Raw genomic sequence first — 230,686 nt, 5'->3', positions numbered from 1 at the left:
GCCGTCATTTTTTGCAGTTGCGTCAGAATAGCCAAACTCTTTTTGAACAGAAATAAATGGGTGGATAAAATAAACGCGATCGGAACAATCTGTTATTTTGGTGTCGGCAGTATCTGCCGGTGTAAACTTAGTGTCGAGAATGGTTTGGAAAAAATGTTTGAATACGATGATAAACTGCGTGCCTGAAAATTTTTTTACCCAGAATAATGTGTCAGATATGGCCACTGCATCTCCGTGCCAGCTCACACCACCAGAGAGTACGTCCGCATTTAGGGATAGTGCTTCCGTGATAGCCCGTTGCAATATTTCCTTTGAATAGGCAGCCGTGAATAAATGATCGTCTTCACAAATGAGGATATATTCCTGATCTTGTTCCAACGCCTGCGTCACAATATCCGTAATCGTATTCCACAAGCCAATGGACCCCACTTCATGCCTGTGGGCGTCAATAATGATGGTGTTGAATTCGTTACGTTCTTCAAACTGTTGCAGGATATGTGCTCTCCGGTCTGACCGGTTTTTGAGATTAATGATATAAGTGGGAATGCTATTTGATTTCATAGTTTGATGATATTTAAAATACAGGTTTGTATGGCGTGAGGGTTGATAGATACGGGTCTATGGCTATTTAGCTATCTACTTAACCCAGTCTCCGATGTCAATAATTCTTTTCAGAAAAGTAGCAGGGGTCAGGGATTTGATAATAAATAATGCATTAGTGGCAGGGATATTTTTATCTGATGAAATTTCCCTGTCAATACCGAGTATAGGGAAAATTGTTCTCGGTAGGTAGTGTTTAAGGGCATCGCTATCTTCTGGTATAAATAAAGTAATTTTTTTTCCGAACCATTCCCGGCATTGCATCGATCCCGGTATCATTGTCTTTGCCAATTGACCTGTTTGAGGGTCAATTTGAGTCAAGTTGGAGGTGTCTGCAAAATCCGTCAGGCAGGTATAGTATTTATCTTTTAATTGCTCCTGTAAAACCTTGCCAAGAGATACTAACGTATCACCTTGAGACAAAAAATATGCTGTTGCTATGTCCTCGTTATTTCCATAAACAATCGTTCGTTTATCTGTTTCTTTTAGAATGAAACGGGCCATTGCATGTATTTTTAAATCCACTATCATTCGAGACGGCATCTTTGCGGAGCTCCCCTCCCGGATAATATCATTATGAGCAATATCTTCCGCGCAACGAAGGAGTAGTGCTTTATGCTTATTGAAAAGCGTTGTGTTTTTGCTTATTTTTTGATACCAGGCTGCAATGTCTTTGGCTGCAGATTCATCTTCTGGAACATCCACCCTCCATTTTTTTGAAAAGATCAATCCACTTGCTTTGTCTACCGGGAAAATATAAGTGGCTAAAAAGTAGGCGGGCGAAATCAGTTCATCCGGCACCATGCCTGAGAGCTCAACTGGTGCTTCAGGATGAGCCACGTTATATTTTTTTAGCCAAATGATAAATGAGCCGAATGCTGCTGTGCGGGAGGTACTATTAGCCATTGAAATTCTTACAAGAGAATCAACAGTAGTAGAGTCAAAGGCTCGCTTGTCGGTTATATATTCGCTGATTGGGCGCAGCATCCAGTCGTCACAGAATAGAATAACATGCCTGAATTTTTGTTGACATATGAGTGCTTGGGCTATTGTCATACTTAAATCGGTGGACTCTTTTGCTAAAGGGTATATATTGCCGATGCCTACCACCTTTACCTGCTCCGGGATTTTATTATCCAGGACGCTGGCCATATCCCTGATAGCCATAGTCAGCGGCAGGTCATTGGCTTTTACTCCGTTCTGCGAACTGGCGTTCAAAAACGGAATAAGTAACAGGATTGTTATTAAGGACTGTTTCATGCTTATTTGTTGTTTGCCGCTTTAGAATGTGAAGTAATGTTATTGAATATCACCAGGACATCAAAAGCTTTGTCTGAAAGCATTCGGAATTGTTTGCCATATATATCAATTAAATTCAACGTATTGTATAAATTGTTGACAGGAAGATCCCGGTTAAGGAAAATGCCGCTGGGTATGCCATAATTCTTTAGCAGGTGGTAGGCAATAGTTGTGTTTTCAGCAGCAAAGCGTTGCTCGTGAATGATCCTGCTTCCGGGTGCTGCTTTCTCCTCCGATACTACGTTAACATTGGCTTCATTTGAAAAATCCGTCAGCAAAATGAAATAACGGGATTTATACAACTCTTTCAAATACTTCCCCATATACCCATCAGTTGTGGAAATATGCCCGTTATGCGCCCATATGATGGTTTTTTGAGAGCCAGCGAGACGGGTTACATTGCCCGCCATGAGACTGTCGCGGTATTTGCCAGCTCCTGAAGAATTCTCCTCAGACGTGTCAGCCTTTAATGCCTCATAGAGGATAGAATGTGTTTCATTCTGCAGATGATATACCAGTTCATCAAATTCATCTTTCCTCATCTCTTTCGCGAGTCTGCTTTTATTGACATTGAACCATGTTTTTATTGTGGCTATTCGGGAGGTATCCAGCACCTGGATGTTTTCCCAGTGATACAGCAATCTTTGTGCATTGATGTAATCAAATGGAATGATGTAGTTATAAAGAAAAAAGTTTCGGAATCCTGCATCCAGGCTGAAGTCGAATCCTGCTATCCGCACCATCTCCCCGGGATGGGACAGATTATATTGTTTAAGCCAACGAAATAACTGGCTGAGTATTTCCTGTGTATTCAGCATGCCCACTGCTGTTTCCTTTGCTAAAGAATCTGCTACAGAAAGGTCTTTAATATTGTTATTAAGCAGGTATTGGCGAACTGGCCTGATATTCTGTATATCAGCGAACTCCAGTAATATGTTCTTATATCCTCTTTTTTCAACAAGATATTGAGTCATTTTAGCTTCAAGTGCTAATGGCTCATAGCCACCATGGCTTACTTCTCCAAGCCCTACGATCTGTACGTCATTGCTGATGGCGTTGTTAAAAATACGTTGAACCCAGTTGCTGCCGGAGTCCAGAGAAAGGGCGCCAATTTCTGCATAATGAATTTTACCATTATCCTGAGCAAAAGATAAGGACCAGATGAGGGAATTAGCCACAGCAGCTATTAATACTTTCCAAATCCAGTTTAAGCCGATATGACTCATAAAAATTTTTTTGATAAAGAAAAAGCACTCCCCACCTGTATCAGGGAGGGAGTGTTAGCACTGTTTGCTATAGTCCTACTTTTAGTGTGAGCTTGAATTGCCCATTCTTGTATTCACCTATAAGTGTTTTCCCGTTTACACCAATTGTTATTTTAGGATTGGTCCCACCCTGGTCGGTAAAGGAGGTGGTTACCCCCGAGCCAAAATTTCCGACTAAAGGAATAGGACCACTGCCACTTGCAGACCCAAAACTAAACATCAACTTGGAGCTACCTGTGCCGCTATAGAAGTTGAAGAATGTTGGTCCAGGTCCATTATTCGAACCAAAATTGAAGCCTGTGAACCCTCCGGAACCACCACTTCCGCTAACATCAACAAATCCAGAATCATAACCCGCGCTACCAGTGTAGTTAAACATTCCGGATGAAATCATTTCATTGATATTGTTAAGGAAGCCCTGATTGGTATCCCAGGCACCCAGTCCGCCAATAATACCTTTTAATTCTTCTGGTGATAAAATTTCATAAAGCTCTTTATGCAATTCCATAAAGGGCAACTTTAATTTTTTGCTCATATTAATGGTTTTAAAATTGAAAAAAAAATGTAAAAAAATATAGGTTTCGAAAACTATAAACTACTTTTTCAGTGTGTACCGCAGGTTATCGAAAAGTCTTTCAATCAGCACACGATCTTTTGTAATAATCTCTGCACTACCTGCTGCTTCATATTTAAAACTCAATGGTTCTCCATAGTTAGTAGTGAGCCCATTGTCGAACTTTATGGTAACGAGGTAGGTTTCAACGGTTGCATCTTTTGTTCGTTCTGTATTGGTGGTCAGAGAAATGGAGGCTACTTTTCCCGTTACAGCACCATACTCCATATAGGGATAGTCATTCAGTTTTACGATGACTTCCTGGCCAACTTTTACTTTGCCCGCGCCAAAGCTGGGAAGTACCACCTGTCCATAAGGCTCCGATGCGCTTGGAACAATGGTAAACACAGGGTCTCCTGCCTGCACAAACTGCTTATTTGTCCAGAACTTAAGGAACTGAATCTTTCCATCAAAAGGAGCTTTCAGCACATACTTCTGTTCCCATAACGTTATATTGTCCATCAGATCATTATAGGCTGCCAGGATCCCCAGTTTTAGCTCTCTTAGCTTTTCCAGTTTATGTACATTCAGCTCTATTATTTTTCCTTGTGTTTGTTGGAGTTCCTTTCTTGAGGAAATGTAGCTGCCTTTTGCATTGTTAATGCCTGTTTTACTACTCAGTAAAACTTGTTTGGATCTTTCAAATTCCGCTTCAGCACTTACTTTATTAATAAAAAGAAATGAATCCCGGAGGTATGCTTTATTTACAAAGTGGTCGTTCTCCTCTGCAAGAGAAACTCCTTTTTCACCTATGTCAACCTCTTTTTTCTGTTCTTCACTCAGTTGTTTAAACCCATCCAACTGTTTATCATAAATGCAATCCGTATTGAAATTATAAAGCAGTTGCAAGCTTGTCAGGAATGCGTAATACTTGTTGGTAACCTCTCCCAGAGATATTTTGGCCGGTAGTACATCTAACAGATTCGTGGTGGTGTCACCGTCCGGGGTGTAAGACAAGAGTATTTGCTTTACCATGCGCATGGTGTCATAAGACACGCCATTCTCAATTACGGCAATAGCCTCCTCTTTTTTAACGGCAGACTGGCTTTTGATACCATTTAAATTTAACTGCCCGGAATGTAATGCCACCAGCTTGATCGGTGAAACAGGCGTATTGATAACAATAGAGCCGCTTATAATGTCGGGATATCGGATACACCATCCGAATACCATTAGCAATATCAACACACCTAGTACGATGAGCGCTATTATCCCGCCGAATTTGGTGGGCATGCGATCAATAATGTCCTGTACTTCTTCTGATCTCGGTGAATTATGATAATTCGATATATTGTTGTCCGGTTTCATCTGCTGTTGATTGACTGATTCTTTCTACCAAGGCCTCTACTGTTGTGGTTAAATCTAGTTGCGACTGGATAAGTTGATAGTATCTTCCTTTCTTTTGCATTAGTCCATTATGATCGCCTATTTCTACAATGGTGCCGTCCTGCATTACAATAATCTGATCTGCTTTCCTGATAGTACTTAACCGATGGGCAATGACCACTACCGTTTTGTCCTGGAATACATTATCCAGGGCTTCTACAATCTTTTGTTCATTGAGGCTATCCAATGAGTTGGTAGCTTCATCAAAAAAGAGAAAATCCGGATTCTTGTATAAGGCGCGGGCAATCAATACCCGTTGTTTTTGCCCCCCACTTAATCCACGTCCCTGTTCTCCCATTTTTGTCTGGTATCCCAATGGCAGGCGTTCGATTTCCTGCGCAATATTGGCGGTATCCAGTGCTGTTTTTAGACGGCAATAGTCAATTTTTTCATCATCCAGTACAATATTATTCAGGATAGTGTCATTGAATATTTTACCATCCTGCATCACCGCCCCACATCGGTCTCTCCATTGCTTCAAACTGATATTATTAATATTCATGCTTCCCAGCAATATTTCTCCATGTGACGGTTTGTATAATCGTAGAATTAATTTCAACAAAGTCGTTTTACCACTACCACTATCGCCTACGATGGCAGTAACTTTTTTCTCCGGAATGGTCAGGTTAATGGATTTCAAAACTGCGTCCCCATGAGCGGTATATTGAAAATAGACATTTTGAAGTGTGATGTCTTTTTTGTCAGGTAGGTCAATCGGATTTTCACCTACGTGCATATGTTCGTCTTCCAACTCTTGTATTTCGTTCAGCCGCAAGAAGCTGATCTTCGCTAATTGGTAATTCATCATAAACCCGATAAACTGTGCTACCGGCGCGTTTAACATACCAATGATAAACTGTGTCGAAATCATGACACCAAAGGTGATCTGACCATCAATAACTGCCTTCGCGCAATAAAATACGATAACGAGATTTTTCACGCTGTCAATGAATTGCGCACCACTATTCTGCAGATTGTTTACATTTAAAGACCTCGTATTTATCTTATACAATTTTGCCTGGATAGCTTCCCATTTCCAGCGTTTGGGTTGCTCATAGTTGTTTATTTTAATATCCTGCATGGCTTCTATTGTCTCCACCCAATAACTTTGGTTTTTAGAAGAGAGCTCAAAGTACTGCCAATCCAGTTTCTTTCTTAGTTTCAGGAAGCCCATTACCCAAATCACGTACAAGACACTACCGGCCGCGAAAATTACAAATACGGTTTTACTGTATATTAAAAGAACGACCGAGAATATTACAAATGTGATAGTAGAGAAAAGCATGCTTAGCGAGTTGTTCATCACAAAATTCCGGATACGTTCATGATCATTCGCCCGTTGCAGAATATCTCCTGTTAATTTGTTTTCGAAAAAACTAATAGGTAAACGCATCAGCTTATTCAGATAATCTGAAATTAAGGCCACATTTACGCGGGAAGTGACATGCAGTAATATCCAGTCCCTCGCCACGTTCGATAGTAGGATGCTGATATATATGACGACATTAGCAATTAACACGATATTCAGAAAGTTAATATCATGCGTTTGAATGCCAACATCAATCATCGCTTTGGAGATAAATGGGAGCAATGACTGTAACAGCGTTACGACTATCATTACAACGCATAGGTGCACAAAGCTTTTCTTGTAAGGGCGGAAATAGTTCAGGAAGTTGCCAAGCGTTCTCCGCTGGGTTCTTCTTTCTTCTTCCTGACTTTCGTAAAAGTCGGCCTGTGGCTCCATTGCCATCAGTACGCCCACATTACCTTTGCCTTGTTTAACCCATCTTTCTGAAAATTCAGTCGCCGAATATTTTACATAACCGTTAGCAGGATCTGAGGTATATATAGCACCGGTCCTGGGATTTGTTTTGTAAACAACAAGGAAATGGCTGTTGTCCCAATGAACAATTACGGGTAAAGGAATCCGTTCTACCAGGTCTTTTACTGTGCACTTCAACGACAGCGTTCTTAACCCAATTTGTTCTCCGGCATAACTGATATCATGGAATGAAACTCCTTCTTTACTGATGCCACACTTGTCTCGTAAAAACTGTAGTGAATAATACTTTCCATAATGTTTAGCTATCATCTTCAGACAGGCCGGGCCGCAGTCCATTAAGTCGAGTTGTCTGTCACACGGGAATTTATTTAATGCCATTGGCAAATAGAATTGATGGTTGAATCAGGATTCGCATTTCCGTCGATTCCATAGGTTATAAGATAATAGCTGGAAATAATAGCGCCAACATGCTGCTACAGCCATTTTGGTATCTTTGGAGTCAATTTTATAACCAATTGATCCAGGATTTAAAAAATAACTCTAATGTTTCGAAAAAAGTAACGGGAGTACTTACTTTTCTCATTACCACCTGGTAGTTTGGCGTGCTTTTATTTCATATAAAAAATCAGATAAGCGTAAACTAAAAATTAAGGTTAACCATTTCGTAGTAAGTGTGATTGGATATGTAGCATTGCCAGGAAACACGGCAACATGGGTCTTGGCAAAAAAAATGTAACAATGAAAAGGAAGTCCTTAGCTACTAAAGGGTTACAGTATTTTTCAAAACGGGATTTAAACGTGAATTAATGATGTTCACCAGGCTTCACCAGATTATAGGTACCTATATCTTACTTGTTATTGCCAATATATGAATTTTCTACAGTTTCAAATAGAATTTGGAATTTTTTTTACGCCCGATGAATGCATATCCCGATTTTTGTGCCTTTCAAGGCACGCGGAATCCAATAACAACGTGGCTGTGGGAATAGATGTTACCCAACTTGTTATGCCGGGTGTCAAATATGGTTAATAAATGTAGATAGTTATCTAGTTGTTTTCTACAGCCAAAATTTGAATTTGGCAACTTGTCACAGAATGCAAGTAGCATGTTTTTTAACTTTTTTTGAGGATAGAATACTGATTTTATCTATCTTCCCCGAATACAGTTTATTTTTTTTGTACCAACTTTAATGTATGTCCTGATGAAATTCGAGTATCCTGCCGAGCATTATAATACTGATGCTGCTGAAGAAATAGTTCCTTATGTTATTAACCTGTTGTCTCCTGAAAGTTTGATAGATGTGGGGTGTGGACTCGGAACTTTTGCGAGTGTGTTTAAAAAATATGGTGTTTCCACCGTGAAAGGATTAGACGGAAAATGGGTGGACAAACAACAACTGTTACTGGACGAAGATGAGTTTGAAGAAGTGGACCTGGAAAAACCGATCATAGTTACCAGGAAATATGACCTGGTAGTAAGCCTCGAAGTAGCGGAACATCTTGCTGATAGCGCAGCAGAGACATTTGTAGCTTCCCTGACATCCCTGGGTGATATCATACTATTTTCTGCGGCCATCCCTTCCCAGGGAGGACAGGATCACATTAATGAACAATGGACGGATTACTGGATACAGCGATTCGATAAGCAAGGTTATCGTACCTGTGATGTTTTGAGACCGGTTTTTTGGGATAATGAAAAAATAAACTGGTGGTATAAGCAGAATATGTTGCTGGTAATAAAAAATGGAATAAGACCAGATATCGTTTCTGCACCGGTGAAAAGCATCGTGCATCCGGAATTGTTTACGCAGGTTATCGGGCAACGGAATTACTTCCGGGAATCTGCCGGGACATTAGACGCTTTGAAAAATGGCGAATTACCTTTGAAAACATATTTTAAATTACTGAAACGGGCCTTTAAGCATCGCATACGAAGAAGCGTTTCGTCAAAAAGGAACTAGAGAAATTGCCACCGGCAATTTTCCCTTTAACCAGGGCAAAAAACATTACAGCCGTTTACATCATCAGATGTGAGCGGCTGTAGTGTTTTACCATAAAAGTCCGGCCATTCAAAACAGCGTTAGCGTCATGGCTGTTTTTGCATAATGGATCATGTTACTCAGTAAGAAATTCTTCGAGCACCTCTGCCAGGTCACTGGCCACTCTATTTGTATCCCGGCTTTCAATACGGTATTTGGGCATAAAATAAACCAGTTCCTTGTCTTTGAAAAAAGCAATACAGGGAGAAGAAGGGGGAATATCCGGAATATAATTCCGGAAGCGTGCAGTAGCTTCCAGGTCCTGTCCTGCAAATACACTCACTATCCTGTCGGGCTTTTTGATGGATTCATCGTCCATTATTTTTCGAATGGCAGGACGCGCAGTGCCAGCAGCACAACCGCATACGCTGTTGATGAAAACCATGGTGGTGCCGTCCAGGTTCATGATTTTGTCTACGTCTTCAGGAGTCAGGAGCTCCTTCACACCAACTTCAGTCACTTCTTCTCTGAATGGTTTAATCAATAATGGAGAGTAAGGCATAACATACGTTTTGAGGTGAAAAGATGACGGATAAACCGTTGTCGGAAATATAACAGTAGCAGTCCGTAAAATGTTTGGCGGCAGATAGTTAATTATAGGAGATAGAATATATCGCGATAAAGTATATTTGTTGGGATTTTATTAATCTTCACGTAATTATGCCATACTTATTTGTATTCCTGTTTATACTGGTCGGAGTGGTGTTACTGTTTAGTAATCAATACCGGCGAAGGAGAAGCAAACAACTGCACAGGATACGGCAGCAATGGGGAGCTGTAAAAACCGAGTACTTCAACTTCGACAGCATTGGCAGTTACCTGGCAGTGAATACCGATAACCATTTTCATTTGCTATCAGATCAGACGAAAGCAGATATTGATTTTGACGAGGTGTTTTGTTTTGTAGATCGCACCAGTACGCCAGTAGGACAGCAGTTCCTATATGATTTAATGAGCAAGCCCGGCAATGATATCGCCAGGCTGAAGCGGTTGGAGCAACAGGTAGCTTTCTTCGCAGATAATACGTCCGAAAGAGAAGAAGTACAGCTACTGCTGGCAGCGTTACAAAATAATGATGCTGCCTATATTCCGAGCCTGCTGGAAGATAACTTCCCCTCCCGGCCAGCATGGTATCATTGGGTGGTTGTTTCCCTGGCTAGTGTGGTACTATTGCTGGTGTTATCTCCACTATATCCTTTTTTACTGATCTGGTTGTTATTGCCGTTGTCTTTTAATGTCTTCCTGCATTACTGGAATAAGAATAATACCGCGCGTTTTATCCGGTCGGTCCCGCAATTTCATCTTTTAATGGAAATTACCCGCAAATTGTGTGTGAGGGAAATGCCATTTAATAAAGATGCATCATTGCAGGGGTTACGCCAGATGAAAACCTTCAGGCGTAAAAGTCTTTTCATCAATTTCGGACATGGTAATGGACAGGACGATATTAGCAAGCTCTTTGCCTATTTGTTTGAATACCTGAAAGCCTTTCTGCTCGTAGAGTTTTTTGCCTTTTATGCCCTGGCAGATGAACTCCGGAAAAGAAAGCAGGATATATTGGAAATATTCCGTTTTACAGGGAATATAGATGCCTGTATTTCTATTGCTTCGCTGCGTGCCGGCAGTACCAACACCTGTGTGCCCGTTTTTTCGCCTGCATCGAGGGTATTGGAGGCTGCGGGCATTTGTCACCTGCTGATACCAGGTTGTGTGCCTAATGATATCTGTGTGAATGGCAAAAGTGTTTTAATTACAGGATCAAATATGTCGGGTAAAACTACCTTTCTGCGCACAGTTGCACTCAATATCGTATTGGCGCAAACAATCCATACGTGTTTTGCCACCTCTTTCCGGGCGCCCTTCTTCCGGCTATTTTCTTCTATCCGGATCAACGACAGCCTGCAGGATGGCCGGAGCTATTATTTCCAGGAAGTTGAAGTCATGCATACCCTGATCCGGGAAGTAGTACCTGCACCACAAAGCTTCTTTATACTGGACGAGGTTTTTAAAGGCACCAATACTGTAGAGCGTATTGCTGCGGCTAAAGCCATTCTTTCTTACCTGAATAAGTATAATAACCTCGTATTTGTATCCACACACGACATCGAGTTATCTGCGATGCTGTCTGATGAGTATGAATTGTATCATTTTTCTGAAACGGTAATAGAAGGTCAACTCAATTTTGATCATAAGTTGAAACATGGTCCCCTTACCACCAGGAATGCTATTAAGCTGCTGGAGATAGCTGGGTATCCACAGAAAATCATCGATGAAGCTACAGGCATCAGTACTAAACTCCGCATACAATTATAAGTGCTCACTTCAGCTGATCTAACTTATCAAAAACTCATTTTGTAATTCAATCTACTTCCACAGCTGAATTTACCAGCCGAGGAAAACCATTCCTACGCCGCAAAGCGTCACCACGGCTCCTCCTATGGCATGAACATAACGTTCCAATTTATCTGTTTTTATGATGGAGTAGCCATAACAGCCTACCAGTACCATAGTTAGCATGGTTAATACCGTGGTAATGGAGAATACTGCTATCAATACTATCACTTCCAGCCCGGAGCGATGAGAACCGGAATAAAAAAGCAAGGGTACCAGCGGTTCGCTGGGGCCCATCACGAAGATGGCAAACAGTATCCACGGGGTCACCTTCACCCGGTTTTGCGGATATACGATTTCGCCGTGTTTATGTTCGTATACATAAATATCTCCGTCGCCATACACATCAAAGTGTTTATGCGGTTTATTCAGCCAGGCCTGACGTAGTCCCCAGAGTAAATAGAGTGTTCCAAATCCCAGCAGGCACCATCCGGAGAGGTTGCCTCTTACATCCTGGAACCAGGTGAGCTTCGACAACTGCCAGCCCAGTAATACCCCCAGCAGCCCGATTAATACGGAACTGAAAATATGTCCGAGGCCACAGAGTATCGTCCACAATATCGTTTTAGACAACTTCCATTTACGGGAGCGCGATAAAACGATGAACGGCAGATAATGATCCGGGCCGGTAGCCGTATGCAAACAGCTGATGGTAACTGCTGATACTACAAGTGTGGTTAATCCTGCATTCATGACGCTGTTACCTTTTTTTCAATGGTCCAGAAATAAGCGGCGATACGTTGCAGGCAGGAGAACAGCTGTTCCCCGCCATTGCCAAGGATACGCACTGCCAGCACAGACGGGCAGGGACTGCTGATACCAATGGATACTGCTTTCGCATCTGCCAATAACTCATACAAACTATTCACATGGTCTTCGGTGACCCCCGAGCAGGTATTTACATGCAGTAAAGTGGCCTGATGGGTATATCCTTCCATTTGTCCGATGGCGGCCATATCCACCAGCGCAGGTTGCAGCAGCAGGTTATCCTTTACCAGGAGACGACCGTTATGAAAGATTTCCGTGATGTTATGGAAAGACCGGTACTGGAAGACTTCTCCGGAATGCTTCCGGCCACAGGTAAGAATTTCCCCGAATGTCAGCAGGCAGTTATCTGCCACATCAATACGGTTCCGCCCTTTAAAAATGGCATTTTCATGCGGCACCACCGGGTGTTGCACATAATTGAAAGCCGAACCCGGATGTAGTTGTATCCGTTGCTGCTGTGTAGCGCCATGCCGCATATTGAACAATCGCTGGTACGACTGGGACTGGAGTTGGAGGCGACTGCCTTCCTCTACCACAATATCAATATCGTATTTGTCTCCGTCCAGCATCCCCGGTGATGAGCTCATCACCATCAGGTACAACGCAGGATCGCTGCGATGCTCGCTGATGTCCGCCACCCGGAAAGGAGGCGTGAAGAACGTATCTTTCAGGTACGATCGCTGGTTTTTAAATCCGCTTGTTATAGTTAGCCTGTTCTTCATGCTTGTTTATCTCACCAAAGCTGGTTCTGCGCTGTCTTCCAGCAATGCATATTTCTGAATCCAGCCAATCACTGCATCGAGCCCTTGTAACGACATCAGGTTAGTGAATACAAATGGTTTACCGTTGCGCATTTTGCGGGCATCTCTTTCCATCACGCCCAGGTCGGCATGTACGTAAGGAGCCAGATCTATTTTATTGATCACCAGCAGATCTGAGCGGGTAATGCCAGGGCCGCCTTTACGCGGGATTTTATCGCCCTCTGCTACATCAATGACAAAGATGGTGACATCGGCCAGATCGGGACTAAATGTAGCGCTCAGGTTGTCGCCGCCGCTTTCAATCAGGATGAGTTCCACATCGGGGAAGCGGGCCGCCATTTCATCTACTGCTTCCAGGTTCATGCTGGCATCCTCGCGGATGGCGGTATGCGGGCATCCACCGGTTTCTACACCTATGATGCGCTCTTTGGGCAGCAGGCTGTTTTTAGTCAGGTATTCCGCATCTTCTTTGGTATAAATATCGTTGGTGATCACACCCATGCTATATTGATTCATCAGGTGGCGGGACAGCCTTTCAATCAGGGCTGTTTTACCGGAACCTACGGGTCCGGCCACGCCAATTTTTACATATTTCCTATCACTCATGACCGGTAATTTTTAAAATAATTTAAGACATATACAACCTGGAGTACAGGCGTTCATGCTGCATACAACGGATATCAAAGCCGGTGTTACATACGCCCACCAGGTCCCTGTCCAGGTGAATAGTTTTTTCTACCAGAGAGGCAATGACGGTTTGCATACGAAACAGGATATCTTGCCCGTCCAGCTGACCGAGTGGCACCAGCTTCACTGCGTTGGTAACCATCCCCGCGGCGGCGTTGTAATAAAATGCATACAATGCTTCCGGCAAAGGAATGCCTAACAGGGACGCATATACGCCAAAAGCAATGGCATAGTGTCCGTCTGTTTGTTTCGTAGTGATGGCATTTTCATAGGCAGATGCAAACGCAAATACCTGCTGCCTGCGGAAAATTTTGATCAGTCGCAGCCCCAACTTCTGGCTGGCGTTGCGTATTTCTGCGGGCAGTTTCAACGCACTCAGTTCTGCATCCAGTAGCAGGAGGGCAGGGAGATTATTCTCCGCAGCGGCCTGGTAAGCCAGGCATGCAAAGGCCGCATCGTTGAAGTGCAGGTTGGCCGTCAGCATTTGTTGTACAAATTGTTCTGCCGTGGCGGAGTTGTGAACAATTCCCTGTTGCACATATGTTTCCAGTCCGTTGGAGTGCGTATAGCCACCAATGGGGAGTGTAGGATCACTTAAATGCAGCAGGCTGCCAAGGAAGAATTGGTTCGTCATCATTTATTTCGATGTTAGGCCCATAATTTTGGAGAACAGTGAACTGCCACCACTACCGTGACTATGCGGCTGTACATTCGCATTCAGCAGGTTGGTCAAACGGGTATGCTGCTTTTCGGTGGCATATCCACTGGCCTGGAGCCAGCGGAATATGGGTGCTTCGAAAGGCAGTAATACCTGCTCGTTTTGTATGAATACGGGGAGATGTTTGTTCCCGATTTCGTAGCATACACTTCCCATCTCCAGCAGGTTACGGGGCGTTACCACGATGGCATCACTTGGAATAATATCCACTACAATTGCATGCTGTTCATCCATCACGAGGATATCACCCTGGCGCAGGCGCTGACCTTCCCGGAGAAAGCGAATAGCGATCTCGCGGCCTGCCGCCGTTTTCTTACGCTGGATACGCTTGGTGGTTTCAAACCATTCCAGGTGGAGCACATCTGCTTCCAGGTGAGCGATGGATATATCGGCCGTATTGCCCAGCACTGATTCTATAATCATATCAACTCTTTTTTCTCAAAACAGGAAATAACGTTGCGCCAAAGGCACTACATCAACAGGTTCGCAAGTAATCACCTGACCATCTACGCGTACTTCGTAGGTTTCAGGGTTTACGGTGATGTCCGGTGTTTTGTCGTTGTGGATCAGGTCTTTCTTGCCAATATTCCGACAGCCCTTCACCGGCAGCACTACTTTTTCCAGGCCATACTCCTGCACAATACCATTATCCAGGGAAGCCTGGGAAACGAACGTAATGCAGGAGCGTAACAATGCTTTCCCGTAGGCGCCAAACATTTTACGCAGAATCACGGGCTGCGGTGTTGGAATGCTCGCATTGGGATCACCCATTTTGCTGGCGATGATCATACCGCCTTTAATAATCATTTCTGGTTTAGCACCAAACAGGGCAGGTTTCCAGAGTACCACATCTGCAAACTTGCCAGGTTCAACAGAGCCCACATGTTCAGCGATACCATGTGCAATGGCCGGGTTGATGGTATATTTAGCGACGTAGCGTTTTGCGCGGAAGTTGTCATTGTTATGGGATGCATCTTCCGGCAGGAAGCCGCGTTGTACTTTCATTTTGTCGGCCGTTTGCCAGGTGCGGGTAACTACCTCGCCTACACGCCCCATGGCCTGGGAATCGGAGCTCATAATGCTGAATACGCCCAGGTCGTGCAGGATATCTTCTGCGGCAATGGTTTCCGGGCGGATACGGGAGTCGGCAAAGGCCACGTCTTCCGGAATGCTTTTGCTCAGGTGATGACAAACCATCAGCATGTCCAGGTGTTCATCGATGGTGTTTTTGGTAAACGGACGGGTAGGATTGGTAGATGCCGGCAATACATTTGGATACATCGCTGCTTTGATGATATCCGGCGCATGACCGCCGCCGGCGCCTTCCGTGTGGAAGGTATGGATAACGCGGCCGTTGATGGCATTCATCGTATCTTCCAGGAAGCCTGCTTCATTGAGCGTATCCGTGTGGATAGCTACCTGTACATCGTATTTATCTGCTACTTTCAGCGAAGCATCGATGACAGCCGGCGTAGAGCCCCAGTCTTCGTGGATTTTCAGCCCTAATGCGCCTGCTTCTACCTGTTCTGCAATCGGTCCCTCTGTAGCACAGTTACCTTTGCCAAAGAAGCCCAGGTTCATCGGAAATGCTTCCGCTGATTGCAGCATACGGGCAATAAACCATTTACCAGGTGTAACAGTAGTGGCGTTGGTCCCATCTGCCGGGCCGGTACCGCCACCAATCATGGTAGTAATCCCACTGAAGAGGGCTGTTTCTATTTGTTGCGGAGAAATAAAGTGAATATGTGTATCAATACCGCCTGCGGTGGCAATGAGGCCTTCCCCGCCGTGTACCTCTGTAGACGCGCCGATGATCATATTGGGAGAGATGCCGTCCATGGTATCGGGATTGCCCGCTTTGCCAAAGCCAACAATGCGGCCGTCTTTGATGCCGAGGTCGCCTTTCAGGATGCCCCAGTGATCCAGTAATACTACGTTGGTAATCACAAAATCAAGTACGCCTTCGTGACGCAGTGCCGTACCGGATTGCGACATTCCATCACGCACGGTTTTGCCGCCACCGAATTTATTTTCTTCCCCATAGGTATTAAAATCTTTTTCGATTTCGATGACCAGGTTGGTATCACCCAGGCGCACCTTATCGCCTACGGTAGGACCATACAGGTTGGCGTATTTGGTTTTATTTATTTTCAGGCTCATGAGGTTGGTTTTTAAAGTGCATGGGTTCGAGTTTCGCCATGGATACCGCTTTGGCGGCGTTGGTGGTGGTGTCGCCATTCACCAGGTTGTTATGACCAAAAGCTTTCCTGTTACCACCGATGGTCACCAGTTCTACTTCTTTTTCTTCACCAGGTTCAAAGCGAACAGCGGTACCTGCCGCAATGTTGAGGCGCATACCAAATGCTTTTTCGCGGTCAAAGTCCATTTTGCGGTTCACTTCAAAGAAGTGGAAATGCGAGCCAACCTGCACCGGGCGATCCGCAGTATTGACCACTTTTATGGTAACGGTGGCGCGACCTTCATTACAGGTGATCTCTCCTGCCGGGATAAAGTATTCTCCAGGAATCATATGAGCGATGTTTAGCGGTTATCTGATGGGATGATGAACAGTGACCAGTTTAGTGCCGTCGGGAAAGGTGGCTTCGATTTGTACGTCATGAATCATTTCGGGAATACCTTCCATGACATCCTCACGTGTCAGCAGGGTAGCGCCATACTGCATGAGCTCTGCCACAGAGCGCCCGTCGCGGGCCGCTTCCATCAGTATACTGCTGATGTAGGCGATAGATTCAGGATAATTGAGTTTCAGGCCCCTTGCTTTGCGCTTGGCAGCCAGTTCTCCGGCCAAATGGAGCAACAGTTTTTCTGTTTCTCTGGGAGTCAGGTGCATATGAGTAAAATTTTAAAAGACAGCAATGAAGTGCCGGCCGGAAGAGTTGGGCTTACGACTTTACAATATACAGAAAGTTCGGGCTGATGGTAGGTGTATCACGGAAAATTATCTCAATAAAGTCGTTAAACAGGCTACAGGTAAGCCTCCCAGGCAATGGATCCATGTAGTGAATATCCTGCATAGCCAGATCCTACTCCGGGACGGCAGCAGGGATATTGCCAGTGCTGCGGTTGAATTAAATTTTCAGTCACCTAATTATTTTGCAAGGCTGTTCCCGCAGGTGACAGGGGAGACTCCCCTGAACTATAAAAGGAGGGCGGCGATTAAACCCGGGAAATAGCTTTTTCCCGTCTGCGTCTGCGGATGCCTGCTATCACGTACCGGATGATTAAAAAGGCGTTAGCCAGTACTAACAATAGCCCCAAGAGCATAATGACGAATACCATTCTCATAAAATTGGGATCACTGTATCCACAATGTACTTCCATAGATATCATTTCATTTTATAGGTATGTTCCGAAGATAATAATAAAATAGTAAATAATTGGCCTTGTTATCCCTATTTTTACCCCTATAACACAGCATATGTCCAAAACCGTCCTGGTACTCGGCGCCAATTCCGATGTAGCAAAAGAAGCGATCTTACTGTATCTCGAAAAAGGCTATCATGTGATTGCTGCCTCCCGCAGTACCGCGGAAATAAAGGCGTTTATGGAAGCGCGGAAAGCCCCCGTGGACCGGTTAACGATCTGCTACTTTGACGCCACCGCTTTTGAATCGCATCCGCAATTCTACGCCGGTTTGCCTGCCAAGCCACATATCGTTGTATACGCCGCCGGCTTCCAGGTAACAAATGACCAGGCACTGGTAAACTGGGAAGGCAGTTACCGCATGATGCAGGTACATTATGCCGGGGCGGTGTCCATCATCAATATCATGATAAAAGATGGTGATAATGATCACCTGGAACGCATCATTGGATTATCCTCTCTTTCTGGTGTGCGGGGCCGCAAAAGTAACTTTGTTTACGGCAGTACAAAAGCCGCCTTTACACAGTACCTGGCGGGATTAAGACAATACCTGTTTGCGCGGAAAGTAATCGTGAATGTGATTGTAGCGGGGTATATCCGTAGTAAGATGACGGCCGGACTGGATCTCCCGGAATCTTTGCTCATGGAACCTGCTTTTATTGCCCATAAAATTGTAAACGCCGGCAACCGGTTTACGATTGTGCCGGGTATTAAATGGAAATTGATTCACCAGGTATTAAAGTATATGCCCGAAAAACTGGCAGCGCGCTTACCATGATGGCGGCATAGATTAACAAATCATTATGCCGGGCAATGGCTATTGCACCCCCGTAAGTTTAGTAGTATATTTACCCTTGTCAGAACGTATCAATGCCGTGTATGGTTACCCGTTAGTTATATCCCCGGAGGCATGGATACCCGGATTGTTTTAGAGAGATGACCATTGCTATCTTATTACCCGTAAATAAAACCCGAACAACATGAAAAAAATCGTAACACATCTCTCCCTGTGCCTGGCTTTATTCGCCTCTGTAGCAGTAAAAGCACAATCAAATGCAGGAACATTGGAAACGTACCGTCCAGCTGTAGCAGAAAAAAATCAGGTAGTAAGCGGGTATTATTTTGTGGCCGCTAAAAAAGATGATCAGCCGAATGATCCTTACCGCAGCGTTACATTTGTATCTAACACCTATGGATCCGTTACATTGAGATTGAACATTCCACTCTGGCACAGTGTGAAACAGCCTTATGTAACCCTGGAGAACCTGACAAGAGGCGGCTACCAGCGCTTTACCACCTGGCCTGGTGAAGCTACTTACAGAACAGAAACGGTAACGTTACAACTGGGTGATCAATACCGGTTAACCGCCAACATTCAGCCGAACCCCAGCGATCCTAATGACGACACCGACGAAGATGTACTGGCAACATTAAGCTGGTAAGCAGTCATAAGAAAATTATGCGAGGGCAACGTTTTTACAAAAAACGTTGCCCTTTTATTAAAGTGCAATGATAAATTCAGGCAAATCTCCCGATCGTTACCCCCAGCGATGCCACCAGCAGTAGCAGGTTAAACGCCACGCTGGCATATTCGTGCCGTTTGTAGTGTATAGGTGCCGCCATCACCATAATCACGGCAAAGCCCAGCGCCGATACTGCTGTTAATTGCGGCATGATACCCGTCGCCATAGGCGCCACGATACCAATGGCACCTAAAATTTCTATGATACCAATGAAACGGATCACCGGATAAGATAAATTAGCCACCCCTGTTTGACCCACCTGTACCAGTTTGTCTCTTTTTTGGGTAGATTTCATGAGACCGGAATAGCCAAAAACGCCGGCCAGTAAGCCTTGGATAATCCATAAAAGCGTATTCATAACCTTGTAATTTTGTATTACAAAGGTGAATACAAGCCTCTTTTTTTCCTTTGACATTTATCAAATAGTAAAATCGGCGCGGATGCGACTCAGGGTTTCCTGCGTAATACCGAGGTAAGAAGCTACCATGCCCAATGGCACCCGCTGCACAATGCCGGGATGCTGTGTAATCAGCTTCCGGTAACGCTCACGCGCAGTAGCAAAGTGGAGATCGTCAAAGCGTTGCTGCATTTGTACCAGGCCATAGCTGACCAGCAACCTTCCGAAACGTTCTATTTCATGGCTTTCATTGTAAAGCCGCTGCAGGTCGTCATGGCCAATAGCCCATAGTACGGAGGGCTCCAGTAGTTCAATGCTGCGTATATCCGGCATGCCGGTGATAAAACTCACAATGGAAGTAGCCATCGTTTTTTCTACACTGATCCAGTCCGTTACATCTTTGCCATCTTTGACATAGTAGGTGCGGGTAAGCCCTTTTGCTATAAAATACACATGCCTGCACACCGCTCCGGCACTCACCAGTTGATGTCCCCTGGGGAGTTCTTTTTTTTCAAGCATGCCAGCCATCGCCGCTTTGCTTTCAGGCGAAAGGGTGATGAATGGTTTGATGATATCAAAAAAATCATCCAGCGATGGATCGTATAAAGGAGCCTGCATGGCCGTGAAATTAAACAAAGTAAACGTATGTTGGTAGTGGGGTGGGTTTTCGGGAGATGATGACCGCCGGCAGATATTCATAATTATACGATCTTAGTACCATGCTTAGAGAATTTGAGATTGTTTTTGGAGAACAGGTGTTGAACCAGCACCAGGTACAGATTAAAATTCATGAAAGTGAAGAGGCGTTCATGGACATCATCGGAGCAGACGGCTATTTTTACGTGCATAAAGGCGACCTGCACCTGGAAGGTGACCTCATCCTCGACTCCGACAAAATGGACAAAATGCCCGATGGCCGCTCGCCGTTAGGCGTGGTGGTGCTCGGCCACCTCACAGTGGATGGCGGTATACTCAACGAAACGGGCGACTATGGCCCTGCACTCTATGTGGCTGGCAATATTAGCTGCCGTAATTTCCTGGTAGGCGGATCACCCGTGCGGGTGGAAGGTGATATCCGCGTGGAAGAGGTGATCCTGCTACACTACAATCATGGCTGGATGCAATGCGATGGTACTTTTACTGCACCCGTTATGATAGTAGATGACTACCACCTGATGCCGTTCCGGAAAAACATCAGCCAGTTTTATTACAATGATAACGACCCGGAAAGCCCGGCTGCCAACGAATGCGGAGAATCTGAAGACGGGGATCCGGTGATTTCGGAAAATTTGCAACTGCTACTCAACAATCCACTGACTACCGATTTTGAGGAAATCATCCGGGACCTGGCTGCCGGGGAAAGCGTACTCGAACCGGCGGAACGAACATTGGAATACTGGCGTAACAAAGTACGCCGGAATTGGCGCGACCTGAAACGTGTACCCATGGAAATGCGTACCAATAATCTCTGCCAGGAAGCAATGGCCTATTACATCGGCGCATTGCAGTATTTTCCACCAGGTGCCATCACCATGGAGTTGGCAACAACCGCCGCCCAAAGAGATGGTAAAGCACTGCGCTATCTGCCTGCTGAACTGATTACACGCGACCTGTGTTATATCGCCGCCGCTCATGGCGCTATTCTGCAGGTGGATATACCGGAACAATTTTATGAACACGCCCTGTTATGCATCGTTATAGATACGAACGACTGGCAGATGGAACGTGTACCCGTTGCGTTTATAACGGAAGACATACTGGTGCTGTATGTGAAAAAGGGCCGGGGGGCGTGGTTGGACAGATACTGTGAGCAGGCCGGCGTCTCTAAACAAAAAGTACTGGAACGTGTAATGACAGACGATATCAAATACCTCGAAAATGTGTTTAACTGGCATTTGTCGGCTACCACCTACGCCTTTGCGGAGCAACGCTATAACAAGCCCGAATATGCAGCAGCCTGGCAGGCACTTAGTGAACGGTTTGCCCGGAAAATAAGCCGGTTGGCATAGCTATGGCGAAACCTGATTAGGAATACCCCGCCGAATGGCGTAAATTTAGTGGGCTTACTATTTATATGGAACAATACGAGCGCATCTATTTATATCAGCGGATCGTGAAGGCAAAGCTGTTTATTGACAATCACTTTGCCCAGCATATCGATTTGTGTAATATCTCCGGTCAGGCACACTTTTCTAAATTCCATTTTATCCGCTTGTTCAAAACAATCTATGGCTATACCCCTAAAAACTATTTGATAAAAGTCAGGCTGGAGAATGCCAAAATCCTGCTGGCTAAAGGAGAATCCGTGCTGGCAACTACTATACTGGTGGGGTTCGACAGCCCTACTACGTTTGCAGGCATGTTTAAAAGGATGACGGGAAAAACACCTTCCTTATTCCAAAAAGAACAGGAAATGAAGCGCATCGCTATCCAGGACAATCCATTGTGCTTCGTCCCCAATTGTTTCGCAGAAACACTGGGTTGGACAAAATAGCAATTTTTAAGAGGTCATAAAACAGCAAAATACCCACCTTCGTAAAAAGTAAATCATGATCACGAAACTTACGCATACCAGCATTTATGTGCTCAACCAGGACAGCGCCTACGATTTCTATGTGAATAAGCTGGGCTTTAAAGTCCATACGGATGCCCCCATGGGTGACGGAGCACGCTGGCTTACGGTGACCCCTCCGGAACAGCCGGAGCTGGAAATAACCCTTTTCCTGCTCACTGAAGGCCCTATGTTCGACAAGGAAACGGTAGCATCTATGACCGCTTTAATCAGGAAAGGTGCATTCGGATGTGCCGTATTTACCTGTAATGATATTATGGCTACCTATGAAGAGTTGAAGTCTAAAGGCGTTGTGTTTAAAAAAGCACCCACCAAAGAATTCTATGGCTTCGAGGCCTTATTCCTCGACGACTCCGGCAATTGGTTTTCATTGGCACAATTAGCATCCTAAAAGATGAAGTCTATATTTAACGAAGAAATACGAACGGAAGTAGTGAATAGAATTGATTCACTGCAGGAAGAAAACAAAGCCCAATGGGGCAAAATGACCGTAGCGCAAATGGCAAAGCATTGCAGGCTTTGTGATGAATATTACTTTGGCAACGTAGCCGTACCACGTTCTTTTTTGGGACGGATATTAGGGAAGCATGCCATTGCTGCTATATTGAGAAATGAAGCATCAGTAATGGGTAAAAACGCCCCAACAGGGCAGCAGTTTAAAGTAACAGATACGCATTTAGACCTCGCAACAGAGAAGAACAACTGGAAGCAGGTCATTACCAGGTACAGCACTTTTTCCCGGGAATATTTTACGCATTGGTTTTTCGGAAAATTGACCAAAAAACAATTGGGAGAATTAGTATATAAACATTGTGATCACCATCTGAGGCAATTTGGCGTATAAAAGCCCTGGTAAAAATATATTTTCGGCACTAATCTAAAAAGGTGCAAACGTATCGTCAGCACAGACTTTACGTTTGCACCTTTTTAGATTAGTGCCGAAAGTTGGAATGTTTTGTAACACCTGCTTATTGTGTACTGATCATGGAATCAGGACTTGTCAGCATCTCCTTTATTTCTTTTACCTCCTTTCTCAGGATGCTGATTTCATGATGTAAGAGACGGTGGTCGCCGCAGGTATTGGACGTTTTATTGTCTTCCAGAATCAGGGTAATGAAATCTGGCATACTCAGTTGGTAAAAATCTGCCAGCAGCAGTAATTTGGATAACGGCAAATCTCCCACATTGCGCTCCCAGCCGATGTAAGTGGGGCGGCTCACTAATACGTAAGAGGCAACGTGTTGTTGGGTACAGCCTTTCGACTTTCGTAATTGTACGAGGACATTTTTGAAAATAATGCTCATGGGTTTTTGTCAGGATTTTTGATGGTGGGTTTTTGTAATGGTTGATTGACAAGAAAGAATATTACCTGAATGTAAAAAAAATAGTACATAAAGTAAAAAAAATCGGATAGTGTGTGAATGCCGGTATGATTAGTTTTGTAGGGTGCCGGCACCATTAAAAAACCTAGTTATAAAAACCTTTCAGTACTATGAAAAAAATCACCCTCGCCTGCCTGCTTATGCTGGCTATTTTTAGTTGTACCAAACAAGATAAGCCAACAACCAGCCAACAACCTGATAAAACCAATGGGGCTGCCATCCAGTTGACAATGGACAAAGCGGAGAATATTCGTCGTGCTACCGCATTATTGGAAGCCTCCGAACTGCCTGCGGATAAAAAGCGGGAGATGATAGAAGATATTGTAACGATGGTGAATTATGATGCCAAGCCACCTGCTAATGCGAAGCTCGCTACTGCGGACGATGACCCTCCGGTATCCTGTATCCCGCCTAAGTACGCTAATGGTTATACCTTTAACAATTTAAGTGCGCCTCCAGGTTTGCTTTTTAATGTAAATGCCTGCATGTTTGATTACCCGGCTAACTGCCCTCCGGACGCTACGCCTTGTGCGGCGAGGGTATTTAATAAGCCCATGGGTACCTGGCAATCTACTATTGTGGCTTACCACCTTACGGTGAGCTATACATCAGGACAGAGTGTTTATACCGGTGCAGGAGGTTGTGGTACAAACTAATAGCGGCAGAAATTTTATTTGTTTTAAGAGCGACCATCTCCATTGACAGGGGACGGTCGCCTTTTTATCAGTTACTGGTAACCCCAACTTGGCCTTGTTTATATGATTTACCCTTCTCAATGAGTGATTTCATTTTTTATCATTTACCCATTGCAACCCCTTAATAAAAGTCGGCAGCTGTGTATCCATATGATCCAGGTTACTGTAAATATTTCCCTTAACATTCACCCCATTCCTGGTAAGGATTTGCGATAATTGTGTAATCAGTTCAGATAGTTTAATCGCATTACTATCTGTGTTTTCAACATCTTCGAGTCCTCCGAATGTGAAATAGGAATTGATTTTCATTGGTGTTCCCTGTTGCACGTTTGCTTTCTGGAACTGCTCCGGCAAATAGTGGTGATTGTAATGCAACGAAGGACTTGCAGCAATATAACTGGTGAATCCATTATCATGGCCGGAGAGTTTCTGCAGCAATGCATATAGCGTAAAGTACCCTCCCAAAGAATGACCCATTAATATGCGTTGGGTAGTATCTCCGTGATAAGCCTTATCTATGAAAGGTATCAGCGTGGTATCGATAAAGGAGAGGAACTTATCTGCACCGCCACTGGTACTCATTTCGTATTCCGGAATCGCCAGGGGATACGTGTAATCCCGGTTGCGAAGGGAATCCATGGTGGAAAAATCTTTATAACCAATACCTACCAGGATGGCATTAGGTGATAGTCCAACTTCTGTATAACTATGAAGCGTGGTGGCCATGATATCAAAATAGAGGTTGGCATCCAGCAGGTATACTACCGGGTATCGCTGTTGAGGCACCTGATAGTAGTCAGCGGGCAGGCTCACAGAAATATAAAAACTATCTCCCACTGAAGCGGCGTATAAGACTGTTTTCACCAGCTGCGGTTGACTGGTATTGACTGTTATTGGATGCTTTGCATTGTTGCAGCTAGTCTGCATAAAACCTAGAGCAATAACAACGGATAAATACCTGATCATGGGAGAAGATTTTTATAACAGTTAATGTTAACGAACAGAAGGATTCATTAATCCTGGAAGTACGGAGAAGATAGGCTTTATAAGGAGGTATTTTCAGGTGTGTGTTATTATGTTCAATATGGACTCCTGAAAGAACAGACTACTGCTATATTTAAGTATATGTTAAAGCTGGAGCATAACGGCACTGAAGTTTTCATGTTTAAAAGGCTGACCCAAAATTAAACGGCCAGCCTTTTTTTGTCGTGAAATGATCAGTACTTGTTGTGAAATGGTAAGTAGACCATGTACTTTTCAGCATACCTTTGATACCAGGAGCGGTCTCAAAATTACTTTTGAAACACTTTCTTTGGCTTTTATCTTTTCCTTATCTTCAATAAATCGGAAACATCAAAAACTGTAGCACCATTCCTGACTAAAACGGCTTTCAATAATGGGTAATTCCAAAGCGGTCATTCCTTTCTACGATGATATCAATGAATTCTTTGCCAGTACGCCATTTCCCGACAGAACGACTAACCCGGATCTCTTCTGTTTCAGGGTAAGCAAAGGAGAAGACGTAAAAAAATTCTACAAGCCTCCTTTCAGAAGGTCATTTTATTTTATGGCACTCCTCAGCGGCGTAGGACAATCCCGCATCGTGTATGATAACATGAAGGAAATGCGTATGAATAGTTCGCTCGTTTTTCAGGCGCCGGGTCTGCTTTCCAGCTTCTATCGCACGGAATACGCTTACGGATACCTTATTTATTTTAAGTTGCCTTGCTTCTCCTTTTTCAGACCTGATTTTGAAAAACAGTTCCCATTTTTCGATGTGCAGCAAACCCATTTTTTTGAATTATCCGACGAACAGTTTGAGACGTTTTCAAAATCGTTTGAAGATTTTTACGAAGCCTATGAAAAGTCGGATGATAAACAACATACGGTAGCCAGCTTGAAAATATTGGCTACCTTATATCAATTAAAAGGATTTGTACAGCTTAGTCAGCAACAGGATAGGATTGTCCGGCCGGAGTCTGTTTTGTTCAAACAATATATGCAGCTGGTGAACGACAATTACATAGACAAAAGAACGGTGAATGAGTATGCCGCCATGCTCTCTATTACGCCCAAATATCTCTCTGAGTATATCAAAAATGCAACAGGACAAAATGCCCTGTTCTTCATCCACCAAAGAATTGTAACAGAAGCGAAATCCTTAATCCTTTATACCAACCTCGATATTACCGAAATCTGTTACCAGTTGAATTTTTCTGATCCCGCAAATTTTAATAAGTTCTTTAAGAAAAATACCGGCGCTACCCCCCTCGAATTCAGAAATCAGTCCAACAGGTAAATTGACCATTCAAAGCGGATTATGAACCAAGTGGCTCCCTATGGACCATCTACCTTTGTGTTGTATCTACATCGAAAACATTAAAAACAGATCATGATGAAAACAACGCGCTCTAAAGATGGAACTGTACTGGCCTATAATGTAACTGGCAAAGGCCCTGCCTTAATTCTTATTACCGGCGCTACCTGCTACCGGGAGTTCAGGCCGGTCCTGTATGATGTGTCCGTTTTTTCAACGGAATTTACGGTATACAACTATGATCGCCGTGGCCGGGGAGATAGTGGCGATACACAGCCTTATGCCGTAGAACGGGAGGTAGAAGATATTGAAGCAATGATTGATGCGGAAGGAGGACAAGCATACCTCTATGGTCATTCTTCCGGCGCGATACTGACCCTGAAAGCCGCCATGGCCCTCGGTAACAAAGTAACCAAACTGGCCATGTACGATGCCGCCTATTGCAGTAATGCCGCCGGTCTGGATGAATTCAAAGCACTTAGCAGTGGACTGTACCAGTTGTTGAAAGAAGGAAAGAACCAGGAAGCGATCACCGGGTTCCTGGAAGGGATCGGTATTCCACAGGAGGCTTTCGACAGCTTCTACCCCGACTGGCAGATCATGGTTGACCTGGCGCCCACATTGGCTTATGATACCACGCTGGCAGGTACTTTAGCACCGGTAAAAGAAGCCGCCACCCTCACTACACCTACCCAGGTTATTGTGGGAGAAAAAAGCCCTGAATCTATACAGGAAGTGGCCAAACAGCTACAGGAGGCTATTCCGGGCGCTGCTTATACCGTGGCAAAAGGACAAGATCATTTGCCTGCGGCAGAAGTTGTACTGTCGGTGCTAACCCCTTTCTTCAAATCTTAACCAGTATACCATGGCACAAAAAACAAACATCAAGCTGCATACAACCCTGCAAACTGAACCGGGTAAAGGATCATGGACTTATGTTGTCTGGGATGGTGTATCGGATACCTTTGGTACCAGGCGCCCTGTAAAGGTGCGCGGTAATATAGATGGGTATGAATTCGAAAATTCATTCTTACCCCTTAAAAATGGTACGCACCTGATGGGGGTTAACCAGAAAACCCGCAAAGCCATTGGTAAGGAAGCCGGAGATAAAGTAAGTGTGGAAATTTATGGAAGAGTATGACAGGAGCAAATAAAAAAAAGCCCACGCATAACGTAGCGTGGGCCTTTTTTTTTATTTACTCCCCGGATCATCCGTTGGCGGATTCAACGGCGAAATATGTATATCCTGTTGTGGGAAAGGAATACTGATACCATGTTCCCGGAAGGCATTGGTAATAGCCGCAATCAGGTCACTTTTAATATCCACTGCTTCGACCAGGTGCCTTACCCAGAAGAATAACTGTATATCGATGGAACTCTGGTTAAATTCTTTAAAGAGCACCTTCGGCGCCGGGTTGCTGAGGATACGTTTATCCCCGGCAAAGAGTGGGAGCAGTATCTCTTTGGCTTTGTCAAGATCCGTATCGTAAGATACTCCTACGATAATCGTCATCCTGCGTTTATGGCCATTGGAGGTCCAGTTAAGGAGATGGGCGGTTAGCAGGTCGCCATTGGGCATAATCAAATCGGCGCCGTCTGTGGTAGCAATAGTACTGCTGCGGAAACCGATGGATTTTACCTTTCCTGACTGGTCTTTGATGTCAATCACATCGCCGACATTGATAGGCTTTTCAAATGCAATGATGAGCCCACTCACCAGGTTGTTGACCAGGGATTGCAGCCCAAAGCCGATACCAACGCCAATGGCGCCCATAAACAATGCCACCCTGCTCATAGGTATGCCTGCCGCTGCAAAAGCCAGTAATACACCAATGGTGATGATCGCAATGCGTACCAGCAATATCCAACTACCCAGGCCTGTGCGCCTCCTTCCCGGAGTGTTGGTGGTATACCTGTTGTTGTCACCGGCGAAGAAAGACACAATCCTGGATATAACGACCGATAACATTACAATGGCTATAAACAGCGTGATGTTATCAATGCTAAATGTAAAGTCCCCAATCTGCCGCTCCGCGGAGAGGAAGGCCCTGAATGGATCTGTCATTAATTTGAAAGCGTAAAAATTGCGGCCAAACAACACAAACCAACCTATTATCAGCAGTAGATAAAACAAGGGATGGGAGCGGTTACCTATTTTCTGGAAGTTGATGTTTAAAGGCCCGGGATCAGCACTGGTATACACAATAGTACCCACCTCCATGGCTTCATTAATAATCCGGACAGTCCATAGAAAGAGGATCGCAATCACCGCATTAAAGTATCCACTTGTCAGCAGCGTTTTGGAGAGATTGTAACAGCCCACCAGGTTAGTCACGATGGATGCCAGTTCCAATATCACCATTAAGCCGATGGCATAAACAATCCACTGTTCTTTCAGCTGCGCCCTGTTGGAGGGACACAGGGCCGAAATACCCAGTACAACCCCACACAGCGCTAACACTAACATTGCCCAACGCTCCGGCCGGGAAGCCTGTAAAACCAGATTATCCAGGCAGGCCAGGAAAAATAATACCAGCAACATCACCCAGAAACGCATCCAATACCGGCTGATAAAACCCCGGAAAACAAATGTCAGGGATATGGCCGGAAATGTCCAGCACAGGCAGGTAAACAGAAAAGGTTGCGCTAAAAACAGGAACTGGAACAAGCTGAATACCACGATGATGGCAGATAATACGGTCGACTTAAACAATAATCGTTTATCCGTTTGCGTGTATTCAGATTGACTACTTACTTTTTTCAGCGACCGGATATAAAAGATAGCGCCTAACAATACCAGCAGGGTCATGAACACCTTTCCTTTGTTATTGGCTAAATAAAACCGGAGGGTGAGTAATGATTTCTGCCAGGAATAATAAAGAATGGTTTTTAGTGGCCTTGCCTTTTGGAAAGGTTGCCATAACGCCGGGAATTCGCTGTCGAACGTCCGCGCATAAATGGTTAGCTGGTATTGCTCTATTTCTTCCATCTGGGAAGTGAGGTCAAATAACAATGCATTGGTGGGGGCCAACAACTCTTCCACATTGGCAATAGCCCGCTTCAGTTGCGAGTTCATGGGAGTGAGTCCATGCGCAATATTTTTCATCTTTTGAAGGTACCTGACCAATTGGAGGGAGTCATCCGGAAAGGTAAAGAGGGCAGGATCAGTAGACAGAGAGTCCAGTTCGTAGGTGAAAGTAGTCAGAACTGTATGATATTTATCAAGGCTGGTTTTTATGTCTGCCAGTTGTTTCTGTAGCACCAGCAACAGGTTGTACGTGTTGGTGAGATTCCGGTAAGACTGGGCACTGCCTTTATTAACAAATATACCATCGCCCGCAAGTGCCGACCAGGTTTTTATTTTATCCAGGGAATTTTTGATGTGGTTGGTATCAATACCCGTACGCAGGTAGTTTTTGGCGCGTTGCAGGATGATGTTGGTTTGTTCAAAGAGCAGGTCCTGGTGCAGGGCTACTTTCCTGGCGGCAAACTCGTTGATATATTTTTGGGACGCCGATTTCCCATATTGCTGCATATTAGTGACGAAGCTGTTGCTATCGGTCTTTGGGAGGGAGCGACTGGTATCCCTTTGTTGCGCCTGGCCGGGTATCACTGCCAACAAAAAATAGAGCAGGAAGCAGGGAAACCGCCTGTCAGTGAACAGATGTAAAAGTTTGCGCATATGGAATCTCATAGGCATTGTTCGTTTATTCAGACAATACATTAAGATAATAAAAAATAGTAAGATGCCCGTGCCTGGTAAATGAGATGATTCCTGAAATGCAAATGCACCTGGAACATATACTTCCAGGTGCATTACTGTTGATGCGTTTTGATATTATATACTATCAGAAGCCATCCGGGATTTCTGGTTCTACCAGCTTTGCCAGCTTCTCCAATGATTCCTGCCAGCCCAGGTAACACATTTCTGCCGGTATCATTGCCGGAATATTTTCCTGCGTAATTTTTATTTCTGTACCCGCCATATTTTTCCGGAGAACAACTGTAGTAATCATTTCTCCCGGCAAATTAGGATCATCAAATTTATCAGAATATTTTAATCCCTCACCAGGCTTGAGTTCCAGGTAACTGCCACCAAACGAGTGACTGTGGCCGGTACCGAAATTCTGGAATGACATCTTAAAGGTTCCACCAACTTTTACGTTCATTTCGTGAACGGTGCAAAGAAAACCGTAAGGAGGTAACCAGGAAGCAATAGCAGTAGCTTCTGTAAACGCGCGGTATAATTTTTCCGGAGTGGTTTTAAGAACCCTGTGCAATGAAACATTATTGTTTGACATAAGATACTTTTTTGTTCCTACTCTTCTGGCTTTTCGGTTCCGCCCGTTTTTTAAATGGTTGCTGCTCCATTGCCATTCATTGACACAACAAAGATGTCCCGAAAATTTGGTTGGGAGGGTGGGGAGATACGACAATTTAAAGGGTTAATTGCGACGCTGATGATAACCCTGTTTTTGGAAGAAGAAAATCATTTGTCATCAATACCACCTACCTGGAAACAGGTATATTTGCCTACTTGTTTCCAAGTATATGCCACATATTTGGAATCATCTATTTTTGTGTTGTCAGAAAAACCATCAAAACTATGCTTTCTTATTTCCGCCAATCGGGCCTCATAGTGGCCGCTGTAGCATTCTTTACTGCCAATAGCCAGGCACAGGGGCCGTTCGACAGTAAATTACTGAAGAATGGTAAATATACCCTTGCCTGTTATATGGTAGATGGTAGTAGCGAATCGCCTATCGGAACCTTTACTATTGGTATCAATACCACCGGCGATAAACTGGCGCTCACCACCAACATGGCCCTGATCGGCCTGGAAGAGTGGAAAGATACCGCTGTATCTAACCTGGCCAATTTTAAACCTGTTTACAGGGCTTCTCATAGTACGCTTAAAGACATGGTACTGCACTTCGACAAGGACGTTACCGGTTATTATGTGGACAAGAAAACCAGTAAAAGAACCCAGATCAAAGAAGCGGGCAACCAATATTTCATCGACAGCTATACATACCCGTTCCTATTATCCCTGTTGCCGCTGACTTCCGGCTATAGCACCGATTTACCGGTATACGAATACAAACCGGAGAATACGGAAAACGTGAAGAAGGCGGTGGTGGAAGAGGTGACCAACAGCACCTGGGTCAGCAAATACACCGGTAAGCACGATGTATGGGCGGTAACCGTGGTAGAGCCTTCCACCGGTGAAAAATCCATATCCTATATCGATAAGAAAACACGGCGCCTCTGGCAAATCGATAGCTGGGCCAATGGCACCCAGATCAGGATGGTGGATGCAGAAACAGATTTCAATTCTATCAAAGCACCCTTTGATAAAGACCAGACCATGAAAATGGTAAAAGGAGGCAACTCCATCATTTACGGGCAAGTGTTTGCCCGCGATTTTGATGATAATGGTACTGTCTTCTCCAAAATGCAGGTGATGAATATCAAAGCCAAACAAGTGGCCCCCAGGGGTACCCAGGTGATCCTCATCCCTTACAATGATTATTTTAAAGAGTGGGTGAAAGTAAACGATGCCCAACGTAAAAAAGGGAGGGAAGGGATCGCCTTACTGGACGAAGCCGCCGCATGTATTAAAAGCACCCGCGTATATGATGATCAGGGACATTACGAATTCGTGAACCTCATGCCAGGTGAGTACCTGTTATATACTGAATTTGGCTATGATCACGCCTATACCCAAACAGAAGTAACCGGCTACACTGATCACTATATTAATGGAATGTTCCAGGGTTCCACCACCAATACGGTTGACCGAAATTACAGCACCGGTACCAGCGCAGTCGTGAAAAAAGTGGTGACCATCAGCAAGCCTGGTGAAAAAGTGGAAGCGAAACTAAAGAAAACACGTGCCTGATATAAACGGAGTTAAACGGAGCCGCCTACTTTTCATGTAGGCGGCTTTTTTGTGTAATGACGGGTTGTAGACTACCCCCCAAGAAACCCCTGTAAATGCAACCGGAAAACCGGGACAGGAGGTTCGGTTGCTGCTGCCCCCGGCGATCGAAAGCCCCGTTCTCCCCGGATACCACCCGCAGTTGTGGCATTACAACTGCAAGTAGCGCAATTACAACTAACAGTTGCGGCATCTTTGATCGTTATGGAAATGAACCCCATTACCTTTGAGCTATCGAAAAAAAACAAAAGATAGCAGTTATGGAACCAGGTATGATTGGTGGCAAAATTGCCAAAGCGCGAAAAGAGATCAATATGTCTCAGGCACAACTCGCCCAACGTTTATTTATTAGCCCGCAGGCTGTTGGAAAGTGGGAACGAGGAGAATCCATTCCGGACATTATTACTTTTAACCGGCTGGCGGAAATCCTGGGAGTGGACCTCAACTATTTTTCAGACAGCTTCCCTTCTGTTGTCACTGAAACCTCCTCCGTTATTCCTTCGGTGGACTTGCCTGCGGAAAAAGGACCGGACAAACCCGCCTGGGATATGTCACGTGGCAACTGGGTACGGGCCGACTTTTCCGGGTTGAAGCACCTACATGAGAAGTTCAGCGGCTCCAATTTGCAGACCTGCAAGTTTGTGGGATCGGATCTATCAGGCTTGCTGATGAAAGGCAATAGCATCGATAGCTGTGACTTTACGGGTTCAGACTTGAGCCGTAGCGTCCTGCAGAGCTGTAGCCTGCAAACAAATGTTTTCAGGGACGGCCAGCTGAACGAAGCGGAATTCACCCGTTGCCATATCAGGAACTGTAATTTCACAGGGGCCGATTTCAGTGGGGCGGTGTTTAAGTCCTGCTCCCTGGAAAAAAATACCCTCACCAATGCCATCCTGCATCGCACTGCTTTTAATGCCACGCATATTGCTGATGTGGTGATTGACGGCGTGGTGGAAGATTGCTATTTTGAAGACGCTACCTTCTCCAACGTCACCTTCCGGAATACAACACTCACCAATACTTTCTTTAAAGGCAGGAATCTGAAAAAAATCCGGTTTGTGGACTGTGAAGCGGACCGGCTCACTTACGAATTCCTGAAAAATGGGAAAGCAGATTTGACAGGTATCATATTGTTAACAGCATAAGGAAATAAGACATGTCGCAACATGAAATCGCTATTTCAGTACAAGGATTGAAAAAGTCCTACAAAGATCTGCCTGTATTAGCAGGCGTAGATTTCCAGGTAGAGAAGGGCAGTATTTTCGCCCTGCTCGGCCCCAACGGTGCCGGTAAAACCACCATCGTTAAAATCCTCACTACGTTGTTGAAACCAGACAGCGGGCAGGTAAGGGTAAATGGATTTGATGTGGTGACATCACCCGACCACGTGCGGCAGTCTATCAGCCTCACCGGGCAGTTTGCCGCTGTAGATGAAATTCTCACCGGGAGGGAAAACCTGGTCCTGATTGCCCGGCTGCGCCACCTGGCTGGTCCGCAGCAGATAGCAGCGGATTTGCTGCTCCGCTTTGGTTTAACAGAGGCGGCAGACCGTAAAGTGTCTACTTATTCGGGCGGTATGCGCCGTCGCCTCGATATTGCCATGAGCCTGGTGGGAGATTCGCAGCTGATTTTCCTCGACGAACCCACTACAGGGCTGGATCCGGAAGCCCGCATTGAAGTCTGGAAGATTGTTAAAGAGCTGTCCAGCAGCGGCAAAACGGTATTACTGACTACCCAGTATTTGGAAGAAGCTGAACAACTGGCCGATAGAATGGCCATTCTTCACGAAGGTAAAATTATGGTAAGCGGTACGCTGGAAGAGCTGAAAAAGCTGTTCCCACCTGCTAAAGTAGAATACATTGAAAAACAGCTGACATTGGAAGAGATATTTCTGTCCATCGTTGGTAAAAAAAACGGAAAATAAAATGAATACGATACCCTCTTACTTTTTTACAGACATGCGGGTGATGTTAGGTCGTTCTATGCGTCATGTTTTTCGCAGCATGGACACCATTATCACCGTCACTATTATGCCCATCGCCCTGATGCTACTGTTTGTGTATGTACTGGGCGGAGCCATCCAGAGCGGGGCCGACAACTACGTCAATTACCTGTTGCCCGGTATTATGCTGATGGCGATTGCTAACAGTATGGGATATACGTCGTACCGGCTGTTCCTGGATATGCAGCGGGGCATTTTTGAACGGTTTCATTCTATGCCAATTGCGCGTTCTGCCGCGCTATGGGGACATGTACTCACGTCACTGGCATCCAATTTTCTTTCCCTGGTAGTGATTGTACTTGTTGCGTTATTAATGGGCTTTCGTTCTTCCGCAGGTATTTTTTCCTGGTTAGCCGTGGCTGGCATATTGGCCCTGTTTACACTGATGCTGACCTGGATCTCGGCGATCGCCGGATTGACCGCGAAAACCGTGGATGGCGCTGCGGCTATTGCTTATCCTATCCACTTCCTGCCATTGATCAGCTCCGCATTTGTGCCCACTAAAACAATGCCGCGGGGCGTGCGGATATTTGCAGAGAATCAACCCGTGACTTCTATTGTAAACACGATCCGCTCATTATTATCGAATAAACCGGTAGGTAATGATATCTGGATTGCGCTGGCCTGGTGTATTGGTATTATGATCGTAGGCTATTTCTTCGCTATGCGGGCGTATAAGAAGCGGGCGTAAAAAGTATTGTTTTGTGTACCTGACCTTGTAGACCTAGTGCTACAAGGTTTTTGCGTGAGGGGATATTAATGAATGGTGTCGTCATCACGACTTCTTTTAAGTTGCCATTTTTCCGTTAATGCCTGCGGCATGTCTTTATAGTCAAACACGTAAATTTTCCCTGAGGGGATATCTATAATTTTAAGGCTATCCCGGAAGGCACTTTTCTGCAGCCTTAAGTGATCATATTGCTGTTTATCTACGTATAGATAGACCCTGAAATCCTTCGCAGGAGCTGTTTGTATGAATCTTTCTGTAATGACGGGATCTATATAGCTTACCGGGTTGGCATAAATGCTCAGTCGATCTATGCTTGCTGGTATATTTTCGACCCGGCGGATATGATTATCACCAATGTTGAGATTTTCTAACTGCGTGATATTTTTCAGTTGTGTAGGTATATATTCCAGCTCGTTTGAAAAAACTTCGAGGGAGTAGATATTACGGCAAAGGCCAATGCTTTCCGGTAAATATTTAATCTTGTTCATGCCAAGCTGCAGATAATTCAACGCCGATAACTGACCAATGGAGGTTGGAATATGTGTTAACTCGTTGTGAAACAGATTGAGCGTATCCAGTTGCTGTAATTTTCCTAACTGATCAGAGAGCGAGGTTAATTTATTATGAGCCAGTAGTAAGGTATTTAGTGCCGGTAGTTCACACAGTGCCGCCGGTAAAGCGCTGATAAGATTCCCATTGGCATAAAAGCGTCTTAGACGTTTAAGATGAACAATTCCGTCTGGTATAGCCGTAATCCGGTTATTATCGATATGTAATACTTCCAGTGACGGCATGGCCGTTAGTACCTCCATATTTGTCAACTGGTTATTGGAGAGATATAATACCTTGAGGTGTCGCATTTCTGCAAACCACTCCGGGATTTCCGTCAACAGGTTATTCGCCAGGTTTAGGTTGGTAATATCTCTGTTTTCCAGCAGGCTTGCCGGAAATGTAGTTAATTGCTGACCTTTATAATTGAGTAAGGATGATTGCATAGGGATTCAAATGTAGTAAAATACCGGTGGTAGGTCTCCCTAAATCTTTGGTAGTTTAATACTATATTCGGCTGTTATAATACCTTCCCAGAGGTCAATATTACTTTCCTGCCGTTGTGCTGGCCTGGTATTTCTGCTGAAAGTATTCGCTGGCTGCTTTTAGATCTGCGAATAATAAATCGTGGTTTTTCCAATACTTTACACTCATTTCATCACGGATTTTTCTGACTTCAGCAACCGCATCATATGGTTTCTTCTTTTTCATATTTGTTGGGTATTAAAATTTCCCGGGGTGTTCGTATTTCAATAATAGGATAGCCCAACTGTAAGTTAATGGAATTATATAACTTAATTCGATTAAGATTGACAATATGTTTAAAATTCCAACTTGCCAGCACTTCGGCTTTACTAAGCGTAGCTATAGCAATATGCAGGGCATCATTAAAACTTTTATTACTTAATGCTCCGCCACTAATATAGGCTTCGGCCAGTGCTACTGCTTCAGGCGTATTCTTATGTTCAATCTTATGTTTGTCAGGTATATCAGTAAGTTTTAGATTAATTTCCTCCCTGGCATTCCTTAGTTCCAGTTCAACAAGATCAGAAATAACAAGATATTTGACTCCTCGTTTAAACTCTTCAAATAGGGCATTACTGAATTCTTTAAATTCAATATCGAAACATCCTCCAATTACGGAGGTATCAGCATAAATAATCATAACGGAATAATAGTGGGTTAACAATCAAACACTATTATTATTCGCAGAAGTGTCTAAATAATCACACGTGTCGTTATTATTTTTACGAGAATATTAGAATGTGGTGTGGGGTATCAGTTTGATTGTAATTTTTTATGATGAATGCTTCTCCAGATATTGTCGCCTCATTGCTGCCAACATTCCGTTTCCAGGATATCAAAACCGCCACTGGGCGCAAAAAAGCCACGCTACTGCGTGGCGCTAATAATCAAGTAAATTATTCTTTAGCTAACGGTAACTATCTTATCAAAATATTTCTTTCTGAACCAGAACGCGAGGTTTACCAGGGCAATGAGCGCGGGTACTTCTACCAATGGCCCAATTACACCAACAAAGGCCTGTCCGCTGTTGATACCAAACACGCCGATGGCCACTGCTATGGCCAGTTCAAAGTTATTGCCGGCGGCTGTGAATGCAATGGAAGCACTTTGGGAATAGTCAGCCCCCGCTTTTTTTCCTGCCAGGAAGCTGATGACAAACATCAGTACAAAGTAGATCACCAGTGGAATGGCAATGCGTAACACATCCATTGGCAATTGTACGATCAGTTCTCCTTTGAGGCTGAACATGATAACGATAGTGAACAGCAGCGCAATAAGTGTGAGCGGAGATATAAAAGGAATAAATTTTTGCTGGTACCAGCTTTCTCCTTTCATAGCAATCAAACCATACCTGCTGATGACACCGGCAGCAAAAGGAACACCCAGGTAAAGCCCCACACTTTTGGCGATGGCGCCAATAGAAATGTTCACGCCGATGCCGTGGATTCCAAACAGGGGAGGCAGTATCGTAATAAACAGGTACGCATATACGCTGTATAGTAATACCTGGAAGATACTGTTCAGGGCTACCAGTCCGGCTGCATATTCCCTGTTGCCATCCGCCAGCTCATTCCATACAATCACCATGGCAATACATCGGGCAAGTCCGATAAGTATTAAGCCGGTCATATATGCCGGGTAGTTATGCAGAAACAACAGTGCCAATGCAAACATCAATACCGGTCCAATCACCCAGTTCAGGAGGAGGGAAGTGCCGAGCACTTTTATATTACGGAATACTTTACCAATATGTTCATACCGGACCTTTGCCAGTGGCGGATACATCATCAGTATCAGGCCCACTGCCAGCGGGATATTGGTGGCGCCATTGCTGTAACTGTTGATCCGGTTGGCTGTAGCCGGTATAAAATATCCGATGGCTACACCGGCCGCCATTGCCCCGAAAATCCATCCCGTTAAATAGCGATCCAAAAAACTCAGTTGCTTTCTGCCAGCGGCAGGAGCGCAATTCGGTAAGCTCATACTATCCTATGTTTTGCTGAATAAAATCGCGGCTATAAGCTTTAATCTGTTCACGTACCGCTCTGAACTGTGCCATGATCTCCGCTTCACTGCCGGTAGCTTTGGCCGGATCCGGGAAGTTGTAATGAAAGGCCTGCGCCTTCGACGGGAAATAAGGACACCGCTCTTTCGCATTGTCGCATACCGTGATCACAAAGTCGAAGTCGATATGAGTATATTCGTTCACGTTATTAGAAGTATGACCGGATATATCAATGCCGTCTTCCTGCATGGTAGCAACAGCACGGGGATTTACGCCGTGGGTTTCCACGCCTGCACTATACACTTCCGCCTTATTGCTGGCATAATAACGCAGGTAACCCTCTGCAATCTGGCTACGGCAACTGTTGCCGGTACACAGGACTAAAATTTTTTTCATATGATTCGGGAGGTTTTAAAAATTAACTGCAACAACCCGGCGCGCAGCAAGCGGCGATTGGTTTTTCGGCATATACGGTAATACTGTAGATACCTGTTTGGGAGATGCGGAACGCAGCAAGTGCCGACGCGGACAAATACTTATTTAAGATATCATCCGGAATGACAATCGCCTTCTCCTTTTGAATGGTGATGTTCGTAAAGCCGGTCGTTTGAATCAGGCCGAGATATTCATTTTTCTGGATGGCACCGGATACACAGCCGGCATACATTTCAGCGGCCTGTTGAATGTCACCTGGCAGTTCACCTTCCAGCACAATATCAGAAATGCTGAAGTGTCCACCCGGTTTCAATACCCGGAATATTTCTTTGAAAACACCTGCTTTATTAGGTACAAGGTTAAGTACACAGTTGCTGACAATCACGTCCGCTACCTCTGCGGTAACCGGCATTTGCTCAATATCACCCTGGCGGAATTCTACATTGTTAAAACCCAGCTTCTCTGCATTTTGCCGGGCCTTATCGATCATCGCAGGCGTGAAGTCGATGCCAATTACTTTGCCGGTTTCACCTGTTTCAGTCCGGGCTACAAATGCATCATTGCCCGCACCACTACCCAGGTCAATCACCACATCACCTTTTTTGATAGCAGCAAATTGTGTGGGTAGTCCGCAACCCAGGCCCAGGTCTGCCTCCGCATGGTATCCCGGTAATTGCGTATAGTCGTCACTCATGATATTATATACTTCTGTTGAACAACAGGAGGCGCCGCAACAGGAAGCCTGGTTGTCTTCCTTCGACTGTAGCGCGATTTCACTATACTTCTGTTGCACCAGTGCTTTCAGTTCTTTATCAGTACTCATCTCTTTTGGTTTATTGTATTATTGCAATATTGCGATGATTGGCTGCAAAAAAAATCAACAGCAATCTTCCGCTGTTGGGTGTACATCTTTAAAAAAACTATTAAAAAGCGTTTTATACTGCTTCCATATTTTAGGATTGATACAATAACATACGCTGGCTCCTTCAATACTGCCCTGGATAATACCCGCCAGCTTCAATTCCTTCAGGTGTTGTGATACGGTAGCCTGCGCCAATCCCAATTCTTCCACAAAGGTACTGGTGATGCAAACATTCTTCTTTACCAGGTACTGCAAAATAGCAATGCGGGCAGGATGCGCCAGCGCCTTGGCCATAGTCGCAATATCATTTTGCTCTTTGGTAAATAAATCTGTTTTCGTTGCACCCATGTAATTCGTTATATCGCAATATTACGATGATCAGTTGAGAGCACCAAAATAATTTTTCTCCCAAAGCGGAAATCCAATACCAATGGTAATTCCCCCTTTTTATGTTAAATTCGGTGAACTGGTATTGTATGAACTGTGCTGATAGCACACTGGTGTTTACTGAATAATCGCTGTTCAGTCCTTCCTTTATTTTCATCGACATTAAACATATAGTAAAATCGATTGTCTAAAGTCCAGCCAGGATGATAAACACTATGATTCATTTAATGAAGGCCAAAAGAAAGGAAGTAGTTGGTAAAAGCCACCGCTGTAAGGCTTCTTTGCTTATACTCTGCATCACTGTTGCGGGCACCGCACAGGCACAGCAGGTAAACGACAGCCTGGCCGTGTTATCTCTTAAACAGTGCGTGGATTATGCGTTACAGCATCAGCCGGCCGTACAACAGGCACTGATTAAAACTAACATCACCCGCGCCTCCAACGCCATCAGTCAATCTGCCTGGTATCCACAGGTCGGCGTTACCGCCAACCTCAACCACTACCTTCAACGGCCCACCACGCTTTCCAATGTAAACGGCGTGGAAACCCCTATTAAAACGAGTGTGGTTAATACCTCCACACCCGGTGTAGGCGTTACACAGAACATTTTTAATCCCAGCCTGATCTACGCAAGCCGCATCGCACCGCTCAACCTGAAAGTGGCAGAGCAGGGAGTAGACAGCAACAAAATAGAACTAGTGGTGAATGTCAGCAAATCGTTTTATAGCCTGTTGCTTACCCTGCAACAGATTGATGTGCTGAAAGAAGATACCGCCCGCCTCGGAGAAAGCATGCGCACCGCCTATCATCAATATGTAGGCGGCATAGTAGATGAAACAGATTATGAGCAGGCGCAAATTACGCTGAATAACTCTTTGGGACAATTGACCCAGGCCACCCAAAGCGTATGGCCACAATATGCTGCCCTCAAACAGCTGATGGGATACCCGCAGCAACAACAGTTCAACGTTACCTACGACAGCACCGCCATGCAGAATGATATCGGGATCGACGAATCGGAACAACTGCAATACGATAAACGTGTCGAATTAAAACAACTCAACGTACAAAAAGATATACAACATCATCTTACGCAATACTACCAGAAAACAGCGATCTTCCCTTCGCTGTCGGCCTTTTTTAACTACAACGCCGCTTTCCAGAATAACGAATTCTCCCAGTTGTATAATGTGGCGTATCCTAACTCTATGATAGGACTATCGCTGAGCTTACCCCTGTTCACGGGTTTTAACAGAACCCAGAATGTCAGGCGCTCTAAATTACAGGAACAAGTATTGGATTGGAGTGAAACGAGCCTGAAGTCCGCCATTTACACAGAATATGCCACGGCATTATCCAACTATAAGAGCAACATCTATAATATGCGCCAGATGAAGGAAAATGTAGCCCTGGCAAAGCGCGTATATTTTGTAGTGGACCTGCAATACAAACAGGGATTGATTCCTTACCTGAATGTGATCACCGCAGAATCAAATTTAAGAACATCCGAATTAACATACCTGAATGCACTGTTCCAGACCCTCTCCAGCAAAATCGACTGGCAAAAGGCGATGGGAGACATTGCATATTAGGATCTTTTCTGCCTAAAGTAAAATCGGCTCTATGAACAGCGTAGTACGATACACGATCCTGCTATCAGGAACTACCGTTTTCTTTTCCTGCGGGCAAAAGCCGCCCGTAGCTAATCCGCCGGCTGCTGTGAACCTGTTCACCGTAACAAGCGAAACGGTAAGGTATTACGACCAGTACCCCTCCACCGTACAGGCCATGAGCCAGGTGAATATCATACCAACCGTAGTACAGGGCTATGTAACCAATATCCTGGCCGCCGATGGCGCTACCGTTCGAAAAGGACAACTGCTGTATGAAATAGATACCCGCATTTACCAGGCCGCCCTCGACCAGGCGGCCGCTAATGTGAAAGTAGCAGAAGCCAATCAGCTCCAACAACAACAGGATGCCGACAGATACGTGTACCTGAACAAATACAACGCAGTGGCGAAACAAGCATACGATCACGCCATGATTGCCCTGGAAACAGCCAAGAGCCAGACAAAAGCCGCCCAGGAAGCACTGAAAACCGCTAAAACAAATCTCAACTTCGCCAGCATCTACGCCCCCTTCGATGGCACCATCGGCATCAGCCAGGTGAGGGTAGGGAACGTAGTGGTAGGCGGACAAACCATATTGAATACCATCTCCACCAACAACCCCATGGCCGTGGACTTCCTGGTGAACGAAAAGCAGGTGCTGGCCTTCGAACGTTTTAAAAACGATCGCAACACCATGCCCGACTCCCTGTTTACCCTGCAATTACCCGATAATTCATTGTACCCATTCCCCGGAAAAATTGCCGTGATTGACAGGGCCGTAGACCCGCAAACCGGTACCATCCGGGTGCGACTGGTATTTCCTAATGCACAGCAATTGCTGAAAGTTGGGATGAGCTGCGTGGTACGCGTGCAAAACCAGGAATCTACTCCGCAAATGGTGGTACCCGGTAAAGCTGTACTGGAACAAATGGGTGAATACTTTGTATACGTAGCGAAGGATACGGTAATCGCAGATAAGAGCGGTGGTAAAGCTTCCGAAACACAACACAGCGACGCACCCTCGCTACACGCAGTACAGAAAAAAATAAAACCAGGTCAGACAATAGGCGCCAATGTAATTGTACTATCCGGTATCAGTGATGGCGAACGCATTGTAGTAGATGGCATACAATCTATTCACGATGGTTCTCCCATTTCTGTGGGCGCTAAAAAGTCTAAAGCAACAGCAGATTCCAGTAATACAAAATAAATCCCGGCATAAAGACTCCCGCAGCGCATGATTGCAAATACATTCATCAAACGACCCGTAACGGCCATTGTCGTATCCATACTTCTGGTACTGACAGGAAGTGTCTGTATCCTGAATCTGCCCGTGGACCAATACCCGGATATCACCCCACCGGTGGTACAAATCAACGGACAATATATTGGCGCCGATGCACAAACGGTGGAGCAAACCGTGGCCACACCCATAGAACAACAGGTGAATGGTACGCCCGGCATGGAATACATGCAGAGCAACAGCTCCAACAATGGCAGCATGCAAGCCAACGTGACTTATAATATCGGAACAGACATCGATATAGCCACCCTGGATGTACAAAACCGGGTAAGCATTGCCACCCCACTGGTACCCAGTGCCGCCACCCGCCTGGGACTCACCGTACGTGCAGTAAACCCCAGTATGCTGATGATGGTGGCGATCTACTCACCCAAAGGCACACACGATATTACGTTCCTCGATAACTACACCAATATCTTTATCCAGGATGCACTGTTGCGTGTACCCGGCGTAGGAACCATCAATAGCTTCGCGGATAACTTCAGTATGCGCGTTTGGATGAACCCGGAAAAAATGGCTTCTTATAGTCTCACCCCGCAGGATATCATCAACGCCCTGAATGCCCAGAACGTGCAGGTAGCAGCCGGTTCCGCGGGGGTGCCACCACAATCCAAATTGCAAACCTTCGAATTGGGCATCCTGGTAAACGGTCGACTCAGCAAAGTATCGGAGTTTGAAAATATCATCGTCAAAACAATTCCCGCCACAGGCGCCCTGGTATACCTGAAAGATGTAGCCCGCGTGGAATTGGGTAAATTCAGTTTCTCCAGTAACTCCTTTGTAGACGGACATCGTGCTTCTTATTTGCGTATATACCAGGCCCCTGGCAGCAACGCCCTGAAAACAGCGGAAGGTATTTACAAAGAACTGGCACAGCTGAAACAGTTTTTCCCTGCCGACGTGGAATATAAAGTACCTTTTGAATCGGTGACGGTGGTGAAGGTGTCTATGAGCGATGTGGTGGTTACGCTGTTGATGACGCTCGCACTGGTAGCGGTAGTGGTGTTCGTTTTCCTCCAGAACTTCCGTTCTACCCTGATTCCAGTACTCGCTATACCTGTATCCATTTTTGGGACCTTCTGCTTTTTTATTCCACTGGGTTTTACTATCAATACCCTCACCATGTTTGGCTTTGTGCTGGCCATTGGTATTGTGGTAGATGATGCCATCATTGTGGTAGAAGCGGTGCAACATTATATGGATGAAAAGGGCATGTCGCCCAAAGAGGCTACCTATTATGCCATGAAAGATATTTCGGCGCCGGTAATTGCTATTGCGCTGATATTGGCGGCGGTATTTGTGCCGGTAGGATTTATACCCGGCATTGTAGGTCGTTTGTACCAGCAGTTTGCGATTACTATCGCCATTTCCGTGATCATTTCCGCCTTTGTGGCGTTATCACTTACACCTGCACTCTGTACACTGTTATTGAAACCTACACCTCCCGGCGGTAAGGAAACAGGCGTTGCGAAGTTCTTCGGCGGATTTAACCGCTGGTTTGACCGCATCACCAAAGATTATGTAAAAGGCGTAGACAAGAGTATAAAACGTGCAGCCGTGATCGTTGTATTGTTGCTGGTAATCTGTGCGGCAGCATTTTTCCTGTTTAAGCAGAAATCCTCCGGCTTCATTCCATCAGAAGATGATGGCAACCTGTACGTTACCTTCCAGTTGCCGCCTGCGTCTTCCACGGTTCGTTCCGTACAGGTGATGAACAAGCTGATGAAGGTAGTGCAGGAAACACCGGGCGTAGGCCACTATGCGGCATTGTCGGGCCTGAACGTTATCAACAACGCTTCCAACTCCAATGCCGGTACTATCTATTTACAACTCAACCCCTGGGATGAGCGTACCCGCAACAGCGAAAAAGTGCCCGGTATCATCACGGAGTTACGCAAAAGAATTGCAGATGCCGGTATCAATGATGCTAACGTGGAAGTAGTGCAGCCTTCTCCATTACCCGGTGTAGGCGCTACCGTTGGGTTTAGTATGCAGATAGAACAACGCAGCACCAACGATGACCTGCATGCTTTTGAAAATGTAGTGAACCGCTTTGTGGCGGAAGCCAATAAAACCCCGGCCATTTCCGGTGCCTATAGCTTTTACAACGCACATACTCCCGGATTCAGCGTAAATGTGGACCGGGAAAAATGCGAGAAACTGGGCGCGGATGTAGGCGATGTATTTACCACCATACAGGCATTCATGGGGAGTATGTATGTCAATGACTTCACTACCTACAACCGTACCTTCCACGTGGTGGTACAGGCAGATACCGCCTACCGCAACGTGATATCCGACCTGAACAAATATTATGTCCGGAACCAGGCAGGGCAAATGTTGCCACTGGGTACGCTGGTGAGCTATAAGCCTATTGAAACCTCTCCGTTAATTTCGCATTTCAATATCTTCCGTTCAGCGGAAATAGATGGGGTGTCGGGCAACGGGTATAGCACCACAGAAACCATTGCTGCACTGCAAGATGTAGCGAAGAAAGTACTGCCGGCCGGCTATGCATATGAGTTTTCAGGATTAAGCTACGAAGAAATCAAAGCCGGGTCTACCACTATTTATATTTTTATTTTCTCCATCACCTTTGTATTCCTTTTCCTGTCTGCATTATATGAAAGCTGGTCGGTGCCCTTCTCTGTTTTGCTGGCAGTGCCGATAGGTGTGTTCGGCGCCATCTTTACTTTATACCTGGTGCCGGGCCTTACCAACAACGTATATGCGCAGATCGGTATGATCACCCTGATAGGGCTGGCCGCCAAGAACGCCATCCTGATTGTTGAATTTGCCAAGGTGCGGGTCGACAGGGGCGAAGACCTGGTTCAATCTACACTGGAAGCAGTAGGACTGCGTTTAAGACCCATTGTAATGACCTCCATGGCATTCATATTGGGTGTATTACCATTGGTGCTGGCTACCGGCGCTGGTGCGGTATCCCGCAGAACCATTGGTTATACGGTGTTGGGGGGTATGATTGCCGCTTCTACTATCGCCATTTTTGTGGTGCCGGTATTGTTTGTGGTGATTACCCGTTTATCTTATGGCAAGAAGAAACTGGCCTGGTTAAAAGAACACCACGAAAGCCTGATGGAGAAGTCCAGGAAACTGGAAGAACTGGACATTGATCCGGAACTGGAATTTGAAATAAAACGATCCCGCGATTTTAATAACCCCGACAGCGAATGATAGCAAGTACATTCATAAAAAGACCCGTAACGGCTATCGTGATCTCTGTTGTGCTCACGATATCCGGTCTTATTTGCATGTACAATCTTCCGTTGGATCAGTTCCCGAAGATTACACCACCAGGTGTCAGCATTTCCGCTAACTACACCGGTGCGGATGCGCAAACCGTGGAGCAAACGGTAACCATTCCCATAGAAGAGCAGGTGAATGGAGTGCCCGGTATGATGTATATGCAGAGTACCAACACCCAAACCGGATCCGCCAATATCAGCGTTACGTTTAATGTAGGTACCAACGTGAACATTGCTACGTTAAATGTACAGAATCGCGTAGGACTGGCATCACCTATATTACCTTCCGTTGTAGGGCAGCTGGGGGTAACTGTGAGGGCCCGCAATCCGGACCAGTTAATGAACCTGGCGATCTATTCTCCCAAGGGTACTCACAATATTACCTTCCTCGATAACTACACCAGTACTTTCATCGTAGATGCCTTGTTGCGTGTACCCGGCGTAGGCGACGTGCAATCCCGTGGTAATCCATTCAGCATGCGTATCTGGATGGATCCACGGAAAATGGCCTCCTATGGACTGATGCCGGCAGATGTTATCACGGCGTTGCAGCGACAAAATGTATATATCGCTGCCGGCGCTGTGGGAGCGCCTCCGCAGCCAGTAGATCAAACCCACGAGTATACAATTGTCGTCAATAGTATGCTGAGTAAGCCGGAAGAATACGAGCAAGTAATCGTGAAAAAAATTCCGGCCACCGGTGAGTTGGTATACCTGAAAGATATTGCCAGGGTAGAACTGGGGAAATTTAATTATGGCAACCAGGGCTTCGCCGATGGTAAGCCTGCCACTACGGTGATGGTGTATCAGTCGCCCACCAGCAATGCGCTCCAAACAGCCGAGAATGTATACGCGGCGCTGGCGGAGTTAAAGAAATCGTTTCCACCCGATGTAGATTTTGCGGTACCATTTGAAAATGTGACCATCATCAAAGTATCTATCGGCGAGGTAGTAAAAACGTTGTTTGAAGCGTTGGGACTGGTGGTGATCGTGGTGTTCCTGTTTTTGCAAAACTGGCGTTCTGCGATCATTCCAATCATTGCTATTCCCGTATCTATTATCAGCACCTTTATATTATTTATTCCATTAGGCTTTACGATCAACACCCTTACGCTGTTTGGTTTTGTATTAGCTATTGGTATTGTGGTGGATGATGCGATTATTGTGGTGGAAGCAGTGCAGCATTTTATTGACCGTGAGGGCCTGTCGCCCAAAGAAGCAACCTACCGGGCTATGAAAGAAATCTCCGCACCGGTAATAGCGATTGCGTTAATTCTGGCGGCCGTTTTTGTGCCGGTAGGTTTTATCCCTGGTATTACCGGCAAATTATACCAGCAGTTTGCCATCACCATTGCTATATCGGTGGTATTATCTGCCTTTATTGCCTTGTCGCTCACACCGGCCCTGTGTACGTTGTTATTACGGCCGTCAAGGGTAAGTAAAGACTCCAAAAGCATCAACAAATTATTTTATCGCTTCAATACCTGGTTCGACCGGATTACCTTCCGGTACTCCACCGGCGTGAAATATTGTATCAAATATGCAGGGTTGGTAGTACTTACGTTGACCATCATTTGTGTGGCGGCTATCTATCTTTTTAAAACCAAACCCTCCGGCTTTATTCCTTCAGAAGATGGCGGACGCGTGCTGATTGGCATCCAATTGCCGGAAGGTACGGCTACCACGCAAACAGAAGCATTGCTGAAGAAGATCATGAAGATTGTAGATGAAACACCAGGTGTTTTACACTATAATGCGATCTCGGGGATGAATGTATTGAGTGGTGGTGCTACGTCCAATGGGGCCAGTATTTTTTGTATGCTGCAACCCTGGGATGAACGCACTACGCCGGAAACACAGATACCGGGCATCATGGCGGTGATTAAGAAAAGAATTGCGGCGGCAGGCATCAAAAATGCCGGTATAACAGTAAATGCATCACCAGCCATCAGGGGATTGGGTACGGCTGCTGGCTTTAGCATGCAGGTAGAGCAGGGTAGTACCAACGATGATATCCATGCATTTGAAGCGGTGATGAATAAGTTTGTGGCCGCATTAAAGAAGGAGCCGGCTACGGCTACTGCTTATTGTAACTATGCCGCACATACACCGGCATTTGAATTGTCGCTGGACCGGGAAAAATGTCAGAAGCTGGGAGTTAGTGTAGCAGACGTATTCAGTACCATACAGGGATACATGGGCAGCCGGCTGGTAGGGAACTTTACATTGTATAACCGTACCTATCGGGCTATTGTGCAGTCGGATACTGCTACCCGCGCGCTCATCAGTGACCTGGAAAGATATTATGTAAGAAATGCAGCCGGGGAGATGTTGCCACTCAGTACCCTCGTTAATTACAAACCAATTTCCACTGCACCATTAATTACGCACTTCAATATTTTCCGTTCGGCAGAAGTGGATGGCTCTACACCTGCAGGCTATAGCACCGGTCAAAGTATAGAAACATTGAAAAGAGTGGCTGCCAGGGTATTGCCCAGGGGCTATACATATGAGTTTTCCGGGCTGAGTTACCAGGAAATTCAGGCTGGCTCTATGACGGTGTATATCTTCCTGTTCTCCATCATCTTTGTATTCCTTTTCCTCGCTGCCTTATACGAAAGTTGGTCGGTACCTTTTTCTGTGATGCTGGCGGTGCCTATCAGTGCTTTCGGGGCTATTTTTGCGTTAACAACCATGCCGGATTTATCCAATAACGTATACGCGCAGATTGGATTGATTACGTTGATTGGTCTTTCTGCAAAAAATGCCATCCTCATCGTGGAGTTTGCCAAAGTAAGGGTAGATCGTGGGGAAGACCTGGTTAAGTCTGCCATTGAGGCGGTAAAGCTGCGTTTGCGTCCTATTATCATGACTTCCCTGGCATTTATACTGGGCGTGATGCCGATGGTGTTGGCTTCCGGTGCGGGTGCACAGTCGCGCAAAACGATTGGTGTAACCGTACAAGGTGGTATGGTGGCTTCTTCCTGTATAGCTATTTTTATTGTGCCGGTGTTGTTTGTGTTGTTTACCCGGTTAAGTTATGGTAAGAAGAAGTTAGCCTGGTTGAAAGCGCACCACGAACTACTCATGGAGAAAGAGCGGAAAGTGGAGGCGCAGGTCATTGATCCGGAGCTGGAGTATGATATTGCACAGGCACAGGCGGAGCATAAAAAAGATGCCTAACGGCAATGACTGTATGAAGTGCTGTACTTTGAGGTTATTATTTCTCCGGTGTTGTATTAATTGATTTCCGTCAGTATCATATCTGTAAGGTCAAAGCGGGGGAAATCGCCGGTGTTATTGAGCATAATAATAACATTCCCGTTATCTTCCTGTCTTACAAACATCGTATAAAATCCAAGGTCTGTTCCGGGGTGATAGGTAATCATGTGTGAGGTTGCGGATACAGCAAAAAGTTTACGGTCTATCATCCAGCCATAACCATAATAGGCGTCCCAGTCGATATACGCCGCACGGGGTTGAAAGAGTGCCGCCGTTTTATTTGCCGGCAATAAGGTATGCCTGGACAGTGCTTCCTCCCATTTGAGCAAATCTGCCGCGGTGGCGGTAATGCCGGCTGCACCCAGCGTGTTGGTAGTGTTGTACAATGGCTCGGGTTTTCCAAACAAGATACCCGTGGCTTTAGTGTTGATGGTGGTAGTATCGTTGCCGGCATAGGTGTGATGCATCCCGGCAGGTGTGAAAATGCGTTCTTTTAACACTTCGGCAAAAGGCTTTTTACAGATTTTTTCAATGAGATCCGCCAGTAATACATAACCACTGTTACTATATTGAAACTGGCTACCAGGTGTAAATTCCAGGGAGTCGCTACAGAATTTATCCACCAGTTCCGGTAAAGAAAAGGAATGATGTAATATTTGAGAAAGATAAGTGGCGTTGCTGGTAAAATTGGGAATCCCTGATTGATGAGTCAGCAACTGTTCAATGGTGATGTCGCCGTGTACATAGTCCGGGAGGTATTTGCGTATGGCATCGGTAAGTTGTAGTTTACCTTCATTGGCCAGTTGTAATATGACCATCGAGGTAAAAGATTTCGACAAAGAACCGATCCGGTATTGGGTGTTACTGTCTGCCGGTATTTGCCTGGCGGGATCTGCATAGCCGTAGCTTTTATTTAACAGGATACCGTTTTTCGTTTTTACCAACACGGTACCGTTAAACTGTTTTTGCTGATAGTAGAAGCTGAGCAGGGAGTCTATCCGTAACGCAGGGTTTTTAGGTAGTTGTTGTAGCTGCGCCTGTGCCTTTTTTTTGAAGCTATGGCTTTCATTTTTTGCCTTCAGTTGTGCAGCTACAGCTTCCGCATCAAAGTCAGGTGAGATGATGGTGTGTTTTCGCCAGAAATTGGCATCCAATGGTGTCGTCTGGAATTCAATCAGTTTATTATCACCTGTTTTTTTACCTTCAGATAAAGCGATAGATCGTGTTGTATCAACAGTCGTTACAACGTAATCCACTTTCGTGTTGGCAGTGTAGTTATACTTTCTTTTTTTACTACTGAAATGCAGCGCAGTGTTACTGGTTACATTTGCCAATGCCCAATGGTCACCCACTTTTTCATAGGTGATGCTGGCGCCATCGCTGACCGGTGAGATATGTACATCCATCATATTCATCAGTGCCCGGGTGGCAAGGTCGCCATAACTGTTATAGCGTTGCCCTTTAGGACTAGTTTTGTAATCGATGCGAAGAAAGGCGAGGCTTTGCTGGTCGATATACAGCTTGCCCCGGAACAACGGTTTTTTGATATCTTCCCGCTGATCAAAAGTGATTTCATAGGCCGGGGAGCCTTTATAATCAACAATACCCTGTACTGCAAAGCGATGTGCTTTTAATCCTCCGGCGTTTAATATCTTATTATCGGATATCGTTTTCACGATATCGTAATCAAATAAATTACGGGGTTTCTCTCCAAGTTCAAAACCATCGGTGGCGGCTTCATCGCGGATGTAGCGCACGCGTAGGAGGTATAAGTCGTTGCCTGTTTTACTGGCATATCCGGGATTGAAAATGTCAAAAACAGCTTCTGATAATTGAATGTACTCCTGGTCCCGTGTGGTGGTGGCTCTGAAAAAACCGCCCGTTTGATGCGGGGTAGTAATATAGTTGTCGGGAATCTTTTTAATAGCGGCTTGTATTAACCTGACAGGATCTTTCGCTTCAATCACTACTTCCTTCAGGGAAAGACTGACTGGCGCTAACGCAATTCTCAGGAGATGCTGCTGTTCCGTGGCTGCAATGGGCAGGTATTGCACCTGGTATCCAATGCAGGAAATGCGCAGCGAGTCTTGCTGCCTGGTAGCCGCCGTTAATAGCTGGAAATAGCCGTTGCTATTGCTGACGGTAGCAGTACCGTTATTATTGATGGCGATGTTAACAGAGGGGAGGGGCTGGCCAGTGCTGGCATCTGTTACCTGACCGGTAATGGCTATACGCAATTCCTGGGCAAAGCTGCAATATGTCGGCATACAGGAAAACAACAACAGGGGAACAAATAATTTTATAGGCATGATAAATATATACAGATAGGTGATCCAGGCACTATGCATACTTCTCCATGCTCAAATTATTTATTAATGGGGGATAAAAACGAAACGTGGCTGTTAAAAAAGATATAAAGCTATTGACGTGGAGGATAAGCGCAGGTCACTAATGTGGCTATCCGCTTTTATCATCCACGCCAATAGTTGTTGCTTCTACTTTATCCCTGTTAGCCTGTAAGGATCCATTTTGCTATTGGCATTGCTGTAACACAAAGTTCTTTACTGCTGCTCCAATAGCGGCAGGAGAATCTTCCTGTATATAGTGAATGCCTGCTACTGTTACTTCCTGCTGATTGTGCCAGGTGCGGCAAAATTCCAACGCCCTGCCTACCAGCAACGCACCCGGTTCTGCGGAGATCAACAGTTTCGGCAAGTTGTTTTTCGCCATCCATTGTCCATATGCTTCTACGATGGCCGCGATATCTGCCGGCTTACCATCAATAGGGAGAGATCTGGGGAAGATGAGGGTAGGCAGGCGGTCGGCTTCATGGCGGAAGGGAGCGCGATAAGCATCCATTTCTGTATCATCCAGTTTCCGGATGATACTTTTCGGTAATACGGTTTCTATGAAGAAATTATCTTTCATAATCATATCCTCTCCTTTCTCCGACAACAATGCGCGGAAGATAGCATCTCTGCCGGGAGGGAAATCTTCCCATCGCCTGGGTTGTACAATAGCTTCCATGTAAGCAATGCCCTGTATTTGCTCTGGGTACCGAAAGGCGCGGTGGAAGCCTAATGCAGAGCCCCAGTCGTGCAGTACCAGGACGATGTTTTTTTCGAGCCCCACGGCATCGAACCAGGCATCCAGGTAAGCAACGTGGTCGGTAAACTGGTAACGCTTATCAGGCGACTTTCCTGATTGCCCCATGCCGGCCAGATCAGGAGCCAAACAACGGCGGTGTTTACTCAGCCAGGGAATAATATTGCGCCATAAAAAAGAAGAGGTAGGATTGCCATGTAAAAAAACTACCGGATCTCCGGCGCCGGTATCAATGTAACTGATCTCTGTGTCCAGCGCCCTCACGCGCTTACGTGGTAATGTATCGGTATTGCTGATGGTTGGTTCAGTGGTCATGTCAGGAGTAGTTGTTTTCATCTTTGCTTGATTTGTAAAACAAAACTACAGTCCGCAGCCATAAGCAGTTAAGTCCATTTTCGCTATTACGATAAGACCACTTTTAGATTACTACGCAGACTGCTGAAAACAACTCCATAATTTTTCAATACCCGTTTTTAGCTTATAGTGGGAGTAGGCCGTGAAGCCCAGTAAAATAGCTGGTGGCAGCTGATGGGTAGTGGTGAACCAATCCAAAAAAACGGCAGATAACTGCGCTGTTTGGATCGCCTGCTTTAAGGCGTTTATATCAACGCCTGGTTTTATCCAGCATACCAGGTGCATGCCTGCGGGTACTTCATGCACCGCCAGGTACTCATTTAACCGGCTTTTGATGAGCGTAATCAGCATTTGCTGACGTTCGGCATATAACAGTCTCATTTTGCGTATGTGACGCAGGAAATGGCCACCTTCAATAAATTGGTACAACAGGTATTGCTCCATGGCCGGTGATTGCCGGTCCATGTTATCCTTTATGATTTTAAACCTGTTTACTAATGCAGGGGTTGGAAGCACCAGGTAAGCTAATCGCAGCCCGGGGAAAAGTACTTTACTAAATGTACCGGCATAAATAACGCGGCCATTCGTATCCTCACTTTGCAAACAGGGCAATGGCGTACCTTCATAACGGTATTCACTATCATAATCATCCTCCAGTATCCAGCTGTTATTGGCGGCTGCCCAGTCTAGCAATTGTTTTCTTTTGGCAGCCGAAAGTGTGTAGCCGGTTGGAAATTGATGAGAAGGAGTAACATAAGCCAGTTTTGCATCGGGATGATGTGTCAGCGCGTAATCTACATCCAGACCATCCGGCTGTACAGGAATGGGGTATTCTTTTATCCCCGCGTGCTTGAAGGCCCGGCGTGCACCATGGTAGCCCGGATCTTCCATCCAAATGGGATCGCCGGGTTGTAACAGGCCCTGTGCTACCAGGTTGAGGCTTTGCTGTGAACCGGTTACCACCATCACCTGGCTGGCATCGCAGGTGACACCCCGGGCCAGTCGCAGGTAAGCAGCGATGGCGGTACGAAGTTCCCATAAACCGAGCGTGTCTTCATAACCCAGGTGATATTGCTTCAAATCACGCAATACATTATTTCCAATCTTCTGCCAGGTATGATAAGGGAAGCGGTCAAATGCGGGCATACCCATTTGAAAAGGCTGCGCCGTAATACGATCGCCCGGTTTCTTTTCTGCAGTAGGCGGTACTACTTTCTTTGTGGCAGCCTGTTTTTTTTCGGCCGACGGGTGTACCTGTAGCAGTTGCTCTGGTTGTACGGTAGCCACGAAAGTACCGGCGCCCGTTTTGCCTTCCAGGTATCCTTCCAGGATGAGGTATTCGAAACACTGGCTCACAATCACCCTGGATACTCCAAGTTCTGCAGCAAGTTCCCTGCTGGAAGGAATGCGGTTCCCCGGCTGGAGTTGTCCGGCAGTAATTAATGCTTTGATCTGTTCATATAGCTGCATGTACAGCGGGACATTGGAATCCCTCGAAAGCCTTATGCCTGCTGGCATAATCACAGACGATGCTTTGGCCATGGTTGCCTTTATTTCCTCACAAGATACCCCGATTTTTTGCTTTACCGTTATGTTGTACATTCACCTTTAAATACCTGCTGATGGGAACACTTAAGCAACCCGTGATAACATTGGGTGCAGCCGACGGACAGACACTTTCTGTTGCCGGCGGCAATTACCGCATACTGATATCAGGCAAACAAACCCAGGGAGAATTTGCCACCATCGAAATGACGGTGCCCCCCGGTGGTGGTCCCGGCCCACATGCACACCCGGATTTCCAGGAATCCTTTTACGTAATAGAAGGCGAAGTAGAAGTGCACTCAGAAGAAGGTACTTATCATGCTACGAAAGGGGCTTACATCGTGATTCCCAAAGGAGGCATGGTGCATGGCTTCAAAAATAAATCCGGTCAACTGGCCAAATTACTTTGTGTGGTAGTGCCTTCCGGCCTGGAAGAAATGTTCCTCGAATTAGGAGTACCTGTGGAAGCAGGTACGTTTTTACCACCACCTGTGATGGATGAGGCGGCGAAGCAAAAACTACAGGCGCTGTTGGAGAAATACGGACAAAAATTATATCCACCCAATTACTTTGAAACGCTGGGGATTTAACGATCCCATTGTTCCTGTACTCCCTGTCGCAATATCCGGATGCTGTTTTCTGCCTCAGGCAGGGTGAAGTGCCCGAAACCCAGTCGCATAGCGGTAAGCGATTTATGTTGGTATAACAATGTTTTAGGAATAAACAGGTTGTTTTTAGCGCAGGCTTTACTCAGTTGCATCAGGTTAATGGGTTGCTTCCAGCGGGTCCATACGGCGAGGCCGCCGGCGGGTTTTTTGAAGTCGATGAATTCACTTAATTGTTCTTCCAGTACGGTCACTATATGATCGCGCCGCTCCTGGTATATTTTCAGCGATTTTTTCAGGTAGCGGTGTATTTCTCCCGCTTCAATCATCTCTCCCAACACCTGCTCCATTAGTACATCTCCCTGCCTGTCAATGATGCCCAAATGTTTCCGCATTTCGGTCATAAGGTTTTCCGGCGCAACAATGAATCCTGTTCTAAAGCCCGGTGCGAGCGACTTTCCAAAGGCGCCAATATATACCACCATACCATGACTATCTGCGCTGGCTAATGGAAGCACCGGACTGTTGTCGTAGTGAAAGTCATAATCGTAATCATCTTCCAAAATAATAAAACCAAATTCACTGGCTAAATGCAGCAGCTCAATCCGCCGGGAAGCGCTCAGGGTAACGGTTGTAGGGTAGTGGTGATGTGGGGTAATGTACAGCATTCTGATCTTATGCCGTTGGCAGATATCACGTACCGCCGCCACATCAATGCCTTCGTCATCAATTGGAACCGGCATAATGCTGGCGCCGGATTTCTGAAAAATCATGTTCACGGAAAAGTAGCTGAGAGAGCCTACCAGTACAATATCTCCGGGAGATAGCAGTATTTCAGAGGTGATGAACACACTCATTTCCGTGCTGCGGGTAATGAGGATATTGTCTTTGGAGATATGCAGTCCGCGTGATTGATTCAGGTAGTTCGATAAATGCTGTTTAAAAAATTCGCTGCCATCGTGATTGTAGTAGCCTAGTTTTTTATGGTTACTTTTTCTTTTCAAATTAGCACTGTACAGGCTGGACAAATGACTGATCTGCGTGAGCCGGATATCCGGTGTACCGTCGTTGAATACATACTCGCAGGACGAGTGTTCGAACGGGTTGTCGAGCAGGTTGGATTTTGAAAAAGAGAAGCCGGTTGTTTTGGGATAATGGGCCAGTTGGTTTTCGGTGGCGTTCCGGATTTTTTGTGGCCGGGGATCTATTTTACCGATGATGAAGGTGCCTTTATTGGGGCGTGTTTCCACCCAGCCCTGGGCATCCAGTTCTTCATATACGGCCACCATGGTATTCCTGTTTACATCCAGCAGTTCGCAGAAGTAGCGGGTACCGGGCAGCCGGGTGCCGGTAACGAGGAAGCCGCGCTGGATGGCATTGATCAGTTGATGGGCAATCTGTAAATAAATGGCCGTACCCGATTGGCGGTCTATCTGCACAAAACTTTTATATGGAACTTGTACCGGACTACTCATGTGGCTATTTGTAAGATGGTAAAATAGTCCGGAAAGGTATTTTATTTACGGCATAATTCATCTGCATAAATTATTTTATAATATATAAAGCTGGTAGTTTTTATGATATCGGGAGATGTGAACCGCTGTCAAAGCCCTTGTTGGGCAATTGTTGGCAGGAGGAAAATTAGCCGGACCAGCTGGAATGTGAAAACTGGCCTAGGTGGATCGTCCGGTAAGTGGCTACTTTTGGCCGGAAATAGTTGAATATGCAAGACTTACTGCAACAGATTGTTGGTCGCGATACACTACATGCGCGCTGGCTCAATACGCTTTCCTTTATGGAAAATGCCGGCGCCCGGAAAATATCTGCCTGCGAAGATCCGGTGCGGGTAGATTTTATTCAGCTCAAACATGCAGCAGAAGAGCATCGCCACGCTTACTACCTGAAAAAACAGATCGCTAAAATAGATACGGAAAACTGTAAAACGTATCAGCTCCATGAGTTGCTGGCGCCGCATCAAACCCGGCAATACCTGCATCAGCTGGATGTACAGGCCTGCCGCTACCTGAAAAATGCGTTTGGTTTGTCAGGACAAGCCTTGAAATATGCGGCTTACCTGTTTGTAACCTATGCCATAGAAGTACGTGCCGACCTGCTGTATCCCGTATACCAGGCTGCGCTGGACCAGGCGCAAAGCAAAGTGATGGTACGCTCTATCATCCTGGAAGAAGAAGGCCACCTGGAAGAAATGATCAACCAGCTGAATCAGTTTGACGCCAACTGGGAAGTACATGCCCGGCAGGTACAGGCGCTGGAAGAACAACTCTTCAACGAATGGCTCGCCGCCATTGGTCAGGACATGCACCAATACGCCTGATAACATCATCCACCATATTATCATCGACTCAATTACACATCATGACATCTGCAATCAGAAATAACTGGACCCTGGAAGAAATCCAGGCCATTTACGACCAGCCTTTGATGGAACTGGTTTACCAGGCAGCTACCGTTCACCGGCAATGGCATTCCGCCAAAGAAATACAGGTATGCACGTTGTTATCTATTAAAACCGGCGGATGCCCGGAAGATTGCTCCTACTGCGGACAAGCAGCCAGGTATCATACCGATATTAAAGTACAGGCCTTACTGCCCACAGAAACTGTACTCGCGCACGCACAAAAAGCTAAAGAAACCGGGTCTACCCGTTTCTGCATGGCTGCCGCCTGGCGCGAAGTAAGGGATAACAAAGACTTCGACCGCGTTATCGACATGGTAAAAGGCGTGAATGACCTCGGCCTGGAAGTATGCTGTACACTGGGTATGCTTACAGAAGAACAAGCCGTACGTTTGCAGGAAGCAGGCCTGTATGCTTACAATCACAACCTCGATACGTCAGAAGACTATTACAAAGAAATTATATCCACCCGGAAATTTGATAACCGTATCAATACCATCAACAACGTGCGTAAAGCAGGTATCACGGTATGTTCAGGAGGTATCATCGGATTAGGGGAAACACACCGCGACCGGATGTCGATGTTGCTTACCCTGGCTACCATGCCCAAGCACCCCGAATCTGTGCCTATCAACGCACTGGCGAGAGTAAAAGGTACGCCGCTGGAAGATAATCCTAAAGTTGATGCCTGGGATATGGTACGTATGATCGCTACTGCGAGAATCGTAATGCCTGCGTCTACCGTACGCCTCACAGCCGGCCGCATTGAAATGACAGAATCAGAGCAAGCCTGGTGCTTTATGGCCGGCGCTAATTCCATCTTCACCGGTGAGCGCCAAACGCTGCTGGTAACGCCTAATCCGGGAGTAACAGAAGATATGAAGATGCTGCAGAACCTTGGACTGGAACCGAAGCTGAATAAGAAAGAAGTAGCTGCATGTTAATTAAATAGCTTTTAGCAGTTAGCTTTTAGCTTTTAGTAAATGCAGCGAAGATTAACATAACATGTTCTTCGCTGCATTTACTAAAAGCTAAAAGCTAACTGCTAAAAGCTGCTTCGCCATCCTGCCCAGTTGTTTTAATTTTGATTTCACCTCTTCTGACCAGGGCATCCCAAAATTAAGCCGCATACAATTTTTATATTGATCCTGTAAAGTAAACATCCGCCCGGGTGCAATGCTGATGCGGTGCTTAATGGCGAGGTCGTATAACGCCGTTGTATGAATGCGTTTATCAAATTCCACCCAGATGGCCAGTCCGCCCTGCGGCCTGCTGGTTTTGGTTCCTTCCGGAAAATGCTCCGCAATTGTTTGTACGTAATGGTGATAGTTATCCTGCAAAGTGCGGCGCAGTCGCCGTAAGTGCTGTTCATACCTGCCGGTTTTGAGAAAATTACCTACTGCTTCCTGCATCAGTGTAGTAGCGGTGATAGTATGTACCAGTTTTAACTGCAACAATTTTTCTTTGTATTTGCCCGGTGCTACCCAGCCTACCCGGTAGCCCGGTGCCAGGGTTTTGGATACAGAACTGCACCATAGCACATTCCCTGTTTTATCATACGCTTTACAACAGGTGGGGCGTTGCGTATCAAAATACAAATCTCCGTAGATATCGTCTTCAATGAGCGGAATACCATGTTGTTCCAGTAGCGCCACCACTGCCTGTTTCTGTTCATCGGGCATGCAGCTGCCCAATGGCGTGTTGAAGTTGGGTACCAGCATGCAAATATCCATACTGGGAATAGCCGCTTTTAACGCAGATAATTGAACGCCGGTGGTGGGATGCGTGGGTAGTTCCAGTACTTTGAGTCCCAGGCTCCGGATCAGTTGTAAGGTGCCGGGAAATCCGGGGCTTTCCACTGCCACGGTATCGCCGGGCTTACCTAATGCCATCAAACAAAAAGACAACGCACTCATGCCACCGGCAGTGGTGATCAGGTCGTCTTCGTGCAGGCGCCCTCCCCAGGCCAGTGCACGGGTAGCAATGGCGCTGCGTAATTTGGGATTGCCCTGTAGCGGTTCATACACGGTTCCTCCATCGAGGGCCAGTGTGGCCTGCATGATTTCCTTTTTCAGCCGGGCCAGTGGTAGCAGTGCGGCCGCTGGTGCTCCCTGGGAAAAAAGGGTTAGCTGATCGTTACCCATATTCGCGTAAATGGTGCTCACCAGTTCATCCGGTTCATTGGCGCTGGCTAATGCCGATGGGCGGCTCATTGCGGGCAGTGGCAATTTTAAATAGGGTAGCTGGCTCACAAAATAGCCCGACTGTGGCTTCGCGTAAATGAGCGACTGTGCCTCCAGTTCCAGGAATACACGCTTCGCGGTGTTCATACTGATGCGATGTTTTTCACACAGTTCCCTCACCGATGCCAGGCGGTCGCCGGGCTTCAATACGCCTCTTTTGATCTGGCCGGCAATGCCGTTGGCAATTTCATTGTAGATAAAATCCCTGCTCATATCACAAATATAACTGTGTCCATTGTAATTACTAAAACTGGGACTGTGTTTATTGCCGTTTTTTCTGTCATTTTGTATAAATTAAAGCAAGCGCAATATTATGGAGCATAGTCAGCTATTGGTTAAAAAGCCAGCTATTACCAGCAACAGCGGATGGATAAACGGGTTTATCGGCGTAGTGATATTCAGTGGCTCGTTACCTGCTACCAGGGCGGCAGTACAGGATTTTGATCCCGTGTTTGTAACCGTTACACGGGCTACTATAGCCGGGTTAATTGCAATGGTGATGTTGTGGATGGGGAAAGAGAAGCGTCCCGCAAAATCGCAGTTATTTCCTTTGGCCATTGTGGCATTTGGTGTGGTGGTGGGTTTTCCACTGTTAACTGCGTTGGCATTGAAGTATGTGACTTCCGCTCACTCCATCGTATTCGTAGGTCTGTTGCCGTTAGCCACTGCGATATTTGGCGTTTGGCGGGGCGGGGAGCGTCCCAGGCCTGCATTCTGGGTGTTTTCTGTTGCAGGAAGTTTACTGGTGGTGGGGTATGCGGTATCTCAGGGCATTTCTGCTTCACCAGTGGGAGATGTATTGATGTTACTGGCAATTATTGTATGTGGATTGGGATATGCGGAAGGAGCTAAATTGTCAAAAACGCTGGGAGGATCGCAGGTGATTTGTTGGGCATTGGTATTATCATTACCGGTTATGTTACCGGCTACCTTGTTGCTGCTACCGGCTACATTTAGCGGCATCAGTGCTGGCGCGTGGTTCGGACTGGGATATGTGTCGCTTTTCAGTATGCTGATTGGTTTTATATTCTGGTACCGCGGCCTGGTGCAGGGCGGCATTGCAGCAGTAGGGCAACTACAGTTACTGCAACCATTTTTTGGATTGGCGCTGGCAGCTACCTTGCTGCATGAGCAGGTAAGTATTAGTATGCTGGGTATCACGGTAGGCGTGATTTTATGCGTAGCTGGCTCCAGGAAGTTTGGGAAATAGCGGTATTATTTTAGGGAGATGGATACCTTGGCTGGTGGCTTATCTGCAAATTATTCAATGATGCCTTCGGCAATTAAGGACTGCACAAATTTTTCGCAATCTGCTTTACGTTTGCCATAAATGTGTATAGATGCAATTGGTCTGTCGAACCATGTTCCCTGATAGATCACCATATCATTCGCCACATACCACTGATTATAATGGTCATTTACAGCCGTATATTCAGCGGGGCTACTGACCCGTTGTTTTAATGCGGTAATATTTTTTAATTGATAGTAGGGAGGATGCTCATATAGTTTACTTTGGTGCAGGAGATGTTGCTGCGCGTACGTCTCGATAAATTTCTGAAAAGAAGAAAAGAGGGGATTGATGGATTCATCCTGGTTATTATAAGTACATATCTCTCCTGTTTCGCTTAACACAAACCAGAAGGGTGCGGTTTCGTGATCCCCACAGAAAAAATAAGATCGTTCGTTTATGGTGATCCGATCTACTTCCTTGTTAGATTTTATGTCGCTTTGAGAAAATAATCGTGCATGAAAAGTGGAACCGGAATTGCCAGGAAGTGTTAGTTCCAGCCCGGAGTACTTCCGTTGAAAATCAATCACCTGCTCAAACGGAACAATGTTTTGTTGTTTGAGATAATCAATAATTTCCTGGCGATCCTTCACAATATAATGTGGGTCCCGCTTTAACTTATCCAGGTATTTTGTGGCGATAGTTGATAAAATCATAATGATAAGAAAGCCTTTATTTTTCTAGTGGTGTAGAAGCAGGTAGCGTATGTCGGTGTTTGTTACCCCATTCGCTGAGTTGTTTGAAAATAGGTCCGAAGGCCATCGCCATTTCCGTAAGTTCATATTCTACCCTTGGAGGTACTTCGGCATAAACAGTACGTTTCACGAGGCCATCCTGTTCCAGCGCCCGCAGTTGCAGCGTGAGCATGCGTTCCGTAATCAGTGGAAATTCTTTCTTCAGTTCATTAAACCGGTATTTCTTCGTCTCTAATTTGCTGATGATCAATATTTTCCACCTGCCGCCGATCTTATTTACAGCATAGGTAAGATCACATTCCACCATGAATGCTTCATTACGCGTATAAGTCGAGTTTTTCTTCCTGGTAGCCATTAGTTACAAATTTGTAAGTACCATACAATTGGTGGTACAGCCTATAAAATTAGTGGCTACCCATTACTTTTACAAAGAAATTTTTAACAGCTCTTTTTTGTGCGCAAAGCATTTATTCAATTAACGTTCACTCATCAAGATAAAAAGTATGGATTTGTATTTAAAAGGAAAAACAGCAGTAATTACCGGCGGTAGCCAGGGTATTGGTCGTGCGATAGCAAAGGAATTGGCATTGGAAGGCGTGAAGGTATTCGTTACTGGTAGAAACGAAGATTTACTACAGGGGCTCAGGGAAGAGATCGTAGCTGCCGCTGGCGTAGCGCCTGTTACCTTTGCGCAGGATTTTGTAGCACCTGATGCCGCCGAAAAAATTGCAGCGGCGGCTTTTGCCGGGCTGGGATCGGTAGATATCCTGGTGAATAATGCCGGTCGCAGTAACCCCTTAGATATTATTGGATCAGACGAAGGATGGGCATCTTCCATGATACTGGACTTTGAACGTCACCGGCAACTGACCCAGCAATTTTTGCCACATTTTATAGCGCGGAAACAAGGGGTTATTTTAAACACCATCAGCACCTTTGAATTGCGGGTCATGAATGGATCTGCGGTGTACAAGGCGGCGCTGGTGTCCTGGTCCAAGCAACTTGCAGGGGAAGTAGGTAAATACGGTATCCGGATTAACAATTTGCAACCGGGATTGATTGATACAGAAAATATCCGTCGTTTCTTTAACGAAGAAGAACGGCGACAGTTCGCTGCGCAGCAAATTCCGCTGGGAGATTTCGGCGAAGCGCAGGATATGGCGAATATGGCTACTTTCCTGGTTTCCTCCCGCGCTAAATACGTGACCGGCACCACCGTAGCGGTGGATGGTGGGATGAAGCACAGTGCATTTTAGAAGAATTACGAATTACGGATTTGTGAGTAGCTGGTAAACGCGAATAACATTCGCTTAAATCTCCTCACAAATCCATAATTCGTAATTCTTTCACATCTCGTCCTTTTAAAGTAACTTGTAAGTATTGTTTTGGACCTGTTAATTGACGATCATGATACAATTCCTGGAAATTATTTTTTATGCGGTTAGTTTTTACCGCCAGATTGGCCGTATACTTAAGAAGCATGCAAAAGCGTGACATGCGGATATTATTTCTTTAAAAACAGTGATACGGGTGCCGGTTTAGTAGCACAGGGCATCTTTTGCGTCGTTCAGTGAACCAACCCGCTGCGCTTATAGTCAACATCGTGTTGAAAAAAGTCAAAGTAGCCACTATAATATCCTCAACTACCTGCTACCTTAGCCATTCCACTATATGAAAAATTCATGATGAAAACAGCCTTATACATCCTACTGCTGGTGGGTCTTTTTTCCTGCCACAACAATCCCCGCCCGGTAAGCCGTTATGCCTCCGTTACGGGTTTGCGCCCCGAAAAAATGGAAGAGTATAAACAGCTTCATGCCGCCGTATGGCCGGAGGTATTGAAAATGATCAGCGCCTGTCATATCAGTAACTATTCCATCTACCTAAAAAAAATAGAAGAGAACTGGTACCTGTTCAGCTATTTTGAATACACTGGTAGCGATTTCAATGCAGATATGCAGCGCATGAAAAATGATACCACTACCCAACGCTGGTGGAAGGTTACGGCACCTTGCCAGGTACCTTTACCGGATGCTGCTGCCAAAGGAGAAACCTGGTCAGGAATGGAAGAAGTATTTCATTACCAGTAATCAGGACTGGCCCCAGGCAAATTCGCAATGGTCGAAATTCCTGTTCTCCAGGTCTGTTTTAGCGATTAAAACACTGAAAACGCCTTCATCATTGAAGCCGTTTTCGCCTACCTGTAACAGCAATATTTTATCGGAGAAAGTAATGGCGGCAATTTCTTCTTCACTGGCCTGACAGTGTGTGAAGATGCCGAATATCTTGGATTTATCAGTGCCTGCAAAGTAATCCCATATTTTCCCTTTTTCGTTGGCTTCGTCTTTTTCATCCTCATCTTCGGGGTCACGGAAACGTTCTTCCATGGTTTCGGTATCTGCATAGATGTCAGCCAACAGTACGCCCATGAAAAAATTATCTTCATGTTCTCGGATAACTCTCACCAACTGATCGTTGGGTACATCAGCATAAATTACTTTCCCGGTATCGGTAATGATATCAGAAAAGACCAATAACTGCCCGGTTTTCGGAAGCAAGCCTGTTTTATCGAAGGGGGCAAAGGTGGAAAGGTCCAGCTGTGCTGCAAAACGCAGGTTGTCCGGGAGGGTAACGCCGGGAGGTAAATCAATCACCGGGCCGCCATACCTGGATTGCCCGGGAGCAATAGTTATTTCGGTATGTTTCACATGATTATCCTCCATCCAGTTTTGTTTTTTCATGGAAGCAGGATAATACTGCCTGGTATCTGCGGTAAAACTGATAATATCAAAATGCTTTCCTGTCATTGGATAGGTATTAATGAATGGTATCCCATCGGCCATTCCTTCATTTAAAAAAAGTTGCAGCCAGTTGTCAAATGGCAATTTATACTTTTTTTGTGCGCCTTCTATCATGCCAGCAGGGTCGTGAACCGGGTCCTGCAGGAAGTTTTCCTTTAGCCATTCCCGGTAGTGATGGGCGGATTCACTCGGCTTGTGAGACCCATTCCGGTAGAAGCAGGCACTGGTAGGATCGGCGTATATCTCCGTATCGTAGGTCAGCAGGCGCATCAGTTGTAAGATATTTTCAGCTACCACATGCAGGCCGCCTGCCCCGCCCCCCAGTACCACCACCGGCATTTCATTCATGGGCTTACCGTGGCCTTCATCCCATAAGGCATAAGTGGCGCCAGTACTATTCGCCCGGGCAAATGGCATCAGCTGGCGCAGAAAATGTGGATCTTCTGACCAGGTTGTCAATCCGGATTGATGATGGGTTTGCAAGTAAAATCCTTGTGCGTAGTGGGGCATTTCCTGTTGAAATGCATGCAGGTATACAAACTCTTTCGACGGATACCGGCCGCCGAAATTTTGCTGAAATTCTTTTAATTCCATTTGGGGCGCTTTAAATACATGAGGGAAGTTCCTATTCTTTAGGGTGTTTTCAATATTACTATTTTATTAACGTTTACACAAGGGGAATATCCCGGTTATTACTGCAGTGGGAGGTACAGGGGGCCAGTTACGACTGTGCAAAGACGAAAAATAACTCCATCTGCAGGATTGCCTGACCTACCAGGAACGTTTTCTATATTTCATATTACATGGCTATCTTACAGTCGCTAATCATTATCGGTTAGGGTTTTTGCTTAATAAGATGCCGCCGCATCGATATACCTAACAGGCGATTGATTGTAGTGCAATAGAGGTATAAAAATATAAAGGAAAAGCGGGTGTTATACGTCTTCCTGGCGCGTAACACCCGCTTTGACGTGAAGCATATTGGCCAGAGGGGAAGTCACCGGTTTATTTGAATAATCCATTTATTTACCCTAAATATGTAGGATATAATTGGAACCTGATAAGTATAGGCAATAAGCTGACGACTATGAAATACCTGATCTTTTTTTTCTCATTCTTGCTGGCCTTTCTACCTGTTACAAAAGCGCAACAAACCAACACCGTTTTCCTCTCAAAAGAAGATAAAACGAAGAATCGGTTCATGGTGGTAAGTCCGCCGGTTTCCGTTGCTATCACCGGGTTTATGTACCTCATCCCCGGCGCGTTTGAAGAACCGGAAGAAGTACTGATACAAACGAAGTTGCCGGAACTGGCCGCGCAAAAAGGGCTGATGGTGTTCATCCCGGTATTTGAAACCGGTACCGCTGCATTTGCCGTGGATGACTCTACGCAGCAATCGTTTCGGCAAATGCTGGATTATACAGTAAAGGAATATCACCTCAGCGGAAAGGATTTTTACCTCGGTGGATTTTCCATGGGAGGTACCTGCGCCGTGAAGTATGCAGAGCTGGCGGTAAAGAATAACTATCCAATAAAACCAGTTGCTGTTTTCGCGGTAGATCCTCCCCTTGATTTTGCCCGCTATTATATGGCAGCACAACGTAATCTCCGGCTGAAAAAAGGAATGCCTGTCAATCCTGAACAGGTGTATATGAGCGCGCGGCTGGAAAAGAAAATGAATGGTACACCTGTTACTGCGCGGGAAAACTATATTAAATATTCACCGTATTCTTATGATGATCCGGCGCAATCGGCTGTGAAACTGCTGGGTAATATGCCGCTTACCATTTACACGGAGCCGGCCATCGACTGGTGGATGCAGGCCAGGGGATTTGATTATTCCAACCTGAATTGTGTAGATGCAGCAGCCATGATTAATGAGCTGCATTTATTGGGTAATAATGCAGCGCGTTTGATCACTACTACAGATAAAGGATACCGGAACCCGGATCATCGCCGGCACCCGCACTCATGGAGTATTTTAGACCCGACGGAATTGTTAAACTGGTTCAATCATTTGAAGTAATTAAAAGTATGAAGGATAATATAAAGGCTTTGCTGTACGTGCTGGCGGTAATAATAGTGGTGCCAACCATTATTGCAGGCGCATTGGGAGCAGGGAAATGGCTGGAAGAAAGGACCGTAGAAAAGATCAGAGCCAGCCATACCAGTGCTGTAGGTACCGTTATTGAAATAAGACGTTCCAATAAAGGAATAAAAGTATTGGTGGAATATTATGTAGATGGGGTGAGATATGAACGGAGAGGTACGCCACCTGTAGAATATGGGAGAGAGCAGCTGGATAAGCACCTGGTAGTGATGTACGAAAAGGAAGATCCGGCCAGTAGCCGCATTGATTTTACGCAGCCGGTGATCACCCCCGAAGATCTTCAATAAAAAAATACCTCCACTAACCCGGAGGTATTTTTTTTATAGTACTTATTGTTGGCTAATCATTTTCAGTGCTTCTTTCAACGCTTCGTCGGAAGCCGTTACTTTATCCGGCTGCACGCCGTTGCCCTCCCAGCTTTGTTGGGTACCCGGTAGTGCGGGTGCAGATGCAGATATGGAGATAAATACCTCGTTATTTACCACAAAATATTCATTGTGATTAGCTGCACCTGCGGAAGGCTCGCCCACAATTTTGGCCCGGTGCTGTGCCTGCATCACATAGGCAAATGCTTCAGCGGCAGAAGCGGTTTTTCTGTTGACCAGTATGTACAAGGCGCCCGGATAAGCTACCCCCGGCGCAAGTTGAATACTGCTGTCTGTTTCCGTTTGACCAGTCCTGGAATGGAAGGTCAGCAGGGCGCGTCCACCGGGCACGAAATAGCTTTCCATTACCGGTTTTATTTCGCTGCCGCCGCCGCCATTATCACGCAGGTCAATGATGAGGGAACTGGTCCGCGATACAAAGGCCATAGCGGCTTGTAGTACAGGCACACTTTCATCCGAAATATTAATTTCCGCCAACCGGATATAGCCGGTATTGCCGTTGAATACCTGTACTTCCCGGAATCCGTAATTTTGTTCCCTGGATTTTTTGCTATGGAAGAAATCATCCACCCCGTTGGGTTGTTGCTGGGAGCGGATTTTACTTACTTTCTCCGGGTTATATCGCAGGTACAGGTGTCCGTCCTGGCTGAAACTGCGCAGGATGGCAGTACCTATGGAGTCAAAGGCTTTCCAGCTGCTTACATTCCGGAAACTTCCTGCCCGGTATTGCGCCTGCAGATGACGCGCAATGTTATCTCCTTTGTCTGCAAAAACATAATGCCGCCGTATCAGTGCTGCGGCGCTGTCCACCGCCCTGCCCACCTCTCTGGCTGGCAATACCTGCTGTGCGGTTGCTGCTAAGGAAATGCAGCAGCTCATCATACAAATGAATCTTCTGATAAACATACTTCCAATTTAGGAGGTAAAGTTCGCCCTGCGCCGGCCCATTAAATAGTATAAAATTAGCGTGTTATAATTGCTGGAATTGCCGGGGAAGAAAGCCGGTTACCTGTTTAAATGTGCGGATGAAATGACTCTGGTCAAAGAAGCCGCAGGTATAAGCAATGGCCGTGAGTGAATGATCTGTTGTTTGTATGAGCTGCATGGCGTGGTCGATTTTTATCTTCCGTATATATTCCCCCAGAGAACAATGAAAGTATACCGGGAAATACCGGGAAATAGTTACCGGGTGCACACCCAGTATAGTGGCCATTTCCGGTAAGGAGGGTGTTTCACTCCAACGGTCATGCAACAACGTTTTTAATTGTGCCAGCCAGGGCGGCATGGCTTGTTTTCGTACAGGCGGCACCGTGAAAACAGGCAGGAGCAGCGCGGGAAGGGTAGTGGGCAGCAGTTGATCTGCCAGCATACATTCCCGGTATATTTGCAGCATCGCATATTTCATCTGTGCCTGTTGGGCAGGAAACTTTTCCAGCGTACTGAATTGCAATCCATGTTGCGCCAGGAAAGTTTCCGGTATTTCGATATTGATATTTTTGGAGGGATATTGGGTATGGCTGTTTTTGTGCCGCTCGCCGCTATAATAGTAAAGCAGGTGGCCGGCGCTGACTTCCTGTTCTTTACGGGATCGTTGTTCCCGGTTGCCACCGGCCAGCAGGAGGGAAAGATGGTGGTGCTCATGACAATGCCAACCCTGGAACACAGGGGTCTGATAGCGGGTTTGACTCACTATAATACCATCCTGTTGAAATGTTTGGCTGGCAACACCTAGAAAATGTCCTTCCTTCAATCTGCGCATGTGTACCTTGTTTATATATTGATAGCGCCTTGCCCTGTAGCGATCAGGTATGCATCCTCTAATGCCTCAGAATAGGTAGGATGTGATCAGCCGTACAAAATTAAATAAAAATATACCAATTGGTATTGTTTGTGTTTATTTTTTGTTTCCGGAGATAGATAACGCGGCGGTAATGGGTTTATCCGCAGGTGATGTCACACCGCTTCAGCCTCGCCCAACTGTTTCCGGTATTGGATAAAATAATATGCCAGCGGCGTAAAAAAAGATACCAGCATCACCAGTAACAGTCCCACTTCTCCTCCCTCAAAGATATAGTAGCCAAGTATCCCGGCGATGATGGCAGGCAACAGGAAAAAGGACAACCCGGATAACAGGGGATGGGTTCTTACCATGGGTAGCCGGTTGAAGAAAATAGTCAGGGTGGACACGGCCAGGCAGCAACAGCAGAATATTGTCATGACATGCGCCAGTCCATAAAAGTCTGTTCTTTGATTCGGCACCACTACCACCTGTAGCCACAACAGGGAGATCACGCTACTGCAGATCAGCGTAGACAGAACAGTTTTCAGTACAATGCCTTTTAACATAGGAGTAAATAGATTAACCTAACAAATATAACGGGTTCAGGTGTCAGATTATTATTATTTTCACAGTAACTATCACATAGCAAAAAAGTCAGTTAAAAGCAGCACAAATCACTATGAAAAACCAGGAGAAAAAAGTATGGTTCATCACCGGGGCATCCGGGGGCTTTGGAAAATCATTTGCAGAATATGCGATCCAACAGGGATACCAGGTAGTGGTTACCGCCAGGCGTACCGACAAACTGGAAGACATTAAAAAGTTAGCACCAGACCAGGTGGAAGCCATCCGGATGGATGTTAACAGTAACGATGAAATTACCGCAGCCGTTCAGGCGGTGAAGGCCCGCTTTGGCCGCGTAGACGTACTCATTAACAATGCCGGCTATGGCATTGTAGGCGGCGTGGAAGAAACCCCGGAAGCAGAGTTACGGGCATTAATGGATACCAACTTCTTTGGTGCGGTGAATGTAACCCAGGCGTTGCTGCCGTTATTCCGGGAGCAGCAATCCGGTGCCATCGTTAACATTAGCAGTATGGGTGGACAATTATCCTTTCCGGGCTTCGGCGCCTACTCTGCCTCCAAATTTGCATTGGAAGGCATTTCAGAAGCCCTGGCGGCTGAAATGGCACCTCTCGGTGTTAAAGTAATGATTGTAGAACCGGGGCAGTTCAAAACGGAATTAGCCGGTGCTGCCATGAAACATATGCCGGAAATTGCTGCCTATGAAAGCACCGTAGGAGCTACGAGGAGTTTTGCAAAAAGTATGCACGGCACCCAGGAAGGAGATCCCGCCAAAGCTGCCGCCGCTATCGACCAGGCATTATCGGCCACCAATACGCCACTACGTTTGCAGTTAGGCGAAGACGCTGTAGTTGCTATTAAACAACACAGCGAAAATTTGCTGAAAGACCTGGCCACCTGGGAAACGCTGGCGGCCAGCACAAAAGCTTAAATAATGTCAGTACATAAAAAAAGGTGATCTCATCGGGATCACCTTTTTTGTTTGAAATTAACGCGGTTGCACCGCTATTTTGCTGAGCAGCTGCGGACTGCTCATGTTTTGATAATCGTATTGATAAATACCATCTTTGGCGCTTACAAGTAAGCGATGTTGGTTTTCAAATGGAATCACATCATAAGTTTCCACGCCTTCCAGGAGTTTCCTGGTAACAATATGATTTACGTCGCTGGCATCGAGGAACCGCAGGCCATAAGTCCCTTCGCAGATAAATAGCTGGTCCTTGTCAATACCCAACCCAAAAGGATTCTTCATCTCCAGCGTGCTTAATTTCACCGGGCTATCCACATTGCTGACATCAAATACCTGCAACTGGTTAACGTTACCTCCGCAGGTAGTACCACTACGGATGGTCACGTAGGCTTTGTTCCCAGCTACCACTACCGGGTCACAGGCCCTGAAATGCGTAACAGCAGAGCGTTGTGTAGGTGCGTCAGGGTGCGTGATGTCATAAATATACATGGCATTACGGCTACCAATAAACAGGTAGGAGCCGTAGGGGAAAATAGTTTCTATACCAGTATTAATAGTTTGTTCTTTTTTGAGTACCGGGTTAGTGGCATCTGTAATATCATATGATTTTAATTGAAACATATTTACCGTATACAAGTAATTGCTGACAATGGTAAAGCGGGCCATGGAACCTCCTTTGTTGGTGGAGGCCACGCTGTTATAAGCGTTGGCTAGTGATGGGCTGTCAAAATAGATAGGAGTTTTGTCATTCGGCACACAGTCATAGGTATAAGAGGTGTCTTTACTGGCGTATCCTATTATAATACTGTCCTTTTTCCAGTTGGGCGCCCAACCTACGTACATGCCGTTTATGTCTAAGGCATACGGTGTGATATCGTTATATCGTTTCAGGAAGCTAGCCTGCCGGGGATTACTGATATCAAACAGCGTCAGGCTGGTGTAACTATCCGCATACAGCACATTACCTTTGATAGCCATATCCACATTTCCCATCACTTTTATAAATGCAATGTTTTCGGGTGTGGCAGGATGGCTGTTGTCTATAATATGAATACCTGCATTTGGCTCGCTCACAAAAATATACTGATCCTTCACATAGATTTTACCCGTGGCGTGCAAGGTCCGTGGCGGCTCCGCTTTGAAAGAGGCCTCGTAATCCTTCACCGCCATCATGGTGGGCGTATATATTTTCGTGAAAATGGTCTTACGGCACTTATCCTTCACACATCCGCTCAGGGCAAACAACAAAAGCGCTACCAGCGGAAATTTAATGATAGTAGAAATATGCATAAGGGTAGGGGGTTTTCCCTTAAACGGGCCTGCCGAACAAAAGTTACAGGATAAATGCCTGCCTGGTGATCACGATAATTTCAGCATGCCGCCTACCACCAGGTGCTCCTTTTTCGCTGCAGTAATTGTTCAATTAACTGCACTGATTTTTCAAATCGTTCCTCCCAGTTCCCCGTAATTTCTTCATATTGGAGGTGATGCGTATCCAGCACCCGGCGGTGCGATACATCCAGTAAATTTCTTTCTTCTTCGCTGAGGCGGGTACCATCCTGTACGTAAGGCACGTCATTATTGAGGTATAGGTATAAGTCGGCCTGGTTCGCCTGGTAAATGCCCTCGTCGATATCCAGTATTTCTCCAAAGGCATAAGCGCCATACGACAAAGTAATATGGATATCCGTATCAATGATCACCAACGGACTGCTGCCGGTTTCCATTTGACGGATGCGGGCTGCGTGCGTGGAGGCGATCAGGTACAGGTCCCGGATGCCAAAATCGTTGGAATCGGCCACAATATCCCGCCCTGCTTCCATCACGGCGCTGGCATTGAAATGATGCGCCAGTCTTTCTGTTAAGGTTGTTTTCCCGGTGGATTCCGTGCCTAATAATACTACCTTGGTCACCAGGGTTGATTTCACCGCATCGGGCAGCAACGCCCATGCACCGGGTAAATCCGTACGCACGTTGCTGGCAGATACCGGGTATAAATTTCTCTCCGGGTTAAACGGGATATGACGTATGCCCATAAATCCGGCTACCAGGTCGCCATAGGGTTCAGAGGTGATCACCAGCTGATGATCAGGTAACAACTGTTTAAATTGTGCGGCCCATACTTCCGATACTGCGGCAGATGTTTCGGAAGTATTTGGCAGCAGGGTTTCGTCATATACGTAAGTACGAATGTCTATCCGGGAGATATCCCGGAAGGTGGTTCCCAGCCAGCCTTTCCGTACTGCTGCGGGTAATCGCTCCTGCGTACTGCAGCAAATCAGTACCGTTAAAAAATCACATTGCGATAACGCAAAGTTGATCATTGCCTCATGACCTTTGTGAAAAGGCATAAACTTTCCAAACACAAATGCTTTCGTCATACACGAGTTTACTAAAAACTATATTTAAAAGCGACATAAATATTCCGCGGGGCAGATACAAAGTATTTCCGGGTTCCATCCATTGCTACACTGCCATTGTTGTAATAACGAACGTTGGTGAGGTTATTGACAAACAAAGAAACGGTATAACGGGAAAGGCTATACTGTAACCGGGCGTTTGCCAACAGGTAACCTTTAATAGTGGCGGTATTGGCAAAGTCAATGTAAGAGGAGCTTTGATACCTGCCTGTTACGCCCAGCAGCCAGCGTCCGTGATAATACGCCGCATCCTGGTTAATGATCAGCGCGGGTGTTAACACCGGATGGATAGTAGTGGAGGCTTCTTTTATCCGGCTGTAGTTAAACGAAGTATTGTTGGTAAAGCGGAAAGCCTGGTGTAACTGGTAGCTGGCAGTTAGTTCCAGCCCGGTTCTGAAACTCTTATTCACTTTATTGGTGAGCAATAATCCATTGGGCCCCAGTTGGCCGTTGAGTACAATTTCATTTTTAAAATCCATGTAGTAGGCATTCAGTTGTACGTTTAGCCGTTCACGTTGCCACCGTATGCCCAGCTCATGATCGAGTACCCATTCCGGATCGTGATTAACGATAACGGGTTTGCCAATACTATCTGCCGGAAGATCATCATTACCACCGAAGATATCATTCCGCGTAGGTTCCCGGCCGGTTCGGCCAAGGCTGTAGTAAATATTTGTTTGCCGGTTGATAGCAAAATTGATCCCTGCTTTAGGATTAATAAAATGCCAATGGATGGGTTCAAATGCTACGCTACCTTTATAGTTAAAGGTAGCATAACGGTATTGCAGGTCGGCATAAAAGGAAAACTGGTGCAGGTAATATTCTATTTTACTGAACCCGCTGACTTCATTTTTAAAGCCCTTGTTTTGATAGATGGTAGCCGATTGCTCCGTGCCGGTATGTTGCCGGTTGTATATGTTGCCATGTACGCCGCTGGTCCATCTGAAGCGATCATACTGCAGCGTATAATTGCTGAAAAAGCCGGTGAAATGGGAGCGGAAACCGTAGTTAAACAGGGGGGCGGCAGTGGCTTCTCCCAAAAAATTATTAACATCAAAATCGTACCCTCCTTTGAGATAGGTGTAATAAACACTGGAGGTAAGCGTACTATGAATGCCGGGCTGCCAGTTGTGCTGTAATTGTACCAGTCCCTGGAAGAATTCGTCTTTTTCTGCTTTCGTATTAGCGTTGCTGCGTGGGTCTTTCGCGATCAAAGAATCAGCTACCGGGAGCCATGCCAGCCCGTTTTGCTGATGTCCGGCCATGACGTTGAGCTTCCAGGTACTTTTGTTATAGAATAAGCCGCCGCTGATAAAAACGGATTGGGAATTATTAAATGCGTGGCGTTTATATCCATCGGTGTATACTTCCGAGGCCCGCACATATAAGGCTTTCCTGTTTTTGATGCCGCTGTTGTATTCGCCGAACGCCCGGAAGCTGTTGTAGGAACCGTAGCCAATGCCCAACGTATGCGACGCGGTATCGCTAAGGTTGGGTGAAAACAGTTGTACACTGCCGGCATAGCTGGCGGCGCCATTTTTTGAAGTGCCTACGCCCCGTTGTAGTTGTATGCGGCTAACGGAATTCAGGAGGTCGGGATAATTGGAAAAATAGGCGCCCTGGTCTTCCGGCTCATTCAATGGCATGCCATCCAGGGTAGTGTTGATCCTGGTTTGGTCCATGCCGCGTAAGCGGTAATAAGAATAGCCCTGTTGGTTGCCGGCATCTGAATATACGGTAATAGCCGGGGTTTCAGACAAGAGGAATGAGGGTTCCTGCCCGATATTCTTTTCCTGTAGCGTTTTTTTGTCGATGTTCAAAAATGTTACGGGGGTAGTGGGAGTGGCGCGGTAATTAATAACGATCTCCTCCAAATGGCGGGTGCTGTCTTTGTGCGGTGTTAAAGTGTCCTGTGCCTGGGCTAACAAACAAAACAACAGGGATACAGCAGTGGCTGTAAAATATTTCTTCATATCGGTGTACTAATGATAGCTATTAGCTATAGGTAAATGTCGATCTTCCCTGCCTTAGCCAACGGCTAATAGCTAAAAGCTAATGGCTAAAAGCTGTTGCTGTGGCCTATTTAACAGGAAATAATAATTATTGTATTTTGTACACAAATATATAACCTTCCTGTATACTGTTGCTAACACTTTTGTGTTATGTTGAAATAATGTGCTTTGGGGAAATAAACCTGGCCAAGCATTTTAAAACCTGCCTCAAATATTTATCTTTATAGCTTTCTTCATCAAACACGAACATGGACATGAATAAGAAATGTATTATCGCTGGTCTGGTATGCTGTATGGGACTGGGGTTGGTGAGTACTTCCCAGGTAGCGGCCCAGGTATCCGCCATTAAAACGGAAACAGTGAAGGGTGGCTCGCTGATAGGACGTTGGGATATTACCGTGAATGAAAATGGAACAGAAAGACCATCCTGGCTGGAAGTGGAACTTTCCGGTTTCCGTACGCTGGTAGGACGCTTTGTAAGCACCGGCGGAAGTGCAAGACCAATATCCAAAGTAAACTTCGATAATGGCAAATTCAGCTTTGCGATTCCTCCACAATGGGAATCTGAAGATCGCGATCTGACCCTGGAAGGTAATGTTACCGGCACCGGCATCAGCGGTACCATCAATACTTCCGATGGGCATACTTATTCATTCACGGGTGTAAAAGCGCCTGAAATGAAAGGTAACGCTACACCAGCATGGGGCAAGCCCATTAAATTATTCAACGGAAAAGACCTGACTGGCTGGAAAGCATTAGGTGCTAACCAATGGGTAGTGAAAGATGGTATCCTCAGCAGTCCACATTCAGGATCTAACCTGATCTCTGAACAAACTTTTAAAGATTTCAAACTGCACGTGGAATTCCGTTATCAGAAAGGTAGCAACAGTGGCGTATACCTGAGAGGACGTTATGAAACACAGATCATTGATAATCCTAAAACCGATGCGCCTAACAGCCATCTGTTTGGTGGTATATATGGTTTCCTCGTACCTAACCAAATGGCAGTAGGCAACCCGGGCGAATGGCAAACATTCGATATTACCCTGGTAGGGCGACTGGTAACGGTAGTGGCTAATGGAAAAACCATTATCTGTGCACAGGAAATTCCAGGTATCACCGGCGGTGCACTGGATAGCAAGGAAGATACACCCGGACCGATTTATTTCCAGGGTGACCACGGACCGATTGAGTTCCGCAGCATTACTATTACGCCTGCAAAATAAAAAGTGAAATATATTGGAAGAGCGGCTGTATCATTTTGAGATACAGCCGCTCTTTACATTTACTATCGTGCGATTCTTCTTTTTTCCCAGAGATTCGCCAGTGGAAGGTCCAACATACAGGCCAGGTAAATCCTGAAGGCATTGTATTGTTTATCACTCTTATCGAAGCTTCTCAACTGTGGGGTGTATTGGACGCCCCCCATTCCCACCAGTGGTGTGCCAGGAATAGATATCGCCAGGCTCAGGCCCGGACTAATCACCTGCGACCATTTTACCTGTTGTGGTAAGGTAGAATCTTGTGTACCTCCCATTCTATACGATACCACCGCACCAATATCTATAATACTGGCGGTAACGGTAGCTGTAAGTGCTCTTCTCCGGTAAATTCGCTTGCCCAGCCTTTTTACTTTTCCGGGATTAAGAATTTCGTCTATTGTAAGTGTATCTCCCGATCCCAGTTTTCTTCCGAATGTTTTGCTGTAAGAAAGCCCGATTGGCACACTTAAACCATATACCCATCCATCGGGCTTTGGTTGCTTTCCGAGGCTCTCATAGCCCCCGTATATGCCAACAAATGCATTTAGATCAACTGAATACCAATTGCCCCGTTTCCGTTTATAAGATCCTGGAGGAAGCGCATAGGATTCTACTACTTTTGATAGTTGCTGATCGCTCTGCGCCAACGCTGCGTCATTTAGAAATGCTGCGAGCCGGCGTATCAACTGAATGGCTTCGCGATCATTGGCAAATACCAGAGCTGCCATTTGACTGGTCTTTTTAAAAGAAATACTGCTATCTGCGAGTTGAACCGTAACCCCAAGAGAGCTGGTAAAAGTAGTATCTTTTCTAATCAGACGTTTCTTAGCTGCTATCATGTTTGTATCGGCACGTACTCTTTCTAAAGAATCTTTATGATGGATATGCCTCCTCAGGGAGTCGGCATTCCGGTTAACAGTTTTTAGTATTTCGCTATTGATTTTTTGAGGCGATGTAGCCAATGTGTTTAATGTACTGCTACTAATAGTATAGGCGCCAGTCACACCTGCATTATTGCCATAGAAAAGGGAGTCCAGTAAGCCAATCATATTCTGTACGGCACCGGAAAAATTTTTCTTGCTGATCAGGTTATAGATTTCATATACATCACTGGTTGTCTTCAATGCTTTTTGAGCAGCTATTACCTGCGGAGAAGCAACGGTCGTTTCAGAGAACAGGGAGAATAATTGATTTAACGTGGTATATACATTGTAAACACTGTATTTCCAATCCTTTTCATTGCTTTTATCCAACTGTTCCTGTTTCTTTTGAAAGTCCAGCCTTGTCTTATCAATCTGGTCAATAGTAGATGAAATCTTCCCAAACAGAATGCGTATTTTATCGCTATATTCTTTGGCTTTTATATCAATGGTGTTGTTATTAAAAGATAAAACACGCCGGAATGCGTTGTCGTATTTCATATCCATTAAACTGATCATCACACTCAACTGATCCCTGCTCATAAACCTATAGTCTTCATATTTCAGCAAGCGGTAATTATTCCCGGTATCCAATACAAATAATTCACTGTTAACGGCATACAATACACTCACCAGGTCATGGAACTGAAGGTCGTTACTGTCATGATTATAGTCCTGCAGGTACAATTCTTTAATCATATCCCTGAATGCATAGCGTTTACTCAGCAAATCAGCGATGGAAACAGTGCCGGAAATAAAAGTCTGGTACTTCTCTGTTTTAGGGAAATGAAGTTTGAACCAGGCGCTGGAAAATACATTGGCGGGCATCGTTACAAAATCTTTCGATAATGCATATTGCCATTGCGCGCCCATATTGGGTACTTCATAAGTTTCCCGACTGTTTAATGTGGCAATTGTATTGGGGAAAAAAGTACGAATCAGTTCATATCGTTTGGCATTTTTTGTCATAGTCTCAAAAAACCACATGACCCCTTCCTGCTTTACCCGCCGGGCAATATAGATGGCTAAGGCGTCAATCATTTCAGACTCACTGGGTAACCGGAAAGAAGCACTGCCACCGCTGGTAGCCTCGTAAATGATCCTCTGCATTTCTTCCTGCGTAGTTTGACTGGATTCTATTGCCTGTCTTATATTATTGCCCGCCACGTAGTTTTGGGGATTGTTCAATGGTGAAATCGCCCGCAAATAATCTGCCAGTGAATCTTTGTTGGTTTCCAAATATTGGTAAACACTATCTTTAAATGTAAGAATCCGGCTCTTTTGACTAGTGATGATACTGTCAAGGTTGCTTATCTGGATACGGAATTTTTTTTCAAACAGGGAATCGGCATATGTATACATCATCGTTGACGAGTCTGGAGCGCCATTCAACTTGTTTTTTTCTCCTTCTAATGCGGATCTTATCGTATTACTGTCCTTGAGCAGAAGACTGTTATTTAAGAGTGTGTCAATCCTGCTGATATACGCAGTTTTGTCTCTGATAACCGGCCGCCGGGTAATCAGATTGCCTAGTTGGAGTGTGTCTGCATTATATTGTTTCTTATTGTTTTTATAGACAATGTCCAGCCCGACATAATCAGATTTTATCTTCTTTATTTGTCTCTTCAAATTGTCGCTGATTCGCCTTGTGTTTATATCAACCCTGTCGGAAATGAGGGAGTCAACGGTTACATTTTTAAACAGTAATTGATTCACAAACTCTTTAAGCTTCGGGTAATACCTCAGCTTCTCTGTGAGGAGTTTGACTTTATCGGCTGTGCTACTTTCGTCTTGCGCATCTGCATACCAGAAAATAGCAGCGAGCATTTTTCCCTGCTGCTCAGGTGTTAACTTGTCGATCATGAAATTTTGATCGCTGATCACCTTTGAAATTTCATAAGCATTCCGGAGTTTCAAAATACTATCTGCAGGGGTTTGTGCATAGCTGGCCATAAATGTCCCTAGCAGTAAGAAAAGAAAGTAAATTTTTTTCATTTGATTGATTATAGTGGTTATAGGAATATATCAACCCGGCCAGGCTTGCTCACAGGAATACAGGAATAACACTTTCCAGTCCAGACAGATAAGAACTTTATATGTAAATGCCCGACAATAACGGCGGCAGTCGCACTGCGCCTCACGTATACCTTAACGAATAGAGATTACTTTTTTGAGATATCAACAATCAACAGCTTTAGGGGATTTAACGGTTATTTTAATGTCTTTCAGCAATATAGGAATATTTTACTATACCACAAATTTGTTTGTGCCATCCTGATAATAATTACCGCCATTCATGATGGGATTACCACCATCTGATAATTGACGCTTTATAAGGACTCCTCTTTTTATTACCTTAATTCCTGTTAAGAGAACCCCATTACCCCAATTGTAATTTTTACAGCTATGCAAGCCATTCAGCAAACCCCTGCACTGAAATCGAATACGGTTTCAGGAAAAATTCTGCATAAGGAAACCGGTGTAGGCCTGGCAGATTTATTGGTTGTATTGGTAGACCTGGATAAATGGACGGACCCCGAAAACCCCACTACTCCCGTCATCGCCCGGAGTAGTACCACCAGCGGCAACAGCAGCGTTAATATCAACGACCTGTTTAATGCCGGCGACCGCATCGGATCTGTACTTACCAATGCCGCCGGCGAATTTTATCTCGAAATAATACCAAAGGATTTTAACCTGCCCAATACGCCCAGGGAAACCAAACCCGATCTGCTGCTGGCGGTATTAGTAGCAGAAGAACCGGGACTAACATTAGAGAAAAGGCTCCTGTACTTCTCCCTCGATATCCGTTTGAATGCCGGCACCAATGAAGCGTATATCATCAAACTGGATAGCCTGCTGCTGGATGAAAAAGGGGTGAAAGTGCCGGCCGTCGGGGCTGTTCCCGGTGATACCACCAGCATGCTGAGCGCCCTGGAAAAAACAATGAAAGGCAACAAAGATTTTTTAACCGGCAAACAAGCCCTGCTTAAAAACAATATTATCAATGTACAGGATAGCAACAATGCCGTTAGAACAACCACTTTTACGCAACCTTTTATTAATAGTATTTCCAAAGTACCCGAAAGCTTCCGCAACAGCTCCCTGTTTGTGAAGCCGGGTATCAGCGTGAAAGACACCGTATTCACCAACATCAACACCGCCGTAATAGATACTTTCGGCACCGCCATCCCTCCGGGGAGCAGGCAGGTACAAGGATTTATTTATCTTTCGGAAGAAGAAAAAAATAAATACCAGCCTTACCTCGATCCCGTTAGCGGATGGTTTATTTTACCGGATGCGATCGTGGAATCAGATATTTTGCCGAAAATTTTCAGGAAAACAGCCGAGGGTTCGGCAAAAGATTTCTTCCTCGATCATCCTGCCACCCGCCTCGCCAGAACTACACGGGCTACCCCCGCTGCTACTTCCGGCGGTACCGGCGGAAGTGGAGGTACTACCACCATTCCTCCCACTACAGAAAGCGATATACCACAGTATGTGGCGCACCAGATGATCACCGCCACCTCCCCGGAAGAACAGGTGGCTGTTGGATTACCGATTATTTCTTTGGAAAAAAGACCTTCTAACGAGGACATAGACAATAACATCAACAACACCATCTTTCAAAAAGGCCCCGCAGATGTACCGGCATTTTACGATTTTCATTCGCTGAAAATTGCGTTTGAAAATGTTTGGCAGGAAGCCATCGACCTGGGCTTAATCAATAAAGCGGAACAATCTTATAACCAGGTAGTAGCCAATGGTGGCGATCCGTTTACCGTTATCATGGGTACTTTTAATGTGTCTGGCTACCTCCCGGATAAAACACCCATTGAAGATCCTTCCCAGGATGTAATCATAGAATTCCCGGAAGCATTAGCGGTCTGGAACCGGCTGCTGCCCATGGAAAGGCGAGTATTGAATATGCTCGCCCTTACCCTCACACATAATTACAATGAAGGATTATCTGATTTTCTGGCAGAAGGATTTGGCCCGCATAACAAACCCATTCCGGATCTGGATACCAATATCATCAAAGACGGAGGTAAAGAACAGGTGATTTCCCTGTTCAAACAAAAGGGTAGCAACCTCGTACGCACTGCCATTGAACGCCTCAGCGATAACGACGAAGTGGCCAACGAACTATCCTCCCTGCAGGACGCTAATAGCCTTATTACCGAACTGCGCGCGCATTTGAATACCAATTATTCTTTTAAGTATTACGCCGCCAACAATACGGAACGAAGCGTCAACTTCGGCGTATTGCTAACCTATCAGCAAAAGTGGGAGCCACAGAATTACCAGGCGGGAGAGCTGGTGAAAACAATTCCATTGTCGCCGCGGGAAACGAGGAAGTATGCCAAGAAAACAACGGTTAAAAAACACCGGAGTAAAAAGGAACAGGAAGAAAACCTGAAAATAACCAAGTCCGATACTTCGGATACTTCCAGGGCGGAATCAGATATTATAGACAAAGCCAGTAATAAAAGTACCGTCGATGCTTCTCACGAAGCCAAGGCGGGTGGCACCATCGGGCCTATTGAAAGCACTACCACCTCTACTGTGAAGCTGGGCAGCGATGCGGCCAAAGATTCCCAGCAAACCAAAAAAGATTTTCGGGAGTCCGTAATGAAAGCAGCACAGGAATACCGCAATGAAAGAAAAGTGGAAATCCTGACAGAAGAAACTTACGAATCCGAAATTTCAGAATCAGGGGAAATCACCAACCCGAATGATGAACTCACCGTCACCTATTTATTTTATGAGCTGCAACGATTGTTTAAAATCAGCGAACGCCTTTACCGGTTGCGGCCCGTTATCCTGGTAGCACAGGAAATGCCGTCGCCACATGATATCAGCAATGAATGGGTGATTTCGCACGACTGGATACTGAGAAGATCCTTGCTGGACGATAGCTTTAAAACCGGCATCGATAATATTTACCTGATCAATGGAGAAAAACTCCTGTTGGATGAACTGGAAAGAACAGTGAGAGAGCAACGTGACATCATCAAAGAGCTACGCCAGAATGTAAAATTTTACAATGACCAGGTAGGTATTTTAAGCCGTGCCATGCAGGCCGCTATCACAGCGCAGGCGAATGCGCTCTCCGGTGGTAGTGGCGGCTTGTTTGGCAGCATCCCTATCATTGGCGGCATCATGGACAACAGCATCGTAAAAGGAGTGGGTAGTTTATTTGGTATCGGCGAAGGTGACGACAGCTCCCAGAATAGGTCTGAAGCAGCCCGCATACGCAGGGAAGCCGCTACGGACGCCTATCAGCGGGCAGAAACGGATCGCCGAGATCTGATGGCGCGCCTCGAAAATGAAAACAATACCCTCAACAGCCTGAGTAAAGAGCTGGCTGAAAAACGAAAAGATTTCATCGAAAAACAAACTCACATTGCCCGCGTACTGGAACACTTCAAGGATAATATTCTTTACTACATGCAGGCCATCTGGAGTGCCGAATATGCGGATCAACGTTTTTTCCGTTTGCTTGACACCAAGGTACCCATCTTCCAGGGAAATTATAAAGTAAGCATCAATGCTACCCCTGCGCCAAAAGGACTCAATGATTACGCCGTACCCAACAAAACCCGCCACGCCTACACGCTGCAGGTAGATATGCAGGTGCAGGAAGCCACCCTGAAAGAAGTGGCCGACCTGGATAACCCACTGGGATTTAAAGGCAACTACATGATCTTCCCGCTGAATGAATCTAACATTCTGACCGACTTCATGATGGCGCCCTACATTGATACCGAATTCGGACTCACCGACCCCGATAACCTCGGGAACTGGAGCCTCGACGATTTCGAAAATTATATCACCAGTTTGCGGGAACAAATGGGAGACGCTTTTTCTACCATCGAGGAGGAATTGAAACAGCTATATACCCAACTACTGATGGATCCATTACGCAGCGGCGATGTACTCACCGTGCCTACCGGTTCCCTGTTTATTGAAGCACTGCCGGGATCACATACCATCCTGGAATACTTTAAACTGGCACATCGCTTTGAAGATGTGAAGAAAGTACAGGCCGAAGTACGTAGCCTGGAACTGGATAATATCCGTCGTGCAGCCCGCCTCGTCACCAAAAAATATGATGATCCTAAAACAGATAAAAAGATTGTAGTAGAAGGCACCGGGCTCAATTCCAATATTGATGTAAATGATATTTAACGGCATTGGCCATGACAGAAAATAGCACCGTAGCGAGTTTCCGGAAGATCATTGAACAGGTGTTTTCTCAGAAAACAGAACGGATAGCCAATCAAACCGATTTCAATGACAAGTACCAGCACCTGTTTACCAAAGAGTACCAGGCTGCTATCAAAATTGTGCTGTCTGTCCAAGACGCCCAGGTGCTGGTACAACTCATGAATGCTTACCTGGAATTGTACGCCCGCTATAGCTACAATACCAACTGCATTCATTATTACATGTCGGATGTTACTTTTCAGTGGCTGATTTTTCAAAGCGCCAAAGTAGACCATAACCACGGCGACTTGTTTGAGATCTGGGATAAAACGCTGACAGGTGATCCCACAACAGACAGCTATAACAGCTTCAAAAAGCGGTTTTTAGATCTCAATCCCTCTACCCGTTCTGCGATCAATGCCTTCCGTGAGGAGCAGCGGAAGAAAAGGATGCAAAGCAAATCGATACTGGATACGTTGAAAGATGAGTATGCCCGTCAGTATGGCTATCCGCCAAAAGCTGGCAGCGACTTATACGACTTTGATCCTAAATCCAGCGTCTCCGTAAAATCACGCCTGGAGTGGCAACTGAAGAAAGTAGAGCCGGTTTGGAATAGCGCCGCCGGAAAAGATAACTGGAAAGAAGCAGATGTAAAGGCACTCAACAAAGCACTGGACGACTTTTCAGGATATATAAAACAGGAAGCAGGTGGTGACGTACTCGTCATTTTCCAGGTCATAAAATATTTGCGGGATGAGTATACGCCCGTAGTAACGAAAAAGGAAGATAAAAAAACACAACGCACCGAAACTTATATCCGAGACCCGGACCCACGCAAAGCCACTTTATATTATGTACTCTATGTGATCACCTGCGTCCGGCTGATGGCTATCGGGCAGGCCGTGCGGCTGTATTCACGCAACCGGTTTGGATTTACCACTGAAGAGGTTAGCTGGTTCCTGCACCCTATCAAAAGTAGCTATCAATACTATTCCAATATGGAACGCATTATTACCTCCCGATTGGATGGTAAAGTAACCGTGGAAGTATTGGCAGATGAATTGAAGGCATTCTTAAATATCTATCAGCTTACCAAATGCCAGTTGCAGGGAATGGATTGGGTAAACCTGAAAGATACCCTGAAAATTCAGGGTATCTGGACCGCCATCAATGATTTCACAGAAGCGGTTGCCTATGCCGTAAAAGGAAACAATGGGGCGAAATTGGAGGCGTTGGTAAGCAAGCCGGAAAATGTGCCCACGTTGCTGCATCTCAAAACGATCAGTGAAACGAAAATTGCGTTAAATGCCACGGGGCCGGAACTGGGAAAGGGAACTGTAGGTGCGGGAAGTAGTGTGGGTAGCAATAAGGCGTATGGTGGCATTACCATCGTGTATATAGATCCCGATAACCACAATAATATCTACATTGAATTTGAGGGACTGAAGCCTCATTTGTTCAAGGTAAATGAAAAGTTTGTGGCAGACCATTTCTATGGCGCGATGATTTTTGAAATTTATAAAAGCACCCAGGGAATTGTAATTATTTCGCAACTGATATTTATGGCGATGGGCTTTCTGCCGGTGCTGATAGAATCAGGATTTGCGGGTTTGATTTATGAAATCGTATTGTTTTATAGCGGCAGCAAAATAGAAGAGCAGATTGAGAAAGTAAGTCCTACCGCAGCCAAAATATTTGGGTTAACATTTATGATGTTCGCTCCTCGTCCACACTTTGAACCTAAAATGCCGGGTGTGCCGAAAAATCCGCGCATGGTGGGCCCTGATAATACCGGTTTATCCGATGCATTGAATGTTCCTCCCAGGGGAGGCGCATTAGACTCCGCTACCGGCACTATCCGGGCGGAGAATGAGCTGGGCTCCATTACAACATTAGAGAAGCCCACAGAAGCCCAATTGGCCAAAGCGCTGGAGCAACAGCGACAGGTAGATATCGCTAACCGGGAATTAAGAGGCACCTGGAGACGGGCAGTGGATAAAGTCAGGGATATCGCAGGCCGGGCGCCTGCCGTTAACGCGGAAAATGCCCAGGTAGTCAAAGCAAAAGCGGGAGAACTGCTAACAGTGGAGCCTCCCGTGCAGCCCGCGATGGCTGGAGGTTCCATGATGCGTACCGGTGGCAGATCGGGCATGAACAGCAGGGGCACAGGCAGTGGCGCCGGCAGTGGGAAAATCATGAGCCGGGCGGAAGCAAATATCCGCAAGTCGGCTGATTTCAAAGCATTGGAAGAGTACCAGGGGATGCTGTCTAAAGACATGGCAGCCCTGCATAAAAAGGAAATCGCGAAGATCTTCGATGGCCTCGCCAACAAAACGCTGGGCGTAACTGCTGCGGAGAAACAAATCAGGACGCTGCTCAACAATGCGAAAGAAGCTACAGGAGAATTTGTGGCAGACGGGTTGATTTATTCCAATTACAAAGTACTCGCAGTCGTGAATGTGCCTGCCCGCACCAGCAAAGTACCCATACTGGACAAAGTATACAAAATACGTGATGAAGATACCGGTCAGATAAAATTCCTGCTGTCTGAAGTGAAAGGAGGGGAGCGAACAGCGCTGGGCAAAACCAATGCCTATAAGATTACTTTCCGGAACGGGGAAGCTATCTGGACAGAAACCGGTAAAGGAACGGTGGTGCAGGCATCGCCGGAATGGTATTGGCAAAGGATTGTAGAAATTTACGAAAGCCCGGGTGGTAAGCAGTTAGCCTATGAATTGCTGGAAGCTATGCAGAAAGGCCGGATTGAGCCATTTGTGATTAAGTCCGGTAGTGCAATGGCGCCTAAATTCCGGATGGATAGTGTTAATGGGTTTATGAGTTACTTTAAGAATATGAAACTACCGTAGTGGAATTACGAATTACGAATTACGGATTTGTGAGAAGATAGTAAACGCGAATATTACCTTCGCTTATATCTTCTCACAAATCCGTAATTCGTAATTCGTAATTTTTTTACGCCGCCTTCGCCTGCTTCAACTGTGCCGCTGTCAGCAAGGCTGGTTTCAGCCGGATAATATGCATAAAATGTAACAACTTCATCACCTGGTAGCTGGGATCCAGTTCATACCATTTTTTGGCGAAGTTGGGACTGTCTTTGAATTTATGGTGATTGTTCTGAAACAGTTCACCCAGCAGGATGATACCCCAGGGAGATGTATTCCGCGAATGATCGCCGTTTTTAAAGTTCTGGTAACCGTATTTATGGCCGCACCAGTTTACCACTGCGCCCTGTACGGGACCCATCAGGAAATGGATAGGTAACAACAGGTAGAGGTACCACATGCCGGCAGGCACAAAAACTACGTAGAAGCTAACATAAGCTGCCATCCAAAGGAGGCGGGTGATGTTATTGTCGCCGAATTTATCCATTGCATCCCACTCTGGTAAGGGTTCTTCCAGGAACTTGGGATCTACGGTACTGGTGCGGGTAACGAAGCCGTTATAGATACTGCGGGTATGTATCATCATGCCCCAAACATCTTTGAAGAAATGTGGTGAGTGCGGATCTTGTTCGGTATCGCTGTATTCGTGGTGCATACGATGCATCACGCCGTATGCTCTTGGAATCAGGTAAGAAGATCCCTGGAAAAACCAGGTACTGAAATAAAAGAAGCGCTCCCAGAACTTGCTGGTGGTATACATTTGGTGCGATGCATACCGGTGCAGGTAAAATGTGTGAAAAAACAGGGAGAAAAACCAATGCACCCCAAAAAATATCAGAATAGCTGTCATTTTTTAACGTTGATATGTGATAAAAAGTCGTTAAGCGAAAATAAAGTTCCCGTATCAGGAATACGAAATTAGTAGTTCGCCGCGTCCTTTTCGTTCACATTTGTGAAGAAATCAACCGCCATTCATAATTTCTCTTCTTAAGCGACTTAAGCTCTGCGGTGCAATCCCCAGGTAGGAAGCAATGTGGTAATGCGAGAATTTATTCAGCAGGTAGGGGGTATCTTTTAATAATTGCAGGTACCGGTCTTTGGCGGATCGGGTAAATAAATTGAAGGCGCGCTGGTAAGTATAGCTAAAACCGTTGTCGGTAAATATTTTTACGATATCATGCATTTTGGCGGATGCTGCCATCATGATTTCAAAGTCTTTGTAGCGCAGTTCTACCACCTCCAGATCCTTGATAACTTCCACCGTAAGTGCGGAAGGAGTTTGATTGATGAAGCTGTGGTGATCAATAATAATGGAATTTTCGAAAGTAGCGTCGGGGTCGTTGAAGTTAAAAGTCCAGGTATATTCCTGCCCCTGGTCGTTCACAAAATAGGACCTGGCAGTGCCGGCAATCACGAAATACATTGCTTCACATACATTGCCGCCCCGGAAGATAATATCGTTTGCTTTAAACTTTTTCTCCCGCAGAAAACCGGATAGAAATTCAGCATCTTCCTCACTTACATCGGTGAACCTGGAAATAAAGTCAACTATTACTTTCATTTTCCAAAGATAGAAAAATAAGTAATCAGCCAATGAAACCCGGTACCATGCCCTGTTGCGGAATGTCGTAAAAAACCCATTTATTGTCTTATTCGCCCCTTTCTTTTTTGATTGAAATGAATATCTTTGTAGCATGAAATAACATCTATTCGTGTGATAACACTTATCACCCCGCTATAATTTTCACCGGCAAAAGTGTTCCTTTTACCGGTAAAACGGTGAGCCTGACCGGAAAGCTTTTTTCCCTGCAATACGTCATATATATCTTTACCGTATAAATGCCACTTGCCCGTCAAGACAGGGGTGATCTTATCGTCTATTAGAAAATCTGAACCTTGTTTCTAAACCACTACTATGTATACATCCAAAAAGGCCGCTATTAGTTTTATTTTCATTACACTACTCATTGACATTATGGGGTGGGGATTGATTATCCCTGTGATGGCCGATCTGATTGCGCATTTAAAGCACATCCCGGTTAACCAGGCCAGCCCATACGGCGCCATGCTTTTGTCCGTTTTTGCGATCACCCAGTTTGCATTTGCACCTGTTATTGGTAACCTGAGTGATAGATTCGGACGTCGTCCGGTATTATTGTTATCCTTACTGGGTTTCGGGATAGATTATATTATCCTGGCGCTTGCGCCTGCCTATGGCTGGCTGTTCCTGGGCCGTGTTATTGCAGGTATCACCGGCGCCAGCTTTACCACTGCCACGGCTTATATTGCGGATGTGAGTACAGACGAAACATCCCGTGCAAAAAATTTCGGACTCATTGGAGCTGCCTTCGGACTCGGCTTTGTGCTGGGGCCTGCACTGGGAGGTTTACTCGCTCACTGGGGTATGCGGGCGCCTTTCTACGCCGCCGCTGCACTTTGTTTGCTGAACTGCCTGTACGGTTACTTCTTCCTGCCGGAATCATTACTGCCGGAAAACAGGAGACCTTTCGAATGGAAAAGAGCCAACCCATTTGGTTCGTTGAAATTCTTAACCCGTCACAAAGAAATAGGCGGACTGGCACTGAGCTTTTTCCTTATTTACCTGGGTGCACAGGCGGTGCAGGGTAACTGGAATTTCTTCACGATTTATCGTTTTCAATGGAGTCAATCAATGGTAGGGTATTCTCTGGCGGTAGTAGGTGTGCTGGTAGGTGCCGTACAAGCAGGACTAACACGGGTCATCAATCCTAAAATCGGTAACGAAAAAAGTATTTACCTGGGATTATCACTTTACACTATCGGACTTGTGCTGTTTGCCTTTGCCACACAAAGTTGGATGATGTTTGCCTTCCTTGTTCCATACTGTCTGGGTGGTATTTGTGGACCATCCCTGCAATCAGTGATCTCCGGGCATGTACCACCGAATCAGCAGGGGGAACTGCAAGGTTCGTTGACCAGTTTGATGAGTCTTACTACCATTATAGGTCCGCTGATGATGAACAGTACTTTTGCTTATTTCACCAGTAGTAAAGCCCCATTCCATTTCCCAGGCATACACTTCCTCATTGGGGCAGTATGTATGTTGCTCAGTATTATTCTTACACATAGAATATTGAGCAGAGAAAAAATAACAAAACCTGAATTGGCTGGTGTGATTGAGGGTAGTGAAGAACTGAAAGGAACACCAATGCATTAAGCAGAAAGCGAAAAGCAGAAAGCAAAAAGCTATTGTAGCAAATGATCAAAGCCTGGGATTAAATATCCGCTCTTATCATTTGCTACAATAGCTTTTTGCTTTTTCGCTTTCTGCTATTTGGCCGATCCTCTTTCTACACTTTTAATATCTTCCTGCCTGTCTTTTTTGAAGTCGAAATGATTAAAGGCAGGCGTTTCCGGTACGGCAATGGTATAGCTGTTCAGCTGCGATATCTCCACGGTAATGGTGCCACTGCTAAGGTCTACAATGTGTCCGCCGGCATCTTTCTGATCAGATAAATAGTGGAAGTGATACCCGGAGATGTTGGTATTATCCATGTACGCAGGCAGGCGGTAGCCAATGAGATCTCCTTTACAGTTGTTGAACTGGAAGAAGTGTTGGCGGTCCAGCATCCCTGCCAGCTGTGGATAGGGGTGTTCCTGTACTGGTGGGAAGGCCCGGGTTTTAAGGTATTCGAACTGCCCTTTGATATGAATGGCATACATACCATTGACGTTAGGCATAAGGCTGTCGAGGTATGCATACAATTGGGTTTTGTTCATTTTTGTGCGTATGGTGATGACGCGGCCAGGCTCAAAATAATTGACCATACAAAAGGGTACCAGGTCTTGCGAATGCGGCATTTCGAAGGTTTTACCGGAAGATTGTGTTTGGTAGAACTTTCCGTTAAGCACCATGATTTCTCCGTCCAGTTTATCGGGCGCACCGAGACCAAAATCGCCTTTGGTTTTTAAAGAATCGATGGAGTAGAAGCCGTCGTATAAGCCACCCATCAAGCCGCTGGCGATGCCGGCGGTAAAGAGGTGGTGGGTGTCAGGGTGAAAAGTGGTGTCTGGTTGATGGTTCACCGCGGAGGTGCATAGGGGTAATACCAGTAAAAGCACTAGTATACGATAGGAAAGTCCTTTTTGATGTTGCATATGCATTGTTGGAAGGTATGTGAGAAAGTGGGCCATAGTGGCTTGTTTGAGAGTGTAAGTTATAGAATATACAAGATAATTAAAATAAACCTTCCGTAATGCTGCCGGAATTTCGTTAATTAAAGCAGGAATTCACCAATATCTATTGCACCTATGCTCGAAAATATTTCAGCGGTTACGGTTACTACGCCACGAAAATGGCATATCCGCCTTGTTACCAATCTCACCTTCTGGGTGTTGATTGCCATTATTGCTGCGGTGATATTGGGCAGTGTGGCGCCGGCTACTGCGGTAAAAATGGAAATTATCGGCAAAACATTTATCGATATCATCAAATTGTTTATTGCGCCAATCATTTTTCTGACCATCGTTTTAGGGATTAGTGGCATGGACGATCTGAAAAAAGTAGGGCGCATAGGGGTGAAGTCGCTGGTGTATTTTGAAGTGGTGTCAACGGTGTCGCTCGCAGCAGGTGTACTGATGGCTTTGCTGATGCAGCCTGGCAAAATAGATAAATCCAGTTTGCAAATCCAGAATGCGTCGAAGTATACGACCCGGGCTTCCGAAAGTTTCGACTGGTGGAATTTCTTCTCAAATAATCTTACACTGCAGGTATTGCTGGCAGCAGTGGTGGTTGGTGTATTGCTGAACTATTCCAGGTACCGGCACCCCGCTATTAGGGGCCTGAGCCGGTTGTCCAAATGGGTATTTACGGCGTTGAAGTATGTGATGTACCTGGCTCCGCTGGGGGCTTTTGGTGGTATGGCCTACACCATTGGTAAATTTGGTTTGCATACGTTGGTGCCGCTGGCCAAGCTCATGGGCACGGTATACCTGACTATGGCCATTTTCATTTTAGGCGTGCTGGGAGGTATTTTGAGATATTACAAAATGAGTATCCTGCAATTTCTCCGCTATATCCGCGAAGAACTGTTGCTGGTATTAGGTACCTCTTCCTCTGAGTCGGCGCTTCCTTCCATTATGCAGAAGCTGGAAAAAATGGGCTGCAGTAAATCAGTGGTAGGATTAGTAGTACCTACCGGCTATTCTTTCAACCTGGATGGAACGTCTATTTACCTGTCTATGGCCGTTATTTTTATTGCGCAGTTATACGATGTACACCTGGGTATGGGCGAATTGATCAGCATTATCGGGATACTGATGATTACATCGAAAGGGGCAGCGGGCGTTACTGGCAGCGGGTTTATTGTATTGGCATCTACCTTAACTGCTATCCATAAAATTCCAGTAGAAGGTCTGGCCTTTTTACTGGGGGTGGATAAATTTATGAGTGAAGCCAGGGCGCTGACAAATATTATTGGCAATGGTGTGGCCACCATTGTGATTGCAAAAAGCGAGAAAGAATTCCATCCTCCCGTAGAAGGCGTCCTGCCGCTTAGCTAAACATTCCGAGCAAATGTGCGGTGGCAGCAGGAGAGTGCAGTATCGCCGTTTGTTCCATGGTAGTAGTGGCCGCGGCAGATGCACGTGCCCTCATTTGTTGTTCATAAGCGGCTATTGCGCGGTGTACATCAACGTAATTATCTTGTGTTAAACACTGGCTTAATTCCAAGGCATCCAGCATGGCCATATTTACACCTTCTCCGGCAAAGGGGGGCATGAGGTGAGCGGCATCTCCCAGTAGCGTGATATTGGGTAATGCTTCCCAGTGCTGATCCAGTGGCATACAATACTGCGGACGTGGAATGAACGGAGTGGTGGCTTTTGCTATTAACTCCTGCCACAAAGGGTCCCAGCCGGCGAAGGTAGTTTGAAACCAGGCCATTACGGCTGCGCGGTCGTTGAAGTTGATACTGCTGCTGTGTACCCAGTCTTCGTTTGTTTTACAACCCGTATAAAACACCAGGCTTCCATCTCCCTTACTGCTGAGGATGAGTGTTTTTTCATCGCTCATCACAAATACTTTTCCGCCGTCTACTAACTGATGTAATGCCGGAACGGTACTAACGCTATCGTATACACTGCCTTCCACCATGGTTACGCCGGAGTAAAAAGGCCGGATGGGTGTTACCAGCGGACGCACAATAGAGTTGGCGCCGTCTGCCGCAATCACGATGTCTGCCTGGGCAGTATGACCATTTTGAAAAGTCAGTTGCCAGTTGTTGTTGGTTTGCTGTAATGACGTGAGGCGGCTATTCCATACAACGGTGCCGGGTTGCAGGGAATCCAGGAGGATGTTTCTCAGCGGACCGCGATCTATTTCCGGCCGGAACATTTCTTCGGCTGCATTGATGGGTTCGTCCATCAGGAGTTGCATATTTTTATCTGCGATGCGTAGCTTATCTGCGCCGGGACGGTAGTTGGCTTTGAAGGCAGCTATGAGTCCTGCTGCCTCAAGGGCCAGCAGGCCGGAGTCGGCATGGAGGTCGAGGGTGGCGCCTTGTACGCGTACCGATTTATTGAGGTCTCTTTCATATACGCTGATATGTGCGCCCGCCATTTGTAAAAGCCGGGCCAGTGTGAGGCCGCCCGGGCCGCCGCCTATAATGGCGATCTTTTTGTTTTGGAGTAAATGCATGTGTTACTATTTTAGTTAGATGAGTATGCCTTTGATCACTGCTTCGCAACAGTCACGGATCATTTTTTCAGTAATAATTTGTTTGGGTCTTTCCTGGTAGTCGAAGTATTCACCAAGCAGGTCCAGTACCGGTGAAAACAACAGGGCGAGGTATACGTCGTGTGGGAACTTTTTGATGATGCCCGCGTTACTGTGATGTTTTAAAAAGCGGTGTACCGGCGCAAAAAAATCGCCCTGCCGGATGTTATTCTCCTGGTATGCCTTATTCAGCAGGGGAGAGGATTTGCCATATTGCATCAGTACAAATGCGGGGCGGTTATTTTTAAAGTAATGAAAAATGTTCCGCCAGATTTGTTGCATGCCCGCTGCAAAATCCATGGTTTCCGAGAAATGCTCCAGCACGGCCGCTTCATAGGCGCCCAGTACTTCTTCTATATATAATTTAATAAGCAAATCTTCCTTGTTCTCGTACTTTAAATAAATAGTACGGGGAGATATGTTGGCTGCTTTAGCCAGTTGCTGCATGCTCAGGTTTTCCAAACCCTCTTCTGCAATTATTTTCAGGGCAACGCTACGAATAGCGGCTTCTTTTTCGGTATTCCGGGTACGCATATTGAATCAAATAACTATGCAAAAGTAAATGAACGTTTACTTATGAACAAATTATTTTTAAAGCGGCCTGGGGAGAAGGAGGACTACGGGATGTAAAAGATGTGATGAAAGCAGGGAAGGGGGTACAAAAAAGGTTCCCCCGCCATGCAGGGGAACCCGGGTATATCACTTATTCGTAACCATTTTTCAGCAACAGCGTGGCACCTGGTTGGGCGGTCAGATCCAGGAATCCATCACCGGTATTTTTTATCACGAAGCCTTTATTACTGGCCGCGAAATAAGTTTTAAACGGCAACTTCAGGCGGGTATGGCCGCCCTTTTCGGCTACCATTTTTATTTCGGCTACCTGTCCGCCGTCTTTTTTTGCACTGATCAGGAAGGCGCCTTCTGCGCGGAGGTTTTGGAAAGCAACGTTGTTCCAGCTGGCCGGAATAGCCGGCATAACGGCAATAAAGCCCGCATAGCTTTGCAGCAGCATTTCCTGTAACCCGGCGGCAAAAGCGAAGTTGCCTTCCAGTGTAAATGGACGATAGGTAAATTTCGATAGGCCGGATTTGGTTTGATCTCCATTCAGATGGAAGCTGTTGATGGAGCAAAATGCCCTTGCGAAGGTTTGTAAATCTTTCGCAGCGCCTTCCCCATCTTTAGCGCGTGCCTTGAGATTGGCCATCCAGGAATAAGAGTAGCCACACCAGTAGTCCGGCCCTAAGCTATCCGTGAGATGAATGGAATGGCTGATAATGGCCTGTGCTTTGGTGCCATCTTCCCATTGAATGAGGCCCAGCGGATGGATCGCCATCATATGCGAGAAGTGGCGGTGCGATTGGTTATACGCCATGCTCGGCGCAAACATCAGTTCCTGGTTTTGGGTAACGGCGAAGTCGTCAAATTCCGACAGTATTTTTTTCCAGTGTGCGGCTTCGTTCTGCAGCTTCAGCACGCCCGCCAGTTCCGCTGCCTTGCTGAAAGTAAATTTCATCAGCGCAAGGTCGTAGTTGGTGTTTTGTGGGAACCAGGCATCTAAGCTATTATCATTGATTTCCGGGCTGGAACTGATTTTCAGCTGCCGGTGCCCGTCGGCGTTTATAATGGTAATGCTTTCCAGGAACGTGGCTACGCTTTTCAGCCACGGATAGGCCTTCTCTTTCAGGAAGGTTGCATCCATGCTGTAGCGCCATTGCAGGTAGTAGTGCTGCGCCAGCCAGGACGATACGGTGGGCGACAACGAATATTGTATCCAGCCACCCATTTCAGTGCCATCGAGGGTGGTTACACCGGGAACGGCTAACCCGTTGACACCGAAGTACATTTTCGTATAGCGTTGGTAGTTAGCTTTATTCTTTTCGAGGTGGTGGAGATAACCCATGGCTTCCTCCAGGTGGTTGGCGCTATAGGAAGGCCAATAGCTAAGCTGCGTATTCAGATCGTGGTGATAGTCGCCTTTCCACGGCGCAATACGTCCGTTATCGGCGGTCCATACGGCCTGCAGCGAAATAGGCGGGGCATCTTTGCGGGCAGCGGCGCCAAATTTATATTGTTCCAGGTACCATTGTTTTTCCAGTAAGGTATCCGGCACCTGTATGGCTGATTTGCTCCAGAACTTTGTCCACCACTGACTATGGCTGCGCAGTTGTTGTTGAAAGCTGGTAGTGGCTGCCGCTGCGGTGACTTTCTCCGCTTTCACTTTTACCGGTTCTTTGGGAAATTGGGAAGAAATACTCCATACGCCTTCAATGGTAGTTGCATTGATTTTTCTCCAGCGCACATTGATATCATAGGTAAAGCCATTCCAGCCGGCCTGATGATAGGTAATGCTGTTACCGGTTTGCACGATGCTGCCTTGTGCATAGCCTAACCTCGACAAGTCATCACCGCCCACGGGATCACCGGCATTGGTAACGGAGCCCTGGTATTTAGGCGCCAGCAGCTGTGGCGCCAGCGAGGTATCTACGTTTTCGAAGCGAAACCATCCCAGCGGTTGGTTGGCATCCACAAAAGTTTTTAACCGGGTTCCATTGGCCCATACTACTTCACACAGCGCATTTGCCAGCGTCAGGTGTACTGATTTAACGGCTCCCCATTGCCGGGTATTGAATTCGAGCGCACCGCCGGGAATTTTGGAAGGCGCGGCTTCTTTGTCGTAAGGGGCATCGAAATATTGCTGTACAGGGGTATAATCTTTTTTATTCACCTGGCCGATCACCCATTGATAACTAAATTCTTTACGGTGTAATCCCTTCATAGGACGCATGTCCCAAAGGTCGGCGCGGTCCAGTGAAAAGCGGAGGTGATCATCTTTTTGCCAGATTAAGGCGCCCAGTAAGCCATTGCCTAAAGGAACCGCCTCATCCCAACGGGTGGCCAGTTTGTCAAATTGCAGATCATGTGAAGACGACTGACCTAACGACGACATCGTCACCAGGCAGCAAGCCAGGGATGCAATAATTTTGTTCATCTGTTCTGTTTAATGAAGAAATAGGTTCTTGTCAGCCAATTTAACAGGAAATAATTAATATTTCCGGAAAAATAGATAGCCGGTAGGGGGAAGAATTACGAATTACGAATTACGGATTTGTGGGGAGATAACAGCGAATATACTTCGCGTTTACTATCTCCCCACAAATCCGTAATTCGTAATTCGTAATTCGTAATTCTTCCCCCTAGTCCAGCACAAACCGGTATCCAACTCCTTTAATGGTGAGGATCTGGAGGTTTTCATCTTCCTTTAAACAAATACGCAGGCGGGTAATATATACGTCCAGGTTACGGCTGTTAAAGAAGGAGTCGTGGCCCCAGAGCAGGTCAAGTATGTTTTTGCGGTCAATGATACCATCGCGTTTTTCATATAATAACCGGAGCAGTTCACTTTCCCGGTACGAGAGTTTCTTTTCTTCTCCGCCACTGGTCAATACCTGCCGCCGGGTATCAAACAGAAACTTACCAATTCTTATTTGATCCTGCACGGGAGGAGCACTCACCGGCGTTTTACGCAGCACGTTTTCGATACGCACAATCAGTTCTTCCATGCTGAATGGCTTACGGATGTAGTCATTGCCGCCCAGTGTAAACCCTTTCACCAGGTCGGCCGTTTGGGTTTTGGCCGTCAAAAACAGGATGGGGACTTCCGGATGAATCGCACGTATTTCTGCGGCTACTTCAAATCCATCTTTGTTGGGCAACATTACGTCTAATACACATACCGCCGGATTCACCTGCTTAAAAAGAGCCAGTACATTAGCGCCATCACTTTCCATCACTACCTCAAAGCCTCTCCGCTGAAGGCTTTCCTTCACAATTTTACCCAGAGATAATTCATCTTCTACATATAAAATTCTGATGCTCATCTATATTTTTTTAAATCGGACAATCCGGCGATTTTTATCGTAATAAATAACCGGGGCTTCCGCAAAAGGAATCTTCACAGAAAAAGTACTGCCTTTCCCCAGTTCACTTTCTACCTCTATGAAGCCCATATGACGCTGCACAATATGGGATACATAGCTTAATCCAAGTCCATAGCCTTTGGTATTATGCCGGTTTCCGTTGGGTATCCGGAAGAATTTTTCAAATATTTTGGTTTTATATTCCTGCGCAATGCCTATACCGTTATCGGCTATACGTATTTCGAGAAATTGTTTGTGATCGATGATATGTACCAGGATCTCCGGTTTGGACTGGCTATACTTCAGTGCATTGTCCAGTAAGTTATAGAGTACACTGGTGAGATGTAGTTTATCGGCGGTAATAATAAAGTTGTTGCCGGTGGTTTGTAAAGTGGTAGTGGTATGTTGTTTTTCAAATTGCAGCTTCATAGATGCCATCACCCCTCTGGCCAGTGCGCGGATATCAAACTGTTCTTTGTTCAGCGCGATCTCCCTGTTTTCAAACATGGAGAGTTTCAGCACTTTGTCTACCAATAACCCGAGTCGCTGTATTTCCTGTGCCGAAATATCCAGGTATTCGTTGGTGGTTTCCCGGTCTTCCAATGCATCAAAACTGCGAAGGGCTTCTATGGCTACACTTACTGTGGCAATGGGTGTTTTGAGTTCATGTGTCATGTTACTGATGAAATCATTTTTCAGCTGCGCCAGTTTTTGTTGTTGTTTCAGGTTCCGGTATAAAAGTAAAAACGAAAAAATGGTAATGCCTAACAGCACTACAGATACGCCAATCGGCTGACTGATGCGCTTCAGCAGGTACCAGGTATTATTTTCAAACAGTACCTGGTAGCTCAGCGGCTGGGTAAATCCAATGGTAACTATGTTGCCGTCAAGATCATCAGGAAAGGGGATGATGGATGCGCTGGCGGTATCTGCCGGTTTCATTTCATGAATAGTGAAGTCTGCATGAATCTTTTCTTTTGCCAGTGCTACCCGGTAGCGATCAGTAATTTCTTTGATGCTGATAGAATCACGCAGGGAATCTACACCGGTGAGGAAGTCAAATACTCTTACTGTTGAGGCGCTTTTAGCGATGTTATATTGCACATGGAAGGTATCCTTCCGGGTATCTCTCAGGGCTGCTATCATGGTAGGATTTGCAGGATCCGTTACCATGGAGTCTTTCATGGCCACCATCACCGTACGGTGCGCGGGAATGGTTTCCAGAGAATCGCGGTATCTTTCCGTCAGCACTTTGGAAATATGCATCACGCCCTGCCTGTCGGTGGCACGAAAGCTGACGTTGGAATCCAGTTTCAGTTTAGTGGCCTGTAACCTGAAAATAGTTTCCCGGAAAAGAAGATTGGTGCGGCTGGTAAAGAGCTTTTCTTCTTCCCGGTAGTTTTTAGTCAGCCAGTACGCCTGGAAAGCGGTGATCAGCAAAATGGTCAGCGCAATCAGGAAAGCAGTGGCCCGTATGGATAGTTTGTAACGCATGTGTTGATAGTGATAACAATAGTAATACAAATGTATCGTTTACAAATACCCGGCAGTGAAAACATTAACCTAAATTAACCTTAAGTAAACCCTTGTTAACCTGCGTTGCTATTGGAAGGGAATAGTTTTATCCCTTAAATACGACGACTATGAAAAAAGCAATTTTAACGTTTTCTTTGGTAGCTGCTTTACAAGTGACCCAGGCACAGCAACAACAGGGACGGGTCATCTATGAACGTACCCTGCAAATGGAAGTGCAGCTCATGGGTGTGGATGCAGCCGGAGCTGCTCCCATGTTGCCCCGCTCACATAAAGACAAGTTTGAGGTATTGTTTGCCAACAACCAATCACTCCGCCGCACCAAAGAAGAGGATGTGCCGGAAACATTAGCGCAATCGGGTGATGGTATGGAGGTACATATGATGATGGCAGATGCCAACGATGTGCGCTACTGCAATTTTACCACTGCTACGGTCATTGATCAACGGGAACTGGGCGCCAAAAATTATATCGTTACAGACAGCATCCACCCCCTCCAATGGAAACTTACCGGCAATACTTCCACCATATTGAACTATCCCTGCCAGGAAGCCGTGGCACAGCGTATTGGCAAACGACCTTCCACCCATATGGAAAATGGCGAATTAAAAACGGTGGAAGTAGCTGATACCGCCAATATTGTGGCCTGGTTTACGCCTGCTATCCCGGTACCTGCCGGCCCTGAATACCAGGGGCAATTACCTGGTCTTATACTCAGTATTGATATCAACGGAGGCCGTACGCAGTATAAGGCCATCGTTGTAAGCGAAGAGGCGGATGTGTCCCTGATTAAGCCGCCTGCGAAAGGAAAGAAAGTAACGCAGGCAGCGTTTAACAAAGAAAGAGACCAGGTGATGTCGTCATGGCAACGGGCGTCGGGCGCGAGAGGGACGATTCAAATGAGACAGTAAGTACAATAGCTCCGGCGTAAAGACCGGAGCTTTTTTTTAATGCATAATTTTAAACCCACGTGGGCTACCTGCCGCATTTAACCCGGTTTTGCTCAGGCTATACGTAAAACTCAGCTGAAAGAAGCGTTGCAGATTCCTGGTTCGGCTGTCTTCAATATAATTTTGATTTGTACTCCGATTGATCCCCACATTCCTGTTCAACAAATCTACCGCGCTCAGCTTCAGCTCTCCCCGGTTGAACCGCAGGAATTGCCGGCTGAAAGAGGCATTCCACAAGGGCACCTGCGAATTAAAACCATCCGCACGGCGGCTGTTTACCTGGTACGTAAAGCTGCTGGAAACATACCATTTGGCTGGTAACTGCCAGCTGATTTCTCCTTCATATTGTTGGGAGAAATAACCGGTGTTCAAAGCAGTTTGCAGGGAATAAGCCGTACGGTAATAGTTGCCTCCTGCACTCACAGATACATCTAAACTGTTGGTAGGATGTAATTCCAAACGTACGGTAGGTCCGCAACTGAACGTGTTGATCTGATTGGGAACGGCATTAATAAATTGCTTCATTTTACTGTATCCTACATTGTTACTGATTTCAATATTACCGGGTATGATGCGCAAGGGTAAGCTGAGGCTAAGGTTGCCGCTGATATTATATACGCCGTTCACATTCACTGGCCGGGAATGCCGTATGCCCAGAGAATCAACCACATCATAGTCCACAATTTTATGTTGCGTTTCCTGCACGTTAAAAAACGCAAAAAGGTGTTTGTTCCGGAAAGGATCTACCGATATAAAACTAAGTTGTGCCATATGAGACAGCTCCTGTTTCAGATAAGGATTCCCTTCGCGGATATTGAGTGGGTCGCTAATGTCAGGCACAGGCTGTAGCTGTGATATAGTAGGTTGATTGGTAATTGCCGTATAGTTAATACTAAAATTGCGGTAACGGGTGAAATCATATTTGAATCGCAGTGAAGGCAGTAGATTGTTGAAGGTTTTACGAATAACGGAATCTTTGGTACCTGCAATGATTTTACCTTCCAGGCTGGCCCGCTGCCATTGGGCGCCCAGTGCCAGGCTATATTTTTTCTGTTTGGTGCGTAGCCGTAACCCCGCATTCGTATAGCCATAGGTGTTTTCAAAGTTATTGGTCTGGGCGGTATTTAAATGGTTGAATTGTCCGCTTATTGGATCATAGTCGTAGGTGGTTTTATCTGCTTTGTTGTACGTACTGCTTTTGCCCATACTGAATTCCAGCAGGGAGCGGTTAAATAACGGTTCCGTATATACGGCGCGTGCGGTATAACTTTTCATACTACCGTTGGTGTTATCCTGTTGGTAGATGGAATCATGATCCGGTTTACGTTGATAGAAATGATTCACGGAGAGCAGCGTACCGCTACTGCTGCTGTTGTTGAAGCTGCTTTGCAGTCCCAGGGAAAAGGTACGGCCTTTGCGGGCAAATTTTTTCCGGTACAGGATATCGTTGCTCACATTACTGCCGGTGCCGGAAGACGACCGGTTGCTGAAGCCTTCATTTGCCAGGGTCTGGTTGCCAGCCCAGGTTTTGTAGTTGCTTTCATTGCTACTGCGGTTTTCCTGGTAGCCCCCGGCAGCGGTGATTTTAAGCGATTGAGAGGAGTCCAGCATAATATTGGCGCTGGCATTGGCACGATGTGTATTATTGAGATTATTGTTGCTGCTGTGTTGTTGGTATAAGTAGGACGAATCGGGTAGAAAGTATTGTCGCTGTACATCACTTTCCTGTTTGGGCTGATAGTGATTAAAGAAATAGTTCCCGGTGAAATCTGTTTTTTTGCCGAGCAGGTTATTGTAATTAATACCGCCACCCATGATGGTTTTAAAGCCATTGTTATTAGCACCATCCATGAGCATGCCCGCAGCATCCTCTGAGCTGACCGTGAAGCTGGCAGCACCACTTTGTTGCAGGCGGCTCAACTCTCCATTGAAGTTCATGAGGTCCATGAAAGAAAACCCTTCTGCATTGGTATTGTTAGCCAGTCCAATGGCAGATATTTGCCGGTTTCCTTTGAATGCATTCAAATTAAATCTTCCTTCGTAGCGTTGTTCGGTACCGCCGCCGGCAGTAGCTTTACCAAACAGGCCTTTCTTTTTATTGTCTTTGAGTTTCAGGTTGATGGTTTTTTCGCTGTTGCCATCGTCAAAGCCGGTGAGTTGCGCGGCATCACTGAGTTTGTCATATACCTGCACTTTATCAACGGCATCTGCCGGGAGATTTTTGGTGGCGATTTTAGGGTCATTGCCGAAGAATTCTTTTCCATTAACGAGGATCCGTTTTACCTTTTGTCCCTGTGCTTTTACGGTCCCGTCTTTGCTGACCTGGATACCGGGCATCTTTTTCAGTAGTTGTTCCACGCTGGCATTAGGAATAGTTTTAAAGGAGCCGGCATTGTATTGTACGGTATCGCCCAACAGTGTTATGGGGGGCGCTTCGGCATTAACAACTACTTCTTTCAGCGTCCTGTTTACATCCAATAGCTGGATAGGGGGGAGATGAATATCGGCGCGGTTGGCAGTTACGTACAACATTTGACTCGCGGGGTGATATTTCACATGGGTTACCAGCAGGCGATAAGCGCCGGGCGCCACACCGGTGAATGCAAAATTGCCTTTAGGATCTGTCATGGTAAAAGATACCAGTGAGGAATCTTTCTGGTGCAATAGGGTAATGGTAGCGGCGGCTATGGGTTGTTGCGCCATACTATCCAACAGGGTGCCGGTAATTTTTTGCGCCTGTGCTACCAGCCCGAGGCAGCAGCACAGTAGCAGTAAGTAGCTTTTTTTCATCGTCAGTATTTAAGGTCAATGAAGGGGAAAGGTAGGCGCATGGCGGGTAAAAGCAGGTTAATGAGGGTTGCTGTAATGTTAAGGAAGGTTAATGTTTGAGGAGGGCCGGGGTAGAATTGTTTAAATGTTAACTTGGAGAAATACCCGGAAACTGGTATTTTCATTTTTAGAAAGAAGTGATGCAGACAAACCTATATTCACTGTTACATTTGACTAAATGTGCGTTTAAACCCTGACAACATGGCCATACCATTTGTTGAGATCATAGAATCTGTGCCCCCTGATCCCGATTTGCTGATGTGGAAGTTTCCGGATGAGGACAAAGAAATTAAAGATGGGGCGGTGTTAACGGTAAGAGAGAGTCAATCGGTGCTTTTCCTGAATGAAGGCCGGGTGGCGGATATCTTTACCGCGGGCAGGTATATATTGAATACGGAAAATATTCCGGTACTGACCCGTTTGAAAAACTGGAAGCATGGCTTTCAGAGCCCATTTAAAGCGGATATATATTTTTTCAATACGCATCAGTTTGTAAACCTGAAGTGGGGAACACCTGCGCCCGTACTGATGAGGGATACCAGTTTTGGGCAGGTAAGGATCCGTGCATTCGGATCTTACAATATCCGTATTACAGATGTTGCGAAATTTTTCAGGGAGTATGCCGGCACTTTTCCGCAGTTGGGCATCCGGGAGTTGGAATGGCAGCTACGGGATTTTATAGCACCCAGGTTTGCAGAAGCTTTGGCCACGGCCAATATTTCAGTGGTGGATGTGGCAGGAAATCTCTCCGCTCTGAATGAAAAAGTACAACCACTCATCGGACCTTATTTCAACGACTTCGGATTAACAGTGACCAGCTTTACCATCACCAATGCTACGTTACCGGAAGAAGTATTGAAGCATTACGATAAAGTAACGGGGATGAATATGGTAACAGATATGAATAAGTTTACGCAGTTCAGCATGGCAAATGCCATGTCGCACGAAAATACGGCCATGGCAAATGCTGCGCAACAAGCTATGGCGATGGGTATCATCCTGAACCAGGTGAAATCCACCGCGGCTACCGAGCCGGGACCTCCACCGGAAGACGTTACCAGCCGGCTGCAGAAATTGAAACACCTTTTTGAAGCAGGGTTGATTAACGAGGGAGAATATACGGTGAAGAAAGAAGCATTATTGAAATTACTATAACGTATGAGTGACGCGGAAAAGAATCGGGCACAATCCTATCTCGAAAAACTAAAACAAACGGCCCTGCAACAGCAACATTATGGCGGGGAAATAAAGCAGGAACCTGCCAGTATGGATGCCCGCGATTGCCCTAATTGTGGCGCCGGCAGGGCATTCCGGCACGGACTTACTTCCTGTGCCTATTGTGGGTTTGTATTTATGGACACCACATTGACAGATGGCATTCATATCAAAAAAGAAAACAATTCGAAGTAAATGTTTGGATTCGGGAAAAAATACGATAACCCTGCACTGATAGCGGAAATTAATGAAACACAGCAAAGGTGGTTTGCTTTTTTGGATAAACTGGAAGGCCGGGTAAATGAGATGTGTGCAGCAGCCATTCCCGAATTAAAAGCCGTTTTTGCGCAGGATACAGATCCTTATAAGCGCACGCATGGCCATTTGTTGGCCGGTTTGCAGGGACAACTGTCGCTGATACGTACCAAAGCCAATGAAGCCAGGGATGAAAAGATCAACGGGCTGGTGTATGCAGCGGAAGGAGTGATTCCTTCTATTACATCTGCCGAAGGCAGTAAATATCATCAGCTGTTACATACTTTCAGAATGGCCTGTTTTAACCGCCATCATATTTTCGAAGAAAAGCTGAATGCAGCGTTGAATAAGCTACAGGCAGCGGCCGGAGAGCGGGACCTGGAAACAGCCTACCAGGAACAGTTGGCGGCTTTTGAAGCCATTAAAGATAAATTCAATTGCCAGCAATGTGGAGGCAATATCACTATCCCAAAAATGTTTTTCATTGCCACTTATGTGAGTTGTCCGTTTTGCCATACCCAGAACACGTTTCTTCCGTCTACCGCGGCAAAAATGGTGTTGCATGATGCCCGGGCGTTGGCAGAGCAACGCACCGCCCACCTGCGAAAGCGTGCTGAAGAGGCGCAGCCCAGGAATCCGGATTTGCAGCAGCAATATTACCGTGCCATGATTGATGAGTGGAATAAAATAGTACCGGACATGGCAGGGGAGAATGAAAAATTTTATGAAAGATTATTGAAAGATATCGCTATAGGTCATTATTAAATATCAATTATATGTCTGAGAATCCATTATTAGCACCCATTCACGGTATTACTTTAGAAGATTACAGCGCTGCCTGCGCTAAAATGGGCAGCGGGCTGAGTGAAGCACAGGTAGCCAGTGCATTGGGTGTGGAGTTACCCGTATGGCAGGAAGCCAACCTGCTTTGGCCAGAACGAATGAAACAGGACGCCACCTTTCATATCGTCACCCTGTTTGGTCAATACTTCGGTCAGGCCGATCAACATCCGAAATTCAGCAGCCTGCAACCTACGTTGTCTGCGGAAGGTGCCGACAATACAGCAAAAATTAAAACAGATAAAGCGTTTTATGCGGAGCTGGAAGTAGCCAGGCAAGTGGCGTATGATTACGGATTAGATGGCGCACAATGGATCGTGGACAACTACGGTATTCCATTGGGCGATTTCCAGATGGCTGCTTCTAACTGGAATGAACAGATTCATCGAGATATTGCCGCGGACTTTGAAGGCTACAACGCACAACAGGCGGCCTACCGGGCGAAATATGAAAAGCTTTTTGCAGAAGCGCAAGGGGGTAACGTAGCCGACGATATTGAATTTTAAAGTCATTTTTTCGGAATTATGCTTAGCGGCGGTGTCATTATTGATACCGTCGTTTTTTTTAGCTCGATAGGATGGCGGTTATGGATTTTTATGAAAGCAGCGTCTTTAAAAAAATAAGTCCTGTTATCCTAAAATCAATAATATGCCCAGAGCCAAATTAGCCCGTAAAAGTACACTCGTAGATATGACGGCCATGACAGATGTCGCTTTTTTATTGCTGACATTTTTTATGCTGGCCACGAAATTTAAGCCCAGTGAGCCGGTAGCAGTAGTCACACCTACTTCTGTTAACACCACGGAAGTATCAGAATCGAACACCATATTACTAACGGTAGATAAGAAAGGGCGTATCTTCTTCGATTTACCGGGACAGAAGTACCGGCAACAGCTGATCACTGACATTGACAAAAATTTTCACCTCGGATTGTCTGCTGCCGAGATGCGCAACTTTGTACTGGGAGCCAGTGTAGGTACGGATATCAAGCACCTGAAAAATTATCTCGCCATGACGCCGGAGGCCCGGAAAGATGCTGCTATCGAAACCGGCGTATCTGCTGATGCTACGGACAATGAACTGGGCATATGGCTGGATTATGCCATGGCAACCCATCAAAAGGAACTTAAAAATTTAAAGTATTGCATCAAGGCGGATAATGAAACGCCTTACATAAAAATAAAGGCAGTACTGGATGTTTTTAAGAAGAAAAATATACAGCGATTGAATTTGGTAACGGACCTGGAAACGGCGCCGAAAGGCTAGGCTTTCATGAGCCAGGCGCCGTTGCTGAGGGCCATCAGGGAGATGAACAACAGCAGCTGCTGATCAGAGAAGCGGAGCCGTAGCTGTGCCAGCGCTTTTGCCCGGTGTTCCTTTACGGTAAATACGGAGATGCCTAAACGCTCCGCTATCTCCTCATTTTTTAACCCTTCCAGGAAAATCATCCGGAATACCTGTTGTCTTTTCTCCGGCAGCTTTTCTATTTCATGATATACGGACTGCAATAGTTCCGTGCGGATCATTTGTTGCAGAATGAGTTCGTCGCCTTTTTGGTCGTCGAGATAAATCATTTCCTGCTGAAAGCTGTTCTTCACTTTTAAGTGGCGCAGAAAATTAAGGGATGCATTGCGGGTAGTGGTATACAAAAAGCTTTTAATGCTTTTGGGATGATGAAAGTCGGAACGTTTGTTCCATAGCTTCACATAACTGTCTTTCACAATGTCTTCTGCCTCCGCCATGTCACCTAATAGTTGTTCCGCAAAAAAACAAAGCGCCCTGTAATACTGTGTGAAAAAAGCATTAAAAGCTGCCGGCTCTCCTTGCTGGAACGAAGGAATAATATCTTCCGTAAGTTCAGGCTGTTCTGTCATTAAACTGGTTTTAAGGCAGTCATCGCTGCGTCACTAACGGGCTAAACTAAAAAATAATTGGGAAATTATTTAAAAAAATGCCGGCGGAATTTATTTTATTGATACACTAGTTCATTGGAAGGGGCAGCGTGTTTTAGTAGTAGTCAGGAATTGGTGAAGAAGATGGAGTGAGAAAAGTACCTGATCACCGTACCTTGTGTAAAAATAAACGTCACTTGTCAGCATCAATACCACCAAACGATCAGCAACAAATGGATACCATGCAGCGCATGGGGCACCTGTTATTTCGCAGGCTGCAGGGCACGCTGAACAATACGGAAGCCGCGGAGCTGGAGCAATGGTTACAACGGCAGCCGGAAGAACACCGGCAGTTTTATATTACGCAAACAACGTGGGCCGCTGTAGAAGCGGCCCTGCAACGTTTTTATCATATCGATCAAAACGCTGCATTAGCCGATGTGTGGCAGCGGATCCATCCAGGGCAGCAGCCTGTTGCTCCTTCCGCCGTTCGTTTAAGATGGATTCGCCGGGTTGCCGCGGCTGCAGCTGTTTTGGTGGTGATGGGGGCAGGTATTGCCTGGTTCATTCACCACCAATATACTATAAATTCCACGGAACTCCCGTTGGCAGCGCGTTACAAGAGTAACGCCTTGCCGGGAGGCAATAAAGCCACGCTCGAATTATCAGACGGCAGCGTGGTAGTACTGGATAGCGCCAAAACCGGAACACTGACCCGTCAGGGCGATGCACTGGTGCGAAAAGATGCCGCCGGTTCCCTGAGTTACGAAGCTACGCGGCAACAGCGTAGCGGTAACATTACCTATAACCGTATTACTACACCCAGAGGCGGTGAATACCAGGTAGTATTGCCGGATGGTACCAAAGTATGGTTGAACGCCGCTTCCTCCTTACGTTATCCTACTACCTTTACCGGTAAGGACCGGGAGGTGGAGTTGTCGGGAGAAGCTTACTTCGAAGTGGCCCCTGATGCCGCAAAACATTTCCGGGTGAACGTAACCGGTCCGGATGCCCTGCATATCGATGTACTGGGTACCGCTTTCAATATAAAAGCCTATACGGGGGAACCTGTCCGCAAAACCACATTGGTACAGGGAAAAGTAAGTGTTGCCAACACAGAGCAACAAATATTACTGACGCCTGGTCAGCAGGCTTCCCAACGGGAAAACAGCCAGCAGATAGCCGTACAGCCTGCGGACCTGGATGCGGTGCTGGCCTGGAAAAATGGGCTTTTTTACCTGGAAGACGCCCACATCACGGATATTATGCGGGAAATATCCCGCTGGTATGATGTAGATATTCAATACGAAGGAACGATTACCCAGCAATTTGTAGGTAAAATCCCCCGCAATATGCCGTTGATGGATGTGCTGAAAGTGTTGGAATCTACCGGCTGGGTGCACTTCCGGGTGAACGGAAAAATGGTGGTGGTAACACCTTAAATGTGATGATCAGCTAACAAAATTTTAATAGTAATAGTGGGAGGGAACATTTTGCAGCGATGAATGTTAACTTGTTATTCTTATCTCTCCCAACATATGACAACAGTATCACTCCGCAGCGCCGCAGGTACCTGGATTATGGTCACCACCATATTAGCCTCTGCCATGGCTTTTATTGACGGTACGGCATTGAATGTTGTATTGCCTGCGCTGCAACGGAATTTAAATGCTTCCGGGGCAGATTTGTTTTGGGTATTGAATGCATATTTGTTGATGCTGGCCTCGCTGATACTGATAGGCGGTACACTGGGCGACCGGTTGGGACGTAAGAAGGTATTCATGATCGGGATTTTTATTTTTATCGGCGGATCTGCTATCTGCGGGTTGGCGGGCAGTGCTACCATGCTGATTATTTTCCGGATGATACAAGGTATTGGCGGAGCGTTGATGATACCGGGCAGCTTATCACTGATATCTTCCGGTATCCATGAAAAGGAGCGAGGGAAGGCCATCGGTACCTGGTCGGCCGCTACCACACTGGTTACCCTTGGCGGACCGGTGCTGGGTGGTGCATTGGCAGATGCAGGATTATGGCGTTACATTTTTTTCATTAATGTACCTATTGGGATAGTGGTATTGGTACTGCTGGCGTGGAAAGTAGCAGAAAGCAGGGAAGCGGATACGCAGAAAGGACTTGATTTTCCGGGCGCAGTGCTGATTGCGTTGGGGCTGGCCTTGCTGACGTTTGGTTTCCTGCGGATGCCGTCAGCAGGTTGGGGGGATGTGAAAGTATACAGTACAGTTATTGCCGGGATCGTATTGCTCGTGGCTTTTGTACTGGTGGAGTATAAAAGTAACGATCCCATGCTGCCGTTAAACCTGTTTGCTAACTTAACTTTCACGGGCGCTAATCTTCTTACTTTTTTTCTCTACGGCGGATTGGGAGTAGGGATGTTGTTTCTCTCGCTGAACATGGTGCAGGTGCAGGGATACAGCCAGTTGGAGTCGGGGCTTACATTTCTGCCGTTTACCGTATTGATGATTACCATTGCCCGGTTTGCGGGCAGCCTGGCCGATAAGCATGGTCCGCGTTTATTCCTGATCATAGGTCCCAGCCTGGCAGGCGTGGGGTTGTTGCTGTTATCATTGGTCACACAAACGCGTGGCGCTGTTGATTATTGGACCACCTTTTTCCCGGGTATTTTGGTATTGGGGTTGGGCATGTCATTAACCGTGGCGCCACTCACGGCTACGGTGATGGGGGCGGTGAGTAGCCATTTATCAGGTACAGCATCGGGCGTAAATAATGCCATTACGCGTATTGCCGGAGTATTTGCCAATGCTGTTTTTGGTGCGCTGGCCGTATTGTTTTTTGCTACCGCCATACAAAAAGATATACAGGAGGTGCCGTGGAATCAGCAGCAAAAAAATGCCGTGGTAGCACAGGCCGTGAACCTGGGAGACGCGGCGCCACCTCCACAATTGGATACTACACAACGGACAGCCGTAATAAAAGTGTACCGCGAAGGTTTTATTCATACCTACGGAAAAATCATGCGTTTATCTGCGGGCCTGGGTTTCCTGGGTGGATTGATGGCATTGTTGTTTATTAAATCTGTCAAAGCAGGAGATGCATAAAACGGAAAACCATTTTTAAAAAATTTCTATTCCCGGAATTTATTACTATCTTTAAGCCGCAACCAACTAAGAATACTTCATACACCGCTGCATCTACGCAGCTTCCCGCCTTTATCCATTCCATAGTTTTTATGATTGTTGTTTTTTATTGTTCAACATATAAAGTCATCAACATCGAATTGCTATGAAAAAAAAGGGATTTCTTATCGACATGGACGGTGTAATCTACAAGGGAAGTGAACCTATCCCAGGCGCAGTAGATTTTATTAATGGTTTAAGGGAGAAAGGCATTCCCTTCCTTTTTTTGACCAACAATAGCCAGAGAACCAGCAGAGATGTTTGCTATAAGCTGAATAAGATGGGCTTTAAGGTAAATGATGAAGATATCTTCACCTGTGCCATGGCTACTGCCAGGTACCTCGCCTCTAAGAAAGAAAATGGGACTGCGTATGTTATTGGCGAAGGTGGCTTGCTGACGGAATTACACAATGCCGGTTATTCTATTGTAGATGATCAGCCGGATTATGTTATTATCGGAGAAGGCAGAACCATCATGCTGGAATCAGTAGACAAAGCCATTAATATGATCATGAAGGGCGCCAAATTAATTGCTACCAATCTCGATCCCAATTGCCCGATTGGTGATGGTAAGTACCGCGCGGGCTGCGGCGCACTGGTAGCGATGCTGGAATCTGCCAGTGGTATCAAAGCATTCAGCGTAGGCAAACCCAGCCCGGTGATGATGCGGATGGCCCGGAAAACACTCGGCCTCACCACCGATGAAACGGTGATGATTGGCGATACCATGGGAACAGATATTTTAGGTGCAGGATCTATGGGATTCACGACCATACTTACTTTAACCGGTGTTACCAATGAAGAAGACCTCGCACATTTTGGTTACTCTCCTGATTTCATTGTGAAGTCTATCAAAGATTTACTGAATGAACAACTGTTTATGAAAGTAATGGGAGAACCGGTTTTGATGGAAGTAGCGTATTAAATTGATAAGTAGCAACCTTGCGATTAACGTGAGGTTGCTGTTTTATTGTTTTGACGGGAGGTATACCAGGGAATATTGAGCAGGCCTTTTTTAAGAGAAATCGTTACAGTATCACTGATTGATATTTCATCGTATTCTTTCTTCTTTACATTTACTTCTAATGTTTTGGTTACAGGTCCTCCTGGGGCTATTTGCAACAAATAACTTTTCCCCTTGCTACCGGTGATTTTTTTGCCTGTTACCTGGCTTTGATACAATAAGGGAATACTATTGTCAAAGCAAGAATTTATGGTAATCAGTGCGCCATAGCTATACATCAGGAGTATAAATAAATGACCAGCAATAAACTTCATTACCTCGCTTTTTTTGTATGCCCTTATAGTAGGCATGATTACTGTACAAAACAGCAATCCGATAACAAGTGCAGCCACCCAAAAGGGCGTCCAGACAAGTTTGTAGTCTAATATATTGATAGATCCAAGCGCAAAAATAGATAAGGAAAAAGAAGGGGTTATTAAAGCCCATTCTAACTTTAAGGAGATTCCCGCGGACTCCATAGTAATAAAATCTTTATAATAGTGTATAGCTGCTAAAACTAGCCAGGGCATAACGATATTAATGGTCAACGCATACAAATCCAATGGGTGCTTACGAAAGAAAATCAGAGTAATTGCCGCTAAGATAGCGATAGGGTTAAATATCCATGTTATAATTGCTATTCTTCTATGGTCAGCAGCAGTATGCTCTTTTTCTATTCCGTAGCGTATTTTGTCTATTCTCTCCTGTTCTGCTGCTTCTTCTCTTTGTAAATCAAGATCAGTAAAGCGTTCATATAGCCATTCAGTAAGTTCAAGGTAGCCTGACAGGTGGATGGATATTTTTATCTTTTTTCTATCTGCGGAAAATGGAATCAATAATAAATAGAACCCTTCGCATTGAATTCCTTCTATTTCCTGAAAGAGCAGTTCTTTGGAGCCTGTCGCGCTATCTTCCCTAATAAAATCCGGACCTATAACCAATTGGGAGATGCGCGCTTCCTGGATTTGCCATAAACACAAACCAGTCAGGAGTAACGCCAGCGGAAACGCCCAGTAAGCGGTTTGGACATCATAGCTGAAAATCAGCCACCGGGCTAATGATCCAAGCGTAACCGCCATAAAGAGCAGTTGGAGAATAATAATGGAATATTTCCTGGATCGGGATAAGGTATAAACTTTCATTTGAAACAAAGGTCGCTACAGGAGTGCAAATATATGTAAAAGTGGATTACCTGCTCTTTGTCAGGTTAAAGCCGGATGACGTTTATTCTACCACCACCAGCTCTTTTAGTATCCGGTCTTCATATACAGCTACAAAATAATAGTCTTCGATAAGGTCTGATTCAAAGCTCAATTCACAGGTAATTGACTCCATGCTGACTTCTTCAAGATGTATAGCTGTTAACCGGAAGTTTTTGTCGAAATCATCAAAAGAAAAATTGTTTTCATTTTCATCGATGGAATTTTTTCTTGAAAAGCTATTTTATAAATCGCAGCTAAAATTTATCCGCAAATTTCACTTTAATAATCACCGGGTTACCTCTTTTATTTTTAGGATTTTCAAAATATTTCACCAGTGCCGGCGGATACACCGGATGCTTGTCTGCGTGGGCGTCCTTTTGCTGGAACAAAGTCAGCGAGGAGCAGTTGGTATAAAGGGTATCTCCTTCTTGCGCGAGGAAACCGTAGTTGGAAAATTCAGACCCACCTGCCAGGTTATCTGTTAAGAAAAGAAAGTGCGTGCGTTCATCCGGTGTAATTTTATCGATGCCGATTAAACGTCCGGATTTAAGATTATAAATATAACCACCTGCCCTACTACCGTAACCGGTTGGCCGGAAAAAAAGGTTGTCACCTATCTGGGCAATATTATCCAATACATGGTAAAGTTGCCGGTTGTTTTCCAGGTAGTGGATACGCTTGTCATAAATAGTAGTGTCAGTAAGGAAATCGCCGGGAAGCGTATTGGCCATCGGAAATACAAACCGGTACACCGGGTAGAAAGAATGTGCACTAAGCTGGTAGATATTGAAGTCGTACGGACGAACATAAAACACGCTGCTGTCGTTTCGTGGATAAAAGGGTATCTGCGTGCTATACAGCAAATCGCTACTGGGGATATTGGCAGATTGAAAGTTATAGGGGAGGTGCTGTTGTATAATTTTCTCGTTGTCCATCACCACCACCTGGTAAGCCAGGGAGTCCTTGTTACGTTTATTGGCCCCATAGGAGGTACCCACGGTTTTTCCTTCACCTAAATATTTCTTTTGGTAGTCGTAGGGAGTGGCTTTTACTTTTTTGACGAGCTGACCATCGGTATTAAAATAAACCGTTTGATTCCGGGAGGGGATACAAATTAGTTGACGGTCTTTATCATACCAAAAACTATATAAAACAAAGTTATTGGCGGTACTTATTGCCCGTCCCTTAATCTTTGCATGATACTTTCCGTTTTTGTCAAAAATGAAAACGGCGTTGGTGGAATAGTCAAGTATAATATAATATTGCGGAGTAACTTCCAGCCGTTGAATCATGCCAACAACACTTTCAGGCGTTGACTCCAGGGGGATAAATGAAATGTCTGCTATCAGGGAAGAAGCCGGGCCACCCATTGCAGTAGCCGGATCAATACGGAGCCTGGTCACTTCCTGTGCGTGGATACCTACGGTAAAGAAAAGAGCAGTGGCGTAAACGAAGTATTTCAGGTGCATAATGGAGTTAGATATTGCGGGCTTTAAGATAAGTAAATAAACGTCTCCCTTACCCTTGATAAGCTAAGCAGCTAACTGTTGGCCAGTCAAGCCGATATAATTTTCTTTTTTATCAATATTTTTTTCGCAACTACGCGTTTTCCCGCCGTGAATGCGGAGTTTATCTTTATATTTCCAATAGAGAGCCAATCATACACCTGCTCAACATACCAGGAGGAGGTTGCGCAATGCCACGTTTTTTTGATGAATAATATAGCTGTATGTCAAGGGGAGTGCATCCACTCAGTGATGAGGAACTGATATTGCTCATGGCGGACGATAATGAAGCGGCCTTTACTGCTTTATACGACCGTTATTGGGAAATGTTGCTGGGCCTGGCTTTTAACCGTTTAAAAGACTTGCCGGCAGCAGAGGATATCGTACATGATGTATTTGCCAGCATCTGGCGTAACCGGAAAAAACTGGCAGCAGATTCCCTCCGACATTACCTGGCTGCTGCCGTAAAATATATGACCATCGCACATTTCAGGAAGAAAGCTTACGGTAGCAAATACCAGGAAACCCTGGAACATCCTGATCTTTATGAAGGCGATATGGAAGACCAGCTCCACTACCGGCACATCTTACAGTTGGTACATGACGAAGTAAATAATCTCCCGGAGAAGTGCCGGGTCGTTTTCCGCTACAGCCGGCAAAACGGGATGAGTTCCCGTGAAATAGCCGAAGTAATGGGAATCAGCCACAAAACCGTGGACAACCAGCTGAATAAAGCCATCACACACCTGCGCCATAAGATGAAACACTTGATTCACTCCTGCTTTACCTTTCTTTTCTAAAATTTTTTTTCCAACGCATAGGTATTTTTTTTCGCCCGGCTCACTTATATAGTATAACGGGCATTTATGCAGGATCTACAACAAGCCATCGATAATTACCTGGCGGGCAAAGCCAGCGAGGAAGAACAACAATTGGTCAACAACTGGTACTATGCCTTTGATGATGAAAGCATTGAAATTCCTGCAGAAGAACAAGCCCTGCGTGAGAAAATTCGCGATCGCATCCAGCAACGGCTCCAGCAAACGTTACGCAACGAATTGCGGGTGAAAGGCCGCTCTGTTGCTTTTTATACCAAAAGAATAGCCGCTGGCATCGGCTTGTTAATCGGGCTGGCAGGTAGTACCTGGCTGTTTTTCTTCTCCCGGAAACAAACACCCGCTAACCACACCACCACCATAGCTGCCACCCGCCACAATCATATTGTTCCCGGCGGCAACCATGCCGTTCTGTTGCTGGCTAACGGCGACAGCATCCTGCTGGATAATGCCGGCAACGGGATGCTCAGCCAACAGGGAGGTACCCAGGTAATTAAACTGAACAATGGCGCCCTGGCTTACAAAGCCACCAGCGACGCGGCTGCAACGGTAGCCTATAACACCATTCGCACCCCCCGCGGCGGCCAATACCAGGTAACCCTGCCCGACGGCACGGAAGTATGGCTCAACGCCGCTTCCACCTTACGATTCCCCACCACTTTTACCGGTAACAACCGCGAAGTAACACTGAATGGAGAAGGATACTTTGAAGTGAAACCATTTCTCAACAACCAGGGAAAAAAGGTGCCTTTCATCGTGAAAGTAACTTCCGGTAAAGAGGAGATGAATGTAAAAGTGTTAGGCACCAAATTCAATATCATGGCCTATGAAGATGAAAATGCCGTGAACACCTCCCTGCTGGAAGGCTCCGTGGCCGCCAGCAATGGGCGCGATAGTGTCATGATCCGGCCCGGACAACGCGCCAGCCTGCATCACGGACAGTCCGCCTTTAAAATGGGAATAGCAGATTTTAAAGAAATATTAGCCTGGAAAAATGGAGAATTCAGGTTCCGCGAAGCCGGTATCAAAGATATTATGCGGCAACTATGCCGGTGGTATGATGTGGAAGTAACCTATAGCGAAGGCACAGACAATGTAAAACTCTCCGGCATCATTCCCAAAACAGAAGATATCGCCGTACTGCTGGATGCCCTGCAGGCCACAGGCAAAGTACATTTCGAGGTCGTCAACAGAAAAATTATGGTGCAAACATTATAGTAATCCTTGACCATTTAAATATCAGCCACATATGAAAACATAATCATTTTGTATGGGCACCGCATAAAAAACCGGAAGCGCTTGCAACACTCCCGGTCATATATTCGGATGGCCCCTTTCGCAGCCACGCATTGACTAACTGAAATTTAGCACATCCAAACAATACAAAAGTATGGAACGACACTCCATTATCAAAATTCCGCTGTCCGCCATCAGGCGATCCAGACAAATATTCCTGGTTATGAAATTGACTGCAAGTCTACTTTTATTAACGCTACTACAGGTAAGTGCCAAAACATTTTCCCAGTCGGTGACCCTGAAAGGGAACGCCGTACCCGTGGAACAGCTGTTCGATCGCATCAAAGATCAAACAGGATACGCCTTTGTATACGATGCCGCCCTGCTGAAAAAAGCACACCCCATCGCATTGGATATTAAAAATATGCCACTGGCAGATGCACTCCGCCTCATTGTCAAAGACCAACCATTTACTTGCGACATCAGGCACAAAATTATTGTCGTCAAAGAAAGCAAGATATCATCCACCACCACCGTGGTAGCCGCACAAACCATCAGCGGTAAAGTGCTCGATGAAAAAGGACAAGCCGTGGAAAATGCTACCGTAACCCTGCTACCCGGCGCCAAAGGCGCCCTGACCGATGCCAGAGGAGCCTTTAACATCACCGGCGTAGCCCCCGGCAGTTATACCCTGCGGGTGACTTTTATCGGCTATACAACCTATGAACAGAAAATTACGGTCGATAAAGACCTGACCAACCTGCAAATCATTTTAAAGGCATCTTCCAGTTCCCTGAATGATATTGTTATTGTTGGATATGGTACCGCTAAGAAATCAGATATTACCGGCGCTATTTCCTCGGTTACGTCAGATGAACTGACCCAGGTAAATGCGGTTTCAAACGTATCACAGGCCTTACAGGGCCACGTGGCAGGTGTACAGGTAAACCAGGCCTCCGGTCAGCCCGGCGAGTTTATGCGCATCAAAATCAGGGGCACTACCTCTATTGGCGCCAGCAGCAACCCACTATATGTAGTAGATGGACTGCCACTGGACGATGTAACCTCCCAGCTAAACCCCGATGATATAGAGCGACTGGAAGTGCTGAAAGATGCTTCTGCGACCGCCATCTACGGTTCCCGCGGCGCTAACGGCGTTATCCTCATCACCACCAAACGTGGTAAAACAGGTAAAGCCAAAGTAAGCTACAGTGGCTACTATGGCGTACAGCAGCTGCGGAAGAAAATGGACTTGATCAATGCCCACGACTTTGCTACCCTGCAAAATGAAGTGGCCACCAATGATGGTGCGCCATTACCATGGACTGCCGCACAGATAGACTCGCTCAAAGGCAAAGGCACCGACTGGCAAAACCTGGTGTATCGTAAAGCACCTGTACAGGATCACAACATCTCTATCTCCGGCGGTAATGAAACCACGAAGTATTTTACTTCCTTCGGATACTTTAACCAGGATGGGATTATCGAGAACTCGTCTTTCAGAAGAATTTCTTTCAGGACCAACCTGGATCAAACGATTACTGATCATTTTAATATCACGTCTAACCTGTCCATGCAGCAATCCAGGTATGCGCAGGCGCAGTACCAGGGCGCAGAAGGCGGCGGTGGCGTTCCCTGGACTACCATGGTGATTCCGGCTACACAACCGGTATATAATCCCGATGGCTCCTACACCCGTTTCACCGGCGTACCCTGGGGAGAATCTAACCCGGTAGGTATTTCCAAAGAATTGTACCAGCCAACAAACGGTACCCGTATCATTGGCAATGTAGCGCTGAACTATAAAATTATTCCGGGCCTGCTGCTGAAACTCTCTGCCGGTATCGATAAAAATGATGTGAAAGAAGATTACTACGCACCGGGCACCATTACTATTGGTCGCGGTACAGATAAAGATGGTAATCCCATTTCCGGCGTAGCCAGAAGGAATTATAGCAATAGCCTGACTTTCATCAATGAAAATACACTGAGCTACAACAAAACTTTCGGCGCACATACCATCGATGCAGTAGGAGGGATCACTTATCAGCAAACAGCCATCGATGGCCTGAGAAGCGGTGATGCTACCGGTTTTATCACGGATCTCTATAAGAATAATAACATGGGCGCAGCCGTGGTGCCTGCGCAACCCAATACCTATTACAACGACTATAAGCTGGTTTCTTACCTGGGCAGGGTCAACTACAACTACAAAGGAAAATACTATGCTACCGTGACGGGCAGGTACGATGGATCTTCCAAGTTTGGAAAGAACAATAAATTCGCCTTCTTTCCTTCTGCCGCGCTGAGCTGGAACGTGTCACAGGAAGAGTTCCTGAAAAACAGCCGCGATGTTTCCAACCTGAAGCTACGGGTGAGTTATGGCGCCGCCGGTAATCAGGCCATCGATCCTTACCAGACGTTGGCCGCTATGAGTGCTACCACCATTGTACTTAACAACACGCAGTACAACGGCTTCATACCGTCTTCACTGGATAATAGTGGCCTGAAATGGGAAACCACCCGTCAGTTTGACGCCGGCTTCGATCTCAGCCTGTTTAAGGATCGCGTCATGATTACGGCCGACTATTATAACAAACGTACCAGCGACCTGCTGTTGTCTGTAAGCCTGCCTTCTTCCAGCGGTTATAACAATGTGATACAAAACGTGGGCGTCATCAATAACAAAGGCTTTGAATTCCAGGTAAACACCCGTAACCTCATTGGTCCTTTTAAATGGGAGTCTGCGCTGACTTTCACCAGCAACCGCACCAAAGTGCTGGACCTGGGTAAAGATGCACAAGGCAAAGAAATTACCTACAAGGAAATTGGCGCCGGTGGTAACTGGTTCCCTACCATCGTCGGACAATCTATGATGCAGCTGTATGGCTACACCGTTACCGGCGTATATCAAACCGACCAGGAAGCCATCGCTAATGGCGAACCTTCCAAACATGCCGGTGACTACAAATTCAAAAACTGGGACGGAAAAGGCACTGTCAATGATGCGGATGACCGCACCGTGATTTCCCACCTGGAACCTACATTTACTTTTGGCTTCAACAATAGTTTCTCTTACAAAAACTTTGATCTGTCACTGCTCTTCGTAGGATCTTATGGTAATGATATTGTGAACGAATTCCGCAAATACAATATCACCATGAACGGTAAATGGACTCCTACACAAGCGGCATTCGACAACCGTTGGAAAGGTGCCGGTACCAGCACTACCATCGATAAACCCTCTGCCAACAGTGGCAACTCCATCCGTGATTATGCCAATAGCTTATGGGTGGAAGATGGCTCCTATCTGCGTCTCCGCGACATTACGCTGGGCTATACTTTTAATGCGAAACAATTATCGTTTGCAAAAGTGGCCGCTATCCGCGTGTACGTAAGTGCCCAAAACTGGTTAACGCTGACGAACTACTCCGGCTACGATCCGGAAGTATCCTGGGCAATTCCTACAGTGAATGGCTGGGACAGGGGAAACTATCCTTCTACCAAATCTATTACGGTAGGTGCTAAAGTTAATTTTTAACATTGTAAATGTTGAGAGATGAAAAACGGTTTATTATTACTTGTCTGCATATTATGCCCGGCTATCTTCCTGTTGCCGGCCTGTAAAAAAACATTAGAAGAAAATCCGCGCTCTTCTATTAGCCCGGATACTTATTTTAAGAATCCCGATAGTTATGAATCGGCTGTGGTTGGCGCTTATGCCGGGTTACCGCTGAATGTAACAGAACTGAATGAAATGTTTTCTGATATCTATGGCACCCCGCAACCGGCGGAGCAGGTGTTGCCAATTTATCAAAATCAGCCATCAGCGAATTTCTATTCTTCCGGTAATGCCTGGGGCATACCGTTTTCCATGGTAAAGAATGCCAATTTCATTTTAGAGAAATTACCGGCAGCGCCTTTGGCAGATGGAAAGAAAACACAGCTGGAAGCAGAAGCCCGCTTCCTCAGAGGCTACGCTTTTTTCTACCTCGTACAAATGTTCGGAGATGTGCCGTTGCCGTTAAAGGCGGCCAGCAACTACCAGGATGTACAGCTGCCACGCACGCCACAGGCCGACGTATACACACAGGTACTCAATGACCTCACTTATGCAGAAGCTAATTTGCCGGACGTAGCGCCACAACAGGGTCGCGTATACAAACTGGTAGCCACTGCGCTGCTGGCAAAAGTATACCTCACCATGGCCGGCAACCCGCTGAACAAAACAGAGAATTATGTAAAGGCAAGAGACAAAGCTCTGGCGGTAATAGGCGCAGGCAAGTTTACCCTGAAAGATAACTATGCCGATGTATTTCATAATGTAGCTTATACCAGTGAATCTATCTGGGAAAAACAATATATTCCGGGCCGGCAGAGCAATCCTCTACACGGACAAACTTCCCCGGCGCCCGGTTATGTGCCGATTTTGCTCCCGGCTACCTGGTTTATCAATAGCTATGCTCCCGGCGACCAGCGTAAAGCATGGGGAATCAAAACGAATTATCCTTCCCCTGCAGGCGGTATGCTACCAGCCTTCTTTTCCAAATTCGTAGACCTCACCACCATTGATCAAAACATTGGGCCGTCTACTGCCATAGTGCCGTATTCCTTTCCTATACTGCGTTTGGCAGAGATGTACCTGGTGGCGGCAGAAGCAGAAAATGAAGCCAATGGTCCCGCGCAGGCGTATCAGTATATCAATAAAATCCGCTGGCGCGCCCGGATAAATAAGAACAGTACCATCGATGTACCGGATCTGAAAAATCTCAGCAAAGAGCAGTTCCGCGATGCGGTGTTGATGGAACGTAAATGGGAACTGTCTAACGAAGGAGATGCCTGGTTTGACCTGAAACGCACCAATACCTTTCAGCGTATTCAGGCCGCGAGACCAACTTCCCTGAGTGTGCCCATTGGCGCCTATAACCAAACCTGGCTGATACCAACACAGGAAATTACCAATAATAATATCAAACAGAATCCGCAGTATCAATAGTATGAGAAAGAGCTTCTTCTTTTGTTGCATTATGCTCACCGCTCAATTGGCTGGTGCGCAAACCGTTTTGCATGTATCGGTAACCGGCAACGACCGGCAACCCGGTACCGCCGCAAAGCCTTTGAAAACAGTGAGCCGGGCAGTAGAGCTGGCCACGAAGAAAAAGAATGAACCCGTAACCGTGTGGCTGCACGGCGGTACGTATTACCTGGATCAGCCCATTACCCTGCAGGCCGCCAATATGGCCTGCAGAAGCCTGGAAATAAGCGCCTGGCAACAGGAAGAAGTATTCATCAGCGCAGGGCGTTCATTATTACTGGATTGGAAGCCCTGGAAAAATGGCATTTATGTAGCCACAGTGCCGGCAGGTGTTACCTTTGAACGACTATTTATAAACGGCCGCCTGCAAGTATTGGCGCGGTATCCCAACTATGATTCCACCGCCAAAGTATTTCATGGCACCGCAGCAGATGCATTGAGTCGCGCCGGTAAGTGGCAGCACCCGGAAAACGGCTATGTACACGCCTTACACGCGTACGACTGGGGCGGCTTTCATTACCGGATCACCGGTAAAAAAGATACCCTTGCCCTGGAAGGCGGCTGGCAGAACAACCGGCCTAACAACATGCACCCGGAATATCGCTTCGTGGAAAACAACCTGGAAGAACTGGATGTGCCCAGCGAATGGTTCCTCGATAATAACACCCACCAGTTATATTATTATCCTGCGGGAGATGTACAACTGCAACAGGCACGCATAGAAGCCGCACATTTAAAGAATAGTATTGTATTGCGCGGATCTGCTACCTCCCCGGTGAAAAATGTGACCCTGCGCGGCCTGCATTTTATACATAATGAACGTACGTTTATGGATACCCGTGAGCCCCTGTTGCGGAGCGACTGGACCATCTATCGCGGAGGCGCCGTGCTGCTGGATGGCACAGAAAACTGCCACATTACCGATTGTGCTTTCAGTGACCTGGGAGGCAACGCTATTATGCTGAGTAACTATAACTATCATGATACCATTAGCGGTTGTTACCTGCATCACCTGGGCGCCAGCGCGGTTTGTTTTGTGGGAGATGTGAAAGCAGTGCGTTCACCAAACTTCAAATATGAAGACTTTACCCCGTATGCGAAACTGGACAAAACGCCTGGTCCGGCTACTAACAACTATCCACAGGCATGCGTGGTGACCAACAGCCTCATTCATCACGTAGGCGAAATAGAAAAGCAGGCCACCGGCGTAGAGATCACCATTTCGTCCGGCATTACCGTGAGCCATAACAGTATCTACAATACACCCCGTGCCGGTATCAATATTGGCGACGGCTGTTTCGGCGGACACCTGCTGGCCTGCAACGATGTATTCAATACCGTGATGGAAACCGGCGACCATGGTGCATTCAATTCGTGGGGGCGTGACCGTTACTGGGCGCCGGACCGGGCCTACATGGACAGCCTGGCGGCCGCACATCCGGAGTTAATACTTCTGGATGCACAGCAAACCACCACTATCTGCAACAACCGCTTCCGCTGCGATCATGGCTGGGACATAGACCTCGACGATGGTTCCTCCCATTATCATATCTACAATAACGTATGTTTAAACGGCGGATTAAAGCTCCGGGAAGGATTTCAGCGTATCGTAGAGAATAATATTATGATCAACAATTCCTTCCACCCGCATGTATGGTTTAAAAACAGCGGAGACGTGTTCGCGCATAATATTGTTACCCGTAAGTATGCTCCCATAGAGATCAAAGACTGGGGCAAAGAAGTAGATGATAACCTGTTCCCTGATGCAGCTGCATTACAGGAAGCGCGATTACAGGGAACAGATGCGCATAGTATCATAGGGGATCCACAATTTGCAGATGCCGCGGCAGGTAACTACCGGGTAGCACCTACCTCACCTGCGCTGCAGATTGGATTTAAGAATATTCCCATGGACAGCTTTGGAGTAATGAAACCAGCGCTGCGGCAAATAGCCCTGCAACCGGAAATTCCAGCGTTTTTAAACCTGAGTTTAGCGGAAAAGAAAATCACCCGGCTGGACCTGCTCGGTGGTCAACTCAAATCCATTGAAGGATTGGGTGAACGCTCCGCCTATGGCCTGGCAGATGAATCGGGGGTGCTGGTGTTGAGCATCGGTGACAACACCGCGATGTCATCTTCCGGTATAAAACCAAAAGACGTGATCATTATGGCAGACGGTAAACCCGTAAAAGCAGTGGGAGACCTGCAGGATATTGTGAAAGCAGCTGCCTGGAAAGGGAAAATTCCGGTGAAGGTAATGCGTAGTCAACAGGTAAAAGAATGCATGCTCCAGGTGAACTAAGCCAACAAATAATTATCAATAGCGATTCCCCCGCCGGATAAACAAATCTTGCGGGGGAATTTTTTTTTTATACTTTAGGCGAATAAATAACCACCAGGAAATAGCCGGCGGTAAAAAAAAGCTAATAATATGATTAGTCCCTTGAGCGAACAGGAACTAATACAGCGGATTTCGCAAGGAAATGAAAAAGCGTTTGCTACGCTTTATAACCAGTATCAACCAAAGCTACACCTGTTTATTTATCCGCTTACCGGCTGCTCCAGGCAGGATACCGATGAGGTGATACAGGATGTTTTCTTTAAACTCTGGCTGCGACGGGATATGTTGATCACTATTCAGTCTTTGCAGGCTTATCTTTTTATGATGGCCCGTAACCGCCTGCGCGACTGGCACCGTAGCCAGCAGCTGCAGCAACAGCTGGTGCATACCCTTACCCAGCAACAACCGGCACAACACGAAGAAGTAACCGACAGCAGTCATTTTAAAGAGTATACCGCCATTGCTCAGCGTGCCATCTCCCTGCTGTCTGATCAGAAAAGGAAGATTTTCGCCATGCGCCATGAGCAGGACCTGTCACTTGATGAAATAGCCGATACTTTACAGATCACCAAATTCGGCGTCAAAAAACAATTATATGATGCAGTGAAGTTTGTGAAAAATTACCTGAAAACCCATGCAGGCATAGATATGCCAGTGATCCTGCTACTGATTTACTGCTTTCCTCCCCTCCGTTAAAAATATTTTTTAAAAGAAAGGTGTGCTTTTGATTGGCTCATCCGTCTTACTATGGACAATGGCTATGCAAAGAGATCATATTATCCTTTTAATGGACAAATTTTTGGCCGGCACCCTTTCTTCCGCAGAGGAACAAATACTGGGCGACGCCATTAAAACTGTTGCTACTACAGACTACGAGTGGTTGTTGCAACATTATGAACAGCAAATACAACATTTCTCAACGGATGCCCCCGCTGATCAATCGCTATTGGTTAAGATTCAGCATAAGATCCGGGAAAGGGAAGCCGAGCTGACAACGGTGAAGCTTATACGCTGGACGTACTATGCGGCTGCCGCTGTATTACTGCTGGTAGCCATTGCCGGAAGCCGCTATTGGCTTGCAAGGGCGCCGGTAAACACTCCAGCCGTAGCTGCCGTCATCCCGGCTGGCAGCAACAAAGCCCTGCTCACATTGGCGGATGGTGCGGTAGTACAGTTGGATAGTTCCAGCAAAATCATTCCATTGGGTAAAAGCAATATCATACAAAAAGAAGGGCAACTAAAATATGATGCGGCCACCACCACAGTCACCTATAATACCCTTACTACACCAAGAGGTGGACAATACCAGTTGCTGTTACCAGACGGTAGCCGGGTATGGCTCAACGCCGCCTCTTCACTGTACTATCCTACTGCTTTCGCTGGCAAAGAAAGAAAAGTAGTACTGAGCGGAGAAGCCTATTTCGAAGTAGCACCAGATGCTGCCCAACCATTTGTGGTACAAAGCGATAAAACCACCATACAGGTGTTGGGAACGGCATTTAATATCATGGCCTATACCGATGAACCAAGCCAGCAAACAGCGCTGGTGAGCGGTAGCATTAAAGTGGGTTACGAAGGACAACAAACGTTGGTAACACCGGGAAATATGGCAGTAGTAAAAGCGGGGGCGCTATCCCTGGCAGCTGCTGATATAGAGCAGGTCACCGCCTGGAAAAACGGATTGCTGGCATTAAATGCCACCAGCCTGAAAGGGCTGATGCGGCAGGTAGCACGCTGGTATGATGTGGAGGTCCGATACGAAGGAGAGGTGCCTGACCGGCAGTTTGGCGGTATCATGAGCAGGAATACACAACTGTCTACACTCATCGCATTTCTGAAGAAAAGTGGTGTTAACATTAAACAAACAAACCGGGTAATCACCATTATGCCCTGATCCGACATTATAATAGTATCAATATCAACCAAAGAAAGTTCAGCGTATTGCAACGTGGCAAGCGGGAGTACTAATGCTATGCCTGTCAGACGCGGACTCGTTAAAAATCAAAAACCAACCACATGAATTTTTCGTCAACCAAAATGTTGTCGGTTATGAAGATGACTGCCATGCTGTTGCTGGTGGCCGCACTACAGGTGAGTGCCACCACATATGGGCAACAGGTAAATTTAACTGTCCGAAAAATGCCGTTGGATAAAGTATTCACGGCATTGGGAAAACAAACCGGCTACGCCTTTTTCTGGGATCAGCAATTGCTGAATAGTATGGCGCCAGTTACCGTGTCATTGCACAATGTTTCCCTGCGCGAAGCGCTCAATGCCTGCCTGGCCGGTAGCCCCCTCAGGTATGAACTGGTGGACGCAGATAAATCTGTATTCATCCGTAAAAACGTAGTCGATGTTATTCCCGTGAACACATCTACGCAGCAGGTGATGATTCATGGTCATGTGGCAGATCCGCAGAAAGTACCACTGGCAGGGGTTACCATCAGTGTGAAAGGTACACCACGAGGCACCATCACGGATGAGAAAGGGGACTTTACATTAGCCATTGCAGACGCAAGATCTGTCCTGGTATATAGCATGCTGGGCTATGAAACACTGGAGCAGCCTGTTGCCGGTAAATCTGTTTTTAACGTCACCTTGCAACGTAAAGTACAACGTATCGGGGAGGTAATGGTGACCACTGGTATCTTCAGCCGCCGCAAAGAAAGCTTTACCGGTGATGCCGCCACTTACACCGGCGAACAATTGAATACCGTAGGCAACCAGAATGTGCTGCAAAGCCTGAAATCACTCGACCCCGCTTTCATCGTCATCGATAATAACATGGCAGGGTCTAACCCCAATGTGATGCCGAATATGGTGATCCAGGGAAAATCCAGCATCATTGGTACGGTAGACAAGTTTTCAAAAGATCCCAATCAACCATTGTTTATTCTCGATGGATTTGAAACAACTATCGAAACGGTAATCGGATTGGACATGAACCGCATTGCAGCAGTAACAGTGTTGAAAGATGCGGCCTCTACTGCCATTTACGGCTCCAAAGCGGCCAACGGTGTTATTGTAATTGAAACAAAATTACCCCGGCCAGGTAAAATGAATCTTTCCCTCACCCTCGATAATACGACGTCTTTTGCCGATCTGCGTGACTATAACATGATGAATGCCGCAGAAAAACTGGAGTTTGAAAGGCTCACCAATATGTATACTACCAGCCTGGATAATACCGCTAAATACAATAAGCTGCAACAGGCTTACAATAAACACCTCACGGATGTATTAAGTGGTGTAGATACCTACTGGATGGGATATCCTATTCGTAAAACTTCCCTGGCAAATACTTATTCCATACAGGCCGATGGAGGAGATAATAAATTCAGGTATGGTATCGGTGCTAAATACCGGGATCAACCCGGCGTGATGAAAGGATCCCAGCGGAATACCGCCAGCGCTAACGTAGACCTGGTATATCGCCCCGGTAAATTCTCTTTCTCCAACCGCATATTGCTGAATACTTTTAAAGCGAAAGAATCAGAATATGGCAGTTTCTCGGATTTTGTAAATACCATTCCATATTACAAACCTTCTATGGATAAATACCTGGAAGTAAGAAATGACCTTTACAACGACGGAGATGTATATGTCTGGAACCCTTTGTACCAGGCTCGGTTACCTAAAAAAGATCAGACCCAGGATGTGGAGTTCACTAACCAGTTGCAGTCTTACTACATGGTTAATGATCAGCTCAGGATTGAAGCCAAATTTGCGATGACCTATGGCACCAATGAAAGGGAAGTATATCATTCACCGGAAATGGAGGAGTTTAAGAATAACGAGGTAGCACAACGGGGTAGTTACAGCGATACACGTATGCGCCGGTTTAACTACCAGGGCTTCTTACAGGCCAGCTACGGTAAGATATGGAATAACGTACATGAGCTAAATGTAGTACCCGGATTTTACTTTGACGGCTCTAAAAATATCATGAATAGCTATACGGTAACTGGTTTTCCGGCCGTGCAGCAAATTTCCCCTGCATTTGGTTCAGGGTATCCGGAAGGTGGCACGCCTGGCTACACAACAGCGGTTACCCGCTCTGTTAGCGGTTTCGTGAATGCTTATTATGGATGGCGTCGAAAGTATATGGTGGACTTCGACTACCGCAAAGATGGCTCCTCCATCTTTGGCGCCAGCAGAAGATATACCGATACCTGGACGGTAGGCGCTTCCTGGAACCTGCACAATGAGCCTTTTTTAAAGCCCGTGAAATGGATCAGTTATCTCAAATTGAGAGGTAGTATTGGTAATCCTGGGAACCAGAACTTTGCCGCTTATAACTCATTTACCACCCTCATGTATAATCAGGCCATGGTAAACATGTTTGGGCTGGGAACTAAAGTAGACACCTGGGGGAATGCAGACCTGGCCTGGCAGAAAACCCTGAAGAAAACCATTGGACTGGATGTACGCATGTTCCGGGAACGCATTTCATTGGTGACAAATGTATACAATAATTTTACGGACCCCTTGATTGTGGACATTGGCAATGCGCCGTCTACCGGCAGCGATAACATCATGTTTAATGTAGGAAATTCCCGCACCAAAGGGTTTGACTTTACCCTTTCTGCTGCGGTGATTGATATTCCGAAAGACCGGATTTCCCTGCGTATAAATGTAATGGGTAAACGAGAAAGCACTACTTATGGTGGACTCGGCAACGCATTAGACTTATTGAACCGGCAAAACCAGAATGCCGTGGGAGGCAGTAAAGATGGCTCTTTCCAGGATTATCAACTGGTGAATCAAAACTTACAACGCTATAAAGATGGCGGTCATCCGGATGATTTATGGGCAGTGCGCTCTATGGGTATAGATCCGGCAACAGGAAGGGAAATGTTCCTGACAAAAGACGGAGAGCTCACCTATACGTATGATGTAACCAATATTGTAAAAGTAGGGAACTCTATGCCACTCATGCAGGGTGCTATCGGCTTGTCCGGTCAATACAAAGGACTGTCTTTAAACGTAGTGATGCGCTATATGTGGAGGTCCCAGCAGTTTAATAATGCACTGTTCGGGAAAGTAGAGAACCTGGAACGTAACCAGGTATATAATGGCAACCTGGATAAAAGGGCGCTGTACGACCGCTGGAAGAAAGTGGGGGACAAGGCCCGGTTTGTAGGCATTCCTGACCTTACCTACTGGACAGGCGATGGGGCAGGATGGGGGAGTTCCAATATGTCGTCCCGCTTTATACAAACCGAAAATACATTGAGTGGAGAATCTTTTTCTGCCTCCTATAATTTTTATCAATCGAAATGGCTGAAGGTTTTGAAATTACAGGGGCTCAATATAACCGGTTATATGAATGATATTTTCCGGTTATCTAATATTAAAAGAGAACGTGGTATCGATTATCCCTACGCCCGCTCTTTCTCTTTCAAGGTCAATGCTACATTTTAAGGAATATCAATCAACTGCTATGAATAAGCTACTAAAACATATATGCCTGGCAGCAAGTATCCTGTTGTTTGCCAGCGCCTGTAATAAATACCTGGATGTAAAGCCGGAAACAAAAGTAGCATTGGAAGATGCTTTTGCTACGGAAGTAGGATATATGAACCAGTTGAATGGCGTATATCTTTCCATGACCTCTTTTGATATGTATGGTGGCCAGCTGAGTATGGCTATTCCAGATGTACTGGCACAACGTTACTACCAGGGAAGCAACTACGCTTATCGCGGTTTAGCTACCTATAATTATACCGATAACAAAACCAAAGGATTACTAAAAGCGGTATGGTCTAACCTTTACGGACAAATTGCGAACCTGAACCTGATACTGGATAATATAGACAGACAGCAACAGCTGTTTAGCGGCGACAACTACCACCTGATCAAGGGGGAAGCATTGGCACTGCGCACGTTTCTGCATTTTGATGTGTTACGTTTATATGGCCCTGTTTATGGAAGTATTGATTCCGTAGCGGTATCAGTACCTTATTATAGCTATCGTTCGCTGATGGCAAGACCTTATTTAAAGGCTAATCAGCTGATGGATAGTTTACAGGCAGATATCAGCGCCTCACTGGTATTATTGAAGAACGACCCGGTGATAAAATATGGTAGTTCGGGCGATACCACGCACATTTTTACTTCGGCCCGTACATTACGTTTCAATTATTACGCGGCTAAAACACTGGAGGCAAGGATGCTGCTGTACCGTCGCGATAAACCAGGTGCACTTTCAGCAGCACAGGAAGTAATCGCCTTACAGCCTTTGCTGTTTCCCTTTACAGATACGAAAGATGCCAGTGTAAAAGCAGACCCTTCACTGTTGGGCGATTGTGTATTCGAATTGCAAAACATCAAACTGCCCCTTAGTTATAATCAATTGTTTTCTTATGCACTTAGAGGGGAGGGGATGCTAACCCCCCGCCTGGATATTCTCAACAGCATTTACAGCGAAACTTCTGATGTGCGCATTAAATCAGCTGTGTGGGCTGCGCCACCAGATGGTTCCAGCTCCGGCAAATGCCTGTTTAAGTATGCTCCCATTTACTATGGCAACAGTCAGTTAAATGTGATGGTGCCTGTGATGCGGGCGGCGGAATGTTATTTGATTGCGGCGGAAGCAGCACCAGATAAGACTACTGGTATCCAATACTTAAGCACATTGCGGGTGGCGAGAAATACGCAACCGGTAGCAGCTACGGCTAATCTCACTACAGAACTGACCAGGGAATACAGAAGAGAGTTTTATGGAGAAGGACAACTATTCTATTACTATAAGCGACAGAATACGGCTTCTATTCCAGATCAAACAGTTACTACTACTACCGCTACCATTAAAATGGGCCGTGCCCAATATGTAGTGCCGATACCGGATGACGAAAAAATTGTACATCAACCCTGATTTATTCACTATTAATCCAGGAAAATGAAAAAATACTTTGCACATACTGTACTCCTGCTGATAGGGATAATATTCATCTTTTCCTGTAGAAAAGCAGGACTGATGGACTTTCATGCAGGTAATAATATTTACTTCTCCCCCTCACCTGATAAACTATATTCAGGAGTGGCAGATGCAAACGGGAAAATAGCGTACACACTTTTTACCAATAGTGCCATCGATACGGCAGCTATAGATACCCTATATACGAATTTTGGTTTTTTTGATGAACAGGCCACAGCGTTAACTTTCCTGATGACGGTGTCTTCCACGGGAGATACAGTTGGTTATGACCGGCCTTTTAGTTTGTCTGTTTTAGGTACCAGCACGTTGCCGGCCAGTGTGTATTCCATTAAGCAGGAAGACTGTGTGATCCGGCACGGCAGGGCATCGGCATCGGTGCCGGTAACAGTGCGCCGGGATCAGCTGCTTCGCAAGAAAAACCTGTTTCTCACGGTGCAACTGGAAAGTAACGATGCTTTCAAAACCACTTATTATCATAAGCTGGTGAAAACAAACCCTGACAGGTACAAGAGTACGCTTACACGTACATATGCGGTAGCAGATAATCTGCCGCAACCCACCTGGTGGAAGTCTGATAACAGCCTGGGTAATTATTGCTTTGGTAATTTTTCCCTTACCAAAATGAAGATGCTGATCACAGATTTGAATATTCCTTTGGGTTCGCTGTTGGCAGATCAACCATCTATCAGCTATTTGCTTGGATTGGCCCAGGTATACAATTGCCATCTCGCGAAAGCAAGACAGGCACAACACCCGGTGATGGATCAGGATGATGATACGGGTGAAATATTTGAAATGGAGTCTAGCGATGGTGGCGGTGCGGCCTGTGAGTAATCCCCTTTTATTAACCAGGAAAAATAAATCTATGAAGATATCAATAATAGCTTGGACCGGTGTACTGGTAGCTTTCACTATCCTCATCTGTAGTGGATGTTACAAAGACCTGGGTAACTATGACTATAAAAAAGTCAACGAAATACAAATCGATTCTTTGCCTAATGCTATTCTTGTTAACCAGTTTGACTCACTGAAGTTAACACCTGTTGTAAAGCTCAGCATAGACGGAGCTAACGTAGACGATACTACGTTGTATAGCTACCGCTGGATTATTGGCCAGCGGGATTCTACCAAAGAATTATCTACGGCAGTAGTGGTAAGCTCCACCCGTGTGCTGGCGGTGAAAGTATGGGTGCCGGTAGGCCGTTATGGCCTTTACCTGGAAGTTCGTGACAAGAAAAGCAACCAGGTATATTTACAACATACCAATAACCTGGTGGTGGGGTCTGCTACCTATGAAGGATGGCTTGTACTGAGCGATGTAAAGGGAGATGCCCAACTCGATATGATCGCTTATGCCAATGGCAGCTCCAATATTGTGCATAATATCCTGGACCAGTCGCCCGATTTACCCAGGCCACTCAAAGGGCCGCGAAAAATTGCTTTCTATTATACCAGTACCTATAATGCAGTACCTGCGCTTTTCCATGGCCCCAAATTGTCGGTGGCAGATCGTTCCTGGGTATATCTGAGTACAGATCAGGGTACCTGGAAAATGAGAGGAGATTATATGTACACCACCAGCAAATGGAATGTACGCAATGAATTCCTGATACCACCAGATAGCACCACTTTTATACCCGGTTTCGTGGGTAACGGCGAAGGCTCTACACACCGGGAAGATTGCTATCTGTATGATGGGAAAGGAAATTTTTATGAGCGAAATGCCTATAACTATTATGTAAATAGCATCAATCAGGTAACAGGCGAGGGAGAATTCAAAGCCGCTCCTTTTTTAGGACGGGCATTCACTTATTCCTGGTCAGAGTACACCGTACTCTTTGACGTGAATAAGAAACGTTTCCTCCGCAGTTTCCCGGAAGATGGCAACTGCTCTACCATCCCCGCACCCGCCGGCACACCGCTGTTTGATTTTGACAACGTAGGAATGGACCTGGTATGGATGAAAAGCATGGATGGTCTGAACCTTACTTATGCCGTGATGCGCGACCCCGCAGGGGTTTACTGGCTGCTCACCTTCGATGCGCGTAACGTGGTGACACAAAATACCATGACAAAAATTACTGCCCCGGAAATTGATAAAGCCACTTTGTTTACCATCGACAAAAATTATGGTACCCTGTTTTATAGCGCAGGCACAAAGGTATATGCTGTGCACAAAGACTTCCCCTCCCAATACTACCTGGTATATGATGCGGGCAATCGCAAAATCTCCTGGTTAGATCAGCACCAATTCACCGCTGGGAGAGATGTGTACAATGGGGATATCAACGGGGTGCCGAATACCACCAACCTGCCACCGTATAAAGCCAACTGGCTGGGCATCGCTACCTATGACCCGGCCAACCCGGATCCTGGTACCGGTACAGTGAGCTTCTATTTCGCACAGGATTTCCTGGTGAATCACGCCGCCCTCAGTAAAAAAGAAGAATATACCGGCTTCGGGAAAATAGTCAGTATGTCATATAGGGAAAGATTTTAATCAAGCCAACCAACCATTAACCCAAACAAAGCCCTGTAGCACTAGTTGTTGCAGGGTTTTTGTTTTGCAGAATTATTGTGAATGAAATAATATTTAGTATTTTTTATTAAAAAGTAGTTGGGTTTATCAGAAAAATTTTATTTTGTGGTATGCACGTGACCATGGAAGCGTTACTATATCGCATACAATTTCATGACGACCAACAAGCCTTCAAAGCGCTGTATCAGCAGCAGGTATTCAGATTATACCAGTTTGCTTTTGCATTCCTGAAACAGCGACAGCCGGCGGAAGAGATCGTAAATGACGTATTTGTGAAGCTCTGGGAAAAACGGCATCAGCTCGATAAGATCAGCGAAATAAAAGTATACCTCTACGTAGCGGTGAAAAACGCTTCCCTGAATTACCTGCGTAAAGCCACCATCTTTACGGAAACAGACCTGGACTCCCTCCATGTACAACATTTCCGCCTCGAAGCAGATACCGCGCAACTACTGCTGACCCATGAACTGCAGGAAGCCATTGCCGCCGCCATCCAGCAACTACCACCCAAATGTAAGCTCATCTTTAAACTGGTAAAACAAGACGAACTATCGTATAAAGAAGTAGCCGGTATTTTAGGGATCTCTCCCAAAACAGTAGACGCACAACTCACTATTGCCATGAAAAAGCTGGCAGTCCAACTGCAACCCTTCACGCCAGTGCCGGGCAACAGCGCTCACCATTGCTGACGCGGACTTTGTCTTGGGGCAGGATTATACTGATTATACTGATTTTTGTTTTTGAGTTTAAAAAATGGGGAGATAGAAGTTGATTTCTTCTTTTATAATCAAAAAATAGAAATCAGTATAATCAGTATAATCCTGTCCCAAGGCAAAAAAATATTTTTTCCCATCCCTTAGGGAATCTCTTTTCCATTCGTGTCCCTATACAAGATCCTATCTGGAAATAAATGAAATCAGAACGAATTGCAGCACTGTTGGCAAAAAAAGCAGGACAGGCTGCCACTATAGAAGAGTTGGAAGAATTGGCCCGTTTACTGGCGGCAGATCCTGATGCGGCTTACCTGGCCAGCGTAGTGGATGCCATTGGCGCCAACGATGAAACCGCAGCTACCGCATTCGCCACCGCCGGATGGGAACAGGTGGCAGGTAAACTAACGGTAGCGCCTACACCGCTGCTCCGTAAAGCCGGTTTCTGGTGGGCGGCCGCTGCTATCATCGGTCTTATCCTGGCCGCCGGTATCGGCTGGCAAATGACACAGCAGCGTAAAGTGGCACCACTGGCCGCTGCCCGGCAACAACTGGCAGCGCCCCTGGGCAAAACCGTGAAAGCACTGCTCCCCGATGGCAGCTCCGTATGGCTTAACGCAGGCAGCAAAATTAGCTATGATGCGGGGTTTAACCGCCATAACCGCAACATCACCGTTACCGGGGAAATATTCCTGGACGTTGTCAAAAATGAAGCACTGCCTTTTATTGTACACACCAGCAACCTGGATGTACACGTACTGGGCACTTGCTTTAATATCAAAGCCTACGACGACGATAGCCGGTCTGAAGTAACCGTGATAGGAGGAAAAGTACAGGTAATCATGCGCAACAGCCCGGAGAAAAAAGTAATCCTGCTGCCACATGAGAAACTGGTGCTGGCCGTAAAACCCAACACCACCACAACACAGCCATCCCCGCACGTGAACTTCCAGGTACAGGGACTCAATGGCACCGCCGATACCAGCCTCGTTATGGAAACCGCCTGGCGTGATCAGAAACTGGCCTTCATGAATGAAACCTTTGAAGAAGTAGCCCGGAAAATGGAACGACAGTTCAACGTCACCATCTCTTTTGAAGACAATAGTTTGAAAACGGAAATACTCAGCGGCGTATTTGAAAAAGAAAATATCGGTAAAGCATTGCAACTGCTACAAATGATTACACCATTCCACTATAAGATAGATCAGCAACACGTCTATCTGTCCAAATGAAAAACAAACCAATCAACATTTTATCAAACCAAAAAAACTACCTGTAATGCAAACACACACTTATCACTGCAGTACCTGAAAAGGGGAATAAAAAAGGAAGAGCATTCACTCTTCCTTCAAAAGGCTGAAATGTATCAACAGGGGTAAGCGGGCTTCGAAACTACACTTACACCCTTCTTTACAAACCTTTCTAAAACAAATCTATGAAAAAAAGAAGATTTGGCAGGGCATCCTATGCGCTCCGCCAGACACTCAAACTATTCCTCTTTATGAAGTTATGCTTTGTATTGGTGCTGATATCCTGCCTGCATGCTTCCGCTACCGTTTTTTCCCAGGAAAAATTCACCCTGTCTTTTGTGAAAACGGATGCAGACAAAATTTTTGAGAAAATACAGAAAGAAAGCAATTATCGCTTCTTCTATAACTATAACTCCATCCGTCGGCTGGGCAAAATTGACCTGCAGGTAAAAGATGCCGGCCTCAGTGAAATCATGAGCCGCGTATTGGATAGCGCCATGACCTACAAAATTGTAGATCAAAACCTGGTGATCATTTCTCCCCGCACAGAAACCGCCGCAGATAAGGTGTCCGGCCGCGTGGAAGATGCGAAAGGCACCCCATTGGTGGGCGTTTCCGTGAAAGTGAAAGGCAGCAGCCAGGGCGCCATTACAGATGCTACGGGGAACTTCTCGCTTACTGCCTCCGCAGGCGCTGTACTGGTGGTGACTTACATGGGTTTTGAACCCAAAGAAGTAACCGTGAAGGACAACGAACCACTGCGTATCGTGCTGGAAGAATCTACCAGCGGCCTTAATGAAGTAGTGGTAATCGGTTATGGTACCCAGAAGAAAAAAGATGTTACCGGTGCTATCAGCTCCCTGGGAGGTAAAGACTTGCGCAATGTACCCGTACGGAACGCCGCCGAAGCCTTACAGGGAAAAGTAAGCGGCGTAACTGTTGTACAAAGCAGCGGTAGCCCCGGTTCTCCTCCCGTGGTACGTATTCGCGGTATCGGCTCTATCAACGGGCAGAATAGCCCGCTCTACATCGTAGATGGCTTACCACAAACAGATATTGGCTGGCTCAATCCCAACGACATTGAATCCATGGACATCCTCAAAGATGCCTCTACCGCCGCCATCTACGGCGCCAGGGCGTCTAACGGTGTGGTGATTGTAACCACCCGCAAAGGGAGTCGCACCGATCAGAAAATGCACGTGACCTTCGATACCTACACCGGTATGCAGTCCGCCTGGAAACGCCCGCATATGCTCAATGCAGCCGAATTCATGACGTACAAGCAAAGAGCCGCTGTAGCGGGTGGATCCCCTTTACCCGCCAGTATGGACACAGAAGAAAAAAGAGCACAACTGCTCAAATTTGTAACAGAGAATACCGGCAGTGCCAATGGCACCGACTGGTGGAAAGAAGTTATCCGGGACAATGCGCCTATACAAAGCTATAATGTAGGCTTAAGTGGCGCCGGCAAAAGCATTGTGTATGCTACCAGTGCCGGCTATATGAAACAGGAGGGTATTGTGAAAGGATCTGATTACGAACGCATCTCCTGGAGAACCAATGTAGGCGCCGATATCAGCTCCCGCGTGAAACTTACTACCAACATGAACCTGGTATATGAAAGCCGTCGTAACGTAGATGAAAATAATCCGTTTACCGGCACCATTTTCAGCGCTATGACCGCCGATCCCATTACACCGGTGTATCGTAACAACCTGAAAAATGTACCTGCTTTCTTTAACAGCATTATGGATGGTTATGAAGCCAATAACCCTTATTCCCGCTACGCCGGTATCCTGTACTCCAACAAACCTAACCCGGTAGCACAGGTAGAGCGCATGCAGCAAAGCGTGTGGGAGGGTATTGCGATCAAAGGCGGCGCCGCACTGGATGTGAAGATCATTGATCCACTTACTTTCCGTACCAACTTCGGCATGGATATTTCCCGCGGTATCTCCAAAGGTTTTTCACCTTCTTATTTCCTGAATCCTTTCGACTACGCTACCTATAACACCGTTAGCAATAATTCCAGCTGGGGTAATTATTTTGTGTGGGAAAACACCCTCAACTTCGATCAAACATTTGGAAAACACCATATCACTGCGCTGGCGGGTATTTCCACAGAACTAACCAAAGGGCTGAACTATGGCGCTTCCAAACAGGGCATCGTCAACAACGATCCTGATATGCGCATCATTGATGCGGCCACGCTGAATCCCGGTGCTTCCGGCTACACTTATTCCAGTTCCCTGCAATCCTTCTTTGGACGTATCAATTACGTATATGCTGACCGTTATATCCTGGCAGCGAATGTACGCCGCGATGGTACTTCCAGTTTCGGTGATGGTTATCGCTGGGGAACGTTCCCGTCCGCGTCCGCCGCATGGCGCTTTACAGAAGAAGATTTCCTGAAACGCGCAGGCATTTCCTGGTTAACAAGTGGTAAACTCCGCGCCAGCTACGGCGCCGTGGGCAACCAATATATTGGTGGGGGCAGCGGTTTGTATTTGTCCACTTACGGCAATACTTACCAACGCTATGTATTCGGCAATACCAGCACCGGCTTCCTGGGTGCAGAACGTAAAACAATGGCCAATCCTGCCCTGCAATGGGAAACTTCTTCCCAGGCAGATGTGGCGCTGGACCTCCAGTTGTTTAACGGTGAACTGGACGTTACCGTGGATTATTTCAACAAACGGGTGAACAACATGCTGGTGGTAATGCCATTACCGGCTACCATGGGCTATCCTACGGTCAACAACTTCTGGATGAATGGTGGCAGCATGGTCAACAAAGGCTGGGAATTGTCTGTTGGTCATCACCATACCTACGGTGATTTCTCTTATAATATCCGGGCTAATATTTCCACGTTTAAAAATGAGGTGCTGAGCATGGGCGGGGGAGAACCAATTTACTCCACTGCCCATTTGGGAGAAGTGATCAGCAAAACAGAAGAAGGCAAGCCGGTAGGTTACTATTTCGGCTGGCAAACCGACGGCATTTTCCAGACCCAGGCAGAAGTAGATAAAAGTCCCCAGAAAGGCGTGAGCACTCCCGGCGATCTCCGCTTCAAAGACATCAACGGTACCGATGCCAATGGTAAAGTAGTACCGGGTCCGGATGGCAAGCTGGATGCAGCAGATCGCACCATGATCGGAAATCCATGGCCGGATTTTGTATACGGTGTAAACATTGGCCTCAACTTTAAACGCTTTGATCTGAGCATGTTCTGGCAAGGCTCACAGGGCAATGATGTGATGAACATCCTGCGCTATGATACCGAAGCCGGTACGGGCTGGTATAATGCGCCTAAAGGCTTCCTGGACAAGGCCTGGAATGGTGCGGGATCTACCAATAAATACTATAAAATTTCTTCTGTGGCAGCGTTGAACAACAGTGTGTCTGATTATTTCGTGGAAGACGGCTCTTACCTGCGCCTGAAAAATGTGCAGCTGGGCTACAACTTCCCCGAGAAATGGCTGGAGCGTACCCGCATCCCACAGTTACGGATATACGTAGGCGCACAGAACCTGTTTACGTTCACCAAATACAGCGGCCTGGATCCTGAAATGGGCAGCGAAGATCCTAAACTGATGGGTATAGACCAGGGATATTTCCCGCAGGCCCGCACTTTTATGATCGGACTGAATGCCAGGTTTTAATCACTAACACTGCTACTCATGAAAAAACTCGTATATACTTTACCGTTACTGGCTGTTTTACTGACCGTATCGTGTTCAAAAGATTACCTGAACCGCCCGCCACTGGGGGTACAAACGGATGATAACTTTTTTAAATCGCCGGGTGCCGGCATGAAAACAGTAGTGAACTGCTACCTGGGATTTTATGATTTCTGGGGCTACCAGGCAGCCATCGCTGAACTGGGCAACATGGCAACCGATGAAAGCGATAAAGGAGGCTCTGATAACAACGACCGCCCCTTTGTACTGGACCTGGGTTATGGCAGAACATTGTCGAACAATGAAACCCTGTATAATTTATGGAAGGCCTGCTACAATGGTATCGGCAACTGCAACGTAGCGCTGGAACGCCTGCCGGGCGCACCTTTGCTGGATGATAAAGGAAATCCACTGGAGGATAATGTGAAGAAAAGATACCTCGCTGAAGTACGTTATCTGCGCGCTTATTACTACCTCGACCTGGTGCGTATTTTTGGTGGCGTGCCGTTATTAACCAAAACATTGACAATAGAAGACCGCAATAAAATTGTGCGCGCCACCGCCGCCGAAACCATGCAGTTCATCACCAGTGAGCTGGAAGCGGTGGCCGCAGACGCCGCACTACCTTCCCGCAACGATATGCCGGATGCAGAACTGGGTCGTGCTAACAAAGAAGCTGCCTGGGCACTGCTCGCCAGGGCTTATCTCTTCTTTGCAGAAGACGATAAATCACTGTATACCAAAGCAAGAGATGCTGCTAAAAAAGTGATTGACTCCAAAGCATTTAGCCTGGAACCCCAGTACCAGCAATTGTTTTTGAAAGATGGATACAAAAGCAGGGAATCCGTTTTCCCGATCATTTTCGGGGATGATCCTGCTGCATTTATCTATGGTTCTACACAGCCCATCTATTGCTCTCCACGCAGCGCCGGTGGCTGGGGCTTCGATTGCCCTACACCCTCGCTCGTAGATGCATTTGAACCCGGCGATCCCCGCGCCCTCTTCACCGTCCTGGACCAGGGAGATGTATTCCCCACTGCCGGCGGTAAAGAGGTGCTGGATTTCTCCAACTATCCCAACACCGGACATCATAACCGTAAAGTATTCCTGCCGCAAAACCGCCGTGGACAAGGTTGGGGCAACGATGCCTGGACCATGTACCTCATCCGCTATGCCGATGTATTACTGATGTATGCAGAAGCAGAACTGGAAAGCGGCGGCAACAAACAAATAGTAGCAGACAATATCAACCTGGTACGCAGTCGCGCGGCAGCTTCTTCTCATACCGACGTGGAAGCTACTTCCCGCGTACGGGTGATCCCCGCTACACCGTTGCCTCCGGTAACCGTTGCCAGCGACCTTCGCGCCGCAGTACGACATGAACGCCGCGTGGAACTGGGAGGAGAATATGGTCGGCTGTTTGACCTGTTGCGCTGGAACACTTACGTGTCTACCATGAAAGATTATGCTACCAAACCGTATTCCAATGGCAAAGGCAATAGCTTCAAAGCGCCCGCCAGCGGCAATAAATACCTGTTTCCCATCCCTCAGCTGGAAATAGACCGGAGTGGGGGATCTATCAAACAAAACCCTGGTTATTGATTCTATGATACGGGGTCGGCTATACGTGTTTAGCCGGCCCTGAATATGACTACGCGCTATGAAGAAACTTTGTCTACTACTCCTGCTGGCAGGGCCTTTTGCCTGTACCAGTAAGCGAAAGGTTACCCGGATTTTATGCTTCGCCACCAACCAGGAAAATGCCTGGGTAAAACAATTACAGGCCACCGCCGGTAAAGAAGGCTGGCAACTGGAACTTACTTCCGATACCCATTTATTCCGGGAAGATTCCCTGGCTACCTTTAGTGCGGTATGCTTACCTTTTTCATTGACAGACAGCCTGAACTTTCGCACGGTGCCTGCATTGAAACGTTATGCGGAATCCGGTGGGGGAGGGATCCTCGCCATAAAGGATACCGGCTATCAGCGCAAAGACTGGCCCTGGCTGCACGCATGGGCGGATCAGCCCATTGGCAATGAACTGGTACAGGATGGCGGCAGGTTGTACATCGTTTCTCCGGCCGTAGCAGCCAATGATCTGCGTACTGCATTACATTACCTGATCGGCAACAACACCTTACCGGACTACAAATCCACCATCACCCTGTTGCCACCGGATACTAACCGTTACACCTATACGGTGCTGGACCATGGCCTGGATGAACCCATGGAAATGTGTATCCTGCCGGATGGAAACGTACTGTTCATTGAACGTAAAGGTGCCGTGAAAATGTACGATGCCCGCTTACATCAAACCAAAACCATCGGACACTTTGATGTGTTCCGCGGCATCGAAGACGGCCTGCTGGGCGTAGCACTGGATCCCGGCTTTGCCACCAATCACTACATCTATTTCTACTATGCACCCGCCGGTGAAAAATGGTATAATAACCTGGTACGCCTGGAACTACACGGGGATACCCTCAACAAGGCTTCCCAAAAGGTAGTGATGGAGGTACCCACGCAACGCCGCTACTGCTGCCACTCCGCCGGATACCTGGCTTTCGGCCCCGGTGGACTGCTGTACCTTTCTATCGGAGATAACACGAATGCAGAAGAAACCGAAGGCTATACACCCGTAGATGAAAGACCCGGCAGACACCTGTCTGACGACCAGGCCAGCGCAGCCAATAGCAACGACCTGAGAGGAAAGATACTCCGCATCAAACCGGAACCGGACGGCAGCTATTCCATCCCCGATGGTAACCTCTTTCCTAAAGATGGTTCCAAAGGTCGCCCGGAGATATACGTGATGGGATGCCGGAATCCTTACCGGTTCCATGTAGACATGAAAAATGCCTTTGTATACTGGGGCGACATCGGGCCGGATACCAAAGTACCTTCTCCGGAAGGTAGCACGGTGAGCTTCGATGAAATTAACCAGGCACGGAAACCAGGCTTCTTCGGATGGCCTTATTTTAACGGCAACAACCAGCCATATCCGCTTTGGGATTATGCCACTAAAAAGGAGCGGCCGGTGAAAGACCCGCTGCATCCCATTAATAGCTCCCCCAACAACACCGGTGTACGTGAATTGCCACCGGCGCAACCAGCCATGATCTGGTATGGAGATGCGGCTTCTCCCGTTTTTCCCATGGTGGGCAAAGGCGGAGAATCTGCCATGGCGGGCCCCGTTTTCTATAGCGATCGCTATAAAAATGCCCCCTATAAATTATCTGATTACTATAACGGCAAACTCTTTATCTACGATTGGGTACGACACTGGATCATGGCGGTTACCATGGATTCCGCGGGCAACTACCTGCGCATGGAACCCTTCCTGGAACATATCCCTTTTGCAGCGCCCGTAGATATGCAGATCGCACCCGATGGCAGTATTTTTATGCTGGAATACGGCACTAACTGGTTTGCTAAAAACTCAGATGCTAAGCTGGTACAGATTACCTACGCAGAAGGCAACCGCAAACCGGTGGCAGCAGTGAAAAGCAGCCAGTTGTACGGCGCCGCGCCACTAACAGTGCATTTATCGGCCGCCGGGTCTGTCGACTACGACAAAGATGATCAGCTCCGCTACACCTGGAATATTGGCGGGCAACAACAGGAAGGCATGGAAATCAACCATACTTTTCAGCAGCCCGGCATTTATAAAGTGGACCTAACAGTAACGGATAATCGGGGTGGTGTGGGTACCACGTCCATAGACATTAAAGTAGGAAATACCCCGCCCACCGTGCAGATTCAAACAGCCGCCAACCGTGGTTTCTACTGGGACCACGCCCTGCTGGATTACCACGTGATTGTAAAAGATCCGGAAGATGGGGCGATAGACAGCAGCAAGGTGCAGGTGTCCTTTGACTATATGCCGGTAGGGAAAGACCTGGCGCTGGTGTTGGGTAAAGACGGTGCCGCCACACACCTGGAACATCCACGTGGGCACGATTTGTTCTGGTCGCTCGACTGTAAAGCCTGTCACGCAGAGAAAACGGCTTCCGTAGGACCCAGTTTAATGGACGTAGCACACAAATATGCGGCTAACGAAACCAACATTACCAAACTGGCGGCCAAAGTAATTGCCGGCGGCAGTGGTAACTGGGGCAACCGTACCATGTCGTCACATCCGGACATGTCCACCGCCGATGCCAGGGAAATTGTACAGTACATTTTATCGCTGGCCAATTCCAACGCATCACTGCCACTGCAAGGCATGCGGCCATTGAGTAAACATACCGGCAAAGGGCACGACGGCGCTTATTTGCTGATGGCGACTTACACAGACAAAGGCGCCAATAAGATAGAACCGATTACCAGCAGGGATTATATATTGTTAAGGGATCCCCTGGTGCAGATAGAAGATTTTGACGAAGGCAATGTATTCATCAGTACCGTTACTACGCTGGCAGTGAGTTATGGTTATGTAGGACATAATAACTACATCCGGTTTAAACAATTATACCTGGATGATGTGTTAAGTCTCCAGTTCAACATCCAGGAGCAGGGGATAGGTGGTACCATAGAAGTGCATCTCGACAAACCCGATGGTGCCCTCGTGAGCAAAGCCACCGTGGCGGCAGGAAAGGCGCCGGATGCAAAAAGCGGATGGAAGGTGATCACAGCGCCCTTCCATCCAGTAAAAGGACAACACGACCTGTATCTTGTATTTAAAAGCAATGATGGACAGCCCGGTCACCTGTTTAACATCGATTGGTGGTATTTCTCAAATCGAAATTAATATATGCCAGTATCTGTTCGTATTCGCTTATCCGTATTGATGTTCCTGCAATACTTTACCTGGGGTGCGTGGTACGTGACCATGGGGACTTACCTCATGACCACGTTGAAGACAGATGCAGTAGAGATGGGAGCAGCCTATGCTAATCTCTCCATAGCGGCTATTATATCGCCGTTTTTCATCGGGTTGGTAGCCGATCGTTTTTTTGCCGCACAGCGGGTACTCGCGGTGCTGCATCTAACGGGCGCGGCTATACTTTGCTGGATCAGCTATGTGCCGGATTTTACCGGCTTCTGGTGGCTCATCTTGTTGTACACATTGTTGTACATGCCTACCATGTCGCTCGCCAATTCCGTTTCCTTCCGGCAGATGACGGATACAGAACGACAATTTCCTACGGTGCGTGTTTTTGGTACGGCAGGATGGATCATTGCGGGTTTGCTGATAGGTTTCATGGGGCTGGAGGCTACTGCCATCCCTTTCCGGATAGCGGCTGCCAGCTCCCTGTTGCTGGGCGTATATAGCTTTGCTTTACCGCATACACCGCCTGCACGGATGCCGGTGAAGTTATCGGATATACTGGGGCTGGATGCACTGGTATTGTTTAAACAACGCAATTATCTGGTGTTCTTTATTACCGCTATCACCATCTGTATTCCGCTGGCATTTTATTACAGTTTAGCCAATCCGTTTCTCAACGCCATTGGCGTTGAAAACGCTGCGGGAAAAATGACGTTGGGACAATTTTTCGAATCGATTTTCCTGTTGGCCATGCCCTTCCTGTTTAAAAAGCTGGGCGTGAAGAAAATGTTGTTGCTGGGCATGTCCTGCTGGATACTCCGCTATGTTTTCTTCGCCTATGGAGATAACCAGGCTCAGGTATGGATGCTGTATACTGGCGTCCTGCTGCATGGGGCTTGTTACGATTTCTTTTTTGTTACCGGCCAGATATATACCGATCAGCGCGCGGGCGCTACAGTCAGGAGCGCGGCACAGGGCCTCATTACTTTTGCTACCTATGGCATTGGGATGCTGATAGGTTCTTATGTATCAGGATTTGTAGCCTCGCACAACAGTACTACCGTAGGTAATGTATTACAATATGATTGGCGCCCCATCTGGCTGGCGCCCGCTGCCCTCAGTGGGGCGGTGATGTTATGTTTCTTTTTTTTATTCAGAGATAACACGCGTAAATCTTAAAATAATTTTTATGGGAAGAAAAATTGCCATGCTGGGAGCGGGTTTCATCGGCAGATTCTATGCTGATTCCATACAAGGACAAAGAAGTAAAGACAAAATTATCAGTATTTATTCCCGCAAAGCGGAAAGTGTGGCCAAGTTCGCCATCGATTATAAGGTGGCACATACCACCACCGTAATGGAAGAAGCGATTCAACATCCCGACGTAGATGTGGTATGTATTGCATTGCCGAATAACCTGCACGAAGCTGCCGTTAACCTGTGTTGTAAATATAAAAAGGCCGTCATCTGTACCAAGCCACTGGGGCGTAATGCCGCCGAAGCAAAACGTATGTTGCTGGCCGTGGAAGCCGCCGGTATTTTCCACGCCTACATGGAAGACCTGGTATATACACCCAAATTTTCCAGGGCGCTGGAAAGCGTACAGGCGGGAGCGTTAGGACGCATTTTATGGGCCAAATCGCGTGAAACACATCCCGGGCCGCACAGCGACTGGTTCTGGGATAAAGAGCAGGCCGGCGGCGGCTGTATGCTGGACCTGGGCTGCCATTGCGTAGAAATTGCCCGCAGCTTCATTGGTAAAGACATCAGGCCCGTAGAAGTGATGTGTTGGGCAGATACACAGGTAAAACCCATTGCAGCAGAAGATCATGCCATTGCCCTGGTGAAGTATGAAAATGGCGCCATCGGACAGTTTGAGGTGAGCTGGACTTTCCGCGGAGGTCTCGACCTGCGCGATGAAGTAATGGGTACCGAAGGAACGATCTGGCTCAACAGTTTCCTGCGCACCGGTTTTGACATGTTTACCACCGGTAAGGGTGGCGACTATATCGCCGAAAAAGCAGAAAGCAACAGTGGCTGGTTATTCCCGGTCGGCGATGAACTCAACGAGCTGGGCTATAATCATATGTTTGCGGATATGTTCAACGCCATCGAAGAAAAGAGAGCACCCCGCGAAACATTCTACGATGGATACGTGGTGAATGCCATTCTCGACGCAGCTTATCGCAGTGCGGCCAGCAAGCAGTGGGAACCGGTTGAGCTGGACATCTGGCGCGGACAAACCGGCCTCACCAAGCCGGTTACCCTGGTGTCTTATGATGAACAACATTACCTGATTAAAGAAGAAGTCACCCATTTTGGCAGCACGAAGTTGATCCTGAAAGAAAAACAAAGTGGTAACATCATCGAAATAGTAAAATAAAATAATCCTGCATGAATACATCTTCTTATAACCGCCGGCAGTTTATCCGTGATGCCGCCATTACCGGCATTGGTCTGGGGCTCCTGGCTCCGGCCGGAAAACTGATGGCCGCCCACCCTGCTGCAGATGGCCGCCGGGTGGGTATCATTGGCCTCGATACCTCTCATAGCGTAGAGTTTACCAAAATGTTGAATGCCACCTCCCCGGATCCTGCCTTCGGCGGATACCATGTTACGGTAGCCTATGCACAGGGCAGCAAAGACATTGCTTCCAGCCTGGAAATGGTGCCAGGTAACCTGAAACAGGTAAAAGAACTGGGCGTGGAAGTGGTAGACAGCATCGCGTCGCTATTGAAAAAATGTGATGTGGTATTGCTGGAATCCAACGATGGACGTGTACACCTGGAACAGGCCTTACCGGTGTTTAAAGCCGGGAAACGGGTGTTCATTGATAAGCCCATCGCCGCTTCCCTGGCAGATACGCAGGCCATTTTTAAAGCAGCCGCGCAATATAAAGTACCTGCGTTCTCTTCTTCCGCCCTGCGCTTTATAGAAAGTATCCGGCAGGTGAAAGACGGAAGCATCGGTAAAGTAACAGGCGTCGACATTTATACACCTTCGCCCACAGAAAAAACACACCCCGATCTTTTCTGGTACGGCATTCACGGCGTAGAAATGTTATACGCCCTCATGGGAACCGGTTGTCAGCGCCTTACCCGCACTACGGAAGCGGATATGGATCATATCACCGCCGTATGGAAAGATGGACGCATTGGTACGCTGAGAGGAGTGAAGAAAGGGCCCTATGGCTTCGGCGGACACGCCTTTGGAGAGAAAGCCATTGCGCCTATCGGCGACTTCAATTCTTATCACCCACTGATGTTGCAGATCACCGCCTTCTTCCAGAGCGGCATTCCGCCTGTGCCACCGGAAGAAACACTGGAGATGATGGCTTTCATGGAAGCCGCTGATGATTCCAGGCGGAAGAATGGCGCCACCGTGGAGCTGAAGGCATAAAGCAGAAAGCAAAAAGCGATTAGCGTGAGTGATAAACATTAACAAGTAACTAAAGTACTTGCGCCTATCATTCGCGCTAATTGCTTTCTGCTTTACGCCTTCTGCTATTTCAGCAATTGCCGGTCCTTATCAATACTATGTATCAGGCTATCCATTTTTTTGGAAAACTTTTCTGCGCCAGCGCCATTCAGGTGATCGCCATCATAAAAGTCGCTGAGGTTAAACGAAGCATCTTTCAGGAAAGAGTGGTAATAAGTGTTGTCGTGTTCTTTTACCAGTTCTTGTGCCGTATTCACCGTGAGATTCAGCTGTGCGGTATCAAGATTGTTGTAATAAGTTTGGTAAGCAGGTGGTGTATAAAAAAGTACGACGGCATTTTTTTGTTTAGCCAGCGCAATGATTTTTTCCAGTATGGCCTTTTGTTCGGCATACAAAGCCCTGTTTTTGTTGGTGTGCTTTTTAGCGCCTTCCAGCCCGGTGGCAGCTACATCCTGGTTAACAGGAAATGGAATTTGCCAGCCTAATGGAGAGCACCCCGTGGTTTGTTTGTGACGGACATAATAAAGCACCAGCTTTTTCAGGTTCAGTTCCAAACTACCGCACAATATTTCCGTATAGTTGCTGAGTTTCTTTGAACTATTCAGTTGGAGATAAATCATGTAATACTTTACTCTCCACGACTCAGCTGCTTCCGACAGGTTGGTAAATAGTGTAAAGTAGGAGATAGGGAGTACTACGTACTTCAGGTGTGTGAGTTGATGGTCGAATTTTTGAAGGATCTGTAAATCGTAGTCAATGCTCTGGCTGCTGATAGCAGCATTGAAACTATTAACAGAAATATACTCCGGGTTGATGCCCAGGTAAGCATGGGAGCTTCCCAGGAACAGGACCTGGATGCTGTCGGCATGTTGTTCGAGATATGTTCTTTTATACGCATATTCATTGGGTATGCGGCGTAACATCACCTCGAAAATGACTCCCAGCAGGATGATTGGCAAAAGAAACAGCGCTATCTTTTTAAGTATTTTTTTCATGTCTAAAACTGGAAATAGATGAATTGCTGATCAGTACCGGCAAAATAGAATATACAGAAAACAATAGCATAATAAACTGACCACCGGATCAGAGTAGGGCGGTTCACCCACAAACGGGCAATAGCATATTGTTGTTCTCTTCCCAACCACTCAACTACCATAAAAATGGCGATCAGCACAAATATCTTTACCGGCATTACTTCCGGCACCGTAAAGAGAGAAGGAGAGAAGATAGTACTGATATAATGCCATGCATGTGTAATGTTTTCTGCCCGGAATACAATCCACGCAAAGCTGGCCAGTGCAAAAGTTAATACAATATTGATGAACTCCCGGAAAGTAGGGAACAGCCGGCCCTCTGCTACAATTTCCAGGTGATGCCTGTTTTTATTGAAAATGATCAGCGGCATAATAAAGAGGGCATTCAGGGCGCCCCATACAATAAAGGTCCAGTTAGCACCATGCCAGAAGCCACTCACTAAAAAGATGATGAAGGTATTACGAACTTTCATCCAGGTGCCTCCTTTGCTGCCACCCAATGGAATGTAGAGGTAGTCGCGGAACCAGGATGATAAAGAAATATGCCAGCGCCGCCAGAATTCTGCAATGTCGCGCGAAAAATAAGGGAAAGCAAAGTTGCGCAACAGCTCTATACCAAAGAGCCGGGCGGTACCTAATGCAATATCAGAGTAGCCGGAAAAATCACAGTAAATCTGTATGGTAAAAAAGAAAGCACCTATGACCAATGTGCTGCCATGATAATCACCGGAATGGTTGAAAATCATATTGGCATAGTACGCGCAGTTGTCTGCTATTACTACCTTCTTAAACATCCCCCACAAAATCTGTTTGAGTCCGTCTACACCCTGGTTGTAATCAAAGCTGCGCGGCTTTTTAATTTGCGGCAGCAGGTGGGTGGCTCTTTCAATAGGACCAGCTACCAACAAGGGAAAGAAGCTCACAAAAACAGAGTATACCACAAAATCTTTTTCCGGTTGAATCCTGTTTTTGTAAATATCTATCACATATGACAAGCCATGGAAGGTATAGAAAGAAATCCCTACCGGTAATATAATATTTAACACCCACGGGTGTACCTGGAACCCAAGCAATGCTACTGCCTGGGCAAAAGAAGCGGCGAAGAAATTGAAGTACTTAAATACACCCAGGAATCCCAGGTTAACACATACACTCAGCCAGAACCAAAACTTTTTCCTCCCGGGGGTACTGGACTCAAACATTTTGAGACCGGTAAAATAATCGAGCAGGGTAGAGAATATCAGCAGGAAAAGGAAGCGGTAATCCCAGCAGGCATAAAAGAAATAACTGGATACCAGCAACAGCGTATTCTGAAGTTTCAGGCTTTTATTTGTGACAAACCAGTAAAGCGCCAGCACGATAGGCAAAAATATGGCAAAATTTATCGAGTTGAAAAGCATGAAACGGTCTGATTTTAAGTCTAAATTTCAAGTAGGCTAATTTCATAGGTATTGTGAAATTCCGTAATAGGAATTTTAAATAGATGTGCGAAACTAGCAAAAAAACCAGATAGAACAATGCGCATAGGCATAAAGCAACATGCAAAAAGCTATCTGCACAAATGCATTTTAATGATCCTGTGACTAACGAAATTTTACCGGCAGACCCCACTAGCTTAAAAAAAGAGTACCTTTGTGCCCATTTTTTTACAACAAGGGACATTATGAAGCTGAACGAACTATTACAGCAAAGGAGCGACAATAAGTGCGAACTATGTCAGGCCACTGATACGTTGAATGTTTATGAAGTACCTCCTCAATCTTATGCCGATCAGGATAACTGTATCATGATCTGTGCGCAATGCCAATCGCAGATCGAAAAGAAAGCGGAGCTGAACAGTGACCACTGGCGCTGTTTATCAGACAGCATGTGGAGTGAGATCCCAGGTGTACAAATCGTATCCTGGCGTATGCTGAACCGCCTGAAGCACGAAAGCTGGGCCATGGACAACCTGGACATGATCTACCTGAACGATGAAGCGTTGGCCTGGGCTAAAGCTACCGGCGATCATGAAAATGACAGTGCGGTAGACCTGCACCGCGACAGTAACAACGCCGTGCTGCAAAACGGAGACTCCGTAGTGCTGATCAAATCCCTCGATGTAAAAGGCTCTACCCTCAACGCCAAAATGGGTACAGTGGTAAAGAATATTCGCCTGGTAGAAGATAATACCGAACAAATAGAAGGTAAAATAGAAGGACAGGTGATTGTGATATTGACGAAATATGTAAGAAAACAGAGCTAGGTAATAAGAAATTACGAATTACGAATTACGAATTACGGCCTGATAGGAAGATAGTAAACGCGAAGGTGATTCGCTATAATCTTCTTATCAGGCCGTAATTCGTAATTCGTAATTCGTAATTCCGCTTTATGCGGCTTTATAATGTTCTTCTGCCATTACTACCTGGCTGGCCTGTGTCGCAAAGAATGGTTCCAGTACAATTTTTACCCACACAATAGAACAGAAAACCGCTTTAACAGCGTATGGTTCCACGTAAGTTCTGGCGATCCAGTAAGGCGTAATCAGGTCCGTTGATGAGAAGGAGGTAAATACCAGTGTAAGCACTGCCAGCGTAGTATTAACGCGGGTAGGTGGTTGCGTGAAATACCAGATGGCCACACCGGTTAACGCAATAATATAAGTAGGCGACTCTCCTTTATGGTTGAAAATAACCACCCAGATCAATACAGACGCCAGCATGTTCAGGTTAAATTTCGTGTCCCTGCTGTAAAGTATCTTGATAAAAGGTAAGATAAATATAGCTGCTGCAGTAAGGATAAACGCCTGTTTGGAAATATCCATATTAAACCAGGTATGCCACCAGCCCATTACAGACACTCCATATGAGGCGGAATAATCATTCGCCAGCAAGTGTGCCCAGCTCTTATACAGGAAGATCAACTGGTCTGAAGAAATCACCATTAAAGGCATTACGGCAATCACCAAGGCCCAGAAAGCAGTATATAAAGCTGATTTCCAGCGTTGCGGATACAACAAAAACAATGACAACGCCACTATACCAAATATTTTGATGTAAATAGTCACCACCAGTAGTAAAGCTGCCAACCAGATTTTTTTGTTTTCCATCGCATGCCAGGCCAGTATGAAAAAGCCCGCTATAAAAACGTTGATCTGTGAACTGGTCAATGCAATCATCATCTCAATAGCCAAAAACAACAGGAAAACAGACTGCTTTTCTTTCTTTACCGGCAGCGTCCGGATAGCCACCAGGAATACCACTACGTTCATGATATTCCAGCAAATCAATGCCGGTACATCCGGCATCCAGGCAAATACACCCATCCACATGGCAAAGGAAGGACTGTATTTATAGAGGTCGTAATATTCGTCCGGATACAATACGTAAAGGTCCTTGTTATGCACCAGGTGCGACCATGCATCCTTGAAGATCAGGAAGTTGTTGTAACGGGTCCATCTCTCCATATCCTGGGAAGAAAACCAGGAATGTATGGAGATGCCAACAGCCATCAACAAAAAAAGGATATAAAGATATTTAGGAGGAATATTACTAATTGCGTGACAGATAGCATTCCAGCGGCCTTTTATGCCTAAGCTTTGCATGTTACTCTTTTAAAAGTGTGATCGTTGTAGGTTATGTTCGCTTACTACGGTTTAGGTTGTGGGCGCAAAACTATATAATTTTTTCTTTATTTATTAATTATAAACAGGTTTTAAGAAATTAATAGCAATTACCCGCAGCGCCCGCCAGCAAAGGTTTTTGATGCTATATTAAGGCAGTTAATCAATCGATTGAGTGAATCATTTCCCGCTTATCCAGATAATGATGTATATTTTGTTACTTTTTGTTCAACGCCCGGACCTGTTTTTCAGAGGAATCAAATACTCAGCCGATTTTTATAGCCTAACCCTTCTATCGTACTCAATTAACCTTAAAGTTTAATTTTCAACACCACTATGTTAAAATTGACCGTAAAACATTGGTTACTGGCCAACACCATGGGCCTTATGCTGACGCTGCCCCTATTTGCCCAACAGGGATATAAAATGCAGCCCATACCTATTCAGTCGCGTTGGGCGAAAGAAGTCAGCCCGGAAAACGCATTACCGGCATATCCCCGTCCTCAACTGGAACGCAGCAACTGGCAAAACCTCAACGGCCTCTGGGAATATGCCATTACATCCGCCAACGCGCAAACACCCGCTACCTTCGACGGACAAATACTGGTGCCTTTCCCCCTGGAATCGGCCCTCTCCGGCGTGAAGAAAACCCTGTTACCGGATCAGCGGTTGTGGTACCGGCGCTCCATCAACATCACACCCCGCAGCGGCGAAAAAATACTATTGCACTTCGGTGCCGTGGACTGGCAAACCAATGTATATGTAAATGGAAAGGCAGTGGGGAGTCACACTGGCGGCTATACGGAGTTTACCATTGATATTTCCGCGGCCGTAAAACCTGGCGAAAATACCCTGCTCCTCAAAGTATATGATCCATCCGACCGGGGGATCGGTCCACATGGCAAACAGGTATTGAATCCTGCCGATATCTACTATACCCCCAGCTCCGGTATCTGGCAAACCGCATGGCTGGAAACGGTGCCCACCGACTTTATTACCAATTTACACCTGGTACCGGATATCGACAAAGGGACCCTGGCCGTTACGGTCAATGCACCCGCCGGCTACAACGTAGAAGCAGTGGCCTACAAAGCAGGGACGGAAGTAGGCAGTATCAAAGGCAGCAGCAACGCTACGCTGCAGCTGAAAATACCGGACGCTGCATGGTGGTCGCCCGCCAGCCCCTTTCTATACGACCTCTCTGTTACCTTGCTGAAAGGAAATAAGCCGGTAGACAAAGTGAAAAGCTATTTTGGTATGCGGAAAATTTCCATCGCCAAAGATGATAAAGGGGTGGATCGTATATTCCTGAACAACAAACCCTACTTTAACCTGGGAACGCTGGACCAGGGCTTTTGGCCCGACGGCCTGTATACCGCACCTACAGATGAAGCACTGGCATTTGATATCAAAGTTATTAAAGCGATGGGCTTCAACACCATTCGCAAACATATTAAGGTGGAACCTGCCCGTTGGTACTACTGGGCAGATAAACTGGGCATCCTCGTTTGGCAGGATATGGTAAGTCCCAATCATAGTTTGCCGGAAGGCGCCAAAGCCGCTTTTGAGCAACAATGCCAGGAAACATTGGCGCAACTACGCAACCATCCGGCTATCACCACCTGGGTACTCTTCAATGAAAAATGGGGACAGTTTGATCAGCAACGTTTAACGGAATGGATTAAACGTACGGACCCTTCCCGCTTGGTGAACGGGCATTCAGGTGAATATCTTTACGTGAATGACAAGCTACGTAGCCCAAGCCCCAACGCCTACATCAGCGCCGATTTGACCGATGTACACAGCTATCCCAATCCAATGAATGCCATCCGGATGCCCGGCAAAGCACAGGTATTGGGCGAGTTTGGCGGCATCGGCGTCTTTATTCCGGATCACCAGTGGAATATGAGCAGCGCCTGGGGCTACATCCTGGAAAAGCCGGGCGCCCTGAAAGCAAAGTATGCCATCATGAACCAGCATTTACAACTGCTGCAGCGACAAGGTCTCTCTGCCAGCATTTACACCCAGCCATTTGACGTGGAAGGAGAGCAAAATGGATTGCTGACCTACGACCGCCAGGTGATAAAAATCCCTTTTGCCGAAATCCGGAAAATACACGCCCCGCTCAATCCCGACTTGGGTACACTCCCGGAGGTCACCGCGGCAGACGCTGATATCACAGACCCTGCCGCCCTCTACAGCGCTGTATTGCAGGAATACATCAATGGAAAAAGAGAACCCGCATTTTTGAGAAAAATGGCAATGATGGCGGTACAGGCTGGCGACAAAGAAGGCGCCGCCGCGGCAGGCGCCGATTACCTGGCCCTGATAAAGCCACCTTATTCAGAAGATGATCTCCGTTATGTCATGCAGGTAACCAGCAGCACAAAGGACACCGGCTTTACCATCATCCGTAATAATATGGATGCCATTGATAAAGCCATGGGCGCCAGGCAGGCAGCCGTGAAAATGATGAACCTCATTTACCAGGACCTCATCGCTCCCGCCATGCCCGATAACGGCGCTAACCCCGACTGGTCCGCTATCTCCGCCAGTGTTAATCCCTATGGCGCTACCGGGGAGGAAATATATCTCCGGGCAAAAACTATTTACCTGCTAAATAAACAAGACAAGGCAGGATTTACACCCGTGGCAAAAGAATACCTGGAGAAGTATGGACAATTTGTGAAGCTGTCTGAAAAAAAGAAAATAGAAGCATTTATGGAATAGCAGGAGCTATTAGAGCGGATTTTGTCTTTGTTCAGGATTAAACTGATTATAATGATTTTTATTTCCTATAATCTTCTTAGATCTTTAAAATATAATCAGCATAATCAGTTTAATCCTGAACAAAGACAAAATCCGCTCTAATCATTCGCTACAATTGCTTTTTGCTTTCGCCTTTCTGCTTTCGGCTCTCTCCCAGCCACATCAGCGCATCCAGTATCAATTGATTTTGCGCTTTGCTGCCAAACGTGGAAGATAATTCCTTATTGGTGTGATGTTCGTAATCAATATCATTATGTCCCATATTCAGGTACATCATTTTATATTTTTTGTTGGTCCATACAACAGGGTAATAGCCGCTATGCCAGATTTCATAGGGCTTAGGACCTGTACCCAGCGGGAAACTCCGGGGATCTATGGATAACAGGATATCGATATCCTGATTTTTGCGCAAGTCGTTACTCCAGCGATACCACTCATTCGGGCAGGCAGAAAAAGTATCCGGTAAATTTTTGGTGGCGGGATGCTGATGATTTTCTACGCGGAGCAGGGCCGCCGTAGGTCGCCAGGTATTACTGCCATAGGCCCCGGAACCAAGGAAGGTGTGGTGATACCAGTGCCAGTTGTCCGGGAAATCTGATGGTGTAAGGGCAAATGCTGCAAAATGAAATCCCATCCATCCACCGCCATGCTCCATGTATTGCTGGAAGGCAGCGCGTTGTGCCGGATCATCCGGGCGGGTATCCAGGAAAATGACTACCTGGTATTTCGATAAAAATGCGGCATTCAGGTTTTGCCAGTTGTTGGTGGAATCATAACTGAAATGATGCTGCGCGGCCATTTTCGGAAACCAGGAGTTGGCTTCATGTACAAAGCTGATATGGGCTGCATCACTTTTGGCAGTGTAAAATGCAATCACCCGGAACAGTGGCGTGGTATCCGTTTGGGCGGGGCAAATGGCAGGCGCCAGCAGGCTTACCATCAGCAGGACAAGGCGCATGTGGAATCTTAGCTGCATAAAACAAGTAAATGAATAACAAAATAATTCATTTGACCCAAATATTCCCGCTTTTCGTGCAGGGCTACCCGTTAGCAGCGGGCTAAAAGGTCAGAAAAACGCCAGTGAATAATTGTCGCATGTCCCCCTTTAGAATGTCGCTTATACACCTCTACTATGAGTAAAACGACAGGTATCTTTGTAACAACAGATCACCTAAATCTAGTGTTATGCAAAAGATCATACCGTCACTGTGGTTCAACAACAATGCAGAGGAAGCCATGGATTTTTACGCGTCTGTTTTTAAGCAGAGCCGTGTATTTAATAAATCGTACTATGGCAAGGGAATGGGAATGCAGGAAGGGCTGCTGCTGAGCGCCACCTTTGAGCTGGATGGACAGCAATTCATTGTTATCAATGGAGGGCCTTTGTTTCCTTTTACAGAAGCAGTTTCTTTTACCGTCAATTGTGAAAACCAGTCAGAAATAGATTTCTACTGGGATAAGCTCACGGCAAACGGTGGTAAGGAAAGTCAGTGTGGCTGGCTGAAGGATAAATACGGCCTGTCCTGGCAAATTGTACCGGCCAAATTGAGTAGCATGGTAGCAGATAAGGAACGGTCCGGCAAGGTAATGGCGGAAGTGATGAAGATGGTGAAGCTGGATATTGCTACGCTGGAAAAGGCATATAACGGCTATTGATAGCGGTTCCCTTCAAAATTGATGAGCCAGTGATGACCGAATTTATCCGTTAGTGTGCCAAAGAGCGCTCCCCAGAAGGTGTTTTCCAGTGGTTGTGTGACCTCGCCATTTTGCGATAATTTAGCATAAAAAGTGCGGGCTTCGTCTTCTGAATTACAGTTGAGTAGTAAAGAAACAGCATTCCCGGTTGTTAGCCCTGCTTCAGGCACCATATCGGAGCCGGTGATCACCAGGGAGCCTTTGGTAAGACTCGAATGCAAAATAAAATGCTTCATACAAGCGGGGATACCGACCGACATCGGGGATTCTCCAATGGTTTGAAGGAGCAATTCCCCACCCAGGCATTCTTTGTAAAAGATCATTGCCTCCCGGCAGTTGCCGTTGAAAGTAAGGTAGGTGTGGATGCTCGTCATTATAGCCATTTTTTGCGCTTGAGAAATACTTTACAAAAATCGTAAGCTACCGGGACTCTGAAGGGGGGAGATAGCGACAATTCATAGGTTATTTGCGGCATTCATTCATTTATATTCACAGATAATGATACATATCTCCATCCTGGTGCCATTAGGCCATACCAGTGTTGTTAATATCGAAGGCAGTTACCAGATCTTTATGGATCTGAACAATTTCCTGGCCGACAAAGGACGGCCACCCCTGTTTGAAGTACAGCTGGTGGGCATCTCCAAAGTAGTGAATCAGCCTAACCGCTTGTTTACCATCAACCCGGATGTATTGATTAAGGAGGTAAAGAAAACAGACCTGATCGTTATACCCGCGCTGCATGGTAACCAGGCCGCAGCAGCCGAGCAAAATAAAGCTTTCATTCCCTGGATCATTGAGCAACATGCAAGGGGGGCTTCCATTGCCAGTCTTTGCCTGGGTGCGTTTTTCCTGGCTGCCACCGGATTGCTGGATGGCAAAGCCTGTGCTACCCACTGGAAAATGGCCAAACAATTCAGGGAAATGTTCCCCAAAGTAAACCTGATGGATGACCGTGTCATCACCGAAGAAGATGGTATCTATACCAGCGGCGGCGCTTATTCCTATCTCAACCTCATTGTATACCTGGTAGAAAAATACGCCGGCAGAGATATCGCCATCATGACGTCCAAAGCCTACGAGATTGACCTGGAGCGCCAAAGCCAGTCGCCCTTTATCATCTTCGAAGGACAAAAAACACATAACGATGAACCCATTCTCAAAGCACAGGAGTTTATTGAAGCCAGCTACCAGGATAAAATTACCGTAGATCAACTGTCAGATTTGACAGCCATTGGGAGAAGGACCTTTGAAAGACGATTCAAAAAATCGACCGGTAACACCGTCGTGGAATATATTCAGCGGATAAAAATAGAAGCAGCCAAAAGGGACTTTGAAACCAGCACCAAAAACATCAATGAAGTGATTTATGATGTTGGCTATATCGATACCAAGTCGTTCAGAACAGTATTCAAAAAAGTAACAGGGCTTACGCCACTGGAATATCGCAATAAGTATAACAAACTATCGGTTCACCTTGTAAATGAGTAATCATGGAAAAGTTAACATTCAACACCACTATTAATGCGCCCCGTCATAAGGTATGGGAAGTACTTTGGGGGGATCACACTTATCCTGCATGGACGGCCGTTTTTGCGGAAGGATCCAAAATAGTAACAGACTGGCAGGTGGGTGGCCGTACGCTCTTCCTGGACGGTAAGAATGATGGAATGATATCTACCATTGCCGCTAAGGTGCCGGATGAGTTCATGTCTTTCAAACACCTGGGAGATATCAAAAATGGGGTAGAAGACGTGAGTAGTGACAACGTGAAAGCCTGGGCCGGCGCCACTGAAAACTATAAACTGACAGAAGCGAACGGACAAACAACCTTGCTGGTAGAAATGGATAGTGATGAATCGTTTAAAAGCTATTTCGAGTCTACCTTTCCCAAGGCACTGATAGCAGTAAAAGAATTGGCTGAACAATGAGGAGCGGTTTTGACGGGGGAGCACGTTAGCCTATATTTGCAGGCATCGTATTAGCCTGTAAAACTGATCTCATGATATTTCGGAAAGCATCGATTGCCTGCTTACTGTTAATGGCCGCCGGGTCCTTATCAGCGCAGGAAAAATATGAACTCAACAGCGGATGGCAATGCAGGAACATTGCCGGGATAACAGCTACGGGACAACAAATTTCAGATCCGGGCTATCAGCTCGCCGGCTGGACACCCGCCACCGTACCGGGTACCGTGTTAACCACCCTGCTGAACAATAAGCAGGTACCGGATCCCCTGTACGGCATGAATAATGAAAAGATCCCCGATATCTGGCAAACAGGACGGGATCATTACACCTATTGGTTTGTAAAAGATTTTACGGAGAAACCCGCCACCGGCGATGCACAGGTATGGCTGCATTTCAGAGGGGTCAACGACGGCTGCGACATCTTCCTGAATGGTCATAAAGTAAATGCCACTACACATGTTGGCGCCTACCTGCGTCAATCCTATAATATTACACCCTGGCTGGCAAAGAATGGTAACAACCGCCTGGCAGTAATCGTGTATCCGCCCGTGTTTCCCGGTAATCCAAATGGCGGACAGGGAGGCGATGGCACCATTGCTAAAAATGTAGGTCCGCAATACACGGCTGGCTGGGATTGGATACAGCCTATGCGCGACCGTAACACCGGCATATGGGATAAAGTATTTATTGAGAAAACAGGCGCCGTGCGCATCAAAGATCCACATGTAATTACCCGTGTACCGGGTGTTCGCAAGCCGGAAGGAACACAGGCGCCCGCCACTATCCTGGTGTCAGCCGACCTGGAAAATGCCAGTGGCAAAAGCGTGAGTGGCACGCTGCGTTATAATATTACCGGCGGTATGGCCGTGCAGAAAGTAACGTTGCCGCCGCACTCCACTACTACCGTGCAGTTGCCGGATATGATGATGAAAAATCCGGCTTTGTGGTGGCCTGCCGGTTATGGCCCGCAACAGCTGTATCATATGCAGTTGCAGTTCGTGAACAACGGCGTTACCGATGATACCGAAGACGTGGAATTTGGTATCCGCGAAATACAGACTTACTGGAACAACCATACCCGTAGCCGCGAGATAGCAGTAAACGGACAGAAAATATTTATCAAAGGCGGCAACTGGATTACCTCCGATGCCATGTTCCGCTTCAGCAAAGAGCGTTATGATGCGGAAGTACGCTTCCATCGTGATATGAACCTGAACCTTATCCGGATATGGGGTGGCAGCTTAACAGAAAGACCGGAATTTTTTGAAGCCTGCGATAAGTACGGCCTGCTGGTATTCCAGGACTTCTGGATATCCGGCGATTGTAATGGGCGCTGGCAGGACCCCATGAAAAAAGACGATCAATGGACCCGCCGGAGCTACCCCGATAATCACTCCCTCTTCCTGGAAAGTGTAGCCGACCAGGTAAAGCTGGTGCGTAACTACCCTTCCCTGGCCTTCTGGTGTGGAGGAAATGAGATTACGCCTCCGGCAGATATATTCCACGCCATGAAGGATTCTATCCTGCCCGCATTGGATGGTACCCGGTATTTCTTCGACTATTCCAACTCGGACAGCATGTCCTATAACGCCATTGGTGGGAACGGCGATGGACCCTATGGTATCCAGTCCGTACCTTATTTCTGGAGCTATCGCACGTTTCCGTTTAACTCGGAAGTTGGATCCGTAGGCACCGGCGACTATGAATCACTGGAGAGATTTTTACCAAAGGAAAATCTCGTAACACCTGATCCGCAAACCGGTAAAACCGATGCTGTATGGGATTATCATAAATACATCGCTTATAATAAATCAGTGGATCCCTATGGTAAAACCACGGACTTAAGGGAATGGGCCAACAAAGTACAGATGGTTAACTATGATCAGTATCGCGCATTGATGGAAGGCTTCAGTGCACATATGTGGGATTGGTATACCGGCGTTATCATCTGGAAAACCCAGAACCCATGGACGGCACTACGGGGACAGATGTACGATTATTACCTGGATCCCAATGCCTGCCTGTATGGTACCCGCAAAGGCGCTACGCCACTGCATGTGATGTACGATCCGGTAGACGGTATGGTGATGGCCGTTAACAACACCTTTCACTATGCCCGCGATCTGATGCTGGAGTTAAAAGTCTACGATATGAAAGGGCGCGATACTTTGCTGACACAGTTGTTTGTAGAAGTAGGCCCCACTACCGTGCAAAAATTCATGTCTTTAAAAGGTGTGATTGATAAGATGAGCGAAAAAGAGGGCGTATTCTTTTCTTTACGTCTCCTAAATGCGCAACAGCAGGTGGTTGATGAAAACCTTTACTGGCTGGCCGATGGCAAAGGAAATTACTCCGGCCTCCAACAAATGCCGGCAGCAGCGGTGAAGATAACTGCACAGAAAGCAGGTACAGATAGCATCACAGTAACGATCAGTAATCCAGCCGGCAATCCCGTAGCATTTTTCAACCGGGTATCATTGGTGAATGCGCAAACAAAGCAACGGATTTTACCGGTGTTCTATAGTGATAACTACCTCTCGGTGTTACCTGGTGAACAAAAAACAGTGAGCATCAGCGGTGCGGCCGTAGGTGCTAACAGCGGTGCACAAATAGCGGTGGAAGGACATAATGTGAAGCGTCAGTACCTATCGTTATAACATCACGTCTGGCATTTTAAGCAATACGTCGAATAACTTTCGTTGTATTGCTTAAAATGCTAAATCCTTTTTGTATCTTGATTTTGTTAGCCGGTTCCCCAGACCCTATGTGTAGCAGTTACCCGGGATTCAGTTCAAACAGGATGTATTTATAACAAAATCATTTAGCAAATGACCACTCTGCAGGAAGATACTATTATCCGGAAATTAAGCCCCGGCGAAAAAATTCCCTACGACCTTTTACTGTTGGCCGACCCCTCCGTGATAGCCATCAACTCTTATCTGTCCCAGTCGGAAATTTATGTAATGGTACAGGGCCAGCAAGTGATAGGTAGCTATGTGTTGTACGCCAATGGTGAGCATGAACTGGAGATCAAAAACATTGCAGTTAACCCGGCCTGGCAGGGAAAAGGTTTTGGTAAAATATTGTTACAGGATGCCACGCAAAGAGCCAGGGCCAATGGGTTTAAGCGACTGGTGATCGGCACCGGCAATTCCAGTATTGCACAATTGTATTTATATCAACGGCAGGGATTTGAAATCACTGCGGTGAAGAAAGATTATTTTATGATGCATTACCAGGAACCGATTTATGAAAACGGCATCCAGTGTAAACACCTGGTGATGTTGGAAAAAAGGTTACGTTGAAGCCGGCCCATTTTCAATAAAGGCGCGGGTTTTAGGCAAACTATCCGGATGATTTTCCCGGATGTATTTAATAAGGTTTTCCCGGATATAACAGCGTAGGTCAAAGGCGTTGCCGGAAGTAGCAGCGCTCATCAATGCCCTCACTTCAATGGTTCGTTCGCTGGTATTGGTTACTTGTAGCGCTTTTGCGCGTTTGTCCCACAGCGGGGAAAGCGACAATAGTCTTTCAAATTCTGCTCTTACCAGGTCTACCGGCACCGTGTAATCCATATAGAAGAAGGCGGTTCCCAATATTTCTGCGCCGGTGCGGGTCCAGTTCTGGAAAGGTTTCTCTATAAAATAATTAATAGGCAGAATAAGCCGGCGCTGGTCCCAGATATTCAGTACCACATAGGTCATGGTAATTTCTTCCACCCGTCCCCATTCGCCTTCTACCACTAGCACATCATCGATACGAATAGGTTGTGTAAACGCAATTTGGAAGCCTGCGAGCAGGTTGCTCAACGATTTCTGCGCCGCAAAACCAATAATGATACCACTCACCCCCACACCGGTGAGCAACCCGGCGCCCAGCTTTCGCAGGCTGTCGAAACTCAGTAGTATCACACAGGCCGTGAGTACCAGTATAATGGAGATGGATAACTTACGGATAAACTGCAACTGCGTACGTATTTTCCGCTCTTTCAGGTTGTTTACTTTGTTTAGGTCATACGTATGGTAAACATAGTCTTCCATTACTTTGATAACGCCGATGATCAATGCCGCAAACGACAACGTTAAGGCAATTTCGGCAGCTTTGCTCATCACCGGCACAAACTTTGGGTTCACGCGCATCAGTGGCAGCACCATATTCAGCAGCAGCAAGGGTAAAAAGAAGTTGAAAGCTTTTCCCAGCCGGTAAAGAATACTATGTACCAATGAAAACTCCTGTTGTTGTTTCACTGATTGCCGGATAAATACCGATAACAATAATTTGATGAGCCATCCGCAAATGACCGCGATACCAGCCAATATCAGGTTCCAGAAGAAATTGGGCAGGTGATCTGCATAGTCTGTAAATTGATTCCACATGCGCGTTGTTGCCCAAAGATGATGCCGGCAAGTGCCGGCAACGTCAGTGAACGCCGGGAAGTACCGCCATCACCAGCTTATGGCCTCTGCTCTGGTTGCGTTCCAACAGCGCATGCGACTGTTGCACGGTCTCCACACTAAAGGCGCCGGTTACATAAACCGGGGAAGGGGTAATCGCTCCTTTTTCCAACAGGGCGGCTATTTGCCGGAGGCCATCTCCATAATACGATAAATTCCCATCAAGGGAATAGGCATAGTTGGAGATATTCATGATCACAATACCTTTATTAAACAGGGTGGCGCGGCCGGCTTCGGTGGTAAGCGCCGTCACATCCTGGTAAATACCATTGGTGAGGAGTATGTCAGCACATATTTCGGAGAGACGGCCACCCACGAGGTCTATCGCCGCTTCAAACCTTTTGCCGTTGTTTTGTTGCAGAATAATTTCCGGTAAATCCGGCTGCCGGTAATCGATGATTTGATCGGCTGTTAATCCAGCCAATAGTAATTGTTCCCTACTGGCTTCATTGCCGGCTGTTACCGTAAGGTTCGTATATCCTGCGGCCAGCAACAACTTCACCAGTACCAGTCCTACGCCGCCGGCAGCACCGCTGATGAAAATACTGGCAGTAGCAGGAAGTCGTAACCGTTTGTAGCATTGCAAGGCAGTTAACGATGCCGTAGGTACCGCCGCTGCTGCTGCAAAAGAGATATTACCCGGTTTATGCACCAGTATCTCCGCCGGCAAACTGATATGTGTAGCATAGGAGCCATTACTGCCCATGCTGCCGGAAGCCGCCATCACGGCATCACCAGGCGCAAATCCCTCCACCAGTTCGCCCGTTTTTACTACGATGCCCGCACATTCGCGGCCCAGTATCGGTGAATGCATCCGTTTACTTTCCGGCGCACCTTGTCTCATTTGATAATCGATAGGATTGAAGGCGGTAGCTGCAATCTGTACCAGTACTTCTTTATCTCCCACCTCAGGCAGCGGCAGCGTAGCGGCGGAGAAATGTTCTACACCGCCAAAACCATTGAGTATAATTGCCTGCATGTTTTCGTGATTTTTCATGCGTCAAAATTATGGTCGTGTTCTGGTATATTTGCTATGGGTAAACCAGAGGTAACCGGGTAAACGTACAGATTTATGGCAACGATCACGATAAAAGGAGAACAGCGGGAGGCCACCTGCAAAGAAGAACTTGCCGCCATGCGCGACAGCATGGAATTATTCAGCGGCAAATGGAAACTACAGATACTGCGGCATGTTGCCAACCGAACCAACGAAACCAATCATTTTAAAAAGATTTTGCGGGAGATACACGGTATTTCCGCCAGGATGTTATCGAAAGAACTGAAGCTGATGGAAATGAATTTCCTGGTGAAACGGACGGTGCTCAACACCAAACCAGTTACCGTTGCTTATGAGATTACACCCTATGGACTCACCGTATTGCCCGTGGTAGAGCGTTTGGTGCAGTGGGGACTGGATCATAGGGAAAAGGTGAAGGCGGCGATAAAGGAGGGAAAATTTGCGGCTCAAAGACAGGTTAAAGGCGAATTAAAAGATAGTTAAAACAGGCCTGTGACGTAGGTCTAAAGCAAAAGCGGACGTCTCATTTTTTTGAGACGTCCGCTTTTATATACGCTTAAAACAAAGCTTATTGTCCTTGTGTCTGTTTCTTCTTCTTATGATCCACAATCGCACCTGTTCCGGCACCTACACCTGCACCAATTAAAGTACCAATCGCTGCACCTTTCACCCTGTCTTTATTCACAATAGCACCCGTAATAGCACCTGCACCAGCGCCTACAACAGCACCTTTGGCAGTATGGCTCCAGCCTTTCCAACCCTTTTTCTTAGCAGGGGCCGGAGCGGGAGCCGCCGGCGCCGGATTGTTCATTTCAGCGTCAGCATAACCAGGTGTTACCGCTGCATTGCCTGTACCTGTATGATGGGGGTGTTTTTTCAAACGATTCATGGAGTCTACTACCTGCTGCTTAATGGCACTCACATTGTTCATGGAGTCGATGGTCGCTTTTTTAGCACTTTCTATAGCGGCGGCATTATCAGCATTGCTTTTGCAGGAAAATAAAACGACTGCTGCTGCTAAGGCTACAAGTAACTGTTTCATGGTTAAAATTCTTTTAACCGCCCACCGTCTAAAATTGTGCCAAACTCGGAAGATTATAGTGGTAGCCGCATTTCTACCAGGTTTTTTTGGAAACCAGCCTTCTCATAGGCCCGCACTGCTGCCTCATTCTGATCGTATACATCCAGCTTCAATTCGGGGATGCCCTGGGAAATGGCCCAGGCCTTTAGCCCTTCGATGATCAGCTTATTCACGCCTTTGCCCCGGTGTGCGGGATCTACATACATAAATCCCAGGTACGCATACCGGGGAAAAATGAGGTAGGGTTTGGCGTCCTCTATGCGGGCATAGCCGGAACCAATCAGCTGGCCATTATAGGTGGCTACCAGCACTTCAACGTGACTGGCGGCAATCATAGCAGCAACATCATAATAGTGAATAGTGCCTTGTTTTAAGGTATTGTCGTAAGGCCGCTCCGCGGTGATGATAGCTTGTTCAAATTCGAGTAAAACGGGAAGATCCGCTGGTACTGCCTTTCTGATGAGAATAGTTTCCATGACTTAAAATTATTATGCTAACAGGTAATGGCAAATATCCTTTTTTTTCGGCAACGTTTGCTTAAATAAATGCTGCCATTCGGGGATATTGTGGTACGCTAAAATTTTTTTTAAACACTGCTGACATAGGGTTGTCACACCCCCTTAGTTTCTTTGTACTATCAAACAAAAAAACAATAAAAATACAGCCTTATGGAAAGCAATGTTTTAACCGCTACACAAGTAATACTGACACCTGATCAGCTTCTGAAACACTGGCAGGGACACCGCGATCTGACCCGCCGTACCATTGAGAAATTTCCGGCCGATAAGCTGTTCACCTACAGCATAGGCGGTATGCGTCCTTTCTCCGCCCTGGCGATGGAAGTACTGGGTATTGCCTCCGCCGGTGTACACGGTTTTGCTACTAATGGTGACTGGAAAAAGATGGAAGAGTTATTGGAACATACTGGTGCTACCAATCCTACCACTAAAGAAGAATTGTTGGAATTGTGGGATATCGTAACCGCACAAATCAATGAGTACTGGCCCCGTATTGCGTCAGAAGATTTCCAACGGCCTATGAAAGCTTTTGGTATGTACGATGGCACCGTGTCCAGCCTGCTGTTTTACTTTATCGATAATGAAATTCACCACCGGGGACAAGGTTTCGTTTATCTCCGTAGCCTGGATATTGAACCGCCTTTCTTCTGGGACAGACATTAATCCTATCGCACAGCGTTGAACTTCTCCCGGTATTCAGAAGGGGTCATTCCGACAGTTTTCCGGAATACCTTTCTGAATGCTTTGGGGTCGTTGTAGCCCGAATTAAAGATTACTTCCATCATTTGCTGACCGGTTTGTTCCAATAGTTTCTTAGCCGCTTCGATCCGTGTAAGTTGCAGGTATTCAATGGGCGTTACGCCGGTCACCTGTTTAAATCGCCGCACAATATTTCTGCGGCTGGAAGGAATGTCTTTAATCATTTCTTCAATAGTGCCGGCTTCCTGGTAACTGGCTTCAATTTTCTGTTGGGCACTGGCCACCAGGTCATCGTGATGATTACGGGTAGGCTGGAACGTACTGAAATAAGACTGTTTGTCTCTGCCCATATCGATCGCAAATATTTTAGCCGTTCTTACGGCTATTTCAATACCGCAATGTATTTCCAGCAAATGTAGCAGCAGGTGGAAGGTAGAGGTGGCCCCACCGCTGGTATAAATACCGGCATCGTGGGTGACCGTTTTATCGGATAACAGGTTTACCGCCGGAAATGCAGCAGAAAAATCCTTGCAGGCATCTACATGCGTAGTGGCAATTTTTCCATCCAGCAGGCCGGAAGCACCCAGTAAAAATGCACCGGTGCAAAAGCTGGCTAATGCAGCGCCGTTTTTATATTGTTCCCTTAACCAGGGCAGGTATATCTTGTTTTCGTGAATGGATTGTTGCAGATCATCACTGGTAAAAGAAGGGATGAGTACCAGGTTAAAAGCGCCGGTAGCGGTGATGTCTTCCGAAGCATAACCCGGAAAAGCCGTTGACAAATGTGCCGTTTCTTTGGTGCTGACAAGGGTAATGGTAAACGGCGTCACTGTGCCATTTTTTTGGTAAATCTTATTGACGGTGTCAAGCACATCGGTGATGGCCGCCAGGCTGAGGAGCTTGTAGTGGCGGATAAGCAGGATCCCTATCTTGATCATATGGGTTTCAATTTTTAATTCGCAGGTCAAACTTACCAATTTTGTCGCAAATACCCCCTAAGATTGGCTTCATAGGCATCTGCGGTTGCAAGGATTATCAGCTATCTTACAACAAGTTTGAATACCTAAAAATAATAAGAAAATGGAAACAGCAAGCAACAGGATGCTCGGCATTCTTTCACTGTTTGATTTGCAAACAGGATTTTTTCCGAAGGCATTGTTTGGAATTTCAGATTCAGATGCGCACAAACGCCTGGATACGCCCGCTAATCACGTGGCATGGCTCGCTGGTAGCCTGGTACAACAGCGCTACGACCTGGCCGGTTTTTTAAAGGTGGAGGCCAAATCGGCCGCAGATGATCTGTTTAAGAGAAACCAGGGTATCAAAGCAGATGTGATTTACCCATCGTTAGATGTTTATCAAAAAGACTGGGAAACCATTACGCCACTCCTGCGCACTGCCATGGTATCCGCTACCGATGAGCAGTTAAATGAGATCCTGAAATTTCCAGAGATGAATATGTCTTTTCCCGTGTGGGAGATGGTTACTTTTTCCATGTACCGGGAAGCCAATTGTATCGGCCAGATAGCGCTCTGGCGCCGTTTGTTGGGCTATCCTGCTATGAGCTATATGTAATTTAAATGGAATGGCATGGTAGAAGTATTTGTAACAAATGTCAAAAGGGTAGCAGCCGCACAGGAAATAGTAGCGCTGTTGCTCGAAAACTTTCCGGACAGTAAAATCAATTTCGACCTTGAAGACTGTGATAACGTGCTGCGTGTGGAAGGCGATAATTTTCAGGCGGGGAAAGTAATGATGCTGGTCAATGAAACCGGTTTTCATTGTCAGATTATGGAAGATTAAAAAGCATCCGGGACTACAGCACCGGATGCTTTTTAGATTTAGTAAAGCGGGTTCTGGGTGAGCCCGGGATTAATATCGCGTTCAGACTGTGGTATAGGCCACAGGTAGTTTTTCTTTATATCAAAGGTGCGTTGTTCCACCAGGATACGGTCTTTTCCCAACGTGAGCTTACCGGTGGCAGCGTCTACATTCCCCAATCTTGCCCCATACATAGTGCCGTTCATTACCTTATCTCCAATTTCCCAACGTTGTACATCAAACCACCGCAATCCTTCCATGGCGAGTTCTACGCGTCTTTCCCGGCGAACCAGTTCGCGTAGCTTAGCCTGCGTATTGTACACCGTCCGGTCAACCACTGGCATACCGGCCCTGGTTCTGATAGCATCCAATGCGCTATACATGCTGTTGTCTAACTGGTTCAGTTCTATTTTGGCTTCAGCCTGCGATAACAATATTTCTGCATACCGGATAGCGATAATGTTTAAGCCAACGTTCCACATATCTGTGAAGTCACTCAAATCAGTGGTGAATTTCCTTACCAGGTAGCCACTTTTTGAGTTGCCGTAAGGGGCATAGTAGTCAGAAGATCCTTCGCTGATAGGATTATAATAGCTTCCATTGTACATAGCGCCAGGATACAAGATGGTAGCAGCCAGGCGTGGATCCCTGTTGTTATACGGATCATCGGCATTGTACCCGGAGGTAACATCGTCAATGGTTTTCCCGTTTTTCATTTCATAAGCATCTACCAGACCCTGTAGCGGATCAATAGAGCACCAGCCGCCGGCGGAGCCGGGAGGCATTACGCCCAGTGATTCAAAGGGCACGTCATTTTCTTTGTATTGTACATCCAGGATGACTTCCGAATTATTTTTATGTTGAATACGGAATAAATCACCATATACCGGGTACAGTTTATAGGTACCAGATGCAATAATATCATTACAGGCTGCAATGCAAACGTCGTACTGTTTGGTGAATAAGGCCATCCTGGCTTTCAGCGCCAGTGCGGCGCCACTGGTAATACGTCCTGCGTCGGTGCCGGTATAGCTGGCCGGTAAATCCGGGATAATGGCGGTCAGTTCATCGAGGATGAATTTCACCACTTCTGCTTTGGACGTGCGCTTTGAATTGTTGGCTTCGGCCGGTGAGATATTGGTGGTGATCAGTGGCACATCTCCATATAACTGTGTAAGGATGAAATATTGATAAGCCCTTAAGAAGCGTGCTTCTCCTTTCATACGGGCACGTAATTTATCGTTCATTTTGGCTTTATCTACGCCTGTCAGGAACCAGTTGCATTTTTGTATAACAGTAAAAGTCCAGCGCTGGTCGCCGGTGTTATTAGGGGTGAGGTTGCCGCTGCCTAATACGGTATAGCCCTCCCAGGGATAAGGATTGTAGGCATTGTCGGAAGCACAGTCGAGGTATATCAGGTGAAGCCCGGATTCCCAGTCTTTGTAGCATCCGTTGATGGCTGCCAGGGCATCTTTATCTGATCCCCAGAGCGAAGATTCACTGTAGCCGTCCAGCGGCTGTCTTTCCAGGAAATTCTTTTTACAGCCGGTCATGGCTACCGTTCCCGAAAGGAGTATATAGAGCAATGTTTTTTTCATCATGATGGTGTTTAACGCAGTTAGAAAGTAAGGTTGATGCCAACAGTATTAATTTTCACCTGCGGGTAGTCGTAACCGCTGGCGCTGTTGGTGGATTCAGGATCTACCCAGCTGTAAAACTTCGTGAAGGTGAGGATGTTTTGTCCGCTATAGTATACTCTTGCTCCCTGTATACCGGCACGTTTCAGCCATGTGCCGGGGAAGGTATAGCCTATTTGCAGGTTTTTTAAACGGAGGTAAGACGCGTTTCTTACCCAAAAAGAGGAGGGATTGATAGAAGCATCATTCTGGGTATAAGTATTCCATAAACGTGGGAACTTATCGGAAGGATGTTCCGGTGTCCACCTGTCCAGCAACGCGGAAGTGGGGCGGCCTATTTTATCTCCGGCAGTGCCCAGCAAAGCGCCCTGTACAAAGCCTTTTACACCGGTAGCGCCCTGCAAAAACAGGGTAACGTCAATACCTTTCCAGCCGCCTCCCAGGTTCACACCATAGGTCATTTTTGGGAAATAGCTACCCAGGTATACACGGTCGTTGCCATCTATTACACCGTCGCCATTCTGGTCTTTATACATTAAATCGCCCGGTGCAATTTTACCACCACTTTGTTTGGCATGCTTGTCTACTTCCGCCTGTGTCTGGAAAATACCTTCTGCTTCATAGCCATAGTAGGCATTTACAGGGCGTCCTACTTTCAGATAGGTGGCGCCGGTGATGATAGGATCAGTGCCCTGCAGATTAGTAATCTCGTTTTGAATGAATGCGGTATTTGCGGTGATGCTGTAATTAAAATCGCCTTTTTTGTCCTGGTAACCGGCCGCTATTTCCCAACCTTTATTTCTGATACTTCCTGCATTCTGTACGGGTGCAATAAAGCCATAGGTAGCGCCTACAGGTACGTTCAGCAAGATATCACGGGTGTCTTTGATGAAATAGTCGACGGATAAGGTAAGGTGGTTGTCCAGCAGGCCCGCATCCAGCCCGAAGTTGGTGGATTGCAGCGACTCCCAGCGGATGTCAGGGTTGGCGCCCATGACCGGTGCAATGCCGCCGGCAATGCTGTTGCCCAACGCATAGTTTTGTCCCGCACTGATCACAGGAATATAAGGGTAGTTGCCCAGTTTGATGTCATTTTTCTTCACACCGCCAATGTCCTGGTTACCTAACTGCCCCCAGGAACCACGTAGTTTTAACTGTGGTACCATACTCCTGGCTGCCGCAAAAAAGTCCTCTTCAGAAATATTCCATCCGGCAGAGAAAGAAGGGAATAATCCCCAGCGATGCGGCTGTGCAAAACGGGACGTGCCATCATAGCGGAGGTTGGCTTCCAGCATATATTTGCCTTTGTAGTCATAGTTGATTCTGCCAAAGAATGATTGTAACGCTACCTCGTATGCAGAACCGGTGGCCTGCTGGCCATCGGAAGGCCCGGCATTCAGTTCGCTCAACTCATTGTTGAGAAAGCTTTTGCGGTACCCCTGCAGGAAATTGTACTTCGTATATTCGTGGGAGTAACCACCCAGTATTTTGATGTGATGGTCTTTGATTGTTTTCTGATAATCGAGTAATGCCTGAAGCGTAATTACATTGTAGTTGTCGTTGAAATCGGTAAGTGAATTAGGCCCCTGGTAGAGCGTTGGGTTGCCCGTTTTGGCATCGTAATACTGGATATCTTTAATGAATTTTTTAGACTGGGTGAGATCCAGTGTATATCCGAAGGTAGGTCTGAAATGCAGACCATTCAATATTTCCAGGTCGGCGCCGGTGGTTCCCAGCAGGCGATGGCGGAATTCTTTATACTGTGCACCAGATTCCAGCCACGCCATTGGATTGCCATCGTTGATATAGCCATAGTAACCGTTGCTGGTTTTGTAAGGCACGTTGGCGCCTATACGATTTGCCTGGCGGATCACCTGTGAAAAGTCACCGGTATAAGGGTTGGTTGGCTCCCGCATGTCCGATAAGGAGTACGATAGGTTCGCAAAAACAGATAACCGGCTGTTGATTTTACTGTTGAGATTCAGGCGGGTATTGTATCTTTTAAGGCCGGTGTTTTTAATAATACCATCCTGCGCAAGATAGCCCAGGGAGAACATAAACTGTGTTTTGTCGTTTCCGCCGCTGAAGTCAAGGTAATGATTTTGCTGGTTACCAGTGCCACTATATACCAGTCCAAGCCAGTCGGTATTGGGATAATTATCCGGATCAGATCCATTCCTGAATTTTTCTATCTCTGCATCGGTATAGCGTACTGTTTTTCCTTCATTCTTTTGTACTTCATTGAATAGGGTGGCTGCCTGCCAGGAGGGCAGGTAGTCAGGAAGATGGGTAGGTTTTTGTTTACCGAAATAGCCATTGTAATGCACCCTTAGCACGCCTGCTTTACCTTTCTTAGTGGTGATCAGCACTACACCATTGGCAGCCCTGGATCCGTAGATGGAGGCGGACGCGGCGTCTTTCAATACAGAAATAGACTCAATGTCATTGGGGTCTACGTTTGTCATCGCGCTCGCATTATCATCATTCGTAGACATTACAATACCATCCACTACCACCATGGGGTTTTGGTTGTTCAGGGTACCGATGCCCCTGATACGGATGCTACCGGCATCTTTACCGGGTTGTCCGTTGGTTTGTGTAACCGTTACGCCGGGCATGGTGCCTTGCAATGCTGACGCTACGTTGGTCACAGGGCGGTCTTTTAACTCTTTGCCGGTAATAGCACTTACTGCACCCGTGAGATTCGCTTTTTTCTGCGTACCATAACCTACTACTATGATTTCATTCAATCCCGTGGCACTACTGCTCATACTGATGTTCAGTATACCAGTATTGCCCGCGGGCTGTGTAGTTTCATCATAGCCTACCGCCCGGAATACCAGCATAGCGTCTGGTAGAAGGTTGGCCTGTAATGAATAGCTGCCATCCGGTTGTGTAACGGTACCTTTGCTGCTACCTTTTAACATCACGGTGACGCCCGGAATAGGGGCATGAGAGCTTTTGTCTGTTACTGTTCCTTTAATGGTTTTGATTTGCGCATGCGTTGTTGCGGCAATCGCTAGCAACAGCATAAGAAACCTGGTGAAACGATACATTTCTCGGAAATTTTGGTTAATAAAATTGCGATGTTGACAGAAAACAAAGTTGATCACAACCTTTACCAATACCTCCAACTGGATTAACCGCTTTCGAAACTTTCTTAACCGAATATTTATATTTAATCTTGATTTATGGTAAAAACAGTTTGAATGTTTGAAATATCCATTAATTTCAGTCCATGAAAGCGCAGTTTATTGAAGTAGGCAGCCCAGCTACAAAGACGATCCATATTAAAAAAGTCAATACTGATTATTTGCAGTCACCGTTTCATTTCCATGAACGCTGTGAGTTGGTATGGATACAGGAGAGCCATGGACAACGTATTGTAGGCGATCATATTGATCATTTTTTACCCGGCGACCTGGTGCTGATGGGACCCAATTTGCCGCATATCTGGTTGAATGATGCCAGTTTCCAGGAAACACCGGTAAAAGGAAGTGTGAAATCCATTGTCGTATATTTTCCCGCCAATTTTCTGCAACAGCTATCAGAGGAGGAAGAGGTGATTGCACCGGTAAAACGGTTGGTGGAAAGGGCAGAAAGAGGCGTTCGCTTCACCGGGCATACCCAGCAGGAGGTAATAAAAATACTGGCAGGCATTACCAAACGTAAAGGGCTCGGTAAATTATTGGATTTTATGAAGATACTGGAACTGCTCACAGACTCCGCAGAATTTGAATACCTGAGCAGCCGGCAATTTGAGAACTCCTTCCAGCCAAAAGATACTGCCCGTATTAATGAAGTATATCAATACCTGATGAATAATTTTTCCGGAGATATTGCCCTGCAGGAAGTGGCCGCGCTGGCCAATATGACGCCCCCTGCTTTCTGTCGCTATTTTAAGAAGCATACCGGGAAATCCCTTACCCGGTTCATTAATGAAATAAGAATAGGACATGCCTGTAAGCTATTACTGGAAGATAAACTGAGTATCGGAGAGATCTGTTATGAAAGCGGCTATCAGAATCTAACCAACTTCAACAAATTTTTCCGGAATATCAAAGGAGAAAATCCCAGCCAATATAGAAAATCTATGCGGGCATCTGCCTGGGAAGAATAACCGGTTTGTAATTTTATTAATAAAATATAGGCTTTGCATGACTATTTAGGGTTAAAAAAGTTGTGGTATTGATTAATACAGTTGGATGATGCAGAAGATAGCAGCAATATCTTTGGGCTACTTAACAACCGAATAGAATCATGGAGAAATGGAATAATGATGACGAACTATTTTCGTTGATTAAAGCGGAGCTGTTTACCGCAGTAGTAGGAGATGTAATGGATAAGATAGGATTGGTCAAACAATTCCTGCCACCACAGATACAACCGCTGGATGCTGCTATGGTGGTTGTGGGCAGGGCAATGCCAGTACTGGAAGCAGATATGATTTCCGGTGAACAGAGTTTGCATAACCCGGTATTACAACAACCTTTCGGCCTGATGTTGCGCGCACTGGACGACCTGAAAAAAAATGAGGTATACATCTGTTCCGGATCATCACCTACCTATGCTTTATGGGGAGAGCTAATGAGTACCCGCGCTATGAAACTGGGCGCCGCCGGTGCGGTAGTGAATGGCTACTCCCGCGATACACGTGGCATTTTGCAATTAAAGTTCCCCGTTTTCTCTTACGGACGATATGCACAGGACCAGGGACCCAGAGGTAAAGTAATGGATTTCCGGGTGCCCATTGAAATGAATGGTGTTATTATTCATCCCGGCGACATTGTAGTAGGAGATATGGATGGTGTTTGTATTGTACCACAGGCAGCCATAGAAGAAGTGTTTCGCCTGGCGCTGGAAAAAGCAAGAGGAGAAAAAACTGTGCAGGCAAGCATAGAAAGTGGCATGTCCGCTTCCGCCGCTTTTGCACAATACGGTATTATGTAAATAGTTTAAAAAAAATATAGTGATAAAGAGAAGTTTACTTTTTATTTCAGGATTATTATTGCATTTATCCGGATGGTCTCAAACCCAGGCAGATAAATTTGAAATACCTTGCCTGTCGCCACGGCCGGCTGCAGTGAAAGGCGTTGCGGATCCTCTATTGTCACTGAATGGCACCTGGTCATTTTCAAATGGTACAACGGGTACCATTACCCCGGTTAAAGTGCCGGGTGAATGGGTGATGCAGGGATTTCAGCTGAATGAAGGAGATACCGCCATTTATCGTAAAAGTTTTTCTCTGCCAGCTGATTGGCAGGGCAACCGGATCATGATCCGGTTTGATGGGGTTAGCTCCTGGGGAAAGGTGATGGTGAATGGTAAAGTGGTGGCCGAACATGAAGGTGGTTTTGTGCCTTTTGAAGCAGATATCACGGAGGCATTACAAACCGGCACTAATCAACTGGAGGTGCAGGTACAGGCCCTCACTGTGTCAGACAAACTGGGCTGCGTTTCGCAATATGCGGTACATACGGTGGGAGGAATTTTACGGAAAGTGACCCTGTTCGCTTTACCTACTGCCCACATAAAACGCCTGGATATTATCACCCGGTTAAACGAAACTTATACCAACGGAACATTGGATGTGAACCTGCAAACCACTGCCACCAACGGCAGTATGCGTTATGTTTTAACCGATGCCAATGGTAAAGTAGTATTGAATAAAACGTTGGCATTAAGTACGCCACAGCTCCTGCCCGTTGGCCGTATCCAAACCTGGAATCCTGAAAGCCCCGCATTGTATACCTTACAAGCCAGCCTGATAGAAGGCGGGCAGGTGCTGGAAACAATTACACAAAAAGTAGGGTTCCGTGAAGTGAAAGTAAGCGGTTCCCGGTTGCTGGTAAATGGGCAACCCGTGAAACTGCATGGTGTTAACAGGCACGATGTACATCCTTTACTGGGACGTAGTATCACACCGGAGTTATCCCGGCAGGATGCGGAATTATTTAAGAAGGGAAACTGTAATTATATCCGGACTTCCCATTATCCCCCTTCAGAAGAATTCCTGGCGGCAGCAGATGAGCTGGGGCTTTTTGTGGAGAGTGAATCAGCTATTTGCTGGATTCAGCATGGGGCTTCACCGATCTGGAAACTATGGAATTATAAAGATGAGAAATACCTGCCTTACTTTATCCGTGCAAACGTGGAAAAGGTAAATGCGCAAAGGAATCACCCCAGCATCATCATCTGGTCGCTCGCCAATGAATCGATGTGGAGTCCCTTGTTTGCCAAGGTCAATACCATTGTAAAGGCGCTCGACAATACACGTCCTACTACTTTTCATGATCAGTGCTGGGGCGGATATAACAATGCGCATAGCCAGGCAGATATTGCAGTATATCACTATCCGGGTATCAATGGCGCGGCTGCAACAGATACCATGAGCCGCCCTGTATTATTCGGGGAGTATGCACATGTTTCCTGTTACAACCGCCGGGAACTGCTCACAGATCCGGGAATCCGGGCTGCTTACGGCGCGCCCCTGGCGAAAATGTACGATTCCATGTATCATCATACCAATTGCCTGGGAGGCGCTATCTGGGCCGGTATCGACGATATCTTCCACCTGCCGGATGGCCGGATAGTGGGGTACGGTCCATGGGGACCGGTAGATGCCTGGAGACGGGAAAAACCGGAGTTCTATGGCATGCGGAAAGCGTACGCACCAGTGGTTGTGAAGAATCTGCAAGCGCCGGTCATCAACCGAAAACAACTGGTACTCACCATCGAAAACCGTTTCGATTTTACGAAACTAACGGCTAACAATATACGATGCAGTGTAGATGGCTTGCCTGTAAAAGTAGTCGCTGATATCGCGCCCCATGCGGCCGGTACGATACAGATTCCGGTAAATACCAGTACTGCGTTGGTGATGTTATCGTTTACAGATCCTACCGGTAATGTGGTGAATGAAGAACAGATAGCCCTGAAAGCAGCTCCAGCGCCGGCAGCAGCACCAGCAGTGGAATTAAGCTATACACACAATGAGCAGGCCTATACGATACAACAGGGAAACCATACCTTTGAAATCAGCCGGCTAACCGGGATGATCGTTGCGGCTAAGAAAGGTGAACGCACGATCTTGTCGCAGGGACCGGTATGGAGCGTCGTGCCAATGAACAGTGAAGACGGGGGAAAGCCCAATGTGGCAGGGGAGACGTATCAGAATAACATCCACCCGATAAAAAATTATCCGCTATATACACTCTTTGTTACGTCATCGGAAATTGCGAAAAGTGACAGCGGTATTGTATTGAAAGAAGCGGTTACTTACACCAATGCCAAAGGCACGATCTGTTATCATTTCAGGCCGGATAATAAAGTGAGCATGACTTATGAGATACAATACAAAGGCGAAGATTCACTGCCACGGCAATATGGTATGCTATTACAGTTGCCTGCCACTTATGATCGCCTGAGCTGGTTGCGGAAAGGAAGCTTTTCGGTGTATCCGGAAGATGATATTGCGCGTAACGAAGGTAGCACGCTGTTGAATGCGGTGCCAACAACAGCCGTGGAGCCATGGGGGAAAATACCCGCAGGTAAATGGAAAGAGGAGGCCAATGAAATGGGCAGCAATGATTTCCGCTCTACCAAACGGCATATTTTGCAGGCGTCCCTGAAGGATGCAGCTGGTAATGGGATTACTGTTTTATCGGATGGGCGGCAATCCGTACGCAGTTGGTTCCAGGACGCACAGTTGCAGCTGCTGATTGCCGACTACAGCAACAATGGAGCAGAGCCTTTTTATGGATCGCCGTTTACAGATCAACAACATAAATTGCCATCGCTTGTTAAAGGAACGTTGGTATTTACAATAGAATAACTGATTCGTATCATGAAAATAACAGATGTTAAGGTATGGCTGGTAGAAGGGGTAAAGTATAACTGGACCCTGCTGAAAATATATACAGATGAAGGCTTCACCGGTGTAGGAGAAGCCACCAACTGGCCTGGAAGCCCCATTGTATATCATGCGGCCAAACATGTAGGGGAGCGCATTGTTGGCATGGACCCGATGCGTACTGATTTTATCTGGACCAAACTTTACCGCGATCTGAACTGGATAGGACCTTATGGCGCCAGTCTTTGTGCCATCAGTGGTATCGATATGGCATTGTTAGACCTTAAAGCAAAAGTACTGGGGGTGCCTTGTTATGAGTTGCTGGGTGGCGCCTTCCGGAAAGATATTTTACTATATGCCAACTATTGGTTTACCGGTGGTGCACATACCCCGGATGACTATGCCGCACAAGCATTGCAGGTGAAGGCCGCCGGCTTTACCGGGTTGAAGTTTGATCCCTTTGCGCATGTAAATTATTTTTATGGAGAAGATTTATCTGCTAACCTGAACCTCAGCGTAGCACAGCAAAACCTGGCGTTTGATGTCAGCAAAGCGGTGCGCGATGCAGTAGGAACAGAGTTTGATATCATGATAGAAACGCATGCCATGCTGAATTTCAGGGTGGCCGTAAAAATGGCGCAGCGACTGGCAGCATTGGATATTACCTGGTACGAGGAACCGGTAGGGCCTGAAAGTGCGGATACCCTTAAAGCGGTGCGGGAACGGCTGCCGGGAAATGTGGCCATTTGCGTGGGTGAGCGGCATTATACGCGTTATGGCATCCGGCAGGTATTGGAGAAGCAGCTATGTGATATCATTATGCCGGACATCACCCGCTGTGGCGGTCCATCAGAGATGAAGCGCATGGCTACGATGATGGAGGCGTATAATGTGTTGCTGGCGCCGCATAATCCTAACGGACCTTTGTCTACCCTCGCCAGCGCACATGTATGTGCATCTGTGCCTAATTTCTTCCGCCAGGAATTTATGTTTAATGATGTTCCCTGGAGAGATACCGTCATTGATCATCCCATTAAGGAGATGATCAGCAACGGACATTTACATTTATCAGATCGTCCCGGGTTAGGCGTGGATTTAGTAGAAGCAGAAATGGAAAAACATCCGGGCATTTTACAACCCCGTCCCGGTTTTTATGTTTAGTCAAATATGGCATTAGCATTATCATTAGCAGGAAAGGTAGTCCTTGTATCTGGTGTTACCTCCGGTATTGGAAAAGGTATTGCGCAGATGATGGGCAAGGCGGGAGCGATGGTAGCGGGCTGTGGACTGGAAACAGCCGACAGCCCCGCTGCCAGGGACTTTCTTGCCAGCCTGCAGGCGGCCGGAGCAACGGGTTTGTACACGCAGGCAGATATTACAGACATCCGGCAGCAGACCGACTGGGTGGAGCAGGTATTGAGCACCTGTGGGCGGCTGGATATTTTAGTATCCAACGCCGGCGCTAATTTCTTTGAAGGCGCCACTGATTGTACCGACGAACAGTGGCAGCAGAATATGGAATTGAACCTGGCCTCACACTGGCGGCTTTGTAAGATCTCCCGCCCGCACTTGGCGGCTACCGGGCAGGGTGTTATCATCATTATCAGCTCTAATCAGGCATATGCTACACTCCCTGGTTGTTTCCCTTATAACGTCACCAAAACAGCGCTTACGGGTCTTGTAAGAGCGTTAGCGGTTGAATGGGGCCCGTCCATCCGGGTGGTAGGACTGGCGCCTGGGTTTATAGATACACCAGGCAATCAACGTTGGTTTGCCTCTTTTCCGGACCCTGCTGCTGAACGGGACCGTACTGTACAACTGCATCCGGTGAAGCGAATAGGAACACCGGAAGAAGCCGGTGCCTGGTGCGTTTTTCTGGCCAGTGATTATGCGGGGTTTGCCACCGGCACTACTTACCTGTTAGACGGAGGCCGGTCAGCCTTATTGCAGGATCAGGCATAAAAAAAGCCATCGTGTAGATGGCTTTTTTACGTTGGATGAAATGGATGAGGAGTTAGTTGGATGAAATAGAAAGGGGAAGGATGAAACAAAAAGGGGGTATTTAATGTCTTCCCCGGCCACCGCCATGGCCACCGCCACCGTGTTCACCACCGCCGCGGGGCATGCCGCCACCGTTCATATGTGGTGGAGAAAAATGCTGCTGGTGCTGCATCGCTACCATGCGATTACCTCCGCCATTGTTAAAATGATTTTCCCTCGGCGCAGCGTTATTAAAATGATTTTCTCCTGCATTCACATGGTTACCGGCATTGTTAAAGTGATTGCCGCCATTGTTGTTATTGAAATGCTGTTGTGCTGTAGCGTTGTTGTTGATATGATTGGGTTGTGCACCGTTGAAATGGTTAGGTTGTGCACCACCACGGTTTCCTTCCGGTGATGTAGTTCCCTGTCTTACAGTATGATTCCCGCCCATAATACGCCCGCTGTTGCCGGCTGCCAGCATGCTCCGGTTGTTCCGGGCATTTTGCTCATGCGATAACTGCGCAGAAGTAGCATTGACATGCTGCTCATGCATAGCCGCTGTTTCTACACGGGTAGGTCTGGCGTTAATACCGCCGGGACCATTGAAACTACTACGGTTATTGACTACCGTGTTGTTATTGATGTAGGTATTATTAACGTAAGTATTACGTACAATAGTGGTATTTACGTTGGAATAGGCCGTGTTGTAGTGGTAGGCATTTCCCCGCCACATACCGCCATAGAAGCCAGAGCCACAGTAACCATACCCATAGTTAACACCACCGTAAAATCCTACGTGAGGTCCCCAATAGCCGGCATGCCAGCTATAAATACCGCCAACAAATCCCCAGTAACCCGGTGTCCAGAGTACACCCACGCGCGGTGGTGCTACCCATGCGCCTGGTATCCAGTAATATCCATCTGGTCCGTAGGCCCAGTAGCCCGGCGTCCAGATATATCCATCATACGGACAAGGAGGTTGGGTGTACACCCGCAATGGAGGAGGAGCTACCCGGATAGATACGCCTACACCCACACTTACCTGTGCATATGCTGTTGATCCGGCGCCCATTACTGCTACTAACAACAGTAATGCGATTGTGAACTTTTTCATGGTTCGATATGGTTTATCCGCTAGTTGGACAACGGGGAAATAAGAAAGTTTAAAAACTAATAGTCTACAAAACTTGTGTACTAATAAAATTATGTTTACTTTTACGCCGTTGTTCGAAACACAGCACTGTCAACACTACTTACAGCAGGAACGAAAATCCATATAGTTTTTAGCACCACCACATAAAACTATCCGGAAGACACCGCTGTGGCAACAACACCATTCTCAACCAATAAAACATGCCAGATGTCAACATCTAACATCTTCACTATCGTGGGCGGAACAAGGTGCTGTTTCGTCTGTTGTACAATGCAGTAGCCATTTTCCGGCACCTTCTTTTTGATACTTATTCATTCATGCTGTTCATTCAACCAGGTGACAGTGGGTATGCTATGCCCTTTACTGATATTGTTGAGGCTTTCCTGCTATCTGATGTGATCATGGTACTGATCAGCAGATTAAATGTTGTTTAAAATGCGACAAATTTTACGAACGATACACCCGTTGAAGTCGGGCTTCTTCCTGTTACTTTTTTTTCCTGCGATCCTCCTGGCACAAACGCCCGGCACGCCTTTGATCAACTCCCACCTCACCGGGGTTGTGGTAGATGCCAAAACACACGAACCACTTCCGGGAGCGGTGGTAAATATTAAAGGCACTACCCATGGCGTATCAACCGACGTGGCCGGACGATTTACTTTTGTAACCGGTCAGAAATTTCCATATACACTCCTCGTTAGTTATATCGGTTATCGCCGTCTGGAAATCACTGCCAACGGCGAACACATCGAAATTCCGCTGGAACCGGTGCAAAGTCAGCTCAACGATGTAGTAGTGGTAGGTTACGGCACACAAAAGAAAAGCGACCTTACCGGCGCTATTGCCACCGTTTCCGGGCCTTTGCTGAAGCAATCAGTAAGTTCTGTAGACCAGGCGCTCAAAGGCGCTGTAGCTGGTGTACAGGTAACACAAACATCGGGGCAGCCCGGCGGAGGCGTGAGTATCCGCGTTCGCGGTGGTAGCTCCATACAGGGAGGAAATGAACCACTATATGTTATAGATGGATTCCCTGTTTATAACAGTGCTGCCAGTCCCGGTATTCTCACCGGTACCCCGGTAAATGCACTCGCCAGCATCAATCCTGGGGACATTGAAAGTGTAGATATCCTGAAAGATGCCTCCGCTACTGCCATCTATGGCTCCCGTGGCGCGAACGGCGTGGTGATCATTACTACCCGAAAAGGGAAGGCCGACAGGAACAACGTGACCTATGAAGGTACTTACGGAGTGCAATCGCTCCGTAAAAAAATTGATGTACTCAACGCACATGATTTTGCCATCCTCAGAAATGATGCCTTCTATGATACTGATCCTTCCAAAGGAAAATATCAATACCTGTCGCAAGCCGATATCGATAAGCTGGGCGCCGGCACCGACTGGCAGGATGCTGCATTCCGGACTGCCTCACAGCAAAATCATCAGCTCTCTATCAGTGGAGGAAGCGCTAAAACACAGTACTTTATTTCCGGCAACTACTTTAAGCAGGAGGGGATCATAAAAAATACAGACTTCTCCCGCATTGGCCTGCGTGCCAACATAGACGCGCAACCCTACGATAAATTGAAAGTCGGCGCTCATCTCACGGTGAGTAAATCCGACGCGGATGTTGCACCTTCGGGCATTATCACTTCCCTGTTGCAGATGCCGCCTACCGCTACCATCTATGATGCCGGTGGCAATTATACATTGCGCAATCCATTTGAAAATATTTTCGCTAACCCCATTGCTACCATACAGGAACAAATTAATAAATCTGCCGCCAACCGCCTCCTGGGTACTGCTTTCGCAGAATACAACCTGATAGAAGGATTAAATCTGAAGGTATTGCTGGGCACGGATGTGAGTAATAACACAGAAAAGAATTACATACCGGCTTCTATCTACGAAGGGCTGTTAACCAAAGGCAACGCCGCCAAAGGGACTTACAACAGCTATGCCTGGCTCAATGAAAATACCATTTCCTATAACCGGGTATTCCATAAACATTCGCTGGACGTACTGGCCGGATTTACACAGCAGGAATTTAAAAGTGATATCACCCGGGCCGGCGCACAGCGATTTGTAACCGATGACCTGACGTATAATAACCTGCAGGGCGGGTCTACGCTGGTACGACCCTTTTCCGACGCTACTGCATGGGTATTGCATTCTTATCTCTCCCGGGTAAACTATAATTACAACAGCCGCTATTATTTCACCGCCAGCATCCGTGCAGATGGATCTTCCCGCTTTGGTAAGGGAAACAAATGGGGCTATTTTCCCTCTGCTGCAGCTTCCTGGAGAGTAAATAATGAATCTTTCTTTGCACCGCTGTCTAAAAAAATCAGCGACCTGAAACTAAGGGCCAGCTTTGGAACCACTGGTAATCTCGAAATAGGAGAGTATCAGTCGCTCGCTACCTTGTACACGCTGGGATATCTTTTCGGGAAAGATATTGCCACCGGGTTTGCGCCTTCCCGCCTGGCGAATGACCACCTTGGCTGGGAGAAAACTTTCCAGTACAATGCCGGTATAGACATCGGTTTTTTCAATAACCGCCTGCTGTTAACCCTGGATGGCTATTATAAGAAAACCACCAACCTGCTTCTGAATGTAGAAATACCATGGACTTCCGGGCAGACCTCGTCCTTGCAAAACTTTGGCAGCGTACAGAATAAAGGCGTAGAAATAAGTGTGAGCAGTAAAAACTTCGTGGGGGCGTTTACGTGGGGGACAGATTTGAATGTATCGGTAAACCGTAACAGCGTGCTGACCATTGGTAACGGCGCGAAATCATACATCAGCGGCAACTACATCATACGTGTGGGAGAACCGCTGGGAAGTTTCTACGGCACCGTAACGGACGGTATTTTGCAAACCGGGGAAGAAGCTAAAAAAGGGAAATTTACCGGCAATGCAGTGCCCAAACCGGGAGACAGGTTGTATAAAGATATCAATGGAGATGGCACCTTTACTACGGCTGCCGACAGAGCGATTATCGGAAATGCCCAACCGGATTTTATTTTTGGACTCACCAACAACTTCTCGTGGAAGGGATTTAATTTATCCCTGCTGTTACAAGGTTCCTATGGTAATAAAATTCTGAACTCCAACCGGCAATCGCTGGAGTTGTTTAACGGACAGCAGGGCGCCGCATCCTCCGCACTCGACCGATGGACGGCAACAAATCCCAGTCAAATCATACCCCGTGCAAAGCTGGATCCAGCGCCGGTTTTCTCAGACAGGTTTATTGAAGACGGCTCTTTTCTGCGGGTGAAAACCATCACCCTGGGCTACACGCTGCCTAAACGGATCACCGGGAAGATATCGGCAGTCAACGTATTTGCCACCGCACAAAATTTGTTCACCTGGACGAAATACACCGGTTTTGATCCGGAGGTGACTTCCGGCAACAACGTATCACCTGGTACAGACCTGGGCATTTACCCCGTAGCGCGTACTATCAGCGCCGGCGCCAGGGTTACTTTCTGATCTATGTTACTTATCTAAAAATCAGCGCACATGAAAAAGATATATATAGTTATGCTGCTGGCCGTTACCTGGGCTGCCTGCTCCAGGCTGGACGAGCAGCCGGAAGCCGTGATCACTTCCGATAATTTTTATCAGAATGAAGCAGAAGCCAGTGCGGCGGTAACAGCCGCCTATCGCAAATTGTATGAAACGGGTCAGTCACTTTACAACAGCCTGTTCCAGATAGGCGTGGAAATGGCAACAGATGATTATGAAGCCGGGCCAAGAGCCCGCAATGCACATGTACGGGCCATTTCCGGCCTTACCCATGATGCCTCCAATGATCGCATGGAACAGCTGTGGAAGCAAAGCTATGATGCTATCAATGTATCCAATATCGCTATTGACCAGATTGCGTTGATCCGTAAAGGTAGTATCAACGAAACTGTTAGAACACGTTTGATCAATGAGGCGAAATTCCTGCGGGCATTACATTATTTTAATCTCGTGAGATGGTTTGGCCCGGTGCCACTGGTGCTGCATGCGCCGGCATCATTGTCGCCAGACGCTTTATACGTAGAGAAAGCGCCCGAACAGGCCGTATATCAGCAAATCATCCAGGACCTGCAGGATGCAGAACATCTGCCCGCGCCCGCGGAATATGGCCCCGCAGATATAGGCCGTGCTACTGCCGGCTCTGCCAAGAGCCTGCTGGCCAAAGTATATCTTACCAAAAAAGACTGGCAACTGGCCGCCGATAAAAGCAAAGAAATCATTGATCTCCACTGGTATGAACTGTTTGAGAACTTTGCCGATGTATTTAATGTAGCGAAGAAGAATGGCAAGGAACATATTTTTTCTGCACAGTTCCAGGGGAATGCTGCTTACCAGGGAAATAGCCTCGCCAGCCGCTCTGCTCCGAATGAGGTGCCGGGCATTAATGGCGATTATGCCGATGCCCTGCACAAACAGGGTGGGCTATACGAAAGTTTTGGTGAAGGCGATGCCCGCAAAGCTGTCACCTTTGTTACACAAATGACCAGCCCTACCGATGGTAAACTGTACACCTTTGAACCACATCTGAATAAGTATTACGATCCTGCAGTAGTAGGCAATCCCGGAGAATCATCCAAAAATCTGCCTATCATCCGGTATGCAGAGGTATTGCTCATTTATGCAGAAGCATTGAATGAAGTCAACCATGGCCCTTCTGCCGCCGCATACGATGCTATTGATGCGGTAAGACAAAGGTCCGGTGTACCGCGCCTGCAGGATGTGGCACCGGGACTAAGTGCGGATAATTTCCGGGACAGCGTTTTCCAGGAGAGAAGAAAAGAGCTGGTATATGAATACCAGCGTTGGTTTGACCTGGTAAGAAGGGGGCCCGACTATTACGTGAAAGTGCTGAAAGCAGCAGGTAAAACACTGGCGGCTCCCCGCCATATTCATTTTCCTACGCCGCAGCGGGAGTTGAACCTGAATCCAAAGTTGAAGCAAGACCCGCTTTGGGTGAACTATTAAAACATAAATACCAACGAATGAAATCAATATTATTCACGCTTGGCTGGCTCGCTATCAGCTATGGGAGCTTTGCCCAACCAAAGCAGGCCGCCCGTCCCAACATCATCCTGATTATGGTAGATGATATGGGCTACTCAGATATTGCACCATACGGCTCAGAAATACATACCCCTAATCTCAGCCGCCTGGCAGCAGAAGGATTGCGGCTACAGGAGTTTTACAACAACTCCATCTGTGCACCTACCCGTGCGTCTTTACTCACCGGGCAATCGAATCACAAAGCCGGGGTGGGCTATTTTAATGTGAACCTCGGGCTGCCCGCCTACCAGGGGTACCTCAATAAAGAATCATTGACACTGGCTGAAGTACTGAAGGACGCGGGGTACAGTACACTCATGTCCGGGAAGTGGCATGTAGGAGATGATAGTATTGCTTGGCCTAATCAACGGGGCTTCGACCAGTTTTTTGGTTTTATTGGCGGCGCCAGTAACTATTTTGATATTGGTAGCTATCCTGATAAGGCGCCACCAGTGCCGCTGGTAGAAAATAACCGTTCTTTCAACCTGCAACCAGGACATTATCTCACAGATGAAATTGCTGGTCACGCAGTAAAATTCCTGGATGAACAAAGTAAATTAAACAAGCCCTTCTTTTTGTATGTAGCCTACAATGCGCCACACTGGCCGCTGCAGGCGGTGCCGGAAGATATTGAAAAGTATAAAGGCCGCTACGCCATCGGCTGGGATTCGCTGCGCCGGGAACGGATTGCGCAACAAAAGAAATTAGGCATCATTGCTCCCAATGCTACCATTGCACCGGATCCGGAAGTACCTGCCTGGGAAAGCCTGACCTATGACGAGCAACAGCTATGGCAGAAAAAAATGGAAGTATATGCGGCCATGATTGATCGCATGGACCAGGGGATTGGCCAGATATTAACGAAATTAAAAGAGCTGAAGAAAGAAGAGAATACCCTCATCGTGTTTATCTCCGATAACGGCGCCCAGGGAGGTTTTATACCTATTGGCCGGAAAAGACCACGTAGTTCCGGTCCTATTGGTTCCGCAGGGTCCTACGACTACCAGGAGCAGAGCTGGGCGCATGTATCCAATACGCCATTCCGCTCTTATAAGGCGAGTGCTTATGAAGGTGGCATCAGCTCACCGCTGATCGCCTGGTATCCCGCTAAAATCAAGGCGGGCAGCATCGCACGGGGTACTGCCCACCTGATAGACCTGGCGCCTACATTTTATGAAATTGGCGGTGCTGTGTATCCATCTTCTTACCACCACATCAACACCCATCCTTTACCTGGCATTAGTTTAACACCATTGCTGTTTGCACAACAGGAAATTACCCGCAAAGTACCGCTCTTCTGGGAACGTGCGGGCAACAGGGCCGTGCGGCAAGGTAAGTGGAAACTGATATCTTCCTGGCCTTCCAAACAATGGGAACTGTATAACATTGAAACAGACCGGGCAGAAACCAACAACGTGGCGGCACAGGAACCGCTGGTGGTAAAAGAACTGGCCGCTGCATATGATAACTGGGCCAAAGAAAATGAGGTAGTGGATTATGACAAAATCAAACCTACCGGCCCGGCTGGATTTGCAGGCCCTACCGGGGGAAGCCAGCCTGCTCCCGGAAAACGAAGGGATGCAAGTAACAAGTAACAGGAATCCAAAAAAATGATCATGAGAAAATTATTGATGGTATTAACAGCCATAACAATATGGACTACTAACGTAGCCGCACAAACGAAAAAGCCTAATATCATTCTCATCATGGTAGATGATATGGGATATTCAGACCTCGGCGCCTACGGATCTGAAATACATACGCCCAACCTGGATCGCCTGGCTGCGGAAGGGTTACGTTTAAAAGAGTTTTACAACAACTCCATTTGTGCGCCTACCCGGGCTTCTTTACTCAGTGGGCAATATCAGCATAAAGCGGGCATCGGCTACTTCGATGTAAACCTTGGCCTGCCTGCTTACCAGGGCTTTCTTAATAAAGAGTCGCTCACGCTGGCGGAGGTGTTGAAAACAGCAGGGTATAGTACTTTGATGTCGGGTAAATGGCATGTGGGCAATGACAGTCTTTCCTGGCCCAATCAACGCGGCTTTGAAAAATATTATGGCGTAATTGGCGGTGGCGCCGACTACTTCGATGCAAAGCCAATGCCACTGGGCGGCGGACAATATCCTGTTGTGCTGGTAGAAAATAATCAGCGCCTGCATCCGGCCGACAACAGTTATTATTTCACCGATGAAATTGCGGGCCATGCCGTAAAATATCTACAGGAACAAAGTAAATCCAACAAACCCTTCTTTTTATATCTCGCCTTTAATGCGCCGCACTGGCCCTTGCAGGCCTTGCCGGAAGATATTGCAAAGTATAAAGGGAGATATGATATTGGCTGGGATTCGCTTCGCCACGAGCGCTTAATTCGGCAACAACAACTGGGTATATTGGACCCTCGTCAAACCATAGCGCCCCGTGATGAAGAAGTACCTGAATGGAATAGTCTCACCTGGGATGAAAAGCAACTCTGGAAATCGAAGATGGAGGTGTATGCCGCCATGGTAGACCGGATGGACCAGGGTGTAGGCAAGGTGCTGGATGCTTTGAAAGCCTTGAAGAAAGACGATAACACCCTGGTCGTATTCATTTCAGACAATGGTGCGCCTGCGGAAGATGTGGCACACTGGGGCCCCAAAGCTGCGAGGAACACCGGCCCGGTGGGAACTGCCGGCTCTTTTGAATCACAGGGTAAAAACTGGTCTTTCGTGTCCAACAGCCCCTTCAGGGCTTTCAAAAACTTTATGTATGAAGGAGGTATCAGTTCTCCGCTGATTGCCTGGTTTCCCGGTAAAATTAAGGGTGGTGCTATTTCCAAGGGAACGGCCCACCTGATAGACCTGGCGCCTACTTTCTACGAAGTAGCCAGCGTAAAGTATCCTGAAAAGTATAATGGCGTGAAGCCGAATGCATTACCCGGGAAGAGCCTTACCGGCCTGTTTTTCCGTGGCGAGGCATTGAACCGGGATGCGCCCCTGTTCTGGGAGCGTGCAGGTAACAGGGCTGTCAGAAAAGGCAAATGGAAACTGGTATCTATTTATCCGCAATATCGCTGGGAACTATACGATGTAGAGCAGGACAGGGGCGAAACCAACGATGTAGCTGCTAAAAATACACAGATCGTAAATGAGTTGTCTGCCGCTTATTTCGAGTGGGCGAAGCAAACCGGGGTAGTGGAGTATGAGAAGATAAAACCGGCGTCGTTGTTTGACAAGAAGCCGACGAAGAACTAGCATAAAGCAGAAAGCTGAAAGCATAAAGCAAAAAGCCATTGAGGCGAATGATTAAAGCGTATATAAATATCCGCAATGATCATTCGCCTCAATGGCTTTTTGCTTTATGCTTTCAGCTTTCTGCTTTATACACTGCCTGGTGCTTTGTAGAATACCTGGGTTCTTTGGCTAGTCAGGAAAACTTTGGTGGACTTTTTCCGGGTTTACAGGATCGTCAGGTTTTTCGCTTTATAGGCCTGCAATTCGGGGCTGTCGGCCGGGAGTTCAGTAATGAGGTAGTGAATGTCTTGCAGATCGGCTATTTTCATCTTCATGGAAGAATTCAGTTTCTCTGAAATAGCCAGTATGGCTACTTTATCAGTGGCCTTAATCATCGCCTTCTTTACCTGTATTGTTTCCCAGTCGGCATCGGTTAACCCATTCACCGGATCAATGGCATTGGTACCAATGATACAAAGGTCTGCTTTGATGTTGGAAAGATATTCAAACACTTCTCCACTTACGGTCATTTGGCTATAGGCAGAAATTTGCCCGCCGATGACAATTGTTTTTATCATGGGCTTATCAAGTAGCTCTACGGCGGAGAGTACGTTCACGGTAATAAACGTGGCGCGGAGGGTTGCCGGAATTTTTTTGATGAATTCCCGGATGGTGGTACCACCGCCAATCAGCACGATCATATCGTCCCGGAGCAGCTGTAATGTTTTCTCCGCGATGACCAGTTTATTGTTCTGCGCATAGGTTTGAGATTCATGCCCATAATGATAGGCAATAGACATGGCGCCTCCTTTAATCTTCACTACTTCCCCGTCTTCCGCCAGTTCATTCACATCTCTCCGGATGGTATCTTCTGACACGTTGATCAGTCCTACCAGTTCTGAATAGGTGATGCGGGTATGAATATTTACCTGCTGAATAATTAGCTGCTTCCTCGCTTTTTTAGTGAGGGAAGCAAAAGGAAGCTGCTCCTGCGTGTTCGGACTATCCATAGCGTTGCGACGATTCGAAGGTTGATGATAGTTAAAAATCCCAGCATTTGCAAAGATTCGGACTGCCGGGTAAAATAATATTAGCGCAAAAATATGCGTTCAGTATCGATTTTGCACTTTTGTCAGCATAAATAATTTTTCTGCAAAAGTTGTAAATTATTAAATTATTAATAATCAATTGTTTAATGTATTTACATTGTTCTGTATGCGCATTATTTGCAATAATTATCTGCAAATAATTTGCAGAAATGAATGAAATACCTATTTTAGAGCAGTATTTCCGCATTATTTGAAGAACTATCAACCAAACCACAATGATGAAAAATGTCATAAAGCTGGCAACTTTCACGAAACTGATGCTTCCTGTACTGAGCCTCTTGTTTTGTCTTGGGAGTTACGCCCAGACACCAGCCAACAAATCCATTTCCGGTACCGTGAAGGGACCTGATGGACAACAAATTATTGGCGCCACTATTTCCCTGTTGTCTGCCAAGGGAGTAGGCGCCGTTACCGATGCCAACGGAAAATTTACTTTAAACATCCCTGCCAGTCATGCTGCCGACATTTCCCTTGCCGTTAGTTATATCGGATATGAAAGGAAAGAAGTAAAAGTAGCGCCTGGACAAACACAGGTGAACATTCAGCTGGAACAGGCTTCCAAAGCCCTGGGCGAGCTGGTGGTGACTGCGTTGGGTATCAAAAAAGATAAAAAAGCCCTGGCATATGCCGTAACCGAAGTGAAAGGCAGTGAATTTACCCAGGCCCGTGAAATTAACGTAGCAGATGCATTGACCGGTAAAATTGCCGGTGTAAATGCCTCCGGCCTCGCCGCCGGTCCTGGTAGCTCCAGCCGCGTTATTATTCGTGGTACCGGTTCATTGAATGGCGACAATCAGCCGCTGTATGTAATTAACGGTATGCCGATTGATAACACTACCCAGAGCGTACCTGCCAGTGGTAACGGCGCCATTGGTCTGAACTCCGATCGTGGCGATGGTATTGGTGGTATCAACCCGGATGATATTGAAAGCATTACGGTGTTGAAAGGTGGCCCTGCTGCCGCGCTGTATGGCGCCCGTGCCGCTAATGGAGTTATCCTCATTACCACTAAGAAAGGGGTTAAACAAAAAGGAATAGGCGTGGACTATAACTCCACGCTCACTGCTGAAACACCGGCCATTATCCCGGATTGGCAGTATGAATATGGTTCCGGCGTGAATGGTGCCAAACCAACTACGCAGAGTGCTGCAATCAGCGCTGGTCGCCTTTCCTGGGGACCCAAAATGGACGGCAGCAATGTTATACAATTCGATGGTGTAAGTCGCCCGTATTCTCCACAAAAGAATAACATCAAAAACTTCTACAGAACGGGTACCACTTTTACGAACACCGTCTCTTTTGCCGGAGGAAATGACAACACTACTTTCCGTGCCTCCCTGTCAGATATGAATAATCATGGACTGGTACCTAATCAGCACCTGAATAAGAAAATATTTTCTGCCAGCGTAAATTCTAACTTGAGCAAAAGACTGTCTGTTGAAGCTTATGCACAGTATAATATTGAAAAAGCAGAGAACAGAAGTGGTGTATCGGATGCGCCAGGCAATCTGAACTGGAGTACCTATATGCTGGCTAATACCGTAGATATCCGGAATATGAATCCCGGCTATGATAAGGACGGAAATGAAGTGAAATGGAATCCTTCTGATTTTGCCGGTAACCCGTACTTTATTCTTAACAAGTTTAAAAATGATGATAACCGTAACCGCTTTATCGGTAACGTCAGCATTAAATATAACCTCCTCGAAAACCTGTTTATCCGTGGCCGTGTAAACCATGACTACATGAACGCTGGTTATGTGGGTATTGTGCCTACCGGTACAGCCTATGCGTCCGACGGTTTCTATGCGCAATCTTCCACCGCGAGCTCTGAAACAAACGGAGAACTGACATTGAACTACCAGGCAAAGCTGGGTAAAGATTTCGGTTTAACAGCGATGGCAGGTGGTAATCAACGTAAATCGAAATCTGATGCGATCGTTTTTGATGGTAAAGGCTTCTTCGAACCAGGCTTTTATGATCAATCCAATGTAAAAAACTTAAGTATCAAGAATATCAACCAACGCCAGGCAACCAATTCCTTGTTTGGTTCACTGGATCTGTCTTTCAGAGACATGTTGTTTATCACAGCTACCGGCCGGAACGACTGGTTCTCTACTTTGTCTCCTAAGAAAAATAATATATTCTATCCTTCTGTAGGTGCCAGTTTCCTGCTGTCAGAAGCACTGAAAATGCCATCCTGGATAGACTATGCCAAAGTGAGATCTTCCTGGGCTAAAGTAGGGGGTGGTGCGCCATTGGCATATGCACTTAACCAAACTTATAGCATGGTGCCAGGTGGTGGGCATTTGGGGCAGCCTTTACAAACACCTACACAAACCAATGGTGTTGGTTCCGGTCTGCTGATTGCGCCTAACCAGGACCTGAAACCATTTACGTCCACTACTATTGAAGCTGGTATCGAAGGCCGCTTTCTGCATAACCGGTTATCTGCCGACATCACTGTATACAACCGTAAAACAACCGATGATATCATGCAGGCAGCTATCTCTCCTGGCTCCGGTTACAACTTTGCTTATCTGAACGTAGGTGAAATGAGCAATAAAGGAGTGGAGCTGATGCTGTCCGGTACACCCGTTAAACAGAAAAACTTTTCCTGGGATGTTAGCGTGAATGCTGCCTACAATAAAAACGAAGTGCTCAAACTCAATGAAGGCCTCGATAACCTGCAACTGGATGCCGCCGTTAATAGCTATGCTTTCCTTTTTGCTGAAGTAGGTAAACCTTACAGTATCATCAGAGGCTTTGCCGCTAAGAAAAATGCACAGGGCCAAACGATCTACAATAAAGCAAATGGCTACGAAGTAACAGAACAGAAAGATCTGGGAACAGGCATCTCTCCATGGACCGGTGGTATCAGTAATAGCTTCCGTTACAAACAATTTAACCTGAGCTTCCTGATCGATGGTAAATTTGGTGGTCATATCTATTCCGGTACTAACCTGTATGCTACCCGCTTTGGTTTGAATAAACTGACCTTGCCAGGCAGAGAAGAAGGATTAACCGTAACCGGCGTTGATACGGATGATAAACCTTTCACCAAAACATTTACCTACACGAACGGTCTGCAGCAATATTATGACAACTTCAAGAATATCTCTGAGAAGTTTGTGTATGATGCCAGCTTTATCAAATTAAGACAAGTAGTATTCACGTATACTATTCCAACAAAAGCCGTCGCTTTCGCAAAAGTACAGGCAGCCTCTGTTTCCTTTGTAGCCAGAAACCTGCTTATACTGTATAAAAATTCTCCCAATATTGATCCGGAGTCTACTTTCAGCAACGCCAACGCTCAGGGCTTTGAAATGTTTGGAGTACCACGTACCAGAAGCTATGGTATAAATCTGATGGTAAAACTGTAGTTCACGTTTAAAAAAGTTTATTATGAAACGATTGGCCAGATATAAATATATATTTCTCCTGGGTACAGTACTTGGACTGTCCTCCTGCGACAAAGGATTTGAAGAACTCAATACAAATCCAAATGCATCCACCACGCCTAACGTCAACTTCCTCTTTACCCAGAGTTTGTTGAAGGGTAACCTGGTATACGACAGAACTTATTTTTATACCTCTTACCTGCATTGTGGTACGTACATCCAACACTTTTCTATCGCAAAAGAAATTGGTGGTTCCGGCGCAGGCGATAAATACGCGATGAACGATTTTTACCAGAGTTTTTATTATCGTTACATCTACACGAATGCCATCCTTACGCTGCAGGAGATTATTACTACCTTGAAAACGCCGGCGAGAGCAGCAGATGTAAATAAACTATCGGCTGCCCGTATCTGGAAAGTATTGCTGATGCAGCGTATTACAGATCTTTATGGAGATGTACCTTATTCAGAAGCTTCACAGGGAAGAAATAGTGTATTCCTGCCTAAATACGATGCACAGGCAGATATCTATGCAGATATGCTGAAGGAACTGGACGAAGCCATCAAAGCATTTAATCCTGATCCCAATGCTTCCTCTTTTAAAGATGCAGATCTGCTGTATAAAGGAGACGTAGCAATGTGGAAGAAGTTTGGCTATTCACTGATGTTAAGAGTTGCCATGCGCGCAACCAAAGTAACTGATGGAAAAGTAGTAGCGAAAGATTGGGTACAAAAAGCTTTTGCCGGCGGTGTGATCCTTAAAGGGGAAGAAAGTGCCGTACTACATTACAGCAATGGTCCGCAGACATATAATAACAACCCGGTGGCATTTGAACTCGTGGGACAGGATTATAGCCTTAATTCCCACGGTGCCGATAACATTGAATGGGGTAAATACAGTAAAACCTGGATCGACTTCCTGAAGAATAACAATGATCCACGTTTGGGTGTGGTATCTGTAGTGTGGAACAACAACGTACCGGATACTGCTGCCGCTATCCAGAAAGGCATGCCAAACGGCTCCGATAAGAAGACAGCAGATTTTGTTACCTATTCTGAACCGAACCCCGCTACCGTTTTAAATAACGCGGCACCACTGCTGCTATTAACCAATGCCGAAACCAATTTATTACTCGCCGAAGCTGCTTTACGTGGCTGGGTATCCGGTGATAAGGCGCAATACTACAACGACGGCGTAAGCGCTGCATTGAAGAATTGGTCATTGTTTGGTGCTGCCGGCATAATTGCCGGAGACAAGATTAACCAGTATGTGGTAGCACATGCATTGAATGCCGGGGGCACTTTTGATGCACAAATGAACCAGATCCATACACAATTCTGGGCAGCATTATTCCTGGACGAACAGGAAGCCTATGCTAACTGGAGACGTACCGGCTATCCAACACTGGTGCCAGTAAACTATGTAGGCAACGCTACCGGAGGCACTATTCCCCGCCGTTTGCCTTACGCTATTGCAGAACAGGGCATTAATGGTGCACACTATCGCGAAGCAGTAAACAGACAAGGCCCGGATTTATTAACAACCAGGATTTGGTGGGATAAATAGCTATGAAAAGAATATTGCTCATATCAATATTAGTAGGGGTTTGTAACACAACTATGTCACAGGAAAATAAGGCTGCCGCAAAGGCAGCCTTGATTCCTTTGCCAGTGAGTGCTACCTATAACACAGATAGTTTTCTGCTGACGCCTAACACCCGGTTGCTGGCAGATCCCGGAAATGAAAGCGCTGCCACCCTGTTGCAGGAATACATTCAGCAGCAAACCGGGAAAAAATTATTGCTGACCGCATCACCCGGTAGTAACCGTATTGTATTGCATACAGATACCATCCTCGTAAAACAACCCGAAGAATACCTGCTGCATATCACCAAAGAACAGGTGACCATCACTGCGTACAATGCTACCGGCATCGTACGGGGTATTGCCACTCTGCGACAACTATGGCAGCAGAAGAGCACAGTTATGCTGACCTTACCGGGAGCGGTGATACACGATTATCCCCGCTTTGCCTATCGGGGAATGCACCTGGATGTAAGCCGCCATTTCTTTTCGGTAGACTTTATCAAACAGTTTATTGATCAGTTGGCACTGTATAAGATCAACAACTTTCACTGGCACCTGACAGACGATCAGGGCTGGCGCATTGAAATAAAGAAATATCCTAAACTGCAATCCGTTGCCGCCTGGCGGGAACAAACGCTGATCGGGCACAAGAAAGAATTACCGCATGTATTTGATGGACAAAAATATGGCGGATATTATACTACGGAAGAAGTGAAAGCAGTGATTGCCTATGCTGCCGCCAGACATATTGCCGTGATCCCGGAAATTGAAATGCCTGGTCACGCATTGGCCGCCCTCAACGCCTATCCTGAACTGGGTTGCACGAAAGGACCGTATAAAACTGCACAATTCTGGGGAATATTTGATGATGTGTTCTGCGCAGGGAACGACAGCACCTTCACGTTTCTGCAGGATGTACTGGATGAGGTAATAGCCTTGTTTCCTTCTACGTATATCCATATCGGTGGTGATGAATGCCCGAAAGTAAGATGGGCGCAGTGCCCTGCCTGCCAGTTGCGTATGAAGCAGGAACACCTGCCGGATGAACATGCCTTACAGAGTTACTTTATCCGGAGAATCAGCCGGTACGTTAACAGCAAAGGACGCAAAATAATTGGCTGGGATGAAATCCTGGAAGGCGGTCTGGCACCGGGTGCTACCGTGATGAGCTGGCGGGGGGTAGAAGGCGCAATTGCCGCCGCCCGGCAACAACATCATGTGATCATGACCCCGGAAGATGAACTGTATTTCGATCATTACCAGTCCTTGTATCCCGAAGAAAAAGTAGCTGCCGGCGGATATACACCACTGGAAGAAGTATATCACTACGATCCTGTACAGGCGGCAGGAGACACCACATTGCTGCCTTATATTTCCGGTATGCAGGGAGAGGTATGGAGTGAATACCTCGATACAGAACAACAGGCACAGTACATGATCTATCCACGTATGCTGGCCGTAGCAGAAAGAGCCTGGTCACCGCAGGGGGTAAGGGATTACACCAGTTTCTGCACCCGGCTGAAAGCACAGCAGCCCTTGTTGCATGCACAACATATCAAAGCCGCCAATAATTTTGAAGAAATCAATTATAGTATAGATAGCCTCGCGAAAGGGCAGTTATTCATCAGGCTGTACAGCACGGATACAACAGCTACTATTCGATACACTACCGATGGCAGCATGCCAGGCATGCATAGCCCGGTTTATAAACGCCCGGTACGGCTTACGAAAAGCAGTACCCTCAAAGCGGTGTTGTATCAACAGCAACAACGTACACAACGACTATTTCATCAGGCATTTACTATTAATAAAGCTACTGGAGCCAGCGTTACTTTAACACAGGCGCCTAACACCAAATATACCGGTGATGCCAGCCTGCTGGTAAATGGTATGGCAGGATCTAACCGCTATAACGATCAGCAGTGGCTGGGTTTTAGCAAACGGGATCTGGAAGCGGTGATTGATTTGGGCAGTGAACAATCTATTCAGCAGGTAGGCGCCAATTGCCTGAATTATCATTGGCAGAAAATGTGGCCGCCTACTGCGTTGGAATTTTCGATTTCTGCAGATGGTATCCATTTTACACCACTGGCTACCGCTACTGATTTCCCGGTAAACGGGATCAATGCCATACGCCTGAAGGTAAAACCGGTGAAAGCCCGGTATGTAAAAGTCCTGGCCCATAACAAAGGCGTGATACCGGAAGGCGAATACGGTGCCGGCGGCAACAGCCAGCTGCTGGTAGATGAAATTATTATTGATTAAGCTTTTAGCTGTTAGCAGTTAGCTTTTAGCCTGCGGCTGAGAGCCTATAACTGGAAGCTAACGGCTAACATCTAAAAGTTAACTGCTACTTCTATGTCTTTTCTGATAGTAATATTATGCATGCTGGTATTCGTTGTTTTGCTCACCTGGTGCAAACTGAATCCCTTTATTGCTTTTCTCCTGGTATCTGTGTTGGCAGCGTTACTGTTGGGAATACCACCTGAAAAAGTTTCCGCTTCTCTGCAAAAAGGAATAGGCGACACCATAGGAGGGTTGCTGAGTGTTATTGTACTGGGAGCCATGCTGGGCAAGCTGGTGGCGGAGAGTGGCGCCGCCCGCCAGATTGCCAACACGCTGATGCAGCTTTTCGGAGAAAAGTATTTGCAGTGGGCATTAATGGTGGCTGGATTTATTATCGGGATTCCCTTGTTTTATACAGTTGGTTTTGTGCTGATGGTGCCACTCATTTTCTCGGTGGTATACCAATATAAATTGCCGGCAGTATATATAGGATTACCCGCCCTGGCGGCACTATCGATTACGCATGGGTTTCTGCCACCGCATCCATCACCTACTGCATTGGTGGCGCAGTTTAATGCCAATATGGGGCTTACATTATTGTATGGGCTGGTAGTGGCTATTCCTGCCCTGCTATTGGCCGGGCCACTTTTTTCCAGGTATTTGAAACAGATACCCTCGGAGCCATCTGGCTTGTTTCAGCAGCAAGAAGTAAACGATGCTCCTTTACCGGGAAAAATGAATAGTTTTATCACAGCGTTGTTGCCGGTATTACTATTGATTTTCACAACGCTGTTAGCTCATTTTTTTAACCAGGAAAATTCCGTGGCCCATCGTTGGATATTGTTTGCAGGAGATGCACCCACAGTGATGTTGTTTGCCTTGCTGGTAGGCACTTTTACACTGGGCATTTGCCAGCAAAGGCCCGTAAAAAAAATTATGAGTATCTATGCAGATGCGATCCGGGATATTACCATGATCATCTTAATCATTGCAGGAGCCGGTGCATTAAAACAGGTGCTGGCGGATAGCGGCGTGAGTTTGCAGATAGCGAATGCCATGCAGTCCTGGCATATTCCGGTGTTGATATTAGGTTGGTTAACCGCCGCTATTATCAGGGCTTGCGTAGGTTCGGCCACTATTGCCGGCCTTACTGCGGCCAGCATGATAGCCCCACTGATGTTGCAGGGACATGTTAACCCCAACCTGATGGTGTTATCAATAGGAGCGGGTAGCCTGATGTTTTCGCACGTGAATGACGCCGGATTTTGGTTGTTCAAGGAGTATTTTAACCTGAGCATTAAGCATACTTTGTTATCCTGGTCGGTCATGGAAACCATTGTAGGCACGGTAGGCCTTGCCGGGGTACTGGTATTAGATAAGTTCGTATAGGTACTTATCTTCCAAAACTTAAAAAAAACAATATCATCAAATCATATTTTTTAGAAAACTAAAACAGCAACTATGGAAAACAATCATGCGGAAGAGAAATTAGCGGCCCTGGGCCTGTCGTTACCTCCAGCGCCCACGCCGTTAGGTGTGTATAAACCATTTCTGATAGATGGTAAATACCTGTATCTCTCTGGTCATGGTCCGGTGCAGAATGATAAATCACTGATCATAGGCCGTATAGGAGATGCGCTGGATATAGAACAAGGTAAACTCGCCGCGCGGCAAGTTGGTTTAACCATGCTCTCAACCATAAAAACGCATGTAGGCAGCCTGGATAAAGTAAAGCGGGTAATCAAAGTATTGGGTATGGTGAACTGTACACCTGACTTTGAACGTCACCCATATATTATCAACGGTTGCAGTGAATTGTTTGCAGCAGTATGGGGAGAAGAAAACGGCATCGGTGTGAGAAGTGCAGTAGGTTTTGGTTCATTACCAGACAACATCCCGGTGGAAATAGAAGCACTGTTTGAATTATACTAGACAGCGGTTGATTTGTATATTTGGATATTTAGCGGAGTTTGTTTCAGAAAAGAGTACTTTGAAAAATAGTTCAGAGATATCCAGGTAACAAAATAATTAAATAATGCAGAAACCGGATGGTAACAAAGGGCTTCGGGTAACCGCCTTCGGGGAATTTTTGCTGCGGCTGCATAGTAGTGGCGGCAAACGATTTCAACAAACAGACGGATATACCGCCTATTATGCAGGGGCAGAAGCCAATGTATGTGTACTGCTGGCGAGGTTGGGAATGCAGGCCGATTATGTGAGCCGCATGCCGGACAACGACCTCGCGTGGGCAGGCATCCAACAGTTGAAAAGTCATGGCGTCAACACTGACCAGGTATTATTCGGTGGCGATAAGCTGGGCCTGTATTTTACAGAACCCGGTAACAACATTCGGCCTACCCGCGTCATTTACGACAGAACAGGTACGTCGTATGCCGCCCTGGAAACCGGGCAACTCAACTGGAAGGATATATTTGCGCATAGTCATTGTTTCCACTGGTCCGGCGTAGCAGCAGCAGTATCAGAAAGCGCGGCAGCTGTTTGCAGGGAAGCCCTGGAAGCGGCACTGGCGGCTGGAATTACCATCTCTTCGGATTTTAATTATCGTTCCAAACTGTGGAAGTATGGACAGCATCCCTCCGCCGTTATGCCAGGTTTACTACAGCATAGCGAAGTAACGGTGGCCGACCTGGATGCAGTGAAAGTATACTTTGACATTGATACCGATGCGGCATTGCCATTGGAGCAACGCTTTGAACAATGCTATGCTGCTTTGCTACCGAAGATGCCCCGTCTTAAAACACTGGGCATGAGTTTCCGCCGGCAGAAAGACCAGCAACTCTGGTACACCGGTGCACTGGCCCATGAAGGACAGTTTTATTATGCCAGCGGGTTTCCGCTGACGGATATCACCGACCAGATTGGTACCGGAGATGCTTTTACCGCCGGTATGCTGTATGGCCTGATGAATGGTTATACGCCGCAACAGGTCGTCGATTTTGCCACCGCCTGCGGTACCATCAAACAAAGCATTCCCGGCGACTGGGCCATTGTGAGCCGCGCCGAAATAGAAGAACTGATGAAAAACGGTATGTCCGGAAGAATTGTACGCTAATTAATGAAATAACTATGTTTACGATAGATGCACACCTGGATCTTAGCATGAATGCGCTCGAATGGAACAGAGACCTGAAACAATCGGTTACCGCTATTCGCGCAAGGGAAGCTGGGTTAACCGATAAACCGGATCGCGCAAAAGGCGTAGTAGCATTCCCTGAACTGAGAAAAGGAAATATTGGATTGGTAGTAGCCACACAAATTGGCCGTTATGTAGCGCCGGAAAATCCGCTGCCAGGCTGGCATTCACCGGAACAAGCCTGGGCCCAGACCCAGGGACAGCTGGCCTGGTACAAAGCCATGGAAGACGAGGGAGAGATGATCATGATCAAAGACCGCAAAGGGTTGGAACAACACCTGCTGCTGTGGAACAACGGTACCCCCAACGATCATAAACCGATCGGCTACATCCTTAGCCTGGAGGGCGCCGACTCTATCATCGACCTGAAATACCTGGAACGCGCCTATAATAAAGGATTGCGTGCTATCGGCCCTGCCCACTATGGCCCCGGACGATATGCGAATGGCACCGATGCTACTGGTCACCTGAACGAACAGGGTAAACAGCTGATCAAAGAAATGGAGAAGCTGAACATGATCCTCGATGCCACTCATCTCTGCGATGACGCTTTCTGGGATGCCATGGAACTGTTCAATGGCGCCGTTTGGGCCAGCCATAACAACTGCCGTGCGCTGGTGAATCATAATCGTCAGTTCAGTGACGACATGATCAAAGCGCTCATCCAGAAAGGCGCAGTAATCGGTGGAGCACTCGATGCCTGGATGATGGTACCAGGCTGGGTACGTGGAAAATCCACGCCCGAAGCAACTGGCTGCAACCTGGAAAAAATGATTGATCACATGGATCATATTTGCCAGATCGCCGGTAATGCCCTGCATGTGGGCATCGGCACAGACCTGGACGGAGCTTTCGGAAAAGAACAATGCCCTTACGACCTGGAAACTATTGCGGATATGCAAAAACTGCCCGACCTGCTGGCTAAAAGAGGCTATAGTCAGGCCGATATTGAAAATGTGATGCATGGCAACTGGCTACGCTTCCTGCGTAAGGCCTGGAACGACTAGGACCATATGACTTTGGCGATTTATTGTCTTTGAGCAGGATTAAACTGATTATACTGATTTTTTATTTTGATTAACCGATTTTAGGATCTTGCCTCTATTGGCTTTCCATCTATTATCATCTTTTAAAAATCTTTAAAATGTAATCAGTATAATCAGTTTAATCCTGCTCAAAGACAAAAAATCGCTAAAATCGCTGAAATCGCGCCCGGAAAAACTTAACTTGCGCGCATGAATTTTCTCGAGGTTTCCAATATCAGCAAACAACAGCACGGCGCTTATATTCTAAAGGATGTCAGCTTTACACAACAGCAATTTCAGAAAATTGTGATCGCGGGCGAAACCGGTTCCGGTAAAAGCTCACTGATGAAAATTGTGGGAGGAATGGGACAGGCCGATTCCGGCACGGTGATGTTTGAAGGAAAAAAGGTAAAGGGCGCGCTGGAAGTATTGATACCAGGGCATCCCGGCACCGCTTATTTGTCGCAGCATTTTGAACTGAGAAATAATTATCGCGTAGAGGAAATTCTCTCTTATGCTAATAAACTCACCGACGAGGAAGCCGCAGAAATCTATGAGATCTGCAGAATTGACCACCTGCTGAAAAGAAAAACAGACCAGTTATCCGGCGGAGAAAAACAGCGTATCGCCATGGCAAGATTGCTGATATCCTCTCCCAGGCTGTTTTTGCTGGATGAACCCTATTCTAACCTGGATATGATTCACAAAAGTATCCTCAAACAGGTGATCAGTGATATCGGTGAACGACTGGGCATCACCTGTATGCTAATCTCACACGACCCGCAGGATATTCTCCCCTGGGCAGATGAAGTGATTGTGATGAAAGATGGAGAAATTGTACAACAGGGATCTCCACAACAAATTTATAACCAGCCGGTGAACGAATATGTAGCAGGATTATTTGGTAAATATAACCTGCTCTCCCCCGCAAAAGCCACTATACTGGAAGGATTACCCGGTATCACACTCAATGGCAAAAACATCTTTGTACGCCCGGAAGATCTTAAACTGGTGCGGACAAAGAAAGATGCCGTGAGTGGTAAAATCCAGGACGTCAGTTTTTACGGCAGCTATCTCGAAGCAACCGTGGCGATAGGGGCGGAGTTACTCACTATCAAAACCACGGATACCGGTTTGAAAAAGGGGAGCACCGTAAATGTGGGTATTGCGCCGGAAATGGTGTGGTATTTCTAAGGTTTTTGTCCCATAAAAGTTTTACCTGCAAATCCGTTGTAGGGCTTGTTTTGCAGCATCACCCAGGTTCTGTCGTAAGATACGGCGTAGTGGATGATCACAATGATAGCCATCCATATACTGAGTTGCGGATGTCCCAGCACGTGCAATCCATATACCGCCAGTCCGAATAATACCCATTCAAGCAGCAGTCTCAACGGCCCTGGAATAGCAATGGGTGCCGGTTTAGGATCATTCTGGATACGGAATTGGCCCCAGAGAATGGCAGCGATGAACGGAAAACCTGCCGCCAGCAAATAGCGTAACCAATCGGTACCCAGGTGCCAGCCCCAGCAACCTAATACAATCAGCATAATAATTTCGAGCAGAAAACGAACGGCGAGATTCACAGGATGGGTATTCATCGTATAGTCTGTTTTAAATTAGTTTTTTTTCGACTAATTTAACGGTTCCGCAATCATTAAATTGTTATGAAAAAATCTTTGTTGCTCTTAGCATGCATGATATTGCATGTCGGCGGTTATTTAATTGCACAGTCGCCGGCACGGTTTGCCAACGATATTCATACCATCCGGCAGTACGATAATATTTACGCGCCGCCGCCACATCCCATTTTGTTTATCGGCAGCTCTTCTATCCGGAAATGGGACGACCTGGAGCGGAATTTCAGCCAGTATGTAGTACTGAACAGGGGTTTTGGTGGAGCGGAAACCAATGATGTCACCTTCTACGCCAATAGTATCATTTTCCCGTATTCACCAAGACAAATTGTAATATATGTAGGTGAAAATGACCTGCCGGCAGCTAACGCAAACGCAGATACGCTGCTGCAACGGTTTAATGGGTTGTATACCCGGATCAGGACGGAGTTACCGGATATCCCGCTTATTTACATCTCTATAAAACCCAGTCCCTCCAGGGCTGCCTATTTCGAAAAAGCAAGGCAAGCCAATGCCCTGATCAAACAATTCCTGGCCAATAAGAAAAATACAGTGTTTGTAGATATCTATTCAAAAATGCTGGACAAAAAAGGGCTTCCCCGCAAGGAATTGTTCCTGGAGGATATGTTGCATATGAACAAACAAGGATATGCCATATGGGAAAAAGCTATACAGCCGTACCTGTTACGCAACTGATTATTTACGCCGGGGCAGCAGCTTTGCGGGATGTATCATGATATATTTCCGGCGGTACTTTCAACTCCGGCGAACGCAATAACGGCTAACAGGAAGAATCCAATTAAATAGTGGCATATGTTTCACAGGATGTCGGGTTATTTAATAAAGTAAACGGGGGTTTAATAGCAAAAGGTTGGGTAAAAGGAAAAAAAAGTATCTTGCCAATTGATTAATACATTTTTTACTACGCATGATACTGGACACACTGCAGAACGCCCATCTTTATTACCGCCTGGGCGTTAAATTTATAAAGGCCTTTGAATACCTGGCGCAAACCGATCTGACCTTGTTGGAAAAAGGTAAATATGAGATTGACGGCACCAACATCTTTGCTATTGTCAATGAATATGATACCGTAGATGCTTCCACAGAACAGATGGAATCGCACAAGAAATACATCGATGTACAATATATCGTATCCGGTTCGGAACTGATTGGGCATGATTTCCTGCAAGACCAGGTACCCTCAAAAGCGTATGATGAAACGGCCGATTACCAGCTGTTTGCCGAAAACCCGGTGTTTTTTTCCCGGTTGGAGAAAGGGATGTTTGCGATCTTTTTCCCGACCGATCTGCACATGCCTAATATCAAGGTAAGTACACCGATGCCGGTTAAAAAAGTAGTGATAAAGATAGCAGTAAGCTGATAGTCGCGGCATTCCCTATGGTTGCTTATTGGCAGCGGTAGCGAATGCCACCTCCCATTCCACTTTTATGAAATAGCGCAAGTCAGATGAACAGTGAGCAACCAACACCATTTCAAGAGCAATCTGCAGCTTCCCCGGCAAATGAGGCGGGTGTACACATTGGTTTATGGAACCAGATCCGGGGCAATGAACAAACTGCCCTGGTAGCGCTATACGAACACCTGTATTTTAATCTTGTTAGCTATGGAATCCGTAGTTGTGGAGATATTGAGATCACGAAAGATGCCATTAACGACATGTTCCTCGAAATATGGGACCAGCGTCACAAGCTGTCGGAGGTGAATAATGTAAAGTCTTATTTGTTTACATATCTGCGCCGGAAAATCTTTGCCGGCATCCGCCAGTCAAAAAAATCCAGTGAAGCCGCAGACGCCTATGCGGACACCACCAGTCCCCATGAGCTTTCGTATGAAGAATGTATTGTAGCGATGCAAACATCAGAAGAGGTAAAACAGAAAGTAAAACGCGCACTGGCCACGCTGACTCCCCGGCAAAAAGAATTAATACAACTCCGGTATTTCGATGGCCTGAGCATGGAAGAAGTAGGGAAGCGGGTAGGGATTACTACCAAAACCGCTTACAATACACTGGGCAGCGCCCTTAAAAGTTTATCCGTAGAATTGATAGTGTTGATTTTGATGTGGTTATGGCGGTAAAAAACTTTTTTTAAAAAAAGTTTCCTTTTTCTTGGGAATAATTCCTGTTTTCTTACACTACTTAGTATCAACAGTAACAATGGACCAAAATTTTAACGTCGCTGAAGATTTCCTGTTAGACGATTCTTTCCTGGGTTATTGTATGGGCACAAATGAACAGCACATACAATACTGGGAGAAATGGATCGCCGACAACCCGGACAAACGCACTGCATTTGACCGGGCCAGGTATACATTTGAGGTGATCAACGGTCAGCAGGGCCGGTTAGACGTGGAAGTGGGCAAGTTCAAAACCTTGTTGCAGGAACATATTGATCAATCTAATACAACGAAAAATAAAGTACGCCAGCTTTATCGCTGGCGGGCAGCAGCTGCAGCCGTGCTGTTAATTGGCGGCGGCGCCCTCTGGTACCAGTTTGGCTACCAGCATACGCCATCTGCCGTAACGCCTGTACTGGCCCAGCAGGATGTAGCGCCGGGTGCTCCCAAAGCCCGCCTGCAACTGGGAGATGGTACAGAAGTAGCGCTCGATACTATCCAGGGCAATGGCCTGAAAGAAATGGATGGTACCCGTATTAATAAAGATAATGGTAAGCTCGTTTATCATGATGCCGGCAACACCGGCAGCCAGGTAGTGTTCAATACCTTGTCTACCCCAAGAGGAGGAGAGTTCCAGCTGGTATTGCCAGATGGCACCAAAGTATGGTTGAATGCCGCTTCCTCCCTGCGGTTCCCCACAAAGTTTGTAGAAAAAGACAGGACCGTATATCTCAGCGGAGAGGCCTATTTTGAAGTAGCCGAAAATGCCGCACAACCCTTCCAGGTACAAGTGAACAATGGACCGAAAGTAGCCGTACTGGGCACCGCTTTCAATATCATGGCCTACGACGATGAACAGGCCATCAACACCACCCTGGTAACAGGAAAAATTAAAGTAGCCACCCCCTCCGGTAACAGCGTAGTGCTGGCCCCTTCTCAACAGGCAATGCTGCCCAAAGGCAGCCAGCAGTTGACAGTAGGCGAAGCTGACGTTGATAAAATTATTGCCTGGAAATCAGGTATGTTCGAGTTTGATGACGATGATATCACCACAGTTATGAGACAGCTGGCACGCTGGTACGATGTCAAAGTAAAATTTAACGGACCAGTACCGGATAAGCACTATACCGGTTCTATCCGCAAGCAATCCACGTTATCCCAGGCGTTACACATTTTAAAAACAGCCGGGATACAATACACAATAGCAGGAAAAGAAATCATCGTTGAAGTAAAATAAACACACCAATTATAAGGATGTAACAACCAGGATCTTCGTATAATAATGTTTCGGACAAAAAAAACCGGGAACGCGGCAACGTCCCCGGCTAAAATGTCTGGCAGGCATGTTATGCGCTTATTTGACCTAAACAGCTTAACGCTCACCAAAAACTTAACAAATCTATGCTATTTAGACATGCTGGCAAATACCCTACGACCAGGGTATGGGCCCAAATGCTGAAAGTTATGAAACTAGCTGCTTTTTTGCTATTTGTACTGGCAATGCAGGTAAGTGCAACCGGGTACTCGCAAAAACTAACCCTTAACATGCACAACGTGGCATTGTCGAAGGTTTTCAGGGAAATCCGGAAGCAAACCGGGTATGCCTTTTTCTACAATACCGAAATGCTGGAACAGGCAGACAAAGTATCTGTAGCAGTCGTACAGGCCGACCTGGAGTACGTACTGAGTAAGTGTTTAGTAAATAAAAAACTCAATTACAGCATTGTAGACAATACTATTATTCTTTCCGCAAAGCCAACCGACCAGGTGGATGAAGCCCCCAAACCGGTAGCTAATATTTCTGTATTTGGTAAAATTACAGATGCCAATACCGGGGAGCCGCTCATCGGTGCTTCCATCAAACTGAAAGGCACCACCAAAGGCGCCAGTTCAGATGCAAAAGGTAGCTATACCCTGCAATTACCCGACAACGGCGGTATACTGGTGATCTCTTTCGTAGGTTATGAAACCATTGAAAGAACAGTATCCCAGGCCGGCGCACTCGACATTGCCCTGAAACCTAAAGCAGTGCAAACAGAGGAACTGGTAGTAGTAGGATATGGTACCCAGAAAAGAAAAGATGTTACCGGTGCGGTATCTTCTGTAAGAGTGGGGGCTATCAGTGCAAACGTATCTAAAAATATCAGTGCCGCTATCCAGGGCCGTGTACCTGGCGTAGCCATCGAATCTTCCAATGGTGCACCCGGCGCGGGCATGAAAATCACCATCCGTGGTATGAGCACCCTGGGTAACAATACACCGCTGTTCATCGTAGATGGAGTTTTTGTAAGCAACATCGATGGTGTAAGCCCTAATGATGTAGAATCTATTGAAGTGCTGAAAGATGCGGCTACAGCCAGCATCTACGGTGCACGTGCTGCCAACGGCGTAGTTATTGTAACCACCAAAGGCGGCCGCAAAGAATCTATGCCTAAACTGGAAGTAGATACCTGGTTCGGTGTACAAAACGTACAGAAAAAACTGAGCGTACTCAATAGCGAACAATGGACAAAACTGATGAGTGCCAATATCTCTGGCATTCCGGCATACGATCCAAAAACAACCGCTAATTCCAACTGGCAGGATGCCATTTTCAGAAGCGCTCTGCTCACCCGTACTAACGTAAACTTCAGCGGCGGATCCCAACATTTTACCTATAACTTATCTGGTGGCTACCTCAAAGAAGATGGTACCATCAAAAATACCAGCTACAACGCCGCTAACTTCAGAATCAAATCCGAATATGATAAAGGTAGAATACGTATAGGCGAAACCGTAATGGTGAAGAGAGGATCTAACCGCATGAACCCCGGTGGTGGTGATGCGGTGCATGCCCTCATCGGTAGCGCCCTCATGATGCCTTCCACTGTTCCGGTATACGATGCCTCCAACCTGTTGGGTGGATACGGCAGAAGACCAACATTCATGAAAAACCTGTCTAACCCGGTGGCCCGCCTCGATAATATCGACAACACCGACAGAGAAACTTCCCTGCTGGCAAACGCTTTTGCAGAAGTAAAACTGATAGACGGACTGAAATATAAATTAAACGTAGGTTTGACGGAATTACAAGGTACCAACCGCACCTTCACCGGCGCATTCGATGATGGTAATTCTGCCAACACCTTACCTGACTTATCACAGAGCTACAGAACAGCGAATAGCTGGCTGGTAGAAAATACCCTCAACTACGATAAAAAACTGGGTAAACACAGCATCAACGCATTATTGGGTTATACCGCTCAGAAGAATACCAGCTCCGGCTTCTCTGCTTCCCGCGATAACCTGCTGGTGGGAACCTCTGTATTATCTACAGGTGATGCCGGTTCTCAGAAAAATGATGGTAGTGCTACCACTAGCAGCATCGTTTCAAAATTTGCGAGAGTGATGTATTCTTATGACTCCCGTTACCTGTTCTCTGCTTCCGTAAGACGCGATGGTTCTTCCCGTTTTGCCAATGACTACCAGTATGGTTCTTTCCCATCCTTCTCCGCAGGTTGGAATGTTCATAATGAACACTTCTTCTCCGGTATCAGCCACATCGTAAATACCCTGAAGTTCCGTGGTAGCTGGGGTAAGCTGGGTAACCAGGAAATTGGGGATTATTTAACACAAAGCACTATCATCAGCGGCCTCAACTACGTACAGGGTGGTCAGTTATGGCCAGGTGCTACTGCCAGCGGTTACGCCTCTCCAAGAGATCTGTCCTGGGAAGAAACCAAAATCACCAACGTAGGTATGGATGCGGGCTTCCTGGATAATAAGTTCTTTGTGATCTTTGACGTATTCAGCAAAAAAACCACCGGTGTATTGTTAAACGTACCTTTCCCGCTTTCTGTGGGTAAAACAGGTTCGCCTACCCTGAATGCCGGTATCATCCAGAATAAAGGATACGAGGTGTCTCTTGAGTATACAGATAGAAAAGGAGATTTAAATTATCGCTTCGGATTCAGCCTCGGACACACTGCCAATGAAATGATGGGTATCTCCGTGGGTTCCGGCAGACAAGAGTTTGGTGGTATCTCCAGGGCTAAAGTAGGTTACCCGATTGGTGCCTTCTTCTTAGTGAAAACAGACGGTATCTTCAACTCTAAAGAAGAAGTACAGGCACACAGCAAAAATGGTAAACTCATTCAGCCGAATGCTCAACCCGGTGATGTGCGTTATGTAGATGCTAACAACGATGGTATCATCGATAGCCAGGATGAACAATTCATGGGCAGTCCTTTCCCTAAATTCAACATGGGCTTATCAGCTAATCTCTCCTGGAAGAGCTTCGACATGGGCCTGTTCCTGGAAGCTGTAACTGGCAACAAGATCTACAACGGCAGAAGAATCTGGATGGATAAAATGAATGAAGTAACCAACTTCTCTACGGATGTATTGAATGCCTGGACACCGCAAAATCATTCCAACTTCCCTCGTTTTGCACTGGATGATCCTAACAATAATAACATGGCTAATTCCGACAGATGGCTGGAAAATGGTTCTTACCTGCGCTTCAAACGTCTGGAATTAGGCTACAGCATGCCAAAATCACTGACCTCCAAATGGGGTATTGAAAAAGTGAGAGTATTTGCTTCCGGCGAAAACCTGTTCACCATCACCAAATACAAAGGTTATAACCCGGATTTGGGCGGTGACAATAGCAATGTGTTAAACAGAGGTATGGACAACTTATGGGATGCTTATCCTTTGTCCCGCACTTTCCTCGTTGGTCTGAATCTTACATTTTAATTGATTAACCGCATTACAACATGAAAAGAACATATAAATATATAGGTGCACTTGCGCTGGTGCTGGCAACAGCAGCCGGCTGTAATGAAAAGGATTTCCTGAAACAAAAAGATCCTAATCATGTAACCGATGAAAATTTCTGGAAAACAGAATCTGATGTAAGCGCTGCACTGGGCGCCAGTTACAGCCCTATCCGCTCTTCCCTTTATGGCTACTGGGGGCCTTTCCAGGGTATAGGAGATATCAACGGACTGGGAGATGATGTATTTACTATTCCCGGTGAAGAACCACCTACCTGGCAGGTAGTTACGTTTACAAACGATGAAAACAACGGTGATCTGAGCAGCATTTTCGGTGCTTCTTATCAATGTATTCACCGCGTAAACCTGTTGCTGTCAAAAATCGATGCTGTTAATATCGATCCCGCCAAGAAAGCAATATATGTAGCAGAAGCTAAATTCCTGCGTGGATTGTCTTACTATATCCTGGCTTCCAACTGGGGTGGTGTTCCTCTCAGAACCAAGCCCATGGAAACAACCGATGATTATGCTACTCCCTGCAGCACCAAAGAAGAAGTATGGGCACAGGTGGTAAAAGACCTGAGCGATGCAGCAGCAGGTCTTCCGGCAAAACGCGATCCCAAAGAACTGGGTAGAGCCACCAGTGGTGCTGCTGTAGCTTACCTGGGTAAGGCGTATATGTTCATGGAAGATTATGCAAAAGCGCAGACTACTTTCGAGCTGCTGTATAAAGCTCCCTATACATATGATCTGGTAGATAATTATGAAGATAATTTCACCGACAAGAACGAAAATAATATCGAATCCGTATTCGAATGGACATTCGCACCATTGGGTAATCAATACGGCGCATGGAGTACAGAAAATGCCAACTCACCTATGTACAACTATGAGCCTCAGTTTATTGGTACCCCCGCGGGTGGTGGATGGTTTAAATACCTGCCTTCCAACTACCTGGTAGCACAATTCGTAAAAGAGCAACGTCCTGTTGGATCTGATACCAAATTTGATAAAAGAATGTATGCTTCCCTCACCTGGAGATATGGCCGGCTGGGAGAAAAAGATACCACCTTTTATAACGGATTAACTGCGGACAGCCTGTGGAGTTCTGCGGCGTCTAAAATAGATCGCTTAACCAAAACCACTACCAAACTGGATACTACCACTTACGGCCGTTTCCTGATCAAGAAAGGTACCAGCGCATGGCGTAACGTAGCATCAGCCGATAACTACTGGGGAGCAACACCCTCTACTGCCAATAACCGCGTATTCCGCTTTGCCGAAGTATTATTGTTACACGCAGAAGCTGCCGCACAAAATGGTAATCTTCCGGCCGCCATCGCTGACCTGGCCCGCATCAGACAAAGAGCTGGCCTGAAAGCGAAAACATCCGCCGATCTTCCTGCTAAAGCAGATGTGATGGCGGAAATTGATCACCAGAAATTACTGGAATTATTCTTCGAACAAAATCGCATTTACGACCTGAAGAGATGGAATAAAGATGCGGCGCAGATGGTGACCACATTGAAAGCACACGAGAAACAAGGCGCAGATTTATTTATGCCTAAACACTATTTCTTCCCTATCCCGGGTGCTGAACTGAAATCAAATCCAAAAGCAACACAAAATCCGCTTTGGAAATAATGTTGCGGATATTGTCTTAGTACAGGATTAAATTGCTGTTGACGATTTTATTACCTTAAATAATTTGCTATCCTTTTTTAGAAAACCCTATTTGATATTGGTCCTAACTCAATAAAAGGAATAAAATCATCAACAGCAGTTTAATCTTGTAAAAGACAAGATCCTCTTCGCTAAATAATAATGATGAAAAAATACGGCCTCGTTTTACTCGCGTTACTGATTACTTGTGTTGCCTGTCACCAACAACATGCAAAAGCACCGATGCCATACTGGGTGCAGGATGTTTTTAACATCGATAGCATGCAGCCGGAGAAAGTACCCGCCCGTTTTAAAGAAGGGTACGTGTTGTTAAGTCAGCGCGATGAACCAGGTGTATTATACCTATTGAGTGGCAAAGGAAAAGTGGTATGGTATCACCAGGTAAAAGGCACCGGTTTTAAAACGGCGCATTTCACTGCACATCAAACATTGCTCTGCATTTTAGGCAGTAAAGAATATGCCACCAGCTACGGCAACCAGATTATGGAGATCTCCCTGAATGGAGACACCCTGCTCCACCTTCAGAAAGGGCAGGGCGATTTTACTGCCAACGCACACCACGAAGTGCTACTCACCCCGGAGAATAATATTGTATTGTTAAGCACCACAGAACGCATTTTTGACCTCAGCTCCAAAGGTGGCACCGCACACGATACCGTTAGAAGTGATGGTATCCTGGTATTAGACCGCAAAGGACACAAACAATGGGAGTGGACCGTATTTGACGCCCTCGATCCATTAACCGATAAAGATATTATGGGCAGTCGCATGGACTGGATGCATGCCAACAGCCTCAGCTACGATAAAGATGGTAACTACCTCATCTCTTTTTATAACAACGGACAAATCTGGAAGCTGGATGCCCACAGCGGCAAAGTGATCTGGAAATTTGGACGCAACGGGGACTTCCACATCCCGGATTCAGCGGCCTTTGATATGGGCCACGCAGTACATATCAATGCAGAAAATGACCTGATGCTGTTCGACAATGGCGTATCCCGTCAGCAATCTCAAACACTGGCTTTTCAACTGGATGAAAGCGCGAAAACGGCCACCGTTACATTACGTACACCCATTCCAACTTATTTGTTCAACGACCGCATGGGCAGTGCTTACCTGGTGGATCATCAAACCGTGCTGCAATGCTGCTCTAAAAGAAATACGGTATTGTTGACCGACCGGACCGGAACACCACTATGGCGCCTTCGCTGCGGTTTTATTCCCTATCGCGCGGAATTTATCCCCCGGGAACAGTTGCCTGATTTTATAGTGAATTAATTTTTTAGGAAGATAAATACCTCTGCCAGTTATGAAGAATTTACAGCGATTTGTTACCGGCGGTTTCGTGATGGCCACGGCTGCTATTGTTTTCTATTCCTGCCAGTCCAATGTAAAGGCTGCGGAAGAAAGGAAGAAAGAACCCACACCTATAGTAGCGACTTTATTGCCCACCGTGGATTCTGCTGCCATTCCGCATGATAAATACGGGGACGCCGTAAGATACGGACAGGAGCTGATGTACAACACCGCCTATTACATTGGGCCGGAAGGCATCAATGGTAAATACCTGGGTAACAAAATGAACTGTACCAATTGCCATCAGAATGGAGGTACCAAACCTTTTTCCTTCAACCTCATGTTATCTCATGAGCACTACCCGCAATACCGCGCCAGGGAAGGGCATGTGCTAACCCTTGCGGAAAGGGTGAACAACTGTGTGACCCGCCCGCATAACGGTAAACCGCTGCCTCTGGACAGTAAAGAGATGGTGGCGTTCCTGTCGTATTTCAGATGGATCAATAGCTTTGTACCCAAAGACAAGCCGTCTAAAGGCATTAAAAACCTGGAGGTCACCCTGCCGGATGTAGCCGCCAGCCCGGAACGTGGCGAAAAGTTATACGTACAACATTGCGCCCGCTGCCACGGTGCGGAAGGAGCCGGACAACTGCGTAGTGATAATATCACCTATACTTATCCGCCGCTATGGGGACCTTATGGATACCAGCCAGGATCCAGCATGCACCGCGTGATTAAGCAGGCACAGTGGTTAAAAGCCAATATGCCCTATGATAAAGCAACCTGGGATAAACCTTTCCTCTCCGACGCAGAAGCCATGGACATCGCGGCTTTTGTAAACGACGACAGCCGTCACCACCGCCCGGATGTAAAGAATTTCGACTATCCGCATGTAGAAGAAAAGGCCATCGATTATGACAAAGGCCCTTTTGCAGATACTTTTTCTACGGCACAACATAAGTACGGCCCTTACCTGCCGGTAATCGGTTATTGGGAAGGCAAAGGCTGGAAGCCATCTTACTAAAACACTATTAGAAACAAAACATATTTCCTAGATTTAGGAATGCGTATTGTTTTACTTACTTTCCTGCTGATGCATGCTATGGGCTGCATCCTGGCACAGCCATTACGTGTAGCCGTAGCCGGTGTTTCCCATGGTCATGCGGCCTTTATCCTGGGGCGGCCCGACAAAGGCGATATCCGTATTGTAGGCATCTATGAGCCGGATACGGCGCTGGCAAAGCTGCGCGCCAGGCAATATCACCTGCCGGAAAATATATTTTATACCCACGTGGATCAAATGCTCGATGCGGTAAAACCGGCCGCTGTGCTGGCATTTGGATCTATTAAAGCACACCGGGAGGTAGTGGCCGCTGCCGCCCCCCGGCATATTCACGTAATGGTAGAGAAGCCGCTGGCTACCACCGTGGCGGATGCCCAATGGATGGACTCCATGGCGCGCCGATACCAGGTAAAGCTCCTGACCGATTACGAAACCAGTTGGTACCCCTCTGTAGCAAAAACATTCCAGTTGCTGGAAGACAGCAGCTTCGCCGGACAGGTCAGGAAAGTCGCCATTAATGATGGGCACCAGGGGCCAAAGGAAATAGGCTGTGGACCGGAATTTCTCCAATGGCTCACCGACCCCGTACTGAACGGCGGTGGCGCCCTGATGGATTTTGGCTGCTACGGCGCCAACCTGATGACGCATCTCATGAAAAATCGTATGCCCGTATCCGTTACTGCGGTGGCGCGGCACTACAAACCATTGATTTATCCCAAAGTAGAAGATGATGCTACCATCCTGGTAGATTACGGAGATGCCCAGTGCACCATTCAGGCATCGTGGAACTGGACATTCAGCCGTAAGGATATGGAAATTTATGGCGATAAAGGATACTTAATAGCCGCCGATAAAAACACGCTGATACAACGAAACAACGAGCGTACGCCTGCCATAACCCGGCATATCAATGCGGCAGACGTACCCGTATATGAAGATCCTTTCCGTTATCTCATAGATGTATTGAACGGTACCGTTAAAATGCCGGATCATGGCTTGTACGCGCCGGCCAACAATGTGATGGTAGTGCGCATCCTGTCGGCCGCAAGGGAATCTGTACGCACCGGGAAAACCGTTAAGTTTTAGAAGGCGCCTATTGCTTTTTTATATTTTATTTGCGCCACCAGGTAGTCGTACTGCGTTTTTATATATTGCTGCTCCGCGGAGCTGATAGACCTTTCCGTTTCTAGCAGGTTGTTATACGCAAAGCTGCCCAATGCAAATTCCTTTTGTTGCTGCTGGTAAATTTGTTCAGAGAGTTCGTAGTTACTTCGTGTGGTTTGCACATTCAGCAAAGCATTGTTTAATTCCGTAGTGGCCTGTTGTACCTCAAACAGCACATCATTTGTTTGTTGCTGCAGGTGATCAGCCGCTTGTGCTGCCTGCAACTGGTAGTTCCGGATATTATGCTTGTTTTTAAGATGACCAGCAACCGGGATGCTCAATTTTACCCCTACGTAGCTAAAAGGACTCCACCATTGCCCACGGGCATAGTCGAAATTGGTATATAAAAATTGTTGGGAATAATTGGCGGTGGCAGATAACGTAGGAATAGCATATTGCCGGGCTTTATATAATTGCAACCGGATATCCTGTTCTTCCAGCCGCAATTGTTTAAGCTCTGTTCTGTTAGTATAATTGTTGTTCGCCGATATAGCAGTTACCTCGCTGATGCCCAGTGTATCCGTTAACGTGAGGGAGTCGCCGGCAGGAACATTGATTTGATATTTAAGGTTTTTTACGGCCAGGTCATAATTCTGGGAGGCGCTGGTAGTGGTAATTTTAGCGTTTTGATAATCCAGTTGGGCACGCAGGTAGTCTGTTTTAATGAGGGCCCCCTGTTGGTATTTACCTGCTGCCAGCTGGTAGTATTCATGAAAACGCTGCTCATCTTTTATCGCTATCTGTTGCTGTAAATCTTTCAGCAACACATTGTAATACGCCGTAGCAATCTGGACTTTGATATTGATTTCGTCTGACCTGTTTTTCTCTTTTTGTAGTGCCAGTTGATTACGGGCAATTTTAATATCCGTGTTAAGCGTGGGCTGCAGTAAGGGTTGTTGCAGCTCTATACCCAGGACGGTAGCGTTTTTGGCGCCCAATGCCAGGATGGTAGGCTTTTCGGACCCGGCAAAACCAGGTGGGATAAAAGTGGCCTGTAGCTGGGTTTGATAATGAATATTCCCATTCGCGTTGATATCTGGTAGCCAGGCAGTCTTGCTTTTTTGCAGGGTATTATCTGCCAGGGTAATATTGTATTTATTGGCTTTCATATCAAAGCGGTTGGCGAGGCCCAGGTCCATGGCCTGCTGTAGGTTCAGTTGCCTGGGCGGGTTGCTTTGCGCATGAGCGGTGAGCGTTAAACCGGTTAATATGGTGAGCAGAAAAGGTTTCATTGATGTGTATTTATAAATTTGTGTCTGAATTGTTTAATGGGCGTCTGTCATGGTAACAGGCGCCCCTGTTTTTTTATACCGTATCATCAGTACGAGGGGAACCGCCAGCAGCATTACCAGCCCTACCATGAGGAAGCCATGGTTGTAACTGATCAGCAAGGTTTGTTTGGTGAGTGCGCTGTCTGTTAGCTGCCAGGCAAGTTGGGTGGATTCATCCGGGCCATAACCCTGGCCGGCCATGCTTTGTTGTATGTTGTTAATGTAATTGGTACTGGTTGGGTTATAAAGACTGATAGCGGGTATCATATTCATGCGTACCGCTGCATTTTCATGGCTCAGGTAGATGTTCAGTAAAGCCACACCTAATGCGCCTCCTAATTGCCGCAGCATATTGGATAAGCCTACTGCCTGCGCCAGGTCTTTTCCCTGCAGGCCGGCTGTGGCCAGGCCTATTACCGGCATAATCATGATGACGGCGCCGATGCCACGGATCATGAAGGGCCAGAAGAAATTACTGCTATTCGATTCCGGAGAGGAAAACGACATCATAAACAGAAATAAACAGGTAAGGCCTAACCCGGTTAGGATAATGATTTTAGGATTGAGGCCTTTCTCCATGGTCTTTTTGACGATCACCATGCCAACAACCGTCACCAGCATACCAGGAATCATAAAAGCCCCGGTTTGCGTGGCCGTCCAGCCCAGTGACACCTGTACAAAAAGAGGGAAAATAAACAGGGTGCCGGTCATGATAATACCTACAATCAGGTTCATAGCGCTGCCCATCGCCAGGTTGAAGTTGCGGTATAACCGGAGGTTAACAGCGGGGTAGTCGATGGACAACTCCCGGATTACAAAAGCAGTCAGCCCTATTAAGGAAAGCACGAAGAAAAAAGTGATTTCACTGCTCGCGAACCAGTCGGCGGTAGTGCCTTCCTCCAGGATGTATTGCAGGGAGCCAATGCCGATGGCGAGGAAGCAAATGCCCCATACATCTATCCGCGGCTTTTCAGCATCGGCAAGGTCCTGTACATATCGCCAGGATAACCACGCTGCAGCGGTACCGATAGGGATATTGAGGAAGAAGATCCAATGCCACGAAAAGTTATCTGTGATATAGCCACCGAGAATGGGACCAAAGGAGGGACCGAGTATAACACCTAAACCAAATATCACGAGGCCGGTAGTTCTTTGCTCAGGAGGAAAAGCATCCATGATAATACTCTGTGCGGTAGACAGGATGCCGCCGCCGCCAATGCCTTGTATGAAGCGCCAGGCTACCAGCACCCACAGGCTGGTGGAGCAGCCGCACATAAAAGAGGAAAAGGTAAAGAGGGCTACGGAGGCGGTGAAATATAGCTTTCTGCCAAACAGGTTCGACAACATACCAGATAGCGGAATTACAATTACGTTGGCAATGCTATAGGCAGTCACCACCCAGGCAATTTCTGTGGTGGTAGCGCCGATGTTACCGCTGATTTCCCGCAGGGATACATTCACTACGGTGGTATCAATCAGTTCCAGTACGGCACAGGAAACGGCGGTGAGGAGTAGTATCCAACGCGCCGCGCCGGTAGGGTAAGTGATGGGAGTAACGGCAGAAGTAGTGGTCATGTTATTGGATATTTATCTTCACGAAAGCGCTTAAGCCGGGGAACAGGGGACTGTTGCTCATTTGATCAATGGTAATCCGGATGGGGAAGCGTTGGGTAATTTTGATGAAGTTACCAGTAGCGTTGTCCGGAGGCAGCAAAGAAAATTTAGCACCGGTAGCGCCACTGAACGAGGCCACATGACCATGGAGCGGAGCATTTGGAAAGGCGTCCAGTGTTATTTCCACTGGTTGTCCGGGTTTTATTTTAGGTAGCTCTGTTTCCTTGAAATTGGCCGTGATCCATAGGTGTTGATCGTCAATGAGGGCGCAGAGGGTTTGTCCTACGCTGATATATTGCCCTGCTTTGATCGTGCGTTTAGTCACCCATCCATCGAAGGGGGCGGTGACGTAGGCGTGGCTGAGTTCTTCCTCTGCCAGTTTGAGTTCGGCTTGTCGTTGTTTTACGAGTGCCTGTCCTACTGATATTTGCTGATGTTCTGCTTTCGCCTGAGTTTCGAGGCCCAGGGCGGTGGTGTAGGTACTTTGCTCCCGGTTGACTGTTTTTTCGTAATCAGCCCTGGCTAACAGGAGGGTGGTTTTGGCGGCTTCGTGTTGTTCCAGTGTAGTGGCTTTGATGTTAAGCAGTTGGGAGGACCGGTCGAAATCTTGTTGGGCTTTGGCGAGGTTGGCCGCGGCGGCGGCAATGGTTTGTTTATCGGAGGCTGCATTTTGTACGGCTGCATGTGCATTTTGGCTGCTGGCTAATGCTTTCAGGTCTGATGTACTGAGGTTTTGCCGGGCACTTTCCAATAGAGCGATGGCTTGTTGTACTTTGGCTTCCAGGGCGACGGTGTTAAGTAATACCAGCGTGTCGCCTTTTTTTACGGGTTGGTTGTCGCTAAAGCGAACGGCATCAATGTACGCGGCTACCCCGGCACGAATGGGTACAATATCGCCATCCAGTTGTGCATTGTCTGTGGAAGCAAACGCCCTGGATTTTACCAGGAACCAGGCGCCGGTAACCGTGGCGGCTACTGCTGCCAGGGAGATGACGAGCAGTTTTAAGGTTTTCTTTTTCATATAAGTTGTTTGATCGTTGAATGTAAAACCGAACGATCGGTTTATTTTTAAGTGTGAAAAAATTGGCACAGTAAATCCGGTCGGATACAATTCCGACCAGTCGGTATGTTTTTGGGTTTTAAAAAAAGAATTGTTGCCAATTCCTGATGAATCATGTGGGCCAGCCTGTTATTGGGCAAATGCTGCTACCACATGGCATTGCAGGGAAAGCTAATACTGATGGTTTGATATTGTACAAATCTCCGCCTGTACTAACGATGCCGCTTATACGATACCCGCTATTTTTATGCTTTCAATGCGTTATACAATCCTTCCCAAAGGGGGAGTAGCTCTTTGGATGCTTTATGTAACGAGTCCAGCATGATAAAATTGATACCCAAACCATCGCCACAATAAATAAATATTCGTGCAATTTGTGTATCTGTCATGGCCGATTTAATTTCTCCTTTTTTGCGTGCGGTTTTTACAATTTCAGTCCAGGCCTTCAGTTCTCCTTTTTGCCTTTCTGCATGCTCCTCTCTGAAATTCGGCAGCATTTTCAGTCCGTCGAAAATCAGCATGTAGTGATTAGTGCTGAAATCTGCTCCCATAGCATATTTGGCCGATTTCATCTGTTTGTCGATATGTGCTATGTATGCATGCAGGAAATCCAGTAATGAATCTTTTGGAAAAGAGCTATAGTTTACCGTCATCACATCTCCATAAAAGAAGTTGAGTACTTCTTCAAACACTTGTTCCTTGCTGGTGAAATAGTGGTAAAATGCACCTTTCGATAGCCCTGTTTCTGTCACAATCTCCTTCATCGTTACCTCCTTAAAACTTTTCTGCAGAAAGAGCTTTAAAGTGGCGTTGAGAATAAGTTCCCTGGTATCTTTCATATAAAACCGACCATTTGGTATGTAAAGGTAGTCGTTTTTTTATTTCAGCCAAATTAAATTACAAGGGAGGGGGCATGATAATTTCCGGTTGATTGGGTACGGTGTTTTACCGCCTCATGAAGCGGCCCGTGGAAATATCCACCCGTGAGATGCTTGTAAACATTTGGTTTTCCATTATATTGTGTCCCAAAAATTCTGTACTGATGAAATCCGTTGTTTCGTATTTTAACCTTGTCGGGCAATTTACCAATCCTGCTACCTTTATCTGGGGCGCTTTCCTGAGCGGTTTACTGGCCTTTGTCGTGGCCGTTGTTCTGGTGATAGTCTTACGTAAACGAATACTCGTAGATCGCTCTCATAAGTGGCTACGTTATATTGCTTACACCTATTTTTTCCTGTTGCCTCTGCTGGCAGGCTTTTTCGCTTTTAAATGGGGTTTCTTTAACAGTTTGCGTAAAGACATTAAAGCACATCACAGTGTATATGCAAAACAGGTACCCTCCGTATTCGATGAGCAGGCAACAATCGCCATATCGGCGTTGTTCAGTTCAAAGGAGGGAGGAATGTCTCCCCTGGCAGGTTTGAGCTCTAACCAGTTGATCGATACCGTAGGCGTAGCCATATATAACGTATATGGGCAAACGTTAACACAACAGGCTTCCGCCGCCGGCGTGAAAGGTCAGTTGGCCGCTTTCATGCTTCGTACCACCAAAGGGGCGGGCGTAGCTTATATCATCAAAAAATATATCCGGCAACTGTTAACCGAAAAGATTGGTTTACAGGAAGAAGTGAGTGCCGAAGTAATGCAAACAGAAATAGCGACGTTGATTAAAGGGGGCCTCTTTGTAAACATTGCACTCATACAGGTAGACCATTTTCTCAAAGGGCTGCAGAAAGGCATATTGACCACTTTCCTGCTCATATTGGCTATTCCCTGTATAGAAGTAGTCATTGCGCATTATCTGCTTAGAAAAAGCACAAAGCAGAAGGCATAAAGCAAAAAGCTACTTTAGCGAATGACCAGCGCGGATATATAACTCGCATTGATCATTCGCTAAAGTAGCTTTTTGCTTTATGCCTTCTGCTTTCTGCTCAAATAATATTTCCCTGCCATATACAATGAAATGCCATTCAGCCTGATCTGTTTTTGCTGCGTTTTTTTATCCGGCTGCAATCTTTTTGCCCGCAGGAAATCGTATCTTAATTAGGTAAATAGGATAGGCGTTAACGTTATTTCATGTCGTATGAAAACAGGTACTAAGAGGTTTAGCTGTTTTACCGGCTATATCGTTCCCATTCTCATTGTTTGGTGGGGTGTAAGTGCCCGGGCACAGCAACCCACAGCTTTTAACAATACTTATCAGCAAATAAGCCGGTTTATTGATACGGCATTGACTCCCATGAAATCAGGTGCGGTGAGCCTGGCATTTTCCCTGAAAGCAGAAATAGATCATGGAGAAATTACAAAGTTGGATTGTTCCACCAATGTGGCCAGCGATCTGAAACCCCGCTTCTCCCGGATGCAGGAACTGGATATCCGCTGGAATAAATTTACCGGTAAAAGTGGCAAGTATTACGTGATTATTCCCGTGTATTTCATTGTAGAACATAACACCGGGAAAATACAACTCAACTCCAAAACAGAATTTACCAACGGATTTTATTTTGACGATGGTGATTTGTTTGATAACAAACCCCTCAATAATTACTTCTTCCTGAAGCCTATCTATTTACAACGTTATCTCTGATGTAACCGCTGTATGCTGCAACCGGTATTGAGAGGGTGTCACCCCTTCAAACCGTTTGAAAAATTTCGTGAAATTAGAGTTGTCGAAGGTGAGGCGCGTTGCAATATCGGTAATCGTGAGTTGTGAATCCTGCAACATCTTCCTGGCTTCTTCCATCAACCGCATCTCAAAAAAATAACAGGGCGCATGATTAGTATGCAGCTTAATCGTATTGCTCAGGTGCACGGGATGAATGAATAACTGGCTGGCGAAATCTTTGATGTGATACATCCGGTCTATGCTGCCATCCAGGATCTGATCTATGTGTTGATTCACCGCTTCAATAAAGCTGGCAGTAATTTCTGCTTTCCTGGATTGATATTTCTGCGGAAGTACGGGCATGATGTTATTGATAAGTAATAAAGGTACTAAAATATACACTTGTGCTACTGCCTGAAATCTGTTAAGTGATTTTAACAATTCCGGCAGGTTACCTTTTGCGGCGTCGGCGTATAAAGTTTAAATTTCCTGTTATGCGCCCTTCACTGTACTATGTAATCATCCCCGTATTAGGCCTTTGCGCCTGTAGCAGTTTATCCAAAGAAGACAGAGCATTGGCGACAACTGCCGACCAGTTGTCAAAAGAGGATAGAACAATGGCGGCCATTGCCGATTCTACCACGTTTTCCAATGACATCACCAATATTAGTTCCCCTTCCCGGAAAAGAGTAAAGTCGGCCGACACGCGCTGCCGCGTCCCCAGCGTGTTTAAAGCTACTGCCGCACTGGAACACCTGGTGACCAGCTTAGGTGGTGTAGTAGTGGAAAGCAACTTATCGAATGAAAGGGTGCAGCAATACCAGCTGCCATATAGTTCGGACTCCGTTAAACGCCTGCTGGTATATACTCCCACCGCCAATCTTACCTTGAAAGTACCGGCCGGACGCCTGGATTCTGTAGATCAGTCGCTTACCGCCATTGCCAGTTATATTGAACACCGGGTAGTCAAAGACCAGGATATGACACTCAAATACCTGGCGAATGCGCTGAGGAATGAACAACAGCAACAGCAGTCCGCCAAAGAAGAAGTAGCTGCTGCGCGTCGTGAGAAACATGGTAAGCCACCGGTAGATAAAGTAGTGCCAGACAACAACAGTACTCCACTGGATGTTGCCGCCTACAAAGATCAGAAAGAAGCCGCGGTGATAGACCGGAAAATGAATAACCTGGCCATTTTGGATGATGTAAACTATTCTACGCTGACCGTGCAACTGTATCAGCCGGAAGTAACCGATGTACAGATTGCGTTGAACCCCGCTACGGTCAGCCGTGCAGGATTCGGCACAGAACTGCTCACTGCCCTGCATGATGGAACAGGTATATTGCGGAATATCTTTTTGTTTTTTGTGCAGATATGGCCTTTCCTGATCGCTTTCGCACTGGGATGGGCAGGCTATCGCAAATTACGCCTCCGCAGGGTGCAGGAATAATTCCAACGCTGCATTAAATGCTGCCGGACGTTCCATCATGGGTGCATGACCACAGGCGGAAAGCATGACCAGTGAAGCGTTCGGCAGATAGCTTTTAAATTGCAATGCCACGTCCGGGGGAGTCACCCTGTCGTCTTCTCCCCAGATTAATAATACCGGTGTAACAATAGCCGGTAGCAGGTCAGCTACATAATTGCGGTTGGCAGATTTTGCCATCTTCACGATGTGATAACATTTGCGGGCATCGGTAGTGGTGGCAAATACTTCCGCTACCAATGCATCCGTAGCGGTGGCAGGATCATAAAAAATATTAACTACCCTTTCTTTGATATAATCATAGCTGCTTCGTTTAGGATAACTACCCATATTGGTGTTTTCATATAAACCAGAACTGCCGGTAAGAATGAGCTGACTAACCTTTTCGGGATATTGATGTGTGTATAGAATCGCTACGTGGCCTCCCAGTGAATTGCCCACCAGGATTACTTTTTCCAATTGCGCTGCTTCAATGTAGCCGGCCAGGTATTTCACCAGGTAAGCAAGATTATCTTCAGGGTGTTGATCATAAATGGGAAGGGGAGGAATATGAATATCATAATCCGCTTCAAAATGGGCTATTACTTCCGTCCAGTTACTCAATCCGCCAAAGAGACCATGCAATAAAATCATGCTTTGTTTCATCGTATTTTTTGATACAAAGCTATTGTACCGTACTTCACGATATCGTGATCTTAATCACAAAAGTTGCGGTGCTTGTCCAGCAGGTATAAACGCGCCCGGCTAAGGGCTTCCCGGCTGGTGTAGAGGTAGCGGGCGATATTGGTGAGTGATATTTTCTGGATAATAAACGGGCGGCGTTCCAATAGGAATTTATAGCGCTGCAACGGACTTTTTAAAGAAAGGATGTATTGATGCTCCGATTGTTGTTCCAATATTTCCTGGTAAAGCTGCAAATTTACGTGCAGCAGATTCATGTGCAGGTCGTATAAAGGCTGTAGTTTTTTTATGTTAATTCTCAATATTACAGCGTCTTCCACGGCAATAATGCTCACCGCAGAAGGCGCCTTTTTATTATAACTTTCGCAATTGGCGAGGAAGTCGTCTATGAAGCTGAATTTTACGATTTTTTCATTGCCTTCTTCATCCAGGATGGAGAATTTGAACATACCGGATATCACGAAGGCTGCATACCTGGCTACTTTTCCATAGCGCAGGAATGATTCTCCTTTTTTGATGTGTTTTACGGTAGCAATGGAATCCAGTAGCTGCCATTCCGCCTCGGTTACTACCGGGTATTTCTTCCTGAGGCGTTGGTACATAGCAGGTAATTCGTAGGTCATGCAGGCATTGTTTATGGCTGCAATATAACGTTTTTTAGATGCGGGTTATTTTCTCGCCGCATCTCTTAATCTCTTTATCTTATCATGCGAATGTTTCAGCGCTTCCTTTTGCTGGGTGAGTAACTCGCTGATGTATGCCGGCAGGCTTTCATGATCCAGGGCATCTTTATAAGCCCGTTGTGCCGCGTCTTCTCCCGCTTCGCAATTGGCTAGTATGGTGTGGCGGTCATGACCGGTAAAAACAGCTTTTACATCCGTCCAGGCCCGGTATATTTTACCACTGGTGGTAGTGCCGCTGGCCATTGTGCCACCGCCGGCCTGTACTTCATTGCCCAGGGCGTTGCGCAGCTGGTGGCTTTCTGCAATCATAGCGGTAAAAAGTCCTTTCAGGTCGTTGTCGTCAGCAGTTACTTCTTTCAATGCTTTTTCATACCCTTCAATACGATCGTTGTTAATGGCGATCAGATCATTCAATACTTCGTTGGTAGCAGCGGTGGTGATAGTTTCCATGGTGAAGTTTTTTTTAGTGTAACTGGTAACTGCCATAAAACATGCCAATAGATTTGCCTATTTTCACGCCTCGTTAAGCAACCCGTTCAGCATGCGTTTTTTATGGATAATCCTCAATTGTTTGATATTACAGGCGGCCTATGGCAGCGGACTTTCTGCCTGGGTAAAGCCCACTCCCGGCGGGAACAGGATGGAATATGATGGTACCAGCGCCTACAGGGCGGAGGTACAATGGCTTAAATGCCCGGATGCCGCATCAGACAGCATTTATTTCCATGTATGGTATTTTTACCGTAACCATATTATCGGAGAACGGGATAACGGCGTATACCTCATTGTGGATGAAACTACCTGTACGGCTGTTACTTTCCAGAGTGTGGAGGCGTTTAATCAGTATGTGGAAGAACATCATCTCCGGCCCTTTTTCTGGACGCGCCGTTATGATCCTATTCATCCGGGAGAGCAATGGGATAACCTGTTCTTCGCCGCTTTTATGCTGAGCCCTGTGGTAGTACCCCTGTTGCTTTTCTATTTGTATTTACTGGGAGGATTGTTTTTTGGAAAAAAACGTACAACAGCTAAAATAATTTTCCTGGTGGCACTTCCGTTGTGGCCGTTGATAGCGGCATTCCTGCAGGCATATCCCCAGAGTTGGTAGCAACGATACGGTACACCGCGGTTTCCCGGTGACGGGAAGCTACCACAATCCCGGTGCCATTGGCATGTTTATCAAACAGCGACTGTACCAGGTCCGGGTTGTTGTTGTCCTGTGAAAGATGGGACAACAGCAAAAGACTCATGAATTCCGGGCGGTAGTTATTGAATATTTCCAGCGCCTGCGTATTGGACAAGTGCCCTTTACCACCCCGGATACGATTTTTCAGGTAATACGGGTACCGGCCCTTATCCAGCATTTCTTCATCATAATTGGCTTCCAGGAAGGCTGCATGGCATTGCTGAAAATGACGGATCACGTGCTCACAGGGTGCACCGATATCAGTAAATACCCCGATTGTTACGGCATTGCCAGCTACAATAAAGCTATGTGGTTCCGAAGCATCGTGAAATTTAGGGAAAGCTGTGATGGTTAACCCACCTATCTCCACCGGCTCATAGGGGTTAAATGACATAACCAGGAGTGGATCCAGCACCAACCCGCCATGGGAGAGGGTAGCCGGGGTAATATACACCGGTAACTGGTGTTTTTTAGCCAGCACCGTTACCCCACGGATATGATCTATATGCTCATGCGATATAAAGATCGCTTTTACTTTTTTCATTGACAGTCCCAGACGGGTCATTCTCTTCTCCGTTTCCCGGCAGGAAATGCCGGCGTCTACCAATACCGCTTCGTGGTCGTTACCAATGTAATAACAGTTCCCGTTGCTTCCCGAATTCAATGATGTAATAAATAGCGACATGCAGACAAAGGTAAAATTTCAGATCGGGATTTGAATAAACCGGGTTTATTAATGCAGTGATATTTTATATTATTTATATGTGTTTGGCGCCCATACCCGGATAGTAACAAGCGCCCGAAGGTATTTATCTCCCTAAAATATTTTTATGGAAAGGAAGAGCAGCTGCATCTTCTGTAAAACGCCTGGAGATGAGAATAACCCGGAAGCCTGTTACGATGATGATTGCTTGTTTGTTAGCCTGCTCATGGTTGCCCGTTCAGGCAACAACTAACAACAGCGTATATACGAAATCAGTGGCAGACATTCCACTGCCAGCAGGTTATAAACGGCTGCCGCAGGCACCCGGTACTTTTGGCGCCTGGCTGCGGTTTGTGCAGTTGAATCCTGACAACAGGGTATATCTCTATAACGGACAGCTAAAACGCAATCAACAGGCGCAATACGCGGTATTGAATATTTCTGTTGGCAATAAAGACCTGCAACAATGTGCAGATGCAGTGATTCGCCTGTATGCAGAATATTTATATGCCACCGGTGCTTTCGGAAAAATCAGTTTTAATGCAACAGACGGCACTAAAATGAACTACAGCGACTGGATGAAAGGAGACCGTTTTGTATTGCAGAAAAATCATTTACAGAAAGTACGACAGGCGGCCGCCAACAGTGGGCCGGTCTGCTTTGCCCAATATCTTGAATCTGTATTTTCCTGGGCAGGCACTTTGTCGCTCAGTAAAACACTACTACCGGTGAAGGATACACGTACCCTATTGCCCGGCGATGTATTTATAAAAGGTGGTTCACCCGGTCATGCCGTGATTGTAATGGATGTGGCAGAAAACGCGAAAGGGGAGCGGTTGTTTCTGTTGGCGCAAAGCTATATGCCGGCGCAACAGATACATGTGTTAAAAAATCCCGGGAATGATACGCCGTGGTATCCGGCCGCTTTTACCGGTAAGTTACTAACGCCGGAGTGGGTATTTGAGCGCAACGAGTTATCAAGGTTTCCGTAGCATAAGGAGCAGGGTTTATATATACAACAACAGCGCACCCGTAGTGCGCTGTTGTGCTTTAAACTTTTACTCGGTATGAGCGATGTATTCATTTTCTACCGTTCCGTCGGCATATAATTTCAGGATAGCATACCCGGGAGGTGTTTCCAGGTAATAACCTTTACCGGCAGATTCCTTATCGCCCTCGCCCCACCAGAAGCCGCTCATGGCGCCATTGCAGCAGTACCGCACGCCGTTGTACACCGCATTGTCGGCAAGGTGGTTATGCCCGCTGAGGCAAACCTTTACTTTGTCGCGGTGCTGAAAAAACAAGGTTTTCAAACGCTGATGATCGGAATGGCCGCCGCCAACCAATATGGGCGTAATGCCCAGTATCGGGTAATGCGACATCACCAGGGTTGGGGTGCCGGCCGGCAGCTGTTGCAGGTCTTTTTCCAGCCACTGGTATTGCTCTTCGTCGAGCGATACTTTATCATTGTTCCCATCCAGGATAATAAAATGCCAGCCTTTGCGGGTAACGCTATAGTAACGATGTGGTATGTTGAGTCGCTTTACCACATAGTCTTTACCATACATGCTATCGTCTTTACCGGGGGCTTTCCACCAGATATCGTGGTTGCCAATACAACTGAAAATTTCAAAGTTTTTCAGGCTGCTGATGCAGTCGTCCCAGATGCTCCAGAGCTGTGTAACCCGTTCTCTTTTTACATTGTCATAGGATGCGTCAAAGATGGCATCGCCGCCATTGAGGAAGAAATCGACGTTTTTGCTTTTTACCTGCTCCAGGCATTTTTTGAATCGGGCAGGAGCGTTGAGATCTTCACGTATATGCACATCCGTTATATGCGCTACGGTGAGCACGGGTTTACGTTTTCCATTGTCCGCCGTGCCTGCCTTCAGGGCGGCCGGCCCCAGTAGGGTGCCGGCTGCCATCAGGCCTGTATGTTTCAGGATATCTCTTCTGTTCATCGGGTTGTTTATTGCCAGCCAAAGATTTGTTTCAGGTTAGGATTCAGTGCTACCTGCGTGTAAGGGATAGGACGGTAGTAGAACATTGGGTCCTGGAAGGTGCGTTTGTTCGTTTCCGTTACGATGTTTCCGCCGGCAGTGCCGTTTTTCAGGTAAACCGTTACATCATCTCCTATATTACCCGCTTTGTAGTAAACAAGGGTGACGCCCAATGAATTTTTCTCTTTTTTATCTTCTGTGGGGATGTCAGTGCTTTTATCAATCAGGATAATATCTTCCACACCGTCGCCTGTCATGTCATATTTACCAAGGCCTGCGAAATACATGCCTTCCGGAATTTTTTCCAGGGTTTTCCCGGCATGCCATCTCATCAGATCATCATAGCGATAACCTTCCAGTGCAAATTCCACTCTTCTTTCGCGACGGATTTCCAGTAATACACCTTTCATAGGACCGGTAACATCAGGGAATTTGGCTGCCTGCACCAGGTCAGGATTAGCATTGCTGATAGCAAGATTCAGGGCTGGCATGCCTGCACGGGCACGTAACAAATTCACTGATTGATCCAGGTCGCCCTGGGTCAGGGAACCCTGTTCTGCTTTAGATTCTGCATAAACGAGCAGGGCCTCCGCATAACGATATACCGGAAAATCCATGTTGCCGGCAATCGTATTATCTGTTGTATTAAAATACCCTTTCACCTGGTGATACCCGGTAAAGTTTTTGTTAAGACGCTGAATATAAGGAGCCTTATCGCCTGCCCGGGTAAATCCTGGTGCCGCCAGTGTTTGCGCCATACGGGGATCCCTGTTTTGAAATTCCTGTGTAAACTGGAATTTATCATAACCCGGAATGTCCGTAAAACGGGTGCCATCTTTCATCAGGTAAGTTTGTACCAGGTCGCGAGAGGGCGACTGCTCATAATCCCCGAATACATAGCCGTTAATATTACCGTTGCTGCCTTTTACATAGTCGTTAGGATTGGTCAATATCACTTCATTGACTCTTAACAGGTCCTGGCTGGCAAATAAAGTAGCATAGTCACTGGTAGGATTGCCGGTGTTGTAGATGCTAAATTTGCCGGAGCTCATAATGCCTTGTGCCTGTATCCGGGCGGTATCCAGGAAACGGCCGGCGGTAGATTGCAGGTTCAGTTCCGGGTGATATTTACGAAAGGTGCCTTCATAGAGTGCAATACGTGCGTAGAGCATCCTCACTGCCCATACATTCGGCGTACCGGAGGCCACTTTTTCGCGTACGTGCTGAGCAGCAAATAACAGGTCGGCCATCATACTGTCCACCACTACCGCGCGCGGATCACGGCCTTTATACAGATCCTGGCTTTCCGGCAGCAATGTTTTACCATACCACGGAACATCGGAGTAGCGACTGATTTTACCGAAGTAGAACATCGCACGGTAATATCTGGCCAATCCTGCATAATGATCCTTTGCTTCCTGGGTGGCATTGGCTTTATTGTAATTGTCGAGGAAGAAATTGAGGTTGCGCAGGGTGCCCCAATCCCAGCCGCTGGTAATGCTCTGAGAGGTCGGCGTACCGGTCATCATGTTTTTTATTTCCAATAATGCGGTAGAGCCGGTGTTATCACTGCTTTGATCTCCCAGGTACTGCCAGGTACTTGCCAGGTTAAGTTGTCCGTTGATGTACAGGGAAAGATCTGTTTCTGATTTGAAAAACTGGTCCGCGGGTATTTTATCCTGCGGATATCGGTCCAGGAAATCTTTTTTGCAGGAAGTGCCTAAAAGCATTCCAAGTAAAATATAGCAAGTAATTTTTTTCATGTCGTAATTTTTAAAGATCCGGGATTACAGGTCAAGATTTAATCCTATGGCATATTTACGCTGGTAAGGATAGGCCCATCCATAGCCATCTATAATGGCTTCCGGATCTACGTATTTCTTGATGGCAGAAAACTCAAAGATGTTTTCCCCGGAAACATATACGCGTAAGCGGCTAATGTTATAACGTTTGGTAAGAGATGCCGGTAAGGTGTATCCGATCGTCAGATTCTTGATACGCAGGTAAGCTGCATTCAGCATGTACTTGGTTTGCGGAATATCCAATCCTTTCCCGTTGTTGTTATCTGCCAGCCATGCCTGCATAACCGGGTAGTAGGAGTTGGTATTGGCATCAGCCAGTCCTGCTTTGATATAGGAAGCACTGTGTTGTGCCCGCATCGCATCATTATCTGCTGTAGCGCGGTAGAAATCCAGGTTCCATGGATAAACATTCGCATAAGGCTGTTGCAAAGGTCCCCAGAACAAGTAATGGTGAGGATAATAATCCATTTTAGCGATGCCCTGCATAAACACGGAGAGATCAAAACCATTCCAGTTCATATCCAGGTTAATACCATAACGATAGCGGGGGCTGGTGTTACCAATTACTTTCAGGTCTTTTGGATCTTTGGCAGAAAGGCCCTGTTCTATTTTTCCGTTTCCATCAAGGTCTTTGTATTTAGGCCATCCTTCTACTATTTCCAATGCTCCCCAGGGTACGATAGCAGATTCATTCAGGCTCTTTACATCATCTTTGCTCTTGAAATAACCATCGTTAGTCAGGCCCCAGATTTCACCGAATGTTTGACCTGCATAGTATCTGCCACTGAATAATTGCTGATCATTTTTGTAGCGGGTGATTTTAGATTTATCATCAGACAAGGTTACCTTCACCCCAAAATTAAATGGCTTGGAACCTACGTTGAAATCATTGCGATAGCCCAGCATGAGTTCCCATCCGCGGGTTGATAAATCGGCGGCATTTTTATAAGGTGCCAGGGTACCTAATACCCCTGGTAATTCCTGACCAGGTGCCAGCATACCAGTTGTATTACGCACGAAGTAGTCGAAAGATCCCTGGAACCTGTTATCCAGGAAGCCGATATCTGTACCAACGTTGGTGGTGGTCACCATTTCCCAGGTATAGGTAGAGGGATCTACTTTCAGTGGAGGTGCACCCGTAACTATTGTTTGACCGGGATTGCCATCTATCAGGTAAGAAGATTTCCCAGTGGGCAGGTTAAACTGATAACCGAAATTAGAAACATTCTGATTACCCAGGCTACCGTACGAAGCCCTGAATTTGAGCACAGAAATCTGGGGAATTGATTTAATGAACTTTTCTTCACTGGCTATCCAGGCGGCAGAAACGGAAGGGAATAGCCCTACACGATTGCTGGAAGGAAAGCGGGAAGACGCATCATACCGGCCATTGGCTTCTATGATATAGCGATCTTTAAAAGTATAATTGATTCTACCGAAAAAGCTTCTGATGGCGTAGGAGTCATAGTACCCTCCTACAGCAGCCACCCCACTTGTAAGGGACAAATATGGCAGCGATGGTGTGATGATATCTTTTTGAGAAGCATTAATTGTCTGCGCCTCAAAATTCTCCTGGTTATAACCAGCTAACAAGGTGATGTTATGATTTTTCCCAATGGTTTTATGGTAATTGGCGTATAAATCAAAAACATCCTGTTTGACGTAAGAATTGTTTTCAGTGACGGCACTATTACCTTCCTGGCGGATATCATTGGGACCATAACCAATTTTAAAATAGTTCTGGTCGATATGGTATTTCCATAATTCTCTTTTGAAACTGGCGTCGCCCGTAATCTGGAGGTCGTTGTTGAGGAGGGAAGCCACTCCTTTGATCACATCCTGGAATCCGAAGCGGGTGGCGGTA

The 230,686-nt window shown here is 46.4% G+C and carries 188 protein-coding genes (2 of these 188 only partly in view); 105 read left to right on the top strand and 83 right to left on the bottom strand.

Annotation, left to right across the window (positions count from 1 at the left end; all coding sequences use genetic code 11):
* From AC5ZC7_RS18570 to AC5ZC7_RS18545, 6 genes are all read right to left on the bottom strand, one after another.
* A protein-coding gene (locus AC5ZC7_RS18570; protein WP_496157406.1) for a hypothetical protein crosses the window boundary here: on the bottom strand, positions 1-561 show its start. Its footprint begins 813 nt before the window's first position; 561 of the gene's 1,374 nt are visible here — the first part of the coding sequence; its start codon is at positions 559-561; its stop codon lies beyond the left edge, outside the window.
* A gap of 75 nt (positions 562-636) precedes the next feature.
* On the bottom strand, positions 637-1,860 hold the full coding sequence (locus AC5ZC7_RS18565; protein ID WP_496157407.1) for a TraB/GumN family protein: 1,224 nt from the start codon (positions 1,858-1,860) through the stop codon (positions 637-639).
* Positions 1,861-1,862: 2 nt separating this feature from the next.
* Positions 1,863-3,125: an erythromycin esterase family protein gene (locus AC5ZC7_RS18560; RefSeq protein ID WP_496157408.1), complete on the bottom strand. Its 1,263-nt coding sequence runs from the start codon at positions 3,123-3,125 to the stop codon at positions 1,863-1,865.
* 67 nt (positions 3,126-3,192) lie between these two features.
* Complete coding sequence (locus tag AC5ZC7_RS18555; protein ID WP_496157409.1) at positions 3,193-3,699, bottom strand: hypothetical protein; 507 nt, start codon at positions 3,697-3,699, stop codon at positions 3,193-3,195.
* A gap of 60 nt (positions 3,700-3,759) precedes the next feature.
* Complete coding sequence (locus AC5ZC7_RS18550) at positions 3,760-5,085, bottom strand: HlyD family secretion protein (RefSeq protein WP_496157410.1); 1,326 nt, start codon at positions 5,083-5,085, stop codon at positions 3,760-3,762.
* On the bottom strand, positions 5,051-7,324 hold the full coding sequence (locus AC5ZC7_RS18545; RefSeq protein ID WP_496157411.1) for an ATP-binding cassette domain-containing protein: 2,274 nt from the start codon (positions 7,322-7,324) through the stop codon (positions 5,051-5,053). Before AC5ZC7_RS18545 ends, AC5ZC7_RS18550 begins: the two co-directional genes overlap by 35 nt.
* Before the next feature lie 824 nt (positions 7,325-8,148).
* On the opposite strand from AC5ZC7_RS18545, the gene AC5ZC7_RS18540 reads away from it, so the two are divergent.
* Entirely contained in the window at positions 8,149-8,907 is a 759-nt protein-coding gene (locus tag AC5ZC7_RS18540; RefSeq protein ID WP_496157412.1) for a methyltransferase domain-containing protein, read from the top strand.
* A 154-nt stretch (positions 8,908-9,061) separates the two neighbouring features.
* Here AC5ZC7_RS18540 and AC5ZC7_RS18535 read toward each other — a convergent pair whose 3' ends face one another.
* The gene (locus AC5ZC7_RS18535) at positions 9,062-9,487 is read right to left on the bottom strand and encodes a BrxA/BrxB family bacilliredoxin (protein ID WP_496157413.1); all 426 of its coding nucleotides are present in this window, start codon (positions 9,485-9,487) and stop codon (positions 9,062-9,064) included.
* A 158-nt stretch (positions 9,488-9,645) separates the two neighbouring features.
* On the opposite strand from AC5ZC7_RS18535, the gene AC5ZC7_RS18530 reads away from it, so the two are divergent.
* Positions 9,646-11,298: a MutS-related protein gene (locus AC5ZC7_RS18530; RefSeq protein ID WP_496157414.1), complete on the top strand. Its 1,653-nt coding sequence runs from the start codon at positions 9,646-9,648 to the stop codon at positions 11,296-11,298.
* Positions 11,299-11,367: 69 nt separating this feature from the next.
* On the opposite strand, the gene AC5ZC7_RS18525 is transcribed toward AC5ZC7_RS18530, so the two are convergent.
* From AC5ZC7_RS18525 to ureA, 8 genes are read right to left on the bottom strand one after another with little or no spacing between them, the layout of a single operon-like run.
* On the bottom strand, positions 11,368-12,069 hold the full coding sequence (locus AC5ZC7_RS18525; protein ID WP_496157415.1) for a hypothetical protein: 702 nt from the start codon (positions 12,067-12,069) through the stop codon (positions 11,368-11,370).
* On the bottom strand, positions 12,066-12,866 hold the full coding sequence (locus AC5ZC7_RS18520) for an urease accessory protein UreD (RefSeq protein ID WP_496157416.1): 801 nt from the start codon (positions 12,864-12,866) through the stop codon (positions 12,066-12,068). The genes AC5ZC7_RS18525 and AC5ZC7_RS18520 overlap by 4 nt, the downstream gene beginning before the upstream one ends.
* Before the next feature lie 6 nt (positions 12,867-12,872).
* Positions 12,873-13,511, bottom strand: coding sequence for an urease accessory protein UreG (gene ureG, locus AC5ZC7_RS18515; protein WP_496157417.1), 639 nt, complete (start codon positions 13,509-13,511; stop codon positions 12,873-12,875).
* Between the two features lie 22 nt (positions 13,512-13,533).
* On the bottom strand, positions 13,534-14,229 hold the full coding sequence (locus AC5ZC7_RS18510) for an urease accessory UreF family protein (RefSeq protein ID WP_496157418.1): 696 nt from the start codon (positions 14,227-14,229) through the stop codon (positions 13,534-13,536).
* Complete coding sequence (gene ureE / locus AC5ZC7_RS18505; protein ID WP_496157419.1) at positions 14,230-14,733, bottom strand: urease accessory protein UreE; 504 nt, start codon at positions 14,731-14,733, stop codon at positions 14,230-14,232.
* Between the two features lie 15 nt (positions 14,734-14,748).
* The gene (gene ureC / locus AC5ZC7_RS18500) at positions 14,749-16,470 is read right to left on the bottom strand and encodes an urease subunit alpha (protein WP_496157420.1); all 1,722 of its coding nucleotides are present in this window, start codon (positions 16,468-16,470) and stop codon (positions 14,749-14,751) included.
* Positions 16,451-16,840 carry an urease subunit beta gene (ureB, locus tag AC5ZC7_RS18495; protein ID WP_496157421.1) on the bottom strand — a complete coding sequence of 130 codons (390 nt, stop codon included), beginning with the start codon at positions 16,838-16,840 and terminating at the stop codon, positions 16,451-16,453. The genes ureC and ureB overlap by 20 nt, the downstream gene beginning before the upstream one ends.
* 18 nt (positions 16,841-16,858) lie before the next feature.
* Positions 16,859-17,161 (bottom strand): urease subunit gamma, encoded by a 303-nt coding sequence (gene ureA, locus AC5ZC7_RS18490; RefSeq protein ID WP_496157422.1) that lies wholly within the window; start codon positions 17,159-17,161, stop codon positions 16,859-16,861.
* Between the two features lie 25 nt (positions 17,162-17,186).
* Here ureA and AC5ZC7_RS18485 point away from each other — a divergent pair, with 25 nt between their 5' ends.
* Complete coding sequence (locus tag AC5ZC7_RS18485; RefSeq protein ID WP_496157423.1) at positions 17,187-17,504, top strand: helix-turn-helix domain-containing protein; 318 nt, start codon at positions 17,187-17,189, stop codon at positions 17,502-17,504.
* Here the strand turns inward: AC5ZC7_RS18485 and AC5ZC7_RS18480 are convergent.
* Positions 17,488-17,652 (bottom strand): hypothetical protein, encoded by a 165-nt coding sequence (locus AC5ZC7_RS18480; protein WP_496158128.1) that lies wholly within the window; start codon positions 17,650-17,652, stop codon positions 17,488-17,490. The two genes, AC5ZC7_RS18485 and AC5ZC7_RS18480, sit on opposite strands and share 17 nt — an antisense overlap.
* A 97-nt stretch (positions 17,653-17,749) precedes the next feature.
* On the opposite strand from AC5ZC7_RS18480, the gene AC5ZC7_RS18475 reads away from it, so the two are divergent.
* Both AC5ZC7_RS18475 and AC5ZC7_RS18470 read left to right on the top strand, forming a co-directional pair.
* Positions 17,750-18,472 (top strand): SDR family NAD(P)-dependent oxidoreductase, encoded by a 723-nt coding sequence (locus AC5ZC7_RS18475; RefSeq protein WP_496157424.1) that lies wholly within the window; start codon positions 17,750-17,752, stop codon positions 18,470-18,472.
* 202 nt (positions 18,473-18,674) lie between these two features.
* Entirely contained in the window at positions 18,675-19,136 is a 462-nt protein-coding gene (locus AC5ZC7_RS18470) for a hypothetical protein (RefSeq protein ID WP_496157425.1), read from the top strand.
* A 76-nt stretch (positions 19,137-19,212) separates the two neighbouring features.
* Here the strand turns inward: AC5ZC7_RS18470 and AC5ZC7_RS18465 are convergent, their stop codons facing one another.
* Together AC5ZC7_RS18465 and AC5ZC7_RS18460 are read right to left on the bottom strand one after the other, a co-directional pair.
* A complete protein-coding gene (locus tag AC5ZC7_RS18465; RefSeq protein WP_496157426.1) occupies positions 19,213-19,575 on the bottom strand; it encodes a DoxX family protein in 363 nt (120 codons plus the stop codon).
* A gap of 60 nt (positions 19,576-19,635) precedes the next feature.
* On the bottom strand, positions 19,636-20,313 hold the full coding sequence (locus AC5ZC7_RS18460; protein WP_496157427.1) for a cyclic nucleotide-binding domain-containing protein: 678 nt from the start codon (positions 20,311-20,313) through the stop codon (positions 19,636-19,638).
* Between the two features lie 20 nt (positions 20,314-20,333).
* Here AC5ZC7_RS18460 and AC5ZC7_RS18455 point away from each other — a divergent pair, with 20 nt between their 5' ends.
* The 4 genes from AC5ZC7_RS18455 to AC5ZC7_RS18440 all read left to right on the top strand — a co-directional run bounded on the left by AC5ZC7_RS18455 (position 20,334) and on the right by AC5ZC7_RS18440 (position 23,030).
* On the top strand, positions 20,334-21,623 hold the full coding sequence (locus AC5ZC7_RS18455; protein ID WP_496157428.1) for a bactofilin family protein: 1,290 nt from the start codon (positions 20,334-20,336) through the stop codon (positions 21,621-21,623).
* 65 nt (positions 21,624-21,688) lie between these two features.
* Positions 21,689-22,108 carry a helix-turn-helix domain-containing protein gene (locus AC5ZC7_RS18450; protein ID WP_496157429.1) on the top strand — a complete coding sequence of 140 codons (420 nt, stop codon included), beginning with the start codon at positions 21,689-21,691 and terminating at the stop codon, positions 22,106-22,108.
* A 55-nt stretch (positions 22,109-22,163) separates the two neighbouring features.
* The gene (locus tag AC5ZC7_RS18445) at positions 22,164-22,577 is read left to right on the top strand and encodes a VOC family protein (protein WP_496157430.1); all 414 of its coding nucleotides are present in this window, start codon (positions 22,164-22,166) and stop codon (positions 22,575-22,577) included.
* Between the two features lie 3 nt (positions 22,578-22,580).
* Complete coding sequence (locus tag AC5ZC7_RS18440; RefSeq protein WP_496157431.1) at positions 22,581-23,030, top strand: DUF1569 domain-containing protein; 450 nt, start codon at positions 22,581-22,583, stop codon at positions 23,028-23,030.
* A gap of 124 nt (positions 23,031-23,154) precedes the next feature.
* Here AC5ZC7_RS18440 and AC5ZC7_RS18435 read toward each other — a convergent pair whose 3' ends face one another.
* A complete protein-coding gene (locus tag AC5ZC7_RS18435; RefSeq protein ID WP_496157432.1) occupies positions 23,155-23,490 on the bottom strand; it encodes a helix-turn-helix domain-containing protein in 336 nt (111 codons plus the stop codon).
* 188 nt (positions 23,491-23,678) lie between these two features.
* On the opposite strand from AC5ZC7_RS18435, the gene AC5ZC7_RS18430 reads away from it, so the two are divergent.
* Positions 23,679-24,224 (top strand): hypothetical protein, encoded by a 546-nt coding sequence (locus AC5ZC7_RS18430; protein ID WP_496157433.1) that lies wholly within the window; start codon positions 23,679-23,681, stop codon positions 24,222-24,224.
* A 129-nt stretch (positions 24,225-24,353) separates the two neighbouring features.
* Here AC5ZC7_RS18430 and AC5ZC7_RS18425 read toward each other — a convergent pair whose 3' ends face one another.
* Positions 24,354-25,127 (bottom strand): alpha/beta hydrolase-fold protein, encoded by a 774-nt coding sequence (locus tag AC5ZC7_RS18425; protein WP_496157434.1) that lies wholly within the window; start codon positions 25,125-25,127, stop codon positions 24,354-24,356.
* Positions 25,128-25,659: 532 nt separating this feature from the next.
* Here AC5ZC7_RS18425 and AC5ZC7_RS18420 point away from each other — a divergent pair.
* The 3 genes from AC5ZC7_RS18420 (at position 25,660) to AC5ZC7_RS18410 (ending at position 27,721) form a co-directional block, all read left to right on the top strand.
* Complete coding sequence (locus AC5ZC7_RS18420; protein ID WP_496157435.1) at positions 25,660-26,562, top strand: helix-turn-helix domain-containing protein; 903 nt, start codon at positions 25,660-25,662, stop codon at positions 26,560-26,562.
* A gap of 93 nt (positions 26,563-26,655) precedes the next feature.
* Positions 26,656-27,435: an alpha/beta fold hydrolase gene (locus AC5ZC7_RS18415; RefSeq protein WP_496157436.1), complete on the top strand. Its 780-nt coding sequence runs from the start codon at positions 26,656-26,658 to the stop codon at positions 27,433-27,435.
* A 10-nt stretch (positions 27,436-27,445) separates the two neighbouring features.
* Positions 27,446-27,721, top strand: a complete 276-nt coding sequence (locus AC5ZC7_RS18410; RefSeq protein ID WP_496157437.1) for a DUF1905 domain-containing protein — start codon at positions 27,446-27,448, stop codon at positions 27,719-27,721.
* Between the two features lie 51 nt (positions 27,722-27,772).
* Here the strand turns inward: AC5ZC7_RS18410 and AC5ZC7_RS18405 are convergent, their stop codons facing one another.
* Together AC5ZC7_RS18405 and AC5ZC7_RS18400 are read right to left on the bottom strand one after the other, a co-directional pair.
* Positions 27,773-30,274 carry a mechanosensitive ion channel domain-containing protein gene (locus tag AC5ZC7_RS18405; protein WP_496157438.1) on the bottom strand — a complete coding sequence of 834 codons (2,502 nt, stop codon included), beginning with the start codon at positions 30,272-30,274 and terminating at the stop codon, positions 27,773-27,775.
* Positions 30,275-30,428: 154 nt separating this feature from the next.
* The gene (locus AC5ZC7_RS18400; protein ID WP_496157439.1) at positions 30,429-30,881 is read right to left on the bottom strand and encodes an SRPBCC domain-containing protein; all 453 of its coding nucleotides are present in this window, start codon (positions 30,879-30,881) and stop codon (positions 30,429-30,431) included.
* Between the two features lie 305 nt (positions 30,882-31,186).
* Between AC5ZC7_RS18400 and AC5ZC7_RS18395 the strand changes: the two genes are divergently transcribed.
* The 4 genes from AC5ZC7_RS18395 (at position 31,187) to AC5ZC7_RS18380 (ending at position 35,214) form a co-directional block, all read left to right on the top strand.
* Positions 31,187-32,482, top strand: coding sequence for a DUF3108 domain-containing protein (locus tag AC5ZC7_RS18395; RefSeq protein ID WP_496157440.1), 1,296 nt, complete (start codon positions 31,187-31,189; stop codon positions 32,480-32,482).
* A 299-nt stretch (positions 32,483-32,781) separates the two neighbouring features.
* Complete coding sequence (locus AC5ZC7_RS18390; RefSeq protein ID WP_496157441.1) at positions 32,782-33,666, top strand: pentapeptide repeat-containing protein; 885 nt, start codon at positions 32,782-32,784, stop codon at positions 33,664-33,666.
* A gap of 11 nt (positions 33,667-33,677) precedes the next feature.
* Complete coding sequence (locus tag AC5ZC7_RS18385; RefSeq protein ID WP_496157442.1) at positions 33,678-34,445, top strand: ATP-binding cassette domain-containing protein; 768 nt, start codon at positions 33,678-33,680, stop codon at positions 34,443-34,445.
* A 1-nt stretch (position 34,446) separates the two neighbouring features.
* Positions 34,447-35,214, top strand: coding sequence for an ABC transporter permease (locus AC5ZC7_RS18380; protein WP_496157443.1), 768 nt, complete (start codon positions 34,447-34,449; stop codon positions 35,212-35,214).
* A 65-nt stretch (positions 35,215-35,279) separates the two neighbouring features.
* On the opposite strand, the gene AC5ZC7_RS18375 is transcribed toward AC5ZC7_RS18380, so the two are convergent.
* The 7 genes from AC5ZC7_RS18375 to AC5ZC7_RS18345 form a co-directional block, all read right to left on the bottom strand.
* Positions 35,280-36,248, bottom strand: a complete 969-nt coding sequence (locus AC5ZC7_RS18375; protein WP_496157444.1) for a leucine-rich repeat domain-containing protein — start codon at positions 36,246-36,248, stop codon at positions 35,280-35,282.
* Positions 36,249-36,348: 100 nt separating this feature from the next.
* Entirely contained in the window at positions 36,349-36,513 is a 165-nt protein-coding gene (locus AC5ZC7_RS18370) for a hypothetical protein (protein ID WP_496157445.1), read from the bottom strand.
* Positions 36,491-36,967 carry a PIN domain-containing protein gene (locus AC5ZC7_RS18365; RefSeq protein WP_496157446.1) on the bottom strand — a complete coding sequence of 159 codons (477 nt, stop codon included), beginning with the start codon at positions 36,965-36,967 and terminating at the stop codon, positions 36,491-36,493. Before AC5ZC7_RS18365 ends, AC5ZC7_RS18370 begins: the two co-directional genes overlap by 23 nt.
* A 263-nt stretch (positions 36,968-37,230) precedes the next feature.
* A complete protein-coding gene (gene arsB / locus AC5ZC7_RS18360; RefSeq protein WP_496157447.1) occupies positions 37,231-38,310 on the bottom strand; it encodes an ACR3 family arsenite efflux transporter in 1,080 nt (359 codons plus the stop codon).
* A 1-nt stretch (position 38,311) separates the two neighbouring features.
* Complete coding sequence (locus AC5ZC7_RS18355; protein WP_496157448.1) at positions 38,312-38,728, bottom strand: arsenate reductase/protein-tyrosine-phosphatase family protein; 417 nt, start codon at positions 38,726-38,728, stop codon at positions 38,312-38,314.
* Between the two features lie 22 nt (positions 38,729-38,750).
* Complete coding sequence (locus AC5ZC7_RS18350; protein ID WP_496157449.1) at positions 38,751-39,590, bottom strand: arsenite methyltransferase; 840 nt, start codon at positions 39,588-39,590, stop codon at positions 38,751-38,753.
* A 54-nt stretch (positions 39,591-39,644) separates the two neighbouring features.
* The gene (locus tag AC5ZC7_RS18345; protein ID WP_496157450.1) at positions 39,645-39,977 is read right to left on the bottom strand and encodes a metalloregulator ArsR/SmtB family transcription factor; all 333 of its coding nucleotides are present in this window, start codon (positions 39,975-39,977) and stop codon (positions 39,645-39,647) included.
* A gap of 266 nt (positions 39,978-40,243) precedes the next feature.
* Here AC5ZC7_RS18345 and AC5ZC7_RS18340 point away from each other — a divergent pair, with 266 nt between their 5' ends.
* Genes AC5ZC7_RS18340 through AC5ZC7_RS18325 form a run of 4 tightly spaced genes read left to right on the top strand, consistent with a single transcriptional unit; the run spans position 40,244 to position 49,381 of the window.
* Positions 40,244-41,608, top strand: a complete 1,365-nt coding sequence (locus AC5ZC7_RS18340) for a TolC family protein (protein WP_496157451.1) — start codon at positions 40,244-40,246, stop codon at positions 41,606-41,608.
* Positions 41,609-41,639: 31 nt separating this feature from the next.
* On the top strand, positions 41,640-42,839 hold the full coding sequence (locus AC5ZC7_RS18335; protein WP_496157452.1) for an efflux RND transporter periplasmic adaptor subunit: 1,200 nt from the start codon (positions 41,640-41,642) through the stop codon (positions 42,837-42,839).
* 27 nt (positions 42,840-42,866) lie between these two features.
* On the top strand, positions 42,867-46,127 hold the full coding sequence (locus tag AC5ZC7_RS18330) for an efflux RND transporter permease subunit (RefSeq protein WP_496157453.1): 3,261 nt from the start codon (positions 42,867-42,869) through the stop codon (positions 46,125-46,127).
* Entirely contained in the window at positions 46,124-49,381 is a 3,258-nt protein-coding gene (locus AC5ZC7_RS18325; RefSeq protein ID WP_496157454.1) for an efflux RND transporter permease subunit, read from the top strand. The genes AC5ZC7_RS18330 and AC5ZC7_RS18325 overlap by 4 nt, the downstream gene beginning before the upstream one ends.
* A 56-nt stretch (positions 49,382-49,437) precedes the next feature.
* Here the strand turns inward: AC5ZC7_RS18325 and AC5ZC7_RS18320 are convergent, their stop codons facing one another.
* The 3 genes from AC5ZC7_RS18320 to pdxR all read right to left on the bottom strand — a co-directional run bounded on the left by AC5ZC7_RS18320 (position 49,438) and on the right by pdxR (position 54,421).
* Positions 49,438-51,729 (bottom strand): serine hydrolase, encoded by a 2,292-nt coding sequence (locus AC5ZC7_RS18320; protein WP_496157455.1) that lies wholly within the window; start codon positions 51,727-51,729, stop codon positions 49,438-49,440.
* Positions 51,730-51,952: 223 nt separating this feature from the next.
* Entirely contained in the window at positions 51,953-52,861 is a 909-nt protein-coding gene (locus AC5ZC7_RS18315) for a haloalkane dehalogenase (RefSeq protein ID WP_496157456.1), read from the bottom strand.
* A 90-nt stretch (positions 52,862-52,951) separates the two neighbouring features.
* Positions 52,952-54,421 carry a MocR-like pyridoxine biosynthesis transcription factor PdxR gene (pdxR, locus tag AC5ZC7_RS18310; RefSeq protein WP_496157457.1) on the bottom strand — a complete coding sequence of 490 codons (1,470 nt, stop codon included), beginning with the start codon at positions 54,419-54,421 and terminating at the stop codon, positions 52,952-52,954.
* An 80-nt stretch (positions 54,422-54,501) separates the two neighbouring features.
* Here pdxR and AC5ZC7_RS18305 point away from each other — a divergent pair, with 80 nt between their 5' ends.
* Positions 54,502-55,014, top strand: coding sequence for a cupin domain-containing protein (locus AC5ZC7_RS18305; RefSeq protein WP_496157458.1), 513 nt, complete (start codon positions 54,502-54,504; stop codon positions 55,012-55,014).
* Here AC5ZC7_RS18305 and AC5ZC7_RS18300 read toward each other — a convergent pair.
* On the bottom strand, positions 55,011-56,504 hold the full coding sequence (locus AC5ZC7_RS18300) for an aminotransferase class I/II-fold pyridoxal phosphate-dependent enzyme (RefSeq protein ID WP_496157459.1): 1,494 nt from the start codon (positions 56,502-56,504) through the stop codon (positions 55,011-55,013). The two genes, AC5ZC7_RS18305 and AC5ZC7_RS18300, sit on opposite strands and share 4 nt — an antisense overlap.
* Positions 56,505-56,752: 248 nt before the next feature.
* On the opposite strand from AC5ZC7_RS18300, the gene AC5ZC7_RS18295 reads away from it, so the two are divergent.
* Positions 56,753-57,364: a hypothetical protein gene (locus AC5ZC7_RS18295; protein ID WP_496157460.1), complete on the top strand. Its 612-nt coding sequence runs from the start codon at positions 56,753-56,755 to the stop codon at positions 57,362-57,364.
* Positions 57,365-57,405: 41 nt separating this feature from the next.
* Positions 57,406-58,389 carry a biotin synthase BioB gene (gene bioB, locus AC5ZC7_RS18290; protein WP_496157461.1) on the top strand — a complete coding sequence of 328 codons (984 nt, stop codon included), beginning with the start codon at positions 57,406-57,408 and terminating at the stop codon, positions 58,387-58,389.
* Positions 58,390-58,476: 87 nt separating this feature from the next.
* On the opposite strand, the gene AC5ZC7_RS18285 is transcribed toward bioB, so the two are convergent.
* On the bottom strand, positions 58,477-59,901 hold the full coding sequence (locus AC5ZC7_RS18285; RefSeq protein ID WP_496157462.1) for an aminotransferase class I/II-fold pyridoxal phosphate-dependent enzyme: 1,425 nt from the start codon (positions 59,899-59,901) through the stop codon (positions 58,477-58,479).
* Positions 59,902-60,001: 100 nt separating this feature from the next.
* Between AC5ZC7_RS18285 and AC5ZC7_RS18280 the strand changes: the two genes are divergently transcribed.
* On the top strand, positions 60,002-60,898 hold the full coding sequence (locus AC5ZC7_RS18280) for an EamA family transporter (RefSeq protein WP_496157463.1): 897 nt from the start codon (positions 60,002-60,004) through the stop codon (positions 60,896-60,898).
* 50 nt (positions 60,899-60,948) lie between these two features.
* On the opposite strand, the gene AC5ZC7_RS18275 is transcribed toward AC5ZC7_RS18280, so the two are convergent.
* Positions 60,949-61,632, bottom strand: coding sequence for a hypothetical protein (locus AC5ZC7_RS18275; protein ID WP_496157464.1), 684 nt, complete (start codon positions 61,630-61,632; stop codon positions 60,949-60,951).
* Between the two features lie 16 nt (positions 61,633-61,648).
* Positions 61,649-62,026 (bottom strand): winged helix-turn-helix transcriptional regulator, encoded by a 378-nt coding sequence (locus AC5ZC7_RS18270; RefSeq protein ID WP_496157465.1) that lies wholly within the window; start codon positions 62,024-62,026, stop codon positions 61,649-61,651.
* Positions 62,027-62,174: 148 nt separating this feature from the next.
* Between AC5ZC7_RS18270 and AC5ZC7_RS18265 the strand changes: the two genes are divergently transcribed.
* Positions 62,175-62,927: an SDR family oxidoreductase gene (locus AC5ZC7_RS18265; protein ID WP_496157466.1), complete on the top strand. Its 753-nt coding sequence runs from the start codon at positions 62,175-62,177 to the stop codon at positions 62,925-62,927.
* Between the two features lie 426 nt (positions 62,928-63,353).
* On the top strand, positions 63,354-63,761 hold the full coding sequence (locus tag AC5ZC7_RS18260; RefSeq protein WP_496157467.1) for an L-rhamnose mutarotase: 408 nt from the start codon (positions 63,354-63,356) through the stop codon (positions 63,759-63,761).
* Here AC5ZC7_RS18260 and AC5ZC7_RS18255 read toward each other — a convergent pair whose 3' ends face one another.
* Entirely contained in the window at positions 63,762-65,066 is a 1,305-nt protein-coding gene (locus AC5ZC7_RS18255) for a DUF1963 domain-containing protein (protein ID WP_496157468.1), read from the bottom strand. It abuts the gene before it with no gap.
* A 493-nt stretch (positions 65,067-65,559) separates the two neighbouring features.
* Between AC5ZC7_RS18255 and AC5ZC7_RS18250 the strand changes: the two genes are divergently transcribed.
* Positions 65,560-66,498, top strand: a complete 939-nt coding sequence (locus tag AC5ZC7_RS18250) for a hypothetical protein (protein ID WP_496157469.1) — start codon at positions 65,560-65,562, stop codon at positions 66,496-66,498.
* Between the two features lie 8 nt (positions 66,499-66,506).
* Positions 66,507-66,869 carry a hypothetical protein gene (locus AC5ZC7_RS18245; protein WP_496157470.1) on the top strand — a complete coding sequence of 121 codons (363 nt, stop codon included), beginning with the start codon at positions 66,507-66,509 and terminating at the stop codon, positions 66,867-66,869.
* 42 nt (positions 66,870-66,911) lie between these two features.
* Here AC5ZC7_RS18245 and AC5ZC7_RS18240 read toward each other — a convergent pair whose 3' ends face one another.
* The 3 genes from AC5ZC7_RS18240 to AC5ZC7_RS18230 form a co-directional block, all read right to left on the bottom strand.
* Positions 66,912-67,874 (bottom strand): S41 family peptidase, encoded by a 963-nt coding sequence (locus AC5ZC7_RS18240; RefSeq protein WP_496157471.1) that lies wholly within the window; start codon positions 67,872-67,874, stop codon positions 66,912-66,914.
* Between the two features lie 64 nt (positions 67,875-67,938).
* Complete coding sequence (locus AC5ZC7_RS18235; protein ID WP_496157472.1) at positions 67,939-68,727, bottom strand: helix-turn-helix domain-containing protein; 789 nt, start codon at positions 68,725-68,727, stop codon at positions 67,939-67,941.
* A 194-nt stretch (positions 68,728-68,921) separates the two neighbouring features.
* Entirely contained in the window at positions 68,922-69,314 is a 393-nt protein-coding gene (locus tag AC5ZC7_RS18230) for a hypothetical protein (RefSeq protein ID WP_496157473.1), read from the bottom strand.
* A 113-nt stretch (positions 69,315-69,427) separates the two neighbouring features.
* On the opposite strand from AC5ZC7_RS18230, the gene AC5ZC7_RS18225 reads away from it, so the two are divergent.
* Entirely contained in the window at positions 69,428-70,264 is an 837-nt protein-coding gene (locus AC5ZC7_RS18225; RefSeq protein WP_496157474.1) for an oxidoreductase, read from the top strand.
* Positions 70,265-70,321: 57 nt separating this feature from the next.
* Here the strand turns inward: AC5ZC7_RS18225 and AC5ZC7_RS18220 are convergent, their stop codons facing one another.
* The 3 genes from AC5ZC7_RS18220 to AC5ZC7_RS18210 form a co-directional block, all read right to left on the bottom strand.
* The gene (locus tag AC5ZC7_RS18220) at positions 70,322-71,593 is read right to left on the bottom strand and encodes an LVIVD repeat-containing protein (RefSeq protein WP_496157475.1); all 1,272 of its coding nucleotides are present in this window, start codon (positions 71,591-71,593) and stop codon (positions 70,322-70,324) included.
* A 92-nt stretch (positions 71,594-71,685) separates the two neighbouring features.
* The gene (locus AC5ZC7_RS18215) at positions 71,686-72,684 is read right to left on the bottom strand and encodes an AAA family ATPase (RefSeq protein ID WP_496157476.1); all 999 of its coding nucleotides are present in this window, start codon (positions 72,682-72,684) and stop codon (positions 71,686-71,688) included.
* Positions 72,685-72,695: 11 nt separating this feature from the next.
* A complete protein-coding gene (locus AC5ZC7_RS18210; RefSeq protein ID WP_496157477.1) occupies positions 72,696-74,696 on the bottom strand; it encodes a TonB-dependent receptor domain-containing protein in 2,001 nt (666 codons plus the stop codon).
* Positions 74,697-74,989: 293 nt separating this feature from the next.
* Here AC5ZC7_RS18210 and AC5ZC7_RS18205 point away from each other — a divergent pair, with 293 nt between their 5' ends.
* On the top strand, positions 74,990-75,961 hold the full coding sequence (locus AC5ZC7_RS18205; RefSeq protein WP_496157478.1) for a 3-keto-alpha-glucoside-1,2-lyase-like domain-containing protein: 972 nt from the start codon (positions 74,990-74,992) through the stop codon (positions 75,959-75,961).
* Positions 75,962-76,023: 62 nt separating this feature from the next.
* On the opposite strand, the gene AC5ZC7_RS18200 is transcribed toward AC5ZC7_RS18205, so the two are convergent.
* Positions 76,024-78,912: a hypothetical protein gene (locus AC5ZC7_RS18200; RefSeq protein WP_496157479.1), complete on the bottom strand. Its 2,889-nt coding sequence runs from the start codon at positions 78,910-78,912 to the stop codon at positions 76,024-76,026.
* Positions 78,913-79,323: 411 nt separating this feature from the next.
* Here AC5ZC7_RS18200 and AC5ZC7_RS18195 point away from each other — a divergent pair, with 411 nt between their 5' ends.
* Both AC5ZC7_RS18195 and AC5ZC7_RS18190 read left to right on the top strand, forming a co-directional pair.
* Entirely contained in the window at positions 79,324-83,109 is a 3,786-nt protein-coding gene (locus AC5ZC7_RS18195) for a hypothetical protein (RefSeq protein ID WP_496157480.1), read from the top strand.
* A gap of 11 nt (positions 83,110-83,120) precedes the next feature.
* Positions 83,121-85,994: a hypothetical protein gene (locus tag AC5ZC7_RS18190; protein WP_496157481.1), complete on the top strand. Its 2,874-nt coding sequence runs from the start codon at positions 83,121-83,123 to the stop codon at positions 85,992-85,994.
* A 106-nt stretch (positions 85,995-86,100) separates the two neighbouring features.
* On the opposite strand, the gene AC5ZC7_RS18185 is transcribed toward AC5ZC7_RS18190, so the two are convergent.
* Positions 86,101-86,880, bottom strand: coding sequence for a fatty acid desaturase (locus AC5ZC7_RS18185; RefSeq protein ID WP_496157482.1), 780 nt, complete (start codon positions 86,878-86,880; stop codon positions 86,101-86,103).
* Between the two features lie 111 nt (positions 86,881-86,991).
* Positions 86,992-87,591, bottom strand: a complete 600-nt coding sequence (locus AC5ZC7_RS18180) for a cyclic nucleotide-binding domain-containing protein (protein ID WP_496157483.1) — start codon at positions 87,589-87,591, stop codon at positions 86,992-86,994.
* A gap of 354 nt (positions 87,592-87,945) precedes the next feature.
* On the opposite strand from AC5ZC7_RS18180, the gene AC5ZC7_RS18175 reads away from it, so the two are divergent.
* Entirely contained in the window at positions 87,946-89,226 is a 1,281-nt protein-coding gene (locus AC5ZC7_RS18175) for an MFS transporter (RefSeq protein WP_496157484.1), read from the top strand.
* Between the two features lie 113 nt (positions 89,227-89,339).
* Here AC5ZC7_RS18175 and budA read toward each other — a convergent pair whose 3' ends face one another.
* Entirely contained in the window at positions 89,340-90,167 is an 828-nt protein-coding gene (gene budA / locus AC5ZC7_RS18170; protein ID WP_496157485.1) for an acetolactate decarboxylase, read from the bottom strand.
* A gap of 153 nt (positions 90,168-90,320) precedes the next feature.
* Here budA and AC5ZC7_RS18165 point away from each other — a divergent pair, with 153 nt between their 5' ends.
* The gene (locus tag AC5ZC7_RS18165; RefSeq protein WP_496157486.1) at positions 90,321-91,571 is read left to right on the top strand and encodes a cation:dicarboxylate symporter family transporter; all 1,251 of its coding nucleotides are present in this window, start codon (positions 90,321-90,323) and stop codon (positions 91,569-91,571) included.
* Here AC5ZC7_RS18165 and AC5ZC7_RS18160 read toward each other — a convergent pair.
* The 5 genes from AC5ZC7_RS18160 to AC5ZC7_RS18140 all read right to left on the bottom strand — a co-directional run bounded on the left by AC5ZC7_RS18160 (position 91,564) and on the right by AC5ZC7_RS18140 (position 98,195).
* Positions 91,564-92,706 (bottom strand): FAD-dependent monooxygenase, encoded by a 1,143-nt coding sequence (locus tag AC5ZC7_RS18160; protein WP_496157487.1) that lies wholly within the window; start codon positions 92,704-92,706, stop codon positions 91,564-91,566. The genes AC5ZC7_RS18165 and AC5ZC7_RS18160 overlap by 8 nt on opposite strands.
* A gap of 15 nt (positions 92,707-92,721) precedes the next feature.
* Entirely contained in the window at positions 92,722-93,318 is a 597-nt protein-coding gene (locus AC5ZC7_RS18155) for a TetR family transcriptional regulator (RefSeq protein ID WP_496157488.1), read from the bottom strand.
* A gap of 169 nt (positions 93,319-93,487) precedes the next feature.
* Positions 93,488-95,773 carry a glycosyl hydrolase family 95 catalytic domain-containing protein gene (locus AC5ZC7_RS18150; protein WP_496157489.1) on the bottom strand — a complete coding sequence of 762 codons (2,286 nt, stop codon included), beginning with the start codon at positions 95,771-95,773 and terminating at the stop codon, positions 93,488-93,490.
* A 205-nt stretch (positions 95,774-95,978) separates the two neighbouring features.
* Complete coding sequence (locus tag AC5ZC7_RS18145; protein WP_496157490.1) at positions 95,979-96,662, bottom strand: response regulator; 684 nt, start codon at positions 96,660-96,662, stop codon at positions 95,979-95,981.
* Positions 96,663-98,195: an ATP-binding protein gene (locus AC5ZC7_RS18140; protein WP_496157491.1), complete on the bottom strand. Its 1,533-nt coding sequence runs from the start codon at positions 98,193-98,195 to the stop codon at positions 96,663-96,665. It lies immediately after the preceding gene.
* Between the two features lie 149 nt (positions 98,196-98,344).
* On the opposite strand from AC5ZC7_RS18140, the gene AC5ZC7_RS18135 reads away from it, so the two are divergent.
* Positions 98,345-99,145, top strand: coding sequence for a GLPGLI family protein (locus tag AC5ZC7_RS18135; RefSeq protein WP_496157492.1), 801 nt, complete (start codon positions 98,345-98,347; stop codon positions 99,143-99,145).
* A 36-nt stretch (positions 99,146-99,181) separates the two neighbouring features.
* Here AC5ZC7_RS18135 and AC5ZC7_RS18130 read toward each other — a convergent pair whose 3' ends face one another.
* Complete coding sequence (locus tag AC5ZC7_RS18130) at positions 99,182-101,974, bottom strand: outer membrane beta-barrel protein (RefSeq protein ID WP_496157493.1); 2,793 nt, start codon at positions 101,972-101,974, stop codon at positions 99,182-99,184.
* Between the two features lie 240 nt (positions 101,975-102,214).
* On the opposite strand from AC5ZC7_RS18130, the gene AC5ZC7_RS18125 reads away from it, so the two are divergent.
* The 5 genes from AC5ZC7_RS18125 (at position 102,215) to AC5ZC7_RS18105 (ending at position 105,589) form a co-directional block, all read left to right on the top strand.
* On the top strand, positions 102,215-103,168 hold the full coding sequence (locus AC5ZC7_RS18125; RefSeq protein WP_496157494.1) for an SPFH domain-containing protein: 954 nt from the start codon (positions 102,215-102,217) through the stop codon (positions 103,166-103,168).
* A 3-nt stretch (positions 103,169-103,171) separates the two neighbouring features.
* Positions 103,172-103,423, top strand: coding sequence for a hypothetical protein (locus tag AC5ZC7_RS18120; protein ID WP_496157495.1), 252 nt, complete (start codon positions 103,172-103,174; stop codon positions 103,421-103,423).
* Complete coding sequence (locus tag AC5ZC7_RS18115) at positions 103,424-104,248, top strand: hypothetical protein (protein WP_496157496.1); 825 nt, start codon at positions 103,424-103,426, stop codon at positions 104,246-104,248.
* A gap of 11 nt (positions 104,249-104,259) precedes the next feature.
* Entirely contained in the window at positions 104,260-104,829 is a 570-nt protein-coding gene (locus tag AC5ZC7_RS18110) for a DUF6620 family protein (RefSeq protein WP_496157497.1), read from the top strand.
* 142 nt (positions 104,830-104,971) lie between these two features.
* Positions 104,972-105,589 carry a biopolymer transporter ExbD gene (locus AC5ZC7_RS18105; protein WP_496157498.1) on the top strand — a complete coding sequence of 206 codons (618 nt, stop codon included), beginning with the start codon at positions 104,972-104,974 and terminating at the stop codon, positions 105,587-105,589.
* Here AC5ZC7_RS18105 and AC5ZC7_RS18100 read toward each other — a convergent pair.
* Positions 105,586-106,197: an RNA polymerase sigma-70 factor gene (locus AC5ZC7_RS18100; RefSeq protein ID WP_496157499.1), complete on the bottom strand. Its 612-nt coding sequence runs from the start codon at positions 106,195-106,197 to the stop codon at positions 105,586-105,588. The two genes, AC5ZC7_RS18105 and AC5ZC7_RS18100, sit on opposite strands and share 4 nt — an antisense overlap.
* 215 nt (positions 106,198-106,412) lie before the next feature.
* Between AC5ZC7_RS18100 and AC5ZC7_RS18095 the strand changes: the two genes are divergently transcribed.
* From AC5ZC7_RS18095 to AC5ZC7_RS18085, 3 genes are all read left to right on the top strand, one after another.
* Positions 106,413-107,657, top strand: a complete 1,245-nt coding sequence (locus tag AC5ZC7_RS18095) for a FecR domain-containing protein (RefSeq protein ID WP_496157500.1) — start codon at positions 106,413-106,415, stop codon at positions 107,655-107,657.
* A gap of 96 nt (positions 107,658-107,753) precedes the next feature.
* The gene (locus tag AC5ZC7_RS18090) at positions 107,754-109,295 is read left to right on the top strand and encodes a DHA2 family efflux MFS transporter permease subunit (RefSeq protein WP_496157501.1); all 1,542 of its coding nucleotides are present in this window, start codon (positions 107,754-107,756) and stop codon (positions 109,293-109,295) included.
* A gap of 184 nt (positions 109,296-109,479) precedes the next feature.
* Complete coding sequence (locus AC5ZC7_RS18085) at positions 109,480-110,298, top strand: HAD-IIA family hydrolase (protein ID WP_496157502.1); 819 nt, start codon at positions 109,480-109,482, stop codon at positions 110,296-110,298.
* Between the two features lie 23 nt (positions 110,299-110,321).
* Here AC5ZC7_RS18085 and AC5ZC7_RS18080 read toward each other — a convergent pair whose 3' ends face one another.
* A complete protein-coding gene (locus AC5ZC7_RS18080) occupies positions 110,322-111,455 on the bottom strand; it encodes a hypothetical protein (RefSeq protein WP_496157503.1) in 1,134 nt (377 codons plus the stop codon).
* 377 nt (positions 111,456-111,832) lie between these two features.
* Positions 111,833-113,047, bottom strand: a complete 1,215-nt coding sequence (locus AC5ZC7_RS18075) for a DUF4934 domain-containing protein (RefSeq protein ID WP_496157504.1) — start codon at positions 113,045-113,047, stop codon at positions 111,833-111,835.
* Positions 113,048-113,307: 260 nt separating this feature from the next.
* On the opposite strand from AC5ZC7_RS18075, the gene AC5ZC7_RS18070 reads away from it, so the two are divergent.
* From AC5ZC7_RS18070 to AC5ZC7_RS17980, 19 genes are all read left to right on the top strand, one after another.
* The gene (locus AC5ZC7_RS18070) at positions 113,308-113,883 is read left to right on the top strand and encodes an RNA polymerase sigma-70 factor (protein WP_496157505.1); all 576 of its coding nucleotides are present in this window, start codon (positions 113,308-113,310) and stop codon (positions 113,881-113,883) included.
* A gap of 66 nt (positions 113,884-113,949) precedes the next feature.
* The gene (locus AC5ZC7_RS18065) at positions 113,950-115,137 is read left to right on the top strand and encodes a FecR domain-containing protein (RefSeq protein WP_496157506.1); all 1,188 of its coding nucleotides are present in this window, start codon (positions 113,950-113,952) and stop codon (positions 115,135-115,137) included.
* A gap of 241 nt (positions 115,138-115,378) precedes the next feature.
* The gene (locus AC5ZC7_RS18060) at positions 115,379-118,696 is read left to right on the top strand and encodes a SusC/RagA family TonB-linked outer membrane protein (protein WP_496157507.1); all 3,318 of its coding nucleotides are present in this window, start codon (positions 115,379-115,381) and stop codon (positions 118,694-118,696) included.
* Between the two features lie 18 nt (positions 118,697-118,714).
* Positions 118,715-120,151 carry a RagB/SusD family nutrient uptake outer membrane protein gene (locus AC5ZC7_RS18055; RefSeq protein WP_496157508.1) on the top strand — a complete coding sequence of 479 codons (1,437 nt, stop codon included), beginning with the start codon at positions 118,715-118,717 and terminating at the stop codon, positions 120,149-120,151.
* A gap of 1 nt (position 120,152) precedes the next feature.
* Positions 120,153-122,492, top strand: a complete 2,340-nt coding sequence (locus AC5ZC7_RS18050; RefSeq protein ID WP_496157509.1) for a PDZ domain-containing protein — start codon at positions 120,153-120,155, stop codon at positions 122,490-122,492.
* Positions 122,493-122,621: 129 nt separating this feature from the next.
* On the top strand, positions 122,622-123,227 hold the full coding sequence (locus tag AC5ZC7_RS18045; RefSeq protein ID WP_496157510.1) for a sigma-70 family RNA polymerase sigma factor: 606 nt from the start codon (positions 122,622-122,624) through the stop codon (positions 123,225-123,227).
* A gap of 91 nt (positions 123,228-123,318) precedes the next feature.
* Positions 123,319-124,425 (top strand): FecR domain-containing protein, encoded by a 1,107-nt coding sequence (locus AC5ZC7_RS18040; RefSeq protein ID WP_496157511.1) that lies wholly within the window; start codon positions 123,319-123,321, stop codon positions 124,423-124,425.
* Positions 124,426-124,547: 122 nt separating this feature from the next.
* A complete protein-coding gene (locus AC5ZC7_RS18035) occupies positions 124,548-127,955 on the top strand; it encodes a SusC/RagA family TonB-linked outer membrane protein (RefSeq protein WP_496157512.1) in 3,408 nt (1,135 codons plus the stop codon).
* A 19-nt stretch (positions 127,956-127,974) separates the two neighbouring features.
* Positions 127,975-129,408 (top strand): RagB/SusD family nutrient uptake outer membrane protein, encoded by a 1,434-nt coding sequence (locus AC5ZC7_RS18030; protein WP_496157513.1) that lies wholly within the window; start codon positions 127,975-127,977, stop codon positions 129,406-129,408.
* Between the two features lie 24 nt (positions 129,409-129,432).
* Positions 129,433-130,305: a DUF4843 domain-containing protein gene (locus AC5ZC7_RS18025; protein WP_496157514.1), complete on the top strand. Its 873-nt coding sequence runs from the start codon at positions 129,433-129,435 to the stop codon at positions 130,303-130,305.
* 31 nt (positions 130,306-130,336) lie between these two features.
* Entirely contained in the window at positions 130,337-131,971 is a 1,635-nt protein-coding gene (locus AC5ZC7_RS18020; protein ID WP_496157515.1) for a PKD-like family lipoprotein, read from the top strand.
* 149 nt (positions 131,972-132,120) lie between these two features.
* Complete coding sequence (locus AC5ZC7_RS18015) at positions 132,121-132,699, top strand: RNA polymerase sigma-70 factor (protein ID WP_496157516.1); 579 nt, start codon at positions 132,121-132,123, stop codon at positions 132,697-132,699.
* A gap of 221 nt (positions 132,700-132,920) precedes the next feature.
* A complete protein-coding gene (locus tag AC5ZC7_RS18010) occupies positions 132,921-133,952 on the top strand; it encodes a FecR domain-containing protein (RefSeq protein WP_496157517.1) in 1,032 nt (343 codons plus the stop codon).
* Positions 133,953-134,155: 203 nt separating this feature from the next.
* On the top strand, positions 134,156-137,632 hold the full coding sequence (locus AC5ZC7_RS18005; RefSeq protein ID WP_496157518.1) for a SusC/RagA family TonB-linked outer membrane protein: 3,477 nt from the start codon (positions 134,156-134,158) through the stop codon (positions 137,630-137,632).
* A gap of 18 nt (positions 137,633-137,650) precedes the next feature.
* On the top strand, positions 137,651-139,252 hold the full coding sequence (locus AC5ZC7_RS18000) for a RagB/SusD family nutrient uptake outer membrane protein (RefSeq protein WP_496157519.1): 1,602 nt from the start codon (positions 137,651-137,653) through the stop codon (positions 139,250-139,252).
* Positions 139,253-139,310: 58 nt separating this feature from the next.
* Complete coding sequence (locus AC5ZC7_RS17995; RefSeq protein ID WP_496157520.1) at positions 139,311-142,400, top strand: PQQ-dependent sugar dehydrogenase; 3,090 nt, start codon at positions 139,311-139,313, stop codon at positions 142,398-142,400.
* Positions 142,401-142,403: 3 nt separating this feature from the next.
* Positions 142,404-143,600, top strand: coding sequence for an MFS transporter (locus AC5ZC7_RS17990; RefSeq protein ID WP_496157521.1), 1,197 nt, complete (start codon positions 142,404-142,406; stop codon positions 143,598-143,600).
* Between the two features lie 10 nt (positions 143,601-143,610).
* Entirely contained in the window at positions 143,611-144,804 is a 1,194-nt protein-coding gene (locus tag AC5ZC7_RS17985) for a Gfo/Idh/MocA family protein (RefSeq protein WP_496157522.1), read from the top strand.
* An 11-nt stretch (positions 144,805-144,815) separates the two neighbouring features.
* Positions 144,816-145,820, top strand: coding sequence for a Gfo/Idh/MocA family oxidoreductase (locus AC5ZC7_RS17980; protein WP_496157523.1), 1,005 nt, complete (start codon positions 144,816-144,818; stop codon positions 145,818-145,820).
* A gap of 104 nt (positions 145,821-145,924) precedes the next feature.
* Here the strand turns inward: AC5ZC7_RS17980 and AC5ZC7_RS17975 are convergent, their stop codons facing one another.
* Together AC5ZC7_RS17975 and AC5ZC7_RS17970 are read right to left on the bottom strand one after the other, a co-directional pair.
* On the bottom strand, positions 145,925-146,854 hold the full coding sequence (locus tag AC5ZC7_RS17975) for a DUF1574 family protein (RefSeq protein WP_496157524.1): 930 nt from the start codon (positions 146,852-146,854) through the stop codon (positions 145,925-145,927).
* Positions 146,855-146,856: 2 nt separating this feature from the next.
* Positions 146,857-148,293, bottom strand: a complete 1,437-nt coding sequence (locus tag AC5ZC7_RS17970) for an MBOAT family O-acyltransferase (protein WP_496157525.1) — start codon at positions 148,291-148,293, stop codon at positions 146,857-146,859.
* A gap of 263 nt (positions 148,294-148,556) precedes the next feature.
* On the opposite strand from AC5ZC7_RS17970, the gene AC5ZC7_RS17965 reads away from it, so the two are divergent.
* Complete coding sequence (locus AC5ZC7_RS17965) at positions 148,557-149,138, top strand: PhnA domain-containing protein (RefSeq protein ID WP_496157526.1); 582 nt, start codon at positions 148,557-148,559, stop codon at positions 149,136-149,138.
* A 126-nt stretch (positions 149,139-149,264) separates the two neighbouring features.
* On the opposite strand, the gene AC5ZC7_RS17960 is transcribed toward AC5ZC7_RS17965, so the two are convergent.
* Positions 149,265-150,479, bottom strand: a complete 1,215-nt coding sequence (locus AC5ZC7_RS17960; protein ID WP_496157527.1) for a glycosyltransferase 87 family protein — start codon at positions 150,477-150,479, stop codon at positions 149,265-149,267.
* A 354-nt stretch (positions 150,480-150,833) separates the two neighbouring features.
* On the opposite strand from AC5ZC7_RS17960, the gene AC5ZC7_RS17955 reads away from it, so the two are divergent.
* Complete coding sequence (locus tag AC5ZC7_RS17955; RefSeq protein WP_496157528.1) at positions 150,834-153,227, top strand: sugar-binding domain-containing protein; 2,394 nt, start codon at positions 150,834-150,836, stop codon at positions 153,225-153,227.
* Positions 153,228-153,375: 148 nt separating this feature from the next.
* Here AC5ZC7_RS17955 and AC5ZC7_RS17950 read toward each other — a convergent pair whose 3' ends face one another.
* On the bottom strand, positions 153,376-154,242 hold the full coding sequence (locus tag AC5ZC7_RS17950) for a ThuA domain-containing protein (protein WP_496157529.1): 867 nt from the start codon (positions 154,240-154,242) through the stop codon (positions 153,376-153,378).
* 209 nt (positions 154,243-154,451) lie between these two features.
* Between AC5ZC7_RS17950 and AC5ZC7_RS17945 the strand changes: the two genes are divergently transcribed.
* On the top strand, positions 154,452-154,922 hold the full coding sequence (locus AC5ZC7_RS17945) for a VOC family protein (protein WP_496157530.1): 471 nt from the start codon (positions 154,452-154,454) through the stop codon (positions 154,920-154,922).
* On the opposite strand, the gene AC5ZC7_RS17940 is transcribed toward AC5ZC7_RS17945, so the two are convergent.
* Positions 154,916-155,335 carry a VOC family protein gene (locus tag AC5ZC7_RS17940; protein WP_496157531.1) on the bottom strand — a complete coding sequence of 140 codons (420 nt, stop codon included), beginning with the start codon at positions 155,333-155,335 and terminating at the stop codon, positions 154,916-154,918. The genes AC5ZC7_RS17945 and AC5ZC7_RS17940 overlap by 7 nt on opposite strands.
* Before the next feature lie 124 nt (positions 155,336-155,459).
* On the opposite strand from AC5ZC7_RS17940, the gene AC5ZC7_RS17935 reads away from it, so the two are divergent.
* The 4 genes from AC5ZC7_RS17935 (at position 155,460) to AC5ZC7_RS17920 (ending at position 160,236) form a co-directional block, all read left to right on the top strand.
* Complete coding sequence (locus AC5ZC7_RS17935; RefSeq protein WP_496157532.1) at positions 155,460-156,452, top strand: helix-turn-helix domain-containing protein; 993 nt, start codon at positions 155,460-155,462, stop codon at positions 156,450-156,452.
* Between the two features lie 2 nt (positions 156,453-156,454).
* On the top strand, positions 156,455-156,892 hold the full coding sequence (locus AC5ZC7_RS17930; RefSeq protein WP_496157533.1) for an SRPBCC family protein: 438 nt from the start codon (positions 156,455-156,457) through the stop codon (positions 156,890-156,892).
* Positions 156,893-156,963: 71 nt separating this feature from the next.
* Positions 156,964-159,588 carry a glycosyl hydrolase 2 galactose-binding domain-containing protein gene (locus AC5ZC7_RS17925; protein WP_496157534.1) on the top strand — a complete coding sequence of 875 codons (2,625 nt, stop codon included), beginning with the start codon at positions 156,964-156,966 and terminating at the stop codon, positions 159,586-159,588.
* 171 nt (positions 159,589-159,759) lie between these two features.
* Positions 159,760-160,236, top strand: coding sequence for a GNAT family N-acetyltransferase (locus AC5ZC7_RS17920; RefSeq protein WP_496157536.1), 477 nt, complete (start codon positions 159,760-159,762; stop codon positions 160,234-160,236).
* On the opposite strand, the gene AC5ZC7_RS17915 is transcribed toward AC5ZC7_RS17920, so the two are convergent.
* A complete protein-coding gene (locus AC5ZC7_RS17915) occupies positions 160,228-161,307 on the bottom strand; it encodes a mechanosensitive ion channel domain-containing protein (RefSeq protein ID WP_496157537.1) in 1,080 nt (359 codons plus the stop codon). The genes AC5ZC7_RS17920 and AC5ZC7_RS17915 overlap by 9 nt on opposite strands.
* 43 nt (positions 161,308-161,350) lie before the next feature.
* The gene (locus AC5ZC7_RS17910; protein WP_496157538.1) at positions 161,351-162,382 is read right to left on the bottom strand and encodes an alcohol dehydrogenase catalytic domain-containing protein; all 1,032 of its coding nucleotides are present in this window, start codon (positions 162,380-162,382) and stop codon (positions 161,351-161,353) included.
* Between the two features lie 75 nt (positions 162,383-162,457).
* Between AC5ZC7_RS17910 and AC5ZC7_RS17905 the strand changes: the two genes are divergently transcribed.
* On the top strand, positions 162,458-162,886 hold the full coding sequence (locus AC5ZC7_RS17905) for a winged helix-turn-helix transcriptional regulator (RefSeq protein ID WP_496157539.1): 429 nt from the start codon (positions 162,458-162,460) through the stop codon (positions 162,884-162,886).
* 85 nt (positions 162,887-162,971) lie between these two features.
* Here AC5ZC7_RS17905 and AC5ZC7_RS17900 read toward each other — a convergent pair whose 3' ends face one another.
* Together AC5ZC7_RS17900 and AC5ZC7_RS17895 are read right to left on the bottom strand one after the other, a co-directional pair.
* On the bottom strand, positions 162,972-163,445 hold the full coding sequence (locus tag AC5ZC7_RS17900; RefSeq protein WP_496157540.1) for a YMGG-like glycine zipper-containing protein: 474 nt from the start codon (positions 163,443-163,445) through the stop codon (positions 162,972-162,974).
* 53 nt (positions 163,446-163,498) lie between these two features.
* Positions 163,499-163,960 (bottom strand): GNAT family N-acetyltransferase, encoded by a 462-nt coding sequence (locus tag AC5ZC7_RS17895; RefSeq protein ID WP_496157541.1) that lies wholly within the window; start codon positions 163,958-163,960, stop codon positions 163,499-163,501.
* Between the two features lie 192 nt (positions 163,961-164,152).
* On the opposite strand from AC5ZC7_RS17895, the gene AC5ZC7_RS17890 reads away from it, so the two are divergent.
* Entirely contained in the window at positions 164,153-164,665 is a 513-nt protein-coding gene (locus AC5ZC7_RS17890) for a DinB family protein (RefSeq protein WP_496157542.1), read from the top strand.
* A 2-nt stretch (positions 164,666-164,667) separates the two neighbouring features.
* Here AC5ZC7_RS17890 and AC5ZC7_RS17885 read toward each other — a convergent pair whose 3' ends face one another.
* A complete protein-coding gene (locus AC5ZC7_RS17885; RefSeq protein WP_496157543.1) occupies positions 164,668-165,639 on the bottom strand; it encodes a helix-turn-helix domain-containing protein in 972 nt (323 codons plus the stop codon).
* Between the two features lie 142 nt (positions 165,640-165,781).
* Between AC5ZC7_RS17885 and AC5ZC7_RS17880 the strand changes: the two genes are divergently transcribed.
* Positions 165,782-166,276 carry a DinB family protein gene (locus tag AC5ZC7_RS17880; protein ID WP_496157544.1) on the top strand — a complete coding sequence of 165 codons (495 nt, stop codon included), beginning with the start codon at positions 165,782-165,784 and terminating at the stop codon, positions 166,274-166,276.
* Positions 166,277-166,291: 15 nt separating this feature from the next.
* On the top strand, positions 166,292-166,504 hold the full coding sequence (locus AC5ZC7_RS17875) for a hypothetical protein (RefSeq protein WP_496157545.1): 213 nt from the start codon (positions 166,292-166,294) through the stop codon (positions 166,502-166,504).
* A 38-nt stretch (positions 166,505-166,542) separates the two neighbouring features.
* Here the strand turns inward: AC5ZC7_RS17875 and AC5ZC7_RS17870 are convergent, their stop codons facing one another.
* Positions 166,543-168,123 carry a RagB/SusD family nutrient uptake outer membrane protein gene (locus tag AC5ZC7_RS17870; RefSeq protein ID WP_496157546.1) on the bottom strand — a complete coding sequence of 527 codons (1,581 nt, stop codon included), beginning with the start codon at positions 168,121-168,123 and terminating at the stop codon, positions 166,543-166,545.
* Positions 168,124-168,140: 17 nt separating this feature from the next.
* Positions 168,141-171,191, bottom strand: a complete 3,051-nt coding sequence (locus tag AC5ZC7_RS17865; RefSeq protein WP_511911252.1) for a SusC/RagA family TonB-linked outer membrane protein — start codon at positions 171,189-171,191, stop codon at positions 168,141-168,143.
* Positions 171,192-171,397: 206 nt separating this feature from the next.
* On the opposite strand from AC5ZC7_RS17865, the gene AC5ZC7_RS17860 reads away from it, so the two are divergent.
* From AC5ZC7_RS17860 to AC5ZC7_RS17840, 5 genes are all read left to right on the top strand, one after another.
* Complete coding sequence (locus tag AC5ZC7_RS17860; RefSeq protein ID WP_496157548.1) at positions 171,398-172,279, top strand: helix-turn-helix domain-containing protein; 882 nt, start codon at positions 171,398-171,400, stop codon at positions 172,277-172,279.
* A gap of 140 nt (positions 172,280-172,419) precedes the next feature.
* Complete coding sequence (locus AC5ZC7_RS17855) at positions 172,420-173,109, top strand: RraA family protein (RefSeq protein WP_496157549.1); 690 nt, start codon at positions 172,420-172,422, stop codon at positions 173,107-173,109.
* Positions 173,110-173,128: 19 nt separating this feature from the next.
* Positions 173,129-175,993, top strand: a complete 2,865-nt coding sequence (locus AC5ZC7_RS17850; RefSeq protein WP_496157550.1) for a glycoside hydrolase family 2 TIM barrel-domain containing protein — start codon at positions 173,129-173,131, stop codon at positions 175,991-175,993.
* A gap of 12 nt (positions 175,994-176,005) precedes the next feature.
* Entirely contained in the window at positions 176,006-177,172 is a 1,167-nt protein-coding gene (locus AC5ZC7_RS17845; RefSeq protein ID WP_496157551.1) for an enolase C-terminal domain-like protein, read from the top strand.
* 6 nt (positions 177,173-177,178) lie between these two features.
* Positions 177,179-177,973 carry an SDR family oxidoreductase gene (locus tag AC5ZC7_RS17840; protein WP_496157552.1) on the top strand — a complete coding sequence of 265 codons (795 nt, stop codon included), beginning with the start codon at positions 177,179-177,181 and terminating at the stop codon, positions 177,971-177,973.
* 100 nt (positions 177,974-178,073) lie between these two features.
* Here the strand turns inward: AC5ZC7_RS17840 and AC5ZC7_RS17835 are convergent, their stop codons facing one another.
* A complete protein-coding gene (locus tag AC5ZC7_RS17835) occupies positions 178,074-179,108 on the bottom strand; it encodes a YXWGXW repeat-containing protein (RefSeq protein ID WP_496157553.1) in 1,035 nt (344 codons plus the stop codon).
* 474 nt (positions 179,109-179,582) lie between these two features.
* Between AC5ZC7_RS17835 and AC5ZC7_RS17830 the strand changes: the two genes are divergently transcribed.
* The 4 genes from AC5ZC7_RS17830 to AC5ZC7_RS17815 are packed head-to-tail and all read left to right on the top strand — an operon-like array spanning position 179,583 to position 187,453.
* Positions 179,583-182,639, top strand: coding sequence for a SusC/RagA family TonB-linked outer membrane protein (locus AC5ZC7_RS17830; protein WP_496157554.1), 3,057 nt, complete (start codon positions 179,583-179,585; stop codon positions 182,637-182,639).
* Positions 182,640-182,669: 30 nt separating this feature from the next.
* Positions 182,670-184,139, top strand: coding sequence for a RagB/SusD family nutrient uptake outer membrane protein (locus tag AC5ZC7_RS17825; protein ID WP_496157555.1), 1,470 nt, complete (start codon positions 182,670-182,672; stop codon positions 184,137-184,139).
* A gap of 17 nt (positions 184,140-184,156) precedes the next feature.
* Positions 184,157-185,812 (top strand): sulfatase-like hydrolase/transferase, encoded by a 1,656-nt coding sequence (locus AC5ZC7_RS17820; RefSeq protein WP_496157556.1) that lies wholly within the window; start codon positions 184,157-184,159, stop codon positions 185,810-185,812.
* A gap of 21 nt (positions 185,813-185,833) precedes the next feature.
* Positions 185,834-187,453: a sulfatase-like hydrolase/transferase gene (locus AC5ZC7_RS17815; protein WP_496157557.1), complete on the top strand. Its 1,620-nt coding sequence runs from the start codon at positions 185,834-185,836 to the stop codon at positions 187,451-187,453.
* A gap of 203 nt (positions 187,454-187,656) precedes the next feature.
* Here AC5ZC7_RS17815 and AC5ZC7_RS17810 read toward each other — a convergent pair whose 3' ends face one another.
* Positions 187,657-188,442 (bottom strand): DeoR family transcriptional regulator, encoded by a 786-nt coding sequence (locus AC5ZC7_RS17810; protein WP_496157558.1) that lies wholly within the window; start codon positions 188,440-188,442, stop codon positions 187,657-187,659.
* A gap of 314 nt (positions 188,443-188,756) precedes the next feature.
* Here AC5ZC7_RS17810 and AC5ZC7_RS17805 point away from each other — a divergent pair, with 314 nt between their 5' ends.
* The 8 genes from AC5ZC7_RS17805 to AC5ZC7_RS17770 all read left to right on the top strand — a co-directional run bounded on the left by AC5ZC7_RS17805 (position 188,757) and on the right by AC5ZC7_RS17770 (position 201,188).
* Entirely contained in the window at positions 188,757-191,924 is a 3,168-nt protein-coding gene (locus AC5ZC7_RS17805) for a SusC/RagA family TonB-linked outer membrane protein (protein WP_496157559.1), read from the top strand.
* A gap of 22 nt (positions 191,925-191,946) precedes the next feature.
* Positions 191,947-193,509, top strand: coding sequence for a SusD/RagB family nutrient-binding outer membrane lipoprotein (locus tag AC5ZC7_RS17800; protein ID WP_496157560.1), 1,563 nt, complete (start codon positions 191,947-191,949; stop codon positions 193,507-193,509).
* A gap of 53 nt (positions 193,510-193,562) precedes the next feature.
* Positions 193,563-195,794 (top strand): family 20 glycosylhydrolase, encoded by a 2,232-nt coding sequence (locus tag AC5ZC7_RS17795; RefSeq protein WP_496157561.1) that lies wholly within the window; start codon positions 193,563-193,565, stop codon positions 195,792-195,794.
* Between the two features lie 93 nt (positions 195,795-195,887).
* Positions 195,888-197,204, top strand: a complete 1,317-nt coding sequence (locus tag AC5ZC7_RS17790; RefSeq protein WP_496157562.1) for a gluconate:H+ symporter — start codon at positions 195,888-195,890, stop codon at positions 197,202-197,204.
* A 72-nt stretch (positions 197,205-197,276) separates the two neighbouring features.
* Positions 197,277-197,747: an Atu1372/SO_1960 family protein gene (locus AC5ZC7_RS17785; RefSeq protein WP_496157563.1), complete on the top strand. Its 471-nt coding sequence runs from the start codon at positions 197,277-197,279 to the stop codon at positions 197,745-197,747.
* Positions 197,748-197,850: 103 nt separating this feature from the next.
* Complete coding sequence (locus tag AC5ZC7_RS17780) at positions 197,851-198,888, top strand: PfkB family carbohydrate kinase (protein ID WP_496157564.1); 1,038 nt, start codon at positions 197,851-197,853, stop codon at positions 198,886-198,888.
* A 14-nt stretch (positions 198,889-198,902) separates the two neighbouring features.
* Positions 198,903-199,976: a membrane dipeptidase gene (locus tag AC5ZC7_RS17775; protein WP_496157565.1), complete on the top strand. Its 1,074-nt coding sequence runs from the start codon at positions 198,903-198,905 to the stop codon at positions 199,974-199,976.
* Between the two features lie 228 nt (positions 199,977-200,204).
* Complete coding sequence (locus AC5ZC7_RS17770) at positions 200,205-201,188, top strand: ATP-binding cassette domain-containing protein (RefSeq protein WP_496157566.1); 984 nt, start codon at positions 200,205-200,207, stop codon at positions 201,186-201,188.
* Here AC5ZC7_RS17770 and AC5ZC7_RS17765 read toward each other — a convergent pair.
* Positions 201,185-201,592 (bottom strand): DUF2568 domain-containing protein, encoded by a 408-nt coding sequence (locus tag AC5ZC7_RS17765; RefSeq protein ID WP_496157567.1) that lies wholly within the window; start codon positions 201,590-201,592, stop codon positions 201,185-201,187. The two genes, AC5ZC7_RS17770 and AC5ZC7_RS17765, sit on opposite strands and share 4 nt — an antisense overlap.
* A 96-nt stretch (positions 201,593-201,688) precedes the next feature.
* Here AC5ZC7_RS17765 and AC5ZC7_RS17760 point away from each other — a divergent pair, with 96 nt between their 5' ends.
* The 9 genes from AC5ZC7_RS17760 to AC5ZC7_RS17720 all read left to right on the top strand — a co-directional run bounded on the left by AC5ZC7_RS17760 (position 201,689) and on the right by AC5ZC7_RS17720 (position 213,652).
* Complete coding sequence (locus AC5ZC7_RS17760) at positions 201,689-202,324, top strand: GDSL-type esterase/lipase family protein (protein WP_496157568.1); 636 nt, start codon at positions 201,689-201,691, stop codon at positions 202,322-202,324.
* A 232-nt stretch (positions 202,325-202,556) separates the two neighbouring features.
* Complete coding sequence (locus AC5ZC7_RS17755; RefSeq protein WP_496157569.1) at positions 202,557-203,012, top strand: YhcH/YjgK/YiaL family protein; 456 nt, start codon at positions 202,557-202,559, stop codon at positions 203,010-203,012.
* 86 nt (positions 203,013-203,098) lie between these two features.
* Positions 203,099-203,728, top strand: coding sequence for a sigma-70 family RNA polymerase sigma factor (locus AC5ZC7_RS17750; RefSeq protein ID WP_496157570.1), 630 nt, complete (start codon positions 203,099-203,101; stop codon positions 203,726-203,728).
* A 79-nt stretch (positions 203,729-203,807) separates the two neighbouring features.
* On the top strand, positions 203,808-205,004 hold the full coding sequence (locus AC5ZC7_RS17745) for a FecR domain-containing protein (protein ID WP_496157571.1): 1,197 nt from the start codon (positions 203,808-203,810) through the stop codon (positions 205,002-205,004).
* A gap of 227 nt (positions 205,005-205,231) precedes the next feature.
* On the top strand, positions 205,232-208,504 hold the full coding sequence (locus tag AC5ZC7_RS17740; protein WP_496157572.1) for a SusC/RagA family TonB-linked outer membrane protein: 3,273 nt from the start codon (positions 205,232-205,234) through the stop codon (positions 208,502-208,504).
* A gap of 20 nt (positions 208,505-208,524) precedes the next feature.
* Entirely contained in the window at positions 208,525-210,168 is a 1,644-nt protein-coding gene (locus AC5ZC7_RS17735; RefSeq protein ID WP_496157573.1) for a RagB/SusD family nutrient uptake outer membrane protein, read from the top strand.
* A gap of 180 nt (positions 210,169-210,348) precedes the next feature.
* Positions 210,349-211,485, top strand: a complete 1,137-nt coding sequence (locus AC5ZC7_RS17730) for an aryl-sulfate sulfotransferase (protein ID WP_511911251.1) — start codon at positions 210,349-210,351, stop codon at positions 211,483-211,485.
* A gap of 31 nt (positions 211,486-211,516) precedes the next feature.
* Positions 211,517-212,527, top strand: coding sequence for a c-type cytochrome (locus tag AC5ZC7_RS17725; protein ID WP_496157575.1), 1,011 nt, complete (start codon positions 211,517-211,519; stop codon positions 212,525-212,527).
* A gap of 39 nt (positions 212,528-212,566) precedes the next feature.
* On the top strand, positions 212,567-213,652 hold the full coding sequence (locus AC5ZC7_RS17720) for a Gfo/Idh/MocA family protein (RefSeq protein WP_496157576.1): 1,086 nt from the start codon (positions 212,567-212,569) through the stop codon (positions 213,650-213,652).
* Here the strand turns inward: AC5ZC7_RS17720 and AC5ZC7_RS17715 are convergent.
* The 4 genes from AC5ZC7_RS17715 to AC5ZC7_RS17700 form a co-directional block, all read right to left on the bottom strand.
* The gene (locus AC5ZC7_RS17715) at positions 213,649-214,962 is read right to left on the bottom strand and encodes a TolC family protein (RefSeq protein ID WP_496157577.1); all 1,314 of its coding nucleotides are present in this window, start codon (positions 214,960-214,962) and stop codon (positions 213,649-213,651) included. The genes AC5ZC7_RS17720 and AC5ZC7_RS17715 overlap by 4 nt on opposite strands.
* A gap of 33 nt (positions 214,963-214,995) precedes the next feature.
* Positions 214,996-216,576: a DHA2 family efflux MFS transporter permease subunit gene (locus AC5ZC7_RS17710; protein ID WP_496157578.1), complete on the bottom strand. Its 1,581-nt coding sequence runs from the start codon at positions 216,574-216,576 to the stop codon at positions 214,996-214,998.
* 1 nt (position 216,577) lies between these two features.
* The gene (locus AC5ZC7_RS17705) at positions 216,578-217,636 is read right to left on the bottom strand and encodes an HlyD family secretion protein (RefSeq protein WP_496157579.1); all 1,059 of its coding nucleotides are present in this window, start codon (positions 217,634-217,636) and stop codon (positions 216,578-216,580) included.
* A 284-nt stretch (positions 217,637-217,920) separates the two neighbouring features.
* A complete protein-coding gene (locus AC5ZC7_RS17700; RefSeq protein WP_496157580.1) occupies positions 217,921-218,514 on the bottom strand; it encodes a TetR family transcriptional regulator in 594 nt (197 codons plus the stop codon).
* Between the two features lie 203 nt (positions 218,515-218,717).
* On the opposite strand from AC5ZC7_RS17700, the gene AC5ZC7_RS17695 reads away from it, so the two are divergent.
* Positions 218,718-219,509 (top strand): hypothetical protein, encoded by a 792-nt coding sequence (locus tag AC5ZC7_RS17695; protein ID WP_496157581.1) that lies wholly within the window; start codon positions 218,718-218,720, stop codon positions 219,507-219,509.
* Between the two features lie 249 nt (positions 219,510-219,758).
* Complete coding sequence (locus AC5ZC7_RS17690) at positions 219,759-220,262, top strand: hypothetical protein (protein WP_496157582.1); 504 nt, start codon at positions 219,759-219,761, stop codon at positions 220,260-220,262.
* On the opposite strand, the gene AC5ZC7_RS17685 is transcribed toward AC5ZC7_RS17690, so the two are convergent.
* Entirely contained in the window at positions 220,245-220,643 is a 399-nt protein-coding gene (locus AC5ZC7_RS17685; protein ID WP_496157583.1) for a helix-turn-helix domain-containing protein, read from the bottom strand. The genes AC5ZC7_RS17690 and AC5ZC7_RS17685 overlap by 18 nt on opposite strands.
* Positions 220,644-220,774: 131 nt before the next feature.
* Between AC5ZC7_RS17685 and AC5ZC7_RS17680 the strand changes: the two genes are divergently transcribed.
* Entirely contained in the window at positions 220,775-221,731 is a 957-nt protein-coding gene (locus AC5ZC7_RS17680; RefSeq protein WP_496157584.1) for a DUF4349 domain-containing protein, read from the top strand.
* Here the strand turns inward: AC5ZC7_RS17680 and AC5ZC7_RS17675 are convergent.
* Genes AC5ZC7_RS17675 through AC5ZC7_RS17665 form a run of 3 tightly spaced genes read right to left on the bottom strand, consistent with a single transcriptional unit; the run spans position 221,705 to position 223,617 of the window.
* Positions 221,705-222,412, bottom strand: a complete 708-nt coding sequence (locus tag AC5ZC7_RS17675; protein ID WP_496157585.1) for an alpha/beta fold hydrolase — start codon at positions 222,410-222,412, stop codon at positions 221,705-221,707. The two genes, AC5ZC7_RS17680 and AC5ZC7_RS17675, sit on opposite strands and share 27 nt — an antisense overlap.
* A gap of 50 nt (positions 222,413-222,462) precedes the next feature.
* Complete coding sequence (locus tag AC5ZC7_RS17670) at positions 222,463-223,071, bottom strand: cyclic nucleotide-binding domain-containing protein (protein ID WP_496157586.1); 609 nt, start codon at positions 223,069-223,071, stop codon at positions 222,463-222,465.
* A gap of 45 nt (positions 223,072-223,116) precedes the next feature.
* On the bottom strand, positions 223,117-223,617 hold the full coding sequence (locus tag AC5ZC7_RS17665; RefSeq protein WP_496157587.1) for a PA2169 family four-helix-bundle protein: 501 nt from the start codon (positions 223,615-223,617) through the stop codon (positions 223,117-223,119).
* A gap of 55 nt (positions 223,618-223,672) precedes the next feature.
* Here AC5ZC7_RS17665 and AC5ZC7_RS17660 point away from each other — a divergent pair, with 55 nt between their 5' ends.
* Positions 223,673-224,239, top strand: a complete 567-nt coding sequence (locus AC5ZC7_RS17660) for a hypothetical protein (protein ID WP_496157588.1) — start codon at positions 223,673-223,675, stop codon at positions 224,237-224,239.
* Here the strand turns inward: AC5ZC7_RS17660 and AC5ZC7_RS17655 are convergent.
* Positions 224,160-225,002, bottom strand: coding sequence for an MBL fold metallo-hydrolase (locus tag AC5ZC7_RS17655; RefSeq protein WP_496157589.1), 843 nt, complete (start codon positions 225,000-225,002; stop codon positions 224,160-224,162). The two genes, AC5ZC7_RS17660 and AC5ZC7_RS17655, sit on opposite strands and share 80 nt — an antisense overlap.
* Before the next feature lie 188 nt (positions 225,003-225,190).
* Here AC5ZC7_RS17655 and AC5ZC7_RS17650 point away from each other — a divergent pair, with 188 nt between their 5' ends.
* Positions 225,191-226,012 carry a DUF4846 domain-containing protein gene (locus tag AC5ZC7_RS17650; RefSeq protein ID WP_496157590.1) on the top strand — a complete coding sequence of 274 codons (822 nt, stop codon included), beginning with the start codon at positions 225,191-225,193 and terminating at the stop codon, positions 226,010-226,012.
* Positions 226,013-226,078: 66 nt separating this feature from the next.
* Here AC5ZC7_RS17650 and AC5ZC7_RS17645 read toward each other — a convergent pair whose 3' ends face one another.
* The 3 genes in view from AC5ZC7_RS17645 to AC5ZC7_RS17635 are tightly spaced (at most 24 nt apart) and all read right to left on the bottom strand, a layout consistent with a single transcriptional unit that may run on beyond the window.
* Positions 226,079-226,981: a metallophosphoesterase gene (locus tag AC5ZC7_RS17645; RefSeq protein ID WP_496157591.1), complete on the bottom strand. Its 903-nt coding sequence runs from the start codon at positions 226,979-226,981 to the stop codon at positions 226,079-226,081.
* Between the two features lie 8 nt (positions 226,982-226,989).
* Entirely contained in the window at positions 226,990-228,783 is a 1,794-nt protein-coding gene (locus AC5ZC7_RS17640) for a RagB/SusD family nutrient uptake outer membrane protein (RefSeq protein ID WP_496157592.1), read from the bottom strand.
* Between the two features lie 24 nt (positions 228,784-228,807).
* A protein-coding gene (locus tag AC5ZC7_RS17635) for a SusC/RagA family TonB-linked outer membrane protein (RefSeq protein ID WP_496157593.1) crosses the window boundary here: on the bottom strand, positions 228,808-230,686 show its 3' portion. Its footprint extends 1,652 nt past the window's final position; the window shows 1,879 of its 3,531 coding nt (coding positions 1,653-3,531); its start codon lies off the right edge, out of view — the gene reads right to left on this strand; it ends in the stop codon at positions 228,808-228,810.

The organism is Chitinophaga sp. 9-1-y, assembly GCF_059511905.2.
Note: the sequence above shows the minus strand (reverse complement) of the source record. Positions and strands in the feature narration are given on the sequence as shown.

Coding starts and splice junctions, on each gene's coding strand:
- AC5ZC7_RS18565 (WP_496157407.1), bottom strand. CDS start 1,860: ATGAAACAGTCCTTAATAACAATCCTGTTACTTATTCCGTTTTTGAAC.
- AC5ZC7_RS18560 (WP_496157408.1), bottom strand. CDS start 3,125: ATGAGTCATATCGGCTTAAACTGGATTTGGAAAGTATTAATAGCTGCT.
- AC5ZC7_RS18555 (WP_496157409.1), bottom strand. CDS start 3,699: ATGAGCAAAAAATTAAAGTTGCCCTTTATGGAATTGCATAAAGAGCTT.
- AC5ZC7_RS18550 (WP_496157410.1), bottom strand. CDS start 5,085: ATGAAACCGGACAACAATATATCGAATTATCATAATTCACCGAGATCA.
- AC5ZC7_RS18545 (WP_496157411.1), bottom strand. CDS start 7,324: ATGGCATTAAATAAATTCCCGTGTGACAGACAACTCGACTTAATGGAC.
- AC5ZC7_RS18540 (WP_496157412.1), top strand. CDS start 8,149: ATGAAATTCGAGTATCCTGCCGAGCATTATAATACTGATGCTGCTGAA.
- AC5ZC7_RS18535 (WP_496157413.1), bottom strand. CDS start 9,487: ATGCCTTACTCTCCATTATTGATTAAACCATTCAGAGAAGAAGTGACT.
- AC5ZC7_RS18530 (WP_496157414.1), top strand. CDS start 9,646: ATGCCATACTTATTTGTATTCCTGTTTATACTGGTCGGAGTGGTGTTA.
- AC5ZC7_RS18525 (WP_496157415.1), bottom strand. CDS start 12,069: ATGAATGCAGGATTAACCACACTTGTAGTATCAGCAGTTACCATCAGC.
- AC5ZC7_RS18520 (WP_496157416.1), bottom strand. CDS start 12,866: ATGAAGAACAGGCTAACTATAACAAGCGGATTTAAAAACCAGCGATCG.
- ureG (WP_496157417.1), bottom strand. CDS start 13,511: ATGAGTGATAGGAAATATGTAAAAATTGGCGTGGCCGGACCCGTAGGT.
- AC5ZC7_RS18510 (WP_496157418.1), bottom strand. CDS start 14,229: ATGATGACGAACCAATTCTTCCTTGGCAGCCTGCTGCATTTAAGTGAT.
- ureE (WP_496157419.1), bottom strand. CDS start 14,733: ATGATTATAGAATCAGTGCTGGGCAATACGGCCGATATATCCATCGCT.
- ureC (WP_496157420.1), bottom strand. CDS start 16,470: ATGAGCCTGAAAATAAATAAAACCAAATACGCCAACCTGTATGGTCCT.
- ureB (WP_496157421.1), bottom strand. CDS start 16,840: ATGATTCCTGGAGAATACTTTATCCCGGCAGGAGAGATCACCTGTAAT.
- ureA (WP_496157422.1), bottom strand. CDS start 17,161: ATGCACCTGACTCCCAGAGAAACAGAAAAACTGTTGCTCCATTTGGCC.
- AC5ZC7_RS18485 (WP_496157423.1), top strand. CDS start 17,187: ATGAAGTGCCGGCCGGAAGAGTTGGGCTTACGACTTTACAATATACAG.
- AC5ZC7_RS18480 (WP_496158128.1), bottom strand. CDS start 17,652: ATGGAAGTACATTGTGGATACAGTGATCCCAATTTTATGAGAATGGTA.
- AC5ZC7_RS18475 (WP_496157424.1), top strand. CDS start 17,750: ATGTCCAAAACCGTCCTGGTACTCGGCGCCAATTCCGATGTAGCAAAA.
- AC5ZC7_RS18470 (WP_496157425.1), top strand. CDS start 18,675: ATGAAAAAAATCGTAACACATCTCTCCCTGTGCCTGGCTTTATTCGCC.
- AC5ZC7_RS18465 (WP_496157426.1), bottom strand. CDS start 19,575: ATGAATACGCTTTTATGGATTATCCAAGGCTTACTGGCCGGCGTTTTT.
- AC5ZC7_RS18460 (WP_496157427.1), bottom strand. CDS start 20,313: ATGAATATCTGCCGGCGGTCATCATCTCCCGAAAACCCACCCCACTAC.
- AC5ZC7_RS18455 (WP_496157428.1), top strand. CDS start 20,334: ATGCTTAGAGAATTTGAGATTGTTTTTGGAGAACAGGTGTTGAACCAG.
- AC5ZC7_RS18450 (WP_496157429.1), top strand. CDS start 21,689: ATGGAACAATACGAGCGCATCTATTTATATCAGCGGATCGTGAAGGCA.
- AC5ZC7_RS18445 (WP_496157430.1), top strand. CDS start 22,164: ATGATCACGAAACTTACGCATACCAGCATTTATGTGCTCAACCAGGAC.
- AC5ZC7_RS18440 (WP_496157431.1), top strand. CDS start 22,581: ATGAAGTCTATATTTAACGAAGAAATACGAACGGAAGTAGTGAATAGA.
- AC5ZC7_RS18435 (WP_496157432.1), bottom strand. CDS start 23,490: ATGAGCATTATTTTCAAAAATGTCCTCGTACAATTACGAAAGTCGAAA.
- AC5ZC7_RS18430 (WP_496157433.1), top strand. CDS start 23,679: ATGAAAAAAATCACCCTCGCCTGCCTGCTTATGCTGGCTATTTTTAGT.
- AC5ZC7_RS18420 (WP_496157435.1), top strand. CDS start 25,660: ATGGGTAATTCCAAAGCGGTCATTCCTTTCTACGATGATATCAATGAA.
- AC5ZC7_RS18415 (WP_496157436.1), top strand. CDS start 26,656: ATGATGAAAACAACGCGCTCTAAAGATGGAACTGTACTGGCCTATAAT.
- AC5ZC7_RS18410 (WP_496157437.1), top strand. CDS start 27,446: ATGGCACAAAAAACAAACATCAAGCTGCATACAACCCTGCAAACTGAA.
- AC5ZC7_RS18405 (WP_496157438.1), bottom strand. CDS start 30,274: ATGAGATTCCATATGCGCAAACTTTTACATCTGTTCACTGACAGGCGG.
- AC5ZC7_RS18400 (WP_496157439.1), bottom strand. CDS start 30,881: ATGTCAAACAATAATGTTTCATTGCACAGGGTTCTTAAAACCACTCCG.
- AC5ZC7_RS18395 (WP_496157440.1), top strand. CDS start 31,187: ATGCTTTCTTATTTCCGCCAATCGGGCCTCATAGTGGCCGCTGTAGCA.
- AC5ZC7_RS18390 (WP_496157441.1), top strand. CDS start 32,782: ATGGAACCAGGTATGATTGGTGGCAAAATTGCCAAAGCGCGAAAAGAG.
- AC5ZC7_RS18385 (WP_496157442.1), top strand. CDS start 33,678: ATGTCGCAACATGAAATCGCTATTTCAGTACAAGGATTGAAAAAGTCC.
- AC5ZC7_RS18380 (WP_496157443.1), top strand. CDS start 34,447: ATGAATACGATACCCTCTTACTTTTTTACAGACATGCGGGTGATGTTA.
- AC5ZC7_RS18375 (WP_496157444.1), bottom strand. CDS start 36,248: ATGCAATCATCCTTACTCAATTATAAAGGTCAGCAATTAACTACATTT.
- AC5ZC7_RS18370 (WP_496157445.1), bottom strand. CDS start 36,513: ATGAAAAAGAAGAAACCATATGATGCGGTTGCTGAAGTCAGAAAAATC.
- AC5ZC7_RS18365 (WP_496157446.1), bottom strand. CDS start 36,967: ATGATTATTTATGCTGATACCTCCGTAATTGGAGGATGTTTCGATATT.
- arsB (WP_496157447.1), bottom strand. CDS start 38,310: ATGAGCTTACCGAATTGCGCTCCTGCCGCTGGCAGAAAGCAACTGAGT.
- AC5ZC7_RS18355 (WP_496157448.1), bottom strand. CDS start 38,728: ATGAAAAAAATTTTAGTCCTGTGTACCGGCAACAGTTGCCGTAGCCAG.
- AC5ZC7_RS18350 (WP_496157449.1), bottom strand. CDS start 39,590: ATGAGTACTGATAAAGAACTGAAAGCACTGGTGCAACAGAAGTATAGT.
- AC5ZC7_RS18345 (WP_496157450.1), bottom strand. CDS start 39,977: ATGGGTGCAACGAAAACAGATTTATTTACCAAAGAGCAAAATGATATT.
- AC5ZC7_RS18340 (WP_496157451.1), top strand. CDS start 40,244: ATGAAGGCCAAAAGAAAGGAAGTAGTTGGTAAAAGCCACCGCTGTAAG.
- AC5ZC7_RS18335 (WP_496157452.1), top strand. CDS start 41,640: ATGAACAGCGTAGTACGATACACGATCCTGCTATCAGGAACTACCGTT.
- AC5ZC7_RS18330 (WP_496157453.1), top strand. CDS start 42,867: ATGATTGCAAATACATTCATCAAACGACCCGTAACGGCCATTGTCGTA.
- AC5ZC7_RS18325 (WP_496157454.1), top strand. CDS start 46,124: ATGATAGCAAGTACATTCATAAAAAGACCCGTAACGGCTATCGTGATC.
- AC5ZC7_RS18320 (WP_496157455.1), bottom strand. CDS start 51,729: ATGCCTATAAAATTATTTGTTCCCCTGTTGTTGTTTTCCTGTATGCCG.
- AC5ZC7_RS18315 (WP_496157456.1), bottom strand. CDS start 52,861: ATGAAAACAACTACTCCTGACATGACCACTGAACCAACCATCAGCAAT.
- pdxR (WP_496157457.1), bottom strand. CDS start 54,421: ATGGCCAAAGCATCGTCTGTGATTATGCCAGCAGGCATAAGGCTTTCG.
- AC5ZC7_RS18305 (WP_496157458.1), top strand. CDS start 54,502: ATGGGAACACTTAAGCAACCCGTGATAACATTGGGTGCAGCCGACGGA.
- AC5ZC7_RS18300 (WP_496157459.1), bottom strand. CDS start 56,504: ATGAGTAGTCCGGTACAAGTTCCATATAAAAGTTTTGTGCAGATAGAC.
- AC5ZC7_RS18295 (WP_496157460.1), top strand. CDS start 56,753: ATGCAAGACTTACTGCAACAGATTGTTGGTCGCGATACACTACATGCG.
- bioB (WP_496157461.1), top strand. CDS start 57,406: ATGACATCTGCAATCAGAAATAACTGGACCCTGGAAGAAATCCAGGCC.
- AC5ZC7_RS18285 (WP_496157462.1), bottom strand. CDS start 59,901: ATGAGCAGGGATTTTATCTACAATGAAATTGCCAACGGCATTGCCGGC.
- AC5ZC7_RS18280 (WP_496157463.1), top strand. CDS start 60,002: ATGGAGCATAGTCAGCTATTGGTTAAAAAGCCAGCTATTACCAGCAAC.
- AC5ZC7_RS18275 (WP_496157464.1), bottom strand. CDS start 61,632: ATGATTTTATCAACTATCGCCACAAAATACCTGGATAAGTTAAAGCGG.
- AC5ZC7_RS18270 (WP_496157465.1), bottom strand. CDS start 62,026: ATGGCTACCAGGAAGAAAAACTCGACTTATACGCGTAATGAAGCATTC.
- AC5ZC7_RS18265 (WP_496157466.1), top strand. CDS start 62,175: ATGGATTTGTATTTAAAAGGAAAAACAGCAGTAATTACCGGCGGTAGC.
- AC5ZC7_RS18260 (WP_496157467.1), top strand. CDS start 63,354: ATGATGAAAACAGCCTTATACATCCTACTGCTGGTGGGTCTTTTTTCC.
- AC5ZC7_RS18255 (WP_496157468.1), bottom strand. CDS start 65,066: ATGGAATTAAAAGAATTTCAGCAAAATTTCGGCGGCCGGTATCCGTCG.
- AC5ZC7_RS18250 (WP_496157469.1), top strand. CDS start 65,560: ATGAAATACCTGATCTTTTTTTTCTCATTCTTGCTGGCCTTTCTACCT.
- AC5ZC7_RS18245 (WP_496157470.1), top strand. CDS start 66,507: ATGAAGGATAATATAAAGGCTTTGCTGTACGTGCTGGCGGTAATAATA.
- AC5ZC7_RS18240 (WP_496157471.1), bottom strand. CDS start 67,874: ATGTTTATCAGAAGATTCATTTGTATGATGAGCTGCTGCATTTCCTTA.
- AC5ZC7_RS18235 (WP_496157472.1), bottom strand. CDS start 68,727: ATGCGCAGATTGAAGGAAGGACATTTTCTAGGTGTTGCCAGCCAAACA.
- AC5ZC7_RS18230 (WP_496157473.1), bottom strand. CDS start 69,314: ATGTTAAAAGGCATTGTACTGAAAACTGTTCTGTCTACGCTGATCTGC.
- AC5ZC7_RS18225 (WP_496157474.1), top strand. CDS start 69,428: ATGAAAAACCAGGAGAAAAAAGTATGGTTCATCACCGGGGCATCCGGG.
- AC5ZC7_RS18220 (WP_496157475.1), bottom strand. CDS start 71,593: ATGCATATTTCTACTATCATTAAATTTCCGCTGGTAGCGCTTTTGTTG.
- AC5ZC7_RS18215 (WP_496157476.1), bottom strand. CDS start 72,684: ATGACGAAAGCATTTGTGTTTGGAAAGTTTATGCCTTTTCACAAAGGT.
- AC5ZC7_RS18210 (WP_496157477.1), bottom strand. CDS start 74,696: ATGAAGAAATATTTTACAGCCACTGCTGTATCCCTGTTGTTTTGTTTG.
- AC5ZC7_RS18205 (WP_496157478.1), top strand. CDS start 74,990: ATGAATAAGAAATGTATTATCGCTGGTCTGGTATGCTGTATGGGACTG.
- AC5ZC7_RS18200 (WP_496157479.1), bottom strand. CDS start 78,912: ATGAAAAAAATTTACTTTCTTTTCTTACTGCTAGGGACATTTATGGCC.
- AC5ZC7_RS18195 (WP_496157480.1), top strand. CDS start 79,324: ATGCAAGCCATTCAGCAAACCCCTGCACTGAAATCGAATACGGTTTCA.
- AC5ZC7_RS18190 (WP_496157481.1), top strand. CDS start 83,121: ATGACAGAAAATAGCACCGTAGCGAGTTTCCGGAAGATCATTGAACAG.
- AC5ZC7_RS18185 (WP_496157482.1), bottom strand. CDS start 86,880: ATGACAGCTATTCTGATATTTTTTGGGGTGCATTGGTTTTTCTCCCTG.
- AC5ZC7_RS18180 (WP_496157483.1), bottom strand. CDS start 87,591: ATGAAAGTAATAGTTGACTTTATTTCCAGGTTCACCGATGTAAGTGAG.
- AC5ZC7_RS18175 (WP_496157484.1), top strand. CDS start 87,946: ATGTATACATCCAAAAAGGCCGCTATTAGTTTTATTTTCATTACACTA.
- budA (WP_496157485.1), bottom strand. CDS start 90,167: ATGCAACATCAAAAAGGACTTTCCTATCGTATACTAGTGCTTTTACTG.
- AC5ZC7_RS18165 (WP_496157486.1), top strand. CDS start 90,321: ATGCTCGAAAATATTTCAGCGGTTACGGTTACTACGCCACGAAAATGG.
- AC5ZC7_RS18160 (WP_496157487.1), bottom strand. CDS start 92,706: ATGCATTTACTCCAAAACAAAAAGATCGCCATTATAGGCGGCGGCCCG.
- AC5ZC7_RS18155 (WP_496157488.1), bottom strand. CDS start 93,318: ATGCGTACCCGGAATACCGAAAAAGAAGCCGCTATTCGTAGCGTTGCC.
- AC5ZC7_RS18150 (WP_496157489.1), bottom strand. CDS start 95,773: ATGAACAAAATTATTGCATCCCTGGCTTGCTGCCTGGTGACGATGTCG.
- AC5ZC7_RS18145 (WP_496157490.1), bottom strand. CDS start 96,662: ATGAGCATCAGAATTTTATATGTAGAAGATGAATTATCTCTGGGTAAA.
- AC5ZC7_RS18140 (WP_496157491.1), bottom strand. CDS start 98,195: ATGCGTTACAAACTATCCATACGGGCCACTGCTTTCCTGATTGCGCTG.
- AC5ZC7_RS18135 (WP_496157492.1), top strand. CDS start 98,345: ATGAAAAAAGCAATTTTAACGTTTTCTTTGGTAGCTGCTTTACAAGTG.
- AC5ZC7_RS18130 (WP_496157493.1), bottom strand. CDS start 101,974: ATGAAAAAAAGCTACTTACTGCTACTGTGCTGCTGCCTCGGGCTGGTA.
- AC5ZC7_RS18125 (WP_496157494.1), top strand. CDS start 102,215: ATGGCCATACCATTTGTTGAGATCATAGAATCTGTGCCCCCTGATCCC.
- AC5ZC7_RS18120 (WP_496157495.1), top strand. CDS start 103,172: ATGAGTGACGCGGAAAAGAATCGGGCACAATCCTATCTCGAAAAACTA.
- AC5ZC7_RS18115 (WP_496157496.1), top strand. CDS start 103,424: ATGTTTGGATTCGGGAAAAAATACGATAACCCTGCACTGATAGCGGAA.
- AC5ZC7_RS18110 (WP_496157497.1), top strand. CDS start 104,260: ATGTCTGAGAATCCATTATTAGCACCCATTCACGGTATTACTTTAGAA.
- AC5ZC7_RS18105 (WP_496157498.1), top strand. CDS start 104,972: ATGCCCAGAGCCAAATTAGCCCGTAAAAGTACACTCGTAGATATGACG.
- AC5ZC7_RS18100 (WP_496157499.1), bottom strand. CDS start 106,197: ATGACAGAACAGCCTGAACTTACGGAAGATATTATTCCTTCGTTCCAG.
- AC5ZC7_RS18090 (WP_496157501.1), top strand. CDS start 107,754: ATGACAACAGTATCACTCCGCAGCGCCGCAGGTACCTGGATTATGGTC.
- AC5ZC7_RS18085 (WP_496157502.1), top strand. CDS start 109,480: ATGAAAAAAAAGGGATTTCTTATCGACATGGACGGTGTAATCTACAAG.
- AC5ZC7_RS18080 (WP_496157503.1), bottom strand. CDS start 111,455: ATGGCGGTTACGCTTGGATCATTAGCCCGGTGGCTGATTTTCAGCTAT.
- AC5ZC7_RS18075 (WP_496157504.1), bottom strand. CDS start 113,047: ATGCACCTGAAATACTTCGTTTACGCCACTGCTCTTTTCTTTACCGTA.
- AC5ZC7_RS18070 (WP_496157505.1), top strand. CDS start 113,308: ATGTCAAGGGGAGTGCATCCACTCAGTGATGAGGAACTGATATTGCTC.
- AC5ZC7_RS18065 (WP_496157506.1), top strand. CDS start 113,950: ATGCAGGATCTACAACAAGCCATCGATAATTACCTGGCGGGCAAAGCC.
- AC5ZC7_RS18060 (WP_496157507.1), top strand. CDS start 115,379: ATGAAATTGACTGCAAGTCTACTTTTATTAACGCTACTACAGGTAAGT.
- AC5ZC7_RS18055 (WP_496157508.1), top strand. CDS start 118,715: ATGAAAAACGGTTTATTATTACTTGTCTGCATATTATGCCCGGCTATC.
- AC5ZC7_RS18050 (WP_496157509.1), top strand. CDS start 120,153: ATGAGAAAGAGCTTCTTCTTTTGTTGCATTATGCTCACCGCTCAATTG.
- AC5ZC7_RS18045 (WP_496157510.1), top strand. CDS start 122,622: ATGATTAGTCCCTTGAGCGAACAGGAACTAATACAGCGGATTTCGCAA.
- AC5ZC7_RS18040 (WP_496157511.1), top strand. CDS start 123,319: ATGGACAAATTTTTGGCCGGCACCCTTTCTTCCGCAGAGGAACAAATA.
- AC5ZC7_RS18035 (WP_496157512.1), top strand. CDS start 124,548: ATGAATTTTTCGTCAACCAAAATGTTGTCGGTTATGAAGATGACTGCC.
- AC5ZC7_RS18030 (WP_496157513.1), top strand. CDS start 127,975: ATGAATAAGCTACTAAAACATATATGCCTGGCAGCAAGTATCCTGTTG.
- AC5ZC7_RS18025 (WP_496157514.1), top strand. CDS start 129,433: ATGAAAAAATACTTTGCACATACTGTACTCCTGCTGATAGGGATAATA.
- AC5ZC7_RS18020 (WP_496157515.1), top strand. CDS start 130,337: ATGAAGATATCAATAATAGCTTGGACCGGTGTACTGGTAGCTTTCACT.
- AC5ZC7_RS18015 (WP_496157516.1), top strand. CDS start 132,121: ATGCACGTGACCATGGAAGCGTTACTATATCGCATACAATTTCATGAC.
- AC5ZC7_RS18010 (WP_496157517.1), top strand. CDS start 132,921: ATGAAATCAGAACGAATTGCAGCACTGTTGGCAAAAAAAGCAGGACAG.
- AC5ZC7_RS18005 (WP_496157518.1), top strand. CDS start 134,156: ATGAAAAAAAGAAGATTTGGCAGGGCATCCTATGCGCTCCGCCAGACA.
- AC5ZC7_RS18000 (WP_496157519.1), top strand. CDS start 137,651: ATGAAAAAACTCGTATATACTTTACCGTTACTGGCTGTTTTACTGACC.
- AC5ZC7_RS17995 (WP_496157520.1), top strand. CDS start 139,311: ATGAAGAAACTTTGTCTACTACTCCTGCTGGCAGGGCCTTTTGCCTGT.
- AC5ZC7_RS17990 (WP_496157521.1), top strand. CDS start 142,404: ATGCCAGTATCTGTTCGTATTCGCTTATCCGTATTGATGTTCCTGCAA.
- AC5ZC7_RS17985 (WP_496157522.1), top strand. CDS start 143,611: ATGGGAAGAAAAATTGCCATGCTGGGAGCGGGTTTCATCGGCAGATTC.
- AC5ZC7_RS17980 (WP_496157523.1), top strand. CDS start 144,816: ATGAATACATCTTCTTATAACCGCCGGCAGTTTATCCGTGATGCCGCC.
- AC5ZC7_RS17975 (WP_496157524.1), bottom strand. CDS start 146,854: ATGAAAAAAATACTTAAAAAGATAGCGCTGTTTCTTTTGCCAATCATC.
- AC5ZC7_RS17970 (WP_496157525.1), bottom strand. CDS start 148,293: ATGCTTTTCAACTCGATAAATTTTGCCATATTTTTGCCTATCGTGCTG.
- AC5ZC7_RS17965 (WP_496157526.1), top strand. CDS start 148,557: ATGAAGCTGAACGAACTATTACAGCAAAGGAGCGACAATAAGTGCGAA.
- AC5ZC7_RS17960 (WP_496157527.1), bottom strand. CDS start 150,479: ATGCAAAGCTTAGGCATAAAAGGCCGCTGGAATGCTATCTGTCACGCA.
- AC5ZC7_RS17955 (WP_496157528.1), top strand. CDS start 150,834: ATGTTAAAATTGACCGTAAAACATTGGTTACTGGCCAACACCATGGGC.
- AC5ZC7_RS17950 (WP_496157529.1), bottom strand. CDS start 154,242: ATGCAGCTAAGATTCCACATGCGCCTTGTCCTGCTGATGGTAAGCCTG.
- AC5ZC7_RS17945 (WP_496157530.1), top strand. CDS start 154,452: ATGCAAAAGATCATACCGTCACTGTGGTTCAACAACAATGCAGAGGAA.
- AC5ZC7_RS17940 (WP_496157531.1), bottom strand. CDS start 155,335: ATGACGAGCATCCACACCTACCTTACTTTCAACGGCAACTGCCGGGAG.
- AC5ZC7_RS17935 (WP_496157532.1), top strand. CDS start 155,460: ATGATACATATCTCCATCCTGGTGCCATTAGGCCATACCAGTGTTGTT.
- AC5ZC7_RS17930 (WP_496157533.1), top strand. CDS start 156,455: ATGGAAAAGTTAACATTCAACACCACTATTAATGCGCCCCGTCATAAG.
- AC5ZC7_RS17925 (WP_496157534.1), top strand. CDS start 156,964: ATGATATTTCGGAAAGCATCGATTGCCTGCTTACTGTTAATGGCCGCC.
- AC5ZC7_RS17920 (WP_496157536.1), top strand. CDS start 159,760: ATGACCACTCTGCAGGAAGATACTATTATCCGGAAATTAAGCCCCGGC.
- AC5ZC7_RS17915 (WP_496157537.1), bottom strand. CDS start 161,307: ATGTGGAATCAATTTACAGACTATGCAGATCACCTGCCCAATTTCTTC.
- AC5ZC7_RS17910 (WP_496157538.1), bottom strand. CDS start 162,382: ATGAAAAATCACGAAAACATGCAGGCAATTATACTCAATGGTTTTGGC.
- AC5ZC7_RS17905 (WP_496157539.1), top strand. CDS start 162,458: ATGGCAACGATCACGATAAAAGGAGAACAGCGGGAGGCCACCTGCAAA.
- AC5ZC7_RS17900 (WP_496157540.1), bottom strand. CDS start 163,445: ATGAAACAGTTACTTGTAGCCTTAGCAGCAGCAGTCGTTTTATTTTCC.
- AC5ZC7_RS17895 (WP_496157541.1), bottom strand. CDS start 163,960: ATGGAAACTATTCTCATCAGAAAGGCAGTACCAGCGGATCTTCCCGTT.
- AC5ZC7_RS17890 (WP_496157542.1), top strand. CDS start 164,153: ATGGAAAGCAATGTTTTAACCGCTACACAAGTAATACTGACACCTGAT.
- AC5ZC7_RS17885 (WP_496157543.1), bottom strand. CDS start 165,639: ATGATCAAGATAGGGATCCTGCTTATCCGCCACTACAAGCTCCTCAGC.
- AC5ZC7_RS17880 (WP_496157544.1), top strand. CDS start 165,782: ATGGAAACAGCAAGCAACAGGATGCTCGGCATTCTTTCACTGTTTGAT.
- AC5ZC7_RS17875 (WP_496157545.1), top strand. CDS start 166,292: ATGGTAGAAGTATTTGTAACAAATGTCAAAAGGGTAGCAGCCGCACAG.
- AC5ZC7_RS17870 (WP_496157546.1), bottom strand. CDS start 168,123: ATGATGAAAAAAACATTGCTCTATATACTCCTTTCGGGAACGGTAGCC.
- AC5ZC7_RS17865 (WP_511911252.1), bottom strand. CDS start 171,191: ATGCTGTTGCTAGCGATTGCCGCAACAACGCATGCGCAAATCAAAACC.
- AC5ZC7_RS17860 (WP_496157548.1), top strand. CDS start 171,398: ATGAAAGCGCAGTTTATTGAAGTAGGCAGCCCAGCTACAAAGACGATC.
- AC5ZC7_RS17855 (WP_496157549.1), top strand. CDS start 172,420: ATGGAGAAATGGAATAATGATGACGAACTATTTTCGTTGATTAAAGCG.
- AC5ZC7_RS17845 (WP_496157551.1), top strand. CDS start 176,006: ATGAAAATAACAGATGTTAAGGTATGGCTGGTAGAAGGGGTAAAGTAT.
- AC5ZC7_RS17840 (WP_496157552.1), top strand. CDS start 177,179: ATGGCATTAGCATTATCATTAGCAGGAAAGGTAGTCCTTGTATCTGGT.
- AC5ZC7_RS17835 (WP_496157553.1), bottom strand. CDS start 179,108: ATGAAAAAGTTCACAATCGCATTACTGTTGTTAGTAGCAGTAATGGGC.
- AC5ZC7_RS17830 (WP_496157554.1), top strand. CDS start 179,583: ATGCGACAAATTTTACGAACGATACACCCGTTGAAGTCGGGCTTCTTC.
- AC5ZC7_RS17825 (WP_496157555.1), top strand. CDS start 182,670: ATGAAAAAGATATATATAGTTATGCTGCTGGCCGTTACCTGGGCTGCC.
- AC5ZC7_RS17820 (WP_496157556.1), top strand. CDS start 184,157: ATGAAATCAATATTATTCACGCTTGGCTGGCTCGCTATCAGCTATGGG.
- AC5ZC7_RS17815 (WP_496157557.1), top strand. CDS start 185,834: ATGAGAAAATTATTGATGGTATTAACAGCCATAACAATATGGACTACT.
- AC5ZC7_RS17810 (WP_496157558.1), bottom strand. CDS start 188,442: ATGGATAGTCCGAACACGCAGGAGCAGCTTCCTTTTGCTTCCCTCACT.
- AC5ZC7_RS17805 (WP_496157559.1), top strand. CDS start 188,757: ATGATGAAAAATGTCATAAAGCTGGCAACTTTCACGAAACTGATGCTT.
- AC5ZC7_RS17800 (WP_496157560.1), top strand. CDS start 191,947: ATGAAACGATTGGCCAGATATAAATATATATTTCTCCTGGGTACAGTA.
- AC5ZC7_RS17795 (WP_496157561.1), top strand. CDS start 193,563: ATGTCACAGGAAAATAAGGCTGCCGCAAAGGCAGCCTTGATTCCTTTG.
- AC5ZC7_RS17790 (WP_496157562.1), top strand. CDS start 195,888: ATGTCTTTTCTGATAGTAATATTATGCATGCTGGTATTCGTTGTTTTG.
- AC5ZC7_RS17785 (WP_496157563.1), top strand. CDS start 197,277: ATGGAAAACAATCATGCGGAAGAGAAATTAGCGGCCCTGGGCCTGTCG.
- AC5ZC7_RS17780 (WP_496157564.1), top strand. CDS start 197,851: ATGCAGAAACCGGATGGTAACAAAGGGCTTCGGGTAACCGCCTTCGGG.
- AC5ZC7_RS17775 (WP_496157565.1), top strand. CDS start 198,903: ATGTTTACGATAGATGCACACCTGGATCTTAGCATGAATGCGCTCGAA.
- AC5ZC7_RS17770 (WP_496157566.1), top strand. CDS start 200,205: ATGAATTTTCTCGAGGTTTCCAATATCAGCAAACAACAGCACGGCGCT.
- AC5ZC7_RS17765 (WP_496157567.1), bottom strand. CDS start 201,592: ATGAATACCCATCCTGTGAATCTCGCCGTTCGTTTTCTGCTCGAAATT.
- AC5ZC7_RS17760 (WP_496157568.1), top strand. CDS start 201,689: ATGATATTGCATGTCGGCGGTTATTTAATTGCACAGTCGCCGGCACGG.
- AC5ZC7_RS17755 (WP_496157569.1), top strand. CDS start 202,557: ATGATACTGGACACACTGCAGAACGCCCATCTTTATTACCGCCTGGGC.
- AC5ZC7_RS17750 (WP_496157570.1), top strand. CDS start 203,099: ATGAACAGTGAGCAACCAACACCATTTCAAGAGCAATCTGCAGCTTCC.
- AC5ZC7_RS17745 (WP_496157571.1), top strand. CDS start 203,808: ATGGACCAAAATTTTAACGTCGCTGAAGATTTCCTGTTAGACGATTCT.
- AC5ZC7_RS17740 (WP_496157572.1), top strand. CDS start 205,232: ATGAAACTAGCTGCTTTTTTGCTATTTGTACTGGCAATGCAGGTAAGT.
- AC5ZC7_RS17735 (WP_496157573.1), top strand. CDS start 208,525: ATGAAAAGAACATATAAATATATAGGTGCACTTGCGCTGGTGCTGGCA.
- AC5ZC7_RS17730 (WP_511911251.1), top strand. CDS start 210,349: ATGATGAAAAAATACGGCCTCGTTTTACTCGCGTTACTGATTACTTGT.
- AC5ZC7_RS17725 (WP_496157575.1), top strand. CDS start 211,517: ATGAAGAATTTACAGCGATTTGTTACCGGCGGTTTCGTGATGGCCACG.
- AC5ZC7_RS17720 (WP_496157576.1), top strand. CDS start 212,567: ATGCGTATTGTTTTACTTACTTTCCTGCTGATGCATGCTATGGGCTGC.
- AC5ZC7_RS17715 (WP_496157577.1), bottom strand. CDS start 214,962: ATGAAACCTTTTCTGCTCACCATATTAACCGGTTTAACGCTCACCGCT.
- AC5ZC7_RS17710 (WP_496157578.1), bottom strand. CDS start 216,576: ATGACCACTACTTCTGCCGTTACTCCCATCACTTACCCTACCGGCGCG.
- AC5ZC7_RS17705 (WP_496157579.1), bottom strand. CDS start 217,636: ATGAAAAAGAAAACCTTAAAACTGCTCGTCATCTCCCTGGCAGCAGTA.
- AC5ZC7_RS17700 (WP_496157580.1), bottom strand. CDS start 218,514: ATGAAAGATACCAGGGAACTTATTCTCAACGCCACTTTAAAGCTCTTT.
- AC5ZC7_RS17695 (WP_496157581.1), top strand. CDS start 218,718: ATGAAATCCGTTGTTTCGTATTTTAACCTTGTCGGGCAATTTACCAAT.
- AC5ZC7_RS17690 (WP_496157582.1), top strand. CDS start 219,759: ATGAAAACAGGTACTAAGAGGTTTAGCTGTTTTACCGGCTATATCGTT.
- AC5ZC7_RS17685 (WP_496157583.1), bottom strand. CDS start 220,643: ATGCCCGTACTTCCGCAGAAATATCAATCCAGGAAAGCAGAAATTACT.
- AC5ZC7_RS17680 (WP_496157584.1), top strand. CDS start 220,775: ATGCGCCCTTCACTGTACTATGTAATCATCCCCGTATTAGGCCTTTGC.
- AC5ZC7_RS17675 (WP_496157585.1), bottom strand. CDS start 222,412: ATGAAACAAAGCATGATTTTATTGCATGGTCTCTTTGGCGGATTGAGT.
- AC5ZC7_RS17670 (WP_496157586.1), bottom strand. CDS start 223,071: ATGACCTACGAATTACCTGCTATGTACCAACGCCTCAGGAAGAAATAC.
- AC5ZC7_RS17665 (WP_496157587.1), bottom strand. CDS start 223,617: ATGGCAGTTACCAGTTACACTAAAAAAAACTTCACCATGGAAACTATC.
- AC5ZC7_RS17660 (WP_496157588.1), top strand. CDS start 223,673: ATGCGTTTTTTATGGATAATCCTCAATTGTTTGATATTACAGGCGGCC.
- AC5ZC7_RS17655 (WP_496157589.1), bottom strand. CDS start 225,002: ATGTCGCTATTTATTACATCATTGAATTCGGGAAGCAACGGGAACTGT.
- AC5ZC7_RS17650 (WP_496157590.1), top strand. CDS start 225,191: ATGAGAATAACCCGGAAGCCTGTTACGATGATGATTGCTTGTTTGTTA.
- AC5ZC7_RS17645 (WP_496157591.1), bottom strand. CDS start 226,981: ATGAACAGAAGAGATATCCTGAAACATACAGGCCTGATGGCAGCCGGC.
- AC5ZC7_RS17640 (WP_496157592.1), bottom strand. CDS start 228,783: ATGAAAAAAATTACTTGCTATATTTTACTTGGAATGCTTTTAGGCACT.